Annotated in this window: 198 protein-coding genes, 3 tRNA genes and 2 riboswitches; of the genes, 96 read left to right on the top strand and 105 right to left on the bottom strand. The window is 65.4% G+C overall.

Translation table 11 applies throughout. The features are described from left to right. Window positions 1-285: 285 nt before the first annotated feature. The 4 genes from POM99_RS01810 to POM99_RS01795 all read right to left on the bottom strand — a co-directional run bounded on the left by POM99_RS01810 (window position 286) and on the right by POM99_RS01795 (window position 4,140). Entirely contained in the window at window positions 286-678 is a 393-nt protein-coding gene (locus POM99_RS01810) for an acyl-CoA thioesterase (protein ID WP_277275060.1), read from the bottom strand. Beyond that, complete coding sequence (locus POM99_RS01805) at window positions 678-1,178, bottom strand: MarR family winged helix-turn-helix transcriptional regulator (RefSeq protein WP_277275059.1); 501 nt, start codon at window positions 1,176-1,178, stop codon at window positions 678-680. Before POM99_RS01805 ends, POM99_RS01810 begins: the two co-directional genes overlap by 1 nt. Window positions 1,179-1,209: 31 nt before the next feature. Continuing rightward, window positions 1,210-3,507 carry a bifunctional salicylyl-CoA 5-hydroxylase/oxidoreductase gene (locus POM99_RS01800; protein WP_277275058.1) on the bottom strand — a complete coding sequence of 766 codons (2,298 nt, stop codon included), beginning with the start codon at window positions 3,505-3,507 and terminating at the stop codon, window positions 1,210-1,212. Window positions 3,508-3,675: 168 nt separating this feature from the next. Continuing rightward, the gene (locus tag POM99_RS01795; protein WP_277275057.1) at window positions 3,676-4,140 is read right to left on the bottom strand and encodes a MarR family winged helix-turn-helix transcriptional regulator; all 465 of its coding nucleotides are present in this window, start codon (window positions 4,138-4,140) and stop codon (window positions 3,676-3,678) included. Between the two features lie 136 nt (window positions 4,141-4,276). On the opposite strand from POM99_RS01795, the gene POM99_RS01790 reads away from it, so the two are divergent. The 9 genes from POM99_RS01790 (at window position 4,277) to POM99_RS01750 (ending at window position 17,985) form a co-directional block, all read left to right on the top strand. Further along, on the top strand, window positions 4,277-5,056 hold the full coding sequence (locus POM99_RS01790) for a cyclase family protein (RefSeq protein ID WP_277275056.1): 780 nt from the start codon (window positions 4,277-4,279) through the stop codon (window positions 5,054-5,056). 3 nt (window positions 5,057-5,059) lie between these two features. Beyond that, window positions 5,060-7,192, top strand: a complete 2,133-nt coding sequence (locus POM99_RS01785) for a ferredoxin family protein (RefSeq protein ID WP_277275055.1) — start codon at window positions 5,060-5,062, stop codon at window positions 7,190-7,192. Continuing rightward, entirely contained in the window at window positions 7,192-8,700 is a 1,509-nt protein-coding gene (locus POM99_RS01780; protein ID WP_277275054.1) for an indolepyruvate oxidoreductase subunit beta family protein, read from the top strand. Before POM99_RS01785 ends, POM99_RS01780 begins: the two co-directional genes overlap by 1 nt. 100 nt (window positions 8,701-8,800) lie before the next feature. After that, a complete protein-coding gene (locus POM99_RS01775; RefSeq protein ID WP_277275053.1) occupies window positions 8,801-10,318 on the top strand; it encodes a flavin-containing monooxygenase in 1,518 nt (505 codons plus the stop codon). A gap of 14 nt (window positions 10,319-10,332) precedes the next feature. Beyond that, a complete protein-coding gene (locus POM99_RS01770; RefSeq protein ID WP_277275052.1) occupies window positions 10,333-11,124 on the top strand; it encodes an SDR family oxidoreductase in 792 nt (263 codons plus the stop codon). A gap of 7 nt (window positions 11,125-11,131) precedes the next feature. Next, on the top strand, window positions 11,132-12,730 hold the full coding sequence (locus POM99_RS01765) for a phytoene desaturase family protein (protein ID WP_277275051.1): 1,599 nt from the start codon (window positions 11,132-11,134) through the stop codon (window positions 12,728-12,730). 123 nt (window positions 12,731-12,853) lie between these two features. Further along, the gene (locus tag POM99_RS01760; protein WP_277275050.1) at window positions 12,854-15,280 is read left to right on the top strand and encodes a TonB-dependent receptor; all 2,427 of its coding nucleotides are present in this window, start codon (window positions 12,854-12,856) and stop codon (window positions 15,278-15,280) included. Between the two features lie 106 nt (window positions 15,281-15,386). Beyond that, window positions 15,387-16,370, top strand: coding sequence for an AraC family transcriptional regulator (locus POM99_RS01755; protein ID WP_277275049.1), 984 nt, complete (start codon window positions 15,387-15,389; stop codon window positions 16,368-16,370). 295 nt (window positions 16,371-16,665) lie between these two features. Then, window positions 16,666-17,985: an amidohydrolase gene (locus tag POM99_RS01750; protein ID WP_277275048.1), complete on the top strand. Its 1,320-nt coding sequence runs from the start codon at window positions 16,666-16,668 to the stop codon at window positions 17,983-17,985. A gap of 92 nt (window positions 17,986-18,077) precedes the next feature. Here POM99_RS01750 and POM99_RS01745 read toward each other — a convergent pair whose 3' ends face one another. Further along, on the bottom strand, window positions 18,078-18,599 hold the full coding sequence (locus POM99_RS01745; RefSeq protein ID WP_277275046.1) for a hypothetical protein: 522 nt from the start codon (window positions 18,597-18,599) through the stop codon (window positions 18,078-18,080). A 111-nt stretch (window positions 18,600-18,710) separates the two neighbouring features. Here POM99_RS01745 and radA point away from each other — a divergent pair, with 111 nt between their 5' ends. The 9 genes from radA to POM99_RS01700 all read left to right on the top strand — a co-directional run bounded on the left by radA (window position 18,711) and on the right by POM99_RS01700 (window position 29,820). Then, complete coding sequence (radA, locus tag POM99_RS01740) at window positions 18,711-20,078, top strand: DNA repair protein RadA (protein ID WP_277275044.1); 1,368 nt, start codon at window positions 18,711-18,713, stop codon at window positions 20,076-20,078. Window positions 20,079-20,090: 12 nt separating this feature from the next. Continuing rightward, window positions 20,091-20,690, top strand: a complete 600-nt coding sequence (locus POM99_RS01735; protein WP_277275043.1) for a CvpA family protein — start codon at window positions 20,091-20,093, stop codon at window positions 20,688-20,690. Then, window positions 20,687-21,106: an iron-sulfur cluster assembly scaffold protein gene (locus tag POM99_RS01730; RefSeq protein WP_277275041.1), complete on the top strand. Its 420-nt coding sequence runs from the start codon at window positions 20,687-20,689 to the stop codon at window positions 21,104-21,106. Before POM99_RS01735 ends, POM99_RS01730 begins: the two co-directional genes overlap by 4 nt. A 52-nt stretch (window positions 21,107-21,158) precedes the next feature. Next, window positions 21,159-22,784 (top strand): MFS transporter, encoded by a 1,626-nt coding sequence (locus POM99_RS01725; protein ID WP_277275039.1) that lies wholly within the window; start codon window positions 21,159-21,161, stop codon window positions 22,782-22,784. After that, on the top strand, window positions 22,777-23,826 hold the full coding sequence (gene alr, locus POM99_RS01720; protein ID WP_277275081.1) for an alanine racemase: 1,050 nt from the start codon (window positions 22,777-22,779) through the stop codon (window positions 23,824-23,826). The genes POM99_RS01725 and alr (POM99_RS01720) overlap by 8 nt, the downstream gene beginning before the upstream one ends. Before the next feature lie 87 nt (window positions 23,827-23,913). After that, window positions 23,914-24,468, top strand: coding sequence for a polyhydroxyalkanoate synthesis repressor PhaR (gene phaR / locus POM99_RS01715; RefSeq protein ID WP_277275038.1), 555 nt, complete (start codon window positions 23,914-23,916; stop codon window positions 24,466-24,468). A 69-nt stretch (window positions 24,469-24,537) separates the two neighbouring features. Beyond that, window positions 24,538-26,100: a proline--tRNA ligase gene (proS, locus tag POM99_RS01710; protein WP_277275036.1), complete on the top strand. Its 1,563-nt coding sequence runs from the start codon at window positions 24,538-24,540 to the stop codon at window positions 26,098-26,100. 75 nt (window positions 26,101-26,175) lie between these two features. Next, entirely contained in the window at window positions 26,176-27,501 is a 1,326-nt protein-coding gene (locus tag POM99_RS01705) for a M28 family peptidase (RefSeq protein ID WP_277275034.1), read from the top strand. A gap of 36 nt (window positions 27,502-27,537) precedes the next feature. After that, window positions 27,538-29,820 (top strand): ribonuclease R family protein, encoded by a 2,283-nt coding sequence (locus tag POM99_RS01700; protein ID WP_277275032.1) that lies wholly within the window; start codon window positions 27,538-27,540, stop codon window positions 29,818-29,820. Window positions 29,821-29,823: 3 nt separating this feature from the next. On the opposite strand, the gene POM99_RS01695 is transcribed toward POM99_RS01700, so the two are convergent. Beyond that, entirely contained in the window at window positions 29,824-30,282 is a 459-nt protein-coding gene (locus POM99_RS01695) for a universal stress protein (RefSeq protein WP_277275030.1), read from the bottom strand. A gap of 196 nt (window positions 30,283-30,478) precedes the next feature. Between POM99_RS01695 and POM99_RS01690 the strand changes: the two genes are divergently transcribed. The 6 genes from POM99_RS01690 (at window position 30,479) to POM99_RS01665 (ending at window position 36,733) form a co-directional block, all read left to right on the top strand. Further along, window positions 30,479-31,837, top strand: a complete 1,359-nt coding sequence (locus tag POM99_RS01690; RefSeq protein WP_277275028.1) for a pyruvate dehydrogenase complex dihydrolipoamide acetyltransferase — start codon at window positions 30,479-30,481, stop codon at window positions 31,835-31,837. Window positions 31,838-31,920: 83 nt separating this feature from the next. Continuing rightward, the gene (lpdA, locus tag POM99_RS01685; RefSeq protein WP_277275026.1) at window positions 31,921-33,336 is read left to right on the top strand and encodes a dihydrolipoyl dehydrogenase; all 1,416 of its coding nucleotides are present in this window, start codon (window positions 31,921-31,923) and stop codon (window positions 33,334-33,336) included. A gap of 68 nt (window positions 33,337-33,404) precedes the next feature. Next, complete coding sequence (locus POM99_RS01680) at window positions 33,405-33,569, top strand: hypothetical protein (protein ID WP_277275025.1); 165 nt, start codon at window positions 33,405-33,407, stop codon at window positions 33,567-33,569. A gap of 40 nt (window positions 33,570-33,609) precedes the next feature. Beyond that, window positions 33,610-34,800: a BaiN/RdsA family NAD(P)/FAD-dependent oxidoreductase gene (locus POM99_RS01675; RefSeq protein ID WP_277275023.1), complete on the top strand. Its 1,191-nt coding sequence runs from the start codon at window positions 33,610-33,612 to the stop codon at window positions 34,798-34,800. Between the two features lie 82 nt (window positions 34,801-34,882). Then, window positions 34,883-36,499, top strand: a complete 1,617-nt coding sequence (locus POM99_RS01670) for a M10 family metallopeptidase (protein WP_277275022.1) — start codon at window positions 34,883-34,885, stop codon at window positions 36,497-36,499. A gap of 57 nt (window positions 36,500-36,556) precedes the next feature. Beyond that, the gene (locus tag POM99_RS01665; RefSeq protein WP_277275020.1) at window positions 36,557-36,733 is read left to right on the top strand and encodes a hypothetical protein; all 177 of its coding nucleotides are present in this window, start codon (window positions 36,557-36,559) and stop codon (window positions 36,731-36,733) included. A gap of 15 nt (window positions 36,734-36,748) precedes the next feature. Here POM99_RS01665 and POM99_RS01660 read toward each other — a convergent pair. Continuing rightward, window positions 36,749-36,838: transfer RNA gene (locus tag POM99_RS01660), tRNA-Ser, on the bottom strand. Window positions 36,839-36,917: 79 nt separating this feature from the next. On the opposite strand from POM99_RS01660, the gene POM99_RS01655 reads away from it, so the two are divergent. From POM99_RS01655 to mazG, 10 genes are all read left to right on the top strand, one after another. Further along, window positions 36,918-37,955: a lytic murein transglycosylase gene (locus tag POM99_RS01655; protein WP_277275019.1), complete on the top strand. Its 1,038-nt coding sequence runs from the start codon at window positions 36,918-36,920 to the stop codon at window positions 37,953-37,955. Next, a complete protein-coding gene (locus POM99_RS01650; RefSeq protein WP_277275017.1) occupies window positions 37,939-38,940 on the top strand; it encodes an SPOR domain-containing protein in 1,002 nt (333 codons plus the stop codon). Before POM99_RS01655 ends, POM99_RS01650 begins: the two co-directional genes overlap by 17 nt. Window positions 38,941-38,991: 51 nt before the next feature. Then, complete coding sequence (locus POM99_RS01645) at window positions 38,992-40,164, top strand: D-alanyl-D-alanine carboxypeptidase family protein (protein ID WP_277275015.1); 1,173 nt, start codon at window positions 38,992-38,994, stop codon at window positions 40,162-40,164. A gap of 8 nt (window positions 40,165-40,172) precedes the next feature. Then, complete coding sequence (gene tmk / locus POM99_RS01640) at window positions 40,173-40,793, top strand: dTMP kinase (RefSeq protein WP_277275013.1); 621 nt, start codon at window positions 40,173-40,175, stop codon at window positions 40,791-40,793. Beyond that, on the top strand, window positions 40,790-41,755 hold the full coding sequence (locus POM99_RS01635; protein WP_277275011.1) for a DNA polymerase III delta subunit-related protein: 966 nt from the start codon (window positions 40,790-40,792) through the stop codon (window positions 41,753-41,755). Before tmk ends, POM99_RS01635 begins: the two co-directional genes overlap by 4 nt. 27 nt (window positions 41,756-41,782) lie before the next feature. Next, a complete protein-coding gene (gene metG / locus POM99_RS01630) occupies window positions 41,783-43,345 on the top strand; it encodes a methionine--tRNA ligase (protein WP_277275010.1) in 1,563 nt (520 codons plus the stop codon). Beyond that, the gene (locus tag POM99_RS01625; RefSeq protein ID WP_277275008.1) at window positions 43,345-44,121 is read left to right on the top strand and encodes a TatD family hydrolase; all 777 of its coding nucleotides are present in this window, start codon (window positions 43,345-43,347) and stop codon (window positions 44,119-44,121) included. Before metG ends, POM99_RS01625 begins: the two co-directional genes overlap by 1 nt. Then, complete coding sequence (locus POM99_RS01620) at window positions 44,118-44,885, top strand: MBL fold metallo-hydrolase (protein WP_277275007.1); 768 nt, start codon at window positions 44,118-44,120, stop codon at window positions 44,883-44,885. The genes POM99_RS01625 and POM99_RS01620 overlap by 4 nt, the downstream gene beginning before the upstream one ends. After that, window positions 44,882-45,052, top strand: coding sequence for a hypothetical protein (locus POM99_RS01615; RefSeq protein ID WP_277275006.1), 171 nt, complete (start codon window positions 44,882-44,884; stop codon window positions 45,050-45,052). Before POM99_RS01620 ends, POM99_RS01615 begins: the two co-directional genes overlap by 4 nt. Before the next feature lie 71 nt (window positions 45,053-45,123). Further along, complete coding sequence (gene mazG, locus POM99_RS01610; RefSeq protein ID WP_277275004.1) at window positions 45,124-45,954, top strand: nucleoside triphosphate pyrophosphohydrolase; 831 nt, start codon at window positions 45,124-45,126, stop codon at window positions 45,952-45,954. 7 nt (window positions 45,955-45,961) lie between these two features. Here the strand turns inward: mazG and hflX are convergent, their stop codons facing one another. The 7 genes from hflX to dusB form a co-directional block, all read right to left on the bottom strand. Further along, entirely contained in the window at window positions 45,962-47,308 is a 1,347-nt protein-coding gene (gene hflX, locus POM99_RS01605) for a GTPase HflX (RefSeq protein WP_277275080.1), read from the bottom strand. Beyond that, window positions 47,305-47,874 carry an RNA chaperone Hfq gene (hfq, locus tag POM99_RS01600; RefSeq protein WP_277275003.1) on the bottom strand — a complete coding sequence of 190 codons (570 nt, stop codon included), beginning with the start codon at window positions 47,872-47,874 and terminating at the stop codon, window positions 47,305-47,307. The genes hflX and hfq overlap by 4 nt, the downstream gene beginning before the upstream one ends. A 232-nt stretch (window positions 47,875-48,106) precedes the next feature. Beyond that, on the bottom strand, window positions 48,107-49,492 hold the full coding sequence (gene ntrX, locus POM99_RS01595) for a nitrogen assimilation response regulator NtrX (RefSeq protein ID WP_277275001.1): 1,386 nt from the start codon (window positions 49,490-49,492) through the stop codon (window positions 48,107-48,109). Between the two features lie 21 nt (window positions 49,493-49,513). Beyond that, window positions 49,514-51,763 carry a sensor histidine kinase gene (locus POM99_RS01590; RefSeq protein WP_277274999.1) on the bottom strand — a complete coding sequence of 750 codons (2,250 nt, stop codon included), beginning with the start codon at window positions 51,761-51,763 and terminating at the stop codon, window positions 49,514-49,516. A 71-nt stretch (window positions 51,764-51,834) separates the two neighbouring features. Next, window positions 51,835-53,268: a sigma-54-dependent transcriptional regulator gene (locus POM99_RS01585; RefSeq protein WP_277274998.1), complete on the bottom strand. Its 1,434-nt coding sequence runs from the start codon at window positions 53,266-53,268 to the stop codon at window positions 51,835-51,837. Then, the gene (locus POM99_RS01580) at window positions 53,265-54,380 is read right to left on the bottom strand and encodes a two-component system sensor histidine kinase NtrB (RefSeq protein WP_277274996.1); all 1,116 of its coding nucleotides are present in this window, start codon (window positions 54,378-54,380) and stop codon (window positions 53,265-53,267) included. Before POM99_RS01580 ends, POM99_RS01585 begins: the two co-directional genes overlap by 4 nt. A gap of 25 nt (window positions 54,381-54,405) precedes the next feature. Then, window positions 54,406-55,437 (bottom strand): tRNA dihydrouridine synthase DusB, encoded by a 1,032-nt coding sequence (dusB, locus tag POM99_RS01575; RefSeq protein ID WP_277274995.1) that lies wholly within the window; start codon window positions 55,435-55,437, stop codon window positions 54,406-54,408. Window positions 55,438-55,512: 75 nt separating this feature from the next. Here dusB and POM99_RS01570 point away from each other — a divergent pair, with 75 nt between their 5' ends. From POM99_RS01570 to POM99_RS01560, 3 genes are read left to right on the top strand one after another with little or no spacing between them, the layout of a single operon-like run. Beyond that, window positions 55,513-56,667 (top strand): bifunctional 2-C-methyl-D-erythritol 4-phosphate cytidylyltransferase/2-C-methyl-D-erythritol 2,4-cyclodiphosphate synthase, encoded by a 1,155-nt coding sequence (locus POM99_RS01570; RefSeq protein ID WP_277274993.1) that lies wholly within the window; start codon window positions 55,513-55,515, stop codon window positions 56,665-56,667. Window positions 56,668-56,705: 38 nt separating this feature from the next. Further along, window positions 56,706-57,257 (top strand): hypothetical protein, encoded by a 552-nt coding sequence (locus POM99_RS01565; protein ID WP_277274992.1) that lies wholly within the window; start codon window positions 56,706-56,708, stop codon window positions 57,255-57,257. Between the two features lie 8 nt (window positions 57,258-57,265). Further along, window positions 57,266-57,769, top strand: a complete 504-nt coding sequence (locus tag POM99_RS01560; protein ID WP_277274990.1) for a CinA family protein — start codon at window positions 57,266-57,268, stop codon at window positions 57,767-57,769. On the opposite strand, the gene POM99_RS01555 is transcribed toward POM99_RS01560, so the two are convergent. Further along, window positions 57,730-58,191, bottom strand: coding sequence for a type II toxin-antitoxin system RatA family toxin (locus POM99_RS01555; protein WP_277274989.1), 462 nt, complete (start codon window positions 58,189-58,191; stop codon window positions 57,730-57,732). The genes POM99_RS01560 and POM99_RS01555 overlap by 40 nt on opposite strands. A 4-nt stretch (window positions 58,192-58,195) precedes the next feature. Next, window positions 58,196-59,140, bottom strand: a complete 945-nt coding sequence (gene lipA / locus POM99_RS01550) for a lipoyl synthase (protein WP_277274987.1) — start codon at window positions 59,138-59,140, stop codon at window positions 58,196-58,198. Between the two features lie 66 nt (window positions 59,141-59,206). Here lipA and POM99_RS01545 point away from each other — a divergent pair, with 66 nt between their 5' ends. Further along, window positions 59,207-59,860 (top strand): carbonic anhydrase, encoded by a 654-nt coding sequence (locus tag POM99_RS01545; protein WP_277274986.1) that lies wholly within the window; start codon window positions 59,207-59,209, stop codon window positions 59,858-59,860. A gap of 85 nt (window positions 59,861-59,945) precedes the next feature. Here POM99_RS01545 and POM99_RS01540 read toward each other — a convergent pair whose 3' ends face one another. Beyond that, window positions 59,946-61,241: a hypothetical protein gene (locus tag POM99_RS01540; protein WP_277274985.1), complete on the bottom strand. Its 1,296-nt coding sequence runs from the start codon at window positions 61,239-61,241 to the stop codon at window positions 59,946-59,948. A 291-nt stretch (window positions 61,242-61,532) separates the two neighbouring features. Here POM99_RS01540 and gyrA point away from each other — a divergent pair, with 291 nt between their 5' ends. Continuing rightward, window positions 61,533-64,262: a DNA gyrase subunit A gene (gyrA, locus tag POM99_RS01535; RefSeq protein ID WP_277274984.1), complete on the top strand. Its 2,730-nt coding sequence runs from the start codon at window positions 61,533-61,535 to the stop codon at window positions 64,260-64,262. Beyond that, window positions 64,259-64,603 (top strand): DUF952 domain-containing protein, encoded by a 345-nt coding sequence (locus POM99_RS01530; protein WP_277274982.1) that lies wholly within the window; start codon window positions 64,259-64,261, stop codon window positions 64,601-64,603. The genes gyrA and POM99_RS01530 overlap by 4 nt, the downstream gene beginning before the upstream one ends. Here POM99_RS01530 and POM99_RS01525 read toward each other — a convergent pair. After that, window positions 64,590-65,258, bottom strand: coding sequence for a lysoplasmalogenase family protein (locus tag POM99_RS01525; RefSeq protein ID WP_277274980.1), 669 nt, complete (start codon window positions 65,256-65,258; stop codon window positions 64,590-64,592). The genes POM99_RS01530 and POM99_RS01525 overlap by 14 nt on opposite strands. Before the next feature lie 70 nt (window positions 65,259-65,328). Between POM99_RS01525 and trmFO the strand changes: the two genes are divergently transcribed. Beyond that, window positions 65,329-66,699: a methylenetetrahydrofolate--tRNA-(uracil(54)-C(5))-methyltransferase (FADH(2)-oxidizing) TrmFO gene (gene trmFO, locus POM99_RS01520; protein ID WP_277274979.1), complete on the top strand. Its 1,371-nt coding sequence runs from the start codon at window positions 65,329-65,331 to the stop codon at window positions 66,697-66,699. Window positions 66,700-66,774: 75 nt separating this feature from the next. Here the strand turns inward: trmFO and POM99_RS01515 are convergent, their stop codons facing one another. Both POM99_RS01515 and POM99_RS01510 read right to left on the bottom strand, forming a co-directional pair. Next, on the bottom strand, window positions 66,775-67,239 hold the full coding sequence (locus POM99_RS01515; RefSeq protein WP_277274978.1) for an EF-hand domain-containing protein: 465 nt from the start codon (window positions 67,237-67,239) through the stop codon (window positions 66,775-66,777). A 75-nt stretch (window positions 67,240-67,314) separates the two neighbouring features. Next, a complete protein-coding gene (locus POM99_RS01510; RefSeq protein WP_277274976.1) occupies window positions 67,315-67,893 on the bottom strand; it encodes an isoprenoid biosynthesis enzyme family protein in 579 nt (192 codons plus the stop codon). Window positions 67,894-68,040: 147 nt separating this feature from the next. On the opposite strand from POM99_RS01510, the gene POM99_RS01505 reads away from it, so the two are divergent. From POM99_RS01505 to POM99_RS01480, 6 genes are all read left to right on the top strand, one after another. Continuing rightward, on the top strand, window positions 68,041-69,336 hold the full coding sequence (locus POM99_RS01505; RefSeq protein ID WP_277274975.1) for a pilus assembly protein TadG-related protein: 1,296 nt from the start codon (window positions 68,041-68,043) through the stop codon (window positions 69,334-69,336). Beyond that, window positions 69,336-69,797, top strand: coding sequence for a TadE/TadG family type IV pilus assembly protein (locus tag POM99_RS01500; protein ID WP_277275079.1), 462 nt, complete (start codon window positions 69,336-69,338; stop codon window positions 69,795-69,797). The genes POM99_RS01505 and POM99_RS01500 overlap by 1 nt, the downstream gene beginning before the upstream one ends. Next, a complete protein-coding gene (locus tag POM99_RS01495) occupies window positions 69,794-70,246 on the top strand; it encodes a TadE/TadG family type IV pilus assembly protein (RefSeq protein ID WP_277274973.1) in 453 nt (150 codons plus the stop codon). Before POM99_RS01500 ends, POM99_RS01495 begins: the two co-directional genes overlap by 4 nt. A 122-nt stretch (window positions 70,247-70,368) precedes the next feature. Then, a complete protein-coding gene (locus POM99_RS01490) occupies window positions 70,369-72,282 on the top strand; it encodes a pilus assembly protein (RefSeq protein WP_277274972.1) in 1,914 nt (637 codons plus the stop codon). Further along, window positions 72,279-72,860 (top strand): TadE/TadG family type IV pilus assembly protein, encoded by a 582-nt coding sequence (locus tag POM99_RS01485; protein ID WP_277274970.1) that lies wholly within the window; start codon window positions 72,279-72,281, stop codon window positions 72,858-72,860. Before POM99_RS01490 ends, POM99_RS01485 begins: the two co-directional genes overlap by 4 nt. Continuing rightward, on the top strand, window positions 72,857-73,513 hold the full coding sequence (locus POM99_RS01480) for a TadE/TadG family type IV pilus assembly protein (RefSeq protein ID WP_277274969.1): 657 nt from the start codon (window positions 72,857-72,859) through the stop codon (window positions 73,511-73,513). Before POM99_RS01485 ends, POM99_RS01480 begins: the two co-directional genes overlap by 4 nt. A gap of 58 nt (window positions 73,514-73,571) precedes the next feature. On the opposite strand, the gene POM99_RS01475 is transcribed toward POM99_RS01480, so the two are convergent. Both POM99_RS01475 and pdhA read right to left on the bottom strand, forming a co-directional pair. Continuing rightward, on the bottom strand, window positions 73,572-74,960 hold the full coding sequence (locus POM99_RS01475) for a pyruvate dehydrogenase complex E1 component subunit beta (RefSeq protein WP_277274967.1): 1,389 nt from the start codon (window positions 74,958-74,960) through the stop codon (window positions 73,572-73,574). A 1-nt stretch (window position 74,961) separates the two neighbouring features. After that, window positions 74,962-76,083 (bottom strand): pyruvate dehydrogenase (acetyl-transferring) E1 component subunit alpha, encoded by a 1,122-nt coding sequence (gene pdhA, locus POM99_RS01470; RefSeq protein ID WP_438822974.1) that lies wholly within the window; start codon window positions 76,081-76,083, stop codon window positions 74,962-74,964. 344 nt (window positions 76,084-76,427) lie between these two features. On the opposite strand from pdhA, the gene POM99_RS01465 reads away from it, so the two are divergent. Beyond that, on the top strand, window positions 76,428-77,453 hold the full coding sequence (locus POM99_RS01465; protein ID WP_279644319.1) for a 2OG-Fe(II) oxygenase: 1,026 nt from the start codon (window positions 76,428-76,430) through the stop codon (window positions 77,451-77,453). A 30-nt stretch (window positions 77,454-77,483) separates the two neighbouring features. On the opposite strand, the gene POM99_RS01460 is transcribed toward POM99_RS01465, so the two are convergent. The 3 genes from POM99_RS01460 to POM99_RS01450 all read right to left on the bottom strand — a co-directional run bounded on the left by POM99_RS01460 (window position 77,484) and on the right by POM99_RS01450 (window position 78,176). Then, window positions 77,484-77,560, bottom strand: a tRNA-Arg gene (locus tag POM99_RS01460). 68 nt (window positions 77,561-77,628) lie between these two features. After that, window positions 77,629-77,705 (bottom strand) — tRNA-Arg (locus tag POM99_RS01455). 42 nt (window positions 77,706-77,747) lie between these two features. After that, the gene (locus POM99_RS01450) at window positions 77,748-78,176 is read right to left on the bottom strand and encodes a (deoxy)nucleoside triphosphate pyrophosphohydrolase (protein WP_277274965.1); all 429 of its coding nucleotides are present in this window, start codon (window positions 78,174-78,176) and stop codon (window positions 77,748-77,750) included. Between the two features lie 95 nt (window positions 78,177-78,271). Here POM99_RS01450 and POM99_RS01445 point away from each other — a divergent pair, with 95 nt between their 5' ends. Both POM99_RS01445 and POM99_RS01440 read left to right on the top strand, forming a co-directional pair. Next, window positions 78,272-78,457, top strand: coding sequence for a Flp family type IVb pilin (locus tag POM99_RS01445; RefSeq protein WP_277274964.1), 186 nt, complete (start codon window positions 78,272-78,274; stop codon window positions 78,455-78,457). A 99-nt stretch (window positions 78,458-78,556) separates the two neighbouring features. Next, the gene (locus POM99_RS01440) at window positions 78,557-78,739 is read left to right on the top strand and encodes a Flp family type IVb pilin (protein ID WP_277274963.1); all 183 of its coding nucleotides are present in this window, start codon (window positions 78,557-78,559) and stop codon (window positions 78,737-78,739) included. An 88-nt stretch (window positions 78,740-78,827) separates the two neighbouring features. Here the strand turns inward: POM99_RS01440 and POM99_RS01435 are convergent, their stop codons facing one another. From POM99_RS01435 to POM99_RS01415, 5 genes are all read right to left on the bottom strand, one after another. After that, window positions 78,828-80,303: a M48 family metalloprotease gene (locus POM99_RS01435; RefSeq protein WP_277274962.1), complete on the bottom strand. Its 1,476-nt coding sequence runs from the start codon at window positions 80,301-80,303 to the stop codon at window positions 78,828-78,830. A gap of 105 nt (window positions 80,304-80,408) precedes the next feature. Next, window positions 80,409-81,353 carry an acetyl-CoA carboxylase carboxyltransferase subunit alpha gene (locus POM99_RS01430; RefSeq protein ID WP_277274961.1) on the bottom strand — a complete coding sequence of 315 codons (945 nt, stop codon included), beginning with the start codon at window positions 81,351-81,353 and terminating at the stop codon, window positions 80,409-80,411. Window positions 81,354-81,385: 32 nt separating this feature from the next. Then, window positions 81,386-82,267 carry a tyrosine recombinase gene (locus tag POM99_RS01425; RefSeq protein ID WP_277274960.1) on the bottom strand — a complete coding sequence of 294 codons (882 nt, stop codon included), beginning with the start codon at window positions 82,265-82,267 and terminating at the stop codon, window positions 81,386-81,388. Window positions 82,268-82,272: 5 nt separating this feature from the next. Beyond that, a complete protein-coding gene (locus tag POM99_RS01420) occupies window positions 82,273-84,159 on the bottom strand; it encodes a hypothetical protein (RefSeq protein WP_277274959.1) in 1,887 nt (628 codons plus the stop codon). Beyond that, window positions 84,156-84,314 carry a hypothetical protein gene (locus POM99_RS01415; protein ID WP_277274958.1) on the bottom strand — a complete coding sequence of 53 codons (159 nt, stop codon included), beginning with the start codon at window positions 84,312-84,314 and terminating at the stop codon, window positions 84,156-84,158. The genes POM99_RS01420 and POM99_RS01415 overlap by 4 nt, the downstream gene beginning before the upstream one ends. A 67-nt stretch (window positions 84,315-84,381) precedes the next feature. Between POM99_RS01415 and POM99_RS01410 the strand changes: the two genes are divergently transcribed. Together POM99_RS01410 and aroB are read left to right on the top strand one after the other, a co-directional pair. Continuing rightward, window positions 84,382-84,963, top strand: a complete 582-nt coding sequence (locus POM99_RS01410) for a shikimate kinase (protein WP_277274957.1) — start codon at window positions 84,382-84,384, stop codon at window positions 84,961-84,963. Next, entirely contained in the window at window positions 84,954-86,060 is a 1,107-nt protein-coding gene (gene aroB, locus POM99_RS01405; RefSeq protein ID WP_277274956.1) for a 3-dehydroquinate synthase, read from the top strand. Before POM99_RS01410 ends, aroB begins: the two co-directional genes overlap by 10 nt. Here the strand turns inward: aroB and POM99_RS01400 are convergent. From POM99_RS01400 to POM99_RS01345, 12 genes are all read right to left on the bottom strand, one after another. Next, a complete protein-coding gene (locus POM99_RS01400; RefSeq protein WP_277274955.1) occupies window positions 86,057-86,497 on the bottom strand; it encodes a DUF488 domain-containing protein in 441 nt (146 codons plus the stop codon). The genes aroB and POM99_RS01400 overlap by 4 nt on opposite strands. Before the next feature lie 38 nt (window positions 86,498-86,535). Further along, a complete protein-coding gene (locus tag POM99_RS01395) occupies window positions 86,536-86,907 on the bottom strand; it encodes a tRNA-binding protein (protein WP_277274954.1) in 372 nt (123 codons plus the stop codon). 39 nt (window positions 86,908-86,946) lie between these two features. Next, entirely contained in the window at window positions 86,947-87,729 is a 783-nt protein-coding gene (locus POM99_RS01390) for an enoyl-CoA hydratase-related protein (protein WP_277274952.1), read from the bottom strand. A 71-nt stretch (window positions 87,730-87,800) separates the two neighbouring features. After that, window positions 87,801-88,766 carry a glucokinase gene (locus tag POM99_RS01385; protein WP_277274951.1) on the bottom strand — a complete coding sequence of 322 codons (966 nt, stop codon included), beginning with the start codon at window positions 88,764-88,766 and terminating at the stop codon, window positions 87,801-87,803. 25 nt (window positions 88,767-88,791) lie between these two features. Beyond that, the gene (gene edd / locus POM99_RS01380; protein WP_277274950.1) at window positions 88,792-90,615 is read right to left on the bottom strand and encodes a phosphogluconate dehydratase; all 1,824 of its coding nucleotides are present in this window, start codon (window positions 90,613-90,615) and stop codon (window positions 88,792-88,794) included. Beyond that, entirely contained in the window at window positions 90,612-91,232 is a 621-nt protein-coding gene (locus POM99_RS01375) for a 6-phosphogluconolactonase (RefSeq protein WP_277274948.1), read from the bottom strand. Before POM99_RS01375 ends, edd begins: the two co-directional genes overlap by 4 nt. Then, window positions 91,225-92,673 (bottom strand): glucose-6-phosphate dehydrogenase, encoded by a 1,449-nt coding sequence (zwf, locus tag POM99_RS01370; protein ID WP_277274947.1) that lies wholly within the window; start codon window positions 92,671-92,673, stop codon window positions 91,225-91,227. Before zwf ends, POM99_RS01375 begins: the two co-directional genes overlap by 8 nt. Before the next feature lie 172 nt (window positions 92,674-92,845). Then, entirely contained in the window at window positions 92,846-94,906 is a 2,061-nt protein-coding gene (locus POM99_RS01365) for a glycoside hydrolase family 97 protein (protein WP_277274946.1), read from the bottom strand. A gap of 4 nt (window positions 94,907-94,910) precedes the next feature. Next, window positions 94,911-96,527 (bottom strand): alpha-amylase family glycosyl hydrolase, encoded by a 1,617-nt coding sequence (locus tag POM99_RS01360; protein WP_277274945.1) that lies wholly within the window; start codon window positions 96,525-96,527, stop codon window positions 94,911-94,913. A gap of 14 nt (window positions 96,528-96,541) precedes the next feature. After that, window positions 96,542-98,368 (bottom strand): alpha-amylase family glycosyl hydrolase, encoded by a 1,827-nt coding sequence (locus POM99_RS01355; RefSeq protein ID WP_438822973.1) that lies wholly within the window; start codon window positions 98,366-98,368, stop codon window positions 96,542-96,544. Continuing rightward, on the bottom strand, window positions 98,365-99,882 hold the full coding sequence (locus POM99_RS01350; RefSeq protein ID WP_277274944.1) for a tryptophan halogenase family protein: 1,518 nt from the start codon (window positions 99,880-99,882) through the stop codon (window positions 98,365-98,367). The genes POM99_RS01355 and POM99_RS01350 overlap by 4 nt, the downstream gene beginning before the upstream one ends. Before the next feature lie 77 nt (window positions 99,883-99,959). Continuing rightward, the gene (locus POM99_RS01345; protein ID WP_277274943.1) at window positions 99,960-102,767 is read right to left on the bottom strand and encodes a TonB-dependent receptor; all 2,808 of its coding nucleotides are present in this window, start codon (window positions 102,765-102,767) and stop codon (window positions 99,960-99,962) included. 356 nt (window positions 102,768-103,123) lie between these two features. On the opposite strand from POM99_RS01345, the gene POM99_RS01340 reads away from it, so the two are divergent. Beyond that, window positions 103,124-104,158: a LacI family DNA-binding transcriptional regulator gene (locus tag POM99_RS01340; protein WP_277274942.1), complete on the top strand. Its 1,035-nt coding sequence runs from the start codon at window positions 103,124-103,126 to the stop codon at window positions 104,156-104,158. A 106-nt stretch (window positions 104,159-104,264) separates the two neighbouring features. Continuing rightward, window positions 104,265-105,740 (top strand): MFS transporter, encoded by a 1,476-nt coding sequence (locus POM99_RS01335; protein WP_277274940.1) that lies wholly within the window; start codon window positions 104,265-104,267, stop codon window positions 105,738-105,740. A 9-nt stretch (window positions 105,741-105,749) separates the two neighbouring features. On the opposite strand, the gene POM99_RS01330 is transcribed toward POM99_RS01335, so the two are convergent. The 14 genes from POM99_RS01330 to POM99_RS01265 all read right to left on the bottom strand — a co-directional run bounded on the left by POM99_RS01330 (window position 105,750) and on the right by POM99_RS01265 (window position 119,677). Then, window positions 105,750-106,757 (bottom strand): alcohol dehydrogenase catalytic domain-containing protein, encoded by a 1,008-nt coding sequence (locus POM99_RS01330; protein ID WP_277274939.1) that lies wholly within the window; start codon window positions 106,755-106,757, stop codon window positions 105,750-105,752. Between the two features lie 96 nt (window positions 106,758-106,853). After that, window positions 106,854-107,612 (bottom strand): SDR family NAD(P)-dependent oxidoreductase, encoded by a 759-nt coding sequence (locus tag POM99_RS01325; protein WP_277274938.1) that lies wholly within the window; start codon window positions 107,610-107,612, stop codon window positions 106,854-106,856. Beyond that, window positions 107,600-108,496: an MBL fold metallo-hydrolase gene (locus POM99_RS01320; protein ID WP_277274936.1), complete on the bottom strand. Its 897-nt coding sequence runs from the start codon at window positions 108,494-108,496 to the stop codon at window positions 107,600-107,602. Before POM99_RS01320 ends, POM99_RS01325 begins: the two co-directional genes overlap by 13 nt. After that, entirely contained in the window at window positions 108,493-109,332 is an 840-nt protein-coding gene (locus POM99_RS01315) for an SDR family NAD(P)-dependent oxidoreductase (RefSeq protein ID WP_277274935.1), read from the bottom strand. Before POM99_RS01315 ends, POM99_RS01320 begins: the two co-directional genes overlap by 4 nt. 47 nt (window positions 109,333-109,379) lie before the next feature. Next, window positions 109,380-110,444 carry a Rieske 2Fe-2S domain-containing protein gene (locus POM99_RS01310; protein ID WP_277274934.1) on the bottom strand — a complete coding sequence of 355 codons (1,065 nt, stop codon included), beginning with the start codon at window positions 110,442-110,444 and terminating at the stop codon, window positions 109,380-109,382. Between the two features lie 10 nt (window positions 110,445-110,454). Next, window positions 110,455-110,988, bottom strand: a complete 534-nt coding sequence (locus tag POM99_RS01305) for a 2,4'-dihydroxyacetophenone dioxygenase family protein (protein ID WP_277274933.1) — start codon at window positions 110,986-110,988, stop codon at window positions 110,455-110,457. A 7-nt stretch (window positions 110,989-110,995) separates the two neighbouring features. Next, a complete protein-coding gene (locus tag POM99_RS01300) occupies window positions 110,996-111,532 on the bottom strand; it encodes a 2,4'-dihydroxyacetophenone dioxygenase family protein (protein WP_277274932.1) in 537 nt (178 codons plus the stop codon). A 13-nt stretch (window positions 111,533-111,545) separates the two neighbouring features. After that, complete coding sequence (locus POM99_RS01295) at window positions 111,546-112,079, bottom strand: 2,4'-dihydroxyacetophenone dioxygenase family protein (RefSeq protein ID WP_277274931.1); 534 nt, start codon at window positions 112,077-112,079, stop codon at window positions 111,546-111,548. 58 nt (window positions 112,080-112,137) lie between these two features. Then, the gene (locus POM99_RS01290) at window positions 112,138-114,696 is read right to left on the bottom strand and encodes a TonB-dependent receptor (RefSeq protein WP_277274930.1); all 2,559 of its coding nucleotides are present in this window, start codon (window positions 114,694-114,696) and stop codon (window positions 112,138-112,140) included. A gap of 135 nt (window positions 114,697-114,831) precedes the next feature. Continuing rightward, complete coding sequence (locus POM99_RS01285) at window positions 114,832-115,758, bottom strand: helix-turn-helix domain-containing protein (protein ID WP_277274929.1); 927 nt, start codon at window positions 115,756-115,758, stop codon at window positions 114,832-114,834. Between the two features lie 22 nt (window positions 115,759-115,780). Then, window positions 115,781-117,034: an MFS transporter gene (locus POM99_RS01280; protein ID WP_277274928.1), complete on the bottom strand. Its 1,254-nt coding sequence runs from the start codon at window positions 117,032-117,034 to the stop codon at window positions 115,781-115,783. Further along, on the bottom strand, window positions 117,031-117,576 hold the full coding sequence (locus POM99_RS01275) for a VOC family protein (RefSeq protein WP_277274927.1): 546 nt from the start codon (window positions 117,574-117,576) through the stop codon (window positions 117,031-117,033). Before POM99_RS01275 ends, POM99_RS01280 begins: the two co-directional genes overlap by 4 nt. Before the next feature lie 177 nt (window positions 117,577-117,753). Beyond that, window positions 117,754-118,767, bottom strand: coding sequence for a zinc-dependent alcohol dehydrogenase family protein (locus POM99_RS01270; RefSeq protein WP_277274926.1), 1,014 nt, complete (start codon window positions 118,765-118,767; stop codon window positions 117,754-117,756). A gap of 73 nt (window positions 118,768-118,840) precedes the next feature. Continuing rightward, on the bottom strand, window positions 118,841-119,677 hold the full coding sequence (locus tag POM99_RS01265) for an IclR family transcriptional regulator domain-containing protein (RefSeq protein WP_277274925.1): 837 nt from the start codon (window positions 119,675-119,677) through the stop codon (window positions 118,841-118,843). Between the two features lie 94 nt (window positions 119,678-119,771). Between POM99_RS01265 and POM99_RS01260 the strand changes: the two genes are divergently transcribed. The 5 genes from POM99_RS01260 to POM99_RS01240 are packed head-to-tail and all read left to right on the top strand — an operon-like array spanning window position 119,772 to window position 125,077. Continuing rightward, complete coding sequence (locus tag POM99_RS01260; RefSeq protein WP_277274924.1) at window positions 119,772-120,989, top strand: Tm-1-like ATP-binding domain-containing protein; 1,218 nt, start codon at window positions 119,772-119,774, stop codon at window positions 120,987-120,989. Further along, the gene (locus POM99_RS01255; protein WP_277274923.1) at window positions 120,986-121,435 is read left to right on the top strand and encodes an acetyl-CoA carboxylase biotin carboxyl carrier protein; all 450 of its coding nucleotides are present in this window, start codon (window positions 120,986-120,988) and stop codon (window positions 121,433-121,435) included. The genes POM99_RS01260 and POM99_RS01255 overlap by 4 nt, the downstream gene beginning before the upstream one ends. After that, complete coding sequence (locus POM99_RS01250; RefSeq protein WP_277274921.1) at window positions 121,432-122,769, top strand: acetyl-CoA carboxylase biotin carboxylase subunit; 1,338 nt, start codon at window positions 121,432-121,434, stop codon at window positions 122,767-122,769. Before POM99_RS01255 ends, POM99_RS01250 begins: the two co-directional genes overlap by 4 nt. After that, window positions 122,766-124,238: a biotin carboxyl carrier protein gene (locus POM99_RS01245; protein ID WP_277274920.1), complete on the top strand. Its 1,473-nt coding sequence runs from the start codon at window positions 122,766-122,768 to the stop codon at window positions 124,236-124,238. Before POM99_RS01250 ends, POM99_RS01245 begins: the two co-directional genes overlap by 4 nt. Then, window positions 124,235-125,077 carry an HAD-IIA family hydrolase gene (locus POM99_RS01240; RefSeq protein WP_277274919.1) on the top strand — a complete coding sequence of 281 codons (843 nt, stop codon included), beginning with the start codon at window positions 124,235-124,237 and terminating at the stop codon, window positions 125,075-125,077. The genes POM99_RS01245 and POM99_RS01240 overlap by 4 nt, the downstream gene beginning before the upstream one ends. On the opposite strand, the gene POM99_RS01235 is transcribed toward POM99_RS01240, so the two are convergent. From POM99_RS01235 to POM99_RS01225, 3 genes are read right to left on the bottom strand one after another with little or no spacing between them, the layout of a single operon-like run. After that, the gene (locus POM99_RS01235) at window positions 125,074-125,352 is read right to left on the bottom strand and encodes an HNH endonuclease (RefSeq protein ID WP_277274918.1); all 279 of its coding nucleotides are present in this window, start codon (window positions 125,350-125,352) and stop codon (window positions 125,074-125,076) included. The two genes, POM99_RS01240 and POM99_RS01235, sit on opposite strands and share 4 nt — an antisense overlap. A 1-nt stretch (window position 125,353) precedes the next feature. After that, a complete protein-coding gene (locus POM99_RS01230; protein ID WP_277274917.1) occupies window positions 125,354-126,256 on the bottom strand; it encodes a DMT family transporter in 903 nt (300 codons plus the stop codon). Window position 126,257: 1 nt separating this feature from the next. Further along, window positions 126,258-126,566 (bottom strand): hypothetical protein, encoded by a 309-nt coding sequence (locus POM99_RS01225; protein ID WP_277274916.1) that lies wholly within the window; start codon window positions 126,564-126,566, stop codon window positions 126,258-126,260. Between POM99_RS01225 and POM99_RS01220 the strand changes: the two genes are divergently transcribed. From POM99_RS01220 to POM99_RS01205, 4 genes are all read left to right on the top strand, one after another. After that, complete coding sequence (locus tag POM99_RS01220; RefSeq protein ID WP_277274915.1) at window positions 126,567-127,997, top strand: ArnT family glycosyltransferase; 1,431 nt, start codon at window positions 126,567-126,569, stop codon at window positions 127,995-127,997. A 97-nt stretch (window positions 127,998-128,094) separates the two neighbouring features. Beyond that, the gene (locus POM99_RS01215) at window positions 128,095-129,618 is read left to right on the top strand and encodes a TadA family conjugal transfer-associated ATPase (protein ID WP_277274914.1); all 1,524 of its coding nucleotides are present in this window, start codon (window positions 128,095-128,097) and stop codon (window positions 129,616-129,618) included. A gap of 87 nt (window positions 129,619-129,705) precedes the next feature. Next, the gene (locus POM99_RS01210; protein ID WP_277274913.1) at window positions 129,706-130,647 is read left to right on the top strand and encodes a DMT family transporter; all 942 of its coding nucleotides are present in this window, start codon (window positions 129,706-129,708) and stop codon (window positions 130,645-130,647) included. 67 nt (window positions 130,648-130,714) lie between these two features. Further along, a complete protein-coding gene (locus tag POM99_RS01205) occupies window positions 130,715-130,828 on the top strand; it encodes an entericidin A/B family lipoprotein (RefSeq protein WP_438822977.1) in 114 nt (37 codons plus the stop codon). Between the two features lie 75 nt (window positions 130,829-130,903). On the opposite strand, the gene gcvPB is transcribed toward POM99_RS01205, so the two are convergent. From gcvPB to POM99_RS01135, 14 genes are all read right to left on the bottom strand, one after another. Then, on the bottom strand, window positions 130,904-132,457 hold the full coding sequence (gene gcvPB, locus POM99_RS01200) for an aminomethyl-transferring glycine dehydrogenase subunit GcvPB (RefSeq protein WP_277274910.1): 1,554 nt from the start codon (window positions 132,455-132,457) through the stop codon (window positions 130,904-130,906). Further along, entirely contained in the window at window positions 132,454-133,812 is a 1,359-nt protein-coding gene (gene gcvPA / locus POM99_RS01195; protein WP_277274909.1) for an aminomethyl-transferring glycine dehydrogenase subunit GcvPA, read from the bottom strand. Before gcvPA ends, gcvPB begins: the two co-directional genes overlap by 4 nt. Then, window positions 133,812-134,183 (bottom strand): glycine cleavage system protein GcvH, encoded by a 372-nt coding sequence (gcvH, locus tag POM99_RS01190; protein WP_277274908.1) that lies wholly within the window; start codon window positions 134,181-134,183, stop codon window positions 133,812-133,814. Before gcvH ends, gcvPA begins: the two co-directional genes overlap by 1 nt. Continuing rightward, complete coding sequence (gcvT, locus tag POM99_RS01185) at window positions 134,183-135,319, bottom strand: glycine cleavage system aminomethyltransferase GcvT (protein ID WP_277274907.1); 1,137 nt, start codon at window positions 135,317-135,319, stop codon at window positions 134,183-134,185. The genes gcvH and gcvT overlap by 1 nt, the downstream gene beginning before the upstream one ends. Window positions 135,320-135,351: 32 nt before the next feature. Continuing rightward, window positions 135,352-135,493, bottom strand: a riboswitch (glycine riboswitch). After that, a riboswitch (glycine riboswitch) is annotated at window positions 135,494-135,597 on the bottom strand. Between the two features lie 76 nt (window positions 135,598-135,673). Further along, window positions 135,674-136,348, bottom strand: coding sequence for an NAD(P)H-binding protein (locus POM99_RS01180; protein ID WP_277274906.1), 675 nt, complete (start codon window positions 136,346-136,348; stop codon window positions 135,674-135,676). Then, window positions 136,341-137,507 carry a deoxyguanosinetriphosphate triphosphohydrolase gene (locus POM99_RS01175; RefSeq protein ID WP_277274905.1) on the bottom strand — a complete coding sequence of 389 codons (1,167 nt, stop codon included), beginning with the start codon at window positions 137,505-137,507 and terminating at the stop codon, window positions 136,341-136,343. Before POM99_RS01175 ends, POM99_RS01180 begins: the two co-directional genes overlap by 8 nt. Continuing rightward, window positions 137,507-137,914 (bottom strand): endonuclease domain-containing protein, encoded by a 408-nt coding sequence (locus POM99_RS01170; protein ID WP_277275076.1) that lies wholly within the window; start codon window positions 137,912-137,914, stop codon window positions 137,507-137,509. Before POM99_RS01170 ends, POM99_RS01175 begins: the two co-directional genes overlap by 1 nt. Window positions 137,915-137,969: 55 nt before the next feature. After that, window positions 137,970-138,662 carry an aspartate/glutamate racemase family protein gene (locus tag POM99_RS01165; protein WP_277274903.1) on the bottom strand — a complete coding sequence of 231 codons (693 nt, stop codon included), beginning with the start codon at window positions 138,660-138,662 and terminating at the stop codon, window positions 137,970-137,972. Window positions 138,663-138,807: 145 nt separating this feature from the next. Next, a complete protein-coding gene (locus tag POM99_RS01160) occupies window positions 138,808-139,200 on the bottom strand; it encodes a hypothetical protein (RefSeq protein WP_277274902.1) in 393 nt (130 codons plus the stop codon). A 79-nt stretch (window positions 139,201-139,279) separates the two neighbouring features. After that, entirely contained in the window at window positions 139,280-140,695 is a 1,416-nt protein-coding gene (locus POM99_RS01155; RefSeq protein WP_277274901.1) for an NAD(P)(+) transhydrogenase (Re/Si-specific) subunit beta, read from the bottom strand. Next, a complete protein-coding gene (locus tag POM99_RS01150; RefSeq protein WP_225007534.1) occupies window positions 140,695-140,979 on the bottom strand; it encodes an NAD(P) transhydrogenase subunit alpha part 2 in 285 nt (94 codons plus the stop codon). Before POM99_RS01150 ends, POM99_RS01155 begins: the two co-directional genes overlap by 1 nt. A gap of 1 nt (window position 140,980) precedes the next feature. Continuing rightward, window positions 140,981-141,382 carry a hypothetical protein gene (locus POM99_RS01145; RefSeq protein WP_277274900.1) on the bottom strand — a complete coding sequence of 134 codons (402 nt, stop codon included), beginning with the start codon at window positions 141,380-141,382 and terminating at the stop codon, window positions 140,981-140,983. After that, complete coding sequence (locus POM99_RS01140) at window positions 141,379-142,509, bottom strand: NAD(P) transhydrogenase subunit alpha (RefSeq protein WP_277274899.1); 1,131 nt, start codon at window positions 142,507-142,509, stop codon at window positions 141,379-141,381. Before POM99_RS01140 ends, POM99_RS01145 begins: the two co-directional genes overlap by 4 nt. 6 nt (window positions 142,510-142,515) lie before the next feature. Further along, on the bottom strand, window positions 142,516-142,638 hold the full coding sequence (locus POM99_RS01135; protein WP_277275075.1) for an aa3-type cytochrome c oxidase subunit IV: 123 nt from the start codon (window positions 142,636-142,638) through the stop codon (window positions 142,516-142,518). A 201-nt stretch (window positions 142,639-142,839) separates the two neighbouring features. On the opposite strand from POM99_RS01135, the gene POM99_RS01130 reads away from it, so the two are divergent. Continuing rightward, complete coding sequence (locus POM99_RS01130) at window positions 142,840-144,270, top strand: sigma-54-dependent transcriptional regulator (RefSeq protein ID WP_277274898.1); 1,431 nt, start codon at window positions 142,840-142,842, stop codon at window positions 144,268-144,270. 5 nt (window positions 144,271-144,275) lie between these two features. Here the strand turns inward: POM99_RS01130 and POM99_RS01125 are convergent, their stop codons facing one another. From POM99_RS01125 to POM99_RS01110, 4 genes are read right to left on the bottom strand one after another with little or no spacing between them, the layout of a single operon-like run. Next, window positions 144,276-145,838 (bottom strand): acyl-CoA dehydrogenase family protein, encoded by a 1,563-nt coding sequence (locus tag POM99_RS01125; RefSeq protein WP_438822976.1) that lies wholly within the window; start codon window positions 145,836-145,838, stop codon window positions 144,276-144,278. A gap of 11 nt (window positions 145,839-145,849) precedes the next feature. Then, window positions 145,850-147,079, bottom strand: a complete 1,230-nt coding sequence (locus tag POM99_RS01120; protein ID WP_277274897.1) for an acetyl-CoA C-acetyltransferase — start codon at window positions 147,077-147,079, stop codon at window positions 145,850-145,852. Beyond that, window positions 147,076-148,275, bottom strand: a complete 1,200-nt coding sequence (locus POM99_RS01115; RefSeq protein WP_277274895.1) for a CoA transferase — start codon at window positions 148,273-148,275, stop codon at window positions 147,076-147,078. Before POM99_RS01115 ends, POM99_RS01120 begins: the two co-directional genes overlap by 4 nt. A 5-nt stretch (window positions 148,276-148,280) precedes the next feature. Further along, window positions 148,281-149,435, bottom strand: a complete 1,155-nt coding sequence (locus POM99_RS01110; RefSeq protein WP_277274894.1) for an acyl-CoA dehydrogenase family protein — start codon at window positions 149,433-149,435, stop codon at window positions 148,281-148,283. A 105-nt stretch (window positions 149,436-149,540) separates the two neighbouring features. Between POM99_RS01110 and POM99_RS01105 the strand changes: the two genes are divergently transcribed. Genes POM99_RS01105 through POM99_RS01095 form a run of 3 tightly spaced genes read left to right on the top strand, consistent with a single transcriptional unit; the run spans window position 149,541 to window position 152,289 of the window. Continuing rightward, window positions 149,541-150,278, top strand: coding sequence for an IclR family transcriptional regulator (locus tag POM99_RS01105; protein ID WP_277274893.1), 738 nt, complete (start codon window positions 149,541-149,543; stop codon window positions 150,276-150,278). Next, a complete protein-coding gene (locus POM99_RS01100; RefSeq protein WP_277274892.1) occupies window positions 150,275-151,114 on the top strand; it encodes an HTD2 family dehydratase in 840 nt (279 codons plus the stop codon). Before POM99_RS01105 ends, POM99_RS01100 begins: the two co-directional genes overlap by 4 nt. Before the next feature lie 5 nt (window positions 151,115-151,119). Further along, window positions 151,120-152,289 (top strand): acyl-CoA dehydrogenase family protein, encoded by a 1,170-nt coding sequence (locus tag POM99_RS01095; RefSeq protein WP_277274891.1) that lies wholly within the window; start codon window positions 151,120-151,122, stop codon window positions 152,287-152,289. On the opposite strand, the gene POM99_RS01090 is transcribed toward POM99_RS01095, so the two are convergent. From POM99_RS01090 to POM99_RS01050, 9 genes are all read right to left on the bottom strand, one after another. Then, a complete protein-coding gene (locus POM99_RS01090; RefSeq protein WP_277274890.1) occupies window positions 152,283-153,911 on the bottom strand; it encodes an AMP-binding protein in 1,629 nt (542 codons plus the stop codon). The two genes, POM99_RS01095 and POM99_RS01090, sit on opposite strands and share 7 nt — an antisense overlap. Beyond that, entirely contained in the window at window positions 153,908-155,311 is a 1,404-nt protein-coding gene (locus POM99_RS01085) for an aldehyde dehydrogenase family protein (protein ID WP_277274889.1), read from the bottom strand. The genes POM99_RS01090 and POM99_RS01085 overlap by 4 nt, the downstream gene beginning before the upstream one ends. A gap of 71 nt (window positions 155,312-155,382) precedes the next feature. Further along, window positions 155,383-157,587 (bottom strand): TonB-dependent receptor, encoded by a 2,205-nt coding sequence (locus POM99_RS01080; RefSeq protein ID WP_277274888.1) that lies wholly within the window; start codon window positions 157,585-157,587, stop codon window positions 155,383-155,385. A gap of 33 nt (window positions 157,588-157,620) precedes the next feature. Beyond that, window positions 157,621-158,073, bottom strand: coding sequence for a cytochrome c family protein (locus tag POM99_RS01075; protein ID WP_277274887.1), 453 nt, complete (start codon window positions 158,071-158,073; stop codon window positions 157,621-157,623). Then, a complete protein-coding gene (locus POM99_RS01070) occupies window positions 158,070-158,534 on the bottom strand; it encodes a c-type cytochrome (RefSeq protein WP_277274886.1) in 465 nt (154 codons plus the stop codon). Before POM99_RS01070 ends, POM99_RS01075 begins: the two co-directional genes overlap by 4 nt. Further along, the gene (locus POM99_RS01065; protein ID WP_277274885.1) at window positions 158,531-159,103 is read right to left on the bottom strand and encodes a methylamine dehydrogenase light chain; all 573 of its coding nucleotides are present in this window, start codon (window positions 159,101-159,103) and stop codon (window positions 158,531-158,533) included. Before POM99_RS01065 ends, POM99_RS01070 begins: the two co-directional genes overlap by 4 nt. Before the next feature lie 3 nt (window positions 159,104-159,106). Then, a complete protein-coding gene (locus POM99_RS01060; protein WP_277274884.1) occupies window positions 159,107-159,697 on the bottom strand; it encodes a redoxin family protein in 591 nt (196 codons plus the stop codon). Continuing rightward, window positions 159,697-160,185: a MauE/DoxX family redox-associated membrane protein gene (locus tag POM99_RS01055; protein ID WP_277274883.1), complete on the bottom strand. Its 489-nt coding sequence runs from the start codon at window positions 160,183-160,185 to the stop codon at window positions 159,697-159,699. Before POM99_RS01055 ends, POM99_RS01060 begins: the two co-directional genes overlap by 1 nt. Next, window positions 160,185-161,318 (bottom strand): amine dehydrogenase large subunit, encoded by a 1,134-nt coding sequence (locus POM99_RS01050; RefSeq protein ID WP_277274882.1) that lies wholly within the window; start codon window positions 161,316-161,318, stop codon window positions 160,185-160,187. The genes POM99_RS01055 and POM99_RS01050 overlap by 1 nt, the downstream gene beginning before the upstream one ends. Before the next feature lie 186 nt (window positions 161,319-161,504). Between POM99_RS01050 and POM99_RS01045 the strand changes: the two genes are divergently transcribed. Next, window positions 161,505-162,164 (top strand): TetR/AcrR family transcriptional regulator, encoded by a 660-nt coding sequence (locus POM99_RS01045; protein ID WP_277274881.1) that lies wholly within the window; start codon window positions 161,505-161,507, stop codon window positions 162,162-162,164. Between the two features lie 72 nt (window positions 162,165-162,236). Here POM99_RS01045 and POM99_RS01040 read toward each other — a convergent pair whose 3' ends face one another. Continuing rightward, a complete protein-coding gene (locus POM99_RS01040) occupies window positions 162,237-162,629 on the bottom strand; it encodes a DUF3592 domain-containing protein (protein ID WP_277274880.1) in 393 nt (130 codons plus the stop codon). Window positions 162,630-162,718: 89 nt separating this feature from the next. After that, a complete protein-coding gene (locus POM99_RS01035; protein ID WP_277274879.1) occupies window positions 162,719-163,300 on the bottom strand; it encodes a carboxymuconolactone decarboxylase family protein in 582 nt (193 codons plus the stop codon). An 815-nt stretch (window positions 163,301-164,115) separates the two neighbouring features. Between POM99_RS01035 and POM99_RS01030 the strand changes: the two genes are divergently transcribed. Further along, a complete protein-coding gene (locus POM99_RS01030; RefSeq protein WP_277274878.1) occupies window positions 164,116-164,484 on the top strand; it encodes a hypothetical protein in 369 nt (122 codons plus the stop codon). Window positions 164,485-164,895: 411 nt separating this feature from the next. Here POM99_RS01030 and POM99_RS01025 read toward each other — a convergent pair whose 3' ends face one another. Then, complete coding sequence (locus tag POM99_RS01025; RefSeq protein ID WP_277274877.1) at window positions 164,896-165,540, bottom strand: TetR/AcrR family transcriptional regulator; 645 nt, start codon at window positions 165,538-165,540, stop codon at window positions 164,896-164,898. Between the two features lie 111 nt (window positions 165,541-165,651). Between POM99_RS01025 and POM99_RS01020 the strand changes: the two genes are divergently transcribed. The 3 genes from POM99_RS01020 to alr (POM99_RS01010) all read left to right on the top strand — a co-directional run bounded on the left by POM99_RS01020 (window position 165,652) and on the right by alr (POM99_RS01010) (window position 169,148). Then, window positions 165,652-166,239: a nitroreductase family protein gene (locus POM99_RS01020; protein WP_277274876.1), complete on the top strand. Its 588-nt coding sequence runs from the start codon at window positions 165,652-165,654 to the stop codon at window positions 166,237-166,239. A gap of 105 nt (window positions 166,240-166,344) precedes the next feature. After that, window positions 166,345-167,865, top strand: a complete 1,521-nt coding sequence (locus tag POM99_RS01015) for an N-acyl-D-amino-acid deacylase family protein (RefSeq protein ID WP_277274875.1) — start codon at window positions 166,345-166,347, stop codon at window positions 167,863-167,865. Continuing rightward, the gene (gene alr / locus POM99_RS01010) at window positions 167,862-169,148 is read left to right on the top strand and encodes an alanine racemase (protein ID WP_277274874.1); all 1,287 of its coding nucleotides are present in this window, start codon (window positions 167,862-167,864) and stop codon (window positions 169,146-169,148) included. The genes POM99_RS01015 and alr (POM99_RS01010) overlap by 4 nt, the downstream gene beginning before the upstream one ends. Here alr (POM99_RS01010) and POM99_RS01005 read toward each other — a convergent pair. The 5 genes from POM99_RS01005 to modB all read right to left on the bottom strand — a co-directional run bounded on the left by POM99_RS01005 (window position 169,141) and on the right by modB (window position 173,287). Further along, on the bottom strand, window positions 169,141-170,724 hold the full coding sequence (locus tag POM99_RS01005) for a TadE/TadG family type IV pilus assembly protein (protein WP_277274873.1): 1,584 nt from the start codon (window positions 170,722-170,724) through the stop codon (window positions 169,141-169,143). The genes alr (POM99_RS01010) and POM99_RS01005 overlap by 8 nt on opposite strands. Beyond that, complete coding sequence (locus POM99_RS01000) at window positions 170,721-171,302, bottom strand: TadE/TadG family type IV pilus assembly protein (protein ID WP_277274872.1); 582 nt, start codon at window positions 171,300-171,302, stop codon at window positions 170,721-170,723. Before POM99_RS01000 ends, POM99_RS01005 begins: the two co-directional genes overlap by 4 nt. Next, window positions 171,302-171,883, bottom strand: coding sequence for a TadE/TadG family type IV pilus assembly protein (locus POM99_RS00995; protein WP_277274871.1), 582 nt, complete (start codon window positions 171,881-171,883; stop codon window positions 171,302-171,304). The genes POM99_RS01000 and POM99_RS00995 overlap by 1 nt, the downstream gene beginning before the upstream one ends. A gap of 83 nt (window positions 171,884-171,966) precedes the next feature. Next, window positions 171,967-172,602 (bottom strand): ATP-binding cassette domain-containing protein, encoded by a 636-nt coding sequence (locus POM99_RS00990; protein ID WP_277274870.1) that lies wholly within the window; start codon window positions 172,600-172,602, stop codon window positions 171,967-171,969. Further along, complete coding sequence (modB, locus tag POM99_RS00985; RefSeq protein ID WP_277274869.1) at window positions 172,592-173,287, bottom strand: molybdate ABC transporter permease subunit; 696 nt, start codon at window positions 173,285-173,287, stop codon at window positions 172,592-172,594. The genes POM99_RS00990 and modB overlap by 11 nt, the downstream gene beginning before the upstream one ends. 183 nt (window positions 173,288-173,470) lie before the next feature. On the opposite strand from modB, the gene POM99_RS00980 reads away from it, so the two are divergent. Next, on the top strand, window positions 173,471-174,478 hold the full coding sequence (locus POM99_RS00980; protein WP_277274868.1) for a hypothetical protein: 1,008 nt from the start codon (window positions 173,471-173,473) through the stop codon (window positions 174,476-174,478). Between the two features lie 3 nt (window positions 174,479-174,481). On the opposite strand, the gene POM99_RS00975 is transcribed toward POM99_RS00980, so the two are convergent. Both POM99_RS00975 and POM99_RS00970 read right to left on the bottom strand, forming a co-directional pair. Continuing rightward, on the bottom strand, window positions 174,482-175,189 hold the full coding sequence (locus POM99_RS00975; RefSeq protein ID WP_277274867.1) for an anti-sigma factor family protein: 708 nt from the start codon (window positions 175,187-175,189) through the stop codon (window positions 174,482-174,484). Then, window positions 175,186-175,674 carry an RNA polymerase sigma factor gene (locus tag POM99_RS00970; protein ID WP_277274866.1) on the bottom strand — a complete coding sequence of 163 codons (489 nt, stop codon included), beginning with the start codon at window positions 175,672-175,674 and terminating at the stop codon, window positions 175,186-175,188. The genes POM99_RS00975 and POM99_RS00970 overlap by 4 nt, the downstream gene beginning before the upstream one ends. A gap of 172 nt (window positions 175,675-175,846) precedes the next feature. On the opposite strand from POM99_RS00970, the gene POM99_RS00965 reads away from it, so the two are divergent. The 7 genes from POM99_RS00965 (at window position 175,847) to POM99_RS00935 (ending at window position 183,653) form a co-directional block, all read left to right on the top strand. Continuing rightward, window positions 175,847-177,115, top strand: coding sequence for a S8 family serine peptidase (locus POM99_RS00965; protein WP_277274864.1), 1,269 nt, complete (start codon window positions 175,847-175,849; stop codon window positions 177,113-177,115). A gap of 157 nt (window positions 177,116-177,272) precedes the next feature. Then, window positions 177,273-178,601, top strand: coding sequence for a calcium-binding protein (locus POM99_RS00960; protein ID WP_277274863.1), 1,329 nt, complete (start codon window positions 177,273-177,275; stop codon window positions 178,599-178,601). A gap of 44 nt (window positions 178,602-178,645) precedes the next feature. Continuing rightward, window positions 178,646-179,131, top strand: a complete 486-nt coding sequence (locus tag POM99_RS00955; RefSeq protein WP_277274862.1) for a TlpA family protein disulfide reductase — start codon at window positions 178,646-178,648, stop codon at window positions 179,129-179,131. Then, window positions 179,128-179,358, top strand: a complete 231-nt coding sequence (locus POM99_RS22370) for a DUF4266 domain-containing protein (protein ID WP_277274861.1) — start codon at window positions 179,128-179,130, stop codon at window positions 179,356-179,358. The genes POM99_RS00955 and POM99_RS22370 overlap by 4 nt, the downstream gene beginning before the upstream one ends. After that, complete coding sequence (locus POM99_RS00945) at window positions 179,349-180,731, top strand: DUF3570 domain-containing protein (RefSeq protein WP_277274860.1); 1,383 nt, start codon at window positions 179,349-179,351, stop codon at window positions 180,729-180,731. Before POM99_RS22370 ends, POM99_RS00945 begins: the two co-directional genes overlap by 10 nt. 7 nt (window positions 180,732-180,738) lie before the next feature. After that, window positions 180,739-181,614 carry an FAD:protein FMN transferase gene (locus tag POM99_RS00940; RefSeq protein ID WP_277274859.1) on the top strand — a complete coding sequence of 292 codons (876 nt, stop codon included), beginning with the start codon at window positions 180,739-180,741 and terminating at the stop codon, window positions 181,612-181,614. Continuing rightward, window positions 181,599-183,653 carry a protein-disulfide reductase DsbD family protein gene (locus POM99_RS00935; RefSeq protein WP_277274858.1) on the top strand — a complete coding sequence of 685 codons (2,055 nt, stop codon included), beginning with the start codon at window positions 181,599-181,601 and terminating at the stop codon, window positions 183,651-183,653. Before POM99_RS00940 ends, POM99_RS00935 begins: the two co-directional genes overlap by 16 nt. 15 nt (window positions 183,654-183,668) lie before the next feature. Here POM99_RS00935 and POM99_RS00930 read toward each other — a convergent pair whose 3' ends face one another. Genes POM99_RS00930 through POM99_RS00915 form a run of 4 tightly spaced genes read right to left on the bottom strand, consistent with a single transcriptional unit; the run spans window position 183,669 to window position 186,832 of the window. Next, the gene (locus POM99_RS00930) at window positions 183,669-184,418 is read right to left on the bottom strand and encodes a TorF family putative porin (protein ID WP_277274856.1); all 750 of its coding nucleotides are present in this window, start codon (window positions 184,416-184,418) and stop codon (window positions 183,669-183,671) included. Further along, window positions 184,354-185,592, bottom strand: a complete 1,239-nt coding sequence (locus POM99_RS00925) for a S8 family peptidase (protein ID WP_277274855.1) — start codon at window positions 185,590-185,592, stop codon at window positions 184,354-184,356. Before POM99_RS00925 ends, POM99_RS00930 begins: the two co-directional genes overlap by 65 nt. Continuing rightward, window positions 185,589-186,296 carry a hypothetical protein gene (locus POM99_RS00920; RefSeq protein WP_277274854.1) on the bottom strand — a complete coding sequence of 236 codons (708 nt, stop codon included), beginning with the start codon at window positions 186,294-186,296 and terminating at the stop codon, window positions 185,589-185,591. Before POM99_RS00920 ends, POM99_RS00925 begins: the two co-directional genes overlap by 4 nt. Beyond that, entirely contained in the window at window positions 186,293-186,832 is a 540-nt protein-coding gene (locus POM99_RS00915; protein WP_277274853.1) for an RNA polymerase sigma factor, read from the bottom strand. The genes POM99_RS00920 and POM99_RS00915 overlap by 4 nt, the downstream gene beginning before the upstream one ends. A 239-nt stretch (window positions 186,833-187,071) precedes the next feature. Between POM99_RS00915 and POM99_RS00910 the strand changes: the two genes are divergently transcribed. Beyond that, window positions 187,072-188,148 carry a calcium-binding protein gene (locus POM99_RS00910; RefSeq protein WP_277274852.1) on the top strand — a complete coding sequence of 359 codons (1,077 nt, stop codon included), beginning with the start codon at window positions 187,072-187,074 and terminating at the stop codon, window positions 188,146-188,148. 65 nt (window positions 188,149-188,213) lie between these two features. On the opposite strand, the gene POM99_RS00905 is transcribed toward POM99_RS00910, so the two are convergent. The 3 genes from POM99_RS00905 to POM99_RS00895 all read right to left on the bottom strand — a co-directional run bounded on the left by POM99_RS00905 (window position 188,214) and on the right by POM99_RS00895 (window position 193,175). After that, a complete protein-coding gene (locus POM99_RS00905; RefSeq protein WP_277275073.1) occupies window positions 188,214-189,668 on the bottom strand; it encodes a tetratricopeptide repeat-containing sulfotransferase family protein in 1,455 nt (484 codons plus the stop codon). A gap of 29 nt (window positions 189,669-189,697) precedes the next feature. Next, complete coding sequence (locus tag POM99_RS00900) at window positions 189,698-190,633, bottom strand: sterol desaturase family protein (RefSeq protein ID WP_277274851.1); 936 nt, start codon at window positions 190,631-190,633, stop codon at window positions 189,698-189,700. A 115-nt stretch (window positions 190,634-190,748) separates the two neighbouring features. Then, window positions 190,749-193,175: a TonB-dependent receptor gene (locus tag POM99_RS00895; RefSeq protein WP_277275072.1), complete on the bottom strand. Its 2,427-nt coding sequence runs from the start codon at window positions 193,173-193,175 to the stop codon at window positions 190,749-190,751. 761 nt (window positions 193,176-193,936) lie between these two features. Between POM99_RS00895 and POM99_RS00890 the strand changes: the two genes are divergently transcribed. The 9 genes from POM99_RS00890 to POM99_RS00850 are packed head-to-tail and all read left to right on the top strand — an operon-like array spanning window position 193,937 to window position 204,891. Further along, entirely contained in the window at window positions 193,937-195,007 is a 1,071-nt protein-coding gene (locus POM99_RS00890; protein ID WP_277274850.1) for a putative urea ABC transporter substrate-binding protein, read from the top strand. A 43-nt stretch (window positions 195,008-195,050) separates the two neighbouring features. After that, window positions 195,051-195,866: an ABC transporter permease gene (locus POM99_RS00885; RefSeq protein ID WP_277274849.1), complete on the top strand. Its 816-nt coding sequence runs from the start codon at window positions 195,051-195,053 to the stop codon at window positions 195,864-195,866. Then, on the top strand, window positions 195,863-196,624 hold the full coding sequence (locus POM99_RS00880; protein ID WP_277274848.1) for an ATP-binding cassette domain-containing protein: 762 nt from the start codon (window positions 195,863-195,865) through the stop codon (window positions 196,622-196,624). The genes POM99_RS00885 and POM99_RS00880 overlap by 4 nt, the downstream gene beginning before the upstream one ends. Next, window positions 196,621-197,100 carry a CopG family ribbon-helix-helix protein gene (locus tag POM99_RS00875; protein WP_277274847.1) on the top strand — a complete coding sequence of 160 codons (480 nt, stop codon included), beginning with the start codon at window positions 196,621-196,623 and terminating at the stop codon, window positions 197,098-197,100. Before POM99_RS00880 ends, POM99_RS00875 begins: the two co-directional genes overlap by 4 nt. Then, window positions 197,097-197,933, top strand: a complete 837-nt coding sequence (locus tag POM99_RS00870) for an urea amidolyase associated protein UAAP1 (protein WP_277274845.1) — start codon at window positions 197,097-197,099, stop codon at window positions 197,931-197,933. Before POM99_RS00875 ends, POM99_RS00870 begins: the two co-directional genes overlap by 4 nt. A gap of 34 nt (window positions 197,934-197,967) precedes the next feature. Next, complete coding sequence (locus POM99_RS00865) at window positions 197,968-198,603, top strand: urea amidolyase associated protein UAAP2 (protein WP_277274844.1); 636 nt, start codon at window positions 197,968-197,970, stop codon at window positions 198,601-198,603. Then, window positions 198,600-202,208, top strand: a complete 3,609-nt coding sequence (uca, locus tag POM99_RS00860) for an urea carboxylase (RefSeq protein WP_277274843.1) — start codon at window positions 198,600-198,602, stop codon at window positions 202,206-202,208. The genes POM99_RS00865 and uca overlap by 4 nt, the downstream gene beginning before the upstream one ends. After that, the gene (atzF, locus tag POM99_RS00855) at window positions 202,205-203,962 is read left to right on the top strand and encodes an allophanate hydrolase (RefSeq protein WP_277274842.1); all 1,758 of its coding nucleotides are present in this window, start codon (window positions 202,205-202,207) and stop codon (window positions 203,960-203,962) included. Before uca ends, atzF begins: the two co-directional genes overlap by 4 nt. Window positions 203,963-203,973: 11 nt before the next feature. Further along, window positions 203,974-204,891 (top strand): Vgb family protein, encoded by a 918-nt coding sequence (locus tag POM99_RS00850; RefSeq protein ID WP_277274841.1) that lies wholly within the window; start codon window positions 203,974-203,976, stop codon window positions 204,889-204,891. 74 nt (window positions 204,892-204,965) lie between these two features. Here the strand turns inward: POM99_RS00850 and POM99_RS00845 are convergent, their stop codons facing one another. Next, window positions 204,966-205,832 carry a LysR substrate-binding domain-containing protein gene (locus tag POM99_RS00845; RefSeq protein WP_277274840.1) on the bottom strand — a complete coding sequence of 289 codons (867 nt, stop codon included), beginning with the start codon at window positions 205,830-205,832 and terminating at the stop codon, window positions 204,966-204,968. A 108-nt stretch (window positions 205,833-205,940) separates the two neighbouring features. Between POM99_RS00845 and POM99_RS00840 the strand changes: the two genes are divergently transcribed. The 6 genes from POM99_RS00840 (at window position 205,941) to POM99_RS00815 (ending at window position 213,296) form a co-directional block, all read left to right on the top strand. After that, the gene (locus POM99_RS00840; protein ID WP_277274839.1) at window positions 205,941-207,323 is read left to right on the top strand and encodes a proton-conducting transporter transmembrane domain-containing protein; all 1,383 of its coding nucleotides are present in this window, start codon (window positions 205,941-205,943) and stop codon (window positions 207,321-207,323) included. A gap of 25 nt (window positions 207,324-207,348) precedes the next feature. Then, complete coding sequence (locus POM99_RS00835; protein WP_277274838.1) at window positions 207,349-209,829, top strand: putative inorganic carbon transporter subunit DabA; 2,481 nt, start codon at window positions 207,349-207,351, stop codon at window positions 209,827-209,829. Between the two features lie 30 nt (window positions 209,830-209,859). Further along, window positions 209,860-210,207, top strand: a complete 348-nt coding sequence (locus POM99_RS00830; protein ID WP_277274837.1) for a P-II family nitrogen regulator — start codon at window positions 209,860-209,862, stop codon at window positions 210,205-210,207. A gap of 186 nt (window positions 210,208-210,393) precedes the next feature. Continuing rightward, window positions 210,394-210,723: a DUF6481 family protein gene (locus POM99_RS00825; RefSeq protein ID WP_277274836.1), complete on the top strand. Its 330-nt coding sequence runs from the start codon at window positions 210,394-210,396 to the stop codon at window positions 210,721-210,723. A 62-nt stretch (window positions 210,724-210,785) separates the two neighbouring features. Continuing rightward, a complete protein-coding gene (locus POM99_RS00820) occupies window positions 210,786-211,496 on the top strand; it encodes a spermidine synthase (protein WP_277275071.1) in 711 nt (236 codons plus the stop codon). A 129-nt stretch (window positions 211,497-211,625) separates the two neighbouring features. After that, window positions 211,626-213,296 (top strand): putative bifunctional diguanylate cyclase/phosphodiesterase, encoded by a 1,671-nt coding sequence (locus POM99_RS00815; protein WP_277274835.1) that lies wholly within the window; start codon window positions 211,626-211,628, stop codon window positions 213,294-213,296. Between the two features lie 5 nt (window positions 213,297-213,301). Here POM99_RS00815 and POM99_RS00810 read toward each other — a convergent pair whose 3' ends face one another. Beyond that, window positions 213,302-213,763 carry an Lrp/AsnC family transcriptional regulator gene (locus POM99_RS00810; protein WP_277274834.1) on the bottom strand — a complete coding sequence of 154 codons (462 nt, stop codon included), beginning with the start codon at window positions 213,761-213,763 and terminating at the stop codon, window positions 213,302-213,304. Window position 213,764 lies beyond the last annotated feature (1 nt).

The following is a 213,764-nucleotide window of genomic DNA, read 5'->3' as shown; positions in this document are numbered from 1 at the left end:
GCATCGGCAAGCTGCGCCACCCCGTCGTCGCGGGCTGACGCTGACAGCACCAGCGCTCCACAACGAACGTCCCGGAAAACCCACATGACAGGCCTCTCCTGAAACCGGGCAGGAGAGGCCTTGCCTTGCAAGAGAAGCAGCCTCGGGCAGCGCCGTTGCCCCCTGACGAATGGCCGAAGCAGGATCCCAGCCACCGCCTTGCGCGTGCGCGTCTGTGCTGTTGTGTTGCCGGGGAAGAAGCCCGCAGCGCTGGCTGCTAGGCCGCTGCTACCGAACTATCGCCCGCTATAGGCCGGGCTTCATGTCATCGGGCCAAGCTACCGAACGGCCTGCCTCCAGGTCCATGCAGACCAGCGTCGCCGTGGCCTCCAGCCGCCTCTCGTCGCCGCAGAACACGTCGGCGAGCAGGTCCACCGAGCTGCGTCCCACGCGCAGCACCGAAAGTCTGAAGTCGAGCAGGTCGCCAAGCTTGCTCGGGCTGAGAAAGGTGGTCTGGATCGACACAGTCGGCAGGCCCAAGCCACGCCGGAGATGCATCTCGGCAAAATCCACGCCGATCTCCTGTGAAAAATAATCCTCGACCGTGGCGTTGAGCATCTCGAAGTAGCGCGGATAAAAAACGATACCGGCTGCATCGACATGGGCGAAGCGCACCAAATGGGTAGAAGTGAAGGTCATCAGTCCGTCTCTTCCTCTGCTGCCAGCGATACCTTCAGGTTCGCCAGCAGCGAATGGAGTGATTGCATGTCGGCAGCGCTCATCTGGCGGAACATGCTGCCGATCCATTTATGGTGCGCCTCGGCGAGCAGCTTGAAATGCTCCCGGCCCTTTCTGGTCATCATCACGATCGTGCGACGCTTGTCCTCGGGCGGGGCCTCGGCGCTAAGATAACCGTCGGATTCCAGCTGGCGAACCAGCACGGTCACGTTGCCGTTCGAAACCAGCAGCAAGCGGGAAAGCTCGCTCATGGTCACCCCGTCAGGATTGCGTTCCAGCGCGGCCAGCACATCGAAGCGCGGCAGCGTCGTGTCGAACTGCTCGATGAAGCGGCGACGCAGGCGCTTCTCGATCGTCATCGAACAGCTCAATAGGCGCAGCAGGACGCGGATGTCCATCCGGCCGGTCAGTTCACCGTCGTGCTTTTCGGGAATCGATATGTTCTGGTCGCCGCTGGACAAGGCCAGATCCTCCTGCTGACTGCCGTACCGCTCACCGAGCCTGAGGCTGCAGAGTGCGTGTCATTTGCGCGAGCCCTAGAGCATAGGCGGGGGGCACGGCAATCTTCTGCCCCGATCGTGCCGCCGCGCGCATGGTCCAGGACGGGTCCGCCAGATGCGGACGGCCCAACGCGACAAGATCCGCCCGGCCTGCAGCCAGGATCGAGTTGACATGATCGGCCTCGTAAATGTTGCCCACGGCGATGGTGGCGCAACCCGCCTCATTGCGGATCTGGTCCGAAAACGGCGTCTGGAACATGCGACCGTAGACCGGGCGGGCCGAAGCGGCTGTTTCGCCCGCAGAGACGTCGACGATGTCGGCTCCTGCGTCCTGGAACGCGGCGGCGATCCGGACGGCCTCGTCGGGGGTAACGCCGGCGCTGCCGACCCAGTCGTTCGCAGAAATCCGGACGGCAAGGGGGAGGGCTTCACCCCATGCATCACGCATCGCACAAAAGACCTCGAGCGGATAGCGCAGCCGGTTTTCCAGCGACCCGCCGAATTCATCGTCGCGGTGGTTCAGCACGGGCGAGATGAAGCTCGACAGCAGGAAGCCGTGGCCGGCCTGGAGTTCGATCATGTCGAAGCCGGCGGCCTTGGCTCGAGCCGTGGCTGCGACGAAGTCTGCAATGACCGCGTTCATGTCCGACCGGCTCATCGCGCGCGGCACCTGGCTGCCGGGCTTGTAGGGAAGGGATGATGCCGCAATCAGCGGCCAAGCGGCTTCCTGCAGCGGCCGGTCAGGCTGGACGTGGCCTGCTTCGGTTGCGCCACGTGCGCCGGCATGGCCGAGCTGGACGCAGATCTTCGCCTCAGAGTTGGCGTGGGCAAACGCCACGATCTTCTTCCATGCCTCGGCCTGCTGGTCATTCCACAGACCGGGGCAATGCGGCGTGATCCGGCCGGTCTCGCTGACCGCAGTCATCTCGGTCACCACCAGTCCGGCACCGCCCATGGCCCTTGCCCCGTAATGGACCATATGGAAATCGCCTGGCACGCCATCTTCGTCCGCCGAGTAAGTGAGGATTGGCGAGACCACTACGCGGTTGGCAATTGTCAGGTTGCGCAGCAGCAGCGGCGCAAACATGGGTTCGGCGGGGCGGTTGCCCGGCTCGACCCCGGACTGGCGCTGGAACCACTGCTCCACTTCGGCCAGCCATGCCGGATCACGCAGCCGCAGGTTTTCATGGCTTACACGCTGGGAACGGGTCAGCAGCGAATAGGCGAACTGCTTGGGTGCGAAATCGATATAGCGGTCCAGCGTCTCGAACCATTCGGTGGAGTTACGCGCAGAATTCTGGATCTTCAGCACCTCGGTATGACGCTCGGCGCGATATTCCTCCAGCGCGGCCGCCATGCTCTCGCGATCGTGGGCAACGTGCGGACGGCTCATCACTTCGGCCAGCTTGATCGCATCTTCCAAGGCCAGCTTGGTGCCCGATCCGATCGAGAAGTGCGCTGTGTGCGCAGCGTCCCCGAGCAGGACGACGTTGTCGAACGACCAGCGCTCGCACAGGATGCGGCGGAAATTTATCCATGCCGCAGAGCCACGCAGGTGGCCCGCGTTGGTCAGCAATGGTTCGCCATCAAGGTGACGGGCAAAAATCCGCTCGCAGGCCGCAATTGCATCGGCCTGCTCCATCGTGTCGAAGCCAAGCCCGCGCCATGTAGCTTCCGAGCATTCGACGATGAAGGTCGAGCGCGTCTCGTCGAAGCGATAGGCATGAGCCCAGATCCAGCCCGCCTCGGTCTTCTCAAAAATGAAGGCAAAGGCATCGAACAGCTTTGCCGTACCGAGCCAGATGAACTTGTTGGCGCGGGTCTGGATGTTCACGTCGAAGCGGTCTTCGTAATGGCTGCGGATGCGGCTGTTGATCCCATCCGAAGCCACGATCAGATCATAGTCCGACCATTGGGAGAGGTCGGCATCGAACTCGGTTTCGAACTCCAGCCGCACGCCCAATTCGCGCGCGCGATCCTGCAGGATGTTCAGCAGGCGCTTGCGCCCGATGCCGATGAACCCATGCCCGCCCGAGCGTTCAACATGGTCACCCACGACCACTTCGATATCATCCCAATGCGCAAATTCGGCCTGGATCGTTGCGGCACTGACGGGATCATTGCTGCGCAGGTTCTCAAGGGTCTGGTCGGAGAAGACCACGCCCCAGCCGAACGTGTCGCCGGCCTTGTTGCGCTCCACGACCACGACATCATGGCCGGGATCACGCAGCTTCAATGAGATGGCGAAATAAAGGCCGGCTGGGCCACCGCCGAGACATGCGACTCTCATCTACCATACTCCCATATTTCAAACTTAAAATAAATGGCCAGTTGCACGCCTTTCCGGCGTCAATTCCCACAATTCCAAGTCCCCGTTGCAGCCATCGTCGGGACTCATTCGTTTTAAACTTGAACTAATCGTATCCGGCTGTCCAGTGCCACGTTGCCAAGCCTGTGCTCAATTCTCGCCCAGATTATCGTAGAGCAGGTTGAGGAGGTCGATCAGCTGCGCAAAATCCCTGGCAGACAGGTTGCGTATCACCTTGTGATAGGTGGGCGAAGTCACTTGCCGCGCCTGCGCAAGCTTCGCTTCACCGTCTTTGGTCAGGAGCACCTCAGTCACCCGCGCATCGCGCTTGCTTGGGGCGAGGCGGACAAGGTTCGCCGCGGCCATGCGCTGCACGATCCGCGTCATGGTCGAAAGAGGGATCACTGCGGAGTCGGCAATGTCGCGCACGCCACGTGGGTTTTCCTCGCCCAGGATCATCAGCACCCGCCAGCAAGGAATATCCAGTCCGATATCCCGCAGCGCGGCCTCAATCACCGCGTTGTAGCGGCTGGCAAGCCGGTTCACGAGGTAGAACGGGTAGGAGGCGACCTGAAAGGCAGGGGTTCCAGGGTCGCCAAGAAGCCGCTTGTCCAAAACGAAATTTCCTCCGGTTTCGCGTCCCTTACATTCTCTTGTGGATGAACACAACGTGCATATGCAACTTTTTTGGTTGCACGTGCACGTAAATCTGGCACAGTCGGCATGTCCTTGCCTCTTCGGGGAGAGAATCATGTCGGGAACCACGCTCACCCAGTTCGCCGCCGCCGTCAGCAGCGGTGCCATCAAGACTATCGACCTGACGCAGACCCTGTCGGAAGACACCCCGGTTCTCGTCCTGCCCGAGCCGTTCGGCCAGACTGCCGCCTTCAGCCGCCAGGAAATCTCCTGCTATGATGAGCGCGGCGTTGCATGGCATTGGAACAACTTCACCACGGGCGAACACACCGGCACCCATTTCGATGCGCCGGTCCACTGGGTTACCGGCAAGGACCTTCCCGAGAACACGGTCGATACCATTCCGCCCGTGCGCTTTACGGGGCAAGCCGTGGTGATCGACGCGTCGGCAGAAGCCGCCGCCGACGCTGATTTTGTCCTCACCGCAGAATTCATCCGGGCCTGGGAGGCAGCACATGGCGCCATTCCCGCAGGCTGCTGGGTACTGCTTCGCACCGACTGGTCCAAGCGTTCTGGCGATGCATACACCAACCGACGCGAGGATGGTGCCCACACGCCGGGGCCTGATCCCGAAGCCATCCGATACCTGATCGAGACGCGCCGCATCCTCGGCTTTGGCGTGGAGACAATTGGCACCGATGCTGGCCAAGCGCACTTGATGGACCCGCCTTACCCTGCGCACACACTGCTCCACGGCGCGGGTCTCTATGGCTTGCAGTGTCTGGAGAACCTCGATCTCCTGCCGCCGACCGGTGCTTTCATCGTCGCTGCGCCGCTCAAGATCGCGGGCGGCTCCGGCAGTCCCTTGCGCGTTCTCGCGTTCGTCGAGGGCTGATCCATGGCTGAGAGGTCGTTCAAGAAGGAAGTCGAGAAGCTGCGCCTCGGCGCTGGCGAACATTTTGAGGGTGAGGGCATCCTAGCCGTCACCAAGGCGCTGCTGCAGGCTGGTGTCGCCTATGTCGGCGGCTACCAGGGCTCACCCATCAGCCACCTTATGGACGTATTTGCCGATGCAGATCCTTTGCTGCGGGAACTGGGCGTCCACTTCGAATCCAGCGCCAACGAGGCTGCTGCCGGGGCCATGTTGGCTGCATCGGTCAACTATCCTCTTCGTGGCGCGGTCGCGTGGAAGTCTGTTGTCGGGACCAATGTCGCATCCGATGCGCTATCCAACCTGGCCTCGGGCGGCGTCACTGGCGGTGCCCTCATCATCATCGGCGAGGACTATGGCGAGGGCTCTTCGATCATGCAGGAGCGCACCCACGCTTTTGCCATGAAATCGCAGATGTGGCTGCTTGATCCTCGGCCGAACCTGCCAACGATGGTGGACATGGTGGAAAAGGGCTTTGAGCTCTCCGAGGCTTCGAACACGCCGGTGATGATCGAAATGCGCGTGCGCAGCTGCCACATGACCGGAAGTTTCGTTGCAAAGGACAACAAACGTCCGCCGATGACGGTGGGTGACGCCGCGCAAGCTCCCACACGCGATCTTGACCGGATTGTGTTGCCGCCGGCCATCTTCCTGCACGAAGTCGAGAAGGTCGAGAAGCGCTGGCCCGCCGCGCAGGCCTTTGTCCGTAACAACTGCCTCAACGAATGGTTCGGCCCGGAACGGGATGATATCGGGATCATCGTTCAGGGCGGACTGTTCAACACGCTCAACCGCGCCCTCGAGCTTGCCGGCCTGTCCGATGCCTGGGGTGGTGCAAAGCTGCCGATCTATTGCCTCAACGTAGTCTATCCGCTGGTTGCCGACGAGGTCGTGGAGTTCTGCACAGGCAAGAAGGCGGTCCTCATCCTGGAGGAAGGCCAGCCCGAATTCATCGAGCATGAACTGAACACGATCCTGCGCCGGGCGGATCTGGACACGCGCCTTGTCGGAAAAGATGTTCTGCCGCGCGCTGGAGAGTATTCGGGGCAAGTGATCGGAGACGGGCTTGCCCGGTTCCTCGACCAATGGTCACCCGAGCGCGCGCCAGCCCGTCAGATGGCTGTGCCGGTGGAGCCCGAACTCGCCGTGAATGTGCCGGCGCGTCCGGCCGGGTTTTGCACCGGCTGTCCGGAAAGGCCGATCTTCTCAGCGATGAAGCTGGTCCAGCGCGAGCTCGGCCAACTCCACGTTTCGGCCGACATTGGGTGTCATCTCTTCTCAATCCTGCCGCCGTTCCATATCGGCAATACCACGATGGGATATGGCCTTGGCACGGCAGGCGCTTCCGCGTTCAGGCCCAATGCCGGAGGCAAGCGCGCGGTGGCGATGATGGGCGATGGCGGCTTCTGGCACAACGGCCTCACATCGGGCATCGGCAATGCGGTTTTCAACCAGGATGATACCGTGACCATCGTTGTGGATAACGGCTATTCGGCGGCCACCGGGGGGCAGGACATCCTTTCCTCGCGCGCGAACAACGATATCCGCACTACCAATCATCCCATCGAAAAGGCTGTGCGCGGGATGGGCGTGCGATGGGCGCGCACATTGACCCGCACTTACGACGTTGCCCGCTTGCGCGATACGTTGCGTGAAGCCCTGACCTCGCCGGAGAAGGGCCCCAAGGTCATCGTCGCGCAGTCCGAATGCATGCTCAACAAGCAGCGCCGGATCAAGCCGCAGCTGGCCAAGGCGGCCAGTGAAGGCAAGCGCGTGGTGCGCGAACGCTTTGGCGTCGATGCCGATACCTGCACCGGGGATCACGCCTGCATCCGCCTATCCGGCTGCCCTTCGCTGAGCATCCGGCCCAATCCGGATCCGCTGCGTCAGCATCCAGTCACCCACATCGACAACAGCTGCGTGGGATGCGGCAATTGCGGCGAAGTCGCCCATGCTGCGGTGCTGTGTCCCTCATTCTGGAAGGCCAGAATCATTACCAATCCGCGCCGGTGGGAACGCGTTGCAGCAAAGGCGCGCAATTGGATCATCGGGGCTCTGCAGCGCAGCCACGCGCGTACCTTGGCAGCAAGGGCATTCTGATGGAAATCTTCAATCAACACCGCGATCGCATTACCATCGCCATTCTCGCCCTGGGGGGCGAAGGCGGCGGCGTGCTCGCTGACTGGATACAAGTCGTCGCCCGGCAGAACGGTTATGTCGCGCAGGGCACGTCCGTTCCCGGCGTTGCCCAGCGCACCGGCTCGACCGTCTATTACATCGAACTCGCCCGTATAGGCGCCGCAGGTGGAAACCGGCCCGATCCTGTGCTGGCGATGATGCCAGTGCCGGGCGATGTCGACATCGTGATCGCATCGGAGCTGATGGAAGCGGGCAGGGCGATCCTGCGCGGCTTTGTCAGTAAGGACCGGACCACGTTGATCGGTTCGACGCACCGCGTCTATGCCATCTCGGAAAAGTCCGCGCTGGGTGACGGGACCGGCGCCAATGCGCGCATTCTCGATGCGGCAGAGCGCCGCGCGGCCCGGTTCATCGGCTTCGACATGGCGGAAGCGGCCCAGTCTGCGGGCAGCGTAATCAGCTCGGTCATGTTCGGGGCACTGGCCGGCAGCGGCTCTCTGCCGTTCTCCCGTGAAGCCTTCGAAGACGCCGTGCGGCACGGGGGCAAGGCGGTGGCCGCCAACCTGAAGGGCTTCGCCTGCGGATTCGATGCTGCCGGTCGTAGCAACCCGGCACCAGCCGAGGCCACAGGTCCGCGTGCACCAACCACTCCGGCTGGGCGTGCGCTGCACGATCGCCTGGGCCGCTCCCTGCCCGAAGACGCCCATCCACTAGCCACGGAAGGCGTCGCCAGGCTGATGGAATGGCAGGATGCGCGCTATGCCGAACTCTATCTTGATCGGGTTGAGGACCTGGCCCGCATTTCCCCGGCGCTGGCAGCTCCGGCTGCGCGTCATCTTGCACTGTGGATGGCTTACGACGATCCAATCCGCGTGGCTGATCTCAAGATCCGCGCAACCCGCAGCGCACATATTGCGCGGGAAGTGCGAGTAGGCAGCGGGCAACTGCTCCGCGTGACCGAATACATGCATCCTCGCCTCCAGGAAGTGTGTGAAACGCTGCCGCGTCGCATCGGTTCACGCATTCTTGCCAGCGACGGATGGCGCCGCCGGCTTGCGCCCTTCTTCGCGCGCGGTCGCCATGTTGAAACCACCGGTCTGCGCTGGTTCATCGTGCTGCGCCTGCTAGCAGCGTTGCGGCCGCTTCGCCGCGGCAGTCTGCGCTACGCCATGGAGCAGGAGCGCATTGGCCGCTGGCTGAACCTTGTCCGCGATGTTGCGCGCAGCGATGCCGATGCTGCGGTCGAGATCCTCGGCTGCCAGGCATTGGTGAAGGGCTATTCTGATACTTTCGAGCGCGGCATCGCCAATCTCGAAACAATCTTGTCCTTGGTTGAAAGCCATATCATCGGCGCACCGGATGCTGCGGCGAAGATCGCCTTGCTCCGCGATGCTGCGCTCAAGGATGAAGAAGGAAAAGCTCTGGGCTGCGCAGTTTCTCAAGTGGTGCCGACGCGCGCGGCTTCGTGAAAAGCACCGCACTGGGCGAACAATCGCAGCACTGGCCGCATATCCCTGCACAACCACTCGCACCTATCCTCATCCCACAACGATCTTTTGGGGATGAAGAATGGTTCGCAGAATCGGAATCATCGGCGGCGGTATTGCAGGGCTCGTCACCGCCAAGACGCTCAGGCAGTTCGGCCACGACGTCATGGTCTTCGAAAAGGAAAGCGAGGTCGGTGGCGTATGGGCTTCGTCGCGGCGCTATCCAGGGCTTACCACGCAGAACCCGCGTGAAACCTACGCCTTTGCCGATTTCCCGATGCCATCATCCTATCCGGAATGGCCGTCGGGCACGCAGATGCAGGCCTATCTTGAATCCTACGTGGATCACTTCGGCTTCCGCAGCGCTATCCGGCTCGGCTCGCAGGTGCTCAATGTGGCGCCGGCAGGGCCTCGCTGGCGCATTGCGGTGCGCGATGTGGAAACCGGTGGGGAGAGTGACCAGATCGTCGATGTCGTGATCGTCTGCAACGGCATTTTCTCCATCCCGTCGATTCCGCAGTTCCCCGGAAGCGATGCTTTCAGGAACGCAGGCGGGCAGATCCTGCATACGAGCGAATTCACCGACATCGATCTCGTCAATCGCCGCCACGCCCTTGTGATCGGTTATGGCAAGTCCTCGTGCGATGCGGCCGTCGCAATTGCGCGGACCGCCGCCTCCACCCGCGTTGTCGCCCGTCATCTTATCTGGAAGATTCCGAAGAAAATCGGGAACGTCGTCAATTTCAAGCACCTCTTCCTCAATCGGATGGGCGAAGGGCTCTTCCGCTACATCAACGTGCGCGGCTTCGAGCGCTTCCTGCACGGCCCAGGTCTGCCCTTGCGCAACAGCATGCTCGGCACCGTGCAGGGCATCATCAGCCGGCAGCTCGGCCTCAGGCGCATCGGCCTTGAACCGGCGGGCAAGCTTGAAACAATCGCCCGTTCGACGGTCAGCCTCGTCACCGATGGCTTCTACGAAGGTGTTGCTGATGGCTCGATCGGTTTCTCCAATGGCGAAATCGTCGAGCTGACAGCCGGTGAAGCAAGGCTCAGCGATGGCAGCACGGTACCTGCCGACGTGATCGTGTGCGGCACTGGCTGGCACCAGCGCTGCGACTTCCTGGCGCCCGAGGTCCTTGCCAAGGTAACCGATAAGAGGGGGAACTTCCGCCTATATCGCTCGGTCGTGCCGGTCGGCGTGCCGGGGCTGCTCTTCAACGGGTATAATTCGTCGTTCTTCAGCCAGCTCAACGCCGAAGTCGGAGCCCTCTGGATCGCCGACTTCCTCGGTGGCGGGATCAGGCTGCCAAGCGAGGCGGAGCAGAATGCCTATGTGGACAGCCGTCTCGCCTGGATGGAGGCCCGGACCGATGGCAAGCACAGCAAGGGCACCAACATCATCCCGTTCTCGATCCACCACATCGACGAGCTGCTTCATGAGATGAAGCTGCAGCTGCCGCTGCTCATGAGGCTCAAGCACTGGTTCGTGGCGATCGATGCTGCGGACTACGGCGGCTTGCTGCCGCGGCTTATGAAACGCCATGGAGTTCCGGCAAAGCGCCCGGCAGCTTCCGCCGCCCGCAATACCGCCCACGCCTGACAGGAGGATAACCGATGGGACAGCTTACCGGGAAAGTAGCAATCGTCACCGGCGGTGCCGCCTCGATCGGCGCAGCGATCAGCCGGAAGCTTCACGGCGAGGGCGCGCACGTGGTCATTGCGGCCCGCTCTGAAGCAAAGGGACGGGCGATCGAGGCAGAACTGGGCAAAGGAGCCCTGTTCATGCAGACCGACATCACCGATGACAGCGCGTTGGAGGCCCTCGTCGCCAGGGCGGTATCGGAGTTCGGCCGGCTCGACGTGGTGGTCAACAACGCCTGCTCCTATGGCGACGAAGGCCCTGCCACACCGCGTGCCGTCTGGCTTGACACGCTCAACGTAAACGCCGTTTCCGCCGCCATCCTCGGCGAACTGGCCCGGCCTCACCTCGCGGCTGTCGGCGGCAATATCGTCAACATCGGCTCGATCTCGGGCCGCTTCGCTCACGTCGGCCGCTGGGCCTATCCGGTTTCAAAGGCCACGCTGGCGCACCTCACGCGGGCGCAGGCGCTCGAGTATGCTGCTGAACGCATCCGGGTGAACATGGTCACGCTCGGCCATATCTGGTCAGATCCGTTCGATGGCCTGACTACCGGCGATCGCGCCCATGCCGACAAGGTTTCGGCGGACCTCAATCTGCTGGGGCGGGTTGCCGATGCCGAGGAGGTGGCCAGTGTGGTCGCGTTTGTCGCTTCTGATGCCGCCAGCTACATGACCGGCAGCGAAACCGCGGTTGATGGTGGCTATAGCGTTCTGGGGCCTGAGCGGCGCATTCCGTTGATGCCCTTGCTCGCCGGCCAGGGTTGAGCGGGCGATGGGCGCGGATAGGGCGGCGGATGCCGATTTCGTCATAGTCGGCAGCGGCATCAACGCCCTTGTCTGCGGTGCGGCGCTGGTGCTGCGCGGGCACAGCGTGTTGATGCTGGAGCGCGAGGACCAGCCCGGCGGCTGCATCCGCACCGAGGAGCTGACGCTTCCCGGGTTCCGCCACGATACGCTTTCCACGCTTTACCCATTGTTCCTGACCGCGCCGCACTATGCGGAGCTGGGGCCCGAGCTGGCGCGCCATGGCCTCGTCTTTCGCAACAGCCCGACGCCGACTGCCGTGGTCCGTCCCGATGGTGCGAGCCTGATCTTCCGGACTGATCGCGCCGCCAACACTGCCGCCCTTGAGGCCTGCGCGCCAGGCGATGGAGACGCTTATGCCCGCGCAATGGCCGAAGTCGAGCGGATAGCGCCGCTGGTGTTCGGTCTGCTAGGTGGCCGGTTGTGGTCATGGCAGACGATAAGGCTGCTGCTCGGCGAGGCGCGGCGGCAAGGCATTCGCGGCCTTGCGCGCACCTTCGGCCTGATGCTGCGCTCATCGCGTGCATGGCTGGAGCAGGATTTTCGCGCTGGCCTCTCGCGCGGTCTGTTCGCGCCGTGGGTGCTGCATGTGGGCCTCTCTCCCGAAAGCACGGCATCGGCCCTGATGAACCGGCTGGTGCTCTTCTCGCTCGAGGCAGTCGGCAGCCCGATGGTGGAAGGCGGCAGCGCGCGCATTGTTGAAGCCTTTGCCGGTCTGATTGCTGAAAAGGGTGGTCGGATTCGGACCGGGACCGACGTGGAACGCGTGCTGGTGGAAGGCGGCCGTGCGCGCGGCGTGCGACTGCGCGGCGGCGAGGTGCTTCGTGCGCGCAAGGCGGTGATCGCCTCGGTAACGCCAACGCAGCTCTACGAACGATTGCTGGTCGAGGCGCCGGTGGACGATGCGGCACGCGAGGAGGCCGGTGCGTTCCGTTATGGCCGGGGCGAAATGCAGATTCACCTTGCGCTGTCCGAGCCGCCTGCCTGGCCGGACCCTGCCCTGCAGAACGTGGCGATGCTGCACCTGACGCCGGGTCTCGACGCCGTTTCTCGCGCGGTCAACGAAGCCGAGCGTGGTCTCCTGCCGGCGGATGCGACGATCGTGGTGGCGCAGCCAGTCGCCGTCGATCCCACGCGCGCGCCTGAGGGCAAATGGATCTTCTGGATCCAGCTTCAGGAGCTGCCGCGTGATGGCTGCCTGACAGGCGATGCGCTGGGCGAGATTGCCATCCCGGAAGACGGTCATTGGACCGAGGCTGTGCGTGAGGCCTATGCCGACCGTATCGTCGACCGGCTTTGCATGCTGATCCCTAACCTTCGCGAAAGCATTCTGGCGCGGCATGCGATCAGCCCGGCGGACTTGCAGCGACTGAACATCAACCTTGTCGGCGGTGATCCCTATGGCGGTGATTGTGCGCTCGACCAGTTCATGGTGTGGCGACCGGGCGCAACGCCGGCCAATCATGCCACGGCAGTTCCCGGCCTTTACCAGATCGGCGCCTCGACCCACCCGGGGCCCGGGCTGGGAGGCATGTCGGGGTATATGGTCGCCAAGCTGCTGGGGTGATCAGAAAGACGCATTGCCCGCATATGCCGCGCAGCCACTGCATAGTCCGCCCGCCGCCGATTGCTTCTACTTGCACGTAATTTCCGCCCACAGAGGACGGGATGCAATCGGGGAAAATCGGTGATGCAAGATCTCAAGCACGTATCGATGCTGGCAGTAACGCTGGCGCTTTGTGCGGTTTCCGGCACAGGCTATGCCCAGGAAGCGGAGGCTGGCAGCGGAGCAGTTCCCGCCACAGCCACCCAGCAGCAGAATGCTGCGGGCGACAGCCGTGTCGATGCACTTTCCGGCGAAATCACCGTGACAGCGCGCAAGTTCGAGGAAAAGGCACAGGCGGTTCCGTTGGCGATCTCGGCCTTTTCCGGCAAGGCGCTTGAAGCGCGTGGGCTGGACAACATCAACGGCGTGGCAACATTCACGCCGAACATGACCTTCCAGAGCAATCCGAGCTTCGGCGGCGCCAGTTCTTCCGCCGCGATCTACATTCGCGGCATCGGGCAAAAGGAATTCCTGCCGACTACAGAGCCGGGCGTGGGCGTCTATGTCGATGGCGTCTATGTGGCGCGTTCGGTGGGTGCCATGCTCGATCTGGTCGATGTCGACCGGGTCGAGGTTCTGCGCGGCCCGCAGGGCACCCTGTTCGGCCGCAACACGATCGGCGGCGCGTTGAGCCTGACGACGAAGAAGCCAAGTGACCGCCGTGAGATGTCTGGCCAGGTCACCACGGGGCGATTTGACCGCATCGACGCCAAGGTCATGGCCAACCTGCCGCTGACCAATACGCTGGCGTTGCGCGTTTCAGGCGCGAGCATGATGCGAGACGGCTATGTGCAGCGGGTGGTCGACAACAAGGACCTGGGCAATGTGAATACCAAGACCGGGCGCTTGCAGCTTCGCTGGAACGCGGCGCCAAACCTTGAGATCAACCTGTCGGTCGATGGTACGGAGGAGCGCAACAATGGACCGGCTCTCACGCTCAAGGGCGTGGACTTGCGCTCGGCGATCTTCAATCCCTCCAATCTGCCGATGCTTCCCCCCGGCAGCCCGCCAACCGCAGGCAGTTATGTCATCAATCCGCCCTTCGATGCGCCGGTCGACAATTTTGCGCTGCTGAACAACTATGTTGCGACGTTCCTTGGCGGTCAGAACTGCCTGGGTTTCGCGCCCTACAGCCCCACCGGGTCGGCAGCGGCATGTTATGACGACCGCTATGCCAGCGTGACCCAGGACTTCGGCACGGCACCGCAGTATTCGCGCAATCGCATCTGGGGGGCGAGCGGCAACATCGACCTCGATCTGGGTCCGGTGCAGTTGAAGTCGATCACGGCCTATCGCCGCCTTGACGGAACGTTCTCACGCGATGGCGACCATTCGCCGATCCTCGTAAGCCAGTTCTATGACCAGCTGACCGACAAGCAGTTCAGCCAGGAGCTGCAGCTGCTGGGCCGCGGCATGGGCGGCAGTCTCAAGTACGTGGCCGGGCTGTACTACTTCAGCGAAACCGGCAACAACATCAACATACTGGACTTCACCCCGGTTTATTTCCAGTCGGGTGGAAAGTTTTCGACCAAGAGCTACGCAGCCTTCGGCCAGGCGACCTACTCGTTCGGGGGGGTGTTCGATATCACTGCCGGCCTGCGCTATACCAAAGACGACAAGGCGTTCCTGCCCGACCAGACGATCTTCACTGACCGCACCCCGGGGCAACAGTTGATCAACGGCAGCCCGAACACCCCGCAGACGCGCATTCTGCCCTATGTGCGGGTGAAACGCAGCGAGAGCGACGTGACGCCCATGGTCAACCTTGCCTGGCACATCACGCCGGACTCAATGGTCTACGCCTCGTTCTCGCAAGGGTTCAAGTCAGGCGGCTTTGTGCAGCGCGTGTTCCCGCCGCTGGCCGCAACGCCCGAATTCGCCGCGGAGAAGGCGACAGCTTATGAAGCTGGCTTCAAGACCCAGTTGCTGGATCGCAAGCTGACAATCAATGGTGCGGTGTTCCTGACCAAGTATGACAATCTGCAGGTCCAGGTGTTCACCGGTGTCGCTCCGGTCACCAAGAACGCAGCGGCGGCCGAGATCAAGGGTGCCGAACTGGAAGTGCGGCTTTCGCCGGGTAATGGCTGGTTCGTGGAGGGCAGCGCCGGTTTCCTTGACCCGCGCTACACCAGCATCGATCCCGCCGCGACCGAGATCACCAAGGCTTCGCGCTTCGAGCGCATATCCAAATGGACGGTAAGTGCATCGCTGCTCAAGAGCATTCCTATCGGCGAGAGCGAATTAACCCCGCGTATCGATTGGTCTTATCGCTCGGGGCAGTTCATGGACGCTCTCAACACACGGGAAATCCTTCAGCCGGGTTATTCGCTGGTGAATGCCAGCATTGCCTATGACTTCCCGGGCAAGCGGCTCAGCCTTACCGGCGGCGTGACCAACCTTACGGACGAACGTTATCTCGACAGCGGCATCTACGGAACCTCGTTCCGCAGCTATGAGACGCTCTATGCGCGTCCGCGCGAATGGTATGTCTCGCTGAAGTGGAAAATCTGAGGCCGCATCACCGGCGGCTTTCCCAAGAAGGATTTGCATTCTGAAGCAGTAATGACACAATCGTGGGTGCGGCGTGCTTCGTACGCCGCACCTGTCAGGAGAAGGTATGACAGTGGTTCCCAGCCCGCTACAGGCCTTCAGTCGGCTCTCATCGAACGACGTGGATTTCGTTCGAGACAGCGTGGCAAAGGTCTTCTGCTCGCACCAGCTTGAGCCGCAAACTGGTGTACGGGAACTCAAGGCCTGGCAGAATAGTGTGCCGCTTGCGAAAAGTACGGTCAGCGTAATGAGTTACGGGGCACCTGTAACCATCGATCCGGGTTACCTTGAGACATTCTACCTGATGATGCTGCCATTTTCCGGCCGTGCCGAGATCATGGCAGGTGATCGCACTTTCGTGTCTGACCAGCATACCGGCAGCCTGCTCAACCCCGATCAGTCCGTGCGGATGAACTGGGAAGGAGACTGTGCCAAGCGCATGGTGCGAATCGAGCGTACCGCGATGGAGCAGCAACTCTCTCGCCTGCTGGACCGACCACTGCGCCAGCCGCTGCGGTTCGACCCGGTGATGCGCATGGATTCGCGCGCGATGGTCTGGTGGCGCTATGTCGGTCTTCTAATCGACGAATTGGACTCGCTCGGCCCGCAATCTTCAAAGACAGCAACCGTCAGCCAGCTGGAATCTCTGCTGATGACCAGTGTGCTCGAAGTCCAGCCACACAACTACAGCGAGGCGCTCTCCCAGCCGCGCGGAGCGATCGCACCCCGCCACGTTCGGTTGGTGGAACGCTATATCGAAGCGCATGCACATGAGCCGATCGACCTGACGCGCCTGATCGAGGTGAGCGGGGTCAGCGCGCGGTCTCTGTTCGACGGTTTCCATCGCTTTCGCGGTACATCACCGATGGCGTACCTGCGCAGCGTGCGGCTGAAGGGGGTGCGCGATACATTGCTCAGCGGCCCTGTCGGCAAAACGGTTTCGGAGATCGCCACCGAATGGCAGTTCTTCGAACTGGGCCGCTTTGCCGGGCTATACCGCCAGTGCTATGGCGAGACACCGTCGCAAACCTTGCGCAGTGCCACCCGTTGATCGGCAGGATATCGACATGGTGACGTTCTGCGGTTGCAGCAAGGCTTGCTGCAAGCGGCCAGCTCGATCCTGATCAGAAGCAATGGAACCTTCGCACTGAAGGTGTGGGGAATGAAGGTTGCCGCTCGGTCATCGACGAGATCTGATCAGGCAGATCACCGGCCTTGCGGAACGACACCATCTGAAGAATGCGCAGAATTGCGGTCGGTGGTGCTGGAACGCGACTGATCATTGGCTCTGAGGGGGCACCACCAATGACATTGCGGTTCGCCGATCAGCCGCTAGCGTAGCGGCCATGAAGAACCTGCTCCTTGCCGCGTCCGCCACGCTTTCGCTGATCGCCACCACTGCCCGGGCAGATGACATCGCCGCGCAGATCCGGGCCGACATGCCGGGCCTGATGGCCACCTATCGCGATCTGCACCAGAACCCTGAGCTGAGTTTTCAGGAAGTACGCAGCGCCGCCATCCTGGCCACGGCGGCGCGCAAGGCGGGTTTTGAAGTGACGGAGAAGGTGGGCAAGACCGGCGTCGTGGCGGTGCTGCGCAACGGGCCGGGGCCAACCGTGCTGATCCGTGCAGACATGGATGGCCTGCCTGTGGTGGAGCAGACCGGGCTGCCCTTTGCCAGCAAGGCGCGGGGCGTTTCCACCGCCGGGGTGGAAAGCGGGATCATGCACGCCTGCGGACACGATACGCACATGACCGCATGGATCGAGACCGCGCGGCTGCTGGCGAGCCACCGCAAGGACTGGCAGGGTACGCTGGTGATGATCGGCCAGCCGGCCGAGGAGATCAACAGCGGGGCCGACGCGATGCTGGCCGACGGACTGCTGACGCGCTTTCCCAAGCCGGACTACACCATCGCCTTTCACGACAGCGCCAGTCTGCCTTCAGGAACGGTGGGTGTGCGGGCGGGCTTTGCGCTGGCCAATGTGGACATGATCGACCTGACGGTGAAGGGGTTGGGCGGGCACGGCGCCTATCCGCAGCTGACCAAGGACCCGATCGTGCTGGCCAGCGCCATCGTGATGCGTCTGCAAACGCTGGTCAGCCGCGAGAACAGCCCGTTCGACCCGGCGGTGGTGACCGTGGGCGCATTTCACGCCGGGGCCAAGCACAACATCATTTCCGACGAGGCGCACCTTCAGCTGACCGTGCGTAGCTATAGCGACGCATCGCGCAAGCTGCTGGTGGATGGCATTGCCCGGATCGCGAAGGGCGAGGCGATTGCGGCGGGCGTGCCCGAAGACCGCATGCCGGTGATGGTGGTGAACGAGCCGCACGGCCACGCGTTGTGGAACACGCCGGCGCTGGCCGAGAAGATGCGCCCGGTGCTGGAGGCGAGCCTTGGCAACGACCGGGTGCGCGAGGTGGGACCGGAAATGGCGGGCGAAGACTTCGGCGAGATTGCCCGGACCGACCCTGAGAACATCCAGAGCCTGATGCTCTGGGTGGGCGGGCGTTCTGCCGAGCAGATCGACTCGGCGGCGAAGGAGGGCAAGGTCCTGCCCGGCCTGCACAGCCCGTTCTGGGCGCCCGAGGCGGACAAGGTGATCGCAACCGGCGCGCAGGCCCTGGTGGCGCAGGCAATGGCTCTGATGCCGAAGGGCTGATGCCTCGGGAGGCTCGACATCAGCGGGGTTTGTTCTGCGATCCTTGACAGGATTGCCCGTGGTTTGCCTGTCAAACCACCGCAGCATCCGGTTCAGTCGGCGTTGTCCGAGCCCGAACGGATCGCGGAAGCATTGGTGAGTGCGGAGATTTCCGCCGAAGAGGGGCGATAAGGCCCCTGCCGCTCCAGCTTGCGGCGCTGGTCATCGAGCTGCCTGAGGTAGGCGGCGCGCTGGGCGGGGCTCATCCGCGCCATCAAGGCCTGATCAGGTGCGATCATCGCCTGCATGGGCAGGGGCTGTGGCACGATGATCCCGCTGCCGCTGTCGCCGACGTTGTCCATCGGACTGCCATAGCCGCCGATGGTGTAGTAGCCGGCTTCGCCTCGCGGGCTGGCCTGGCGCTTGTCCACCAGCTTGGGCTTGGGCTTGGCGGCGTCTGCGGCGCGCTGCCTGTCGGCCTGGACCTTGATGTCTTCAGCCTTGGCAACGACGCCTTCGGGATTATCGGAATCGGCAATGATCGCCACGCCGAGCGAGATCACCAGGGTGGCCGCGGCGAAATGGCGGTAGAGCTTCGGATCGATGCCGAGGAAATGATGCGAGGCGACGGCCATGCCCGCCAAATGCCATGTGGAAGTTAAGGATACGTGATTTCCCTTATTTGGCGAGCATTGGCTGTGGGAAATGCAGTTGCGTTCCGCAAATGTTCCGTTTAGGCGAAGGCCATGGCCAAACCGAAACGCCGCTATGTCTGCCAGGCCTGTGGCAGCGTGCAACCCCGCTGGCAGGGGCAATGCCCCGACTGCGCCGAATGGAACACGCTGGCCGAGGAAGCGCCCGAGACGATCTTTTCCGCCAAGCACGATCTTTCCAGCGGCGGGCGGCAGGTGCAGTTCGTGGCGCTGGACCGGCCGGTGAAGCTGCCCGACCGGCGCAAGACCGGGATGGCCGAGTTCGATCGTGCGCTGGGCGGCGGGTTGGTGGCGGGATCGGCGATCCTGATGGGGGGCGATCCGGGCATCGGCAAATCCACCCTGCTGCTGCAGGCGGCGGCGAGCATTGCCAATGCAGGCGGGCACACCGTGTATATCAGCGGCGAAGAGGCATCGGACCAGGTCCGCCTGCGCGCCGAGCGGCTGGGGCTGGGCAAGGCGCCGATCCGGCTGGCTTCAGCCACCAGCGTGCGCGACATCCTGACCACCCTGGGCGGGATGGAAACGCCAGCGCTGCTGGTGATCGATTCGATCCAGACCATGCATTCCGACCAGATCGAAGGCGCGCCGGGCACGGTGAGCCAGGTGCGCGGCTGCGCTTTCGAACTGATCCGCTATGCCAAGGAAACCGGCGCGGCGGTGGTGCTGGTTGGGCACGTGACCAAGGACGGCAGCATCGCAGGGCCCCGTGTGCTGGAGCACATGGTCGACGTCGTCATGGCGTTTGAGGGTGAACGCAGCCACCAGTACCGTATCCTGCGCGCACTGAAAAACCGCTTTGGTGCGGTGGACGAGATCGGCGTGTTCGCAATGGCGGGCGCGGGGCTGGAAGAAGTGAGCAACCCTTCGCTGCTGTTCCTTTCCGGCCGGGGCGAGCCGGTTCCCGGCAGTGCGGTGTTTCCGGCGCTGGAGGGCACGCGGCCGGTGCTGGTGGAAATCCAGGCGCTGACGGTTCGGCTGGCCAGCGGGGCCACGCCAAGGCGCGCGGTGGTCGGCTGGGATAGTGGACGGCTGGCCATGCTGCTGGCAGTGCTTGAGGCGCGATGCGGGCTGAATTTTTCCACGGCAGAAGTCTATCTGAACGTGGCCGGCGGCTATCGCCTGACCGATCCGGCGGCGGACCTTGCGGTGGCGGCGGCGCTGGTTTCCGCGCTGGCGGACCGGCCCCTGCTCGAAGGTTCGGCATGGTTCGGGGAAATCTCGCTGGCGGGGGAAGTGCGGCCGGTGGCGCATGCCGGAATCCGTCTTAAGGAAGCAGCGAAGCTGGGCTTCACCCGCGCCTGCGGGCCAGAGGCGGGTGCCGAGAAGGTGCCGGGTCTGCGCTATGATGCGTTGAAGCTGCTACCGAACCTCGTTGACCGGATAGTGGGCGCCTCTTAGGGTCCCGCACTTATGACCGGCTTCGATTATGTCGTTTTCCTTGTGGTGGCGGTCTGCGCCGTGGGCGGCTTTTTCCGCGGATTCGTGGAGGAAGTGCTGTCACTAGCCGCGTGGTGCCTTGCCATGCTGGCAGTCCACTATGCGCACGAACCGCTGACCCTGTGGCTGGAAACGCACCTCAAGACCGAGACCGGGGCAGGCATCCTTGCCTTCGTATTGCTGATGCTGGTGCCGTATCTTGTTACCCGCTTCGTGGCGCGGCAATTCGGTGAGGCGAGCCGGGGATCGCTGCTCGGGCCGATCGACCGCGTGCTCGGCTTCGGCTTTGGCGCGGTGAAAGGCTTCGTGCTGATGGTGCTGGCCTTCTCGATTGTCGTTTTCGCCTATGACGTGGTGTGGGGGGTGAAGGGGCGGCCGACCTGGATCACGCTCGGACGGACCTACCCCTTCCTCAATGCATCGAGTTCGGAACTGATGACGATGATCGAGGATCGGCGTGAGGAGGCCGTGAAGGCTGCGGATGCCGATGCTTCCACGCCCGCCGACGATGCGACGCCGGCGGTCAAGACCAAGCACAAGGCCCCGCGGCACCGAAAGGCAGCGGCCGAGTGAGCAGCGGCGCGCGGGCGCTCTACACGCCCGAGATCCTGGCTGCGGCCGCCGGGCTGGCGGCTTTCCCGTGGGACGAGGCACTGCCGCTGCAAGGGGATGCGCGGTCGCGTTCCTGTGGCAGCACCATTGCCATGGCGCTGTCCTTGGACGGCGAGGGACGGATCATGCGGATCGGGTTGCGACCCCATGCCTGCGCAGTGGGCCAGGCGGCGGCCCATGCCTTTGCCACGGGTGCGGTCGGCCGCAATCGCGAGCACATCGCCGCAGCGCGTGCGCAGATCGGCGCGTGGCTGGCCGGCGATGGCCCCTTGCCCGACTGGCCCGGGCTGCACCTGATTGAAGCGGCGCGCGATTATCCGGGACGGCACGGTGCGATCGTGCTGGCGTGGGATGCCGCGCTCGCGGCGCTTTCCTGATCGCCAAGCCTTCGCTAGAGCGAACCCGACCGACGGGGAGAGACCAGCCAATATGACGACGGCAGCAACAAGCCATCAAGGACCGGCACCAAGCGCGGGCGAAATCCGCCTGGTCATCGCCGCGTCCTCGATGGGCACCGTGTTCGAATGGTATGATTTCTTCATCTACGGCACGCTGGGATCAATCCTGTCGAAAGCGTTCTTTCCCACGGGCAACGCCACGCTGGAAATGCTGCTGTTCTGGCTGGTCTTTGCGGTAGGCTTCGGTTTCCGCCCGCTGGGCGCCGTGCTGTTCGGCTTTCTTGGTGACAGGCTGGGCCGCAAGTATACCTTCCTCGTCACAGTACTGCTGATGGGCGTGGCGACGGCAGGCGTGGGGCTGGTCCCCTCGGCGGCGACCATCGGCTATGCCGCGCCTGCCATCGTGATCGTGCTGCGCATCCTGCAAGGGCTGGCGCTGGGCGGGGAATATGGTGGCGCGGCCGTCTATGTCGCGGAACATTCCACGCCAGGCCGGCGCGGCTTCTACACCAGCTTCATCCAGGCATCGGTGATGGGCGGCTTCGTGCTGAGCCTGCTGGTGGTGCTTTCGTGCAAGGCGGGGATGACCGAGGAAACCTGGAAGGAATGGGGCTGGCGCGTGCCATTCATCGTCAGCCTCGCGCTGTTGGCGGTGTCGCTGTGGATGCGGCTGAAGCTTTCGGAAAGCCCGGTGTTCAAGGCGATGAAGGAACAGGGGGAGATCGCCGGCAATCCTTTTGTCGAGAGCATGACTTATCCCGGCAATCCGCGCCGCCTGTTCGTGGCGCTGTTCGGCGTGGCTGCGGGGCTTACGGTGATATGGTACACCGCGATGTTCAGCGGCCTTTCGTTCCTGAAGGCGATGCGGGTGGAGGACACCACGGCGGAAATCCTCGTCGGGCTCGCCTGCGTTCTGGGCATGCCTTTCAACCTGCTGTTTGGCAGCCTTTCGGACAAAGTGGGGCGCAAGAAGCCGATCGTGCTGGGCTATCTCGCCACGCTGGCGCTGCTGTTCCCGGCGTTCTGGCTGATTGGCGGCGCTGCGAACCCGCACCTGGCCGAGATGGCGCGCAAGGCGCCGGTGGTGGTGAGCGGCCCCGATTGCGCCTACAGCACTTTCGCCATTGATCAGAAGACCGACTGCGCGCGGCTGCTGTCGGACCTGACAGCCTCGGGCGTGGCCTATGACCTTCGCAATGCCCCGGCGTTGACGCTGACGGCGGGCGCCCAGGCGATCCCGCTCGATGGCTATCCCTGGACCGACAAGAAGGCGCGCGTTGCTGCGCTGCAGGAAAAGCTGGCGACCGCAGGCTATGACCTGGGCAAGGTTCAGCCGACCCTGGGACAGGCCGTACTTGTGGTGGCGGGACTGGTGCTGCTGATGGCGATGTCGGGCGCGACTTATGGCCCGGTGGCGGCGCTGCTGGCCGAGATGTTCCCGCCACGCATCCGCTACTCCTCGATGTCGATCCCCTATCACATCGGCACCGGTTACTTCGGCGGGTTCCTGCCGTTCATCTCCACGCTGATCGTGGCGCGGACGGGCGATCCCTATGCCGGGCTGTGGTACACGTGGGTCGTGGTGCTGGTGGCCTTCGTGGTTGCGGCCTGGGGCCTGAAGGGCGGATTGCCGCGAGAATTCGGTGACGATGCCTGACCTTCCTCCTGCAGCGCTGCGGCTGCGACTCGATGCGGGCGCGCTGGCCGCAAACTGGAAGACGCTGGATGTCATGAGCGGCGCGGCACGGGCCGGAGCGGCGGTGAAGGCCGACGCCTATGGCCTGGGCGCGGCACAGGTGGTGCCGGTGCTGGCCGAGGCAGGGTGCGCAGACTGGTTCGTGGCGCATTGGCAGGAAGTGCCCGAAGTGCTGCGCCACGTGCCCGGGGCAGGGATCTCCGTGCTGCACGGGCCGATGAACCATGCCGACGTTGGCTATGCCAGGGCCACCGGCGTGCGGACGGTGCTCAATTCGCTGGAGCAGGTGCGGCGCTGGCGCGAGGCTGGCGGCGGGGCCTGTGACGTGATGGTGGATACGGGCATGAACCGCCTTGGCCTGCCGATGGCTGCGCTTGGCGATCCGCTGCTGCAGGGACTGCAGATCGACACGTGCCTGAGCCATCTGGCCAGCGCGGACGAGGACGTTGCGCAAAATGCCGCGCAGTTGGCCCGCTTTGCCGAGGTGCGGGCGCAAGTGCGGGCGCGGCGATACAGCCTGGCCAACAGCGCCGGGATCGGCCTTGGCAGCGCCTATCATGCGGACGTCACCCGTCCCGGCATCGCATTGTATGGCGGGATCCCGCGTGGCGAGTTTGTGGGTCGGATTGCACAGGTCGCGCATCCCGAGGCGGCCGTCATTCAGGTGCGGACGCTGCAGGTCGGAGACCAGGTGGGTTACAATGCCACCTTCACCGCAGACCGACCGATCCGCGCGGGCGTTATCGCCGTAGGCTATGCCGACGGGTACTTGCGCACCTGGTCGGGAGGGAAGGGGCATTTCCTGTGGCAGGGGTGCCGGCTGCCCGTGCTGGGCCGGGTGTCGATGGACATGACCATCGTTGACCTGACCGGGGCGGACGACTGTGGCGAAGGTGACTGGTTGCAGGCGTATTACAACCTGCCCGATGCCGCGCGTGCGAGCGGCCTTTCGCAATATGAACTGCTGACACTGATGGGCCGCAGATTTGCGCGTTTCACATGAATTTCATCCTGTCAGGTAACGTTTATTGCGCTGCACATGCTGCATCTGCTAAGCCTGCGGGAAACACCCAGTGAGGGCGCGTAAAACATGGCGAATCAGGCTAAAGACGGCGAAGCGGTCATCATCAAGAAGTACGCGAACCGTCGCCTCTACAACACGCGCACGTCGAGCTACATCACGCTCGACCACCTCGCCCAGATGGTGAAGGACAACGTCGATTTCAAAGTGATCGATGCCAAGACGGGCGATGATCTGACCCATTCGATCCTGACCCAGATCATCATGGAAGAGGAAGCGACCGGCGAGCAAATGCTGCCGACCAACTTCCTGCGCCAGCTGATCTCGATGTACGGCAATTCGATGCAGGCGCTGCTGCCCGGCTATCTCGAAGCGTCGATGGATCACTTCCGCGAAAACCAGGTGAAGCTGCGCAAGGCGATCGAGGACAGCATCGGGTCCAACCCGCTGGCCCAGATCGCGCAGCGCAACATGGAAATGTTCAAGGCTGCCGCCGCCGCGTTTGTGCCGGGCGCCACAGCGCGCGAGGACGACAAGCCGGCTGCCGAAGGTGGCGACGAGCTGGCCGCGCTGCGCCAGCAGATGGCCGAGATGCAGAAGAAGCTGGACCAGCTTTCCAAGTAAGCGCCCTTCGGGCCTGCCCGGTTCAAATCCGGGTTGCCCGAATCCCGCGGGAACCCTAACCGGCAGGGCATGAACCAGCCGAAGAACCAGCAGTCCGCCATCCGCCACGCGCTGAACGTCAAGCGCGAGGATGACTTCGCCCAGTGGTACCAGGCGGTGATCGCCGAGGCCGAGCTTGCCGAGGAATCGGGCGTGCGCGGCTGCATGGTGATCAAGCCCTGGGGCTATGGCATCTGGGAACGCATCCAGAAGCTGATGGACGAGCGCATCAAGGAAGCGGGCGTCGAAAACTGCTATTTCCCGCTGTTCATCCCGCTTTCCTACTTCGCCAAGGAAGCCGAACACGTTGAAGGCTTTGCCAAGGAAATGGCGGTGGTCACGCACCATCGCCTGATCCAGGACGGCAAGGGTGGGCTCGTGCCCGATCCCGAAGCGAAGCTGGAAGAGCCGCTGGTGGTGCGCCCCACCTCAGAAACGGTGATTGGCGCGGCAATGGCGCGCTGGGTGCAGAGCTGGCGCGACCTGCCGCTGCTGACCAACCAGTGGGCCAACGTTGTCCGCTGGGAAATGCGCACCCGCATGTTCCTGCGCACCAGCGAGTTCCTGTGGCAGGAAGGCCATACCGCCCACGCCGACGAGGCCGACGCGATGACCGAAACACTGCGCGCGCTGGAAATGTACCGCAGCTTTGCCGAAGACGTGCTCGCCATGCCGGTGATCGCCGGGCCGAAGCCTGAGAACGAACGCTTCCCCGGCGCGGTCGAAACGTTCTCGATCGAGGCGATGATGCAGGATGGCAAGGCGCTGCAGGCCGGCACCTCGCATTACCTCGGCACCACTTTCGCGGAAGCGGCCGGCATCCGTTATCAGGACAAGGAGGGGCAGCAGACGCTGGCCCACACGACCAGCTGGGGCGTTTCCACCCGCCTGATCGGCGGCGTGATCATGACGCATGGCGACGATGACGGGTTGCGCACCCCGCCGCAGGTGGCGCCGCAGCAGATCGTGATCCTGCCGATGTTGCGTGACAATGATGGCGATGAGGCATTGCTGGCCTACTGCGAGGAACTGCGTGCATCGCTGGCGAAGCAGAACGCGTTCGGCGAGCGCGTGCGCGTGCTGCTGGACAAGCGGCCGGGCAAGGCCACGCAGAAGCGCTGGGCCTGGGTGAAGAAGGGCGTGCCTTTGATCCTGGAGATCGGCGGGCGGGATGCCGAGGGCGGGCAGGTTTCCGCGCTGCGCCGCGATCGCCTGTGGCGCCAGGACGGCAAGGTCAATTTCGCCGCGATGGCGCGTGATGCGTTCGTTGAAAGCGCGGTGGGCGAACTGGAAGCGATCCAGAATGCGCTGTTTGCCGAGGCGCGCGATCGCCGTGATGCGCAGATCGAACGCGGGGTGACCGATCCGGCCGGCCTTGCCACCTATTTTGCCGAGGACCGCAAGTTCCCGGGGTGGGTCGAGATGGTCTGGAGCAAGCCGACCGGGGCGGCGCTGGACAAGGTTGTCGAGCAGCTCAAGGCGTTGAAACTGACGATCCGCAACACACCGATGGGCGGCGAACCGGTCTCGGGCTCGTGCCCGTTCACGGGTGAGCCTGCGGTTGAGCGCATCCTGATTGCACGGGCCTATTGAACATAGGCGAAGTCACATAGGGGCATACGCCGTCCCACCCCTTGCCCTACCGGTATCGCAGGGTAAGGTTCGGGGATGAAACGGCTTCTCCTTGTGGCTACGGCGTTTTGCGCCTCGCCCGCCATTGCTGCCCCAGAAGACGCGATCTCGGAAGCGAGACTGCGCGCGGATGTGGAGCGACTCGTCGCGTTCGGCACCCGGCACACGCTGTCCAGCCAGACGGACAGGAAGCGCGGCATCGGTGCGGCACGCAAATGGGCTGAGGCGGAGTTTCGCAAGACCGGGAAGGCTTGTGGCGACTGTCTGGAAATCGTGCTGCCTGAAACGACGGTGTCCGGCGATCGGGTACCCAATCCGACACGGTTGGTGGATGTTGTCGCGATTCAGCGCGGCACCGAGCGGCCCAACGAAGTGGTGATCGTGCAGGGCCACATCGACAGCCGCAATTCCGATGCAATGGATGCGCTGAAGGATGCGCCGGGGGCCAACGACGACGGATCGGGCACCGCGCTGGTACTCGAGGCAGCGCGGGTGCTGTCCACGCAGAAGTTCCCCACCACCATCGTCTATGCCGTGCTCTCGGGCGAGGAGCAGGGCCTTTATGGCGGAAAACTGCTGGCCGACTATGCCAAGGCGCAGGGCTGGACGGTGAAGGCAGTGTTCAACAACGACATCGTCGGCAACTCGCGCGGCTCTGATGGCCTGGTGGACGATGCCCATGTGCGCGTCTTCTCCGAAGGGCCGCGGGCCGATGCGGACGATCCCCTGCGCAGGGCGCAGCGCCGCGACGGCGGGGAGAACGACAGCCCTTCACGCAACCTCTCACGCTGGCTGGCCGGGCTTGGTTCTGCGGACGGAGCGGGCTTGGCAGTGCGGCAAGTGTGGCGTGCTGATCGCATGGGGCGGGGCGGGGACCATCTGCCGTTCGAGGATGCGGGCATCCCCGCAGTGCGATTCACTGTGGCGATCGAGAACTATGACCACCAGCACCAGGACGTGCGGGTGGAGAACGGCAAGCCTTTTGGTGACACCATCGACCAGATGGATTTTCCGTATCTTGCCAAGGTGGTGCGGCTGAACGTGCGCGGCCTGGCCGCGCTGGTCACAGCGCCGATGCCGCCGGTGGCGACATCGAAGGCGGCGGTTCAGACCTGGACCGATTTGACATGGAAGCCGGTCCCGGGCGCGGTGGCCTATTCGGTGTGGCGGCGACGGACCGATGCACCGGGCTGGGAAGAGCGCGTGATCGACCGAACCACCGAGACATCCGCCAAGCTGGAAGGCGTGCGGGGCGACGACTGGTTCTTCGGCGTCAGCGCCATCGGGACCAACGGGGCCGAAAGCCCGATTGCTTCGGCCCTGCCGGGCGGGGCGTTTGAACCATGGGCTTCCAAACCTTAGGTTGCCTTTCCGGGGCCAAGCGACCACATGCGCCCCATGGCCAAGACGCAATATCCGCAGGGACTCCCCACACGCCAGCAGGTGCTGGACTTCATCGCTAACAGCGAGGAGCCCGCGGGCAAGCGCGAGATCGCCAAGGCCTTTGGCATCAAGGGCACGGAGAAGATCGCGCTGAAGGCGTTGTTGAAAGACATGGCCGAGGAAGGCCTGATCGATGGCAACCGCAGCGCCTTCCATCGCCTGGGTGGCGTGCCACGCGTGACGGTGCTGCGCGTGGTGGATATCGACGAGGGTGATGTCTATGCCATTCCCGATAGCTGGCAGCCCGACGACGCCACCCCGCCGCCGCGCATACGGCTGATCGAGCCCAAGGGCCGGGCACGCACGCGCGAGGCGGCGCTGAAGCGCGGAGACCGTGTGCTGGCGCGGACCGAGGAAGCGGGCAAGGGCTGGGTGGCCCATCCGATGAAGAAGCTGGCGGTGCGCGAGGAGCAGTTGCTCGGCGTGATCGAACTTGACGGCACGGGCAAGGGCTGGCTTGCGCCGGTTGACAAGCGGGTGCGCAATTCGATGCCGGTGTCCGATCTTGGCGGCGCGGAACCGGGACAGCTTGTGCTGGCGGAGCCTGCGGGCAAATCTCCACGCGCTGGCATGAAGGTCACCGACGTACTGGGTGATCCGCTCGCCCCGCGTGCGTTCAGCCTGATCGCCATCCACAAGCACGGCATTCCGTTCGCTTTCCCGCAGGAAGCGCTGGACGAGGCGGAAAAAGCCGCCGCGTTGCCGCTGAGCGAGGAGCACCGCGAGGACTTGCGCCACGTGCCGATCGTGGCGATCGATCCCAGCGATGCGCGCGACCACGACGACGCGATCTGGGCCGAGCCGGACGGGCAGGGCGGATTCCGGGCAATCGTGGCCATTGCCGATGTCAGCTTTTACGTCCGCCCCGGCGGCAAGCTGGACCGCGAGGCGCGCAAGCGGGGCAACTCGGTCTATTTCCCTGACCGCGTGGTGCCGATGCTGCCCGAAGTGCTGAGCGCTGACGTCTGCTCGTTGAAATCGGGTGCCGATCGGGCGGCGATGGCCTGCCACCTGACCATCGATGCCGAAGGCTGCGTCACGGGCTGGCGCTTCACCCGGGCACTGGTGCGGATTGCCGAAGTGATCGCCTATGAAGAGGCGCAGCGCCGCATCAATTCGGGCGAGGCTGAGGCGCACCTGCAGAACCTGTGGGCTGCGTGGCGCCTGCTCGAAAAGGCGCGGCATGCGCGCGATCCGCTGGAACTGGAGCTTCCCGAACGGCGTGTGGTGCTGGATGCGCAGGGCAAGATCGCCGAAGTGGCGATCCGCGAACGGCTGGATGCGCACCGCGTGGTGGAAGACTTCATGATCGCGGCCAACGTGGCGGCGGCCAAGGCACTGGAGGCCAAGGTCGCCCCGGTGGTCTACCGCATCCACGAGCCGCCGACGCGCGAAAAGCTGGTCGCGCTGAAGGACTATCTTGCCACCTTCGGGCGCAAGCTGGCGCTGGGGCAGGTCATCACGCCATCGCTGTTTAACCGCATGTTGAAGGACGTGACCGACGAGGCGGAAAAAGCCCTGGTGATGGAAGCAGTCCTGCGCAGCCAGACCCAGGCCTATTACGGGCCGCGCAACGCGGGGCACTTCGGCCTGTCGCTGGGCAGCTATGCCCACTTCACGTCACCCATCCGCCGCTATTCTGACCTGCTTGTCCACCGCGCGCTGGTCGATGCCTATGACCTTGAGCAGCCACGGGTGACGGGCGGCGCCGTGCCGCCCACATCGGGGCTATCCGACCGTGACCGCGACGATCTGGCGCGGGTGAGCGAGGCGATCAGCATGGCCGAGCGCCGCGCGATGGAGGCCGAGCGCGAGACCATCGACCGCTATGTCGCGGCATGGCTTTCAGGCCGGGTGGGCGAAGTGTTCGACACGCGCATCACCGGTGTGCAGAAGTTCGGCCTGTTCGCCACGATCATCGGGCTGGGCGGGGATGGTCTGGTGCCGATCTCCACGCTGGGGGCCGAACGTTTTGGCTATGACGAAAAGGCCCAACGCCTGATTGGTGAACAAAGTGGCGAGGAATTCGCCATGGGGATGATTCTGAAGCTGCGGCTGGCCGAGGCGAACCCGCTGACCGGTGCGCTGAAGTTCGAACCCGTGGACATTGCCGAAGGCGTGCGCCGGATCGAGCAGCGTGGTGGGCGCTTCGAAGGCAAGCCCAAGCCGAAGGGCAAGTTCCTGCAGGGCAAGCGCGGCCGGCCCGGCAACATCCGCCACCAGGGCAAGAAGCGCTGAGAATCAGCTGACTTCGTCGATGCGGTCCTCGGCAATCGCGCCGGGGACGATCATCAGCACGCAGGGCAGGTTGCCCGCGTGCGCGGTGAAGTGCGTGGTGAGGGGGCCCGGCGCGTTGTCAGCCGCCGCGCCGAGCACCAGTGCGGAAACCTCCGGGTGTTCGGCCAGATATTCGCGCACCACCTGCGGGCCATCGCCACTGCGCACGGAAATCAGCGGGGTCAGACCGGATTCGGTGGCGATGCTGCCCGCCGCCGTGGTGGCCAGCACTTCGGCGCGGTCATGCGCTTCCTGCTCGATGGTGGCCTGCACCCCGCCGAACGCCACGAACTCCTGCCGCGGCACCAGCGACAGGATATGCACGGTGCCGCCGGTCCGCACCGCGCGTCTTGCGGCGAAGCGCAGCGCCAGCCCGGCCTCGTACGATTCATCCATGATGACCAGGTATACCCGCTGCCCCATGTGCCGGTTCCGCCTCTCCAAGCGGGCAAGATTGCCCCCCATCTCAACTGTGATGGCATAATTCGTATGCAGGGCAAGCGCCATTGTGCTTGACCCCTGCGGCCAGCATGGCGAAATGGCGCCGCAGCCAAACGTCGCGAGAATGACCGATATGGTTATTTTTCGTCAAGTAAAACACCAGAACGGAAATCCTGTCATGCCGATTGCGATCAAGATGCCTGCCCTGTCGCCCACCATGGAGGAGGGCACTCTGGCCAAGTGGCTGGTGAAAGCCGGTGACAAGGTGAAGTCCGGAGACATTCTCGCGGAGATCGAGACCGACAAGGCGACCATGGAGTTCGAAGCTGTAGACGAAGGCACGATCCTCTCGATCGACGTGTCCGAAGGCCGTGAAGGCGTGAAAGTGGGCACCGTGATCGCAACGCTGGCCGGCGAAGACGAAGACGCCAGCTCAACCGCCCCTTCGGCCAAGGCTGAGCCCGCCCCTGTGGCGAAGGTCGCTGCACCTGCCGCTGCGTCTCCGGCTCCGGCTGCGGCTGCGCCCCAGGCTGCGTCTCCGGCTCCGGCTCCGGCTGCTGCCCCCGCACCAGCCGCTGCGAAGCCTGCGTTGCAGGATGGCCGTGTCGTCGCCAGCCCGCTGGCAAAGCGCATCGCGTCGGAAAAGGGTATCGACCTCGCCGGCGTCAAGGGCTCGGGCCCCAACGGGCGGATCGTCAAGGCCGATCTGTCTGAATCTGTCCCATCGGCTGCATCGGCTGCGCCGGCTGCCAGCACTCCGGCCCCGGCATCGCCTGCGGCGAGTGCCGCGCCTGCTGCAAAGCCTGCGTCGGCTCCGGCGGCTGCGGCCGCAGTGCCGGACTTCGGCATTCCCTACGAAGCCGCCAAGCTCAACAACGTGCGCAAGACCATCGCGCGCCGCCTGACCGAGGCAAAGCAGACCATTCCGCACATCTACCTCACCGTGGATATCCAGCTCGATGCCCTGCTCAAGCTGCGCAGCCAGCTGAACAAGGCGCTGGAAGCGCAGGGCGTGAAGCTCTCGGTCAACGACCTCATAATCAAGGCGCTGGCCAAGGCGCTGGTGCAGGTGCCCAAGTGCAACGTCAGCTTTGCCGGCGACGAGCTGCGCAGCTTCAAGCGCGCAGACATCTCCGTCGCGGTGGCCGCGCCATCGGGGCTGATCACGCCGATCATCGTTGATGCCGGTGCCAAGTCGATTTCGGCGATCGCAACCGAGATGAAGGTGCTGGCGGGCAAGGCGCGTGAAGGCAAGCTGCAGCCGCACGAATACCAGGGCGGCACGGCTTCGCTCTCCAACCTCGGCATGTTCGGGATCAAGAGCTTTGATGCTGTGATCAACCCCCCGCAGGCCATGATCATGGCCGTGGGTGCAGGCGAGCAGCGCCCCTATGTCGTCGACGGTGCCTTGGGCATTGCGACCGTGATGTCTGCCACCGGCAGCTTCGATCATCGCGCCATCGATGGTGCCGATGGTGCGGAACTGATGCAGGTGTTCAAGAACCTGATCGAGAACCCGCTGGGCCTGGTTGCCTGAGACTGTCCTTTTGACGAGCGCGCGGTCTGGCGTGCCCGTCGCTAGATCATGGGCCGCAAGAGAGGGCCTGAAGGAGCATTTGCGTGGCTGAACAATACGACGTCATCGTTCTCGGTTCGGGCCCTGGTGGCTATGTCTCGGCAATCCGCTGCGCGCAGCTGGGCCTGAAGACGGCCATCGTCGAGCGTGAGAACCTGGGCGGCATCTGCCTTAACTGGGGATGCATCCCCACCAAGGCGCTGCTTCGGTCCGCCGAAGTATACCACCAGATGAAGCATGCACCGGCCTATGGCTTGGCTGCCGACAATATCCGGGCCGATCTGGATGCCGTGGTGAAACGGTCGCGCGGGGTGGCCAAGCAGCTGAATCAGGGGGTGACGCACCTGATGAAGAAGAACAAGATCGCCGTGCATATGGGGCTGGGCAAGCTGAAGGGCCCCGGTCAGCTTGAAGTGGCCGGTGAAAAGGGCACGGAGACCCTTTCCGCCAAGCACATCATCATTGCCACGGGCGCGCGCGCGCGCGATCTTCCCTTCGCCAAGGCGGATGGCGAGCGCATCTGGACCTATCGCCACGCGATGACTCCCAGGGAGATGCCAAGCAATCTGCTGGTCATCGGCTCGGGCGCCATCGGCATCGAGTTCGCCAGCTTCTACAACGACATGGGCGCCAACGTCACGGTGGTCGAGATGATGGACCGGATTGTTCCGGTTGAAGACGCAGACGTTTCCGCTTTCCTTGAAAAAGCGCTTGCGAAGCAGGGCATGACCATCCTTACCAAGGCCGGCGTCAAGTCGCTGACCGTGGGGCCGAACGGCGTGAAGGCCGCCATCACCAAGAAGGATGGCAGCGTGATGGAGGCCGATTTCAGCCACGTCATCGTCGCTGTCGGCATTGTCCCGAATGTCGAGAACATCGGTCTCGAAGAGTGCCGTATCGAGCCCGACAAGCGCTATCACATCAAGACCGATGGCTATGGCCGGACGAACGTGCCGGGAATCTGGGCGATCGGTGACGTGACCGACGGCCCATGGCTGGCGCACAAGGCGAGCCACGAAGGCGTGATCGCGGCCGAAGCCATTGCTGCCGAACTGGGTAACAAGGACGTGCATCCGCACCCGATGGACCGCGCCAACATTCCCGGCTGCACCTACTGCCACCCACAGATTGCCAGCGTGGGCATGACCGAGGCCAAGGCCAAGGAAGCGGGCTACAGCGTGAAGGTCGGGACATTCCCCTTCATCGGCAATGGCAAGGCGATTGCGCTCGGCGAGTCCGAAGGCTTCGTGAAGACGGTGTTCGATGAAAAGACCGGCGAACTGCTGGGCGCGCACATGATCGGTGCCGAAGTGACCGAGATGATCCAGGGCTTTGTCGTTGGCAAGACGCTGGAAACCACCGAGGCCGAGCTGATGCACACGGTGTTCCCGCACCCGACGATTAGCGAATCGATGCATGAATCGGTGCTTGCCGCTTATGGTCGTGCACTTCACATCTAACTGAAATAAAAGGGGAACATTGCACCTCCATGCCCGTTTCTGCGGGATTGAGAGAGGCAATGTTCCCCATGGAATTCGAGATCGTCGAAAGCATCAATCCGCGTTCCTGGCAGGATGAGCGGCAAGAGGCGCAAAGCCAGCGCCCGCCGCAGCAGCGCAAGCGCGTGCCCGACACCCGCCAATCCGCGTTCCTGATCCCTGAATCCGAGGAATGCCTCTGCGCGCAGCACTAGGGCGCTTCCTTTCCGGCATCACCGCCCCTAGAGCGCTGGGATGCAGCCTACCCATGATGCGATTGTTCTCGGCGCCGGTGCGGCGGGGCTGTTCTGTGCGGCAACTGCAGGGCAGGGCGGGGCGCGCGCACTCGTGCTCGATCACGCCGATACGCCCGGCAAGAAGATCCTGATTTCCGGCGGCGGTCGCTGCAACTTCACCAACATCCACACCGCGCCAGAACGCTATCTGTCAGATAACCCGCACTTCGCCCGATCGGCGCTCAGCCGCTATACCGCGCAGGATTTCCTGGCGCTGGTTGAACGGTACGGTATCGGCTGGCATGAAAAGACGCTGGGCCAGCTTTTCTGCAACAGTTCGGCGCGCGACATCCTAGGCATGCTGTTGGCGGAATGCAGGGCAGGCGGCGTGGACCTGCGATGCGGCCACGCAATCACTGCAGTTAACTATTCAGACGGGCTTTTCCGGGTCGAAACGGCGCAAGTTGCCTTTGCCGCACCTCGCCTCGTCATCGCCACGGGCGGGCCCTCGATCCCCAAGATGGGGGCAACGGGCTTTGCCTATGATCTGGCCCGCCGTTTCGGCCTGAAGGTCGTGCAGCCACGGCCCGCGCTGGTTCCGCTGACCCTTGCCGGAGAAGACGCGCTGTTTCGTGAGCTGTCCGGCGTATCGGCCCCGGTCGTCGCCAGCGCCGGCAAGGCGCGCTTTCGTGAAGCGGCGCTGTTCACGCACAAGGGCCTGTCCGGACCCGCGATTCTGCAGGTCTCTTCCTATTGGCGGCATGGTGAGAGCATCGGCATCGATTTCCTGCCCGACAAAGCCCCCGGTTGGCTCCTGTCCGCCAAGCGTGACCGCCCGCGCACCCAATTGCGTCGCGTGCTGAATGAAACGCTGCCAGAACGGCTCGCCCTTCGCCTTGATGAACTGCTCGGTGTGGCGGGAGAACTCGGCAGTGCGTCCGACAAGTCTCTCCGCTCTGCCGAACAGCGCCTGTCGGACTGGCGCTTTACCCCCAATGGCAGCGAAGGCTTCGCCAAGGCCGAGGTGACCGCAGGCGGCATCAGCACCGCCGAACTCTCATCAAAGACCATGGAAGCGCGCAAGGTGCCTGGCCTCCATGCTATCGGTGAGGCGGTGGATGTCACCGGGTGGCTGGGTGGCTACAATTTCCAGTGGGCCTGGGCCAGCGGCTGGGCGGCGGCACAGGCGATCACTGCGGCAAACCTGTGACCTTTCATACACCTGCTGGAAAGGACACCGGATATAACGCTGAAACGCCGGTCGCCCACGCCGCCCGGCTGGAGGCAGCTTCGTGGCATTCTACACCGATCCATCCGTCACCCGGGATTTCGCGCTGAGCGGCAACACGCTGGTCGACCTGCTTTACGACACCACGGACTACTTCCGCGTCGCGTGGAGCACCGTCAGCAACGGCAAGACCGTCGTCACTTACAGCTTACCGTTCGCCAACGGTGTCGCCAGCAGGTTCGAGGCAAATTACGGAAACGGCGAGAACGCCGCGACCACGACCGGCGCGATCTCCTCTGCACAGGCGCCCGCCGTTGCCGCCGCATTCCAGGCATGGGCCGACGTCGCCAATCTCACCTTCAGCCAGGTGACGGAAACCGCCGGCGGGCAAGTGGGCGATATCCGCATCGCCTACAGTTCCGCGATCACTGGCGGCTATTGGGGTTACACCCTCATCACCAGCGACGGGGCAGACAACAGCCACGGCGACATCTGGATTGGCACAGACCAGATTGGACAGGATTTCGGCGTCGGCACGTTCAACTATGTGGCCATGATGCACGAGATCGGCCACGCGCTCGGCCTCGCGCACCCGTTCGACGATGGCAAGACCAACTTTGCGGCGATCGACAACGAGCGCTACACCATCATGTCCTATACCAGCCCCGCCAACGTCTGGTTCTATGACAAGGCGATCGGCGACTATCGCTATCTGGTGGAAACACCGATGGTTTATGACATTGCCGCCATCCAGAAGATCTATGGTGCCAACACCGCCTTCCATTCGGGCGACGATACCTACACTTACACCCGCAACGATCCCTTCTTCGCCACGATCTGGGACGGCGGCGGACAGGACACGATCGACCTGAGCGACTTCACCAAGGGCTGCACGGTAGACCTGACGCCCGGCTCCTATTCCACGCTGGGCTTTTCCAACACAACGCTCGACCAGAACCTGGGCATCGCGTTCGACTGCATCGTCGAGAATGTCACCGGGGGCGCCGGCAACGATATCATCACCGGCAACAGCGCGAACAACTTCCTGCGCGGCGGCGCGGGCAACGATGCCTACTTTGTCCAGAATACCGGCGACATCGTGAAGGAACGTTCGGGCGAGGGCAGCGACACCGTCAACAGCTCCGTCAGCTGGACCATGTCCCGCTATATCGAGACGCTGAACCTCACCGGCTCCGCCGCGATCAGGGGCACCGGCAGCCGTGATGCTAACACCATCAACGGCAATTCCGCTGCCAATGTGCTTTCGGGCGGCGCAGGCGATGACACGCTGAACGGCATGGATGGTGCGGACAAGTTGATCGGCGGCATTGGCCGCGATGTCATGACTGGCGGGGCAGGGGCTGACAAGTTCATCTTCCGCCCCGGCGATTTCGGTGGCTCTACGGCCGCAACCGCCGACGTGATCACCGACTTCAGCCATGCCGCGCATGACCGCATCAACCTCTCGGCCATTGACGCCAACACGCTGAACGGCACTGGCAACGATGCCTTCGCCTTCATCGGCAGCGCTGCTTTCGGCCACCATGCGGGCGAACTGCGCTACGAGATCGTGTCGGGCACGGGTTATGTGCAGGGTGACACCAATGGTGATGGGGTGGCGGACTTCTGGATCCGTTTCGATCTGGGCCCGGCGCTCGTGGCGGGTGACTTCGTGCTCTGACGGAACCGGGGGTGCACGGGCGGCGTTGCCAGCGCAAAACCCCCGGAGAGGTCCTGCATGAAAGCCATCGCCCTGCTTCCCGCCATTGCCATGGGCCGTCTGGCCGTGGGCTCGCTCCGCACCGGTGCGGAATGGATGCGGTTTCGCCAATGGGATGCGGTTGCCACGCACCTCGCCATTGGGGGCGTGCTCGGCAGCGCGGCCATGGGCCTGTTCCGCCGCTCGATTCACTGATCATTTTCAGGAAATTGGCGGACAGGGTGGGATTCGAACCCACGGTGAGCTTGCACCCACGGCGGTTTTCAAGACCGCTGCCTTAAACCACTCGGCCACCTGTCCGTCGTTGCGCCGATAGCCGGGTTGCAGCCCGACGCAAAGGGGATTCCCATCGGCGATGCCACATGCGACAAGCGAGGGGATGAATACAACGAAGCGATTTGCCGCCGCCGCGCTGGCGTCCCTGTTGGCCATTGCGGGCCTGCCGGCCTGTGCACAGGGTTCCGAAGAGGCCGGTTTCCAGGGATACCTGCAACTCCTCGCCGCGCGCGCGCGGGCTGATGGTGTCAGCGAATCGACCATCAATTCAGTCACTTCCGGCTTGACTTTCAGCCCCAAGGTGATCTCGCTTGATCGCAGCCAGCCCGGCGGCGGGCCTTCGTCCGGCATCCCCGCGTTCGAACCCTATCGCCGCACCCATGTCGATGCGGTGCGGATCGGGCGGGGCAGGCGGCAATATGCCGATGCGGCCGGCCTGCTTGGCCAGATCGAGCGGCGCTATGGCGTGCCGGGCAATGTCGTGCTGGCTATCTGGGGGCACGAAAGCAATTATGGCGCCTACACCGGCGATTTCGACCTTGCCCGCTCGCTCGCCACGCTCGCCTACGAAGGCCGGCGGCGCGAACTGTTCGCCGATGAATTCGTCGCCCTGCTCAAGATGATCGATCGGGGCGTGCCCCGGTGGAAGCTGGTGGGCAGCTGGGCCGGCGCCTTTGGCAACCCGCAGTTCCTGCCCAGCGTCTACCTGCGCGTGGCGCAGGATGCCGATGGCGATGGCCTGGCCGATATCTGGCAGAGCCGCCCTGATACGCTCGCCTCCATCGCAAACTATTTCCGCGATGCCGGCTGGCGGCCGGGCCAGCCCTGGGGCGTGGCGGTCAGCGTTCCTGCCGGGATGGACCGCGGGCAGATGACCAACCGGCTCACCAGCCCACGCTGCCCGCAGGTATTCGCCCGGCACAGCGGCTGGAAGACGATTCGCGAATGGCGCGCGATGGGCGTTGCGCCCAACAGTGGCGTCTGGCCGGCAGACGATGTGCTCGCCACGCTGATCGAACCCGATGGCCGCGGCAAGACAGGCTACCTGCTAACCGGAAATTATAGGGTTATCCTCGATTACAACTGCTCGAACTTCTACGCCCTCTCGGTCGGACTTCTTGCAGATGAAATCAGCCGCTAGCCTCCTTGCCTCAACCGCGATGGTCGTCGCGGCGCTGGCCCTGCCTGCCGGACAGGCCGTGGCCGGGCCGCAGGGCATGCCCGCGGGTTCGGCGCAGCCTGGCCCGCAGGGCGATTACCCGGTCACCATCGGCGATCCCTTCACGGTCGAAGGCGTCACCTATACCCCTGCCGACACGATGAACTATGACGCGGTCGGCTATGCCAGCGCCACCGATGGTTCGGGCATAACCGGTTCGCACCGCACCCTGCCGCTGCCCTGCTATGTCGAGGTCACCTCGCTCGAGAACGGCCACACCATCCTTGTCCGGCTGGACCGGCGCGGTCCGATGGCCGGAGGCAAGGACCAGTTGGTGGAGCTTTCCGCAGGGGCTTGGGCCCAGCTTGGCCTGCCCGGTGGATCCCGCTCCCCCGTCCGCGTCCGCCGCGTCAACCCGCCGGAAACCGAGCGCGCTCTTCTTCGCGCCGGCCAGACCGTACCTGCTCGCATGGACACGCCGCCGGGCCTGCTTGCCGCGCTGAAGCGCAAGCTCGGCCTGCCCGTGCCGCCGCCCCCGCCGCTGCCTGACGAGATCGCCAAGGCGGTCACGACGCCCGTGCCTACCACGCGCCCTGCCGGCATCCCGGCCAGGCCGGTCGGCAAGCCCCCCGTCGCCGCGCCACAGCCGGAACCGAAGGCTGAACCCAAGCCTGAGGCGAAGCTGGCGCCGAAGCCAGCGCCGAAGCCGGAGCCCAAACCGGCCCCCGCTCCCAAACCGCCCGCCCCCAGGCCCGCCACCACCTCCGCCGTTTCGGTCCAGGTCGGCGCCTTCTCCACCCGCGAGCGCGCCGAGAAGGCCGCAGCGCAGGTTGGCGGCAGCGTCAGCCCGGCGGGCAAGTATTTCCGCGTGCGCATCGGCGCTTCATCCCCGGCGGAAGCGCAGGCCGCTCTGGCGAAGGCGCGCGGCTCGGGCTATGCCGACGCGCGGATCGTGCGCGGGCAGTAACCGGCCCTTCGGCGCGATCCACCTGTAACGGATCGCGCCCGAGGATACCGCTTGAACCGCAAGTTCCCTGCCGCCCTGCTGTCGTTTGCGCTGGCCGCCACCCCGGCGCTGGCGCAGGCCCCCGGCATCGCGCCCGCAGACCCCGCCGTCCTGCCCGAGATCACCGCGCCCATCGCCCTGATGGTCGATGTCAATTCCGGCCGCGTGCTGTTCGAACGGCAGTCGCACCGCCGCTTCGTGCCCGCTTCGCTCACCAAGATCATGACCAGCTATGTCGCGTTCGAACTGATCGCGCAGGGCAGGCTGCGGCTCGACCAGACCTTTCCGATGCGGGCCGAAACCTTCAGGAAGTGGCACGGCGTCGGCAGCACCATGTTCCTTGCCAACAACAGCCAGACCAGCGTGGCCGATCTGCTGGAGGGCATCGTCACCGTTTCCGCCAATGATGCCTGCGTCGTCCTGGCCGAAGGGATCGCCGGCTCCGTCCCCGGCTTCACCGCGATGATGAATGCCGAGGCGCGCAAGCTGGGCATGAAGGACACGCACTACAACACGCCCAACGGCTGGATGGACGAAGGCCAGACCTATGTCTCGGGTGCAGACCTTGCCACGCTGTCGATCGCGCTGATCACCCGCCACCCTGAACTCTACCGCCGCTTCTACGGGCATGACCGGATGACATGGAACGGCATCGCCCAGGCCAACCACAACCCGCTCTATGGCCACACGGCGGGCGCAGACGGGGTGAAGACCGGCTTCACCAACGAAGCCGGCTATGGCCTCGTCGGCTCGGCAGAACGCAACGGGCGGCGGCTGATGATGGTCGTCGGTGGCTATGACAGGCCCAACGACCGCGCCCAGCAATCGCGCGCCTTCATCGAATGGGGATTTGCCGCGTGGGATTCGCATCCGCTCTATCCCGCAGGCGCGCAGGTCGGCACGGTCGAGGTGCAGGGCGGGGTTGATCGCAGCGTGGCCCTCGTCACCCCGCACCCCGCAGCACTCCTTGCGCCAAGGGGCGCAGGCGTGAAGCCTCAGGTCTCCATCCGCTACAAGGGCCCGCTCAAGGCCCCCATCGCCAAGGGTGAGGCGGTGGCCACGCTGCTGGTCCGCACCCCCGGACAACCCGATGAACAGGTGCCCTTGCTTGCCGCGGTCGACGTGCCCAAGGGCGGTCTCTATTCGCGCCTGCGCAATGGCCTGCTGCGGATGCTTGGCCGATGAGCCGGCCGATGACGGGCCGGTTCATCGCCTTCGAAGGCGGGGAAGGGGCGGGCAAGTCCACGCAGGGCCGCCTCCTTGCCGAAGCGCTGCGCGCCCGTGGCCTTGAAGTCGTCGCCACGCGCGAACCCGGCGGCACCCCCGGTGCCGAGGCGATCCGCAACCTCCTGCTGTCCAACGAAGGCCCCGGCTGGGGTCCGCGCGCCGAAGCGCTGCTCTTCGCCGCCGCCCGCGCCGACCATGTCGACCGCCTGATCCGCCCTGCCTTGGCGCGTGGCGCGTGGGTGCTGTGCGATCGCTTCGTCGATTCCTCGCGCGCCTATCAGGGCGGGGGCAGCGGCCTTTCGGATGATGATGTCATGGCGCTGCACGCCATTGGCAGCGAAGGTCTCCTGCCCGATCTCACGATCCTGCTCTCGGTCGATCCGGCTGAGGCGCAGGCCCGGTTGGCCCTGCGCGATCCCGATGGGGCAGACCGCATCGGCGGGCGCAGTGCGGATTACCACGCCCGCGTCGCCGCCGCTTTCCATCGCTTTGCCGATGCCGATCCCGCCCGCTTCGCGCTGGTCGACGCGTCCGGTTCTCCGCAGGACGTCCACGCCCGCATCCTCGCCGCGGTTGACCGCGCATGATCACGCTCGTCGGCCATGATCAGCAATGGGCCGAATGGCGCGCCGCGCTCGCGGGCCATCGCATGCATCACGGCTGGATCCTTGCCGGTCGCGAAGGGCTGGGCAAGGCGACCTTCGCCCTTGCCGCCGCAGCCGAATTGGTGGCCGAACCCGGCGTGCCGCAGCCGCCACCGGGCCATCACCCCGATATCCACCTCCTCGAACCGCTGCCCAACAGCGATGACGAGGCGAAGAAGAAGGAGGATGGCCGGCCCTATCTGCGCAAGCGGAACATCAACGTCGATCAGGTGCGCGAGATGCAGCGCCGACTTGTCACCCGGCCCACGCTGGGCCTCCGCCGCGCCGTGATCATCGATGCGGCCGACCAGCTCGAGAAAGGCTCGGTCAACGCCCTGCTGAAAAGCCTCGAGGAACCGCCGCAGGGCACGTTCTTCCTGCTCGTTGTCCACCAGCTCGGCCGCCTGCTGCCCACCATCCGTTCACGCTGCACGATCATGCGCTTCCATCCGCTGGCTGAGGGCGATCTGGCCCGCGCCCTCGATGCCGCCGCGCCGGGCCTTGATCCGGCAACGCGCGAAGCGGCACTGGCGGTCTCCAACGGCTCCCCCGGCGCCGCACTCACTTTCGCCGAACAGGATCTTGGCAAGGCATGGTCGGCCATGAAGCGCCTGGTCACGGAAGGCGATCCCGATTTCGCCCTGCGTGGCGAGCTGGCCACCGCCATAGGACAGCGCCCGGACCGTGATCGCATCCAGGCGATGCTGGAGTCCGCGCGCATGATCCTCGTCCGGTCGCTGCCCCGCGTTGACGAGCCCACGCGCGCCCGCGTGGTGGAGGCGCACGCCCGCCTTGTCACCATCGCCGCGCAGGCGCCGATCTACAACTTTGATGCAGCCCTGCTGCTCATGGAAATCGGCGGGTTGCTGGCATCGGTCGCGCGGACTAGGGAGAGCGCCAGCTAGCGTTTTTCCGAAGGAAGTACCGCCGCGATGGGCGAACCTTATTACATTACCACCGCCATCTCCTACCCCAATGGCAAGCCGCATATAGGCCATGCCTACGAGGCGATTGCGGCAGACGTCATCGCCCGCTTCATGAAGTCGCTCGGCCGCGATGTGCGGTTGCAGACCGGCACCGACGAACATGGTCTCAAGATGGCGCAGAAGGCGCGCGATCTGGGCGTCACGCCAAAGCAGCTTGCCGATGAAATGACGCAGCATTTCATTGATATGTGCGATGCTCTTAATGTCGATTACGACAAGTTCCAGCGGACGACCGAAGCAGCCCACCACGCGGCCTCGCAGGAACTGTGGCGGCGCATGGAGGCAAATGGCGACCTCTATCTCAGCCGCTATGAAGGCTGGTACTCGGTCCGCGACGAAGCCTATTACGACGAAAGCGAGCTGGTGGCCGGGGAAGGGGGCGCCAAGCTTTCCCCCCAGGGAACGCCGGTGGAATGGACCGTCGAGGAGTCCTGGTTCTTCCGCCTCTCCGCCTATGGCGACAAACTGCTGGCGCTCTACGAATCCAATCCCGATTTCATCCGCCCGGAAAGCCGGCGCAACGAGATGGCCGCCTTCGTCAGCCAGGGCCTGCGTGATCTTTCCGTCTCGCGCACCAGCTTCGATTGGGGGGTCAAGGTTCCGGGCAGCGACAATCACGTGATGTATGTGTGGGTCGATGCGCTCACCAACTACATTACCGGGCTTGGCTGGCCGGATGAAAACGAAATGTTTTCAAAATTCTGGCCCGCAAACCTGCACCTGATTGGCAAGGATATCGTCCGCTTCCACACCATTTACTGGCCGGCCTTCCTGATGAGCGCGGGCCTGCCCGTGCCGCAGGCGGTCTTCGGCCATGGCTTCTTGCTCAACCGCGGCCAGAAGGAATCGAAGTCGCTCGGCAATGTTACTGACCCGGTCGAGCTTGCCACCCGGTTCGGGGTGGACACCGTGCGCTATTTCTTCATGCGCGAAGTCGCCTTCGGTCAGGATGGTTCGTGGTCGCCCGATGCCATCGTCACGCGCTGCAACGCCGAACTGGCAAATAGCTACGGCAATCTTGTCCAGCGTACTTTGTCGATGATCTTCAAGAATATGGATGGACAACTTGCGGCCTTTGCGACGACCGAGGCGGACGATGCACTGCTGGCAACCGTCCATGAAGCCTGCGCTGTGGACCTGCGTCGCGAATTCGAGGCGCTGAACTTCTCCGCCGGGATCGAGGCGTGGATGCGCGCGGTCTTCGCCTGCAACGCCTATATCGATGAACAGGCGCCCTGGGCCCTGCGCAAGACCGACCCGGAACGGATGCGCGCCGTGCTGCTTTGCCTGTTCATGGCCATTCGCGACCTGACCATCGCCATCCTGCCGGTTGTGCCGACGGCCGCCAACCGCGTGCTCGATCAGATCGGCATCCCGGCCGACGAACGGCGCATCGCGGATCTCGGCAAGGCGGACTGGTACATGGCCCGCGTCGCTACCGGAGAGCGGCTCGCTGCCCCGCAGCCGGCCTTCCCGCGGCTCGAACTGCCCGAGGACGACGCCGCCTGATGCTGATCGATTCGCACTGCCACCTGAACTACAAGGGGCTGGTCGAAGGCCAGGCCGATGTGCTGGCGCGCGCCCGGGAAACCGGTGTGCGCGGCTTCCTCAACATTTCCACGCGCCAGAGCGAATGGGCTGCGGTGGTCGCCACGGCGCACCGTGAAAGCGACGTCTGGGCCACCGTGGGCATCCATCCGCACGAGGCCGACCAGCACGCCGATCTCGGTGCCGCCGCGCTGCTTGAGGCGACGCAGGACAGCCGGGTCATCGGCATCGGTGAGACCGGCCTTGATTACTACTACGATCACTCCGACCGGCAGGTGCAGCAGGACCTGTTCCGCGTGCACATCGCCGTCGCGCGCGAAACCGGGCTGCCGCTGGTGATCCACACCCGTGATGCTGAGGAAGATACCGCGCGGATCATCGCCGAGGAGATGGGGAAGGGGGCCTTCCCCGCGCTGATCCACTGCTTCACCGCCTCGCCAGAATTCGGACGGGCCATGCTCGACCTTGGCCTCACGATCTCGCTGTCCGGCATCGTTACGTTCAAGAATGCCAAGGACTTGCAGGCCTTTGCTGCCGAGGTTCCGCAGGATCGCCTTCTGGTCGAAACCGATGCTCCGTTCCTGGCCCCGGTGCCGCATCGCGGCAAAGTGTGCGAACCGGCCTTCGTGGCTGATACCGCGCGCTTCGTTGCCGGCCTGCGCGGCATGGAAGTTGAGACTTTGCATGAAGTGACCGGCGCAAACTTCTTCAGACTGTTTGCGAAGGCTGCGGCGTGAAGCTGGTCGTCCTCGGCTCCGGCACGTCCACTGGCGTTCCGCGCATCGGCAACGATTGGGGCCAGTGCGATCCGGAAGAGCCGCGCAACCGGCGCACCCGCGTCGCCATCGTGGTCGAAGGCGAAGACGGCTCGCGCATCCTTGTCGATACGCCCACTGATCTGCGGCAACAATTCCTCAGCACCGGCATAGACCGTATCGACGGCGTCGTCTGGACGCATGACCATGCCGATCACACGCATGGCATCGATGACCTGCGACCGCTGCGCATGGGCCGTGGCGCACCGATCCCGGGATATGCCGCTGATGAAACCGTGCGGCGCCTGCGCCAGCGTTTCGGCTATGTCTTTGCCGGGCAGCATGGCTATCACACCATCTGCAACCTCGATAACCTGGACCGGGTGCGGATGGTGGCAGGCATCGGCGTAAGCCATTGCCAGATGCCACACGGGCCAGCGCAGTCGACCGCATTCCGCTTTGAACAGGGCGGAAAATCAATAGGTTACGCCACAGATTTCAGTGTGATTACCTGTGACATGGTGGCGCTGTTCGATCGCGTTGACGTCCTTGTTGTCGACGCCCTGCGTCGGCAACCGCATCCCACGCACGCGCATCTTGGCATGGCGCTGGAACTGGTCGAGGCATGTCGCGCCGGACATGCCGTGCTGACGCATCTCGACAAGTCGATGGATTACCGGACACTTTGCGACGAAACGCCGCCGCATGTCGAACCGGGATACGACGGGATGGAAGTGACACTGTGAGCGCGGACCAGATCGTCGCTGCGGTCGGCATCGCGATCGCACTCGTGCTCGTGCTGCGGAACGGCGAGCTGCGCAGACTGACGGCGGGCCGTGGTTGGATGATGCTGCTGGTGTGGGCGGTAATCATTGTGGCAGCAGCCTTGCTATTCCGCGGGTTTCGGCAGTGAGGGTCTGTCTGCACACGCAACCTCATTTATCATAATCTATATTATCCATCCAAGGTCGAAGGCGCTCCGTCATGACTTCCGCCACCTCCCTAACGCAGCTTCCCCAGATGCAGCGGCTGCTGGCCATCATGGCGCGGCTGCGCGATCCCGAGCGTGGCTGTGACTGGGATCGCGCGCAGGATTTCGCCACGATCGCCCCCTATACCATTGAAGAAGCGTATGAAGTTGCGGACGCGATCGAGCGTGGCGACATGGCCGCGCTGCGCGAGGAACTGGGCGACCTGCTCCTGCAGGTGGTTTTTCATGCACAAATGGCTGAAGAAGCAGGACATTTCCGGTTCGAAGACGTGGCCGAGGCGATCTGCGCCAAGATGGAAGCGCGCCATCCGCACATCTTCGGCGATTCCGAGGAAACAGGCCTAAGTCGCGAAGATCGCTGGGAAAAGGCCAAGGCGGACGAGCGCGCGGCCAAGGGAGCCAAGAGCGCCCTGGACGGCGTCGCCAATGCCCTGCCGGCGCTGATGCGCGCGGAAAAGCTGCAGAAACGGGCCGCCCGTGTCGGCTTCAACTGGCCCGACACCGCCGGTCCTGCGGCCAAGCTGGCGGAGGAACTGGCCGAGCTGGAGGAAGCGGCTTCTCCGGATGAAAAAGTCAATGAAGCCGGGGACTTGCTGTTCTCGGCGGTGAATGTGGTGCGCGCGCACGGGGTTGCGCCCGAAGAGGCGCTGCGCATCGCCAACGCAAAATTCGAGCGTAGATTCAAAGGGATGGAGGCCCTCGCCGCCGGCCAGTTCGCCTCGCTCACCCTGGATCAGCAGGAGGCGCTCTGGCAGGAAGTGAAGGCGGTTGAGAGGGGGTTGAAAACGACTGAGACGGGGTTGAAGTCGACTGAGGGCGACTGAGGCCGGGTCAAAGCCGGGTGAAACGCCCCAGCTCACGCGGTGTCAGCCGCACCTTCATCCGCGTGGCGGGCACTCCACCCTCGGTCTGCAATTCGTGCTCGGCCAGCACCTCGCCATGGGCATGCAGCCAGGCCAGCTTCTGCCCGTCGGTCATCGGCACGGTCAGTTCCAGAACCTGCGCTCCACCGGTGAGGAGATCGCCCAGCAGGTCAAGCAGGTCGGCCGTCCCTTCCCCGGTCATCGCCGAGATCGGCACCACGGCACGATCGGGCACGTCGTGCGCGATCAGATCGCGACGCAGGGCGCGCTCATCGGGGCTGAGCAGGTCCCACTTGTTCCAGGCCTCGATGATCGGGACCGAGGCCCCCTCCTCTCCCAGCACGCCGAGATCGGCGAGGATGTCTTCCACCTGCCGCTTCTGCTGCGCGGTGGCGGGATTTGAGATGTCGCGCACGTGGACGATGACGTCGGCTGCCGTCACCTCTTCCAGCGTGGCGCGGAAGGCGGCGACGAGCTGGGTGGGCAGGTCGGAAATGAAGCCGACGGTGTCAGACAGGATTGCCTTGTCCACGCCCGGCAGGCGAATGGCGCGCATGGTGGGATCGAGCGTGGCGAAGAGCAGGTCTTCCGCCATGACGTCAGCCCCGGTCAGGCGATTGAAAAGGGTGGATTTTCCCGCGTTGGTATAACCAACGAGGGCCACGATCGGCCACGGCGCGCGTTGGCGCCGTTCGCGGTGGAGGCCGCGCGTGCGGCGCACTTTTTCCAGTTCGCGCCGAATGCCCGCCATCCGGTTGCGGATCAGACGGCGGTCCGCCTCGATCTGGGTTTCACCCGGCCCGCCGAGGAAGCCGAAACCACCGCGCTGGCGTTCCAAGTGTGTCCAGGAACGCACCAGGCGACCGGCCTGGTAATCGAGATGCGCGAGTTCGACCTGCAGGCGCCCTTCGGCCGTGGCGGCGCGCTCCCCGAAGATTTCGAGGATCAGGCCGGTACGGTCGATGACCTTGCGTTTCAGCCTGTCTTCCAGGTTGCGCTGCTGGATCGCGGAGAGCGCGCCATCGACGATGACCAGTTCCGCATCGGCAAGCAGGCAGGCGTTCTCGATCCGGTCCACCTGCCCTTCCCCAAACAGCGTGCCGGGGCGAACCTGGCGGATGGGCAGGATGAAGGCGTCGACAACTTCGATCCCGATGGCGCGGGCAAGCCCCTGCCCTTCTTCAAGACGCGCCTCGGCATCCTCTCCCAACCCGCCACGCTGGCGAATATCGGGGAGGACGACGACGGCACGCGCACCGCGGCTGACCTCACCCTTGAGGTCTTCCGCGTTGCGCCCAAATTCGAACGTGCTCAGGTTGTTTCGCCTTCCCAATCGCCGCTGAGGTCGACATGGCCAGCGGGCTGGATGGTCGACACGGCATGCTTGTAGGCAAGCTGCACATAGCCTTCGCGTTCCAGCAGCATGCAGAAAAGATCGTAAGCCGCGACCTTGCCCTGCAGCATCACGCCGTTGACGAGGAACATGGTGACCTGGACACCGGCATCGCGCACGCTGGACAGGAACACTTCCTGCAGCAGGCGCTTCTTGCCGTTTTCATCATTCCCGCCCTGGAAATGGGCGACGGAAAGCTGCTGCCCCGGCATGATCGTGCTGATCGCGTGCTTGTAAACCAGTTGCGACTGGCCATCGCGGCGCAGCAGGATCGAGAAATTGTCGAACCAGGTGACGATGCCCTGGAGCTTCACGCCCTTCACCAGGAACATGGTGACAGGGATCTTGTTCTTGCGCAGGTGGTTCAGGAACACGTCCTGGAGGTTCTGCCCCTTGGCGCCGCCAACAGCGGGCGCGGGTGCAGCTTCGGTCTTCTCCGCCTCCGGCTTGGTGGCACGAGGGCGTGCGGAGAGTGTCCGTCCGGTCATTTCTAGACTCCTTTGTATTGGCGCGGACTTTGGTCCGTCGCGATCTGGCCTCAGGATTCGCCTGCCGATTCCGGTAGGTGACCCTTTCAGCCGGGTTCGATGCCATGTGTATTGCCCGATCCCCGCCGCGTAAACCGGGTTTGTGGGGGCTCGTTCCTGTCCTTTTTGGCAATCGATGCCGTTATGGCGAGAAATCCGTTACGTTACAGTGACCTGATTGCCGGTCTTGCCGTTACTCTACGTCCTCGTCCTCGCGCCGGTCGACCATGCCGAGCAGCTTTAATTTGCGGTGCAGGGCCGAGCGCTCCATGCCGATGAAGCTGGCGGTCTTGGAGATATTGCCGGAAAACCGGCGAATCTGGACCTTCAGATATTCGCGTTCGAAGTTCTCCCGCGCTTCGCGCAACGGCACCCCCATCAACGCCGATCCGCCGGTTTCGCCACCCAGCTGGGTGCTGACGATTTCGGACGGCAGCATGTCGGGATCGATGCGGGTCAACCGATCGCGCGGGGCCAGGATGACCGTGCGCTCCACAACGTTACGCAACTGGCGAACGTTGCCCGGCCAGTCATAACTCTGCAGCGCAGCCATCGCCTCGGCCGAAATGCCGGGCGGGGCAATGCCCTGTTCGCTGGCGTAACGTGCGAAGAAGTGATCGACGAGTGCCGGGATGTCCTCGCGCCGGTCCGTCAACGAGGGGATGTTCACTGGCACCACATTGAGCCGGTAATAAAGATCCTCGCGGAAGCGGCGCTCCTCGATCTCGCGCTCCAGGGGGCGCGAGGTGGAGGAGACGACTCGCACATCGACCCTGAGCTGGCGGTGCCCGCCAACGCGGACGAAGGCCTGTTCGGTCAGCACACGCAGGATGCGGGCCTGGCTGGAGGGCGGCATATCGGCCACCTCGTCAAGGAACAGCGTGCCGCCATCGGCCATTTCGAGCAGGCCAGCGCGCACCAGCTTGCCGTCCGCCTCTTCGCCGAACAGTTCCTGTTCAAACCGCTCGGGCGTGATCCGTGCGGAATTGACCGTGACGAAGGCGTTCTGCGCGCGCGGGCTCCACGAATGGAGCAGGCGCGCGGCCACTTCCTTGCCCGCGCCCGCCGGGCCGGTGATGAGCAGGCGGCTGCCGGTGTTGGCAACGCGCTTCAACGTGGCGCGCACGGTGTTGATCGCGCTGGAATTGCCGGTGAATTCGTCCGCCATGGAAAAGCCCTGGCGCAGGCGTGCGTTCTCGCGGCGCAGGCGTTCGGTCTCGGTGGCGCGTTCCACCAGCAGCAGCAGGCGCTCGGCCTCGAACGGCTTTTCAATGAAGTCCATCGCGCCGCGACTGATCGCGGAAACGGCCGTATCGATAGACCCGTGGCCCGAGAAGATGATCACCGGCAGTTCGGGCTCGCGCTTCTTGATCTCGTCGAGAACCTCCAGCCCGTCCATCGGCGAGCCATGAAGCCAGACATCGAGCAGGACCAGGCTGGGGCGGCGTTCATCGATCGCGGCGAGCGCGGAGGTGCTGTCTGCGGCAAGCCGGCAGCCATAGCCTTCGTCGCTGAGGACGCCCGCCACGAGTTCGCGGATATCGCGTTCATCGTCGACGATCAGGATGTCGAGTGCCATCGCTTCACTTCTTTCGGGTCATCAAAGGTCAGGGGCCGCCGGGCTGGATAGATCGGCGGATTCGATTTCGGGGTCTGCAAGGGGATCCCTCGCGAAGCGCATCGTTACGCGGGTGCCGCCGGAAGGTTCGGAGGCGAAGGCCATTTCGCCGCCGTGCTCTTCGACGATCTTGTTGACGATCGCGAGGCCGAGGCCGGTGCCTTTCTCGCGCGTGGTCATATAGGGTTCGAGAATGCGGTCGCGTTCGGCGGGCAGGCCGATGCCGTTGTCCACCACCGTCACGGTGACGCTGCTGCGGTCGCTTTCAAGCGCAACGGCGATGCGGCCCTTGAAATCGATATCCTCGCCCTTGGCGCGCTGCTCCACCGCCTCCACCGCGTTTTTCAGCACGTTGGTCATCGCCTGGCCGAACTGGTGGCGATCGGCCTGGATCGGCACGACGGTTTCGCCGGTGAAGCTGAAGCCGATCTGGGCGTGGGCGACCTCCTGAAGGAACAGGGCCTGGCGCACGAGATCGCTGGCGTCTTCGGCGCGGAACACCGGCTTGGGCAGGCGGGCGAAGGAGGAAAACTCGTCAACCATCTTCCTGAGGTCCCCCACCTGGCGGATGATGGTGGCGGTCAGCTCCTCGAACAGTTCGGGGTCGGTCTCGATCTGGCGGCGGTAGCGTCGCTTGAGCCGCTCGGTGGCGAGCTGGATGGGGGTGAGCGGGTTCTTGATCTCGTGCGCGATGCGGCGGGCGACGTCGGACCAGGCGGCGCGGCGCTGATCGAGCAGCTGGCGGGTGATGTCCTCGAAAGTGATCACGTGGCCATTCGCGTCTGCCGCGATCTTCACCGCCAGCGTGCGCAGGTCTCCGGCGCGGGCATAGTGGACGAGGCCGGAGGCGTCGCCTTCCGCAACCAGTTGCGCGAACTGCGGCGCCACTCCGGCCAGCGGCTGATCGATCACGCTGCCCTCGCCCTTTTCGCGCAGCAGCTTCTGCGCCGAGCTGTTGGCGAGTCGGATGCAGCCGTGCCGATCGACCGAAAGGATGCCGGCGGTGATCGATTCCAGCACCGCCTCGATAAAGGCGCGGCGTTCCTCGATCTGGGCATTGGCGCTGACCAGCGCGCGGGTCTGCCCTTCGAGCTGCGAAGTCATGCGGTTGAAGGCGCGGGCTAGCAGGCCCACTTCATCCGTGCCGGAGCCCTGCGCCACGCGCATGGCGAAGTTTCCGCTGCCGACATTGCGCGCGGCGGAGACGAGCTCGACCAGAGGGGCCACCTGCCGATCGGCAAAGCGCAGCGCCACCCACACTGCCAGTGCCACCAGGGCGAGGCTGATGCCGAACAGCGCCAGGTTGAAGCGCAGCTGCAGGGCGCGGGCGCGGCGGGTGAGCACGTCATAGGCACCGAGCACGGTCTGCGCGCGCTTCCACTGGTTGAGCGCCAGCGCATCGGAATTGCGGGCGACATACAGGAAGATTCCCCGGCTGCGATCGACCGAAGTGACCGCCTCGATCCGTTCGGCCGATGCGCTGACCACCACCGGCTCACCCGCATCGAGGCGCTTGAGCTCGTCCGGGGTTACGCGCTGGCGTTCGTTGTTCGAATTGGGATCGACGATGGCGGCGGTGCGCAGGGTGCCATCCGCGCCCCGTTCGATGATCGCGGATTCGTTGAGCTTGCGGTTGATCACCTGCCAGGAATAGCCCTCGGCGAAATCCTGGCTGGTGATAGGGGCCTGCCCCAGATAGTCGCGCAGGTCCCCCGCCATGGCGACACTTTCATTGCCGACATCGCGCAACTTGTCCGCATAGTAGCCGCGCGCCAGGTTGTTGGCGTTCTCCAGCATGCCGCGCGAATTGTCGGAGAACCAGAACTCCACGCCCGACTGGAACAACAGGGAGGCGAAGATCACCACCAGCAGCGTGGGGATGGCCGCGATCAGCGAGAACAGCCAGACGAGGCGGACATGGAGCCGACCGCTGGAACCGAGCACGCCTTTCGAAGCGCGGCGGAGCGCGGCGCGGCGGCCGCCGAGCACGATCAGGCCAAGGGCGGGCACCAGCGTGCCGATCAGCAGGGTGGAGCTGAGTTGTGCGGGCAGCAGCTTGTTCGACGCGCTGTTGGCCGATACGGCCACCCAGCTGACCCAGAGCATCAGTGCGAGGCTGAGAGCGGAGGCGATCTCCAGCAACAGGAACACGTTGGCCCGGCGCAGGCCGACAAGCAACCGCCGCCACCAGCGTGGAACGCGCCTTTGCCTGCCTTTGCCGCGATCAGCCATAGTTGCTGAACTACAACACCTCTGTTGCAGCAATGCAAGGGGAATCCGGCTACCCTGCCCTCTGAGGCGGATCAGGCGCGCACGGTGGCGTCTTCGGGATGAATGTCCAACTCCACCAAGCGCTTGCGCAGGGTGTTGCGGTTGATGCCAAGCAGTTGCGCCGCGCGCAGCTGGTTGCCGCCGGTGCGCGACAGGGCATGAAGGAACAGGGGGCGTTCGAATGCGGCGAGCGCACTGTCGTACAATTGCCCCGCAGGTGGCGCGGCATCGGCCAGCCAGGCATCGAGCGCGGCGGCGAAAGTGGCGGGCATCGCTACTGCCGCGTCGGCCGCACGGGCCTGTGCCGCATCGCCCGAAAGCAGGGGCTCGATGGTGGCGGCGTCGATAACTTCCTCGCGCGCCAGCAGGGCAAGGCGGTAGATGAAGTTGCGCAGTTCGCGCACGTTGCCGCGCCACGGCTGGCGGGCGAGCAATTCGGCACCGGCCTGCGAAAGCTGGCGGCGAGGCAGGCCCTCTGCGGCGGCGCGGGACAGGAAGTGACGGCTCAGCGCCTCGATGTCGTCGGCGCGTTCGCGCAGGGGCGGCAGCTCGATCGGCACCACGGCAATGCGGTAGTAAAGGTCTTCGCGGAACTGGCCGGAGGCGATCATCGGCAGCAGGTCGCGATTGGTGGCGGCAACGATGCGGCAGTCGAGCGTGATCTCCTCGGTGCCACCCACGCGGCGGATCTTGCCCGATTGCAGCGCGCGCAGCAGCCGGGTCTGCGCCTGCATCGGCATGTCGCCGATTTCATCGAGGAAAAGCGTGCCGCCCGCAGCCTGTTCGAACTTGCCGATGTGGCGGGCATGGGCGCCGGTGAACGCGCCCTTCTCGTGCCCGAACAGCTCGCTCTCGATCAGCTCGGCGGGGATGGCGGCAGTGTTGACGGCGATGAAGGGGCCACTGGCGCGCTTGCCCAGTTGGTGGATCGCTTCGGCCACCAGCTCCTTGCCGGTGCCGCTTTCGCCCAGGATCAGCACGGTCAGGTCATTGCGCAGCACGCGGGTGATCATGCGATAGACCGCCTGCATTGCCGCGCTGCGGCCCACCAGCGGCAGACCCTGCGCCACCTCGTCGGGCTCATCGGCCTGCTCGGCATTCCCGGCCGAACCGATCGCCTGGCGCACGGTGCGCACCAGCTCTTCCAGGTCGAAAGGCTTGGGGAAATACTCGAACGCGCCGGTGTCGCTGGCGCGGACGGCGGTATCGAGCGTATTCTGCGCCGAAAGGATGATCACCGCCATGCGCGGGAACTGGTCGCGCACGCGGCCCAGCGTCTCGATGCCGTCGCCATCGGTCAGCATCACGTCGGTCAGCATCAGGCCATACGTGCCGCCCGCCAGCAACCGGTCTCGCCCGGCAATGGATTCGCAACGGTCCACCTTGAAGCCCTCGGCCTCGAGCGCGGCGGTGATGACGATGGCGATGGACGCATCGTCTTCGACAAGGAGGATGGACTGCTTCATGGCTTCACCGATCCGGCAACGGGCAGATGGAGGCGGAAATGGGTCCAGCCCTTGGCTTGGTCGCGATCATGGGTCACGCGCCCGTTCATCTCGCGCACCAGCTTCTGCACCAGCGCGAGGCCAAGGCCCTGCCCGCTCTTCTTGGCGGTGACGAAGGGTTCGAAGATATGATCGCGCAGCGCAGGGTCGATGCCCGGCCCGTTGTCCGACACGCGCACCTCGATCGGCAGGCGCAGCGGCTTGCCGCCCGGCCCGGCATGCAGCTGGATGCCGCTGGCGAAGCGCGTCCGCACGGCAATGCGCGGCGCAGGCTGGCCGGCGCAGGCCTCACGCGCGTTGGTCATCAGGTTGAGCAGCACCTGCACCAGCGCATCGGGATTGGCGAGCACCGGGGGCAGCGAGGGATCGAACTCTTCCTCGATGGCAAAGGTGCCGGGATGCCCCGCTGCGACGATCGCCTGCGCGTGGCGCACCGCTTCGTGCAGGTTGCATTCCAGCGCCGGCTCGGTGCTGCGGCGGGAAAGCGACTGCATCTGGTCGATCAGTTTGGCGATGCGATCCACCTCGGTGGTGATCAGGCCGGTCAGCGCGCGGTCCGCCTCGCCCAGCTTGCGATCGAGCAGCTGGGCTGCCCCGCGGATGCCGGCAAGCGGGTTCTTGATCTCGTGCGCCAGCACTTCGGGTGCACGCAGGGCCACGCCCTCGCCCGCACCGGCGCCGCTGCCATCGCCCGAAAGCGCTTCCACCCCCACGGGTTCGTGCAGCACCAGCATGCGCCAGCCCGGACAATGCGTGACCGGCGCAGTCATCACGTCAAGCCGCCGCGCCGGCGCCCCGAGGATGCGCACCGGCGTATCCCGCGCGAAAAGCTGTGCGTCGGGTTCCTGCAGCCGATTGAAGATCAGCGGTTCGTCGAAGATGAAGATCTCCTCCACCCCCTTGCCTTGAAGCCGCCGCGCACCCTGCCCCACCACCTGTTCGGCCGCGGGATTGACCGAGGCGATGGTGAGATCGGGGGCCAGCAGGAACACGGCAAGCGGCAGGCTGGCGATCATGCGCTTGGGATCGGGCCGGCCCGCATCGCCCTTGCGCCAGTCGCCGGGTCCGCTCACCGGCCCGTCTCCAGGCAATCAGGCCTCACGCAGCCTCACGCCGTTCAACGACCTCGTCGCCGAAGCGACCGTAGAATTCCTCCAGGCTGGCGAGCACCGCCTTGGCGTCGTCGATGAAGTTCACGCGGTTCCTGAACTCGGCCGATCCGGGCAGGCCCTTGGTGTACCAGCCCAGATGCTTGCGCGCCATGTTGACCCCGGTAACCGCGCCATAATGCTCGAGCATCTGGTGATAATGCTCCACGATCAGGGCATACTGTTCGCGGATCGTGGGTTCGGGCAGGCGCTCGCCCGTGGCCAGCCAGTGCATCACCTGTCCCAGCAGCCACGGCTTGCCATAGGCGCCGCGGCCGATCATCACGCCGTCGGCCCCGCTCTGCTCCACGGCGGCGGCCACGTCCTCGATCGTGCAGATGTCGCCATTGACGATCACCGGCACGTCCACCGCTTCCTTCACCTTGCGCACGAAGGCCCAGTCGGCGCTGCCCTTGTACATCTGGTTGCGGGTGCGGCCGTGGACGGTGATCATGCGGGCGCCGATATCCTGCGCAATCCGCGCCAGTTCGGGCGCGTTCAGGCTGTCATGGCACCAGCCCATGCGCATCTTGACCGTGACGGGCACCTTCACCGCCTTCACCGTCGCCTCGATCAGCGCGGTGGCGAGCGGGATCTGGCGCATCAGCGCGGAGCCGGCATCGCCGTTCACCACCTTGCGCACCGGGCAGCCCATGTTGATGTCGATGATCGCGGCGCCCTGCTGTTCCACCAGCTTCGCGGCTTCCGCCATCTGCGCCGGTTCGCAGCCTACCAGCTGCATGGAAACGGGCTCTTCCATCGGATGCCACGCCGCCTTCTGGATCGACTGGCGCGTTTCACGGATCGCAGCCGGGCTGGCGATCATCTCGGTCACGTTCAGGCCCGAGCCGAAGCGGCGGACCATGGTGCGGAACGGCAGGTCGGAAACGCCGGTCATCGGCGCGAGCACGACCGGGCAATCCACCTGGACCGGGCCGACGTGGATGGGCTTCAGCTGCGGGGGAACGGGCGTCTCGGTCATCATCGCTGCCTAAAAAACAGGCACGCGCTTAGTCGATTGCACGGCATGGGGCAAGTTCTGTAAGGGGCGGCTCAGATGAACGCCCCCCTTCCCGCTTCCGGCGCCTCGGTCGCTGCTGTCGTCGTTGCCGCGGGCAAGGGCCTGCGCGCGGGCGGATCGGTGCCCAAGCAGTTCGCGCCGTGGCGGGGAAAGCCGCTGTTGCGCCATTGTGTGGAAGCGCTGGCAGCCGCGGGCGTCGCCCCTATCGTGATCGCGATTCCCGCAGGCTGGGAGGCTGAGGCCGAAGCCGCAACGTCCGGCATTGCTGCGGTCAGGTTCACCCATGGCGGGGCAACGCGGCAGGATTCGGTGCGCCTTGCACTTGAGGCGATGGCAGGCGACGCGCCCGATCACGTGCTGATCCACGATGCCGCGCGGCCTGATCTGCCCTGCGCAGTGATCGAAGCGCTGCTGGCTGCGCTGGAGACGCAGCCCGGCGCGATCCCGGTCCTGCCGGTGGTGGACAGCGTGGTGCGCGGGGCGCAGGGCCTGCGCGGCGCGTTCGTCGATCGCGATGGACTTTATCGCGTGCAGACCCCGCAGGCCTTCCGCTATCCGGCGATCCTGGCCGCCCACCGCGCGTGGCCGGGCGCGACCGACGCCGGGGACGACGCCGCCGTGGCCGAAGCGGCCGGGCTGGCGGTGGCGCTGGTCCAGGGTGACGAGCGGTTGCGCAAGGTGACGTTCGCCAGCGATTTCCAGGAGAGAGCAATGACCGTGCGCACCGGCATGGGATTCGACGTGCACCGTCTGGTTGAGGGTGAGGAACTCTGGCTTTGCGGGGTTCAGATCCCCCATGCCAAGGGGCTTTCCGGCCACAGCGACGCCGATGTGGCCATCCATGCGCTGGTCGATGCGCTGCTCGGCGCGATTGCGGCGGGTGACATCGGCGATCATTTTCCGCCAAGCGACCCGCAATGGTTGGGTGCCTCGTCCGACAGGTTCCTCGCCCATGCGGCGCATCTGGTCGGCCAATCCGGCCATGCCATCGCCAACGTGGACGTGACCATCATCTGCGAAGCGCCGAAGATCGGGCCGCACAAGTTGGAAATGAGGGCACGCCTTGCCGAGATTCTCGGAATTGACATCGCCCTCGTCTCGGTGAAGGCGACAACCACGGAACGGTTGGGAACAACGGGCCGCGGCGAAGGTATCGCGGCGCAGGCAGTCGCCACGGTCACCGCCGCGTGATACGGGCTTCCAAGGCCGAGAAACGAAGGATCGACAGGATGCGCCTACACTCGCTGATTGCCGGAACACTGGCTGCCGCATCCTTGCTGGCAGGCAACGTGGCGCATGCGCAGCAGTCCGCCTGCCTCACCGAGGAAGAGCTGAACAGTGTGATCACCTTTACGCTGCCGGTGGCGATGGAATCGGTGATGAAGGCCTGCCAGCCTTCGCTTTCGCCCAGCGGCTGGTTCGCGACCAAGGGACCGAGCCTGGTCCAGAGCTATGCCGCGCGCAAGCAGTCCGCATGGCCGAGCGCCCGTGGAGCGCTGATGAAGCTGGGCAAGGGCGACGAAAAGATGGGCCAGATGGTCAGCCGCCTGCCTGACAGCGCGCTGCAGCCCTTTGCCGAAGGGATCGTGGGCCAGATCGTGGCGGATGGGGTGAAACCCGATCAGTGTGTAGCGATCGAACGGGCGGTCCGCCTGCTTTCCCCCCTGCCGCCGGAAAACACGGCAGAGCTGATCTCGTTCGTGATCGTGATGGCGGAAAAGCCCAAGCCCGGCGCCGCACCGGCCAAATCCAAGCTGCCGATCTGCGCGGCAAAGAGCTGAAAAACCAGATGGATACCCTCCTTCCTTCAGAGATTGTCGAACTCGCGCGCAAGGTTATTGCCGAGAACGCGCAGGCCGGACGCACCGTTGCCGTTGCGGAAAGCTGCACGGGTGGGCTGGTCGCCGCGGCGTTGACCGAGGTGGCGGGAAGCTCGGCCGTGCTCGATCGCGGCTTCGTCACCTATTCCAATGCCGCCAAGCATGAACTGCTGGGTGTGTCTGAAGACGTGATCGACACGTTCGGCGCGGTATCCGTGGCCGTTGCATGGTCGATGGCGCAGGGTGCCTTGCGCCATTCCAACGCCGACGTGGCCGTGGCGATCACCGGCGTGGCCGGCCCTGACGGCGGATCGGACAACAAGCCGGTCGGCACCGTGGTCTTCGCCCGGGCGGAGCGCGGCGAGGATCCGCAGGCGGTCAATGCCGAAATGAAGTTCTTCGAAACCGCCAAGACCCGCGGCGAAGTGCGCCGTCAGGCGACGATCTGCGCGCTGGAACTGCTGCTGCCGTAAAGCCGCTCGGCTCGGGTTTCGAACGCGGTCACCATCTTGCGGAAGGCGCGGTCGAGATACTGGCCCGCCAGCTTTTCGAAGATGGCGTTGCGGAAGGTGAAATCCACGCAGAAATCGATCGTGCAGCCGCCCTCGCCATCGGGGGCGAATGTCCACGAGTTCGACAGGCTCTTCATCGGTCCGTCGAGGTATTCCACCACGATCTCGCGCGGGCGGTCCTTCTTCACACGCGATGTGAACTTCTCGCGCAGCGCGTTGAAGCCCACCATCATGTCGGCAACCATCTCGTGCTCGCTCTCGGACTTGATGCGCGTGGCCACCACCCAGGGCAGGAACTCGGCATAGCGCTTCACGTCGGCCACAAGATCGAACATCTGTTCGGGCGACCACTTCAGCCGCCGGGTTTCGGCGATATGTGGCACCGGCTCAGCCTCTCTGCGCCGCCTTGGCGAGCTTCGCCTCGCGCGCGGCGCGCATCTGGGCAAAGTCTTCGCCCGCGTGATAGCTCGACCGGGTCAGCGGGCTTGCCGCCACCTGCAGAAAGCCTTTGGCCCGGGCGATCGCGCCATAGGCGTCGAAGGCCTTGGGCGTCACGAATTCGATCACCTTGGCATGTTTGGGCGTGGGCTGCAGGTATTGGCCCATGGTCAGGAAATCGATCTGCGCGCTGCGCATGTCGTCCATCACCTGGTGCACCTCAAGCCGCTCCTCGCCCAGTCCCAGCATGATCCCGCTCTTGGTGAAGACCAGCGGATTGTGGGCCTTCACCTCTTCCAGCAGGCGCAGCGAGGCATAATAGCGCGCGCCAGGGCGGATGGTGGGATAGAGCCGGGGCACGGTTTCAAGGTTGTGATTGTACACATCCGGCCCCGCTTCCACGATGGCCGCCACCGCCGCCTGCATCTTGCCGCGGAAATCGGGGGTCAGGATCTCGATGGTGGTGTTCGGCGTCTGCTCGCGCAGCGCGCGGATCACCTTCACGAACTGCCCCGCGCCGCCATCGGGCAGGTCGTCGCGGTCCACCGAGGTGATCACGATGTGCTCCAGCCCCATCTTCGCGGCCGCCTCGGCCACGTGGCCGGGTTCGCTGGCGTCCACGGCGCGGGGCATCCCGGTCTTCACGTTGCAGAACGCGCAGGCGCGGGTGCACACATCGCCCAGGATCATCACCGTGGCGTGCTTCTTGGTCCAGCATTCGCCGATGTTCGGACAGGCCGCTTCCTCGCACACCGTGTTCAGCTTCAGGTCGCGCATCAGCTGGCGCGTTTCCCCATAACCCTTGCTGGTCGGCGCTTTCACGCGGATCCAGTCGGGCTTGCGCTGGCGTTCGGGACCCGGTTGCGGGGACGGAGCGTTGGCGAGATCGGTCATGGCGGTGCAGATAGGCTTATCGCCGCGCACTTGAAAGACCCAAAGTTCCACTTCACTAGGCGACTCATGACAGACACCCCTTCTCCCGAGCTCGATCACCTGATCACCGGCTACCGCCGCTTCCGCCACCACGGCTGGACGCCCCGTCTCGAGCGCTGGAAGGAACTGCGCGAGGGGCAGGAGCCGCAGGTGATGATCATCGCCTGTTCCGACAGCCGCGTGGACCCGGCCGAGATTTTCGACACTGACCCGGGGGAGATGTTCGTGGTGCGCAACGTGGCGGCGATGGTCCCCCCGTTCGAGACCAATCCCGGCCACCACGGCGTTTCGGCCGCACTGGAATTTGCGGTGCAGGTGCTGAAGGTGAAGGAAATCGTCGTCATGGGCCACGGCATGTGCGGCGGCTGCAAGGCGGCACTGACGCAGGACCTGAAGGATGCAGAGCCCGGCGAAGGCGGCTTCATATCCAACTGGATGTCGCTGCTGGACGAGGCGCGCAAGCCGGTCGCCGCGCAATATGGCACGCATGGGCGCGAGGCGGAGCGGGCGATGGAGCTGGAAGGCGTGAAGGTCAGCCTTGCCAACCTGCGCACCTTCCCCTGCATCCGCCGCAAGGAGCGCGATGGCGAGCTGCGCCTGCGCGGTGCGTTCTTCGCCATCTCAGACGGGCAGCTGCACCTTCTGGACGAGGCGACCGGAGAGTTTGCCCCTGTTTCCTGACCTTCGGACCCACTGCCAGAATCGAAAAGGGCGGCCCCGCAATGGGCCGCCCTTTCCTTTGGTCCCGTCCCTGGGAAGCAGGCTCTTACTGCACCTTGCTGCTGGCGTAGACGCTCCACAGCTTGGCCAGCGGTGCGCGCACGCCGGTCACCTTGGCGAAAGTCGCCTTGGCGTCGGCATACTTGCCAAGGTCCACCTGCGCGATGCCCAGACGGGTCAGCGCGCGGTCGGCGTCGATGCCGCCCTTCTGCAGCGCGATCTGGTACATTTCCTCAGCCTTGGCAGCTTCGCCATAGGAGAGGTAGGCGTCGGCCGTGGCCACCGCGCTCTTGCCCGTGGGCGAGGCGCGGCCGTCCTTTTCCAGCGCCGCCAGCGAAGCCTTGTCCGCCGCGATACGGCCGCGGGCCTGGCTCAGCGCGTCGGTCACGAACGGGTCGGACGACTTCAGCGCACCCTTGGCGAGGCCCAGTTCGCCAACCTTGACGGTTTCACCGGGCAGACGACGCGGGTCGGCGGCCTGGATGTATTCGATGAATTCGCGCTCGGTGTACTTCGGATCGTTGTCCAGCGCGCCGGTGCGCAGGAACAGGCGGCCGAGATCGAGCGATTCTTCCTTGCTGAAGTTGCCGAATTCGCGGACCAGCTGCCCGGCACCCAGCCAGTTGAGCGCGTTCGGCTGCGATTCCACCTGCATGGTCGCCATCTCGATCGCCTGCGGGCCCAGCTTGTTCTGGTAGGCAATCAGGTTGCCACGCTTGAACCAGCTGTCGGGCACGGCGGCGCCTGCTGCCTTGCGGGCGGCAATGGCACCCTTCAGCGCTTCGATCGCCTGCGGAGCCTGATTCTGGCTCGCATAGGCGTCGGCGAGAATCTCTGCAGCCGAATCGTCACTGTAGTTCGCGGCGACGAGCGGCCCCAGCGCCTTCACGGCCGTGGGATAATCCTTGTTCTGGTACGCGGTCACGCCGAGGAAGTAAGTTACCAGGCCCTGCTTGTCCGCCGGCAGCTGGCCGCTGTCGGCCATGTTCTGCAGGCCCTTCTGCTGCAGGACCTTGTCTTCAGCCGCAGCGCCGATCTGCTGCTGCCATTGACCGAAGATGATCCGGTCGGCCGCGGTCTTGACCGAAGCTTCAGCTGCTGCGAGCTGCGGCACGAGCGCTGCCGCCGCAGCCTTGTCCTTGCTTGCGGCAACATCGGCTACCGGCTTCTGCAGCGTCTGTGCAATCTTGATGAACTCGGGCGAATTGGTCACCTTCGCGGGCTTGGCGTCCTTCGCCACGGCCACGCCGGCGCCGATCATGGTTCCGCCAGCGACAAGGCCGGTGGCCAGCGCAAGCGCCGCAACGGTCGACTTGCCAAAAAATCCGAAAGAACCCCGCATCTTCATCTTCTCCTGTTCGGCCGGACGCCCGGGGGCATGAATCGCCGCCCGCATCCACTCCGTCACTTCAGACCCGCCGCGCTGCTTGGCGCGGAAATCGTCCCTTTGCAACGGGGTGTGGACTATCCTTTAACCGCTGAACCGCGTTTGAATGGCAATTCGTCCTGCCGTTCAGGCAAATGGTCGCAAATGTGGAAAAACCGCCCTGTGGCCCCCCTCTTGCTGGCTATCCTGAAGCAAAGGGGCTAGGGCCGTTTCATCCCTGATAACTGAAGCGAAAAAGCAGCGCCCGTGAGCGACGACACCGCCATTATCGATCCCCCCGCCCCCGGCGGCGAACCCGAATTCCAGCGGATCGACATCGTCGACGAGATGAAGACCAGCTATCTCGATTACGCGATGAGCGTGATCGTCAGCCGCGCGCTGCCCGATGTGCGCGACGGTCTGAAGCCGGTCCATCGCCGCATTCTTTTCGCCAGCCAGGAAGGCGGCTTCGTTGCCGGGCGCCCCTATCGCAAGAGCGCCAAGATCGTTGGCGACACGATGGGCAACTATCACCCGCACGGCGACAGTTCGATCTATGACGCCCTTGCGCGCATGACGCAGGACTGGTCGATGCGCGTGCCGCTGGTCGATGGCCAGGGCAACTTCGGCTCGATGGACCCCGATCCGCCGGCCTCGATGCGCTATACCGAGGCGCGGCTGGCGCGCGTCGCCAACTTCCTGCTCGATGATCTCGACAAGGATACCGTCGATTTCACCGACAACTACGATGGTTCGCGTCAGGAGCCATCCGTCCTGCCCGCGCGCTTTCCCAACCTGCTGGTCAATGGCGCGGGCGGCATCGCGGTGGGCATGGCCACCAACATCCCGCCGCACAACCTGGGCGAAGTGATCGACGGCTGCCTTGCCTATATGGAAAACCCGCTCATCACCATCGATGAGCTGGTACAGATCATCCCGGGCCCCGATTTCCCCACTGCACCGATGATCCTCGGCAGCGCCGGCGCGCGCAAGGCCTATCACGAAGGCCGTGGCTCGATCATCATGCGCGCCCAGCACAAGATCGAGGAAGGCCGGGGTGACCGCCGCTCGATCGTGCTCACCTCCATCCCCTACCAGGTGGGCAAGAACAGCCTGGTCGAAAAGATCGCCGAGGCCGCCAAGGACAAGCGGATCGAGGGCATTTCCGACATTCGCGACGAATCCAACCGCGAAGGCGTGCGCGTGGTCATCGACCTTAAGCGCGATGCCACGCCGGAAGTCGTGCTCAACCAGCTGTGGCGCAACACCCCGGCGCAGTCGAATTTCCCTGCCAACATGCTTGCCATCCGTGGCGGCCGGCCGGAAATCCTCAGTCTCAAGGACATTATCGAGGCCTTCGTCCGCTTCCGCGAGGAGGTCATCACCCGCCGCACCAAGTTCGAGCTGAACAAGGCGCGTGACCGGGCCCATATCCTGCTCGGCCTCGTCGTAGCGGTGACCAACCTCGACGAGGTGGTGAAGATCATCCGTGGCTCGGCCAATCCCTCCATCGCGCGCGAAACCCTGCTCGCCCGCGAATGGCCGGTCAGCGAGATCGCGCCCTACCTGCGCCTGGTCGAAGCGATCGAGAACGACGCCGACGACGGCTCGGGCAAGCCCTACCGCCTCTCGGAAATCCAGGTCCGCGCCATTCTCGACCTGCGCCTGCACCGCCTGACGGCGCTGGGCCGTGACGAGATCGGCGGCGAGCTGGAGATCCTTGCCAAGGCTATCGAGGAATACCTCTCGATCCTCGCCGACCGCGTGAAGCTCTATGGCGTGATGCGGCAGGAACTGATCGAGGTGCGCGATCAGTTCGCCACCCCGCGCCTCTCGGTCATCGCCCCGGCGGCAGATGGCATCGACGACGAGGACCTGATCGAGCGCGAGGACATGGTCGTGACGATCACCCTCGATGGCTATATCAAGCGCACCCCGCTCTCCACCTTCCGCGCGCAGAACCGGGGCGGCAAGGGCCGCAGCGGCATGGCGACCAAGGACGAGGATGCCGTGGCGAACATGTTCGTCACCAGCACCCACACGCCGGTGCTGTTCTTCTCCACCGCAGGCAAGGTCTATCGCCTGAAGGTTTGGCGCCTGCCCGAAGGCGGCCCGGCCACCCGCGGCCGCCCGATGGTGAACCTGCTGCCCGCGCTGGACAAGGACGAGACCATCGCCACCGTGCTCCCCCTGCCCGAGGATGAGGGCGAATGGAGCAAGCTGCACGTGATGTTCGCCACGGCGAAGGGCAACGTGCGCCGCAATGCGATGGACCTCTTCGCCAACATCCCCAGCAACGGCAAGTTCGCCATGCGCTTCGAAGAGGACAGCGACGACCGCTTGATCGGCGTCGCGCTGCTCTCCGAAGGCGATGACGTGCTGCTGGCGAGCCGCCAGGGCAAGGCGATCCGCTTCCCGGCGGACGACGTGCGCGAATTCCAGAGCCGCACCTCCACCGGCGTGCGCGGCATGACGCTGAAGGAAGGGGACGAGGTCATCTCGCTTTCCATCCTCCACCGCGTGGGCGTGAAGGACCAGGACGAGCGCGAGGATTACCTCCGCTTCGCCCCGTGGAAGGCGGAGAAGGAAGGCGAACCGGCGATGAGCGCCGAACGCTATGCCGAACTGGCCGAAAAGGAACAGTTCATCCTCACCGTCTGCGCCAACGGCTATGGCAAGATGTCCTCGGCCTATGAATACCGCCGCACCGGGCGCGGTGGGCAGGGCATCACTAACATCGACAACATCGGCCGCAACGGGCCGGTGGTGGCCAGCTTCCCTGCGGTGCAGGCCGACCAGCTGATGCTGGTGACCGACCAGGCCAAGCTGATCCGCCTGCCGCTGAACACCCTGCGCGTGATCGGCCGTGGCAGCGCCGGCGTGCGCCTGTTCACCGTGGCCGACAGCGAACACGTGGTCAGCGCAGTGCGCCTTGCCGAAGAGGAAGGTGAGCCTGAGGCCGATGGTCAGGAGGCGCCGGAAAGTCCCTCGGAATGAAGGACTTTCCCACTGTGGCCTACAAGGTCCTGACCGGGGATCAGATGAACGCCCTGCTGCGTGACGGACTGTTCCAGGGCGCCCCGGTCGACCTTGCTGACGGTTTCATTCATCTCTCCGCCGCCGATCAGGTGACCGGCACCGTGGACAAGCACTTCGCCGGGCAGACCGGGCTGCACGTGGTGGCGGTGGACCTTGAGGCGCTGGGCGATGCCGTAAAGTGGGAAGTCTCCCGCGGCGGCGCGCTCTTTCCCCATGTTTACGGGGACTTGCCGCTATCTGCGTGCAAGGCGCATCAACCGCTGACGCGGTCGGCAGACGGGACCGTCATTCTTCCCTGAACTGCCCCTGCCGCCGCAGGAATGAAATGGCGCCGGTGCAGATCAGGAACTGCCCGAAGTAATACAGCGGCCAGATCAGCGCCTTCGCCAGCACGTCGCCCGCCAGCGGCCCCATCCGCGCGAAGATCAGCAGGTCCGACGCCACGAACAGCACCGCTCCCAGCCCGACGCGATAGCGCGGGAAAGCGCTGGTCCACGCTGCCGCCGCCATGGCTCCAAGCGCGGCGCTGTAGAGCGCCACGGTCGGCTGGCCGGTCAGGGCAAAGGCGATGAACGGCGTGGCGACGAGCACGGCCAAACCTGCAAGCCTTTGACTTGGCGACATGATTTCCCGCCGGTAGCGCAGGTAGAGCGACACCGCGATCAGGTGGCCGAGCAGAAACGCGACCGCGCCGGCGATGAAGTTCACCTCCAGCACCATGTCCCCGATCGCTCCCAGCCCCATGACCAGCGCCACCTTGTGCGCATCGCGCGAAGGATGGTGCGCCCAGGCATAGGCGGCCAGCAGGGCGACGCCCGCACCTTTCCAGGCAATGACTAACAGGCCGGGAAGCTTCGGCAGGACAAGGCCTTGCGCCACGAACCAGTAACTGATTCCGAACAGCAGGCTGGCGACCAGCCACGGCCGCCTGTCGATCAATCCACGCTCAGCCATCGGCCCCCTTCCCCTTCGTGCGCGCACCTTGGGGTTGTCGGCGCGGGGATGCAATGCCAATGCGATTGGCATGGATCATCAAGTGCATATCATCGGCGGCGGCATGGCGGGCAGCGAGGCGGCTTGGCAGCTTGCGCGCCGGGGGATTCGCGTCAAACTCTCGGAAATGCGTGGTTCGGGCGAACGAACCCCGGCGCATCAAGGGGATGGACTGGCCGAACTGGTCTGCTCCAACTCGTTCCGCTCCGATGATGACGAAAAGAACGCGGTGGGCCTGCTCCACCATGAGATGCGCCAATGCGGCAGCCTGTTGATGGCGGCGGCGGAAAAGGCGCGCGTGCCGGCAGGATCGGCGCTGGCGGTGGACCGCGATGTGTTCTCGGCCGAGGTCGAGGCGGCGCTGGCGGCGCAACCAACACTCACCATCGTGCGCGAACGCATTGATATCCTGCCAGAAACCGGCCTGACCATCATCGCCACCGGCCCACTGACCGCCCCCGCCCTCGCCGGCAGCATCGGCGCAATGACGGGTGCGGACTCCCTCGCCTTCTTCGATGCTATCGCCCCCATCGTCTATCGCGAAAGCATCGACATGGACGTGGCCTGGATGGCGAGCCGGTGGGACAAGGGGGCGGAAGCCTCGCTGGCCATGGGCGGCGATGGGCGGGACTACATAAACTGTCCCATGAACCGCGCCCAATACCTTGCTTTCAGGGAAGAATTGCTGGCGGGCGACAAGACCGAGTTCAAGGAATGGGAAGCCAGCACTCCCTATTTCGACGGCTGCATGCCGATCGAGGTCATGGCGGCGCGGGGCGAGGAAACGCTGCGCTTTGGTCCGATGAAGCCGGTGGGCCTCGACAATCCGCACTGGGCCACGGCGGAACATCCCAACGGGCGCTGGCCCTATGCCGTGGTGCAGCTGCGGCAGGACAACAAGCTGGGCACCTTGTGGAACATGGTCGGCTTCCAGACCAAGCTGAAACATGCCGAGCAAGTGCGTGTTTTCCGGACGATTCCGGGGCTTGAACAGGCCGAGTTCGCGCGGCTTGGCGGGCTCCATCGCAACACCTTCCTCAACTCCCCCACTCTGCTCGATCGCCAGCTGCGGCTGAAATCCGCGCCGCATATCCGCTTTGCCGGGCAGATCACCGGCTGCGAAGGCTATGTCGAGAGCGGGGCGGTGGGGCTTCTTGCCGGGCTGATGGCGGCGGCGGAGCTGACGGGGCAGGATTGGCCCGCGCCGCCGCGCACGACCGCGCTGGGGGCGCTGCTGGCGCATATCACCGGCGATGCGGAGGCCGAGAGCTATCAGCCGATGAACGTGAATTTCGGGCTTTTTCCGCCGGTTGACGCCTCGATCAAGAAGAAGGTGCGCAAGGAAGCCTACACCGGACGGGCCAAGCAGGATCTGGCCCAATGGGTGCCCGCGCTGCCGTGAATTGAGACGGACTGAGAGGGGGCTGAAATCGACTGAGAGAGGGTTGAGGTCGATTGAAGCCGGTTGAGCGGGCGCTTACCGGCACTTGCAGGCGGGCTTCTTCGGCACCTGCTTCGTGGTCGCGTATTCGGCCTGGGAAAGCCAGCCATCGCCATTGGCATCGGCGCCCTTGAACTTGTTTCCGGTCGCCACCGCCCACTCTTCAAAGGTCAGCAGGTTGTTGCCGTCCAGGTCCAGCTTGCGGAAATCCTTGACCCTTGGCGCCAGCATTTCGACGCGCGTGATCCGCCGGTCGCGATCCTTGTCTAGCCGGTCAAAACGGCGCTGTTCACGGCTTTGTTCGCTGGCCTGCGGCAGATCGGGGCCGATCATGTCGCTGGCGTCAGCCTCGGGCAATTCGTCAATCGAATCCGTCGGTTGAGCGAGCGCGAGATGCGATGGCGCGGGTGCGCTGGCCACGGTGGCACGGCCCTGCCACCAGAATATCCCGGCCGAAGCCAGCAGCAGCGCGCCCAGTGCGCCGATCAGGATGCGGTTCATCGAAAGGCCCCCTTTACGTAGATATACTAGGGGGATGACTTCGGGGCAGCGAGGAAAAGCCCCGCCATTTTGGCATCAGCGACCGAGCAGCCCGAGCCGCAGTGCGGCCAGCATATTGCGAAGCGGCGTCGTTTCCTGCCTCAGCGCCATTCCGCGGAGGATCGCCAGAGGGCGCATCGCTTTGGGAATGCGGGGATTTTTGCCAGCAGGGGCATGGCCGAGCCATTCCGCAACGGCGCGACGGAGATCGTCGTCAGGTTCAATGCCCGAGCGGCGGGCGAGCGTGGCGAAGGCTTCGATGCGGGCGCTGGCGAGTTCGGCACCACCATCCTGCCCGACATTTCGCGCCTCCCACCCATCGACCAGCGCGGCCAGGGCTGCGCGATCATCGTCCCACATCGTGAGCAGGGCGAGGAGCGGTTCGCCCTTTGGCCATTCCGTGGCGGGCTGTGCAAAACGATCGCGCCACCAGGCAAGGCGTAGCTGGACCATGATGGGATCGCGCCCTTCCTGCGCGGCATCGGCCAGGCGGCGATCGAGCGCGAGCAGGCCAATCCAGTCCGCCCGCCGCGCCCTGGGGGCATAGGCGACGGCGAGCCGTTCAAGCGGGTCGAGCCAATCAAGGCCGGCGTTCGAGAGAGTGGTCGGTTCCATGAACATTAAAATTGTATACGGGAAATCACTTATAATTAACTTTGGTCTGGGAAAAGCAAACGCGTGGCCGGAATCGATCGGCAAGGTGGTTCCGAACGCAAGGGCGGCATCGCGAGTTAGGCAAGCATTGGCAAGGCACGATTGCGCATGAGGGGCAAGACGGGTTCGCTGATCGGCAAAATCGCCAGGACCAGCAAGGGTAACGTGACGGTGCTGATGGCGGTGGCCGCCCCGGTGCTGATCTCTGCCGCCGGTTTCGGCGTGGACACCGCACAGTGGTATATGTGGAAGCGCGAGCTGCAGTATGCCGTGGACCAGGCTGCGATCGGCGCAGCGTGGTCCATCGCCAAAGGCATCAGCAAGACCGCCTATACCGAGCACGCCAAGCAGGAATTCACGGCCAACCTTGCAGCGACGCGCACGTTCGCCACGACGCCGACGGTGACGCAGGTGAACTATAACGGGGGCACGCTGAACGCGGTTTCAGTGAAGGCGAGCGCAAGCAAATCATTGCCGTTCTTCGGCTTTGTGACGGGCAAGTCCACCACCGTGTCTGCCGCCGCGCAGGCGAGCTATACCAAGGGTGCGACCTATACGAGCTGCATCATCGCCACCAACGACACGGCAGATGGCGCGATCACCATCGGCGGCAGTGCGATCCTGAAGTCAGGGTGCGGCCTGGCAGCCCTATCGAATTCGACCAATGCGGTCCGCGTATCGGGCAGCCCGACCATCGACGTGAACTATGTGATGGCGGCGGGCGGCATCGACGACTGGTTCAACACCAACACCGACGACGTGATCCGCGAGTACATGACGACGCTGTCAGACCCGTTCAAGGCGTTGGTGGCACCCAATAACACCGCGAGGGGCAGCACCTATTCCTGCGTGAAATCGGGCAATACGACCCAGGCGACGATCAATCCCGGCACCTACACATCGATCTCCACCAGCTGCAACACGGTGATGAACCCGGGGATCTATGTGATCGACACCGGCATCTTCACCATCCGTGCGCAGGACATCGTGACCGCCAATGGTGTGCTGATCGTGCTGCGCAACGGTGGCAGCTTCAAGATCAACGGTGGCGCGGCGCTGAACCTGACCGCCATGACGGCAACCCAGCTGCAGTCCGCAGGCCTCAGCGCCACGCAGGCCGCGCTGCTGGAAGGCATGCTGATCATGGAAGACCGCAACACCAGCGGCAGCAACACCAGCACGCTGAACGGCAATTCCAACTCCGTCATCAACGGCACGATCTACCTGCCCAAGAGCACGATCGCCTTTGGCGGCACCGCGCGCGTGACGAGCCGCTGCCTGCAGATCACCGCCAACATGATCTCGATCCAGGGCAACGTGAACATGACCAACTTCTGCCCCGCGGGCATGACCACCGACACCAAGGTGGGCACCGACGCGCCCAAGGTGATCCTGGTATCGTGATGCGGTGGTTGACCCGACTTGTCGGAACGCTGCGCGCGGCCCGCGAGGGCGCGGTGGTGATCGAGTTCGCGCTGTTGGCACCGATGGTGGTGCTGATGGGTCTGGGTGCGGTGGACGTGAGCCGGATCGTGGCGCGGCAAGCACAGTTGCAGGCAGCGGTGGCCGAAGCAGGGCAGATCGTGCTGGCATCGACACCGGACAACGACACCAAGATCAACGCGATCAAGACGGTGATCGCCAACACCACCGGCATTCCCACCGGCAGCATCACGATCATCACGGTCTATCGCTGCGGAGTGGATACGACGTTCGTGTCTTTGCCGGGATATTGCCCGGTGACCGGCGAGATCGGCAAGTATCTGCAGGTGAGCGTGACCGACACCTATGCGCCCTATTGGACGGCATTGGGCGTGGGCAAGCCATTCACCATGAAGATCAAGCGGCAGATCCAGCTGTCATGACGTCAGTTTCCGCCCTGCCCCATGCGATGCGGCGCCTGATCGGCTGCCGAGCAGGATCGACGGCGATCGAATTCGCCGCCTTGGGGCCGATCTTCGTGCTGCTGATGCTGTTCGTGTTCCAGTTCGCGACCGCGCTGCAGGCCTATAGCAGCATGGTGGGCGCGGCGGCGGACCTGCAGCGCACGGTCACGACCTCCGATCAATCGGGCAACACGCCCACCACCACCACGATCCAGAACCAGGCGATCGCGGCCGCGACAAGCAAGCCGTACTACCTGAAAGCCGCAAACCTGGCGGTGACGGTCTCCACGCCTTCTACCCAGCGGATCAGCGGGGCGAAGGAATATGCCGTGACCATGACCTATTCCGTGCCGGTGATGGCCATGCCTTCGATGAAAAGCTTCAAGTTCAGCTTCAAGCGGTCTGTCTTCGTCAAGTCAGGCGGCTGATGCCTTAACCAACAATGCGCCACCTTCGGGCGGGAAATCGCGCCCCGGCGAGCCATGTTTTCCCGGCGTTAACCACGATCCTTCCCCCAAATCTTTACAGGCACCCCCGTAGGACCACGTAGATGCTGCGTCTGTTCTCCCCTTTTGCGAAAGTTCGCGCCCGGCCGTGTCGGGGCCTGCTGTCGCGGCTGGCGCACGACAGGGCGGGCAACACGCTGATCATCGTGGCCGGCGCGATCGTGCCGCTGCTGGCGCTGGTGGGCGGCGGGGTGGACGTGGGGCGCATCTATCTGGTGCAGAGCCGGTTGCAGCAGGCCTGCGACGCGGGCGTGCTGGGCGCGCGCAAGGAATTGGGCACGATCGGCAACTTCAACGCCGATACCGATACCGCGCGGGTGGCGGACAAGGGTGATCGGCTGTTCAACGTGAACTTCGCCGACGGGATCTACAGTTCGGTGGGGCGCGACTTCACCATGGCGATCGAAGAGGATCAATCGGTGAGCGGCCACGCCACGGTGACCGTGCCGATGGCGATCATGCAGTTCTTTGGCCAAACCGACGTGGCGCTGAGCGTGGACTGCCAGGCGCAGCTGAACGCACCCAACACCGACATCGTGATGGCGCTGGACGTGACCGGATCGATGAACGAGACCAATCCGGGCGACAGCAGCCCGAAAATCGCCATTCTCAAAGACGTGGTGAAGCAGTTTCACGCCACCATGGCGTCAGTCCAGCAGGCTGGCAGCCGCATCCGTTATGGCTTTGTGCCCTATTCCACCAACGTGAACGTGGGCGGGCTGTTGAAGGACGGATGGGTGGCGACAAGCTGGACCTATCCATCGCGAACGCTGGTGGGCACGGGCGGCAGCACCGGCACGTTTACCTACAACACCGGATCAACGCTGGTTTCGGGCGGATATTCGACGACGAAGACCACGAGCGCGGCAACCTACAACGCCTTCACCGGCGGCTATACCTGCGCCACGCCGGCGAGCACGCTGACCGCCCAGACGACCACCGTATCGACGACGAGCACACCGGTGACGGGGCCGCCAGCAGGCACGCGGACGGTCACGACATATAACCGCGCCTATAACGGGTCGGTCTATTCACAGGCGCTTTCGGGCTCCACCTGCACGCTGACGACCACGACCTACACCGGCTATACCCTGCAATGGCAGACGATCAGCGAGCCGAGCCTGGCGGCGGGCAGCGAGTGGAACTATGCCGACGTGACCCGCGACACCAGCGACTGGCGCACCGCATCCAACGGATGCATCGAGGAGCGCGAGACCTATGAGGTGGACGACTGGGACAACGTGGACCTGACCCGCGCCAGGGACCTGGACATCGACACGGTGCCAAGCGCGGGTGACCCTGCGACGCAGTGGAAGCCACAGTATCCGGGGATCGTCTATGACCGGGCGATAGCCTGGAACGGCAGCGGCAGCTTTTCTGTCGCAGCGGTACAGACGACGGCGGAGTATGTGAACCCGTGGAACGGGGGCTTTGCCGCCTGCCCTGCCCCCGCGCGCAAGCTGGCGACGATGGATGCGACCGGCATCGCCGCATACATTGACGCGCTGCAGGCTGGCGGCAGCACCTATCACGACATCGGCATGATCTGGGCCGGGCGGCTGCTTTCGCCCAGCGGCCTGTACGCCAGCGAGAACGCCGACGTATCGCCCACGCGCCCGACAAGCCGGCACCTGATCTTCCTGACCGACGGGCAGACCGCGCCGCTGGACCTGTCCTATGGCGCCTATGGCGTGGAGCCAATTGCGCGGCGGCGGTGGAGCCCGTCCTCACCGCTCACCCTGGCGCAGACGGTAGAGAAGCGGTTCAGCTTCGCGTGCGAGGAAGTGAAGAAGAAGAACGTGACCGTGTGGTTCATCGCCTTTGGCACGGAATTGAACCCGGTGATGACCCAATGCGCCGGCGAAGGGCACTTCTTCGAGGCGAAGGATGCACCGGAACTGAGCGCCGCGTTCGAGAAGATTGCGCGTTCGATCGGTGACCTGAGGCTGGCGAAGTGAGCCGCATACTGCGTCATGACGCCGAGGGCGCCACGGTGGTGGAGTTCGCGCTCGTCGCGCCAGTGCTGGTGATGACGCTGCTGGCGATGTTCGACATGGGATATGGCATGTGGGCGCAGACCATGCTGCAAGGGGCGCTGCAGGACGCGGCGCGGGCGAGCACCATGGAAAGCGCCAACACCCAGCTGGCCGGGATCGACGCGATCATTACCCATCGGGTGAAGCAGCTGGTGCCTGATGCGACCATGGCGTTCAAGCGCCGGTCCTATACCAGCTTTGGCGACGTGGGCCGGGCGGAGGATTATACCGACAGCAACGGCAATGGCGCCTGCGATGCGGGCGAGCCCTATGAAGACGCCAACGGCAACGGGGCGTGGGATGCGGACCGTGGCCAGCTGGGCAACGGTGGCGCGCGCGATGCGGTGGTCTATTCGGTGTCGGCGACCTATTCCCGGCCCTTTCCGTTCATGGCGATGGTTGGCCTTTCAAAGACCGTGACGGTGAGCGCGCAGACGGTGCTGCGCAACCAGCCCTTCAAGCTGCAGGCGGTTTCCAACAAGGTGGGGCACTGCGCATGAAGGGCCTGCTGACATGCCGGTCAGGCGTGGCGATGACGGAGTTTGCGCTGGCGCTGCCAGTCCTGCTGACGGCGGGGATGTGGGGTACCGAGGTGGTGAACTTCACCGTCACCAACATGCGCATCAGCCAGTTGGCGATGCAGATTGCCGACAACGGATCACGCATCGGTGACCAGTCGGTGCTGGTGGATCGCAAGGTCTATGAATCCGACATCGACGACGTGCTGCAGGGCGCAGCGATCCAGGCGGGGCATCTCGACCTGTACACGCACGGGCGGGTGATCGTCTCCAGCCTGGAAGCGGTGCCGGGCACGGCTGGGCAGCAGTACATCCACTGGCAGCGGTGCCGCGGGGCCAAGCACTTCTCCTCCAGCTATGGCGGCGAGGGCAAGGGGCTGGATGGATCGCTCGCGGGCATGGGGCCGCTGGGCGAAGAGGTGAAGGCGAGCGCGGGCGACGCGGTGATCTTCGTGGAGATCAGCTATGACTATCAGCCGCTGATCGCCAACGTCTTCACCGGCAGCAATGCAGCCCGGACGATCCACACCACGGCGGCGTTCAACGTGCGCGATGACCGCGATCTGGCGCAGATCTTCCAGCGCAATGCGGCAAGCCCCGATCCGGTGGCGAAGTGCGATGTCTTCAACGCCTGAGGCCCAATGGAAAAGGGGGCCCGCGAAGGCCCCCTTCCCTTTTGCATCAGCGCCGTGATCAGTTGTAGCAGACCTTGCGCACGGCCTCGGCGATCTTGCCCGCGTTGATCAGCGCCGCCTTTTCGAGATTGGCGGCATAGGGCAGAGGCACGTCTTCGTTGCACACGCGCAGGACGGGGGCGTCGAGGTGGTCGAAGCCTTCCTCCATGGCGATGGCGATGATTTCCGACGCGATGGAGCAGACCGGGAAGCCTTCCTCGGCCACGACCATGCGGTTGGTCTTGGCGAGGCTTGCCAACACCGTTTCCTTGTCCAGCGGGCGCAGAGTGCGCAGGTCCACCACTTCGGCATCGATGCCTTCGGCGGCAAGCGTCTCGGCCGCTTCCAGCGCGAAGCCGACGCCGATCGAATAGGACACGATCGTCACGTCCTTGCCCGGGCGGACAATGCGCGCCTTGCCGATGGGCAGGACGAAATCATCGATCTGCGGCACGTCGAAGCTGCGGCCATAGACCAGTTCGTTTTCAAGGAAGACGACCGGGTCCTCGCTGCGGATCGCGGCCTTGAGCAGGCCCTTGGCATCGGCGCTGTCATAGGGCGCGATCACGATCAGGCCTGGCACATTGGCATACCACGGGCCATAGTTCTGGCTGTGCTGTGCGCCGACGCGGCTGGCCGCGCCGTTGGGACCGCGGAACACGATGGGGCAGCGCATCTGGCCGCCCGACATGTAGTTGGTCTTGGCCGCCGAGTTGATGATGTGGTCAATCGCCTGCATGGCGAAGTTGAACGTCATGAACTCGATCACCGGGCGCAGGCCGCCCATGGCCGCGCCGGTGCCGATGCCGGCAAAGCCGTATTCGGTGATCGGCGTGTCGATCACGCGCTTGGGGCCGAACTCTTCGAGCAGGCCTTGCGTCACCTTGTAGGCGCCCTGGTATTCGGCCACTTCCTCGCCCATCACGAAAATGCGGTCGTCGGCGCGCATTTCCTCGGCCATGGCGTCGCGCAGGGCTTCGCGCACGGTGGTGGAAACCATCGCGGTGCCCGCGGGCAGTTCCGGATCCGCTGCGGGCTTGACCGCGGCGGCTGGCGCGATGGCGGCTGCGGCCTGTGCCTTGGCATCGGTTCCGGCTGGGGCTTCACTCTCGGTGGCCTTCGGCGCAACGACCGGCGCTGCGGCGGGCGCGGGAGCTGCGGCCTCGTCATCGCCGGCAATCCGGGCGATCACGGTGCCGACCTTCACGCCTTCGGTGCCTTCGGCAACCACGATCTCGGCAATCGTGCCTTCGTCGACGGCCTCGAACTCCATCGTGGCCTTGTCGGTCTCGATCTCGGCAAGGATATCGCCGGATTTCACTTCGTCGCCGGGCTTGACCAGCCACTTGGCGAGGGTGCCTTCCTCCATGGTGGGAGAAAGCGCGGGCATCTTAAGGTCGATCGCCATCTCAGTAGGTCCCTACCAGCACGTCGGTGTAGAGTTCGCCGGCCTGCGGCTCGGGCGAGCTTTCTGCGAAGTCGGCGGCTTCGGCCACCTGCTGGCGGATCTTCTTGTCGATCTCCTTGATCCGGTCCTCGGTCACGCCGCGCTTGAGCAGTTCCTGCTTGGCGCCCTCGATGGGATCGTGCTTCTCGCGCATTTCCTGCACTTCCTCGCGGCTGCGATACTTGGCAGGGTCAGACATCGAGTGGCCGCGATAGCGATAGGTGTTGAGCTCCATCAGCACAGGACCATTGCCGGCGCGGACATATTCGAGCGCGACTTCGGCAGCCTGGCGCACTTCGAGAACGTCCATGCCGTTCACGTCCATGCCGGGAATGCGGAAGGCGGTGCCGCGGCGATAGAAGTGCGTCTCGGCCGAGCCGCGCTTCACCGCGGTGCCCATGGCATAGCCGTTGTTTTCCACCACGAACACGATCGGCAGCTTCCACAGCGCGGCCATGTTGAAGGTTTCATAAACCTGGCCCTGGTTCGACGCGCCATCGCCGAAGTAGGCCATGCACACGCCGCCATCGTCACGATACTTGTGACCGAACGCGAGACCGGCGCCGAGTGGCACCTGCGCGCCGACGATGCCATGGCCGCCGTAGAACTTGTGCTCGGTGCTGAACATGTGCATCGAGCCGCCCTTGCCGCGCGAGATGCCCGCGGCGCGACCGGTCAGTTCGGCCATGATCACCTTGGGATCGATGCCATAGGCCAGCATGTGGCCATGATCGCGGTAGCCGGTGATGACGCTATCGTGCCCTTCCTTGAGCGCCGACTGCAGGCCGACCGCAACCGCTTCCTGCCCTATGTAGAGGTGGCAGAAGCCACCGATCAGGCCGAGGCCGTAAAGCTGGCCCGCCTTTTCCTCGAAGCGGCGGATGAGGACCATCTGTTCGTAGAACTTGAGCAGTTCCTCGTCGCTCGCATCGAAGCGCTTGTTGTTTGCATGCGCCTGCTGAAGGCTGCGCAGGGCGAAGGTGGCTTCGTCCTCTGCGGCAATGGTTTCGGGAGCCGTGACCTGGGGAGGGGTTGCGGCGGGCTTGCGTGCACGCGGTTTGCGCGGCGCGGCGGGTTTGGCCAAGACTGATTTCCTCTTTTGGTTCGGGCAGCCTCATCCCGCGAAGATGACGCAGGATCATTGGCCTTTTGGACGAGCAATGCCTTTTTCGCAACGGCCCATGCGTCCACGTTGGCCGATCCGGATACCTATTCGACGAACTAACCAAAATAGCCAAATCTCATAACCATATAGGACATTTACCCAACTCGGATGCTTTCCTCCTTCGGCGACCGGAGGCATCGCGTTGCGCTGTTTCTTGTTTCGCCTATCGTGGACACCGCCATCGAGCGAGACGGGGGACCATGAGCTTCAGAATTCCAAAACCCGCATACGGCCTGCTTGCGCCGGGTTTCCGGGCAGCTGTGTTGGATGGGCATCCCAACTATGCCTTCCACACCGTGGCGGGACGGCCGGTGCTGTTGTTCTTCATGATGTCGGCCGGCCATGAGATGGTTCGCGCTGTGGACGACGCGCTGGGCAGCGACCCGATCTTCGATGACATGAACGCATGCTACTTCGGCGTCAGCGTTGATCCGAGCGACCAGAGCGAGAAGCGCCTGAACACGCGCATTCCGGGCAGGCGGTACATCCTCGATGCCAACGCCGCAGTCAGCACCATGTTCGGCGCCGCGGCGGCCGAACAGAAGATCTACGAACCCTATCTCATCACGCTGGACCATAGGCTGCGCGTGACGGCAAAGTTCATCCCGGGGGACTGGAAGGCAGCCTTGGCGGAGATTCGCCGTTTGAGTGGCGAAATGGCCGGCGACGTTCCTGCCCCGGTCCTTGTGGCACCACGCATCCTCGAACCCGCGCTCTGCCAGGAACTGACCGACTATTATGCAAGGACCGGCGGCGAACCATCAGGGTTCACCGTGGAAGTGGACGGCCAGACGATGGTGAAGGAAGACCCGATGCACAAGCTGCGCAGCGATTGTTCCATCGAGGACGAAGCACTGCGCAATGCGATCAGCGGCAGCATCAACATGCGCCTGCGCCCGTTGATCCAGCAGGCCTTCAACTTCGATGCGAGCCGGATCGAGCGTTTCATCGTCTCCTGCTATGATTCGACCACGGGCGGTTATTTCCGCCCGCATCGCGACAATACCACCAAGGGCACCGCGCACCGGCGGTTTGCCGTGTCGATCAACCTCAACGACGATTTCGACGGGGGCGACCTGCGCTTTCCCGAGTTCGGGCACAAGACCTATCGCCCGCCGGTGGGGGGCGCCGTGGTGTTCGGCTGCGGGCTGCTGCACGAGGCGACGCCGGTTACGCGAGGACGGCGCTTCGCCACGCTGCCGTTTCTCTATGACGATGCCGCAGCGAAAATCCGCGAGGCGAACAACGCCTATCTCGCGCCGGAGATCGGTGAGTACAAGCCTGCCTGACGAGAGCCGGGTTGCCGGCTGAAGGGGGAATGGCGCACCCGGAACGATTCGAACGTCCGACCCTCAGATTCGTAGTCTGATGCTCTATCCAGCTGAGCTACGGGTGCGTGCCCTTCCCGAAGCGCCCGGCGGACCGGACAGCCTCTGGACCCAATACCTTCCCGCGAAAGGAAGGTGGCGCACCCGGAACGATTCGAACGTCCGACCCTCAGATTCGTAGTCTGATGCTCTATCCAGCTGAGCTACGGGTGCTTGGGAGACGCGCCTTTAGGAGTCCCAAAAAGGGTTGGCAAGTCATTTCATGACGGAATCGAGAATGGGCGCAAGCGCCCGCGCGAGAGGTACGTCAAGCGGCGGCATGGGCAGCGCGAGCATCGCAGCGCGATCGACCCAGGCAATCCGGGCGCCAGGTTCAAGGCATTGCGGCTCCCCCTCCCAGTTCCGGCAACCATAGAGCAGCAGGACGATCGCCCGTTGATCCGGGCCGGACTCCTGGCTGGCGAAGGTGATCTCGAACATCTGGGACGGATCAACCACGACCCCGAGCTCTTCGGCGATTTCACGAACCAGCGCAGTGCGGGGCCCCTCGCCCGATTCGGGTTTGCCGCCGGGAAACTCCCACAGCCCGCCATGCTCCTTTGCCTGGGGACGCTGCTGCATGAGCACACGCCCCACCGAATCGATCATCGCAAGCGCGACGACGGGCAGCAGCACTGATTTCATTGTCGGATTTTTTGCCAAGGACGGCCCACTTCCTAACTTTTTGTTAGCCCTGAGTTCCTAGAACCGAGGCTGTCGCAATGCATGGGGATTATTGGATGCTGCGTAAGCTCCACGAGCTGATGAAGGACAATTCGGCTGCCACGGCGGTCGAGTACGGCCTTCTCGTGGGGGTGTTCGCCATTGGCATGACCTTTGGCGCGCGTTCGCTCACCAATCAGCTCTACAACTTGTGGCATGCGGTGGAAAATAACAGCAACAAGGCCCTGAAGAGCCACAATTAACGGCTCCTTAGGTTTTCCATCGTAGATCTACGAATGCTCGCTCCGGGGACAAATGGAGTGGGACGGGAAGAAGAAGACTTTTCTTACAGGAGACTGACCATGAAGCTTTTCCGTGATCTGTTCAAGAACGAAGACGGCGCCACCGCGATCGAATACGGCCTGATTGCCGCTCTCATCGCCGTTGCCGCGATCACCGCCATGGGTTCGCTCGGCAACTCGCTGTCGAACACCTTCAACCTGGTGTCGAACGACATGAACAACGCCCAGGACGGCAAGTTCTAATCCTGGCAGCGTTCTTGCTGTTTACGAACGGGCGGGGGTTTTCCCCGCCCGTTTTCGTTTGCGCGCACGAAGCGATAAAGAACAAGCTTCAGTAGACGACGATCTTCACGCGCTGACCCGGCACGAGCCGACTGGTGGCCGACAGGCCATTGAGCACCAGAAAACGATCCAGTGCGCGATCGGTATAGGCCATGCGTGCGGCCATGCCCTGCAACGTGTCGCCGGATTTTACAGTCACCACCTGCAGCTTCCGCGCCTTTACGGCACCGGCTTCGTCGCCACTGATTCGGCGCATCGATCGGAACATCGCATCGAATGGCTGCGCCTGCCCTGCCGGGGTGATGACGCTGAAATGGAACGCCTGCTCGGGCCCCCAGGCATAGGCGAAGACCACGACATCGACCTGCCCGCCGTTGCTGTTGGTGCGAACCACGCCCCAGGCGGCGGGAATGCCGTTCACCGTGGTCGTGGTGATTCGGTCGGGCGCGAGATTGCCCTGATCGCTCAGCTTGGCGAAGACCTGCCGCACATAGCCATCCAAGTCACCCTTGTAGGGCGCGCTCGATAGCTCGCCCTTCCCCGCCTGGCCCGAAATGGCGACGGAGCGGGTGCCGTTGACGAGATAGAACCCTTCGGGCGCAGCAAACGCCATGCGGAAACCGGGGTGGATGAACTTGCGCCCATCGACCACGCCCTGCTGCGGATCATCGCCATAGACAAGCCCGCCGACCTTGGTGAGGAACATGTCCCGGTTCAGCATGCCCTTTGCATTTGCACCAGCCTGGTACAGAGCGGCGCGCACGCGCGAGGCAGGATCGGGGTGGGTGCTGGCCCATTCCGGCATCTTGTCGGTCGAGCCGGAAAGCTGCTGATCCAGCGCATTCTGCGCGGCCAGGCTTTGCAGAACGGTGGACATGGCGCGCGGATCATAGCCAGCGCGACGCAGATAAGTGACTCCCAGATTATCCGCTTCGGTTTCCTGTCCCCGTGAATACTTGAGCGTCAGCAGCTGGCTGCCGGTGGAAAAGATCTGCGCACCGATCTGGCCGATCGCGGAATTGGCCCCGAACACCGCGCCGGCCAGCACCTGGCCCAGCACGCCGATGATCGAATTGCGCGTGGCGGCGCTCTGGCGCTTGGCGGCGTGGCGGGCGGCGACATGGCCCACTTCGTGGCCGAGCACGCCGGCAAGCTCGGCCTCGTTGTTCATCAGCGCCACCAGCTGGCGGGTGACGTAGACATAACCGCCGGGAATCGCGAAGGCGTTGTTCACAGGGGAATTCAGCAACGTGACGGTGAAATCGCCCCGTGCATTCGAAAGGCCTGACTGGACGGCAATGGTCTTGCCCACGGTCTCGACATAGGTGGCCTGGGTGCCGGTGACGGCACCACCAAACTCCTGCAGCAGCTGCGGATGCGCCTTGGCGCCCTCGGCCTTGTCAGCTGCGCTGATCGACTGGACCGCGCCCTGCTGCGCACCGGCGGGGGAACTGGACTGTGCCGCGAACAGCACAAGCGCGGAACTGGCGGACAGGATAACGGCGCGCGTGCGCGTGCGGAACATGATGGTCTCCCCATGGCGCGCGGCCAACCCCGCGCGCCCAACGAACGCCATCCTGCCAATTCCGGTTCCGCAACGCCAGCCATGACGTCACGTTATGGGTAAAAGTTATGCGCCGATGCGGAGAAAACGGTCTGCCCGCAGGGCACGCAAAGCCTGCGGGTCCTTACCCGCAAGCTTGTCCAGCTCCTCGCCGATGGCCTTGCCCAGCGCCATGGCCATCGCGGATGGATCGCGATGGGCGCCGCCCACCGGCTCCGGCACGATCCTGTCAATCACGCCCAGCGACAGCAGGTCCTGCGCGGTCACCTTCATCGCCTCGGCGGCGTCTGGTGCCTTTTCAGCGGTGCGCCACAGGATCGAGGCGCAGCCTTCGGGCGAGATGACCGAATAGACCGCGTGTTCCAGCATCAGCACGCGTTCAGCACTGGCAAGCGCCACCGCACCGCCCGAGCCGCCCTCACCCACGATGGTCGCCACCATCGGCACGCCCAGTGCGAGGCAGGCCTCGGTGGACCGGGCGATCGCTTCGGCCTGCCCGCGTTCCTCGGCCTCAACCCCGGGAAAGGCGCCCGACGTATCGACCAGCGTGACCACCGGCAGGCCAAAGCGGCTCGCCGTTTCCATCAGGCGAACGGCCTTGCGGTAGCCCTCAGGCTTGCCCATGCCGAAGTTGTGGCGGATGCGGCTTTGCGTGTCGTTGCCCTTTTCATGGCCGATCAGCATCACCTTGCGCCCACCGAGCGTGGCAAAGCCGCCAACGATGGCCTGGTCCTCGCCAAACAGGCGGTCCCCGCCCAGCGGCACGAAGTCGGTGAAGGCCTTATCCACGTAGTCGCGGAAATGCGGGCGTGAGGGATGGCGGGCGACCTGCGTCTTCTGCCAGGGCGTGAGCGCGCGATAGGTGCTGGCGAGCAGTTCGGCGCTCTTGGCTTCGAGGCGGCGGATCTCACTGGCGATGTCCAGCTCGCCGCTCTCCGCCGTGGCGCGCAGCTCTGCAATGCGGGCTTCGAGCGCGGCGACCGGCTTTTCAAATTCGAGATAGGAAATCATGCGCGCTGCGCTACGGGCAGTGCGCGTTCCGGTCAACTCCGCGCTGCATGGCGCAGGGGATGGCGTTCATTGACCAGAGCCACAAGCCGCGCAGAATCGACATGGGTGTAGATCTGCGTGGTGGCGATGTCGGCATGGCCAAGCAGGGTCTGCAGCACGCGCAGGTCCGCACCGCCTTCAAGCAGGTGCGTGGCGAAGGCGTGGCGCAGCACGTGCGGGCTGACCTTTTCGGGATCGAGCCCGGCGCGCGCCGCCAGATCGCGCAGCAGCTGAAACAGGCGAACGCGGCTGAGGTGCCCGCCGCGGGGCGAGGGAAAGACGAAGCGACCGCCCGAGGGCCGCACCCGCAGCCAGTTGCGCAGGGCTGCGCCGGCGCGGGCGCTGACCGGCACCATGCGCTGCTGCCCGCCCTTGCCGGTGATAGGCAGGAATGGCGCATCGCGCGGGACGGCCGTCAACGGCAGCGAGACCAGCTCCGTCGCGCGCAGGCCCGAGCCATAGAGCAATTCAACCAGCGCGAGCAGGCGCAGACCTTCCGGCGTTCCGGCGGCGGCATCCTCTTCGGCCAGAACGAACAGGGCCGCGATCTCTGCATGGTCCAGCAGGCGGGGCAACGGGCGGCGCGCCTTCGGGCGGGGCAACGCCGGCGAAGGATCGTCGGCACGCAGGCCTTCATCCTGCAGGAATCCGTAGAACTGGCGCAGGGCGGAGGACTTGCGGGCCAGGCTGGAGGGCGCCAGATCGGACCACGCCTGGGCAAGGCGTTCGAGCGATGCAGCATCCGCTTGCGCCAGATCGCCGATCACGGACCGCGCGCCGGTCAGGTCGCGACGGTAGGCGGCCAGCGTGTTGGCGGCAGCCCCGCGCTCGGCCGCCAGCATGGTGAGGAAGGCTTCGACAGCGGGCTCGGCCATTCCTGTCAGGCCCGCGCCACGGCCTCCACCGCGATCATGCGGGCTTCGGCATCCATGCCCACCCGTCGCAGCGCGGACACGATGTGATAGAGGTGGACCGCCGTCATCTTGTCCCAGCCCGAGGCCTGCATGCCGAAGGCGGCAAGCATCGAGACGAGCGCCGGGTTGCCGGAATCGGCGGCAGAATCGATGGCCTTGGTCCAGCGGGTCTGCCGCCCGAGATCGACCTTGATCTTGCCGGCAAACTCCTGCCCGGTTGCGGGATCGACGCGGCCAAGTCCCAGAAGACCGGCAAGCAGGAACTGGCTGCGCAGGCTGCCACTGCTGTCGTCATCGCTGCTGAAGGCCGAAAGGTTGTCGGCACTGATCGCGCTTGGCTTGGCGGGAGCGGACAGGGCGAGCAGACCCCAGGCCTTGCTGCCTGCAGGCACCACGGATGCCCAGCGGATGGCGTTGCGATCCAGCCCGGCGGAAAGCATTGAGGCGATCAGGCTGGCGGCGTCATCGGCCAGTTCCTGGTTCGGCACCATCCGTGCAGCGGCATAGGCGGTCAGCACCTGGCGCGAATAGGCATGATCGGCATCGCCGCCATCACCCCACAGGGCCTTGATCGCCGCAAGCCGCTCGCTTTCGCTCTCGGCCACATAGGCATTGCGCAGTTGCGCTGCGAGCGGACCCCAGGTGGAGTCGGGCTCATCCAGCGCGGCAATCTCGGCATAGAGATCGACCATCGCCGCGCTCGAGAGCACCCCACGCCCGGCGGCGACATCGGCGGCTCCCGCGCGACTGGCCAGTGGCAGCATCGGCGCACGCGTGGCCAACAGCGAATAGGCCGCGCCCGAAGCCTTGCGCAGGGTCTCGGGCGGTTCGATCCCGGTGGCGAAGGACATGCCGGTGCGCCACGGCGTCAGGCGGTCCACATCCTTCCATTCGATTGTCACCGCCCGGCGCGCATTGGCGGCGGCGCCAGCAAACTTCTGCGCCAGCAGGATGTCGATCTTGGCACCCGTGCCGCGCCGCATTGCGCGATCAAGCTGCGCCAGCGCGGGGGCGCCCTCGCCGCCGGTGAAGGCCTGACAGATGGAGCGCGACAGATCCCACTCCCAGCCCGGGTGGCCTGCGGCGGTCAGCGCAGCCACGGGGCAGATGCCCACGGGATCGGCCGTTGCAAGAAAGGATCCGAGCGCCGCGTCTTCCAGGCTGCGCGTGTAGAAGCCGCTGTCCACCGATTGTATCAGTTCGCGCGCAGCATCGGCTTCACCCATGCGGAGCAGCAGGCTGGCGCGCAGCGCGGCCCAATCCGCACCGTTCATGCCCACCGGCGTATCAAGCCGGCTGGCCAACGTACGACGCAGAAGGATGTGGCCCCAGCGCGAAACGAGCCGGCCTTCGATCTTGCCGAGCACGCCGGAGACGTATTCGCCATTGAGGTAATGCGTCGAAGTGGCCGGCAGGCCACCATCCTGTTCGGCAAGGAAGCCGACACGCTCAAGGCTGCGCTGCGCCTGGGGCGGAATGTCGTACTTGGGCGTGGCACTCTGGATCAGCTGGTCGATCAGCGCGGGGTCGATGTCGTCGAGGTTGTCCACCCGCGCGGCCACGGGGCCGGAAACGCGCGTGTCCTCGGGCAGAGGTTGGATGACTGCGGTAGATGTTGTCGCAGGTGCGGGAGCAGGCGCTGGTGCGGCGGCAGCAGCTGCCTGCGGCTTGGCAGGGGCGGATGGCCGGGCGCTTGCACTGGGCGTTGGCCTTGGACTGCGGCTCGGCGTCGGTGCAGGCTTGTCATCATCGAAGCCGGGCGGCAGCAACGACTGCTGCGCGATAACCGCGCCAGAAAGCCCGACGCTGGCCACGCATCCCAGGATCGCGAGACGGAATTGGCCGCGCGTCACTGCTGGCCTCCCGCCACGGCGGATGGCGGCACGGAAACCGGCGTTTCGATCCAGCGCATCGGTTGGGTTCCCCCCATCATCCAAGCCACCATCAATATCGCCACCAGCAGGCCCAGGAGAACGCCGGCGCCCGCCACCACAAATCGTCTGTCCACGCGACCTCGCCACGTGCGCCGCAACGGCGCTTGCACTGGCCCTAGCGCATGTATAGGCGGCGCGGCAATGGAGCACGACAGCCCTCTCCTTTCTTCTGCCGAAGTCGCGCGCATTGCAGCGCGCATCGACCGTCCGGTCGTGCTGGTGGGGATGATGGGCGTGGGCAAGACCACGGTGGGCCGCAAGCTGGCCATGCTGCTGGGACTGCCATTCGTCGATGCGGACGAAGAGATCGAACGGGCGGCGCAGATGTCCATCCCCGAAATCTTCGCACAGTATGGCGAACCCTATTTCCGCAGCGGCGAGCGCCGGGTGATCGCGCGGCTGGTGGGAGAAGGCGCGCGCGAGGACCGCAAGGTGCTGGCGACCGGGGGTGGCGCCTTTGTCGATCCTGAAACGCGCGGACTGATCCTTGCCCGCGGCATTTCGGTCTGGCTCGACAGCGATGTTGAAACGCTGATGGATCGGGTGGGCCGCAAGGACAACCGCCCCCTCTTGAAGCAGGGGGATCCGCGCGAGATCCTTACGCGCCTGAGAAACGAGCGGCAGCCTCACTATGCGCAGGCCGCCATCCACATAACCAGCGGCAACCAGCCTCATCAGGTTACCGCACACGCGATCCTGAGGGCTATTGACGCATGGCTGTAATCCCCGTCGCCATTGCCGGCGCACCTTACGAAGTGCGGATCGAAGCGGGGCTGCTGCGCCGCCTCGGCTCCGAAGTGCGTCCGTTCATCCGCAAGGGCAGCGTTCCGGTCGTCACCGACGCCAATGTCGCCGCGCAATGGCGCGAGGTAGTGGAAGCCTCGCTGACCGCGGCCGGTCTGGCCAGCGCCTGGCTGGTGCTGCCCGCCGGGGAAGCCACCAAATCGTGGGAGCATCTGGCCCGGGTGGTCGACTTCCTGTTGGAGCAGGAAATCGAACGGAAGGACAATGTGATCGCGCTGGGCGGTGGCGTGATCGGCGATCTCACCGGCTTTGCCGCTTCGATGGTGAAGCGTGGCTGCGGTTTCATCCAGATTCCCACGACCTTGCTGGCGCAGGTCGATTCCAGCGTTGGCGGCAAGACCGCGATCAACACCGCGCTGGGCAAGAACCTGGTCGGCGCATTCCATCAGCCCTCGCTCGTGCTTGCCGATCCGGATGCGCTCGACACCCTGTCGCTGCGCGACACGCGCGCGGGATACGCCGAAGTGGTAAAGTACGGCCTGATCGACGATGCCGGGTTCTTCGAGTGGTGCGAGCAATACGGGCCCGCGCTGCTCAAGGGCGATCCGCAGGCCCGCGAGACTGCCATCGCCAAGAGCGTGGCTGCCAAGGCGCGCATCGTGGCGGCGGATGAAAAGGAAACGGCAGGCGTGCGCGCTTTGCTCAACCTGGGCCACACCTTTGGCCATGCGCTTGAGGCGGAGACAGGATTTTCCGACCGGCTGCTGCATGGCGAAGGCGTGGCGCTGGGCATGGTTCTGGCGGCACGCTTCTCTGCGCGGCTGGGTCTGATGACCGGGCAGGATGCGCAGCGCGTGGCGGCGCACATCGGCGCGATCGGCCTTCCCGCCTCGCTTGCGGCGCTCGGCCTCGATTGTGACGGGCGTCGGCTGGCCGATCACATGCTGCATGACAAGAAGATGGATGCCGGCACCCTGCCTTTCCTGCTGATGCGCGGGATCGGGCAGACTTTCCTGGCCAAGGACGTGGACCTCAGTGAAGTGGCCGCGTTCCTCGACGAGGAACTGGCCGCCTAAGGCAGCAGGTCAACAGGTTCGAAATCCGGCAGCACCGCCTCGCGCAGGAGCGTGCGGTGGCACCCGCAGGCCTGCCGCTCATAACACAGCAGAGCCACCTTGCGATCGCGCGCCAGTTCAGCCAGCTGCGCTCCGGCAACCATGGCTTCGGGCAGTTCGAGCTGGCCCGCGTAAACCCGTTCCAAGGTCTTGTGATCGTTGCGGCGTGCGGCAGCCCTGCCCTCGGGTGGCGTCCCCAATGCGCGGAAGTGGGCGTAACCAATCCCCGCTTCCTGCAGATTTGCGGCGAGCGAAGACTTGGAGAACCCCGGCCTTCGTGAAAGCGGCAGGGCGCGCACATCGGCCACCACTTCCACCCCGGCTTCCTGCAACGCGGCCACGAAGGCAGGCATTGTCGTCTGCTCGTATCCGATGGTCCAGATCTTGGGCTTGGGCATGCAGCGCAGGTGGTCACCGCTGGCCCGGCCTGCAAGGGTCAGAACAGGCGGGATCCGTTGGGAACGGGATTATCGGGCGAAAACAGCACGACCCGCCCCTCTGCGTCGGCAAAACCCAGCGTCAGCACTTCGGACATGATCTTGCCCACCTGGCGGGGTGGGAAATTGACCACCGCCGCCACCTGCCGCCCCGGCAGCTCTGCGGGAACATAGAGAGACGCGACCTGCGCGCTCGATTTCCGCACGCCAATGGCCGGGCCAAAGTCGATCTGCAGGATCAGGCTGGGCTTGCGCGCCTGTGGATAGGGTTCGGCGGACACGATCGTGCCGATGCGAATGTCCACCTTGAGGAAGTCATCAAAGCCAATCGGTTCGGCAGGCGGCGCGGCGGGATCGTGATCGAGGTGCATGGCACCTGATACGATGCCGCACGCGGCCGGACAAACGCCTTACTTCCCGGCGAAGGACGCTTTGCGCTTCTCAAGGAAGGCAGCGATTCCTTCAGCGGCATCGGCACTGTCGCCTGCACGTTGCTGCGCTTCGGCTTCCATCAGCAACGTTGACGACAGGTCCGATTCAAGCCCCTTCGCCATCACCTGGCGCATCGCACCCAGGGCAACGGTAGGTCCGGCGGCAAGCCGCTCCGCCAGCGCCATGGCCTCGTCCGCCAGTGCAGCATCGTCCACGCACTTGTAGATCAGGCCCCAGTCCTCGGCCTTCTCAGCCGAAATCTTTTCGCCCAGCATCATCATTTGCAGCGCGCGCGCCTTCCCGATCAGGCGGGGCAGGATCCAGCTCGATCCGCCATCAGGCACCAGCCCGATGTTGACGAACGCCTGCAGGAAATAGGCGCTGCGTCCGGCGAGCGTGAAATCACCGGCCAAGGCCAGGGGGCAGCCGACACCGGCCGCGGGCCCGTTCACCGCCATCACCACCGGGATCGGCAGGCGGGAAAACTTGAGGATCATGGGATTATAGGCTTCGGTCAACGACTTGTAGCTGCCTGCCCCGGGGCTGATCGGCGCCCCTCCAGCCCCGGCCAGATCTGCACCCGAACAGAACGCGCGCCCCTCGCCCGTCACCAGCAAGGCGCGCGCATCGCCAAGAAGGCTGAGCGCATCTGAAATCTCGATCGCCATGTGCGGCGGACAGGCGTTGAGCCGTTCGGGCCGATTCAGCACGATCCGTGCAACATCACCGACGCGCTCCAGGCGAATACACTCGAAATCCATGATGGCATCCCCACTCTTAATCGCTTGATTAAGAGTGGCTAGGCGAGCGCTTCCAGCTTGGCAAGGTGGCTTTAGCGATAGGCCTGCGCAAACGCCGCCGCCGCGCCGAACAGGCCGGGCTGGGGATGCGTGATCAGCTTCACCGGCATGGCCGCCATCAGCCCTTCGAAGCGCCCTTTCGCCTGGAACCGGTCGGCAAAGCCAGATCGCAGCAGGGTATCCTTGATCCTGAGGCCAAGGCCACCAGCCATCACCAGCGCAGAAGCGCCGTGCGCCAACGCAAGGTCCCCTGCGACGCTGCCCAGCGAAAGGCAAAAGCGATCAACGGCCGCTGCGGCAAGGCTGTCTTCCCCCCCGGTGCCTGCCGCCCACAACGCCTTGTCCTCCTGCGCGACGATGGCGCGGCCTTCGATACCGGCCAGCGTCTCGTAGATGTCGACTATGCCAGGCCCCGCGACAACACGCTCCACCGAAACCCGCCGATGCCGCTTGCGCAGGCGGGCAAGGATTGCATCCTCGATCGCATCAAGCGGCGCGAAATCGATATGGCCACCTTCGGTGGGCTGAACATGATAGCCCGCCGCGTTGCGCCACAACTGCGCGACACCCAGCCCCGTGCCCGGGCCGACCACGCTGATCGTCCCTTCGGCGGGCAGCGGCATGTCGGGACCGGTCAGGTGGACGAAATGTTCGTCATCCGCCTGCGCCACCGCGTGCGCCACGGCGGCAAAGTCGTTCACCACCACAAACGTGTCGGCCCCAAGCCTTTCGGGGATCAGCGCGGGACGAATGATCCACGGGTTGTTCGTGAACTTGATGATCTCGCCCCCCACAGGACCGGCCACTGCAATGGCAGCAGCCGCAGGCAGAGGCGCACCGTTCAACCGTTCATATTCCTGCCATGCCAACTGGAAGCTCGCATGGTCCGCTGTCTTCAGCGTGACGGCATCGCCCAGCGAAACCACGCGCCCCTCGGCCACTTCGGCCATGGCAAAGCGCGCGTGCGTGCCGCCAATATCCACCGAAACCAGCTTCATCGTTCCCATCCCTGCAAACTGGCCATCAAAGCCCGGCAGACGCCAGCATCGCCGAACCGCCGCGCTCGGCGGGGTCGGCATAATGGCGCATCATGGCGAACAGCTCACGCCCCACGCCCATCCCGGCAACAGGTGCCTCGGCCGGCGTGCGTGCATCCCATTCCGCCTGCGGAACAAGAGCCGCCAGTTCGCCCGTCTCGGCGCAGACCCTCACGACGTCGCCATCGCGCAGGCGTGCGAGGGGGCCATCCAGCTTGGCCTCGGGCGAGATGTGGATGGCTGCGGGCACCTTGCCCGATGCCCCGGACATGCGCCCGTCGGTCACCAGCGCCACCTTGAAGCCACGGTCCTGCAGCACACCCAACGGCGGGGTCAGCTTGTGCAGTTCCGGCATGCCGTTGGCCGCCGGCCCCTGGAAGCGGACCACCACGACCACGTCGCGTTCCAGATCGCCCGCCTTGAAGGCCTTGAGCACATCGTTCTGGTCATGGAACACGCGGCAGGGGGCCTCGATCGTCCAGCGCGAACGGTCGACTGCGCTGACCTTGATCGTCCCGCGCCCGAGGTTGCCCTTGAGCAGCCGAAAGCCGCCTTCCGCCTGGAAAGGTGCGGCAACCGGACGCAGCATCTTGTCGTCACCGCTGGCTTCCGGTGCGGGTGTCCAGCACAGCGTGTCACCATCCATCACGGGGTTCTGCGCGCCCTCTTCAAGCGATTTGCCATAGACCGTGCGAATGTCGGCATGGGCAAGGCCGGACCCGACCAGTTCCTTGATCACATAGGGCATGCCGCCCGCCGCGTGGAAGTAATTCACTTCGCCGGCCCCGTTGGGATAGATGCTGGCGATCAGAGGCACGACCGAGGACAGCTCGTCCATATCATCCCAGTCGATCTGCACGCCCGCAGCCCGCGCAATTGCCGGCAGGTGGATGACGTGGTTTGTCGATCCACCCGTGGCGAGCAGACCGACGATGGCGTTCACGATGGCCTTTTCATCCACGCAGTGGCCAAGCGGACGGTAATCATCGCCATCCCAACCGATCTGGGCGATGCGGTGCACGGCGGCGCGGGTCAGTTCCTGCCGCAGCTTGGTGCCCGGCAGCACGAACGACGAGCCCGGCATGTGCAGGCCCATCATTTCCATCATCATCTGGTTGGAATTGGCCGTGCCATAGAAGGTGCAGGTGCCGGCGGAGTGGTAGCTCGCGCTTTCGCTTTCCAGCAGTTCTTCTCGCCCCACCTTGCCCTCGGCATAAAGCTGGCGGACGCGGACCTTTTCCTTGTTGGCAAGGCCGCTGGGCATCGGGCCGGCCGGGATCAGGATGGTCGGCAGGTGGCCGAAACGCAGCGATCCAATCAACAGACCGGGCACGATCTTGTCGCATATGCCCAGAAGCAGCGTGGATTCGAACATCGCATGGCTCAGCGCCACCGCCGTGGACATGGCGATCACGTCGCGGCTGAACAGCGACAGTTCCATCGAATCCTGCCCCTGAGTCACCCCATCGCACATCGCCGGGGTGCCGCCTGCGACCTGCGCCGTCGCGCCCACTTCACGGGCGAACACCTTGATCTGCTCGGGGTAGCGACCATAGGGCTGATGCGCGGACAGCATGTCGTTATAGGCGGTGACGATGCCGATGTTCATGGCATTGCCGCTGCGGATCACCGGCTTGTCCTCGCCCGATGCGGCAAAGCCGTGGGCCAGGTTGCCGCATGAGAGGCGGGGCCGGTTCAGGCCATCGCCGCGCTGCCGCTCGATCAGGTCAAGGTAGGCGGAACGGCTCTTGCGCGAGCGTTCCACGATCCGCTCGGTCACCTTGGCGACTGTGGGGTTCAGCGGCATCATTCGCTCCAGTAAATGGTCACAGGCGGGCCATAGCCACGCAGGAAATCGGAAACGGGATAGGCGTCGGAGCCGGCAAGCACCTTCTGGATCAGCGCTTTCTTGCTCTTGCCGGTAACAACAAGGATGATCTCCTTCGTTGCCTTCAGCGCCCGCTTGTTCAGGCTCAACCGGTCGAACGGCGCCTCGGGTGGCAACGGCACCGGGGTGGTGGCGATCACCGTCGGTCCCGGGCGCAGCAGGGCGTGCATATGGGGGAAGATCGACGCGACATGCCCGTCCTCGCCCATGCCAAGCCATACCAGGTCGAAAGGTTCTACCTCCGCGCCTTCCACCAGTCGCTCGAACCTCGCGCCACTTCCCCCCAACGCGGCGTGGATCTTGCCGAAGTTGGAGGCAGGATGATCGTCGGGCACCACACGATCGTCGGTCAGTGCAATCGTCACGCTGGACCAGTCGAGCGGCTGGTCCTTCAGCAGCGACAGCACCTTGATCGGGGTGCTTCCCCCGGTGAAGGCGATGCGCTTTGGCCCCGGCTTGGCCAACTCAGCCGCGATGCGGTCCGCCACGGCGGCGGCATCGCCCGGATCGGCCCAGCGGACCTTGACCGGATCAGTCATTCCAGCTGCGCCCGTCACGCTCGGTCAGGGCGATGGCGGCATTCGGCCCCCATCCGCCGGAGGCATAGGGCTTCACTTCATGGTCGCCGCTTTCCCAGACCTTGCGGATCGCGTCGACCCACTTCCACTGTGCTTCCACCTCGTCCCGTCGCACGAACAGGGTCTGCTCGCCCTCGATCAGGTCCAACAGCAGGCGCTCATAGGCGATGCGGCGGCGCGCTTTTGCAAAGGCGGTGGTCAGCGACAGATCAAGGTTCACCTCACGCAGCACGATGCCACCGCGATCGAGCCCCGGTTCCTTGGCCATCACCTGAAGCCGCACATATTCCTCGGGCTGCAGGCGGATCACCAGACGGTTGGCGCGCAGCCGGCCGCCACGTTCGGCAAAGATGTTGTGCGGCACCTGCTTGAACTGCAGCACGATCTCGCTGCGCCGTTCGGCCAGTCGCTTGCCCGTGCGCAGGTAGAATGGCACGCCCTGCCAGCGCCAGTTGTCGACATGCGCCTTGATCGCCACGAACGTCTCGGTGTCAGACTGCTGGCCAAGGTCTTCAAGGTAACCGTTGACGCTTTCGCCCTTCACCGCCCCGGCGCGATACTGGCCGCGCACCATCTCTTCCGGCTTTACCGGGCGCAGCGCGCGCAGCAGCTTCACCTTCTCGTCGCGGATCGAGGTCGCGTCATAATCGCGCGGCGGCTCCATCGCGGTAAGCGCCAGCAGTTGCAGCATGTGGTTCTGCACCATGTCACGCAGCGCGCCGGTATCGTCATAGAACCCCTTGCGCCCTTCAAGGCCCACGGTCTCGCTGACGGTGATCTGCACGTGGTCGATCCCCGCGGAATTCCACAGCGGTTCGAACATCATGTTGGCAAAGCGCAGAGCCATCAGGTTCTGCACCGTTTCCTTGCCCAGGTAATGATCGATGCGGAAGATCTGGTTTTCCGAGAACCCGGCTGCCACCGCATCGTTGATCCGGCGGCTGGATGCGAGATCGTTGCCCAGCGGCTTTTCCAGGCCGATCCGCACATTGTCATGCGCAAGGCCTGCGTTGCGCAGACCCTGTATGGTCGGCTCGAACAGGGCGGGTGCCGTCGACAGGAAGATCGAGAGGCCGCAGCTGGTGTCACCCAGCTTCTTCGCCAGATCGCCGAACCCATCGACGTTCGAGGCGTCGAGCGTCTGGTATTGCAGCCGGTCGAGGAAGCTGGCGAGCTTGGTCTCGTCCTTGCGGTCTGGCGGCAGGAACTCCGACAGTGCCTGCGCCGCAAATTCGCGAAACTCGGCATCGTCGTGTTCCGAGCGTGCGGTACCTACAATCCGCAATGTGGGATCGATCAGCCCGTCCTCATGCAGCGCATAGAGCGAGGGCAGCAGCATGCGGCGGGATAGGTCCCCGGTCGCGCCGAACAGAAGCAGGGCGGAGCAGCTTGTCTCGGCCATCGACGCGAATTCTCCCTTGCATGTGCGGGCAAAGCCCGGCGCGGCGCCCGGACTATACCGGAACGCCGGTCCCTTCAGCACGCATAAGTATGCAGGTGATAGCTATGCGTGCCAAAATCCGAGGCCCGGTTTTGCACTGCACCATGCACGAGGGCAACCCGCAGGCGGCTTGTTATTTCCCCGGATGCAGTCGCACCGCCGCACCCCCGCCGGGCGCCAGCCACAACGGGATGACATCGCCCTTCCTCACCTTGCGCGTTTCATAGGCGATGCGGTGGCGTGCCTGCGTGGCGTAAGTGGCGCCTTCGCCATCCTTCCAGATCGTGGCGGTATAGGTCATGCCGGGATCAAGGAAATCGAGCTTCAGCGCAAGGTCGCGCGCAGTAGCGTCGTTCACCCCGCCCATATACCAGTCGGCGCTGTTGCGGTCCTTGCGGGCAAAGATCGCATATTCGCCCACTTCGCCGGCGATCAGGTGGCTTTCCGCCCAGTCGGCCGGCACCTGCTCGATGAAGGCAAGTTCCCTCGGATGCGCCTCAAGGTTCTCGATGAAATCCGCCGCCATCTGGATCGGTGAATAGAGCGCGAGATAAAGCCCCAGCTGCTTGGCCAGCGTGGAGGCCAGCGGCACCTGGTTCGCGCCCTCCAGGCTCAGCACGCCCGGAGTGAAGTCCATCGGGCCTGACAGCATGCGGGTATAGACCAGCGTCGGTTCGTGGCTGGGCCCGTTGGCGAACTGCCCCCACGCGTTGTATTCCATGCCCCGCGCGCCTTCCCGGTCGATCCAGTTGGGATAGGTGCGGCGCAGGCCGGTATCCTTCACCGGCTCGTGCGCATTGATGGCGATGCGGTATTTCGCCGCCGTTTCCACCACCTTCAGGTGATGCTCCACCTGCCGCTGCCCGTCGTGATACTCCATGCGATAGGTGCCCGGGCCATCCCCCGGTGTCAGGATGCCCCCTGCATCGGCGACATACCCGGTCTTCACCGCATGCACGCCCAGCGAAGCATAGAGCTTCATCGCATCGTCCAGCTGCGCCTCATAGTTGGCGATGTTGCCGCCAGTCTCATGGTGGCCGATCAGCTGAACGCCCTTCTTCGCGCCATAGGCGGTCACCGCCTTCAGATCGAAATCCGGCGTGGCCTGGGTATAGCTGAAGTCCTTGCCATTGCCGAACCAGTTGCCGTTCCAGCCCTTGTCCCAGCCTTCCACCAGCACGCCCCCGAAGTGGTGCCTGGCGGCAAAGTCCATGTATTGCTTGGTCCGTTCGGTGGTGGCGCCATGCTTGGGCCCTTCGGCCCAGGTCCAGTCGCCCCTGATCATGCCCCACCAGATGCCGATGTACTTCATCGGCTTGAACCAGCTGACATCGCCCAGCTTGTTCGGCTCGTTCAGGTTCAGCTCCAGATCGTTCTCCACCAGACCGGCCGCGTTGTCGGCAATCCGCATCGTGCGCCACGGCGTGTTGAACGGCAGGTCGCGCACCACCTTCGGCCCGTTGGGCGAAGGCGAAAGTGTTGAGCGGAACGTGGTCCCGGTGATCCGCTTCAGCCACATGCCGGAGTAATCCACCAGTGCGGCTTCGTGGATGGCGATGTGCGTGCCATCGTCCAGCTTCATGGTGATCGGCGTGTGCGCGGTGGAAACGCCATCGATCGGCGTCTTCTGGTACACCTGCTCATACCGGTTCCATTCGCCGCCGGGGATCCACCACGCGCTGCCGTTCTGCGTCAGCGCGAACTCGCTCAGCTCGTCGGCGATCTTCATGGTCTTCATCGCCGCCTGCTCGGGCAGTTCATAGCGGAAGCCGAAGCCGTTGTTGAACAGGCGGAAGCGCACGTTCATGCGCCGCCCGCCCCATTCGGGCACCTGCTCGAACTTCACCACCAGATCGTTGTGCTCGTCGGTCACGAAGCGCCGCTCACCCCACGGCTGCTCCCACGTCTCCTTGCCGCTGCCGATGTCTGAACCGACGATGCGGTTGCCGCGCACCATGGTCGGCCCGTCTGCCAGAATGAAGCCGAGCGACGATGCGCCCACCAGCAGCTTGCCCTTGCGGCTCAGGCTGTAGGTGGGGCGCCCGTCGGCGTCGGTCGTGACCGTCAGCACCATCGATCCATCGGGCGAAGCGGCGGTCACCTTCGCCGCCTCCTGCGCCAGCGATGCTTGCGGAAGCAGGGCGCAGGAAAGCGCCAGCGCCAGCGGCGCTGTGAAACCGGCAGAAATGCGCATGGGTCTATCCATCCTGAACGATCATCGCCGCAAACGGCGGCAGGTGGCCGAATTCGGCCCCGTTGACGCTTGCCAGCACCTTGCCCTTCATCGGCATGGCAGCGGGCCATTCGGCGGCGACACCGCCCATGTTGAGCAGGGCGAGCACACTCTCACCCTCGGCCTGCCGCCGTACGACCAGGCGCGCCTCATCCACCAGCAACACGTCGAACGAGCCCCGGCGCAATGCCGGATGGTCACGCCGCAGCGTGATGAGCTGCGTGGTCAGGTTCAGGACCGATGCGGGATCGGCTTCCTGCCGGTCCACCGCGCGGGCCAGGTTCTCTTCGCCCAGCGGCAGCCACGGCGCGCCGTCGGTAAAGCCACCCTCTCCCGCCTGCGCCGCCCACGGCAACGGCGTCCGCGCTCCGTCGCGAGACAGGGTCAGCGGCCAGTTGGCGATCGCCTCCGGGTCCTGCAGCTGCTCGAACGGGATGTCCACCTGCGTCAGGCCCAGTTCCTCGCCTTGGTAGACGATGATGTTGCCACGCAGCGAAGCGAACAGCACCGCCTTCATCCGCGCAAAGGCATCCACCTGTTCCGGAGCGCACCAGCGCGACAGGGCACGCGGCGCATCGTGGTTTTCGAAGGCCCAGCTTGGCCAGCCGAGGCCGTCCTCGTCGGGCCACTTGGCCAGCACGCTTTCCACCAGCGCGGGCGTGATCGCAGGCGCATAGAGGAAATCGAAGCCATAGGCGCTGTTCAGCCGGCCCTCCCCGGCCGTGAACTCCTTCATCTCGGTCTCGGCCAGGTCGCCGCCCACTTCGGCCACGGTGAACACCGCGCCATACCGGTCACAAAGGCCACGGATCCGCTCGATGAACTTCACGATATCGGGGTGCGACTGGTTGTAGATCTTCAGCTGGTAGTCGAAGGGCCGCGTCCGTCGCCGCCCGTCATAGGGCGCGGGCGGATTGTCGCGCAGCGTCGGGTCATGCATCAGGAAGTTCAGCGCATCGATGCGGAACCCGTCAACGCCCCGGTCCAGCCAGAACTGCATCACCCCCAGCAGCGCTTCCTGCACATCGGGATTGTGCGCGTTCATCTGCGGCTGGCTGGAAAGAAAGTTGTGCAGGTAATACTGGCAGCGCCGCGCATCCCACTTCCACGCCGGCCCGCCGAACACTGATTGCCAGTTGGAAGGAGGTGAGCCGTCCGGCTTCGGATCGGCCCAGACATACCAGTCCGCCTTGGCGTTGTCCTTCGACTGACGGCTTTCCACAAACCACGGATGCTGTTCCGATGTGTGGGCATAGACCTGATCGATGGTGACCTTCAGCCCCAGTTCGTGGGCCCGCTTCACCAGCGCGTCGAAGTCCTCAAGCGTGCCGAAGATCGGATCGACGTCGCAATAGTCTGACACGTCATATCCGAAATCGTCCATCGGGCTCTTGAAGAACGGCGAGATCCAGATCGCGTCCGCGCCCAGCCGCGCCACATGCTCAAGCCGCGAAGTGATGCCCGGCAGGTCGCCGATCCCATCGCCATTGGAATCGCAGAAACTGCGGGGATAGATCTGGTAGATCGTTGCGCCTCGCCACCACGGCGTTTCAGCCGGCTCGGCCTTGGGGGCAATTTTCATCGGGGAGGATCGGGTCATTGGCCTGCGTGCTTGTCTGGGGAGGAGACAGCCCGGCAGACGGCGCTGCCGAACGGAGGAAGATCGAGTATAACGGAACCCGGTGCCGAAACCTGCGCCGGGCAGTTACCGAACAACGATTGCAATGCAGTGACCCGGCCACCGATGACGCTGGCCGCATGCAGTGGCTGGTCACTCGTATTGAAGGCGATCAGGTATTCCATGCCCGTAGCCGGATCGAACCGCGATACACTGAACAGCCCCGGCTTGTCCGAATAGCCGCGTGTCACCTGGCGGCCGCTGATCAGTGCCGGATGCGCCTTGCGCAACGTGGCAAGCGAGGAGATCAGGCGATAAAGCGGATGATCGGTGGCAAAGCTGGCGGTGGCGGTCGTCTTGGTCGTACCGATCAGGCGGTTGTCGTTATAGCTTGCCACCTGGCTGGCAAACATGTCCTCGCGCGCGTCCTGGTCGTTGCCATCGCCCACGAAGCCCTGCTCGTCGCCATAATAGATCACCGGTGAACCGCGCAGCGTCATCAGCATCACGTGGCCGAGCGCGACCCGCTCAAGCAACTCCTTATCTGAAATGCCCGGTCGATCATGGCGCACCAGTGTGGAAAAGCGGCCGATATCATGGTTTCCGATGAAGGTCGGCATGGCCATCGCCGCCTTCTCTCCGCCCTTGTAGAGCACGTCGCCGTCAAACAGTTGCGCCAGCACCTCGGTGCCCTGCCCGGCTCCCAGAACCGCGCGGACCGATGCATGGAAGGCAAAGTCCAGCACTGCCGGATAGCCGTCGCGGCGCGTGAACTGTGCGATGAAACCGTTGTCAGGGTTCTCCCGCGCCACCTCGCCAAAGATGTGGAAGTTGGGAATGCCGCGCTTTCTGGCTTCAGCCTGCATCGCCGGCACGAACGCCTGCCAGAACCCGGAATCGACATGGCGCGCCGTATCGATGCGGAACCCGTCCACGCCAAAGTCGTCGATCCACTTGGCGTAGATTGCGATCATGCCCTGCCGCACGCGGGGGCTCTCGGTGAACAGGTCATCCAGCCCCACGAAGTCACCGAACTGGCTGTTCTCTCCGGAAAACGTCGTATTGCCCCGGTTGTGGTAAACCAAGGGATCGTTCAGCCAGTCCGGAACCTTGGCGTGTTCCTCGCCCTTGGGGACATAGGGCGTATAGGCCCAGGTCGGATCGGTCAGCCTGGCAAAGTTCGCATCGGTTGAAATCTGGTCGCCCGCAAATCCCGGATTGATCGCCTTGCCGCCAAGTCCGCCCTTCCGCGAATAGGGATAGTCGGCCCTGCTGCGATAGGCAAAGCCGCTGGCCGCCCCTTCGCGATACTGGATCACATCGGCCGTGTGGTTGGCCACGATGTCCATGTAGACCTTCATGCCCCGCGCATGTGCCGCATCGACCAGCTTCCTGAAGTCGGCATTGGTGCCGAAGTGCGGATCGACCTGCGTGAAATCGGTGATCCAGTATCCGTGGTATCCGCCGCTTTCCTGCCCCGGCGCGCCCTGCACCGGCTTGTTCTTGAAGATCGGCCCCACCCAGATCGCCGTCGCCCCAAGCCCCTGAATATAGTCGAGCCGCGACATCAGCCCTTTGATGTCGCCGCCGTTGTAGAAAGCCTTGGATGTGGGGTCGAACCCGGTCTGCAGCCTGTCCCCTTTCAGCCCGCCGGTGTCGTTGGCCTTGTCCCCGTTCTCGAAGCGGTCGGGCAGCACGAAGTACACCGTCTCACCCGCAGCGGGTCGCTCCCGGTACGGTTCAGCGACTGCCGGGAGGGATTGGCAGGCGAACAGCACCGGGAGCAGGAGGGAGCGCATCTTCATGCCGGCACCGCATCAAGCGGACGGGCGGCGCAATGGCGGGCGATGTAGTCGGCGTGGCTGGGATACCGGCCCGCCTCCCGGCTATAGAGTTGGTTCAGGGCTGCCATGTAGTCCTTCAGGTCAGTCTCGGGGATCGCCTCGGCCAGCGCATGGCTGCCGGCAGGCACGATGCCCTGCCCCGCCATCACCTGGAACCACGCAACCTCACTGAACAGTTCGTCCGCGTCGCGGAAGATGTGGCCGTTGGCGCGGAACAGCTCGATGCGGTGGGTCAGGCTGTCGGGCAGCGCCATTTCGCGGCAGGCCCGCCAGAACGGTTCGTCGCGCGCGTTCAGGTGGTAGTGCAGCACGATGAAGTCGCGGATGCGCTCCATCTCGAAGGTGAACTGGCGGTTGTACTCGTCTCGGTCCGCCTGCGCCTGCACCCTGCCGGGCATGAACTTCAGGATGCGCGAAATGGCCGACTGGATCAGGTGGATAGAAGTCGATTCAAGCGGCTCCAGAAACCCGCTCGAAAGCCCGACTGCGATAACGTTGTGGCTCCATGCTTCGCGGCGTCGGCCGGTGGTGAAACGGATCGGGCGTGGATCGTCCAGCGCTGGCGCGTCGAGATGCGCCAACAGGCTGGCCGCCGCGTCGTCGTCGGAAACGAAGCTGCTGCAATAGACGCGGCCATTGCCGGTGCGATGCTGCAGCGGGATGCGCCACTGCCACCCGGCATCGTGGGCGGTGGACCGGGTATAGGGCGTGAAGTCCTCCACCCGCCCACTCGGCACCGCCAGCGCACGGTCGCACGGCAGCCAGTGCGTCCAGTCCTCGTACCCCACGCCGAGCGCCGACATCAGCAGCGCCCGCATGCCCGAACAGTCGATGAACAGGTCCCCGGTCACGACCTCGCCCGATTGCAGGCGTACGCCGGTCACGTTCCCCTGCTCGCCATCGCGCAGGACCTCGTCGATCCGTCCCTCGGTCCGCACCACCCCGCGCGCTTCGGCAAAGCGGCGCAGGAACGCGGCATAAAACCCCGCGTCGAAATGGAAGGCATGCGGCATCTCCGGCACGTTGCGCGCCGTCAGCGGTGCCCCACGGTGCATCCGGTTCTGCTTGCCGGCAATGTCGTTAAGGCAGTAATCGTGGGTCGGACCGCCAAAGCCGAGCCGCCTGGCGCGCGACCAGTAATGCTGGAACCCGCACAGTCCGATCGGCCGTCCCACATCGCCAAAGGCGTGCATGTAATGGCTGCCGGGCCGCAGCCAGCCCACGAATTCGATGCCCAGCTTGAACGTCGCCTGCGTCTCGCGGATGAACTGGTTCTCGTCGATCCCCAGCGCATCGTTGAACATGCGGATCTGCGGGATCGTCGCTTCGCCCACCCCGATCGTGCCGATCTGTTCGGATTCGATCAGGCGCACGGTAAAGCCGGGGCCCAGGAAGTGGCCGAATGCAGCCGCCGTCATCCAGCCGGCGGTCCCACCTCCCACGATGACGATCGATAATGGCGATGCTTCTGTCACGGCCAGCTCTCCCACATTCACCGGATCAGGCGGCCGGGCGGCGGTGCGTAACCGCTACCCGGCCGTGCGACCCGACCTCAGAACTTGTAGTTGAGGCTGATGTAGTAGTCGCGTCCATAACGCTGGTAGTCGATCACCTGACGCGGATCGTCGTTCTGGTAGGTGATGAACGGACGGTCGGTCAGGTTCTTCGCCTGGAACATCACGGAAAGGCCGGCCAGCGCGGAGTCCGGCTGGAATTCATAGCCGATCTGCGCGTCGAGGATGCCTTCCGCCTTTGCCGTGCGATAGGTCGGGTTGGCGGAAAGGCCTGCCACCTCGGCCAGGAACTTCGAACGATAGCGGTACGAGGCGCGCACCTGGAACCCACGCTTTTCGTAGTAGAGCGAGGCATTGCCCACCCAGGCCGAAAGACCCGGCAATGTGATCGAATTGCCCGGATTGCTGGCCAGCTCGATCTTGCTCTTGGTGTAGGAAGCGCTGCCGAAGAAGCCGAACCCGTCAAGCGACTGCGAGAACTCCGCAAACGGCATCGACAGCGTGATTTCCGCACCCTTCACCGTGCCCTTGCCGCCGTTGTCCGGCGCCTTCACCAGGCCCAGCGAGGTGCCCAGCCGCGCCTGATCGGCAGGCGAAAGCAGCGAAGCGGCATCCTTGAAGTCGAAGATGAAGCTCGCGCTCGGATCGACATAGTCGGTCAGCCGCTTGAAGTAGCCGGCCACCGAGACATAGCCGCCCTTGCTGAAGTAGTGCTCCACCGACCCGTCGATGTTGAACGAGCGGTAGGGCCGCAGGCGCGGGTTGCCGCCGTTCGAGGTGAACGCGCTGAACGCCGGATCGGTCGATTCAATCCGCGTCGGATCGATGCCGAACTCCTGGTTCACGCGCTCCTGATCGAGGCGCGGCCGCACCATCGTCAGCGAGGTCGCCAGCTTCAGGTAGCTGGAATTGGCCACCTCGATCGAAACGTTCGCGCTGGGCAGAACGCGCCAGTACTTGTCGCCGCCGGTGGTCGGGATGATCGAGACCACGCCGTTCGAGAAGTTCGAGATCGAACCGACCGAGCTCTGGTCGGTATGCACCGCTTGCACGCCGAAGCCACCGGTGATCTTCCGCCCGCCAAGATCGCCGTCCAGCTTGATCATGGCATAGCCGGTCCAGACCTTCTCGGTCACCGAGTTGTCGCGCACCAGCGAAACCGGGCGGTTGTCGTAAACGCTGCTCAGCGCGTTGTTGTAGAGGTACACCGGGTTCAGCGCGAGCATCGAGGGCACGCCGAGGTAACCCAGCGGCACCGAACCGACGATCGCTTCCTGCGGGATCGGCGCGAACTGGGTCGTCCCGCTCGCCACCGTGCAGTTGGTGCCGGCGCCATCCGGGCACAGGAAGTACGACTTGAAGGCCGAGGTCTTCTTGCGGTGGCTGTAGTTCACGCCCACTTCCCAGCCCGCAATCGGACCGGCATTGCTGATCTCGCCGTCGAGGCTTGCCCGCAGCGAGGCAAGGTCGTCCTTGAAGCTCGGCCGGTTGAGGAAGCCCGCCTGCACCACGGCGCTCGTGCCGTTATAGCCCCATCCGCGCGGGTCGGTGATGCCGAACAGCGTGTCGTCGGCATAGTCCAGCGTCGGCACGATATCGAACGTGCCGTTGGGATTGGCGCTGATGTGGATCGTGTCAGCCGGACCGGTCGCGCCGTAGCCCGTGCCGGTATAGGTCTCCAGCAGGAAGTCGGTGCGCTTGGCGTGGCTGTAGCTGGCGTCGATGGTCAGGTGGGTCTTCTCCCCGATCCCGATCACGTTGTTCCAGCCCACCGAGAAGTTGTCGGCGTCACGCTTGTTGTAGTCGTTGCGCTGCACCGCGTGGATGTTGGTCAGCGTGGCATTGGTCACCAGCCCGTTCTCGACGGTGTAGCCCGGCTGCACCGTTGCGCCCGAACCCCAGTCCGGCGCGATCGGGAATTCGATGCCGCGCAGGCGCTGCGTTTCCTTGAACTTGGAATAGAGCACGTCGAGCGTCGAATGGAAATTGTCGCTCGGCTGGTATTCCAGCGTCGCCACCGCGCCATAGCGCTGCAGCTTGTTCGACTGGACATAGGGCTTGGCACCACCCAGCAGCAGCGCGCCACCGGTCGCGGTCGAATTGGGGAAGCCCCAGGCGTTGTAGCGCTCGTTCTGCGAAGGCGCGTCCGTGGCCGAAACGCCGATGGCGATGCCGAAGGTGTCGTCGGCGAACTTGTCGACATACGTCGCCGAAGCGCGATAGCCATAGCGGCTGCCGTCGGGGTTCAGCTTCTTCATGCCGTTCATCTGGCCGCGCACCTGCACCGCCACGATGCGGTCGCGCTGGGCCAGTGGCCGCAGCATGCGCAGGTCCACCGTGCCGGCGATGCCCGCCGCCACCAGCGATGGGTTCGCCGCCTTGTAGACCACCACGTTCTTGAAGAACTCGGCCGGATACTGGTCGTATTCCACGCCGCGGTTGTCACCCACGGTCACCTGCTCGCGCCCGTTCAGCAGCGTCGTGGAAAAATCGGGGCCAAGGCCACGGATCGACAGGCGCTGGTCGCGCCCTTCCAGACGCTGCGAGGTCACGCCCGGCAGGCGTGCAAGCGAATCCGCGATCGAAACGTCGGGCAGCTTGCCGATGTCCTCGGCCGAAACCGCTTCCACGATGGAGGGTGAAATGCGCTTGATCGAGGCCGATGCGTTCAGCGATGCACGGATGCCGGTCACCACGATCCCACCTTCGTCGGCCGGAGCAGCAGCCGCTGCATCCTGTGCCTGCTGCGCCGCTTCCTGCGCAACGGCAGGCGCCGCGGCCAGTGCCACGGTCAATGCTACAAGCGAACCGCCAAGGCGGTGCGCGACAATACCCCGATTGGTCATGGTGTTTTCCACTCTCCCTCGCCAGCCCCGAACCGATTGCTGGTCCTTGCCGGCCTGAACCCTTTTCCCGGCGCGGCGCGCCGGATCGATGCAACACAGCCTTTGGCCCCCTGGGGCTGTCTTGCTGCGGGTTCAGAATTAGAACGCGGGGCGGCTGCCGCGAATATGGCATACGTATACTATACGTATCCCCTCCCCGCCGGACCCACGCAATTCCGCCATTTACGCTGCGGAAACGGCGCGTTGTCCGGTTAACGGGCGCAACTGCCCGCACGGCTCGTTGCATAGGAACGCATACATGGTAACTTCGTTATGCCATGCTTTGGGGCCAAACCTGCAGGCGCGGGAGACCGATCATGGGGCGCACCCCATCCAACAAGCCGACCAGCTTCGACATCGCCTATCTCGCCGGGGTCTCGCAGCCCACAGTCAGCCGCGCCCTGCGCGGGCACAAGTCGGTCAGCCTGCAAACGCGCCAGAAGATCGAGGCGATCGCCCGCCAGCTGAACTATACCGTAGACAAGAACGCCTCGTCCCTGCGCTCGCAGCGCGCAAACACGCTTGCCCTGCTGTTCTTCGAAGACCCGACGCCCGACGAATCCAACATCAACCCCTTCTTCCTGTCGATGCTCGGCTCGATCACCCGCCACTGCGCCGCGCGCGGGCTTGACCTGTTGATTTCATTCCAGAAACTCGATGACGATTGGCACAAGCGCTATCAGGAAAGCCACCGCGCCGATGGCCTGATCCTGCTCGGCTATGGCGATTACACGCTCTACGAAACCCGCCTGCGCCAGCTGGTGCGCAGCGGCACCCACTTCGTGCGCTGGGGCTCGGTGGACGAAGGCACCATCGGTGCCACGGTCGGCTCGGACAATTTCGGCGCGGGCCGCCTTGCCGGCGAACACCTGCTCGCCCGCGGCCGCCGCACCATCGCCTTCCTCGGCCAGGCCGACGTCCACTACCCTGAATTCCAGAAACGCTACGCCGGCCTCACCCGCGCCATAGAGACTGCCGGCCTGACGCCGGACCCCGAACTGGTGGTGGACGCGATATCCTCCGAGGAATCCGGCCATGCCGCCGCGCAGCAGCTCCTCGCCCGCGGCAAGAAGTTTGACGCCATCTTTGCGGCAAGCGACCTCATCGCCATCGGCGCGATGCGCGCACTCGCAGAAGTCGGCCTCACTGTGCCCAATGACGTCGCCGTGGTCGGCTTCGACGACATCCCCGCCGCCAGCTTCACCGCCCCGCCGCTGACCACCGTGATGCAGGACATGCGCCTTGCGGGAGAAGCGCTGGTGGAGGCCGTGCTGGCCCAGGTGGAAGACCGCGCTGCGCCTTCGCCAGTGCTGCCGACCAGGTTGGTGGTGCGGGCGAGTACGGGGGGATAGGGCCAAGCGCACACCCCATGCATGCATGCATGACATTCGTATGCATCTCGCGCAGAGTACCCGTTCCCGCCATGCGAATGGCAGGGAACACAGAGGATATACCACCATGCGCGCCAGCACCAAGCCGGCCCAGAGCTTCGCCGGGCTGTGGAACACCAGCTTCGGCTTCTTCGGCATCCAGCTCGCCTTCGCGCTGCAGAACGCCAATGTCAGCCGCATCTTCCAGTCGCTGGGCAGCAGCGTGGACAACCTCGCCTTCCTGTGGATCGCCGGGCCGGTCACCGGCCTGATCGTGCAGCCGTTGATCGGCCACTGGTCTGACCGCACGTGGGGCCGCTTCGGCCGCCGCCGGCCCTATTTCGTGGCTGGCGCGCTGCTCGCCGGGCTGGCGCTGCTCGGCCTGCCCAATGCCGGGATGCTCTTCGCCGCCGCCGTGTTCCTCTGGCTGCTCGATGCCTCGCTCAACGTGGCGATGGAGCCGTTCCGCGCCTTCGTCGGAGACATGACCCCGCCCGACCAGCGCGCCCAAGGGTTCGCGCTGCAGACCTGGTTCATCGGCGCGGGCGCGGTGCTCGGCTCGCTCGCCCCGGTCATCTTCAACGCCCTGGGCATTCCCAATACCGCGCCCGAAGGCGTGGTGCCGCCCTCGGTGCGCTACAGCTTCTATCTCGGCGCCTTCGCCATCATCGCCGCCGTGGCCTGGACCGCCTTCTCCGTGCGTGAATATAGCCCGCAGGAACTGGCCGCATTTGGCGACGAACCGGCCGGAGCCGAGGCGAACCAGCCACTGGTCTATCCTGCGCGCGGCGTGCTGTGGATCGCTGGCGGCGCGGCCCTGCTTGCGCTCGTCTTCGCGCTGGCGCTGGACAAGCAGCTCTATGTCTTGGGCGGCGGGCTCGTCGCCTTCGGGCTGGTGCAGGCGACGGTGCGCGCGTTCCGCAGCACCGGCGCGCTGGCCCATATCGTCAGCGATCTGGCGCAGATGCCCCAGCAGATGAAGCAGCTCGCGCTCGTCCAGTTCTTTACCTGGATCGCGCTGTTCATCCTGTGGATCTACACCACGCCCGTCGTCACCCGCACCGTGTTCCACGCCACCGACACCACCGGCGCGGCCTATAACGCGGGGGCGGACTGGGTCGGCGTCATGTTCGCGTTCTACAACGGAGTCGCCGCGCTCGCCGCCTTTGCCCTGCCCATGCTGGCGCGGCGGATCGGCAATGCCCTCACCCACATGGTCTGCCTGATGGCCGGGGCCGCCGCGTTCCTGCTGCTCTTCGTGATCCGTGACCAGACGCTGCTGCTGGTGCCGATGGCGCTGGTCGGTCTCGCCTGGGCCTCCATCCTTGGCATGCCCTACGTGATCCTCACCCGCGTGCTGCCACCGCACAAGTTCGGCATCTACATCGGCGTGTTCAACTTCTTCATCGTGATCCCGCAGCTGATGGTGGCCACGGTCATGGGCGGCGTGATGCGCAGCTTCTTTCCGCAAGCGCCCGAATTCACCATGCTGATCGGCGCGGGCGTGATGGCCTTCGCCGCACTGGCCATGCTGCGCCTGCACGAAGGCCCGGCAAAGGCCTGAGCCAGCGGGCTACATATCCGGCTGAATCAGCACCTTGCACTGGTTCGTCCGCCTGCGCAGGCTCTCGAACACGTCGGGTGTTGCATCCAGCGAGACGGTGTCCGTCACCAGCAGGCGCGGTTCCGCCGCTCCGCGATCCAGCGCATCCAGCGCGGCCTCGTATTCCTGCCGCGTGAAGAAGGCGGAGGTCACCAGCTTCACCTGCTTTGACAGCATGGCGAAGCTGTTGAACGTATCGGGCCGGGTGCACAGGCCCAGCAGCACGATGGTGCCATCGGCCCGCACCTGCTCCACCCCCTGCGCAATCAGGCCGGGGACGCCTACGCATTCGAATACCACGTCCGCCTTGCCCCCCAGCGCCCGCTCGGCAGAGCCGACGGGATCGGCGGGATCGACCACGAAATCGTGCGCCCCCATCGCCAGCGCGCGGTCCTGCTGGAAGGTGGCGAGGTCCTGCACCACCACCCGCCCCGCCCCATGGCGCCGCGCCCAGAAGGCGACGGCGAGGCCGATCGGGCCGGCACCGAGGACCAGAACTTTATCGCCTATTTTCATGCCGCTGAGCGCCACGCCATGCAGCGCAACGGCCAGCGGCTCCACGATCGCGCCATCGGCCAGGCTGGCGCTTCTGGGCAGGCGCACGCACTGGTTGGGGCGGGTCAGCGCATATTCGGCATAGCCGCCGCCCTGCAGGCCGAAGGCATCGCACCACTGCACCGCGCCGGTTCGGCAGGCATGGCATTTTCCGCAGCTTTGCAAGGGGATGACCGAGACGAGATCGCCCTTGGCCAGCCCCTCCACCCCGCGGCCGATCTCCACCACCTCGCCCGCGAATTCGTGCCCCAGCACCGATCCGGCGCCCTGGCCATAGGCGGGGTCCTCGGTCATGTGCAAGTCCGATCCGCAGATGCCGCAGCGGCCCACCTTGACCACGACATCGCCCTCTTCGGGCACCGGGTCAGGGACTGTCTCCACGGCCAGGGGCTTGTGCAGGCCCTGCATCACGGCTGCTCGCATCGTGCTTGTTTCCTATCCGGTTCAAGGGGGTTCAGACCGGTCTCAGTCGCTCTCAATCGATCTCAACCCCCTCTCAGTCGTTCTCAATGTACGGCCTCAATGGGCGGTCTGCCCCCCGTCGATCGGGATCGTGGCGCCATTGATGAAGCTGGCCGCATCCGAACACAGGTGCAGCACGGTGCCCGCGATCTCGTCTGGCACCGCCGCCCGGCCCGATACGTTGCCGGCAAAGAACGCCGCGCGGAACTCGGCGCTGTCAGCCCAGTGCTGCGTCATCGGGGTGACGACGAAACCGGGCGCGATGGCATTCACCCGGATGCCCTGCTGCGCATATTCCACCGCCGCCGCCTTGGTCAGGCCGGAGACGGCGTGCTTCATCGCGCAATAGACGCTCATGTTCGGGTCTGCGATCAGCGCCCCGACCGAGGCGGTGTTGACGATCGCCCCGCCGCCAACCTTCAGGAAATGGCGGATTTCCTGCTGCATGCAGTAGAACACGCCCTTGAAGTCGACATCGATGGCAAGGTTCATTTCCTCGATCGTCACTTCATGGATCGGCCGCTGCGGCGGCAGCACGCCGGCGTTGTTGAACGCCGCATGCAGCCCGCCGAAGCCGCTGACGCAGGCCGCGACGAGCGCTTCCACCGCAGCGGGGTCGGTCACGTCGGTCGGCTTGAACTCGGCAATACCGCCGGCCTGGCGGATGATCGCCACCGTCTCCTCGGCGCGATCATCCTTGTCACCGATCATGACCTTTGCCCCCTGCCCGGCGAACGCGACCGAAGCCGCGCGGCCGATGCCGGTGGCGCCGCCGGTGACGAGCACCGCTTTGCCTTCATAGGTCATTCCTGCCATGCCGCCTGTTCCCCCTTGGCCACGCGCGACGAGTTTCCGAGCAGGAAATCGCCCAGCACATCAACGGCTTCCGGATAGGCTTTCTGCACCCGTGCGCGCAGGTCGGCGCTGTCCTTGCTCGCCGCGACGAGCTTGGGCCATTCGGCGATATAGCGCTTGGAGAAGTCCAGCCCAGTGGTGTCATTGGGCAGGCCCGGCTTGCTGTGGCCGGCCACGACAAGTTCGGGCTTGAGCGCGATCAGCTGGTCGACCGCCTTGCCCCAGGCGGCGATGGCGGCGGGATCATGCTCCCCGAACCACAGGAACATCTGGTTATAGACGAGGTCACCGGGGAACAGAGCCTTGATCGACGGCGCCCACAGCGCGGTGGCGTGGACATGGTCGCCATTCATCGGCGGGATGACCTTCAGCTCCCTGCCTTCCAGCATGATGGTATCGCCTTCAAGCGGCGCCGGCGCGGTGGGATGGCGCGGGGCGTTGACGCCAAGCACCGGGTTCCAGCGCTTGACCTTGAACGGCAGCGACTTCCAGATGTCGGCCGCAACCGTAGGATGCGCCACGATCTTCACATCGGGGAAGGCATCCTTGATCACTTCCATCGCGAAGAAGTGATCGGGGTGATCGTGCGTGATGAACAGCGTGGTGAGATGCTTGCCGCTGTCCAGCACCATGGCCACCACGCGGTGCGCATCGGCAATGGTGAAGGGCGCATCGACCAGCACCGCGTCCCTCTCGCCCTCGATCAGGGCGATGTTGGCGAAGAGCGAGCCGCCGCTGGTGCGAAGCACCTCGACCGTCAGGGGTTTCTGCTGTGCCTGCGCCGCAGCGGGTGCGAGCGGCAGGGCGATGGCGGCCAGCGCCGCGAGCAAAGTCTTGCCAATCATTGATATTTCCCCAGCATCATGCCGCCGTCGATCACGACGTGGCTTCCCGTCATGTAATCCGATGCATCCGACGCCAGCAGCAGGGCCAGTGGCTTGAGCTGGTCGGTTTCAGCCAGCTTTCCCAGCGGGACAATGGCGTCCCACGCATTGCGCGCGACCGGGTCCTTCTTGAGCCAGCCACCGCCTATGTTGGTGACGAACGGCCCCGGCGCGATGGCGTTGATGCGGATGCGGAATTCGGCCAGTTCAAGCCCCAGCGCCCGCACCATGTGCAGCACCCCCGCCTTTGCCGGCATATAGGGCAGGCCAACGATGGGTTCGGTCACCAAGCCGGCGTTTGAGGCGGTGCAGATCACCGATCCGCCGGTGCGACCGTTGGCGCGGCCTTCCTTCTTCATGATCCGCACGGCGTTGCTGATGGTGTAGAACACGCCCGACAGGTTGACCGAGATCGACTTGTCCCACCGCTTGGGATCGTAGGTATCGACCTGGCCATCAGGGTTGCGGTGACCCGCAGGGTTCCAGAACCCCGCACCTGCATCGATGCCGGCGTTGGCGAAGCAGATGTCCAGCCCGCCATAGGCCTTGTCATGCGCATCGAAGGCAGCCGCCACGGCGTCGAAGTCAGAAACGTCGCAGCGCTCGGCGCGGGCATCATGCCCTTCGGCGCGCAGGCGGGCGGCTTCGCGTTCGGCTCCTTCGATATCGATATCGGCAAGCGTTACGGCGGCGCCGGCTTCGGCCATCGCCTCTGCATAGGCGAGCCCGATGCCCGAGGCCGCGCCCGTGACCAGCGCGCTCCTTCCCTTTATGTCGAAGCGATCCAATGTGCCCATAAGCTGTTTCCCTCTCCTGCCGTGCCGTTCAGGCTTCGGCCCAAATGCTATGACGCGCTTTCGCGATCGATCATCCGCTGCAGCATCCGCCGGGCCCGCACCCCGCCCCCGTCTCCATTGAGGATCAGGGGGCGAAGGTCCCAGAAATCCTGCCCGCGCATCAGACGATGACTGTCCCGGATGATCGGCATGTCTTCCTGTTGGAAAGCATATTCCAGCGCCGCGCGCATGCCGCTTGCGAACTCAGCGTTTCCCAGAGCGAAATCCCGTGCCGTGGCCCAGATGTAGTGCGTGGTGTCCGGCGTTTCGGGCGTGAAGGCGTGGAGCGAAGGCAGCAGCGTGCATTCCTGCCGCGCAGTGCCGGGTTCGCCCGCGCGGAAATCGAAATAGAGCACGGCGGGCGCGTGCCACACCACCTCGCCATAGAAATCCTGCTTCTGGCCCAGCCGGCCGAGCATCCCGCCAATGCCTTCGGACAGGGTATCGTCCAGGCGCACGTATTCAGCATGGACAGTTTCCCCGTCCTGCCAGAAGCGGCGCTCACCCTCGACAAAGGCACTGGCGACAAGCGCCGGGTGGACGAAGTTGGCGTGGCTGAGATCGAGGATGTTGTCGCTGTAGAGCTCGTAATGCCCCTCAGCCAGCGTGGCCCCTCGCACCGCTTCCCAGCGAGGATCGGTGAGCCACGAGAAGTCCGGGATCAGCGCAGGATCGGCCTTCGCAGGATCGCCCATCCATATCCACAGCAGGGCGTGCCGCTCCTCCAGAGGATAGACCTGCTGGCGCCCGTCGGGCAAATGCCCGCCAGGGTGCGGATTGTGGATGCAGGCGCCCGATCCATCAAAACGCAACCCGTGGTAGGGGCACATCAGCGCGCCATCCACCACCGTGCCATGGCCGAGCGGAGCGAAGCGGTGCGGGCAGCGCCCGGCGATGGCATGAGCAATCCCATCACCATCGCGGAACAGGGCAACCGGCTCTTCGAGAAAGACGCGCGACAGCGGCTTTTCACCCAGTGCATCGGCCCAGCAGGCCACGTACCAGCAATTGCGCAGGTACGTGCCGGCTGGTTTCGCGCCGAGCTTGGGCACCGGGCTCGTTGGCTCGCCCATAGACCTGTCCCTACAGGTAAAGCTGTTTGTTGATCGGGATATCGTTCTCGCGGCAGTAGGTTTCGTAGTGGTTCATGAACCACCACACGTCGAGCGTTTCGACATGGTTGCCGTTCTCATCGAAGAATTCGTTGGCGCCCTGCATGTGGAACAGCGCCTTCATGCCGTTGGGATCGTCGGTGACGAGCGTGTGCGCCGTGCCGGGCGTTTCGGTGATGAATTCGCCGGGGCGGCACACCCAGTCGTATTCCAGATAGCGGAACGAGCCTTCGAGCCCGACCGCCCAGACCCGGCCGCGATGCTTGTGCGTGCCGATCACGCCGGGGCCCTTGATCCACAGGATGTTGACGTAGACGTTGTCACGCACGTCGAAGGCCAGGTGGCGGATCGCGGCGTTGTCGCCAAAGGGAACCCAGGGGCTTTCGGCCTCGGACGCGCCGACATAGGTGCCTTCCACGCCCTTGCCCCGGATCAGGTCGCCATAGAGTTCCGGTACGTTGACGATCTTGTATGCCCCGGAAGGGGGCGCCTTCATCGTGCCCATTGCAGCCTCAGAGATAGAGCTTGGGATTGATGGCGATGCCGTTATCGCGGCAGTAGGTCTCGTAGTGGTTGATGTACCACCACACGTCCGCCGTATCGACCAGCACGCCATGTTCGTCGAAGAAATCGATCGGGCCCTGCATCCATCCGAACAGCTTGGTGCCCTGCGGATGTTCGGTGACGAGGGTGTGGCTCTCGCCCGGTACTTCAAGGATCAGGCCGCCCGGAGACGCGACCCAATCGTATTCGAGATAGCGCACGCTGCCTTCGAGGCAGACCATGGTGATGGTGCCGCGATGCAGGTGCGTGCCGATCACGCCCGGCCCCTTTACCCACAGGATGTTGGAGAACAGGTTCTGCCGCACATCGAAGGCGAGATGCTTGATCGCGGCGTTGTCACCGAAAGGCACCCACGGGCTGTCCACGTCGCTTTGCGCATCGATGTAGCGCCCGCCGGGGCTGAGCCTTGCGACCAGTTCCTTGTGTGCGAAAGGCACATCGACGATGGCGGCCTTGCTGGATGGTGGGGCAGTCATCACGGCCATTTGCAGGCTCCTCTCAACGGATCAGGGTGTCGACGTAATCCGCACCGATGCCGACCTTGTCGTAATGTTCGCGCGCGGCCTTCATGTAATCAAACACGTCGTAGTGGCCGATGGTGTTGCCTTCCTCGTCCAGCCACATCAGCGGGCCGGAAACGACGAAGAACACCTTCATCGGATCTTCGTGTTCATAGCAGACCAGCGTATGGCTTTCGCCCGGGGTCTCATAGATGAAATCGCCCGCGGTGGCGGTCCAGCTGTGTTCGAGATAGGCCCACTTGCCGCTGATGGTGTAGGCCCAGATCGGATGCGGATGATAGTGGCGGTTCACCAGGCCCGCCTGCTTGCTCATCAGCACGTCGGCCCACATGTTCTTCGACGGGCTGATCCACACCGGCTTCGAGCTGACCGTCTCGGAAATCGGCACCCAATAGCGTTCGTCGCCCTCGGCGATCTTGGGCATATAGACTTCGGGCAGCCCACCTTCGCGGAAGACCTTCTCGACCGGCTTGATGTCTTTCCAGAATTCGGAATGGGCGGTTTCGGGCACGTTTCTCTCTCCCAATGACGGAAACGGGGCGGGCGCCGGTGCGTCCGCCCCGCCTTCTTCAGAACTTCACGCCAAGCCGCACGTACCATTCGGCCGGACGGCTGTAGGTGCCGTAGATCTGGCCGCCGGCGAGCTGGGCCTGACCGGTGGTCAGATAGCGCTCGTCGGTAAGGTTGGTGCCGCCACCGGTGATCTCCCAGTGGTCACTCGGGTCCCTGTAGGTCACGCTGGCGTTGATCACCGTGGTTCCCGGACGCTGCAGCAGGAAGGTGCGCTCGGTATCGTTCCACATGCTGCTGGTGAGCGTGATGTCACCCAGGAACACCAGCGTGCCATGGCTGCCGAGCTTCGCTTCATAACGCGGGCTGAAGTTCCACTTGAACTTCGGCGTCTTGGGCAGCGGGGCCCCCTTGAACACACCGGCCTGGATGGGCGTTGGCGCGACATAGGAGTTGTTGCCTTCGCAGAACGCCGGGAACTCGTTGTTCTCGCCACAGATCACCGTGTACTTGGCATCGGTGTAACCCACCGAGCCGGTGAAGGTGAGGCCCGGAACAGGCGCGGCCACAACCTCGACCTCGAAGCCGCGGATGCGGGCGTTGCCAGTGTTCTGCACAGTGGGCGAAATGCCCTTCTGCGAGTTCAGCTGAATGCCGGTGTAGTTGGTGGTAAAGGCGGCCGCGTTGACCTGCAGGTGCCGGTCGAGCAGCTCGGACTTCACACCGATTTCCCAGGTGGTGGCCTTTTCAGGACCGAAGCCTGGGGCATAATCCAACGGGGCCGACAGACGGGTGGTCCAGCCGCCGGTCTTGTAGCCCTTCGACCAGCTGCCATAGAGCATGACGTCGTCGGTGGGGTGGAACTGCAGGCCGACCTTGGGTGCGAAGTTGTTGAACACCTTCTTCTGCCTGCCCGCGATGTAGTATCGCAGCGGCTCGCCCGGGTTGGGGAAGCCGGCAGCGGCCTGACACGCGGCGGAGATCGTGGAAATGTCCTCGCAACCCGGTACGCCGAGGAAGTTCAGGATCTTGTAGTTCAGGCCGTTGCGATCGGACTGGAAGCCTTCGAACTCCTTATCTTCGTGCGTGTAACGACCGCCCAGCGTGATCGCGAACTGATCGGTGAACTTGTAGTCCACCTGGCCGTAGAAGGCATAGTTCTTGGTCTTGAGATCGTTGGGCCCGTCAACCTGCAGCAGGCCTTCGGCGAAGGTCACGTAATCGTGCAGGTCGCCCGATTCCGTGAAGTAGTAGGCGCCAAGAACATAGTTGAGCTTCTTGTCCATCGCGCTGCCGGCCAGCTGCAGTTCCTGGCTGAACTGCTTCTGGTTCATGGTGAAGCTGGTGTGCAGGAAGTTCAGCGGCGAGTTGTCGAGATCCATGCCGGTGTTCCAGTGGAGCTCGCGATAGGCGGTTATCGACTTCAGCGTGGCATCACCGATATCGTATTCCAGCGTCAGCGCGCCTCCGCCAGACTTCAGCTTGGAATAGTTGTTGCCGTTGGCATAGCTGGTGTCGATGTTGTTGGTGACGAACCGGCTGTCATAGGGCAGGCGGTTGTTGTTGGGGTTGGCATCGGCGTTGACGCCGAAGATCGACGGCAGATCGTTGATCGAGTTCAGGCCGCCACGGTTGCCGAACAGCGCGAACGAGGGAGGACCGCCACCGCAGGTGGTGGTGTCACCCGGTGCGGCGATAACGCCAGCGATCGCGCAGTTGTAGGTAGAGGCGAAGACCGGCGCGAAGACCGAGATGACCTTGTTGGCGATCTGCGAGGTATCGACGTTGGAGTAGTCGCCCGACAGCACTGCGCGGAAGGCGCCGCCATCGTAGCGGATCTTGCCGCGCAGGTTCCAGTTGTTGTCACCACCTTCGGTGCCGAGGCCGACGTTGTTGTAACCCGCCGCCTTGAACGAGGTGATCGGATCGCTGGCAAAGTTTTCAGCGCCGGGGAACGGCAGGCGGCGCAGATAGCCGTTGCGCGTCTTGATCGAGAAGGCGACCGAAGAGGAGAGGCTTTCGGCGAGCGGGATATCGACCGTGCCGCGTGCGGAGAACAGCTTGTAGCTGCCAGTGGTCACATCACCGCGGAAGCGGAATTCGTTGCCCGGATCGTGGGTGACGATCGAGATCGCGCCGCCGATCGTGTTGCGGCCGAACAGCGTGCCTTGCGGCCCCTTCAGCACTTCGACGCGTTCCACGTCGGGAAGTTCCTGGTTCGCGCCGACCGAGCGGGCGAGATAGACGCCATCGAGGTAGATGCCCACGCCCGGATCGATGTTGAAGGCGAAGTCGTTGGCGCCGATGCCGCGAATATAGGCGGACAGCACCGACGACGAGCCCGAGAATGGCGTTCCCGCATCGAGCGTGACGTTGGGCGCAATGTTGGATAGCGAGGCAACGCTGGTGACGGCGCGTTCCTGCAGCGCCCCGGCCGTGAAGGCCGAGATCGAGATCGGCACGTCCTGGACATTTTCCGCACGCTTCTGCGCGGTGACGACGATTTCCTGGATGCCCCCGGAACTGCCGCTGTCATCGGTCTGGGCCTGTTCCTGCGCCACCGCCGGCGTTGCCAGCGCGGCCGCAAGCACGGCGAGTGAAACCGGTGCGAACTTCATTGTTGCCACTCCCTTTTGTCGTTTTCAGGCGGCCGCCCCCTGCGGTACGCCAGTTTCATCAAGCGAAAGTATATTTGCGCCGCCCAATCCGCTTGCACTGGAGCGCAAGCGACCGGGACAGGCGCGCAGACGAGGCTAGCGTCCGCTGCGCCAGTCGCGTGGCGCGGCACCAAAACGCTGGCGAAAGCACCTGGTGAAATATCCACTGTCGTTGAACCCGAGTTCGAAGGCGACATCGGTGATGCTGGAATCGGGTGCAGCGACCAGCCGATCCGCCGCACGAGACAGGCGTTGTTCGAGAATATAGGCGCTGGGTGTGGTGCCCATCGCGGCGAACACATTCTGCACCGTCCGGATCGACGTGTTGCAGGCCTGCGCAAGGGTAAGCGTCTTGAGGTCAGGATCCGCGAGATGGGCATCCACAAGCGCCAGCACGCGATTGCGCAGGCCGGTGTCACCAATCGCCTCATGCGGCTTTTGCGCGCCCCGCATGGCCAGGGCGACCATGTCATAGAACACGGCATTCACACCCTCGCACCATTCGCTGTCAGTCGCCTGCTCGGCGTTCTGCCAGAGCGACAGCAGGAAATCGCGGAACACGCGCCCGCCGGCGCTGGCGCCGCTCATCCGGCGGCTGAGCAGGTCGTTGACGCCGGGCAACCGCTCTTCCAGGGGCGCGCGCGGAAACTCCACGACAAGCAGCTGATGTGCGGTGAGATCCAGGCTGTAGCTTTCATGCGAGGAGCCGATCACGAAGTCTCCCGCTTCAAGCCGGCTTTCGAACCGCCCCTGACGATGCAGGCTTTCGCCCCGACACTGCAGGTGAAGGATCAGCCGCTCGTCACTGCCCAGTGCAGCCTGCCGTCCGACAAAGGATGCGGTCGAACGCGGCCGGATCATGTCGAGATCCCCCAGGCTCCACGCCAGCATCGCGCCCTGGAACTGGTTGTCCTGCGCCCGGACGAACGTGCCGCCATAAATGCGGTCGACCAGCTCGTTCCAGTAACGCAGGCGCTCTGGCGGGGCGATGCCTTCGGTATCGAACTTGCGGACGGCAGTCATCACGACGGTTCCTTCTGCAAAATCAGACGATGGCTGGTGCGCTGCGGCGGGCCACCACGCGCGGGGCGGATTCGACGAGTCCAAGGGCGCACAGTCCGGCAAGGATGGTGAGCACCAGCATGAGCCACAGCGGCGCGGCGATGCCAAAGCGATCTGCCAATGTGCCGGCGAGGAACGGCGCCAGCACGCCGCCGAGCACTTCGCCCGTGCCCATGACCACGCCGGTCAGCGTTGCGGTTAGCCGGGGATCGACGGATTCGGCCGGGATGGTGGCCATGAACATCGGGAACAGGCCGTTCAGCCCCCACCCGAAGAAGAAGATGGCCGCGAGAACCAGCGTCGAGCCGCTGTAGAACAACCCGCCGAGTGGCAGGATCACACCAAGGAAGGCGAAGAAGATCATCACCGGCCGACGACCGACGGCATCGGAAATGGCAGGGACGACAAAGCTGCCGAGGCCCGCCGATATGCCCAGCGTCGCCATCAGCCAGCTCATCGTATCGGGATCAAACCCGCGCCCCTTGGTGAGGAACAGTGGCATGAAGGCCCAGCAGACGACGAGATAGGACACGAGCAGGATGGCGATCAGGGCGCAGAGCAGCACGTTGCGGTGGGCAAAGGCCTCACGCAGCGTAACCTTCGGCCCGCCATCGTCATGCGCGGTGACGGGCGGTTCGCGCAGGGTGAACCAGATCAGCGCGGCGGTGATCAGGCCCGGCGCAGCCGCGAGGTAGAACCCTTCGCGCCAGCCATAGGCTGCGGCCACCGGCACCAGCAGGATCGGCGCAAGGCCCGAACCCAGAAGGTTGGACCCCAGGTTCTGCGCCACGCCCATCGCCATGCCACGCCGCTCCGGCGCGACCTCGCTGACGATCAGCGAGTGGCTGACGGGCATGACCCCGCCTTCCGCCGCCCCCATGAGAAGCCGGGCGCCGAGCAGCATGAAGAACGAGGTGGCGAGGCCGGAAACGACCGAGCAGAGGCAGAAGGCGATGGTCGCCACCACGATCACCGGCTTTCGCGATCCGAGCCGGTCCGATATCCGCCCGACCGCGAGGCCCGAAAGCGCCCAGGTGAGCGACAGTGCCGAGCTGAACATGCCCACCTGCGTATTCGAGAGCTGCAGATCCGGCTGCACGAACGGCATCAGGAAATTGAGCGCGTTGCGATCGAAGAACAGGATGCCGAAGTTGAGGCTGAGCAGCCCCACCACCCATGCCTGGTACTTGCCACTGGCCTGCATGTTCTGGGCCCCCGCCTGCACCGCGCTGCTCACAGGAAGGGCCTGATCGGATCGCGGCCGTTCCAGCCCTGCGATGCCTGCCACATGCCGGTGAAATGCTGGTCCATCATGTCGGTCACCGGGATCAGTTCGACAAAGCCGGGCTGCGCGGCATGACCGCCCTCAAGGTAGGCGACCGAGCCTCCGGTCGGCACCGGGGCCTTGAATGCAAGCGAAAAGCCCCGCGCTTCGTAGTTGGCAAGATCGGCCTCCACATCGATTGAGGCGATGCCGAAGTGGTGGAAGCCATAGCCCGTCTTCTCGATCGTCTCCCGATAGACGGAAGGATTGGCATCAAGCGGCTGTATCAGTTCAATCTGCATGTGCCCGGCAAAGCCCATGGCGATGGTGACATCAGCCTTGGACACCGCGCCGCGATAGACCTGCCCCTCGGCCAGAAAGTGGTCGAGCAGGAAGAACGGCCCCGCCCCGCAATCGCGGATGAAGTGGTCGATTGAGGCATGCACATCCTCCACCACGAAGGCGGTCTGGCATATCCCGCCCACAGGTTGCCCATACCCCAGCGCCTGGGTCATATCTCTCTCCCATTGCCGCGACTTCCGAACCGATGGTCCGATCGCCTGAACGTGGCCCTTGTCCGAGCCTTGCGCCCATTCCTTACCGTGCCGGCACCTGCTCCGCTTGAACCACAGCGCATCCCGACAGGGACCACGGTGCAAACATGCGGGCCAGGTGAAGGCCCGAATCTGATGTCAAAGCGTGATCACCACCTTGCCGAACAGGCTGCCTGATTGCTGGTAGGCATAGGCATCCAGCGCCTGCTCCATCGGGAAAGTGCGATCGACCACGGGTTTGATCCCGTGCCGATCGATGAAGGCATTGAGACGCTGCGCCATACCCTTTGACCCCACGAAAATGCCCCGGATGCTTCCCCCCTTGAACATCAGCGCGTGCGGATTGGTGTCCCCTTCGCGCGTCAGCACGCCGATCAGCGCGATTTCCCCGTTGAAACCGACCGCGGTGATCGACTGTTTCAGCGTTCCGGCCCCGCCGACCTCCACGACATGGTCAACACCCCCGCCCGCCAGCGCTGCCGCTTCGGCGCCCCATTCGGGAACATTGCGGTAATTGATCGTCTGCTGCGCGCCGAGCGCCCTGGCCCGCTCCAGCTTTTCATCCGACGACGACGTGGCGATCACCCGTGCGCCCGCGGCCCTGGCAATCTGAAGGGCAAGCAGCGACACGCCGCCGGTGCCGAGCACCAGAACGCTTTCCCCTTCGCGCAGGGGGTGCGGGCCTTCCATCAAGGCGTTCCACGCCGTCACCCCTGCGCAAGGCAGGCAGGCGGCCTCTTCGAACGAAAGACTGGCCGCGATGGGCACCACCCCGCGTTCAGGCAGCACGACAAGATCCTGCAACATGCCGGGTGCCGGTGGCGCGCCCAGCGCCACACCCGCAGCCGGATTGGGTGGACCATCCATCCAGTCCTGGAAGAAGATGCCGGCAACACGATCGCCGACACCAACCGAGGTCACCCCATCACCCACGGCTATGACTTCACCGGCACCATCCGAAAGTGGCACGGTATCGCGATCCACGGTTCCGCCCATGTAAAACCCGAGCGGAATGATCTGGTCCCGAAAATTCAGCGAGCAGGCGCGCACACGGACGAGCACCTCGCCCGGCCCAGCCACCGGATCGGGAACTTCGCGAAGTTCCAGATCCTGGAGCGAGGTTGCCCCCTGCCTGATAACCCACTGACGCATCTTATGCTTCCTCTTCCCTGAAGCCGATCATGGCACAGTGGGTGGCGGATTTAATGAGCAACACAAACAGATTTCATATGGTGAAATTAACAGTGGTGCCCGATGCCATTGCCGCCTGCGCTTCCACCGCGCGACCGATAGCCGCAGCGGTCTGCTGCAGGGCATCGAGATGGCGCAGGACAACGGCTTCGTCCGTCCCGCGCTTGGCCGGCCAGGTAAGGTTGATGGTAGCCACGGGGCTGCCGCCGGCCATGATCGGCACGGCCATCGACCGCCGTCCATCGCGCAGCACCAGCTGCTTTGATCGATCCGGCCATGGGTGCAGCGGTTCACGCGCGGCATAACCACGAGAGCGTGTTTCGGCGAGGATGGCGCGCAGGTCTTCCTCGGCGGCTTCGGTCGAATCGCGCGGGCGCAGACGGGCGATGATTGCCTCGCGCTCGCTCTCGTCGCAAGCGGACAGATAGGCCCGGCCGGTCGCCGTGTGGATGTAGGACAGCTTTACGCCCACTGGGCCCAGAATGGCGGAATCGAGCCGGAAGAGAGGGCTGTTGGTTTCAAGGATCTCCATGTGGTCAAGCCGGGGGACGGCCAGCACGGATGGCCAGGCGACCTTGGTGGACAGCGCCTTCATATGCGGTGAGGCCACCTCGGCAACATGCTCGATGGCGGCCGACGGACTGCGGGCCAGGGCGTCGACATGCGGCAGGTAGGCGCCATCCGCCAGCCGCTGCCACACAAGCCCCTTGCGCCCCAGCGTCAACAGCATGCGCAACAAGGTCGCCTTGGGCAGTCCCAGTGCGACATGGAGTTCATGGAGACTGGCGGCGCGGCGGGCCTGCACCTCCAGCAGCACGTCGAGCCCGCGTTCAAGCGCGCGGACCGTCTTGACCTTGCGTTCCAGCATCATCCTCGTTTCACCTTATGGAACGTATGCTTTGCATAGCATTTTGCAAAGTCAAGCCATCTGTCGCACTGTCGGGGCAACGGGAGAGAGAACGACCATGACCCAACAGCCGAGCGTGATGCTGATCATCACGCAAGACACCAAGGAAGAAGAAGCCCGCTTCACCCGCGCCGCACTGGAAGCGGCGGGCGTGCGGGTGATCCATCTGGACCCGAGCGTGCGGCGCACGGTGGGAGGCGCGGAAATCTCGCCGGAAGACGTTGCCGCAGCTGCGGGAATGACCATCGAACAGGTCCGCGCACTGGGCCACGAAGGCAAGTGCCAGGACGCGATGATCCGCGGATCGATCGCCGCCGCCCATGCCTGGGACGCCCGGGACCCGATCTCCGGCGTGCTGGCGGTGGGCGGCTCGATGGGGTCGGCGCTGGCGGGCGCGCTGATGCAGAGCTTTCCCTATGGCCTGCCCAAGATGATCGTCTCGACGATGGCCTCCGGCTTCACCAAGCCCTACATGGGGGTGAAGGACATCGCGATGATGAACGCGGTGACCGACATTTCCGGCATCAACACGATCAGCCGCGATGTCTTCCGCAACGCCGCCTTCGCCGTGGCCGGCATGGCCAGGGGCTATGACCGTGCGGCGCCGGCCGAAAAGCCGCTGGTCCTGATCACCACGCTGGGCACAACGGAAGCGAGTGTGAAGCGCATCCGCCAGGCGCTGGAAACGGATGGCTGCGAGGTCATGGTCTTCCACTCCTCGGGCGCGGGCGGCCCGACGCTCGACGGCCTCGCCGAAAGCAAGGATGTGGCGCTGGTCCTCGATCTTTCACAGACCGAAATCCTCGACCATATCTTCGGAGGCCTTGCTGACACCGGGCCGGATCGCGGCAAGGCGGCGCTGCGCAAGGGCATTCCCACCATTCTCGCTCCCGGCAATGCGGACTTCATCATCGGCGGGCCGATCGACGTTTCCCGCGTCCAGTTCCCCGGTCGTCGCTATCACGAACACAACCCGCAGCTGACGGCGGTGCGCACCACGCTGGACGACCTGAAGAAGCTGGCCGATCACCTCGCCGCCAACGTGGCCGAAGCGCAAGGGCCGGTGCAGGTGTTCACGCCGCTGCATGGATTTTCCAGCCATGACAGCCCGGCGGGGCACCTGATGGACCCGTCCGTGCCGCCGCCCTTTGCCGAATACCTGCGTCAGGTGATGCCCGGACATGTGCCGGTTACCGCGGTCGACGCGCACTTCAACGATGAAGCCTTTTCCGACGCGGTCATCGCCGCCGCGCGCCAGATGTTGAAAGACCTATGAGCGACGACCTTCCCCTCACCCACGAGGATATCGCGGAAATCACCGCGATCCTCGAAAACTCGGGCTACCGCGAACTGGACCTGTCCACCCGCCGCTTTCACCTGCGCCTTGCGCGGGGGGATGGCGATGATGCGGGATTTACGCAGGAATGGCAGTGGGCCGGCGCGAGCGGCGCAGCCGAAGCTTCGACAGAAAGCGCGGAGGCCGATCCCGACGCGATTGCGGCGCCCCTGCCCGGCACGTTCTATCACGCGCCTCAGCCTGGCGCCCCGCCATTTGTTCAGCCTGGTGACGAAGTGGGGCCGGAAACGGTTGTCGGCATCATCGAGACGATGAAGCTGATGAACCCCGTTCACGCCGGGCGCAGCGGCACCATTTCCGAAGTGATCGCGCCCAATGGTGCGATGGTGGCCAAGGGCCAGGCCCTGATCCGGCTGAACCGATGACGATCCGCAAGCTGTTCATCGCGAACCGTGGCGAGATTGCGCTGCGGGTGATCCGCACCGCCCGCCGCATGGGCATCGCCACCGTGCTGGGGGCCTCGGAGGCCGACGCCGCCTCGCTCCCGGCACTGGAGGCTGACGAAGTCGCCATCGTGGGACCGGGGCCTTCATCGCAGGGCTATCTCGCGATTGACCGGGTCGTGGCCGCGGCAAAGGCTGCGGGCGCCGATGCCGTCCATCCCGGCTATGGCTTCCTGTCGGAAAATGCCGACTTCGCCCGCGCCATGGCCGAGGCCGGCATCACTTTCGTCGGCCCAAGCATCGCCACGCTGGAAGGCATGGGTGACAAGCTGGCCGCGCGCAGGCTGGCAACCGAGGCCGGCCTGCCCGTGCTGCCCGGCGGCGAGGCGCAGACGCCGGAAGCGGTGCGCCAGCGGGCGGCCGAAACAGGCTACCCCCTGCTGCTCAAGGCCGTGGCCGGGGGCGGCGGCAAGGGCATGCGCCGGGTGGACCGGCCCGAGGACCTCGACGCCGCACTCGCCATGGCGCAGGCAGAGGCCCAGGCCTCGTTCGGCAACCCGGCCGTCTATGTCGAACGCTTCGTGGCGCGCGGACGCCACGTGGAGGTGCAGGTTCTGGGCGATGGCGTGCGTGCCATCCACCTTGGCACGCGTGACTGTTCGATCCAGCGCCGCTTCCAGAAGCTGGTGGAAGAAGCCCCTGCCCCCGCCATGCCCGACGACGCGCGCGCCGCCATCGAGGCCGCCGCCGTGCGCCTTGCCCGCCACATCGGCTATCGCGGGGCGGGCACAGCGGAGTTCCTTGTCGACGCCGACGACTTCTCGTTCTTTTTCCTTGAACTCAACGCCCGCATCCAGGTTGAACACCCGGTGACCGAGGCGATCACGGGGGTGGACCTGATCGAGCAGCAATTGCTGGTGGCGATGGGCAAGCCGCTGTCGCTGACGCAGTCGATGGTCCGCCCGACAGGCGCCGCCATCGAAGTGCGGATCAACGCAGAGGATCCGGATGCCGATTTCCGCCCTTCGCCCGGCACGGCGATCCGCGCCGCATGGCCTGCCGGCCCGGGTGTCAGGGTGGACAGCCACATCGCCAATGGTTGCGAGGTTCCTCCGTTCTACGATTCGCTGATGGGCAAGGTCATCGTCCACGCCGCCACGCGCGAGGAGGCGGTGCGCCGCCTGCAGGCCGCGCTGTCCAGCCTGGAGATTGACGTAATGCCCACCACGGCCCCCCTCCACCGCCGCATCGCCGCCGATCCGCGCTTTGCCGCAGGCGGAGTGGACACCGGCTTCCTTTCGGGACTTCAGGCATGACCGCAATCCGCCTTGTCGACGTCACCATGCGTGACGGCAACCAGAGCCTGTGGGGTGCCACGGGCCTGAACACGGCCCACATGCTGCAGGCCGCGGCACTGACCGAAGCCTGCGGCTTCCGCGCCATCGATTTCACATCGTCCAGCCACATGGCCGTGGCGGTGCGCTATTTCCAGAACAACCCGTGGGAGCGCCTGCGCCGAATGGCTGCCGCGATGCCGACCACGCCGCTGCAGTTCATCACCACGGGCCTGCGCTTCATCGCGTGGCAGCAGGCAGACCCCGAGTTCATGCGGCTGGTCTATCGCGCGCTTCAGGCGAACGGGGTTGGCCGCTTCGTCCTGCTCGATCCGATGCACGAAGTGCCTGCGGTGGTCGAAGCCGCGCGGCTGGTGAAGCAGGAGGGGGACGCCGAGGTCATGGCCGCGCTCACCTTCACGCTCTCGGAATTCCACACCGACCAGTTCTATGCCGACTTTGCACGCGCCGTCGGGCAGAGCCCCGATATCGACCTGTTCTACATCAAGGATCCGGGCGGCCTGCTTTCAATGGACCGCGCGCGTACGCTGGTGCCCGCGGTAAAGGCCGCGATCGGCAACCGCCCGCTGGAAATCCATGCCCACACCACCATCGGCCAGGGGATGCTATCCAGCCTGGAGGCGGCCAAGCTCGGCATATCGGCCATCCATGTCGGCGTCGGTCCCGGCGGCGATGGTTCCTCCCTGCCCGAAGCCAACCGGATGGTGTCCAACTTGGAGGACGCAGGCCATACCGTCGAGATCGACAAGGACGCTCTGGCCCGGCTCACCACCTACTGGAAGCGCGTGGCGCTGGCCGAAGGGCTGCCGCCGGGCACGCCGCAGAACTTCGACGCCAGCTTCCTGCGTCATCAGATCGCCGGCGGGGTGATGACCACCACTGCGCGCCAGCTCGATGAGCTGGGCCTGTCCGATCGGCTTCCCGCCGTGATTGCCGAAACGGAGCAGGTCCGCGCAGAGCTCGGCTATCCGATCATGGTCACGCCGTTTCCGCAGATGGTGATGAGCCAGGCGCTGACCAACGTGATCGGCGATCGACGCTATGGCCAGGTTTCCGATCAGGTCATCCGCTATTGCATGGGCAAGTTCGGCAAGCCGACCTCGCCCGTCGATCCGCGCGTTCTCGCCACAATCCTTGATCGGCCCCGCGCGCGTGAACTGGAGGACGAACCGACATTTCCCGCGCTGGCAGACCTTCGCCGCCAGTTCGGACATCATCTGCCGGACGAGGAATTCCTGCTGCGCGCGGTGATGCCGGGTGAACAGGTGGACGCCATGCTTGCCGCCGGCCCTTCGCGCGCGACCTACAGCCCGCAGGCCGCGCCGATCCTGTCACTGCTGCGCTCGCTTGCGGCAAAGCCAGATGCGCGCGATCTGGTGATCGAGCGCCCGGGCTTCCGCCTTGCCCTCCATGCCGGAGCTTCGCTTTGATCCCCGCCGACATATCATCCCGCCTGCGCGATGCCGCTGGGTTCGTCTTCGACATGGATGGCACGATCGCCTTGGGCGATTCAAAAAGCGGGGGCCACCGCGCCCTGCCCCATGCGATTGCTCTGCTGGAGGCGTTGAAGGCGCGGGGGATGCCCTTCGTGGTCTTCACCAACGGCACGGCCAAACCACCCGCCGCCTATGCCGCATCGCTGCGCAACGCCGGGTTTCCGGTGGATGACGCGCAGATGCTGACTCCGTCATCATCCACCGCGGCATGGCTGGCGCAGCAGGGCACTGGCAGGGTCCGCGTGCTCGGCAATGCCGGTTGCGCTGCTCCGCTGGTTGATGCAGGCCTTGAGGTTGTTGGCCCCACTGAAGCGGCAGATGGTGTCGAGGCCGTCTATACCGGATGGTTCCGCGAATTCGATTTCAACGCGCTTGAGGCGGCCTGCCATTCCCTCTGGAACGGCGCACGCCTGCTCACCGCCAGCAACGTGCCCTTCTTCGCCACCGAGAACGGTCGCGCGATCGGCGCCAGCTACCCGATCAACGCCATGCTTACGGCCATGACCGGCAAGCGCCCGCGCATTCTGGGCAAGCCGTCGCGGGTCGCCTTCGAGGTGGCGCGCAAGGTGATGGACCTGCCACGCTCGGCCGCCCAAAGGATCGTGGTCGTGGGCGACGATCCGGCGCTGGAAATGCGCATGGCCAATGCCGTTGGTGCCCTGTCGGTCGGCATGGCCACCGGCATCATGGCGGGTGATGCCGTGCTGCCGGAAAAGGACCGGCCAGGTCTCCTGCTGCAGGACCTTGCCCCGCTGGTAGACCTGCTGGGCTAACGGCGCCTGGTTCGCGTCGGCGCGTGGAACTCCGGCGGCTTGTCGGCAATCCACGCCAGGAACCGCGAGAGTTCCGGCTTGTCGCGCAGCTTCGCATGGTCGGCACCGATGCGCTGCAGCTCTGCATTGGTGAAATGCGCATGCAGCGTACGGTGGCAGATCGGATGGAGCGGCACCGTCTCTCGCCCACCGCGGCTTTTGGGCACGGGATGATGCCATTCCACCTTGTGGCCCAGTGGCCTTGCGCAGAGCCAGCAGGGGGTCGGGGTCGACACGTCAGTCCGTGCCTTGCGGCTCGGCCACAACCTTGCCGGATCGCCACAGGTAAAGCCCCGCTGCAACGATGATCCCCGCGCCGGCCAGCGCGGTCAGATCCGGTTGTTCCCCGAACATGAACCAGCCGAACATGCCAGCCACCAGCAACTGGATATAGGTCATCGGTGCAATCGTGCCGGCGCCCGCGCGCGTTGTGGCCAGATAGATCATCGTGTGGGCAAAGCTTGCGGAAAAGGCGATGGAGCCGGCGCGCGCCAGCACGCTCCATGGCGGCACGCTGATATGCAGCATCGGAATGCCGCTGAGGTGCCCAGCGAGCGCGAAGGCGCCCATGAACAGCATCCCGATGAAGGCGACGCTGAACTGCATGGATAGCGCGGAGGCCCTGCCCGCCACGGCACGGTTGCCTATCATCAGCACGCCCATGCCGAAGGCCGAAAGGACTGGCAGCAGCGCCACGACCCCCAGCACCGCAAAGTTGGGCCGCAGCACGATCAGCACGCCAATGAACGCCACAACGCTGGCGATCCAGGTCGATCGCCGTGCCGGTTCGCGCAGGATCGCCGCCGCCAGCAGGGCCGTGATCATCGGGCTGGTGAACTGGATCGCCGTGGCCTCGGCCAGTGGCATCAGCTGCACTGCCGAGAAGAACGCCATCGCCGAAATCGCCACGCCAAACCCGCGCAGGGCCTGCCACTTCAGCCCCGGCAGGGCAAAGCCGGCTGGTCCTTCACGGAAGGCCAGGATCGTGCCCAGCCCGAATGCGCCGACGATATAGCGGAAAGTGGCGATCGCCGGCCCCGGCCACATCCCCGCCATCGACTTGACGATGATGTCCCCCACCGAAAGCGCAGCAAACCCGGCAAGGGCGAACAGCAATCCGGACCGCTCGTTCTGTTTCAAGTCATTCTCCAGAATCGCTGAAGCCCTTGTCGCCGCACGCGAGGGCAAGGGCAATGTCCGAAGCGATGCGTTGCAAGGGGCGAACCGGCAGGAGTTTGCCTTGCGTTAACCACTTACTGGCTAAGGTTTGCCTGCTTCGGAGGCAGTCGGCCTCCAACGGGGGATCGGCATGGCGGGGGCAATGGCCATCGGCGGGCAAGGCGGGCGTGGCCTTAACATCATGGCTGTCCGGGCCCTTGGCGTTCCAGCACTCCTGCTCGCCTTCACCCTCTTTGTCCGGTTCAACGCGCTGGGCGATCCCGATTACCATGTGGACGAGACGTTCTACCTTCTGGTGGGCGATGCCATGCACCACGGCGCCGCCCCCTATGTCGACATTTGGGATCGCAAGCCGCCTGGCCTGTTCGCGTTCTTCTGGCTGCTGGCCGGTATTTCCACCTCCGTCCTGACGTTCCAGATCGCGGCGGTCATCTTCACTGCCGCAACCGCTTATCTGATCCATCTGATTGCCCTGCGCTGGGCAGACCGCACCGGTGCCGCCCTGGCAGGCTTGACCTACATCGCATGGCTGCAGCCATTGCTCGGCGGCGGCGGGCAGTCACCGGTTTACTACAACCTCTTCGTGGTTGGCGCGGTGGCGTTGCTGGTCCGCGGCCTCGATGACTTGCCGGTCGGCATCCGCCACCGGCATGCGATAGGTGCCGCGCTGCTGTGCGGAATTGCGGTGTCATTCAAGCCGACCGCCCTGTTCGAAGGCGCTTTCGTTGTCCTCGCCTTCGCCTGGCGGGAGTGGTCGCGCACGCGCTCCGCATCCAGCACGCTGCACCTGTTCGTGCCCATGGCTGTCGCGGCTTCGCTGCCGACCGTGCTCGCTATGGCATGGTATATCGCCCATGGTCAGTTCGAAGCCTACTGGCAGGCCACCGTCATCTCGAACTTCCACAAGGGGCGCTCGGTCGCGGCGGTCTGGGCGCACACCGTGCGTTTTCTGCTGCTGTTGAGTCTGCCGCTGACGGCGTGTGCCTTGCTGGGGCAAGTCCGGGCGCGGCAGGAGCAGGGCTGCTCGCCTTTCGCACTGCTGATACGCGGATGGCTGATGGCAGCACTGGCCGGGTTTCTGGCGGTACCAAACTTCTATTCGCACTATGCGTTGCCGCTCGTGCCGGTGCTCGCCGTCGCGGCAGCACCGTGGTTCGCGCACGGCCTCGTCGGCAGGGTCGTCGCGGTCGTCTCGATGATCTGGGCGCTGCACTATGGCCAGTCGTTCGATTTCGACAAGGCCACGCAGTCCGCCGCGCGTTTCGAGCGGGTTACGCAGGTTCTTCGGGCCAACATGCCGCACGGCACGCTCTATATCCACGATGGCACGCCATGGCTGTACCACACCACGCAGGCCCGCCTGCCCGGCCGTTTCGTGTTTCCCGAACACCTCGCCATGTCCAACGAGGCCCCTGCCATCGGCGTCGATCCGGTGGCGGAACTCGCTCGTGTCCTGGCGCAGGCGCCGGACGCGATCGTCGTGACCGACACGCTGCGCCCGGAATACAACCGCACCACCTTCGCCATGCTGCAGCGGGAAGTCACGGCTCGCTACACCCTGGTCTGCGCCCTGCCCGGCGCAGACTTCGAGCACAGCTTCACGTTCTACATCTACGCGCTGAACCAGGCTCCGGATCGACGTCAATGTCCTTCGGCCGCTGCCCGCAGCGGCAAGGTGCTGCCGAAGCCCTGGCCTGCTTAGCATTTCATGAAGGTTTCCGATGTATTCACCGTTCTGAGGAAGCTTTCGCTGACCATTGCCCGCCGATGATGGCGGACCAGATTACGGGATTGTTTGCATGAGCGCTTTTGGCCGCAAGACTGGGATCGGGGGTGGCAGTTCCGCAGGACGGCCATCGTTCGGCGTTGCGCGTCCGATGAAGGCGGGAGAAACGGGCGCGCCGGTGCCGGTGCCCATGGGTGGGGACCAGTTCCCTCCCCTGCCGCCCATGGACATGGTCGATCAGCCGATCACCGCCGCCGCGGCCAAGGCCGACGCGCTGACCCGGCTGGCCGATCGCGCCAATGGCGTGGTGGACAACCAGTACCAGGCCGAAGGCTTCGAAGCCTCGGTCCACAAGATCAAGGAACAGGTGCTGCCGCGCCTGCTTGAACGCGTCGATCCCGAAGCCGCCGCCACGCTCACCAAGGAAGAGCTGTCGGAGGAATTCCGCCCGATCATCATGGAAGTGCTGGCCGAGCTGAAAGTCACGCTCAACCGGCGCGAACAGTTCGCCCTGGAAAAGGTGCTGATCGACGAGCTGCTCGGTTTCGGCCCGCTGGAAGAGCTGCTGAACGACCCCGACGTGTCCGATATCATGGTCAACGGGCCGGAGCAGACCTACATCGAAAAGAAGGGCAAGCTCCAGCTCGCCCCGATCCGGTTCCGCGACGAAAGCCACCTGTTCCAGATCGCCCAGCGCATCGTCAATCAGGTCGGCCGTCGTGTCGACCAGACCACGCCGCTGGCCGACGCCCGCCTCAAGGACGGCAGCCGCGTCAACGTGATCGTCCCGCCGCTGTCGCTTCGCGGCACCGCCATCTCGATCCGTAAATTTTCCGAAAAACCGATCACCATCGACATGCTGCGCGATTTCGGCTCGATGTCCGACAAGATGGCCACCGCGCTGAAGATTGCCGGCGCCTGCCGCATGAACATCGTGATCTCGGGCGGTACCGGCTCCGGTAAAACCACCATGCTCAACGCCCTGTCGAAGATGATCGACCCGGGCGAACGCGTGCTGACCATCGAAGACGCGGCCGAACTCCGCCTGCAGCAGCCGCACTGGCTGCCGCTGGAAACCCGCCCGCCGAACCTTGAAGGCCAGGGCGCCATCACCATCGGCGATCTTGTGAAGAACGCCCTCCGTATGCGTCCTGACCGCATCATCCTGGGCGAAATCCGTGGCGCGGAGTGCTTCGACCTCCTCGCCGCGATGAACACCGGCCACGATGGATCGATGTGCACGCTGCACGCCAACAGCCCGCGCGAATGCCTGGGCCGTATGGAAAACATGATCCTGATGGGCGACATCAAGATCCCCAAGGAAGCCATCAGCCGCCAGATCGCCGAATCCGTGGACCTGATCGTGCAGGTCAAGCGCCTGCGCGATGGTTCTCGCCGCACCACCAACATCACCGAGGTGATCGGCATGGAAGGCGATGTGATCGTGACGCAGGAACTGTTCAAGTTCGAGTATCTCGATGAGAGCGAGGATGGCAAGATCATCGGCGAATTCCGCGCATCGGGCCTGCGCCCCTACACGCTGGAAAAGGCCCGCCAGTTCGGCTTTGACCAGGCCTATCTCGAAGCCTGCCTCTGAATGATCGGGCGGTCGCGATCCCTTTAAGGGCGTGACCGCCGTCAATTGGGCGCTTGATCGCGTCGGTTCATGGCCTATGGGCCTTGCATGCAGACAATCGACCGCCCGATGCTCGCGCTTGCGCTCCGCCTGGCGGCGACCGTCCTGTTTTCGGTCATGCTGGTGCTGGTCAAGCTCACCGGCGATCACGGCATCTCGCTTCCTGAAACGCTGTTCTGGCGACAGGTCTTTCCGGCCTTGGCCATCCTGGCATGGCTGGCTTCACGTGGCGACGTAAACCGCCTGAAGACCAGGCGCCCGTGGATCCATGTCCGTCGTGCGTTGATCGGCGGCACGGGCATGTTCCTCACCCTCGGCGTGGTGCGCATCCTGCCCTTGGCCGAAGCCACCGTGCTTGGCTTCACGTCTCCGATGTTTGCGGTGATCCTCTCGGCGCTCATGCTGAATGAACGCGTCGGCATCTGGCGCTGGGGCGCCGTGATGATGGGCCTTGTGGGTGTCGTGGTCATCGCCGCGCCGGGTGCGACGGTCATTCCGCCCTTCGGCCTTGCTGTCGGCATCGGCGCAGCATTCATGACCGCTCTTGTCACCGTCCAGGTGCGCGATCTGGGCCGGACCGAGGAACCACTGACCGTCGTTTTCTACTTCTCGGCCATCAGCGCGCCGGTTCTGGGCATCGGCGCTTTGTTGACCGGCTCCCGGCACGATCTGGCTGGCTGGCTGATGATCGTCGGGATTGGCCTGACCGGGCTGTTTGCCCAGATCGCGATGACCTCTTCGCTGCGCTATGGCAAAGTCGCCAGCGTCATCGTCGTCGATTACGTCCAGCTTGCCTGGGCAACCTTGCTGGGATGGCTGATCTTCGATCATCTGCCTCCGGCATCAACATGGGTTGGCGCCCCCATCATCATCGGCGCAAGCCTCCTCATCGTCTGGCGGGAACACACCCTTGCCCGCAGACGCGGCTCACGCGCTCCGCACGAAGACGAGAGCATCGTGGAACACGTGGCCCGGCCAGACGTTGCCTAGCCGTTCGGACCGGATCTCATCCGGACCACTGCTACAAAGGATCACAGCCATGATGCGCAAGATGATGATGGCCGCCGTGATGGGCGCGCTGATGATGGGTGCCGCCGCCTGCAACACCGTGAAGGGCGCGGGCAAGGATATCCAGTCGGTCGGCCAGGCTGGCTCCGACGCCATCCACTGATCTTTCACAGGTCACGCGAAAGCCCCGCCGTGGATGACCACGGCGGGGCTTTTTTGTGTCTCAAGGACCTGCGGATCAGGCTTCGCGCCAGACCAGCTTGGGCTTGCGCGCGGCCAGCGTCTCGTCCAGCCGTCGCCGTGGTGCCATGTGCGGGGCGCTCTTCAAGGCCGGATCGCCCGCCTTCGCCCTTTGCGCCAGTGACCGCATGGCGCCGATGAACTGGTCCAGCGCCGCCTTGCTCTCGGTCTCGGTCGGCTCCACCAGCATGGCACCGTGCACCACCAGCGGGAAATAGACCGTCATCGGGTGGAACCCCTCGTCGATCAGACCCTTGGCAAGATCCAGCGTGGAAAAGCCTTCGGCAAAGCCATCGTCGCTGAACAGCGCCTCGTGCATGCAGGGCCCGGCCGCCCCGAACGGAGCATCCAGCACATCGTCCAGGCTGCGCAGCACATAGTTGGCGTTGAGCACCGCATCGCCCGAAACCTGGCGCAGGCCATCGGCCCCGTGGCTGAGGATATAGGCGAGCGCACGGGTGTACATGCCCATCTGTCCGTGGAAAGCGCACATCCGGCCAAAGGCCTGCGAATGCCCTTCCTCGGCCGCGTTCTCTTCCTCCACCAGACGCACCGAACCGTCTGCCTGCCGCGCCGAGAACGGCAGCGGCCCGAACGGCGCCAGCGCTTCGGACAGAACCACCGGCCCGGACCCCGGCCCACCACCGCCATGCGGGGTGGAAAAGGTCTTGTGCAGGTTGATGTGCATGGCGTCTACGCCCAGGTCACCCGGCCGCACCCGCCCGACAATCGCGTTGAAGTTTGCACCGTCGCAATAGACGTATCCGCCTGCGACATGCACCGCGTCGGAAATGGCCTTCATGTCGCACTCAAACAGGCCGCAGGTGTTGGGGTTGGTGATCATCACCCCGGCAACGTCCGGCCCCAGCCGCGCCGTCAGCGCCGCAAGATCGACCCGGCCCTCCGCCGTCGCCGGGATGTTCTCCACCCGGAACCCGGCGAATGCCGCCGTCGCCGGATTGGTGCCGTGCGCGCTTTCGGGCACAAGGATCACTTCGCGCAGGTCGCCCCGCGCTTCCAGCGCCGCCCGGATGCACAGCAGCCCGCACAGCTCGCCGTGCGCGCCAGCCTTCGGTGTCATCGCCACGCCGTGCATGCCGGTCAGCGTGATCAGCCAGTGCGCCAGCTCGTTCATGGCTTTCAGCGCGCCCTGAACGGTCTGCTGCGGCTGCAGCGGGTGCACATCGGCAAAACCGGGCAGCCGCGCCACCTTCTCGTTCAGCCGGGGGTTGTGCTTCATCGTGCAGCTGCCCAGCGGGAACAGGCCCAGGTCGATGGCATAGTTCTGCCGCGAAAGGCGCGTGTAGTGCCGCACCGCTTCCGGTTCGGAAAGGCCCGGCAGGTCCACAGGCGCGGCGCGCAGCGGCAGCCCGGGCAGAACTTCGTCATCGGCATCGGGCAGATCCACGCCGCATTGGTCCACCGATCCGATCTCGAAGATCAGTGGTTCTTCCAGCTGCAGCGCGCGATTGCCGGTGAAGGTCGGCGGCACGTCTACAGTGCCGATCTCACCCGTCGATGGGCGCCAGCCCGATGGGTTCAGCTCGTTCATGCCAGCACCTCCTTCAGTGCGGAAACCAGCGCCGCGATATCCTCGTCGCTGGTGCATTCGGTGGCGGTGACGAGCAGGCCGTTGGCCAGCCCATCCACCCCCGGATAGAGCCGCCCAAGCGACACCCCGCCCAGCACCTGCCGGTCGGCCAGCTCGCGCACCACGGCGCGCGCATCGCGCGGCAGGACCACCGCGAATTCGTTGAAGTACGCCCCGTTCACAACCGAAACGCCCGGCACCTGCGCCAGCGCGCGTGCGGTCTTCACCGCCTGCGCGTGGCTCGCGCGCGCCATGCGATCCAGCCCGGTGCCGCCCAGCAGCGTCAGGTGGATCGAGAAAGCCAGCGCGCAGAGGCCGGAATTGGTGCAGATGTTGCTCGTCGCCTTTTCGCGCCGGATGTGCTGTTCGCGCGTGGACAGCGTCAGCACGAAGCCGCGCTTGCCATCGGCGTCCACCGTCTCGCCGCAAAGGCGCCCCGGCATCTGCCGAACGAACTTTTCGCGGCAGCCGAACAGGCCAAGGTACGGCCCGCCGAACTGCAGGCCCACGCCGATCGCCTGGCCTTCGCCCACCACAATGTCGGCCCCCAGCGCACCCGGGCTTTCCAGAAGTCCCAGCGCCACCGGCTCCGTCACCACCGCCACCAGCAGCGCGCCGTTGGCCTGCGCCGCTGCTGCAATCCGCTTCAGGTCGGGCACGCGGCCCAAAACGTCGGGATACTGCACCACCACGCATGATGTCGCACCGTCGATGGCTGCGATAACCGCGTCATCGTCGGTCGCGGCGCTCAGCTCCGGCAGGCGCGTGTCGAGCACGTCACCGGTGAACTTCGCCATCGTGCGCGCCGTTTCCACATAATGGGGATGCAGCCCGCCGGAAATAACGGCCCGGCTGCGGCGGGTGATCCGCCCGGCCATGGCAATCGCCTCCCAGCACGCGGTCGATCCGTCATAAAGCGAGGCGTTGGCCACTTCCGTGCCCAGCAGCCGCGCCACCTGCGTCTGGAATTCGAACAGCACCTGCAGCGTGCCCTGCGCAATCTCGGGCTGGTAGGGCGTGTACGCGGTCAGGAACTCGCCGCGCTGGATCAGATGATCGACCGAGGCCGGCACATGATGGCGATAGGCGCCCGCGCCCAGGAAGAACGGCACGGAACCCGCCGGCACGCTTTCCGCGGCAAGCCGGCTCATGTGCCGCTCCACCGCCATTTCACCGGCATGATCGGGCAGCCCCGGGATCGGGCCGGGCAGGCGTGCCGCCTCGGACACGTCGGCGAACAGGTCATCGATGGACCCTGCGCCGATCGTCGCCAGCATGCCGGCGCGATCGTTATCGCTCAGCGGGAGATAGCGCATTACAGCCCCGCCACGTAGGTCTGGTACGCCGCCTCGTCCATCAGCGCGTCCAGCTCGCCCGCATCGGCCAGCGTCATCTTCCACAGCCAGCCGTCACTCTCGGCGGCGCTGTTCACCAGCTCAGGCTGCTCCGCCAGCGCCTCGTTCAGGTCGGTCACCGCGCCCGAAACCGGGCTGTACACGTCGCTGGCGGCCTTCACCGAATCCACCACGCACACGCTGTCGCCCTTGCCCAGGTCCGCACCAGCGGCAGGCAGTTCAACAAACGTGATATCGCCCAGCTGGCCCTGCGCGTAATCGGTGATGCCCACCGTGGCGGCGGTGCCGTCAACGTCGATCCATTCGTGGTCCTGGGTGAAATAACGGGGCATCAGGCAGCTCCTTTGCGAACATAGCGATGGGGAACGAACGGCAGGGGTACGATGGTCGCGGCAATGCTGCGCCCCCGCACGTCGAGATGAAGATTGGTGTCAGGCGCGGCATGCTCGGCTGAGACGAACGCCATGGCGATCGGCTGGCCCATGCTGGGCGAGAACCCGCCCGAAGTGACGGTGCCGATGCGCTCTGCGCCCATCAGCACGGCCGCGCCCTCGCGCGCGGCCATCCGTCCTTCCAGCACAAGGCCCACCCGGCGGCGTGCCGGCCCTTCCAGCAGCGCCTCCTGCACGCGTTCCGCGCCCGGAAAGCCGCCCTCGGCGCGGCGACGCTTGCCGATGGCAAAGGTGAGGCCGGCCTCAACCGGCTCGATCTCGCGCGAAAGGTCGTGGCCATAAAGCGGCAGCCCCGCCTCCAGCCGCAGCGAATCCCGCGCCCCCAAACCGATCGGCTTGACCTGCGGCTGTGCGCAGATCAGCTCCGCCACCGCTTCGGCCTCGGCCGCCGGCACCGCGATCTCGAAGCCGTCCTCGCCGGTATAGCCGGACCGGCTGATCCGCGCGTCCACGCCGCCCAGCTTGAACGCTCCGCCTTGCATGAAGCCCAGTGCCGCCACGCCAGCGGCCAACGGCTCCAGCGCCTCGACCGCCTTCGGCCCTTGCAGCGCGAACAAGGCATTGTCTGTCAGGTGCGTCAACTTCACGCTTTCCGGCAGCCGCTCCTCGATCCACGCGATGTCGCCATGCTTGGTCGCGCCGTTCACCACCAGGTAGAACCCGCTTTCCCAGCGCGTTACCATCAGGTCGTCGATCACCCCGCCGAAGTCGTCGAGCAGCAGCGAATAGCGCACCCCGCCCACGCGCAGCGTCCGCAGGTCGATCGGCAGCAGCGCCTCGAGCGCGGCCTCGGCGCCCTCGCCCGCCACATAGAGCTGCCCCATGTGCGAAACGTCGAAGAACCCGGCGCTTTCGCGCGTCCACAGGTGCTCCGCGATGATGCCTTCATACTGCACCGGCATGGAATAACCGGCAAAGGGCACCATCCGCCCACCACGCGCACGGTGCCAGGCATCGAGCGGCAAGGTCAGCGGACCTGGCGTTGCGTCAGATGAAATTTCGTATGTGTCGCTCACAAATCCGGTCTCCGCACAGGGTCGCACCATTCGGTGCCCCCTCTGTCACGGAAACCTGAGAGCTTTCCCCCACGCCCCCTCTCGCAAGGGCGCTACGCCCTCTCGCGGGCGCTTGGGGTTACCCCTTCGGCGGCCCTCCCCTTATGGGAAGCGGCACTTTCCAGAGCGTCACTGTCGATCCACGCGGTCCTTTGGCCTGAGAGATTCCGGGGCGGTTGCTCCTTCGGCGCCCTGCAACCCGGTTACCCGAATCGCAGGAACTCTCCCGCGCGATCAGCGACAGGGACGCCCATCGCCCGTCAGCGCCTGCAAAGTCAACAGGTTGAGACCGCCTATGCTGTGGAATGCCCGCTCTCAGCGGCGCAAAAGGCGTTCGAATTCATCGTGTTGATGCACGAAACGCCCTTTCACCCTGGCCCCCGCCAGCGCCAGGATCACCTCGGCCAGGCGCTCCGCCTTCACCGATCGATAGGGCCGCAGCGATCCCTGCATCAGCAGGTCGGCCAAAGGGCTGACCACCATGCCGATCCGCTCACCCCAGCGCACCGGCCCCTCGCGCCGCCCGCGCAGCAGGCCGGGACGCAGGATATCGAGCCGATCGAAGCGGAGCTTGGCCAGCTGGTCCTCCACCTCCCCCTTCACCTGCAGGTAGAAGTTCTTGGACGCCATCCGCGCCCCGACCGAGGACACCACGATCAGCTGCCGCGCCCCCGCCGCCTTGGCCGCCCGCGCGCACTGCAGCACCAGGTCGTGGTCCACCGCGCGGAACGCGGCCTTGTCGCCACCCACTGTCCTGATCGTGGTGCCCAGCGCGATCACCACCACATGCGGTCGTCCCGCTGCTATGGCGTCGTCCCAGTGGCTGGTGTCCGAAAGCAGCATCTGCATCCGCGCGCCCGGCGGCAGCGGCATCTCGCGCCGCGCCACCGCCGTCAGTTCCAGCCCCGGCTGCCCGACAGCGCGCTCGATCACCGATCGCCCGATCAGCCCGGTCGCCCCCACCAGAACCATCCTGATGGTGTCAGACATTGCGCAGCCCCTCCGCCTCACGCCCGAACACGCGGGCATAGCTGTCCATGGCATAGCGATCGGTCATGCCCGCGATATAGTCCGCAATCCTGCGGCTGCGCCCCGGCTCCTCGGCCGGCAGATCCGCCTGCCACGCCTCGGGCAACAGGCCCGGATCGTCCCGATAGGCGGCAAACAGCGCCGCGATCACCGCCTTGGCCCGCTCCGCCGTCTGCACCTGTTCCGGGTGGAGATAGAGCCGCGCATACATGAACTTCTTCAGCGCGCGCTCTTCCTTGCGCATCCCGTCGGAAAACCCGCACAGCGCCCGGCCCGCCGCGCGCACGTCCTCCACGCTCTGCGCCCCGCTTTCCGCGATCCGCCGCTGCGTTTCGGCCAGCACATCGTTGACCATGCGCCCGATCTGCCCACGCACCAGCTCGCGCTGCAGGCGCTCGCGCGGGCCACCCGGAAACCGCTCCTCGATCCGCGCCCACTGCGCCGCGATGGATGGCAGTTCCAGCAGGTCGTCCAACGTCAGGAACCCGGCGCGCAGCCCGTCGTCAATGTCGTGGTTGTCATAGGCGATGTCGTCCGAAATCGCCGCCACCTGCGCCTCCAGCGAAGCGTGGCTGGAAAGCTCCAGCGGAAACGCCGCATCCAGTTCCGCCAGCGCCCACGGCGCGCGCTTCACCGGACCATTGTGCTTGGCCAGGCCCTCCAGCATCTCCCATGTTAGGTTCACGCCCTCGTGCCCGCAATATGGGCTTTCCATCCGCATCAGCACGCGCAGGGTGTTGGCGTTGTGGTCAAACCCGCCATGCCCCGCCAGCGCCTCTTCCAGCGCGTCCTCGCCCGCATGGCCAAAGGGCGGGTGGCCGATATCGTGCGCCAGGCACAGCGCTTCGGTCAGGTCCTCGTCCAGCCCCAGCGACCGCGCGATCACCCGGCCAATCTGCGCCACTTCCAGGCTGTGGGTCAGCCGCACGCGGTAATGGTCGCCATCCGGCGCCACGAACACCTGCGTCTTGTGGCGCAGCCGCCGGAAAGCGATCGAATGGATGATCCGGTCCCGGTCTCGCTGGAACGCGGTACGCGGCCCCCGCGCCGTCTCCGGTTCCAGCCCGAACTCGCGCCCGCGCGACCGCGCCGGATCCGAAGCATAAACCGCCCGCTCCATCAGAGATCCTCCCCCATCGGGGGAGGTGGCAGGTGCGCAGCACCTGACGGAGGGGGCGAGGCCAGACACAATCTGACGAGTGAATCGGCAACTTCGTCTGCATTGCGCAACACATCCGCCGCCGGAATCCGTACAACCCTGAAACCGGCATCCATCAATGCTCTATCCCTTCGGTGGTCACTCAAGGGGCGTTGACCCATATCGTGGGCGATCCCGTCGATCTCGACAATCAACCTTGCCGCCGAGCAAAAGAAGTCCACCACGTAATCCCCCAAAGGGTGCTGGCGCCGAAATTTGACGTCCATCGGCCTGTCCCGCAGCGACCGCCACAGCAGCACCTCGGGCAGCGACATCTCACGGCGCAGTCGGCGCGCACTTCTCAGTGCGCTCTCGCTGTGGTTGCGCATCGCCACCCCCACCACCGCCTTCGGCGGTCCCCCTCCCCCGATGGGGGAGGATAATTCAGTCTCCGAGGATCCAGTCCACCGCCGCTTCGGCATGGATGCGGGTGCCATCGTAGATCGGCAGCACGTTGGCATCCACGTCGATCACCATGTCCAGCTCGGTGCAGCCCAGCACCACCGCTTCGGCCCCGGCCTGGTCCATGTTGGTGATCATCGTCTTGAAGGTGCGCTCGGCGCTGCGCGTGGCGCGGCCCTGCATCAGCTCTTCGTAGATGATGCGGTCGGTCTCATCCACGTTGTCCATCACCGGCGGCAGCAGCGTCACCCCATGCGCCACAAGCCGCTTGCGGTAGAAGCTTTCCACCATCACGTTGCGCGATCCGATCAGCGCGGCGGTCTTCACCCCGTTCGCCTTCATGCGTTCGCCCACCACATCGGCGATGTGGATCACCGGCACGCCCACCGCGCTGGCGATGCGGTCGTAAACCTTGTGCATGGAATTGGCGCCAATCAGGATCGCGGTCGCCCCCGCCTGCTCCAGCCGCTGCGCGCTCTCGCCCAGCACCTGCGCCGCACGGTCCCATTCCTCGGCGCTGGTCAGCTTCGACAGGCCCGCGAAATCCAGGCTCTCGATCAGCATCGGCGCGCTGGAAAGCTTGCTGGTGCGCGCCTGCACCAGCCGGTTGATGTGTTCATAGTAGGTGCGGGTCGAAACCCAGCTCATCCCGCCGATCAGGCCGATCTTGCGCAAGTCCCATTCTCCCCAGGGAAGTCAGGCCCCGGCCTTACGCAACCCCGCCGATCAGGTCCAGCCGATGCGCGGCGCTATTCACCCGAAACCAGCGACCATCCACCGCCTCTCCGTTCGTGTCGAGCGAAGTCGAGACACGAGGCGATCAACGCCGCTTCTTCTCCGGGGCAAAGCCCGTCGCGCACAGCAGCGCCGAACTGCCCGTCACCTCGATCAGCTGCCGGTCCCCCACCCTGCGCACAGCCGCAGTCCAGTCTGCCAATGACCGCTTCGGCCCCTGCAGCGCCTGCAGCTTGCGCAGCTGGCCAATGCTCAGCCGGTCGGTCATCCGCTCCGCCATGCACGCTGCATTGGCGTCAGACAGCCCCGACGCAACGAGGGCCGAGCGAACCCGGCCCTCCGCAAGCTTGGAAACGCACCCGGTCAGGCCGAAGGCCATGCCGACCGCGAGAATCAAGGCTATCGCGCTTATCCGATCGCGGCGCTGCGGTGGTTCGACAAGCTCACCACCAGCGGTTGAGGTCTGGGCCTTAATCACGGAGTAGTCCCCAAGCACAGCCCAATCCCCCAACCCCGCTCATCCTGAGCCTGTCGAAGGATACCCACGCAAACTTGCATCAGTGCGCCAGCGCCTTGACGATGTCCTCCACCATCTTCTTGGCGTCGGCCAGCAGCATCATGGTCTGGTCCATGTAGAACACATCGTTGTCCACGCCGGCATAGCCCACGCCGCCCATGCTGCGCTTGACGAAGAAGATCGTCTTGGCCTTGTCCACGTCGAACACCGGCATACCGTAGATGGGCGATGACTTGTCGGTCTTCGCCGCCGGGTTGACCACGTCGTTGGCGCCGATGATGAAGGCCACGTCCGCCTGCGCGAACTCGCTCTGGATGTCCTCCAGCTCGAACACTTCGTCATAGGGTACGTTGGCTTCGGCCAGCAGCACGTTCATGTGCCCGGGCATGCGGCCCGCCACCGGGTGGATGGCGTACTTCACGTTGACGCCTTCCTTCTTCAGCACGTCGCCCATTTCACGCAGCGCGTGCTGGGCCTGCGAAACCGCCATGCCATAGCCGGGGATGATGATGACGTTCTCGGCTTCCTTCATCATGTAGGCCGCGTCTTCTGCGCTGCCGCGCTTCCACGGGCGCTGCTCCTTGGCCGCTCCGCCAGTGGCCGCCGCCTCCGCGCCAAAGCCGCCCGCGATCACGCTCAGGAACCCGCGGTTCATTGCCTTGCACATGATGTAGGAAAGGATCGCACCCGAAGAGCCCACCAGTGCGCCGGTGATGATCATCGCGGTGTTGTGCAGGGTAAAGCCCATCGCCGCCGCGGCCCAGCCCGAATACGAGTTGAGCATCGAGACGACCACCGGCATGTCCGCGCCGCCGATCGGGATGATCAGCAGGAAGCCGATGATGAACGACAGCACCGTGATCGTCGCGATCACCCACTGGCTCTGGTCCTGCGTAAAGTACGCCACCAGGCCGAGGATCGCGATCAGCGTGCCAAGGTTCAGCACATGGCGGCCCGGCAGCAGGATCGGCGAACCGCTCATCTTGCCGGCCAGCTTCAGGAACGCGATGATCGAGCCCGAGAACGTGATCGCACCGATGGCGATGCCCAGGCCCATCTCGATCCGGCTCTGCGGCTCGATCGTGCCGTCCGCACCCAGGATGCCGAACGCGCCGGGGTTCAGGTAGGCGGCAAGGCCCACCAGCACCGCCGCAAGGCCAACCAGCGAGTGGAACGCAGCCACCAGCTGCGGCATGTCGGTCATCTTGATCTTGCGCGCGGTGACAAACCCCACGCCCCCGCCGATGGCGAGCGCGCCCGCGATCTCCGGCAGGCTGGCGATGCCGTGCGTCAGCAGGGTGGTGACCATCGCGATGGTCATGCCGATCATGCCATAGCGGTTGCCCGCACGGCTCGTCGCCGGGCTGGAAAGCCCGCGCAGCGCCAGAATGAACAGCACGCCGGCGATCAGGTAGGCGAGCATCGCCCACGAAGGAGTGGCGGTGACGTGTGCCATCACTTCTTCTCCTTCTTCTTGTACATCGCAAGCATGCGCTCGGTCACGGCGAAGCCGCCGAAGATGTTGACCGAAGCCAGCACCACCGCGCCAAGGCCGAGCCACTTGGAAACAGCCGAACCTTCGGCCGCTGCAGCGACGAGTGCGCCAACCACGATCACCGAGGAGATCGCATTGGTCACCGCCATCAGCGGGGTATGCAGGGCCGGCGTAACCGACCACACCACGTAATAGCCCACGAAGCAGGCCATCACGAAGATGCTCAGGATTGAAATGAAGTCCATGTTACCCCCTCGTGGCGGTCCAGGGCAGGACGAAGCCGCGCCCTTCCGACCAGGTCATGCCGACCATCTTGCCTTCGACCAGGCAGGCTGACGTGTGATAGAAGCCGTTGCCGTCCGTGGTCCGAAACGCCACGCACGAACGGCCCTGTGCGGTGCCCACCCGGCCCGCCAGAATGTCGCTTTCATAGAACGAGCCGGTCAGCGACCGGTCGGCCGCAATGTGCAGCACCATCGGCTTGCTGTACGGTGCATCGTCCAACGACGGCCGCAGGTCCACGCTCCACGTGCCTTCCATCGCGGCATAGGCGGCCTGCGCCGCGGCCTTGGCCGGATCGACGGCGGAATTGGCGGGCTGGCTGGGCTGCGCGCTGGCCGCGGCTGCGGCAAGGAGCAGCCCGATCACCCGAGCAGCCTCTCGTTCACCACCTTGCCGCCCTGCGTCAGGCGGATGGCGTTGCCGATTTCCTCGTCGAGCACGGGCTTGCCCTGCTCCTTGTCCCAGAAGGCGGAGAGGAAGTTGTAGAGGTTGCGGCTGAACAGCGCCGATGCGTCGGCCGGCAGGTGCGCGGGCGTGTTGGAATAGCCGACGATCTTCACGCCATGCTTTTCCACCACCTGGTCCGGCACCGATCCTTCCACGTTGCCGCCCTGCGCCACGGCCAGGTCGAAGATGACCGAGCCCGGCTTCATGCTGGCGATCTGCGCGTCGCTGATCAGGCGCGGCGCGGGCCGGCCGGGGATCAGCGCCGTGGTGATCACGATGTCCTGCTTGGCGATGTGGCTTGAAACCAGCTCGGCCTGCGCCTTCTGGTATTCCTCGCTCATTTCGGTGGCATAGCCGCCCGCGCCTTCGCCCTCGATGCCCTTTACGCTCTCCACGAAGATCGGCTTGGCGCCGAGCGACTGGATCTGCTCCTTGGTGGCGGAGCGCACGTCGGTGGCGGAAACCTGCGCCCCCAGGCGGCGGGCAGTGGCGATGGCCTGCAGACCCGCCACGCCCACGCCCATGACAAAGGCCTTGGCGGCGGATACCGTGCCCGCCGCAGTCATCATCATCGGGAACGCGCGGCCATACAGATTGGCGGCAACCAGCACGGCCTTGTACCCGGCAAGGTTGGATTGCGATGACAGGATGTCCATGCTCTGCGCACGGGTGATGCGCGGCATGAACTCCATCGCCAGCGCCTCCACGCCCGCGGCGGCATAGGCATCCACGCGCGCCCGCTTGGCAAAGGGATCAAGGCCCGCAACCACCCACGCGCCCGGCTTCGCGCCGGTCAGCAGCTCTGGCGCGGGGCCCTGCACGCCGAACACGATGTCCGCGCCATGCGCCGCGCCATCGGCCACGATCTCCGCCCCGGCAGCACGGTATTCGTCGTCAGACACCGACGCAGACAGGCCCGCCCCGCTCTCGACCACCACCGATGCGCCCAGCGCGATGAACTTCTTCACCGTTTCGGGCGTTGCCGAAACGCGCGTTTCGCCAGCTGCGCGTTCACGCAGCACGGCGATCCTGGTTGCCCCCGCCACGCCGGCTTACTGGATGATGTAGACGACGAACGCCGCGATCAGGGCGATCACGGGCGTCGAGTACTTGATGAGATTGACGAAGCCTTCGTAGGTCGCAGTCGCGGCCTTCATGTCGTTTCCGGAAGCCATACCCATTCCCTGATCTGCCGGGGACCCATGTCCCGGTCTGGCGGTGTCTCTACTGTGCGCAGCGCTGCGGCTCAAGCGGCAACCACACTGTCCTGCTTAAGGGCGTCTTTACCACCCATGCGTTATCTGGGCCTCCTGTTCAAAATGCCCGCCTATCCAAAAGCGGGGGTCGATAACCACGTCGATAGACATAGGGACCACATGGCGGAGCCGGAAGATCGCCTGCTGATGCTGATCGATGATGAGCCGGCCCAGTGCCGTCTCATCACCTCGCTCGCCGCCCGCGAAGGCTGGCGGACGATCGTCGCGCGCGATTCGGAAACCGCCATCGCGCAGCTTGGCACGCGCCAGGGAATGCAGCTCGGCGCGATCATCCTTGATCAGTGGGTGCCGGGCGACGAAGCCTGCGCCCTGATCGCGGAACTGAAGGCCCGGCGCCCCGCCCTGCCGATCCTGATGCTCACCACCAGCTCCAGCCCGCTGCTGGCGGTGGAGGCGATGCGCGCCGGCGCAACCGACTACCTGATCAAGCCCGTGGCGCCCGATCGGCTGCTGCAGGCCCTGCGTACGGCCACCACGCGTGAGGTTCCGGCCGACGAGCTCCAGCCCCTGACCGAAAAGCTCGGCGCCCCGCTCGATTTCGATTCGATGATCGGCGCCGCCCCCGCCTTTCGCGCCGCGCTGGCCGTGGCGGCAAAGGCCGCGCGCACCCAGGGCACCGTGCTGATCGAGGGTGAAAGCGGCACGGGCAAGGAAATGCTGGTACGCGCCATGCACGCCGCCAGCCCGCGCTCGCGCAGCCCCCTGCGCATCGTCAATGCCGGCGGCATTCCCGGCAACCAGATCGAATCCGTGCTGTTCGGGCATGAAAAGGGCGCCTTCCCCGGTGCCTTCGATCGCCATGTCGGCGCGCTCCAGCATGCCGATGGCGGCACCCTTGTGATCGACGAGGCCGACCGCCTGCCGCAGTCGGTGCAATCGCGCCTCGCCCACTTCCTGCGCCGCGGCGATGCCCAGCCCATCGGCGCGCGCCATTCCTTCCGGCTTGATGTGCGCACGATCATCTGCAGCAACACCCCGCTGCGCGATCTGGTCGGCGCAGGCCTGTTCGAACAGGACATGCTCGACGCGATCGGTTCCACGCTGGTCCATCTGCCCGCCCTGCGTGAACGCAGCGGCGATATCCCCGCGCTGGCCCGCCACTTCCTTGCCCGCATCGGCGAACAGCCGGGCCTGCGTCCGCTGGGCATCACCGATGGCGCGCTCTCGCTGCTCGCCGCCTATGACTGGCCCGGCAACGTCCGCCAGCTGCAGGCCACCCTGTTCCGCGCCGCCGTGTTCTGCGATGGCGAAGTGCTGACCGCGCAGGATTTCCCCAGCCTGTCCAGCCTGATGGGTGAAGGCCCGCGCAGCGCCCCGCACATCGGCGATGGTGCCGGCGTCATGCTTTTCGCACCCGATGGCAACCTGCGACCGCTGGAAGAGATCGAGGCCGACGTGATCCGCCTCGCCATCGGCCATTATCGCGGCCGCATGACCGAAGTCGCCCGCCGCCTCGGCATCGGCCGGTCGACGCTCTATCGCAAGCTGTCCGAGCTCGGCATCGATTCCGCGCCTGATCGCGCTGCCTGACAGCGTCAGTTGCGGCCTGCCAGCAGGCCTTTGGCGATCACCTGCGCCTGTATTTCCGCCGCACCTTCAAAGATGTTGAGGATGCGCGCGTCGCACAGCACGCGGCTGATCTCGTATTCCAGCGCATAGCCGTTGCCGCCGTGTACCTGCAGGCTGGCGTCGGCATTGCTCCATGCCGTGCGCGCGGCCAGCAGCTTGGCCATGCCCGCTTCGATGTCGCAGCGCCGCCCCGAATCCTTGGCCCGCGCCGCCGCATAGGTCAGCTCACGCGCCATCACGAAGTCCACCAGCCCCGCCACCAGCTTGTCCGCCACGCGGGCAAAACCGATGATGGGCTGACCAAACTGCCGGCGGGTCAGGGCGTAATCCAGCCCCAGTTCCAGCGCCCGCCGCGCCACGCCCACCGCCCGTGCCGCCGTCTGGATGCGCGCTCCCTCGAACGTGCGCATCAGCTGCTTGAACCCCTGTCCTTCCTCTCCGCCCAGCAGCGCATCAGCCGGCGCCCGCATCCCGTCGAACTGCAACGCATATTCGCGCATCCCGCGATAGCCGAGCACCTCGATCTCGCTGCCCTCCATCCCCTCCGCCGGAAACGGATCGCCATCGCTCCCGCGCGGCTTTGGCACCAGCAGCATGGACAGCCCGGCATAGCCGATCGCATCCGGCAGCGTCCGCACCAGCAGCGTCATCAGGTCGCTGCGCGCCGCATGCGTGATCCAGGTCTTCGCTCCGTCGATCCGCCAGCCATCTCCGTCGCGCCGTGCCCGCGTCTGCAGCGATCCCAGGTCCGATCCCGTGTCCGGCTCGGTGAAAACGGCCGTTGGCAGCACTTCCCCGCTGGCCATGCGCGGCAACCACTGCGCCTTCTGCGCTGCAGTCCCGCCATGCAGGATCAGCTCCCCGGCAATCTCAGACCGCGTGCCCAGCGATCCCGCACCGATCCACCCGCGTGATAGCTCCTCGGTCACCAGGCACATCACCAGCTTGTTCAGTCCCAGCCCGCCGAACGCTTCAGGGATGCACACGCCAAAGGTGCCCAGTGCCGCCATCGCCGCCACGGTCGCGTCCGGGATCAACGCATTGGCCAGATGCCATGTGTGCGCTTGGGGCACTATTTCCGCGTCGGTGAAGCGGCGATACTGGTCGCGGATCGCATCCAGCATGCCGTCGTGCAGCGTCTCGCTCGGCCACTGGCCTTGCGCCAGCGCCCCGGCCACCTCCGCCCGCAGCCCCGCGTGATCGGCGTCGATCAGCCCGGCGCACACTTCGCCAAGCTGTCGTGCGGCCGCGCCGGCGCCCATGTCCACCGGGCGCACGATCTCGTTCTGCCCCATCGGCAGCCCACCGCACAGCTGCGCCAGCCCCTCGGCAAAGGCCAGCTGCGCCACCTTGGCGTCAATCGGGTTCGCGCCGCCACCCGCTTCGCACCACACCAGCACCGCCTCCAGTGCCGCCACCGTGGTCGCCACCCAGGCAAGGCCGTGGCTCGCCCGCTGCCCCGCATCCGTGGGCAAGCCTGCGCGCACGTTCGCCAGATAGGCTTGCGCCGCCGCCAGCCCGGTCCGCAGGTCCTCCACCCTCACACCGCCCGTTCGAACACGGCGGCGATTCCCTGCCCGCCGCCGATGCACATCGTCTCCAGCCCATAGCGCCCGCCGCGCCGCACCAGTTCACGCGTCAGGTTGCACAGGATGCGCCCGCCCGTCGCACCGATGGGGTGGCCCAGCGAAATGCCCGACCCGTTGACGTTGAGCATCTCCAACCGGCTGTCGTCGCTGCTCCAGCCCCACCCTTTCAAACAGGCGAGCACCTGTGGCGCGAACGCTTCGTTCAACTCCACCAGGTCGATGTCGCTCCATCCCAGTCCGGTCCGTGCAAACAGCCGCTCCACCGCCGGTACCGGGCCAAAGCCCATGCGCGAAGGATCGCAACCCGCCACCGCCGCACCATGGAACCATGCGATGGGGGTCAGGCCCAGTTCGTCCAGCTTGTCCTCTGCCACCACCAGGCAGGCCGCCGCCGCATCGTTCTGCTGGCTGGCGTTGCCGGCGGTCACGATGGCCCCAGGGATCGTCTTCGCCTCGATCGGCTTCAGCGCGCCCAGCGTCTCCATGCTGGCGTCCGCGCGATAGCCTTCGTCATGCGCGAACAGCACCGGCTCGCCCTTCCGCTGCGGCACCGGCACGGGCACCAGCTCGTCCTCGAACAACCCGGCCTGCCATGCCACCGCCGCTCGCTGATGGCTGCGAACGGCATAGGAATCGGCCTCATCGCGCGTGATGTTCCAATCTCGCGCCAGGTTCTCGGCCGTCTCGATCATGCCGGAAATCACCCCGAACCGCGCGATCGGCTGGCTCATCAATCGCCCCCGGCTCAGCCGGTCGTGCAGCATCATGCCCCCGGCCTTGGTGCCGCGCCGCCCGTCGGTTGTGTAGTATTCCACGTTCGACATGCTTTCCACGCCGCCCGCCACCACCACGTCGCTGTGCCCGGTCTGTATCATCATTGCGGCATTGATCACCGCCTGCAGGCCTGAACCGCAGCGCCGATCCAGCTGGTATCCCGGCACCTCGATCGGCAGCCCGGCCGCCAGCCACGCCCAGCGCCCCACCGCCGGCGCCTCCCCGTTGGCATATCCTTGCGCAAACACCACGTCGTCCACCCGCGCCGGATCGATGCCGCTCCGCTCGATCAGCGCCTTGAGCACCACTGCGCCCAGTTCCCCCGCCTCCATTCCGGCAAGCGCCCCGCCAAACTTGCCCACGGCAGTGCGGATCGGGCTGACGATTGCGACGCGGCGAAGGGTCATCGGGATACTCCTGCAATTCCGGTGTCGATCAGGCGAGCGATCTCGCCCGAACCAAGGCCCAACCGCTGGCTCAAAACGTCTTCCGTATGCTGCCCGTTGCGCGGCGCCGGGCGCGGGGCCTGCCGCTCCAGCTGTGGCACCGTGGCGAATGCACCCGCTGCGGGATAGGCAAGTCCGCTGGGATTGTCGCACGCAGAAAAGATCGGATTGTCACGCACCAGTGCGGGATCGGCCGCGGCCTCCGTCATGGTGCGATAGGCGGAATGCACCACTCCGCCCGCATCCAGCGCGGCCGCCAGGTCGGCATGGCGGCGCATCGCGATCGCGGCCTCGAACAGCGGAAACAGCGCGTCCCGATGGATGAAGCGAAGGCCATCATCCGTGGCGAAGCTCACGTCCCGCTCCGCCTCCAGCGCAGCGATCGCCTCTCCCAGACCCAGCGCGCCGACCAGGCTGCACCATTGGCGCGGCGTCACCACCACGATCATCGTGCGCACGCCATCGGCGGTCACGAAATCGCGCCCGAACAATCCATACACCGCATTGCCCGTGCGTGGCCGGTCCGCCCCGGCATGAAGCACCTCGGCCAGACTGCCCAGGTTCGCAACCGTGCCGATGGCCACGTCTGAAAGGGGAATGCGCACTTCTCCGCCCAGCCCGGTCGCCGACCTGCGGTTCAGCGCCGCCAACAGTGCAAACGCGGCATAGGCCCCGCTCAGCAGGTCCCACGCCGGCAGCACATGGTTCACCGGCTCGGGCCCCGCGCCGGTCAGCATCGGATATCCCACGGCATTGTTGATCGTGTAATCCAGCGCAGGGCCGCCATCGGCCCAGCCCATGATCCGCACCGTCACCAGATCCGACCGCTCCAGCGCCAGAACATCGTGCGCCATGAATCCCTTGGCCGGAAAGTTGGTGATCACCTGGCCCGTTGCCCGCACCAGCGCCTGCAACAGCTCGCGCCCCTCTGCCCGGCCAAGGTCCAACGCTACCGACTTCTTCGCGCGGTTCAGGTTCTCCCAGTAAAGCGAGTCATTCCCTGCCGTCACCGGCCATCGGTGGAAATCCGGCCCTCCGCCGATCTGGTCCACGCGGATCACCTCGGCACCCATCTGCGCGCAATAAAGGCCCGCCGTGGGCGATGCGACGAACGACGACGCCTCGATTACGCTCAATCCGCCCAGCAGGTCGTACACGCGCTTCAGGCCTGCCCGTGGAATTCGCGCAGCATGTGCTTGGCGATCTGCAGCTGCAGGATCTGCGTCGTCCCTTCATAGATGCGATAGATCCGCGCATCGCGATAGAACCGCTCCGCATCGTATTCCGCCAGGTATCCCGCCCCGCCATGCACCTGCACGCAGCGGTCGACCACGCGCCCGCACATCTCGCTGCCAAACACCTTGAACGCCGCCGCCTTGCGCAGGATGTTCTCGCCCGCATCGGCGCGCATGGAAACGTCCTGCATCATGCTTTCGGCGGCATAGATCTCGATCTCGCTGTCCGCCAGCATCTGCTGGATCAGCTGGAAGTTGGCGATCGGCTCGCCAAACGCCTTGCGCTCGGTGGCATAGCGCAGCGCGGTGTCCAGCGCGCGCCTGGCATAGCCGGTCGAGGCCGCGCCCACTGAAAGCCGCCCGTTGTCCAGGCTCTTCATCGCATAGATGAAGCCCTTGCCCTCTTCCCCGCCGAGCAAAGCCTCATCCGCCAGGAACACGTCGTCCATGATGATGTCGGCAATCAGGCTGCCTGCCTGCCCCATCTTCCTGTCCGGCCTGCCCACGGTCACCCCCGGCGTGTCCATCGGCACGATGAAGGCGGAAACGTGTGCGTTCCTGGGCAGGTTCTCTTTCGCCGTGCGCGCCATGATCAGGCCCACCTTCGCCTGCGGGGCATTGGTGATGTATCGCTTGGTGCCGTTCAGCCTCCACCCGCCGGCAACCCTGGTCGCCGTGGTCTGCATTCCCGCAGAATCCGAACCCGATCCCGGCTCGGTCAGCCCGAAACAGGCGATCTCGCCCGCCGCCAGCCGCGGCAGCCACTCCGCCTTCTGCGCCTCCGTCCCCCCGTTCTTGAACGCGGAACAGACCATTCCGACGTTGATCGACAGGATTCCCCGGAACGCCGGCATGGCATAGCTCATGGCATGCACCGTGCGCACATACTGGTTCACGTTCATGCCCACGCCGCCGTATTCCTCGGGCATGGTCAGCGAAAACAGCCCCATCTCGCGCATCTCGCGCAGGATGTCCTCGGGCACGGCATTGGCATCGATCACCGCCTGCTCGGCGGGAATCAGCCGGTCGCGCACATAACCGTTCAGCTGGTCGAGAAACTGGTTGAAGACATCCGCATCCATGGCGCCCGGGCCTCTTTCTGGTTGTTCCCTGCAACCTATCGCGGACCTGCATGCGTTTCAACATCCCGCATTGCTTTTCGATATTCTGAAAACTATGCCTGCATCATGTCCGGTCCCGTCCGCTCGCTGTCCCAGGGCTTCGCCATCCTGCGCATAATTGCCGCAGGCGGCAGGATGACCCTGTCCGATATCGCCCGCCAGGCCGATCTCAGCCCATCGAGCACCCTCGCCCTGCTCCGCACGCTTCAGGCCGAAGGCGCGCTGGAACGTGGCGAGGGCGACAAGCGCTACAGCCTCGCCCCCGGCTGGCACGAACTCGCCGTGCTCGGCGATGGCGAGGGCCAGCGCATCCGCGCCCGTGCGGCAGACCTGCTGCCCCGCTTCGCCGCCCAGCACGATGTCACCACCGGTCTGTGGCAGGTTCAGCCGGGCCAGCGCCTGCAACTGGTGATGATCGGTGAAAGCGGCTCCGCCACCCGTATCGCCATGACCGTCGGCCAGCGCCAGCCTGTGGGCATGGGTGCAACCGGTCGCGCCCTCTGCGCACTGGAAGGCCTCGATCGCACCGCACTCGAACGCCGCTTCAGGCCACTGCGCTGGCAACGGCCGCTCCCGTTCGAACACTGGCTCGCCCAGGTCGAACAGGCCCGCCACTCCGGCTTCGGCGTTGATGATGGCTTCGGCCATGCCGGCATCTGCTCGCTCGGCACCCCCATCCCCGCTGCCCCCCCGCGCTTCCACCTTTCCGCCAGCCTCTTCGCCGGAACACGCGGTGACGAGGCGATCACCGCGCTCGGCCACGCCCTGTGCCACCTCGCCCGCCAGATCGGAGGAGCGGCATGACCGCACCCGCGCTGCAAGACTGGATCGGCCGCCGCGAAACCCGCACCGAACGCGTGGACCTGCGCCCTGCCGCCATGCTCGCCGCCCTGCTGAACAAGCCGGAATCGCCCCGTAAGGGCGCGCCCCTCCCGCCTCTCTGGCACTGGGCCCTGTTCACCCCGGAAGCGCGTCAGTCTGACCTTGGGGAGGACGGCCACCCCCGCCTCGGCGGCTTCATGCCCCCCATTCCGCTGCCCCGCCGCATGTGGGCGGGCAGCCGCATCACCTGGCACGATACCCTGCGTCTTGGCGACGAGGCCCAGCGCACGACCGAGATAACCGCCATAGAGGAAAAGCCCGGCAGCCAGGGCGCACTCGTCTTCCTCACGCTGACACACAAGATCACGACCGCGCGCGGCCTCGCCCTGCGCGAAGAGCAGGACCTCGTCTATCGCGCGCCCGCATCCGCCGCACCGCCGCCCCCGGCCCCGGCTGAGCCGCCCCTCGCAGATTGGCGCGATCCCCTCACGCCCGATGCGCGCCTGCTGTTTCGCTACAGCGCCGCCACCTTCAACACCCACCGCATCCATTATGACCTGCCCTATGCCCGCGATGCTGAAGGCTACCCCGCGCTCGTCGTCCATGGCCCCCTCACCGCCACGCTGCTGGTTGACCGCCTGCTGGCACGCACCGCGAAGCCACTCCGCACGTTCACCTTCCGCGGCCGCGCCCCGCTCTATTGCGACCGCCCGCTGGCGCTGTGCGGAAGGCAGGACCATACCGGCCAATTCGCTCTCTGGGCCGAATCCGAAACGGGCCACCCGGCCATGACCGCCACTGCCGAGATCGAGGCTTGAGACCCATGGACCTGAGCCGCTTCGAAGCCGATCACTTCCCCGAAATCCGCGAAGGCGTCCGCCGCCTCTGCGCGCAGTTCCCCGGCGAATACTGGCGTCGGCTCGATGCAGCGCGCGAATACCCCACCGCCTTCGTCGATGCGCTGACCAGGGCGGGCTATCTCTCGGTCCTCATCCCCGAGGAATACGGCGGCTCCGGCCTCGGCCTTTCCGCAGCTGCGGCGATCCTCGAAACCGTGCAGGCCGAAGGCTGCAACGGCGGCTCCGCCCACGCGCAGATGTACACCATGGGCACCATCCTGCGCCACGGCTCGGAAGACCAGAAGCGTGCCTACCTGCCCGCCATCGCCCGCGGCGATCTGCGGCTTCAGGCCTTCGGCGTCACCGAACCGACCAGCGGTACCGACACCGGCGCGCTGCGCACCACCGCCGTCCGTGATGGCGATGCATATGTGGTCAATGGCCAGAAGATCTGGACCAGCCGCGCCGAACATTCCGATCTCATGCTCCTGCTCGCCCGCACCACCCCGCGCGATCAGGTGGCGAAAAAGACCGACGGCCTTTCCACCTTCATCGTCGACATGCGCGAAGTGCGCGGCAAGTCGCTCACCATCCGCCCCATCCGCACGATGATGAACCACGCCACCACCGAAGTGTTCTTTGACAACATGCGCATTCCCGCCAGCGCGCTGGTGGGCGAAGAAGGCAAGGGCTTCCGCTACATCCTGTCAGGCATGAACGCCGAACGCGTGCTGATCGCCGCCGAATGCGTGGGCGATGCCAAGTGGTTCACTCGCCGCTCGGTCGATTACGCCAAGGCGCGCGAGGTCTTCGGCCGTCCCATCGGCGCCAACCAGGGCGTCAGCTTCCCCATCGCCAGGGCCTACGCGATGATGCGCGCGGCCGAGCTGATGGTCCATGAAGCCGCCCGCCTCTATGAAGCCGGCCAGCCCTGCGGCGCAGAGGCCAACATGGCCAAGATGCTCGCCGCCGATGCCTCTGTCGAAGCCGGCAACACCTGCATCCAGACCCACGGCGGCTTCGGCTTTGCCGAGGAATACGACATCGAACGCAAGTTCCGCGAAACCCGCCTCTATCAGGTCGCCCCCATCAGCACGAACCTGATCCTCAGCTACCTTGCCGAACACGTCCTCGGCCTTCCCCGCTCCTATTGAACGGAAAGCTCGGCCTCCATCATCTTGCGCATTTCGAACTTCTGCGCCTTGCCGGTCACGGTCATGGCGAACTGCTGCACGATGCGCACGTGGCGCGGCACCTTGTAGTGCGCGATGCGGCCCCGGCAGTGGGCCAGCACATCCTCGACCGCCAGCTCCGCCCCCGCCTTCGCGATCACCCAGGCGCACACTTCCTCGCCGAACTTCTCGTCCGCCACGCCAAACACCTGCGCGTCCTGCACGTGCGGATGGGTCAGCAGGAACTCCTCGATCTCGCGGGGATAGATGTTCTCGCCCCCGCGGATGATCATGTCCTTGATCCGCCCGGTGATCCGCACATAGCCATTGGCATCCATCGTCGCCAGGTCGCCAGAATGCATCCAGCCCTCGCCGTCGATCGCTTCCGCCGTCTTTGCCGGATCGTCCCAGTATCCCAGCATCACCGCATATCCGCGCGAACAGTATTCGCCCTGCGCGCCGATCGGCAGCGTCTCGCCATCCAGCCCCACGATCTTCGCCTCGGCATGGGGATGCACGCGGCCCACCGTGCCCACCCGCTCCTCGATCGGATCGTCGGTGGCGGTCTGCGTGGTCAGCGGGCTCGTCTCGGTCATGCCATAACCGATCGTCACCTCGGTCATGTTCAGCCGTTCCATCACCTGCCGCATCGTGGTCACGGGGCACGGCGATCCCGCCATGATCCCGGTGCGCAGCGTTGAAACGTCATAGGCATCCAGGTCCGGCTGCGCCAGGATGGTGATGAACATCGTCGGCACGCCATAGAGCGCGGTGCACCCTTCCGCCTGCACAGCCTCCAGCGCCAGCTTCGGGTCATAGGCCTCGCCGGGATAGACCATCGCCGCCCCGCTGGTCAGCGCAGCGAGGTTGCCGAGCACCATGCCGAAGCAGTGATAAAGCGGCACGGGAATGCAGATCCGGTCCGCTTGGTTCAACCGGATCGTCTGCGCGGTGAAGTATCCGTTGTTCAGGATGTTGCGATGGGTCAGCGTCGCACCCTTGGGAAAACCCGTGGTCCCGCTGGTGAACTGGATGTTGATCGCATCATCGGGTGATAGCGCAGCATCCACCGCTGCCAGCGCCGCCGGTTCCGGCTCCGCACGCAGGTCCTCCCACTGCAGGAAACCCTCGTGCGCCTCGCCCCCAAGCGCGATCATGCTGCGCAGCATCGGCAGCTTGTCCCGCCCGATCTCGCGCAGCATCGCGATGTAGTCGCTGGTCTTGAACCGCGCCGCCGTCACCAGCACGGTGCAGCCCACCTTGTTCAGCGCATACTCCACCTCGCTGGTGCGATAGGCGGGGTTGATCGTCACCAGGATCGCGCCGATCCGCGCCGTGGCGAACTGGATCACCGTCCATTCCGCGCAGTTGGGCGCCCAGATGCCCACGCGGTCCCCCTTCGCCACGCCCAGCCGCAGCAGGCCGGTGGCCACGCGGTCCACCTCGGAATCCAGCTGCCCCCAGGTCCAGCGAACCTGTTGGTGGCGGCTGGAAAGCGCCAGCGCACCACCCCATTTCGCCGCCGCATCGCGCAGCGCCTGTCCGATCGTCACGTTCAGCAGGGGCACATCGGTTGCCCCCTTCGACAAGGAAAGCTGGGTCATCGTTTCACGTTGATCACTTGCATCTGGGTATACTCGGCAAGGCCCTCCTCGGCCTGTTCCACGCCCAGGCCCGATTGCTTGAAGCCCGCCATCGGAATGTGCGGGCCAATGGCAATGTGCTGGTTCACCCACACCTGCCCGCTTTCGATCCGCCCGGCAATATCCGCCGCCCTGGCCACGTCGCTGGACCACACCGATCCGCCCAGGCCATAATCGCTGGCATTGGCGCGGGCGATCACGTCCTCCACGTCGTCGAACTTCACCAGCGGCAGGATCGGGCCGAACTGTTCCTCGTCCACGATCTTCATGCCGTCGGTCACGTCGCGCACGATCGTCGGCGCAATGAAGTATCCGGCCCGCTCCATCGCCTTGCCCCCGGCGACGATCGTGCCGTCGGCCCGCGCGCTTTCCAGAAAGCCCTTCACCTTCTCGAATTGCATCGCGTTCTGGATCGGCCCGATCTGCGTGCCCTGCTCCAGCCCGTCGCCCACGATCGCTTCCTCGGCCAATCGCGCCAGTTCCGCCGCCATCGCGTCATAGATGTCGGCATGGACATAGGCCCGCTTGATCGCCAGGCACACCTGCCCGCAGTTCAGAAAGGCATTTCCGAAGATGGCCTTGGCCGTCTCGCGCACGTCAACGTCGTCCAGCACGATCGCAGGATCGTTGCCGCCCAGTTCCAGCGTCACCCGCTTCAGCCCGTCCGCCCCGCTTGCGGCAATGCGCTTGCCCGTGGCGGTAGATCCGGTGAAGCCGATCTTGGCCACGTCGGGATGCTGGGTCAGGTGCGGTCCCAGGTCGTTGGCGTCGGTGATGATGTTCACCACGCCCGCGGGAAACACCTCGGCGCACACCTCGCCCAGCAGCAGCGCCGTCGCGGGCGTCGTCGGCGCGGGCTTCAGCACAATGGAATTGCCGGCCAGCGTCGCCGGGCCGATCTTCCACAGCGCCACCAGCAGCGGAAAATTCCACGCGATGATCCCCACCACCACGCCCAGCGGCCGGTGCTTCACCGCAATATATCCGCTGGCATCGTCCTGGATCACCCTGTCCGGCAGTTCCAGCGAGGCATAGTGGCGCAGGAAGCCGTCGCTCCACGCCACCTCGCCCTGCGCCTCGGGCAGCGGCTTGCCCTGCTCCTGCGTCAGCAGGCGGGCGAACTCGTCGCTCCGCGCGGCAATCGCGTCGGCCAGCCGGATCAGCGTCTGCTGCCGCTCGGCATAGGGCATGCGGCCCCAGGCCAGCTGCGCCGCCTTTGCCGCCGCAATCGCCTCGTCGGCCTGGCGCACGCTGGCGCGCGGCACCGTGGCGAAGGCCTCGCCCGTGGCGGGGTTGACCACCTCCATCGTCATGTCGCCATCGACGAGCTTTCCGCCGATCAGCAGCTTCAAACCAGCCATCGCTCTCTCCCCATTATTCTCTGGGTTGCAAGGGGGCGGTCTTGCGCCGCCGCCCTGCCATTCTCGTCAGGTCAGAACTTCGCGCCCACCGTCACGCCATAGGTGCGCGGGTTGCCGATGTGGTTGTAATCGAAGCCGAAGCCCGCCAGCAGGTCCACGCGCGAGGTGAAGTACAGCTTGTTGCCCAGGTTCCTGCCCCAGACCGAGGCGTTGAACCGCCCATCCTCGCTTTCCCAGTCGATGTGCCCGCCCACCAGCGCATAGCTCGCCATGCGCAGGCGTGGCACGTTGATCACCTCGAAGAACTGGCTCGCTTGATAGGCAATCTCCGGATGCACCGAGATCTCGCCAAAGCTGCCCTTCACCACTGTCAGGTCGATCCCGGCGTTGAACGTCAGGCTCGGCGCGTTGGACAGCCGGTTGCCCGAAACGTCCACCCCGCTCACCGTGCCGGTCTTGATCTTGGTGGACAGCAGCCCCAGCCCGCCATGCAGGGTAAAGGCGTCGCTGGCCCGCACCGTCAGTTCCGCTTCCGCGCCATAGATGCGGCTCTTGGGAATGTTCAGCAGCGTCTGCGCCGCCGTGGTCGGGTCCACGTTGATGAACTGCTGGTTCTTGTAGTCGTAGTAGAACGCCGCCATGTTCAGCGTAACCCGGCGGTCCCAAAACTGGGTCTTCGCCCCCACTTCATAGGAAGTCACCTGCTCGGCCTTGGCCACGCTCAGCTCGCTCGGGTCGAAGAACGCCTGCGCGTTGAAGCTCGGCGCACGATACCCCCGGCTCACGCTGGCATAGAGCAGGTCCCCGCTCGCCAGCTTGTAGTCGAAGCCCAGCTTGCCCGAAACATTGTTGGTCTTGAACCGCAGCGCAGACAGCGGGATCAGGTTGGTCACCAGCACGTCGTCATAGCCGAAGGCGTTGCTGACAAAACCCGTCTGGTCGCCGGTATCGTGGGTATAGCGCAGGCCACCGCGCATCGTCAGCGCATCGGTCAGCTTGTATTTCAGGTCGGTATAGAGCGCAAAGCTCTTCTTCAGCTGGTCGAACCGGTTGGAAACCTTGCACGCCAAGGGGAAACCGGCGGCGCAGTCGGCCGCATCGATAACCCCGTCCTCGTTCACGTCCACGTCGGTCGCGATTTCGAACGATGTCGAGTTGAACACCTTCTCACGGTTGTAATAGGCGCCCAGGATGAACTCGAACGGCCCGCCGAAATTGCTGGTCAGGCGCAGGTCCTGCGCAAACTGGCTGGCCTTGTCGTAATACGGGATCTCCAGCAGGCGCGATGCCGTGCCGTCGGTGTCCTCGCGGAAGAACAGCGTGCCCTTGTCATAGCTGGTGATGCTGGTCACCGTCAGGGTGTCGGAAACGTCGATATTCGCGGTCAGCGCCACCGATGTCGTCCGCGCCCGCCGGCGATCGGGCACGTCGCTGGCGATCTCCCAGGTTGAAAGGCCCGGCCGGTTCACCGCTTCGGGCTGGGCATAGATGCCATAGTTGCGCGGGTTCTGGAACGAATGCGACGCGCGGAGCGTAAATTTCACCCCGTCCACCGGCTCCCACTTCAAGGTGCCGCGCACCGCCCATTCGCGCGTTTCGGCCAGGTCCGGCATCCCCGGCACCACGTTCTTGAACCAGCCGTCGGCGCGGGCAAACGTGCCCGCCACGCGCAGCGCCGCCTTCTCGCCCAGCGGCACGTTCACCGCGCCATTCACATCCACGCGGTTGTAATTGCCGTACCCTGCGTTGATGTATCCGCTGGTCTCGCCCAGCTTGGCATCGCGGCTGATGAGGTTCACCGCGCCGCCGGTGGTGTTCTTGCCATAAAGCGTGCCCTGCGGCCCGCGCAGCACTTCCACGCGCTCCAGGTCATACATCGCCACACCCAGGAACGCGAAGTTGCCCTTGTAGACTTCGTCGTAATACGTCGCCACCGGGCTGGACTGGTTGAGACTGTAGTCCGACATCGAAACGCCGCGCAGCGCAAAGATCGGGGTGTTGTCGCCCACGATGCTGGTCAGTTGCAGGTTGGCGACCTTGGTCACCAGGCTGTCCACGTTGGTGATGCGCGATTTGGCCAGCTGTTCGCCCCCCACGGCGGAAACCGAGATCGGCACGGACTGCAGGTTTTCCGATCGCTTGGCCGCCGTCACCACGATCTCGCCCGGCGCCATCTCCGCCTCGGCCTGCGCCGCCTGCGGCGCGTCCTGCGCAAGGGCCGGATGCGCCATCACCAACGCCGCCAGCGCCACTCCACCCAGAAACTGCTTCCCCATGGACTTCCCTCCGATCCGATGCGTTTGTTGTGTTCAGTCCTGCTTGTCTGAAAACCCTGCTACCAGGCGCGCTCTCGTTGCGGCGCGCTCCAGCCGCAGGGGGTGTTGCCGCAGCCTGCCCAGTTCCTCCGCCGTATAGGGGCGGAAATTGCGGGGCATGTGCTGCGGGTCGAACTTGTACAGCGTCCAGTTGACCAGGTTGGCCAGCCTCCGGTCATCGAGGTCCACCGTCGCCACCCCCGGCACCCGGCCGATGAACTCGCGCCCGCCGTCCACCGAAAGGAACCGCGCCACGATATGCTTCATCGGGGGGTTCGACCGGTCGTCGCCGCTGCCGTCGGGCCGGTGGCAGCCCTGGCATTTCAACTGGTAGTCGGTGCGCGCCTGATACGCGTCATAAACCCCCGGAATGGCCTGCTCGCCCGCCCTTGCGCCCACGGCGATCAGCGCCAGGCCCAGCGGAAGAAGCAGCAGGCCGGCGTTCATTTCCCGCCCGCCCCGGCATGAAGCTTGCCAACCTCGGCGGGGGAAAGGCTCGCGCCGCTCGCCCGCAGCCTGCCCACTTCGGCTTCGCTGAAGGCCTTGAACGCCGGCCCGGTCTTGCTCGCCTGCGTGCCCACGTGGTTCAGCACCGCCGCGATGCCTGCATCGTCGATCGTGCCGTGCGATGGCATCACCCCGGCATAGGGCTTGCCCTCCACCGTCAGCGGCCCCATCACCCCGCGCGTCACCGCCAGCACGATATAGCGCCGCCCGGCATCCTTGGTCGCCAGCGCGCGGAAATCGGCGTTCAGTGGCGGATAGACCCCCGGCACGCCCGCACCGGTCTTGGTGTGGCACGCCGCGCACCGCGCAAACAGCGTCGCTCCGTCCGGCGCCCCGCGCACCGGCAGCACCGCCACGCCCAGCGCCATCGCGGCCACCGGCAGGATGGCAAAAGCCCTCACTTCGGCTGCTCCAGCGCCACGCCGATCACCGCCGCCACCGAACAGTTGTAGACACTGCTTTGCGAACCCAGGCACCAGTTGTAGTCGTTGTTCGATTGCGGCCGCACCTGCGGGCGATCGCCCTCGTTGCGGTTGCACAGGCACTGCCCGCACGAACTCGTGCCGCAGCAGTCGTTGTAGCTGATCACGTATGCGCGCCCGTCTGCCGGGTTGGTGCAGGTGCCGATCCACGTGATCGGGCTCATTTCCGTGCCGGGCGGGCAGGTGTTCACCGATCCGCCGCAGCACGAACACAGGAACCCGTCGATCGCGCAATAGCGCCAGTAATCGCAGCTCGACTGGTCGCCCGGGTCCTGCTCAAGCCCGCTGGTCATCGGCGGGCGTGCCGCCCCGCCGGGGTGCGCCCCGTGGCCGCCTTCCCCACCGCCGCTGGCGGCGCGGGCCACCGGCAGCACCGGAAAGGCCGCCGCCCCGGTCATGCCCGCGCCCAGCAGCGCCAGCAAGGACCGGCGGCTGGTGCCCCGCGCCACGCCGCGGGCAAACTTTTCCGTCAGCTTGTCGAACCGCATGTCTCAGGCCTCCTTCTGGCGGCGGGCAAGGAATTCCTGGATCGAGGCCACGCCCCGCTCCTTCGCCTCGAACAGGCTTTCAAGATGTTCGCGGCTGTTCACGAGGCCCAGCGAAGCAACCCGCCCCTCCTCGTCCAGCAGCACGGCATAGGGCAGCTTGGCCACGCCGAACGCGCGCCCCAGCGCCTCGCTCAGCACCACCGGCAGGCTGTCGAGCCCGTGTTCCTTCACCATGGCGCGATAGCCCGGCTTGCCGCCGTCCCCGGCCACCACCACGTCCAGCCATGCGGCCTCGGCCTTCGCCGCGCTGCGCACCACGGGCAGCAGGCTCTTGCACATCGGGCAATCTGGAGAGGCAAAGAACAGCAACTGGCTGCGCCCGTCCCGCTTGCCTCCGATCGGCACCGGCGCGCCGTCCATGTCGGCCAGCGTCATCGGCGTCGCCTTTTCGCCCAGCGCCACGTTCTGGTGCAGCGTCAGCGCGCCCGCAGGGGCGATGCGCTCGTGCAGGATGCCCACCTGCCGGGCCAGCGCCGCGATCAGCAACGCCTGCACGATCACCGCCGCCCACAATAGGATCTGGCTGGTCAACATTACACGGTCCTCCAGGCAGGGCGGGGTATCGCCAGCAGCTCGCTGGCCCCCAGGTAAAGCGCCAAAAGGCCGGCAGCGGCGAACGGCGCATCAAGCGTCACCGGCGCTGCCGGCAGGGTGGAAACAAACGCCGCCAGTGCCGAAAGCACCGCCGGTCGCGCCGCCAGCACGGCCGTCACCGGCTTGGCCCGCGCGTTCAGGTCGCATCCGCAATCCAGCGTTTCGCCGCGGCGGCGCACCAGCATGAGCGTATAGCCCGCCCAGAGCACCGTCGCGGCGATCCCTCCTGCAACCCGAAGGGGTTCGATCAGCAGGCATACGGCGGCGATCAGCTCCACCGCGCCTGCCAGCACCAGCAGCACCGGCCCCAGCGCAGGGCTCGCACCGACCAGCCTGGACGCCGCTGCCGCCAGCCGCTCGCGCGCCATGGCCTTGTGCAGCGCCGATCCCGCCAGCAGCATCGCGCAAAAGATCGTCAGTGCGGCCATCAGGGGTTCTGCACCAGGATCGGGTTCGCCGCCGCCGTCGCGCCCAGCGTGCGCACAAAGGTGCCCGTCGTCGCGTCATAGACGTCGACCACCGCATCCGCCCGCGCCGCGATCAGCATCGGCTTGTCCTCGCGGGTCAGGCCGATCGCCACGGTCTGCCCCTGCAGCGCGATGCGCATGGTGCGGACCTTCTTCACCGGGTCCACCACCCACACTTCGCTGCCGCCATCCTTGTGGCTGCCTTCCTTGCCGTATGGGCTCATCAGCACATAAAGCTTGCCCGCCGCATCGGCGTTGATCACCTGCCAGCCGCCCGGCCGCCATTCCGGCTGCCCGCCCTCGGCCGTGCCCACGCTGAACATGCCCGGCAGCGGCTTCGCCACCGTGCCGGAAAGGTCGATGCCCTGGATCATCCCGTGGAAGCTGACGAACCAAGCCGTCTTGCCCACCATCGCCGGCGTGCCGAACAGCGCCTGCTTGTCGATGTCCTGCACCTTGGCAACCGACTTGCTCGAAGCCGCCGCGCCATTGGCGTCCAGCGTCACGCTGAACAGCGATCCATCGGCGCACAGGCTGGTAAAGCCGCGCTCGCCGGTGGGATAGATCTGCGCACAGCCCGGCAGGTCGATCTCGTTCAGCACCTTGCGGTTCACGAGGTCCACCACCGTCACCGACTGCGCCGGGGTGAAGTTGGCGATCAGCGCCCATTGCCCGCCGTTGGTGAACTGGAACAGGTGCGGATAGGTCACCGATTGCTGGCGCTTGCCACCGGGCAGCACGATCTCGCCCTTGGGCTCCAGCGTGGCCATGTCCCAGATGGTGATCGCATCGGTCCGCTCGCCCCGCGTCAGCCGGGGATAGAACGTCTCGGCGGTATAGATCTCGCCACGCTCGCGGCTGCTCAGCATGTTGGCAAACTGCGATGCGCGGATCAGGCCCTTCAGCGGCTTCACCGGGTCGGCCGTGTCCACCACCGCGATCCGCCCGTCCACGATCGACATGAAACGGAAGTCATGCAGCATAACCCAGCTCGCCGGCCACTGCGCCGGCAGCTTCGCCACGCTCGGCAGGGCCTCTTCGGCCAGCGGCTGCGGAAACGGCGTTCCCGCGGCCAGTGCGGTCGTGCTGCACAATGCTGCGCAGGCCATTCCTGCTGCAAGCGCGAAGGATCGCATCTGTCTATCCCCTTCCAGGCGGTCACCCCCCGCCTTGTTTCAGCAGAATGACGCAGCAGGGGTAAACCTGTCAATTGACCTAAATTTGTCGGATGACATAGATTGCAACCTGTTCTATTGTGCCACCACGACCGGAGCAAAACCTTGCCAAATCAAGACATTGCAATCCCCACGCTGGAAACTGACCTCGTCCTGCCGGAACGTGAAGGCGGCTATGCCAAGGGGCATGAAACGCGTGAGGCGATCCTGCGCACCGCGCTCTCCATCCTGATCGAGGAAGGCTACCCGGCTCTGTCGATGCGCCGAGTCGCCAAGGAATGCGGCATGAAGTTCGGCAACCTCACCTATCACTTCCGCAGCCGCGAAGACCTGATGCGTGAACTGTTCGATGCGGTGATCCGCTCCTACGAAGTCGAATTCCTCGCCATCGCCCAGATGCCCGGCGCCGCTCCCGAAGACCGCCTGCGCCGCGTCTGCCTGCTCATCCTTGACGATATCCGCACCAAGAAGACCACGCACTTCTTTCCCGAGATCTGGGCACTGTCCAACCACGATCCCTTCGTCTTCGAGCGCATGCAGGAACTCTATGTCCGCGCCCGCGCGCCCCTCCTCTCGATCGTGGAGGAAATGCGGCCGGACCTGCGGCATGAAGACTGCGAAACCGTCGCCCTGTTCATCTCGGCCAGCATGGAAGGCACCACCATGTTCGCCGGCCACGGCAAACCCTTCGAACCCCGCATGAAGCAGATTGAAGACATCGCCGTGGAAAGCTTCATCCACCTCGTGCGCACCTGGAAGCGGTAAGGCGCACCTGAATTCTCCCGTCCCGCCTGCGGGAGGGGTCGGGGGTGGGCCCTTCCAAATTGCCAACCGCAGCTACCTGTCAGCAATCCACCCCAGGCCCAGGCCGGTCAGCAACCCGGCCATCCCGATCAGCAGCGCATAGACCGCGCCCCACATCATCAATCGCGGCGGCCGCGCCAGATCGGGCCGCCCCTCTGGCCAGCGCACGTCCATCTGCGTGCCCTCGGCCGGCGTGCGGCGTGCGGAATACACGGCATCCACCACCTCGTGCTCCTGCCCCTCGAACACGAAACGCAGCACCGGCGCATAGGTTACGCGCCCATCCTCGCGTGACGAGCGATAGCCGACCACCTTTGCCGACGCCCGCCGTGATGGCCGTGTCAGCCGCAACCAGTCATGCCGCCCGATCGCCCACAGCGAAAACAGGCACAGCGCCACCCCGCTCCAGATGAAGTAGTCCCTCATGCTGCAGCCTATAGCGCGACGCGGTTACAAAAGTGCTGTTGCGGCCATTGCCACCCATGAAGCCCCGGTCCCCGAACCTGCCGGCTGGCCTATCCGGCGGCTTCAGCCAACGTGCGGTTGGCGGGCAGGAAGGGGCACGTATCCTCCTTCTCGGCCATGTCGAACACGAACAGCATCTTGGCCAGGCCGCCAAGATAGCTCATCACCGTGCCCAGCTCGAGGATCTGCGCATCGTCAAAGTGCTCGTGCAGCCTGGCATAAAGCTCTGGCTCCAGATGCCCCTGGATATTGGTCATCAGGAACTGGTCCGCCAGTTCCAGCACCGCGATCTCGGCCTCGCTGAAGATCGAACGGTCGCCCTCGATGGCGTTCAGCTGCTCTTCGCTGTAGCCCACTTCCTTGGCGCCGATGGTATTGCCCAGGTTGCAGCTGCGGCAGCCATGGCCAAGGCTCATGCGCAGCCGCGCGAGATGCTTCAGCTTTACATCGACGCGACCGCCGTAGAAAATCTTCTCGTAGAAATCGATCATCGTGAAGTCGAGCAGTTCAGGCGCGTGCGCACCTTTCTCGATGAAACCGGCCTGTCCCGTCAGCTTATGGACGAAGTCCCAATCCTGCTGGAGCTTGGGAGAAAGTTCCTCGCGGCGGAAACTCCTGATCGTATCAGCCATGCATCTTCTCCTGCCAACGCTGCCCGTTCGATCACGCAGTGTTTTTCTGCACGAATTCAGCAGTCTATTGGCAAGGAGGCTATCATGGCGGCGGACCGCCCCGGCCTGTCCAATATGCTAGGCGGCGTGGCCGTACGTATGCCGCGACTAACAGGCATGAGGAGCCGTTCATCCGAATTGCCCTAGCCGCGCACCACCCGGCCCCGCTCACCCTGAACCGGCCAAGAACGGGAAGGATGCCGGGCCTCCCCGGCAGTCCGTGAAGCGGTCGTTGGGCAAGGTCTCCGGGAGGGGGGCTACGTGTCTCGCTAAATGACCGGCTTTGGGTGGGAAGCTGTCATCATTTGGTAGGTGGGCTTTCAAAGTCCAGAGAGCCACACTGACCGCAGTGCTGGGGAGGAATGAACGGTCCAATAGTCCTGTTGAAGAAAAAACGCCCTCGACGGAGCCAAATAACGCCACCACAGTTGAGGCATCGTTCCATATACATCGAAGCCATCAAGCCGATGGCAACTGCAACGCACAGCGCCTGCAGGCCAGGAGTCTTCGCCTGCGTTGCGATGACTGCCGTGAGAAAAAGTAGGAATACACTCATCTTGTGTCGGGCTAACAACGCATCCCGGCGCGACGCAACTTTTGGTCCAGACATCAAGCGCCCCCCCCCTGAAAATCGTCGGGCACTCTGGCGACACCGCGCACTGTGTGCAAGTGACGTAAGCAGACATCTCGCGAGTTTGCACCCTGCTAAATCGCGACGGCCGAAAGTGGTGGGGAGCGGACATTGCAGCCAAGCGGTATGGCAGTATTATCGACTTATGCGCGCGACCCTTCCCAAAAGCGTTGGCCTTGGCGGCGACGGTGACGAGATAGTCGCCATAGACGACGTTGAACGCACCTTCGGGGTGACGCTCAACAAGGCGGACGCGGCGCGTTGGCTAACCGCTGGCGATGTGTTCGTATCGCTGTGCAAAGCGCTACCTGCTGACATGCGGAATGACGACCTATGGCCTCATTTTGCTGAGGTTTTGACAAGCCAAACCGGCGTTGACCCGAAGGTAATCGAGAAAGACAGCCCCCTGCTGTCGCAGTCGCGACTTTGGGTCCAAGTTGCAGACGGGTTGGCAACGGTCTGGATTGCCGCAGCGGTCGGGATGCTGGCGCTGATAGGTTGTTCGCTGCTCTAGCACGCCGATGTCCGCAAGTAGGCGGGAAAAGACGTACAAATTCCCCCTGCTTCATCATTCCGGCGAAGGAGGGAATCCAGCGCGTGCCCACACCCATTGGCATCACCGGTGCGGCCAGTGCCAAGGCCACGGTCTCGCATCGTCCAGACTGTCGACAGATACGTGCAGCCTACCGGTCAATAACAGACGCGTCTGTTATCTATGATTCCGTTTTCCTACACGCCTTCATCCATGCATAATGCAGGCAGATCGGCTCCTTGAAATCGGTAGACTCCTGCTCAAGCGATTGAAAAATCGCTCCAACCTCCTGCGCGCCCGATTCGTCCGCCGGGGCCCTGCGCACCCCGCCGGCGGTCGCACGCAATTCACCCCATTGGACAGTGTCAACCGTGTCAACCTCGCCTGCGTGGTCTACACCGCCAGCGCAGGCAGTTTCCGCCGCGCGATGGCCTCCGCCTCGCCCGCCGCAACGCCCAGTCCGCGCAGCACGGCGGCGGCGATCTGTTCGGGGTAGTCCTTGGCCGTGCCCTCGCGCAGCATCGTGGCGATCGCGGCGAGCGTGGTGCCCAGCACCACGTCGCGGCCCACCGCCGGCGCGGTCAGGTCCAGCACCCCGGCGTCGATCCCTTCCACCACGGTGATCTCGGCCTGCCGGTGCGTCTCCGCGCCGAAGATCACGCCGTTGGCGGACAGGTTCACCAGCGACCAGCCCCAGCCCGGCACCTCGCCCACCCGGCGCAGGTAGAACCGCACCGCCGCGCTCGCCCGCTCCCGCGGGTCGGCCAGCAGCGCCACGGTGCGCGTCACGGCAGAGAGGAAATCGTGCACCACCTCGTGCGTCACCGCCTCGCGCAGTTCGGCCATGCCGGAAAAGTGATCATAGAACGTGGCGCGCGTGATCCCCGCCCGCCGCGCCACATCCTCGATCCGGGTGAACAGGCCGGCTTCCTCGCCAAACAGCTCGAACGCCGCCGCCACGATCCGCGCCCGCGTCCGCGCCCGGCGCATCCGGCCCACTTCCGCGCGCCGTTCCCGATCGACAGTCAGAGCTTCCATCCCCGCCCTATGCCCGCTGCGCGCGGCTGCGGCAACGAGGCCGTTGCCATCGCGCCGCCCCGCCCTATCTACGGGCCGTCTTCCCCACCTCCTCCCAAAGGATCTCCCCGCATGACCCGCAGCACCCCCCGCCCCGTCCATCCCCAGTTCCTCGAACGCTGGTCACCCCGCGCCTTTGACGGATCGGTGCTGGACGAAGAGACGCTGCTGACCCTGTTCGACGCCGCGCATTGGGCGCCGTCTGCCTTCAACTACCAGCCCTGGCGGTTCGTGTGGGCGTTGCAGGGCGATGCCAACTGGGATGCGCTGCTCGGCCTGCTGGTGCCCGCCAATGCCGCCTGGGCCAGCAAGGCCGGGGCGCTGGTCTTCGTGCTGTCTGACAGGCTCTTCGTCTCGCCCATGAACGGGGAAACCAGCCCGGCCACCACGGCCAGCTTCGATGCCGGCGCGGCCTGGGCCAGCCTGGCGCTGCAGGCGCATGCCATGGGCCTGCACACCCACGCCATGGCCGGCTACGACCACGCCCGCGCGCCCGATGTGCTGGGCGCGGGTGAACGGTTCAAGGTGGAAGCCGCCGTCGCCATCGGCCGCATCGGCAACCGGGAAGACCTGCCCGAAGCCATGCAGAAGCGCGAGTTCCCCAGCCCGCGCAAGCCGGTGGAAGAGATCGCCTTTGCTGGCAAGCTGACCGAAGGCTGACCCCGCCCAACAAAAATTGTCCTGCAACAGCAACCACTTGCTCCCTCGCCGGATTGATTTGCCTTTGCGCGCTTGGTTCACCCCGGATTGGAAGGGGAACGAACCATGCGCGCATTCTCGATACCGCTGCTGGCCACCGCCACGGCGCTGCTGCTGGCGGGCACGGCCCACGCCTCCACGCTGATCCTCGGCGCGACGGTCTATGACGGATCGGGCGCGCCGGGCCGACAGGTGGCGGTGCGCTATGACGGGGACCGCATCGTCGCGGTCGGCCGCCTGAAGCCGCACAAGGGCGAAACGGTGGTGCGCGCCAGGGGCCTCGCGCTCGCCCCCGGCTTCATCGACAGCCACAGCCACCATGACCGGGGCAACTATGCCGACCGGTCCATGCCCCCGCTGCTGGCGCAAGGGGTGACCACCATCGTCGTCGGGCAGGACGGAGACAGCGACGCCCCGTTCGCCAGGGTGGCCGCAGACTTCGAGGCCCGGCCCGCGGCGATCAACGTGGCCAGCTACACCGGGCACGGCTACCTGCGCGATGCGGTGCTGGGCAAGGACTTCAAGCGCACCGCCACCCCGGCCGAGATCGCGGCGATGCAGGCGCTGATGGAGGCTGACATGAAGGCGGGCTCGCTCGGCCTGTCCACCGGGCTGGAGTACGATCCCGGCATCTATTCCGACCGCGCCGAGCTGATCGCCCTTGCCCGCACCACTGCGGCGGATGGCGGGCGCTACATCAGCCACATGCGCAACGAGGACCTGGGCTTCCAGGGCGCGCTGGACGAGCTGATCGACATCGGCGCGCAGACCGGCATCCCGGTGCAGGTATCCCACATCAAGATCGGCGCGGTCGACCGCTGGGGTACGGCCAAGGCCGTGCTGGCCAGCCTTGACGCCGCCCGCGCCCGAGGGGTGAAGGTGACGGCCGACGTCTACCCTTACGAATACTGGCAGTCGACGCTGACCGTGCTGTTTCCCAAGCGCGATTTCACCGACATCGAAGCCGCCCGCTTTGCCCTGACCAAGCTGACCACGCCCGAAGGGATGCTGCTGGACTTCTATGCGCCCGAGCCAGCGTTCGAGGGCAGGACCATCGCCCAGATCGCCGCCGACCGGAAGGAAGAGCCCGCCGCCACCTATCTCTGGCTGATCCAGCGGGCCGAGGCGTGGCGCGCGGCGCATCCCGGCCAGCGGACCGAGTCCGTTATCGGCACATCGATGGCGCCGCAGGACGTGGCCGACTTCGTGGCCTGGCCCGAAAGCAACCTGTGTTCCGATGGCGTGGTGGGATCGCGCCACCCGCGCGGCGCGGGCGCCTTTGCCAAGATGATCCGGCTCTATGTGCGCGAACAGCACCGCCTGACCATGGCGGAGGCGATCCGCAAGATGACATCGCTTTCCGCCGAACATGTCGGCCTTGCCGGGCGCGGTCGGGTGAAGCAGGGGTACAAGGCGGACCTGATCCTGTTCGATCCCGGCACCTTTGCCGATCGCGCCACCGTGCAGACGCCGGGGGCGCTGGCGGTGGGGATGAACCGCGTCATCGTGAACGGGCAGACCGTCTATGCCGATGGCAAGCCGACCGGCGCGTTTCCCGGCCGCTTCCTGAAGCGGGGACAACCGTGATCGACCGGCGCGGGGCGCTGCAGGGCGGCGCGGCGCTGATGGCGCTGGCGGGCACGGGACTGGCGGGCAAGCGGGCGCAGGCCGCGCCGGTGCTGCCAGCCAGCAACAACGGCATGACGCTGGCCAGGGCCCAGCGCCGCAATGGCTGGATCGAGGTGGATGCCGCCGCGTTCGAGGCCAACATCGACGCAGTGTGCAGCCTGATCGGGCCTTCTGGCCTGTGTGCGGTGATGAAGGCCGACGCCTATGGCAACGGCATCGCGCTGCTGATCCCATCGATCATCCGCAAGCGTGTGAACCTTGTCGCCATCACGTCGAACGACGAGGCGCGCGTCGCCCGCGCGCTGGGCTATCGCGGGCGGCTGATGCGCATCCGCACCGCCACGCCCGAGGAAATGGAGGACGGCTTTCCCCTTCGCATCGAGGAGATCGTGGGCAACCCGGCACTGGCCGCACGGCTGCAGGCGCTGTGGACGAAGCGCGCCAAGGCCCCGTTGCCGGTGCATATCGCGCTGAACGCAGGCGGCATGTCGCGCAACGGGGTGGAGCTTTCCACCGCCTATGGCCAAGCCGATGCGCGCGCGCTGCTGGCGCTGAAAGGGCTGCGCATCGTTGGCGCGATGACACACTATCCCAGCGAGGAATCCGACGATATCCTTGGCCAGCTGCGCGCCTTCAACGCCAATCTGGACTGGCTGCGCGGCGAGGGCCTTACCGGGCCATTGCTGCGCCACACCGCCAACACCTTCGCCACGCTGCAGCATCCCGAGACCCGCCTGGACATGGTGCGCGTGGGCGGCGCGATCTATGGCGATCCGGGATCGGTGAAGACCGACCGCTTCGTGCCCACGATGGCGATCAAGAGCCGGGTGGCCGCGGTGAACCACTATCCCGCCGGGCAAACGGTGAATTACGACCGCACCTTCAGGCTGGAACGCGAAAGCTTCCTCGCCAACGTGCCGATCGGCTATTCCGACGGATACCGTCGTAGCTTCAGCCACGCCAACCGGGCCGAATTTCCCAAGGAGAGCGGCAACCGCACCGAAGTGCTGATCCGGGGACGCCGTTTTCCCGTGGTGGGCCGCGTGACCATGAACACGATGATGGTGGACGTGACCGGGTTTCAGGACGGGGTGGCCATCGACGACGAAGTGGTGCTGTTCGGCGCGCAGGGGCAGGACCGCATCACGCAAGCCGAGTTCGAGGCGAACAGCAGCGCCTATGCACCAGAGATGCTCGCCGTGCTGGGCGCCGCCCTGCCCCGCGCGCTGAAAGTTACTTGATCAGGCGCGCGCTCTGCACGGTCAGCGCGAACAGCGCGGACAGCGCGGTGGAAATGCTCTGGTCCGCGGTCACGGTATAGACCAGTGGCGAACCGTCAGCCGCCGTGGATGCGCAGCTTTTCAGCGCGGGCAGCACGTTGGGCAGGTAGGGCGCCACGTTGGTCTGCGACCAGCTGTCTCCGGTCAGCGATTCCGGCAGATACTCGGTATAGAGGATGGCGATCTTGATGCCGCGGTTCTTGATCGCGGTGCAGTTCGTCAGGTTCGTGGCGCTGAGTTCACGGTTGCGGCGGCCCCCGTTGATCTGTTCATCCACCACGCCATCGGTCACGATCATCATGACCTCCTGCGGGCTTGTGGACGAAGCCCCATCGCCGGGGTTCGGCATGGCGCTGCTCATCGACAGCAGCATGTTGTTGAACTCGGTCGCCTTGTCGCCAATGTTCAGCGTCGATGTCGGGCTGTTGTTGGCATACCACCAGTCCTGTGTGCTATCGAGGTCGGGCACATTGGCCGACGTCAGGCTGTTGACGTCGGTCATCGTGGAATGCTGCACCACGGGCGAGGACTTGCCCGTATGCGTCCAATCGAAGCTGAAGAACTGCAGCTTGTAGGTCACGTTGTTGCGCGCGGCCTGGGTCTGTGAATAGGGGATCAGGTCCTTGGCCGCCTGCGTTTCTTCCTGCACGCGCAGCGTGATGGGCGAAGCGGTGGTGTAGATCGTGGTATAGTTGTGGGTCAGCCAGTAGCCATCGGCGTAATAGCCGGTGACCGACTTGTTCTTGTTGCTCAGGTCCTTGTAGCTGATGGTGGACAGCGACCCGGAGGCGGAGATCGACACGTTGGTGCCCATCTTTGTTCCGGTCTTGTCGTAGAGGACCTTGCCCCCCTGATCGATGCGATACCACACGCCATAGCCGCTGTTGCCACTGGTGTAGAAATTCGGATCGATGAACACGTCGCGGCCCGACAGATCGCGCACGTTGATGCCGTCGCTCTTGGGCAATTGCGCATGGCAGGCAAAGGCGCAGCCGGTGGCGGCGCGGATGTTGTTCAGCCCCGTGCTCGTCGCCGGCAGCAGCATGGAGGGCGATTTGTCCATCACCAGGAAGAAATTGATGTGCGGCGCCTGCGTGGCATAAGCGACGGACGAGCCCGAGACCTTGAGCGAAGTGACGCCGAGGATGCCCGAAAAAATATTGAGCGAAAGCGCGCGGAACTTCACCGTAACCGTGCGGCCCAGGTTCAGGCCGCCCTGGTCGACAACCGAGATCGAAACGTCGGTGTTGGGGTTGTAGGTCTTCGACTGGAACGAGGCGACCTGCGCGTTGAAAACCTGCTTGGCGGCCGCCTGCGCCGCGGAGCCGCTTTTCTGGATGTAGAAGGAATCGGTGGCCGCCAGTGCCGCCGCGTCGGCCGCGGCAGACATCTTGGTCTTCAGCATCATCGCGCGGGCATAATCGATCGACAGGCCCAGCGCGAAAATGGTGGGGAACATCGCCAGCGCCGTGATCATCATCACGTTGCCGCGCGTGTCACGCCGCAGGCGCGCCATCAGGGAGGCGAGCAGCTTCATCCCAGCGGCACCGAATCCGACAGGCGCGGCAGCATGTAGACCTTGGTGTAAAGCTTGGGCGCCTTCATGATCGTGGCGCCGAACAGCGGGGTGTAGGCATAGCTGACCTCACCCATCAGGAAATAGGCGCCGGCCTTTACCGGGCTGGTGGTGGGCAGCATTTCGGTGGGGGCAAGATTGGTTGGCAGTGCCACGGCGGTGCCGACGGTGAGGGCCGTGCCGTTCTTGGCCTGGCTCCAGATCACCTTGCCGGTGCTGGCCCCGGTCACCTGGATTTCCGAGATCCGCATAGACCCCTTGGCCGTGGCATAGGGTGCAAGTACCAGCGCGCTGTTGTTGAGGATGTTGGTCAGATCGGCGGTCGTGACTGCGGGATAGCGCGAGGTGACGTCGGTCAGGGTGCGGGCCACGCGGGTGACCTTGCGGTTGCAGGCGGCGACATCGCTGATCGTGTAGGCCCCGCAATAAAGCAGGATCAGCACGGGCGCGGCCAGCGCCAGTTCGGTGACAGCGGTGGCGGTGCGATCGGCGCGCAGGCGGCGCAGCATGGTGGCAAGGCAGCCCTGAAGCCGGCGCATCAATAGCCCTCCGTCTTCATCACGGAGGTGGCCAGCAGCATGCGGCGCGATTTGGGCTGGTTGGCGATGTTGAAGCCGAACATCGAGATGACCGGCCAATTGTACATCAGCCGCACCACCACGATCGCGCCCTGAGTGCCGGGCGTGTAGTTGAAGGTGTTGGTGACGTTGCCCTTTGCGTCATACGTGAAGGTGGGCAGCTTCAGCGCGGTGGACGAATAGGTCGTACTGCTGGTGACGTCGACATAGAGGTTCGGGCATTCCAGCATCGGCGGCAGTACGCTGCAGGCATAGGCCTTGAACTGCTGCTGCGGAGTGGTCACGACATTGCCCTTGGAATCCTTCACCCCGGTGAAGTTGGTCTGCGCCTGCCCGGTCATGATATAGCGCGCGCTGGATTCCGAAGCCGTCTCAAGCCCCTGCTGCGCGAAATAGACCAGCGCGATCTCAAGCGTGGGAATCAGCAGCGCGATCAGCACCGGGGCCGCGAGCGCGAACTCGATGACTGCGGCGGCCTGCCGGTCGGCAGCCAGGTTGCTGAAACAGCGGGCAAATCGAGCCCGCCACGTGGGGCGAAGCAATTGCCTTCTCCATGCATAGGCGCATGGATCGCCTTAGGTTCGCATCGTTAAATCCGACCGGGGGGCAGGATACGCAATTCCCCTCATGTCATGGAAAGGGGCATTTCCACCACGTGCCCGGCCAGGCGTTCCACCTCGGCACGCTGGTGGCTGACCAGCAGCATGGGCAGGCGCAATTCGTCGCGAATGCGCTCGATCACCGCCATCACTTCTTCACGCCGTGGGGCATCGAGCGCGGCGAGCGGTTCATCGAGCAGCAGCACGCCCGGCCCGCTCAGCAAGGCGCGGCCGATGGCGACGCGTTGCGCCTCCCCGCCGGAGAGCGTGCGCGGCATCCGGGCAAGCAGGTGTTCGATACCCAGGAAGGCGCAGGCCTCGTCCAGCGCCATGCGCAGGCCGGGACCGGGATCGGCGCGGTGCCCATAGAGCAGGTTCTGGCGGACGGTGCGGTGCGGAAACAGCCGCAGGTCCTGGAACACGAAGCCGCAGCCGCGCCGTTCGGGCGGGAGATTGATGCGGGCCGTGCTGTCGAACAGCGCCTCGCCCGCCACGGCGATGCGGCCGCGATCGGGGCGCAGCAGGCCCGAAACCGCCTCGAGCACGCTGGTCTTGCCTGCGCCCGAGGGGCCGAACAGCGCGGTGACGGGTGCATCGCTGCGGAACCGAACGGCAATCTGGCGCCCGCCACGCGTAAGGGAGAGATCCACGTCAAAGGACATGGCCGTGCCTTCCCATGCCGGTGCGGCGGCCCAGCGCCTCTGACGCCACCAGCGCGGCGAGCGACAGCACGACCGAGATCGCGGCAAGGCGCCAGACCATGGCATCGCCCCCCGGCGCCTGCAGCGCGGCATAGATCGCCAGAGGCAAGGTTCTGGTTTCACCGGGAATATTGGACGCAAAGGTGATTGTTGCGCCGAATTCACCCAGCGAGCGGGCAAGCCCCAGCACCACGCCGGCCAGCACGCCGGGCAGCGAGAGCGGCAGGGTGATGGTGGCGAAGGTGCGCCACGGCCCTGCGCCCAGCGTGCGCGCAGCCTGTTCCAGCCGCGTGTCCACCGCCTCTATCGACAGGCGGATGGCGCGGACCATCAACGGCAGGCTCATCACCGCGGCCGCCAGCGCGGCCCCGGTCCAGCGGAAAAGCAGCGTGATGCCAAACACCTGGGACAGGACACGCCCCACTGGCCCGGCCGGACCGAACGCGATCAGCAGCAGCCAGCCGGTGACCACCGGCGGCAGCACCAGCGGCAGGTGGACCAGCGCATCGAGCAGCACGATTCCCCGGAACCGCCCCCGCGCCAGCACCCAGGCCAGCACGAAAGCGACCGGCAGGGTCAGCGCAATGGCCACTGCCCCCACCTTGAGCGAGAGCGCGACGATCTGCCATTCCTCGGCCGAAAGCACCGCCGCCCTCCCCTGAACACCACAGCGGCATAGCCAGCCGCAGGGCCGGGTTCAACCGGGCTCAACCACGCCTCAGTCGCTTTCAGCCCCTGGTCAGTCGATTTCAATCTACGGCGAAAGACGAGCTTGCCTCACCCGCGCAGGCCCGGCAAACGCAGGACGGGATCGTTCAGGGGACACACAATGGCCAAGTACCGCATCGGCCTGCTTGCACCGCTCGCACTGGCAATGCCAGGCGCCGCACACGCGCAGGAGGCCGCCCCCGACAGCGCCAGCCTGAGGCTGAGCCTGGGTGGCACCTATGCCAGCGGTGATTACGGCGGCACCGCAACCACCCGCGTCTATTCCGCCCCGCTTTCGCTGCGGCTGAGCCAGAAGCGCTTCACGCTGCGGGTTACGGTGCCGTTCGTGCGGATCGAGGGGCCGGGCACGCTGGTGGATTCACCGCAGGGGCGCGATGGCGGCGCGGTGGACAGCGGCGTGAGCGGCAGCGACGACGGCATCGGCGGGACCGAGACCGAGACCGAGATCGAGGATGATTCCGGCAGTGGCGGCGGCGGCGGGGATGACTGCACGCCGGTGGAGGCTGCGGCAACTTCCGGCAGCGACGACAACAGTGGTGGGAGCGGCGGGAGCGGCAGCGACGATGGCGGCGGGCAGTGCCAGACCGAACGGCTGGCGGCAGCGGCGCTGATCGCCGGGCCTTCGGGCTCGCGCAGCGGGCTGGGCGATGTGTCGGTGGCGCTGGGCTATGGGCTGGACCTCGGCACGCTGGCGCAGCTTGACCTGGGCGCGCGGATCAAGGTGCCGACGGCATCGCGCGCCAAGGGCCTTGGCACGGGGAAGACCGATGTGACGCTGAGCGCCACGCTGTCCCGCCATGTGGGCCCGGTGACGCTGTGGGGTGGGGCGCGGCGGAGGTTGGTAGGCAAGGCGCTGGGCCTGCGGCTGCGCGACACCTGGGGCGCCAGCGGCGGGGTGAGCCTGCGCGCCAGCAGCGCGATTTCGCTGGGCGTGGATTACGACTGGCAGCAATCCGTGACCGGGCGGCGCCCGTTCAGCGAGTTGACCGGATGGGCCGGGGTTTCGCTGAACCAGCGGCTGCGGCTGAACGCCTATGCAGGAGCAGGCCTGAACCAGCGCAGCGCCAACTTCCTTGGCGGTCTGACGCTGACCTGGAAGCTGAACTGAGGCCTATTTCCAGCCACCACCGATAAGGCGGGCTTCCGCCCCGGCATCGACCGGATCGGACGCGCCCAGACGGCGATAGGCGCCATCGAGCGCCGCGCCTTCAGGGCCGGACGCCATGGCGATGCCATCGGACGACTGCGGCTGGCCAGCGGGAGCGGCGCCTTCACCCTCGGTGGTCCAGCGTCCTGCGCCATTGCGGCAGGCGAGCGCGATGCTGCCGGCGCTGCGGTATTCGCGGCACCAGCGGCCATCGGCGGCGCGCACGGTGAGCGTGGGTTCGATGCGCCGCCCGTCGGGCAGCGTGGCACTGGCCAGCGAGGGGGTGCGATCGAGCGCCTGCGACAGCGGATCGACCGGAGCAGGCCTGCCCAGCATGACCGCCAGCGCGATGCCCGCCGCCATGGCGGCACCGCCCCACGGCGCGAACCGGCGCCAGCGCGCGGGCTGGTTGTCATTGGCGGCAAGCGACGAAGCGACAGCCGGCTCCGGTTCAAGCCCCATCTTGCGCAACAGCGCCGGATCGATCGGTGCCTCGGCAACGGGCGCGAAAGCATCGGCGATCAGCCGGTCATTGGCGCGCCATTCCTGTTCCAGCGCACGCAGGGCGGGATTGGCGGCGAGTTCCATGGCGAAGGCCTGCGCCTCCCCTTCCGGCAGTGCGCCATCGAGCCAGGCGGCGAGGCGGTCTTCCTGTTCGGGCGTCACGGTCATGCCACGGCCCTCCGTCCCAATACGTCGCCGATGCGCGAGCGGGCGCGGGCGAGCCGGCTCATCACCGTGCCGATGGGAATGCCCAGCGTTTCGGCCACTTCACGATAGCCCTGCCCTTCGACCACGACGAGCACGAAGACGGCACGCTGGTCTTCGGGCAATTGCTGCAGCGCGTGCTGCGCCACGGCCAGCTCCGAGCGGTTTTCGACCAGAATGCGCCCATCTTCGCCCGCCACGTGCAGCAGTTCATCATCGGGCAGGTGCGCCCCGCGACGGCGGGTGCGGCGCACCGCATCGATGTGAAGGTTCTGGGCGATGCGGAACAGCCAGCTGTCCAGCCGCGTCTGCGGATCGAACTGATCGCTGCGCGCAAGGGCCCGCTCCACCGTGGCCTGCATCAAATCGTCTCCATCATCGGCGTTGCCAGTCATCGCCTGGCAGAAACGGCGCAGGCGCGGCAACGCGGCCACGATCCGGGCGCGCATCAGACCATCCCCTGCAAGGCTTCCATCAGACCCACGACCCTACAACGCCGACCAACGTCGACTATTCCCCATCGGCGTGAAGGCAGGCTAAACAAAATTGCGTTAACGCGGAATAGGGCGAACGGGCGTGCGTTATGATGGCATGTGGGGCACGAGGTACTTAACGGCGGCCATGCTCGCCATGACGCTGCACGGCGGCGCCATCACCTGTGCCCGCGCCGCGGAACCGCCAGAAGTGGAAGAGCGCGAAGTGGAGGTCGAGCGCCCCGAGAGGCCCGAAACTGAAAGGCCCGAAACCGAGCGACCCGAACGGGAGCGTGAAGAGCGCGCCGAGCGCAGCGAGAACGAAAAAGGGATGGACGATGCGACCGACCGCCTGATGGCGGGTGCGGACCTGATCGACATCCTGGCGCGGGACGAATGGCCCGACCGCGACGACGCCGGTTTTCCCGTGCGGCGCGGCGAAGTGAGTGCGATGGATCTTTCGTCAGACGCCATCGCCCGCCTGGGCGCGCAGGGCTTCAAGGTGATATCCGACCAGACACTTGCATCCTTGGGCCATCACATCGTGCGCCTTTCAGCTCCGGCGGGGCTGAGCCTGAAAAATGCACGCGCCGCGGTGGCGCAGGCCGATCCGGCGGCGACCGTGGACTTCGTCCATTATTACGGGCTGGGCGTGGCCGGCGGTGGCAAGCCGCGCAAGGCGAAAGGCGCCAGTGCGCAGCCGTCTGCCAGTGCCGATGCCTTTCGCGTGGGGATGATCGACACCGATGTGGCAGGGCACCCCGCGCTGGCTGGAGCTAGGGTGGTGACCTGGGCGGCAGGCCGCACGCCCGGCGCGGCGACGGCGCACGGCACGGCGGTCGCCTCAATCCTGGCGCAGGCGGGGCAGCCGACAATCTATTCCGCCAACATATTTCGCGGGCCCGCAGCGAAGCCTTTCACCTCGGCCGATGTGCTGGCCGACGCGCTGGAATGGGTGACGGCGCAGGGCCCGACGGTGATCAACATGAGCCTTGCCGGCCCGCGCAACGCGGTGATCGACCGGCTGATTGCCGACATGATTTCCAAGGGCCGCGCCATCGTGGCCGCAGCGGGCAACGGTGGGCCATCCGCCCCGCCCGCCTATCCCGCGGCGCTGCCCGGCGTGATTGCCGTGACGGCGGTGGACAAGGACATGCGCATCTATCGCTATGCCAACCGAGACGCATACGTGGACCTGGCCGCACATGGCGTGGATGTGCCGGCCGCAAATGCTGCCGGCGGAACCGGGCGCTTTTCGGGCACATCGTTCGCCACGCCGCGGGTAGCCGCGTGGATGGCGCGCTGCACCGCTGCTGGATCGGACGCTGCAACATGCCGTGCCCGGCTGGAAAAGAGCGCGCGCGACCTGGGCCCGCAGGGACGCGACGATACCTATGGCTGGGGTTTTGTCGGCTAAGCCGCAGCGGATACCGCAAAATCAGTCATCCCTAATATGCAGTAACCCTTAGTCCTGCGATTTCGTCAACCGGCCACGGAATAACTGCCGATCCTGGTCCGTTGTAGGGGCGAATGCTGCGCCAACAGCGTGGCCGGGATGACAGGAGATTGACGGGATGGGTACGTTCACCGGCACCACGGGCGCCGACAACCTGACGGGCACCGACCTTGCCGACGTGATGAGCGGCGGCAGCGGTGACGACATCCTTACCGGCCTGGGCGGCGACGACAAGATCGACGGTGGCAAGGGCGCCGACACGATGACCGGCGGGCTGGGCAACGACACCTACTTTGTCGACAACGTGGGCGACAAGGTGATCGAGGCCACCGGCCAAGGCACCGACACGGTGAAGGCGAGGATCAGCTGGACACTGGGTGCCAACATCGAGAACCTGTATCTGATCGGCAGTGCAGCGATCAACGGCACCGGCAACGATGCGGACAACAAGATGTACGGCAACGCCGCCACCAACACGCTGAGCGGGCTGGGCGGAAACGATTACATCAGCGGCGGCGCGGGTGCCGACACGATGATCGGTGGCCTGGGCAACGATACCTACATCGTCGACAACGTGGGCGACACCTGCACCGAAAATGCCGGTGAAGGCAGCGACCAGGTGAGAGCGAGCGTGAGCCATACCCTGGGCAACAATATCGAGAAGCTGCTGCTGACCGGCGTGGATGCAATCGACGGGACGGGGAACGGCCTGGCCAACACGATCACCGGCAATGCCGCCGCCAACACGCTGACCGGCCTTGGCGGAAACGACAGGATCGACGGTGGTGCGGGCGCGGACCACATGAATGGCGGCGCGGGCAACGACACGTTCTATGTCGACAACGCCGGAGACGTATGTGGCGAGAACGTGGGCGAAGGGACCGACACGGTGAACGCCAGCGTGAGCCACGTGCTGGGGGCCAATATCGAGGCCCTGATCCTGACCGGTACCGCCGCCATCAACGGCACGGGCAACACCGGCGCAAATACATTGACCGGCAATGATGCGGTGAACGTGCTGTCGGGACTTGCGGGCAACGACACTATCCTTGCCGGTGGCGGGAACGACACGATCACCGGCGGCACGGGCCTTGACGTGATGACCGGCGGCGCGGGCAACGATGCATTCGTGTTCACCGCGCTGGGCGATACCGGCAAGACGACCACCACGGCAGACGAGATCGTGGACTTCACCAGCGGCGACAAGGTGGACCTGCACCTGATCGACGCGGTGGTGCAGGCCAGCGGATATGGCGAGGCGGGCGACCAGGCCTTCGTCTTCATTGGCCAGAACAACTTCCACAACCATACCGGTGGCGAGCTGCGCTACATGGTCTCGGGCGGAAACACCTACATCATGGGTGAGGTGAACGGGGACACCACGGCGGACTTCGTGATCCGATTGGACGGCACGCACACGATTACCTCAGCCGACATCGTCTTGTGACACGCAATTGCCTGGACGCCGGGGGGCCAAAGGAAGGGATCATAATGAATACCAGCAATTTCACGCGCCGCGCCATGCTGGCGCTGGGCAGCGCGCTCGCCCTGGCAGGCGCCCTGCCCGCAGCCACCACCGCGCAGGCCGCAGAGGCTGCGGGGCTCGACCTCTCGCGCTACAAGGGCAAGGTCGTGCTCGTCGATTTCTGGGCATCGTGGTGCGGCCCTTGCAAGCAGTCGTTCCCGTTCATGCAGGGCCTGGCCGGCCGCTATGGCGCGAACGACCTTGTGGTGCTGACCGTCAACGTCGACCGCCAGCGCCCCGCCGCCGACGCCTTCCTGCGCCAGGTCCGCTCCACCCTGCCGGTGGTGTGGGACAGCAAGGGCGACATCGCGCGGGCGTGGAAAGTCAATGACATGCCGACCTCGCTGGTGTTCGACCGCGACGGCAAGATGCGCTTTCGCCACCAAGGCTTCTTCCCCAACAAGGCCGCCGAATACGAAGGCCACGTGGCCCAGCTGGTGCGCGAAAAGTGAGGCGGGCGGCGATCAGGCAGGCGGTGCTGATGCTGGGCGCGGCGCTTTCGCTGGGCGGCTGCGCGCACATGGGGGCCGAACCGTGGCAGCGCGACGTGCTGGCGCGCAAGTCCATGCAGCTGGCGCGTGAACCGGCGATCCTTTCATTCGACGAGCACACCTATTTCAGCAAGGAAGCCGCTTCGGGTGGCCGCAGCTTCGATGGCGGAGGCTGCGGATGCAACTGACCGAAGGAAAGGTCGCCGCCGCGCTTTCGCTGCTGGCGGCGGGCCTGCTCGCCCCGATGGCGGGCCATGCGCAGGAAGCGAGCGGCGGCACCGATGCCGGCGTCTCTGCCCCGCAGCGCGCGCCCAACGCCTATGACGAGACGGCGAGCGAGCCCGGCACCCTGGTGGCCGACAGCGCGGTGCTGTTCTACCAGGAGGATGACGACCGCGTCCGCGCGATCGAGGCCGAGGCGGGGCTGACGTGGAACCGCTCGAACGGCTCCACCTTCTCGATCAAGGGCACGTTCGACGCGCTGACCGGGGCGACGCCCAACGGGGCGATCCGATCAAACAGCGTGGAACGCTTCGAACCGCCGCAGCAGAGGGCCAAGGCCGCCGATGGCGAGCTGTGCCCGATCGACGGCTGCACCAGTTCATCGGGCACCTATACCATCGAGCCGGGAAAACTGCCGGTGGACAAGACCTTCCACGACCGGCGCTATGCCGTTGACGTGGGCGCGACCGTGCCGGTGGCCGAAGGGCTGAAGCTGAGCGTGGGTGGCGGCTACAGCCACGAGTTCGATTTCACCTCGCGATCGGTGCGCACCACCTTGGCCAAGGAGCTGTTCCGCAAGAACACCACCGTCTCGCTCGGCTTCAACTACGAATACGACACCATCCGCCCGTACTTCGGCATTCCCGACGCGCTGGGCGACATGGGCAGCTATTCGGTGGGCAAATCGCGGCTGAAGAAGGTCTACAACGTGGTTGCCGGGTTCACGCAGGTGCTGACGCCGGAATGGCTGGTGCAGCTGAACTACAGCTATGGCCACAGCACGGGTTACCACACGGACCCGTACAAGCTGATCTCGCTGGTGGACCGCAGCAGTGGCGATCCGTTCTTCTCGCTCTATGAACGCCGCCCCTTCGAACGGAACCGGCACTCGGTCTATTTCGGCAGCAAGCTGGCGCTGGGATCGTTCGTGACGGATGCTTCGGCGCGGTGGTATCGCGACAGCTGGGGGATCAAGTCGGTGACCTTCGCCCTTTCGGAGCACGTGCCGATCGGCCGCAGCTTCTATCTGGAGCCGGGGGTGCGCTGGTATCACCAGACGCAGGCGAATTTCTTTCGCTACTTTCTCTATCTGGACGAGCCGACGCCCAGGATGGCCAGTTCGGATTCGCGGCTCAGCCGGTTCGGGGCGTGGACGCTGGGGCTGAGGGGCGGCGCGAAGGTGGCTTCGAACATCGAGGTCTATGGCTCGGCCGAGCGATACTGGCAGTATGGCCTGCACTTCGACCGCACCCTGCCGGGCAACCTGGCGACGACCGACCTGTTCTCGGGCTCCAAGTCGATCAGCGTGGTCGGCGGCGTGCGCGTGACCTTCCGTTGAGGACACGATGACGGACACGGGCCTGCAGGTGCACAGCCATTCCTTTTCGGCGATGGCCAGCCCTTGCGAGATCAAGGTGGAGACCGACGATCCCGCCCTCGCCGTGCGTCTTGGCGCGATCGGTGAGGTTGAGGCCCGCCGCATCGAGGAAAAGTACACCCGCTACAAGCCCACCGGCATCGTCTCGCGCATCAACAGCGCGCAAGGGGAACCGGTGGAAGTGGATGCCGAAACCGCCGGGCTGATCGCCTATGCGGCGCAGGTGCATGAGCTGAGCGAAGGGCGCTTCGACATCACCTCGGGCGTGCTGCGGCGTGTGTGGAAGTTCGATGGATCGGCCAACGTGCCTTCGCGCGCGCTGGTGCAGAAGGTGCTGCCGCTTGTGGGGTGGAGCAAGGTGCGCTGGGACAATCCGGTGATCACCCTGCCCGCCGGCATGGAAATCGACCTGGGCGGCATCTGCAAGGAATATGCGGTGGACCGGGCGGCCATGGCCGTGCGGCAGGCCGCGCCCGACGTGCCGGCGATGGTCAACTTCGGCGGCGATCTCGCCACCACGGCACCCAAGCGCGAGGGGCGCTGGCGCATCGCCATTGAATCGCTCGATCCGACGAAGGACACGGGCGGGGTGCTGCACATTGCCGGAGGCGCGATCGCCACCAGCGGCGATGCGCGGCGCTTCCTGCTGAAGAAGGGGCGGCGCTACAGCCACATCCTTGATCCGCGCACCGGCTATCCGGTGGAACATCCCCCGCGATCCGTGACGGTCGCGGCCAAGACCTGCCTTCAGGCAGGCACGCTTTCAACGCTCGCCATGCTGCGTGGGCGCGAAGCGGAAACCTTCCTCAAATCCGAAGGGGTCCAATCATGGGTTCATTGGTAAGGCGCGCGCTGAAGCTGCTGCTGCCGGGGCTGCTGATGGCGCTGTTCGCCCCGTCGGTGGCCATGGCCGCCAGCCATGAAGTGCGCGAGCACTTCACCGCCGATCTCGTTACCGAAAGCGCCAGTCCTGCTGCGGGCCTGGCGCTGACGGTGGCGCTGCACATCACCCCCAGGCCCGGCTGGCACATCTATTGGTCCAACCCCGGCGAGTCCGGCTATGCGCCCACGGTGGCCTGGACCATGCCCGCTGGCTGGCAGGCCGGCCCCCTGCGCCATCCCGTGCCGAGCACGCTGGTTGCGGGTGGGCTGGTCAGCTATGTCCACGAAGGCGATACCGTGCTGCTGCAGGATATCACGATCCCCGCCGGGGCCACGGGCATGGTGCCGGTGAAGGCCGATGTGGACCTGCTGATCTGCAATGCCGGCACCTGCGTGCCCGATCCGGTCACGCTGGACGCCACCATCGCCATCGGCAGCGGCCAGCCCGATGCAGCGCAGGCCCGCCTGTTTGCGCAGGCCCGCACAGCGCTGCCGGCGCCGCTGCAGGGCAAGGCCAGCTACCGTGCCGACGCCAGGGGCGTTTCGGTGTTCCTGCCGGGGATGGACGCCGCGCAGAAGGCAACCCTGTTCATCGACACGCCCGATGCCGCCAAGCCGGTGGTGGATGCGCAGGCGCGCGCGGTAGAAGGCGGCATGGTGCTGACCGTACCGGCGGGCATCACCCCACCGGGTGGCGCGCTTTCGGGCGTGATCCGCGTTGGCGACAAGGGCTTTGCCTTCACGGCTGAGCGCACGACCGCCCTGCCCGCGCCCGCCTCGCCATCTTCCGGTCTGGCCCAGGGGTTCGACGCCGGGTTCCTCGTCGCCTTTGCCACGGCGGTGCTGGGCGGGCTGATCCTGAACCTGATGCCCTGCGTGTTTCCGATCCTCAGCCTGAAGGCGTTGGCGCTGGCCCGCTATGGCGAAGGCAACACCAAGGCGCGCAGCGAGGCGCTCGGCTATTCGCTGGGCACCATCGGCACGGTGGTGGCGCTGGGCGCGCTGCTGCTTTTGCTGCGCAGCGGCGGGGCGGCGGTGGGCTGGGCGTTCCAGCTGCAGAACCCGGCAATCGTCGGCGTGCTGCTGCTGCTCGTCACCGCCATCGCGGTGAACCTGGCGGGCGTGTTTGAACTGCCGGGCCTCAGCGTCGCCACATCAGGCAACAAATCGGGCTTTGTCAGCGCGATGGGCACAGGGGCGCTGGCCGCGTTCATTGCCACGCCCTGCACCGGTCCGTTCATGGCGGGGGCGCTGGGCGCGGCGCTGGTGATGCCGCCGATCCCTGCGCTGTCGGTGATGGCGGGCCTGGGCGTGGGCATGGCGCTGCCGTTCTTCCTGATCGGCTTCGTGCCCGCGCTGCGCCGGTTCATGCCGCGTCCGGGCAACTGGATGGTCACGCTGCGCCACCTGCTTGCCATCCCGATGTTCGCCACCGCGCTGGGCCTTGCCTGGATCATCGGGCGGCAGGGTGGCGTTTCGGCCATGACCATGGCGCTCGCCGCTGCGCTGCTGCTGGGCATGGGCCTGTGGTGGTATGGTGCGCGCCAAAAGGCGGGACGGCACGGCTGGCCCGCGTTCGGCGTCGCCACGGCGTCGGTCGCGCTGGCGCTGTTTGGCGTGGTGGCGGAACCGGCCAGTGCAGGCAGCCCCGCCCAGGCGGACGAGCTGCACAGCGTGGCCTTTGACACTGCAAGGCTGGATCAGCTCGTTGCTGCGCGCAAGCCGGTGTTCCTCTACCTGACGGCTGACTGGTGCCTTTCGTGCAAGGTGAACGAGGCGACCTCGCTGTCAGCACCGCAGGTGGCCGAAGCATTCAGCAAGGGCGGCGTCACCGTGATGCGCGGAGACTGGACTCGGCAGGACCCGAAGATCGCCGCGTTCCTGAAGGAGCATGGCCGCGCCGGCGTGCCGCTTTACATGTGGTATCCGCAAGGCGGCACGCCACAGGAACTGCCGCAGGTGCTGACGCCCGGTCTGCTGACCGCTCTCGTCAAGGCCTAGCCCGTAGGCGCAAAGTCAGAATGCGAAGCTGGCGGAGGCGAAGACGCGCGCCTTTCCGCTGGCGTCGTAGACCGGATAGTTGGTGGCAGCCACGCCCGCAGACAGGTACAGCCTGCCTGCCGGGCGGCTGACCTGCAGGCGCCAATCGCGGTATTTGTGCAGGCCGCCGGGACCGGATTTGTCATAGGGGATCAGCGACAGGCCAGCGTGGCCATCAAGGCTCCACTTGCTCAGCTGCAGCAGCCGGGCGTTGACTTCTGCATAGTAGGTCGCCTGCCCATCGCGCAGGTAATCGGGTGAGACGTAGACGCGCAGCTTCACGCCTTTTCGCGACGCACCAAGGTAGCCTTCGAAGAACCCGCGCCGGTAATCCCGGTCTACGATCCGGGCATAGCTGCGGTGGATCACCCCCGCCTCAACCGACACATCGCCTGCGCGGACGGCATAGCCGATGTATTGGGTGACGGCGGCCACGCGAAGGTCTCCGTCACCGCTGGTCACGGTGGCGCTGGCCCCTGCAAAGAACCCGCCGGGACCATCCAGGCTCAACCCTGCGGAGATCGCAGGTGCATCGCCTGTCACGGTCTCGCCCCGGAAAAGCTCATTGGTCGCAAGCGAGATGCTGCCGGCCACTTGCGCGCGCGCCTGATTGGCCGTCAGGCAGGCGAGCGCCGCTGCGCACGCCAGCAGGCGCGCCGTGTCAGTGACCGGTTTCGCAGGCGCGCAGGTCAAGCCGCGAGAGCCGCGCCACGGCCGCGCAGGCATCCACCGCGCCGGTCGGTCCCAGCAGCGCCGAAGCCGCCCCGCGCCGCGAAGGCCCGGCCAACTGGCGCAGCAATGCGGCAAGCCCGCTTACATGCGCGGCGGCAAACGAACTGCCGCTGACAATCGACCATTTCCCCTCCGGCTCCGTTGTCGGAACGTCGCGACCGGGGGCTATGTAAACAGCGGGCGCCGAGGCTGACAAGCGTTCGTCGGCCACAGGTATCACTCCGGATACGAACGCAGGGAAACTTGCTGCAGGATTTTCCGCATCTACCGCGGCCACCACGGTGACGCCGCGCTTCACCGCAATGCCCACCAGCGTCTGCAGCAGGCGGTCCTGCGGGCCGGTCAGGCTCATGTTGATCACGTCGGCCTTGTTCTCAAGCGCAAAGGTCAGCGCCTTGGCCAGGCTCAGCGTGTCACACACCGTGGCCCCGCCATAAGGGCGTTCCCAGCAGGCACGCAGACCCAGCACGCGCGCACCGGGGGCGATCCCGGCGATACCCATGGCGTTGTTGGGCCGGGCCGCGATGATCCCGGCCACGCCTGTGCCATGCTGTTCCGGTCCATGCCGCGATCCCGGTGCGAAATCGGGACTGGTGGCGATCTGCCCGGCAAGATCGGGGTGCGCGGTGTCGATCCGGCTGTCGATGATCGCGATGGTCACACCCCGCCCGGTGGCGACCTGGTGCAGGCGCGAAAGCCCCCAGCGCATGGCCGAGGGCTGTGCCCGGAACAGGCGATCGTTATAGCCGGTCACCGGTTTGGGCGGCCCGCTCGATTGCATGCGGAATTCGTTGTAGGGCTGCGACCATGCCACGTCGGGCAGGCCCGAAAGCTCATCGGCCACCGCCTGCGCCGGTCGGTCGTCGTTGACGGCCATGATCACGCAATCGACGCCGACCATCTGCATCGGCCAGGCTTCCAGCAGCGTCAGCTTGTGTTCGCGCGCGATGCGGCGCGCGAGGCGCAGCCGCGCCTTTTCACCCATCGCATCGCCATAGGCGCCGCCATAATCGCCCCCGGCGCGGTAATGCTCCGCGCCAAGCTTGAGCATGACCATCACCTTGCGCCCGGCGGCGATATCGCCATCCGCCTCTTCCGCCAGCGCCGGGCGCACCCCGGCCAGCAGCAGCGCCAGCAGGACCGCCAGAACGCGCAACACCGTGGTCATGGCCGGGTGCCTGCTGCGGGCTGGTCCACCGGTTCGGCCATGGTCACCTGCGGATCGGCGCGCAGCCCGGCCAGCACGGCATCGCGCCGCGCCGGATCTATCGCCAGCTTCCATGCCCCTGCATCGTTGGGAGCGCCCACCAGCCTTGCGCCCACCTTGCCGGAAAGGGCACGGGCGCGGGCTTCGTCGGTACCGGGGGCGAACACCACCAGCGCGTTGACATCGGCGGGCGCGGAGCGGCTGGCGTTGCTCAGTGCGCGATAATCGGCTTCGTCGGGCTTTGGCCCATGCGGCACCGCGAACGTCGCCAGCGTCAGCCCCACGCCGCCCACCAGCGCCACCTGCGCCGCAATGCGCCACAGGCGGTTGGCGGGTGCGGCCACCGGCTTTGCCACCCGCGCATCGCGGGCCGAGGCCAGCGAGACGACGTTCGAGCTTTCCTGCGCCGGTGCATCGGCCAGCCCCAGCCGCGCCAGCAGCCCGGCGGGAAGCTCGTCTTCCTGCGGCACGGCCTGGCGCACCAGCGCATCCATGTGGCGGAGCCGGTCCGCCCGTGCGGCCGCGACCGCATTGCCGGCGATCAGTTCGCGCATCGCCTCGTCTCCCTGCTCGTCGAGCATACCGTCGATCCATGCGGACAGGCGCGCATCGTCCACGCCTTCCAGCCCCTGTTCCGCATCCTTGCGGTCATCGTTCGCGTTCATGCCGCCACCATCCTTTCCGGCCCGCGCCGGACATATTCGTCAACAAACTGCCGCGCCCGGGAAAGCCGGCTCATCACCGTTCCGATCGGCACGGCCAGCAATTCGGCCGCCTCGCGATAGCTCTGTCCATCCAGCACCACCGCCGTCATCACCGCGCGCAGTTCCACCGGCATGGCCGCCAGTGCAGCCCGCACCGCTTCCAGCTCGGACCGGAATTCGAGCTGCTCAAGCTCGTCCTGTCCGGCCAGGTCATGCGCTTCCTCCACCTCCACGGTCACGCCCCGCGTCCGCTGGCTGCGGATCTGGTCAATATGCAGGTTGGTGGCGAGCCGGAACATCCAGTTCTCAAGGCTCGTCCCTTCCTGCCACTGTTCGATCCGGGCCAGCGCGCGCTCCACCGCAGACTGCAGCAGATCATCGCCCCGGTCGGCATCGCCACCCGCCAGACCCCTGCAGAACCGCCGGAAACGCGGCAGGAACGCGATAAGCCGCGCCCTCGTCGCTTCGTTCACCGGCATGGTTGATGCTGCGGTCATCATTGCTCCTTGGTGCCATCAACGGGCGAGCACGAAATTTATTCTGCGTGGACCGGAATAAGTGCTCCCTTCACGCCATCGCGCGCGGGCGCGGTCAATCAAATGCCGCGATCACGATGGCGCAGCATTGGCGATGCTGCAAGCGAAGTCCCGAAACGGAACAGCACAAAAAATCGCATTTCTTCGCGAATAAAGCGTGGTGGCCATCGTTGTAGGATGCAGACAAGGGAGACCACGATATGTCCGGCTCAAGCAACCTCTTCAAGTTCACCGTCAGCGGTTCCGACGTTACCATGTACAAGCTCAAGAAGGGCGTGTTCGTCGTTGACTCGCTCGATGCCAACCAGTCGCTGTCCTATGACGCCGACACCGGCAACGTGACGCTCAAGGAAACCTATGCCGACCATATCGAGCTGAAGCTGTTCCAGCAGACGCCGAGCACCACCGACGATCCCTCGATCTATGTAAAGGGCGCCGAGACCTACACCTCGCTCGACGGCACAGTGATCGTGCAGGACGATTACGACCGTGACGGCAACGATGATGACGTGATCAACGGCAGCATCGCCGATGACAAGCACCACGGCGGTCGTGGCAACGACAACATCAACGGCGGCCGCGGCGACGACGACCTGAATGGCGACGACGGCGATGACTCGCTGGTCGGCGCAACGGGTGACGACAGCCTGCATGGCGGCCATGGCGACGATCACCTTGTCGGCGGCAGCGGCAACGACCACGAATCCGGCGACGATGGCAGCGACAACATGCAGGGCAACGGCGGTGATGACTTGATTTCGGGCGGCGCCGGCGACGACAAGGGCTCTGGTGGCAATGGCGCCGACGACATCAACGGCGACGACGGCGATGACTCGCTGAAGGGCGGAGCCGATGACGACAGCCTGGATGGCGGCAATGATGACGACAAGCTGGATGGCGGCACGGGCGACGACGACCTGACCGGTGGTTCGGGGCGTGACACGCTGAAGGGCGGCGACGGCGCGGACACCTTCATCTTCGCCAATGGCGACACCGGCGGCACCCGCCTGACCGCCGACCGCATCGCCGATTTCAGCCATGCCCAGGGCGATCATGTCGATCTCTCGGCCGTCGATGCCGATACCCTGACCGATGGCGACCAGGCCTTCACCTTCATCGGCACCGCCGCCTTCGGCAGCCACGCCGGCGAACTGCGCTACAGCGTGTTTGACGGCAAGAGCTTCGTTTCGGGCGACACCGATGGCGATGGCGTGGCCAACTTCATGATCCGCATGGACCACGTGACCACGCTGGTGGCGGAAGACTTCGTCCTCTGAGCCGCAGGGCCTGAAGGGTCGCAATCGAAAGGCGGGGCGCAGGCAATGCGCTCCGCCTTTTCCTTTCAGGCCATTGCTTCTTCGGCGAGCGGAATGCCCGCATCCTCCAACAGGCGGATCACCGGTTCCAACGCCGCACGGTGGTGCTTCCAGCGGGCGACGGAATCGCTGTAAATCGGCCGCCGCACCTGCGCCGCGCTCGGCGTTGAGACCGGTGCGCTGTTGCGATGGAAGGACAGGCATTCGTCCGCCCAATCCAGCCCGCAATGCGCCAGCATCTGGCGGATCTGCGCTTCCGGCTGGGCCACCAGCGCCTCATACTGCACTTCCAGCACGCGTCCGGGCACGGCCTTTCGCCACAGCGCGATCATCCGGTCGAACCGCACGTAATAGCGCGCGATGTCCATCAGGTCGTAGCTGTAATCGTAATAGCGCGACGAGATCGCGAACAGGTTGCGGAAGTTGGCAAGGATGGTGTCGAGCGGATGCCGCCGCAGGCACACGATCCGCGCGTTGGGCAGCGCCCCCGCGATAAAGCCGGCAAACTGGAAATTGCCGGGAAACTTGTCGGTGAAGCGTGGCTTGCCGGTGCGCAGGTGCGATTGCGCGCGGGCCAGGTAATCGCGGCCGATCGCCGCCAGATCGGCTTGTGCCGCAAGCGCCACCGTCTCGACATCAAGGACCGTGCGCGTGCGCGTGCCCGAAGCCGCCTTCACCGCCAGCGGCATCGCCTGCAGCTCGCCCGCGCTCTCCACATCCGGGTGCGAGGACAGGATGCGGTCAACCAGCGTGGTGCCGGTGCGCGGCATGCCGATCACGAAGATCGGTGCCTCTTGCGCAGCCCCGACCACCGAAGCCGCCGCCACCTGTGCCCAGCATCGCTCGATCGCGTCGAAATTGGCGGCATCCCGGCCGAAATCATAGGGAAGGCTGCGCCGATGCTCGGCATTCGCTTCAGCGAGGCGCGCAAAGGCGGCCTGCCTCTCACCCAGGTCTTCCAGTTCCTTGGACAACGCATAACCAAGCAGCAACCGCGCCTGCGGATCGCGCGCCGCATCACGCGTGCGTTCAAGCCGCTGCACGTGGTTGCGCTCCGCCGTCTGCGTGCGCAGGCTGGCCAGCAGGTGGTGCGCCTTGGCATCGCCGGGCGAGAGCGCGACCAGCGCCTCCAGCGCCGCCTCGGCCTCGTCCACCTTTCCCAGGAAGTTCAGCGCCGTGGCATGGTTCAGCCGGAACGCCGGCACGCCTGGCGCCATCTGCACCGCTGCGGCAAAGTGCGGCAGCGATGCGGCATGATCGCCCAGCCGGGCATAGACGCAGCCCATGGTATCGCGGCCCAGTGCATCCTGCGGAAGGCGCGCCTCAGCCGCGCGCAGCACCTCGGCAGCTTCCCCATCGCGCCGCACCAGCACCAGCAGCCGGGCCAGCTGCGCGCGATATGCGCCCTGCGGATCAAGCGCCACCGCGTGGCGCACGCAATCTATGGCAGAGCCCACACGGCCCTGTTCCGCCTCGGCCATGCCAAGGCGGAACAGATCATGGGCGCGGTTCAATTGGCCGGTGATACCTGGTCGCCCTGCCCATGCGTCCCCTGCCCATGCGTACCCTGCCCCTGCGCCTTGCGCTGGCGGAACCAGTCGACGATGGGCATGAACGGAAACAGCCACTGTTCCTTGATCGACAGGCGCTTGCGATCATCCTGCCCCACCACGCTCGCCTCGCCTTCCTTGTAGGTGCCGAAGATCCGGTCGAGCAGGATCAGCGAGTTGCCATAGTTGCAGCGCGTGTCCTCATAGGGGACCGAGTGATGCAGGCTGTGGTTGCGGATGGTGGTGAAGATGAAGGAATAGAACAACGGCGGATTGGCGCGCACATTGGCGTGGGCAAAGGTGGAGACCACCCCGGTCACCCCGAAGCCCGCCAGCGCCGCCGCCTGGTTCACGTCAAACAGGGCCAGCACCGACAGGCTGATCAGCCACAGTTCGATCGGGTTGCCCACCGCGCCCTTCATCGCGTTCAGCTGGGTGATGTGGTGGTGCGGTGCGTGGGTCAGCCAGAACGGCGTCCAGTTGTGCATCAGCCGGTGCATCCAGTACTGGACGAACTCAAGCTGGAACACCACGAACGCGGTCTGCAGAATGAACGGCGCATGCTCAAGCCAAGGCGTCTTCAGCCCCAGCGAGTGCTTGAACGCAACCAGCGGCTCTTCCGCCAGCAGGTTGGTGCCCTTGGAAATCACCGTGGCGCTGAGCACCACATAGAACAGGTCGGTGAAGAACTCCTTCCAGTTCATCCGCCAGCCTTCGTGCCGTTCGAACAGGAATTCGAGGCCGAGCACGATGGCCGTGACGGCCGAGCTTGAGGCGATCACGACCCAGGTGTTCTTCACCCAGGCTTCAGGCGCGAGATACCAGAACAGCACCACCGCCACCACCATCACGGGCGGGATGAGATCGACTGCCTGCTGCTTTATGGACTTGGCCATCATCATGCGATCCTTCGCAGGAACTATCCCTGAAACTTGCCGAAAATCGCTACGTCATTCGGCGTATAGCCAAAGGGCGGAGCCAATCGGCCCCGCCCCCTCCGGATTCGGATTCTCAGTACTTCACCCGCAGTTCGAGCCCGAAGGTGCGCGGGTTGATCACGGTCTTCCTGTAGTACCGCAGCACCACGCCATCGTTGATTCCCACGCGTGACCGGTCGTTGGCGACCGAGGCCACGGCGTACTTGTCAAAGATGTTGTTGGCGAACAGCCCCACCGTGAAGCGATCGGTTTCATAGGCCAGCGAAGCGCGGTGCAGCACATAGCCCGGCAGCTTGTCGCCATAGGCGCGCTCCCAACCCAACCGCGTCACCACGTCGCCGCGATAGGTTGCGGTCCAGTCGGCAATCAGGCTGCCGTTGCCCAGCGGCGCGGTGTAGGTCGCGCCCAGGCTGCCGCTGTTCTTGGCCGATCCTGGCAGACGATCCCCCGCCAGCGCATCAAGCTTGATCGGTGCGCTGGGATAGGTCGCCGCAGGCGAGTTGACCGGGATGTTGTCCGGCACGTCCTGCGTCAGCCGCGCGTTGACGTAAGAGTACGATCCCTGGATCGAAAGTCCCTTGAGCGGGCGCAGCTGGAAGGTGGTTTCGAACCCTTCGGACTTCGCCTTGCCCCCGTTCACGGTGATGCCGACAATGCCGTTGAGCGTGGCCGAAGCCACCTGGATGCCGTCCCACTTGATCTGGAAGACGTTGAAGTTGAACGTCAGCTTGCGATCGAACAGCTGGGTGCGGATGCCGACTTCCACGTTCTTGGTGGTATCCGGACCGTACTGCACTTCGTTGGGCAGGCCGCAGGGCAGCTGCGTGTTGTTGATGTTGTCGCCATCCGGATCGTTGGGCAGCGGATTGGGGCACGGCGCCACGCTGTTGGGTCCGCCGATGCGATAGCCCTTGCTGTAGGTGGCGTAGAGCATCAGGTCGGGCGTGAAGTTGTAGGAGCTGTTGAACTTCCACACCCACCCGTTCTTGCTGGCGGTGCCGCCTGCGGGCGGCAGGTCATAGGGGCTGACCGGGAATAGCGGCACGCCGTTCTCGTCCGTGATCAGTGGTACGGTGAGGTTGCCGGCGATCTTCGATTTGTAGCCGAAGTAGCGCGCACCCGCGGTCAACTGCCACTGCGGCGTCACCTTGAAGGTACCTTCGCCGAATACCGCCTTTTCCGTCACGCGCGAGGAGACGTAGGACGCGTACTCAACCTCGTCCGGGTTCGGCTGTGCGCCAAACTGCACCCAGGGGTGGCCCGGCACATGCTCGATGTAATCGCGCTGCAGCTTCTGGTCATTGTGGAAGCCGCCCAGCACCCAGCTGAACGGGCCGCCGTGGGTCGAAACCAGTCGGACTTCCTGGTTGTACTGCTTGCGCTTGTCGTGCGTCTCGTTCCAGCTGGTGAAGGCCGGGAACAGCTCGTAGCCATAGTCGAGGTCGAGCAGCAGGTCGGTATTGTCGCCGCGGCGGTCGCTCTGCACCTGGGTATAGGCGCTGGTCAGCACGAGGTCGGCGATATCGGCAACGTTGGCGTTCACCTCGACGCTGGCAAGGTGAGCGAAGCGGTTAACCGGCTCGGCATAGCGGGCCGCGCTCTCATACTCGTTGGTGCCCAGCACGCCGTTGCTGTTGTACTGCCCGCCCTCGGTCTTGGTCCGCTGGAAGGCGTAGGTGAAGATCAGCTTGAAGTCGTCGTCGGTCTGGAACAGCAGCTGGTTGCGCGTGGTGAAGGTGCGCTCGAAGTTCAGATCCTTGCGTTCAAAAAGGTTCGCGGCATAGCCTTCGGGCGTCACCGTACCCGGCCCGCTCGGCTGCGGCAGCGAAACGCCCGGCGTCTTCACCAGCAGCGGATAGTCGATGAAGCCGGGGTCGAAGTAAAACCCGGTGGCGGAGCGGAACGCGATGTGGTCCTTCACCAGCGGGATGTTGACCATGCCATCAGCCTGATAGCCGACCTGGCCCGAATGGTCCTTGCCATAGACGCGGCCATGCGCCTCGACAGCAAAGCCGGAGGGATCAGGCCGGTTCGGAATGTTGCGGATGGCGCCGGCCAGCGTGCCGAGACCATAAAGCGTGCCCTGCGGCCCCAGCAGCGTTTCCACGCGCTGGATGTCGATCATCTTGAAGTCATAGTAGAGCGGCACTTCGCCCAGATAGATGCCCAGCGCGCTGTCAAAGTTCGCGCCCGCAGTGTCCGTGTCCGAAGCATTCAGGCCGCGCAGCACGATCGTGCCAGTGGAGCCGGGGCCGGTATCGGAAATGGTCATGCCGGGGGTGAAGTCGGCAATGTCGCGCACGTCGTCGATGCGCTGGCGGGCCAGCTCTTCCGATCCCACCGCGCTGATGTTGATCGGCACGTCCTGCAGCGTGGTGGAACGCCGCGTGGCGGTGACCACGATCGTGTTGTCCGAAAGGCCCGGCGCATCCTGGGGCGCGTCCTGCGGAAGCGGTGCTTCCTGCGCAAAGGCCGGCGTGGCCGCAACCCCCATCAGCATGGTGGCGCAGAACAGTGTGGTACGGAAAGAACGCTTGGTCACGTCGACCCCCTTGCATGGCCTGAAAGCTTGCCGGGTGGCACCCTTTTCCCCGTTTGGTGGTCGATCCCGCATTGCGGCCCGCCACCTTGTTTATTCCTCCGAAATCGCATCACGAATTCACTCCGCGGCGCAGTATCGGATCGGTAAAAATTCTAATTCATCGTCAGAAGGCGAAGGCTTGCAATTGCCCCTTGGTGATGGCCAAGTTGGCAAGGCTCACCCGTTCCGAAAGGACAGCCCTTCCGGATCACCAGGCATTGCTGCCCGCCGCGATTACCTGTTGATTGCCCCACCGTGGGGCTGATGACAGTCAGGCTACGAATATTACCTTTTGGGTCAAGCGTATTAATTGACGCGTGCGTGAGTATGAACGCCACTTCGTTGCAGTGCGGAAATTCCGCCATTTTCTCCGTTCCCACGGTTGGCCGGGGTGCGGTTTCAGTAACAAGCCGATTTCGAGGAATCGCCGCACAGCACGCAAAACCGAATCGCTTTCACGACCGATTCGCTTTCGCCAACGCAGGCCTTCCCGCGCCCAATACTGGCTGAAACCCGTCGATTCTGCGGCGGCCACCAGGCCGGTGCCACACGCGAATCATGCGCTCAGACCCGGTCAACCGTATTATTACCAAGGTGGAGAAAGGTAATAACAAGGGAGTCGACAGCCCCCGTTTTTGCTGCATGCTGCACTGCGAAAGGGGAAATGACTCGTGCGCACCATGATCGCAAGGGCTGGCAAGATCGCCCTGCTGTCCACCACCCTGATGCTGGCCGCCTGCGGGGGCGCCGGCGCGCCTGCTGAAAAGCGGACCGAGTTCAACATAGGCTGGTCGATCTACGCCGGCTGGATGCCGTGGCCCTATGCCCAACAGGCCGGCATCGTGAAGAAGTGGGCGGACAAGTACCACATCAAGATCAACGTGGTGCAGGTGAACGACTACGTCGAATCCGTGAACCAGTACACCGCGGGCAAGTTCGACGGCGTCACCGTGGCCAACATGGACGCGCTGACCATCCCCGCCGCCGGCGGCAAGGACACCAGCGCCATCATCCTGGGCGACTATTCCAACGGCAACGACGGCGTGCTGCTGAAAGGCGCGGACACCCTTTCCGCGATCAAGGGCCGGCAGGTCTACCTCGTCGAACTTTCCGTCTCGCACTACCTGCTGGCGCGCGGGCTGGAAAAGGCGGGGCTTTCCTTCTCCGACATCAAGACGGTCAACACCTCCGACGCAGACATCGTCGGCGCCTTCGCCAGCCCGCAGGCCACCGCCGCGGTCACCTGGAACCCGCAACTGTCAGTCATGGCCGCCCAGCCCGGCGCGAAGAAGGTCTTCACCTCGGCCGACATCCCGGGCGAGATTCTCGATCTGCTGGTGGTCGATACCGCCACGCTCAAGGCCAATCCCGATCTGGGCAAGGCGCTGGCCGGCATCTGGTATGAAACGGTGCAGCTGATGATGCGCCAGGACGATCAGGGCAAGGCCGCCCGCGCCGGCATGGCCAAGCTGGCGGGCACCGATCCCGCCACCTTCGATGCCCAGCTCAAGACCACCTTCCTCTATACCGATCCCAAGGCCGCCGTCGCCGCAACAGACAATCCCGCGCTCGTCTCCACGATGACCCGGGTGCGCGATTTCAGCTTCTCCAAGGGCCTGTTCAAGGGCGCCTCTTCCGCCGATGCGGTGGGCATGGCCTTCCCCGGCGGCAAGACGCTGGGCGATGCGCAACACGTTACCCTGCGCTTCGATGACAGCTTCATGAAGATGGCTGCGGACGGCAAGCTCTGATGCCGCTTCCCCTCCCTTCCCCCTCCTTCGCCACGGAGGCCGCATGCGCTGGGTGAACAGGCAGATCGGCCGCAGACAGGGCCTTGCCCTTGGGGCGATCCCCATTGCCGCGTTGGGCCTCGTCTATCTCGTCATGGCGGCGCAGCGCCACGCGCTGAACCCGTCTGACAAGATCCTGCCCCTGCCCGGCGGCATGGCCAGCGCGCTGTGGGACATGATGCGCACGCCCGATCCGCTATCGGGCAGCCTTGTGTTCTGGGCCGATACGCTGGCCAGCCTCGAACGGCTCGGCCTCGGGCTTGGCATCGCCACGCTGATGGCGCTGGTGGTCGGGCTCGTCCTTGGCGTGCTGCCTCCGGTGCGCGCCACGCTGGGGCCGCTCGTCACCGCAATCGCGGTGATCCCGCCCATTGCGCTGCTGCCCATCCTGTTCATCGCGCTGGGGCTGGGTGAAACCGCCAAGGTCGCGCTGATCGTGATCGGCATCGCGCCGGTGATGGTCCGCGATATCGCCGCCCATGTCGGCAGCCTGCCGCGCGAACAGATCGTCAAGGCGCAGACATTGGGCGCGGGCAGCTGGCAGATCATGATCCGCGTCGCCCTGCCCCAGGCCATGCCCCGGTTGATCCAGGCACTGCGCCTCGCGCTTGGCCCGGCATGGGTCTTCCTGATCTCGGCAGAGGCGATCGCGTCCGATGTCGGCCTTGGCTACCGCATCTTCCTCGTCCGCCGCTACCTGTCGATGGACGTGATCATCCCCTACGTCGCATGGATCGCGCTGCTCGCCATCGCGATGGATCTCGGCCTCACTGCGCTCAGCCGCAAGGCCTTCCCCTGGGCACATGGAGCAAGCCATTGAGCGCGCTCCTCTCCCTTCGCGACGTCTGGGTCGAATACGGTGACCGGATCATCCTCGAAAAGGTCGATCTGGATGTCGAGGCCGGCTCCTTCGTCTCGGTCGTCGGTCCCTCGGGCGCGGGCAAGAGCACCTTCCTGCGCGTGATCCTGGGGCAGGAGGCGCCCACCCGCGGCAAGATCACCCTTGATGGCGCGCCGCTCGCCCCTGAATGTGGGCCGGATCGCGGCGTGGTGTTCCAGCGCTACTCCGTGTTTCCGCACCTCAGTGCGGTGCAGAACGTGGCCTTCGGGCTGGAATGCGCACAGGCCCCCGTCCTTGCCCGGCTGTTCGGCGCGGCGCGCAAGCAGGCGCTGGCAGAGGCCGCGGCAATGCTCGAGGCGGTCGGCCTTGGCCACAGCCTCGATCTTTACCCGGCGCAGATGTCCGGCGGCATGCAGCAACGCCTCGCCATCGCGCAGGCGCTGATCAAGCGGCCGCGCATCCTGCTGCTCGATGAACCCTTCGGCGCGCTCGATCCCGGCATCCGGGCAGACATGCACGCGCTGATCACCCAGCTCTGGCGGCAGTATGACCTCACCATCGTGATGGTGACGCACGATATCCGCGAGGCCTTCACCCTCGGCACCCGCGTGCTCGCGCTCGACAAGCGCCGCCACGATCCGCACGCCCCGCACCGCTATGGCGCGACGGCGGTCTATGACCTGCCGCTGGTGAAGCCCGCACCCGTGGACGAACCGCTTGAGGAGGCCGCCGCATGAGCAGCGAACCATCCACTCTCGCCCGCCTGTCGATGAGCCTGCCCGCGGACCTGTTCCGCCAGCTCGACATGATGGTGGAGGAACGCCAGCTGCCTTCGCGCTCGCAGCTGATTTCCGAACTGATCCGCCACGCCCTCGCTGCGCATGAGGCCTATACCCGGCCCGACGAGATGCTCGCCGGCACGATCACCCTCGTCTACCGCGGCGATCGCGGGCGGGTGCGGCATCAGCTGGCGCAGACCCAGGCCGATTTCCTCAAGGAAGTGATCTCCGCCCAGCACGTGTTCCTTGAAAACGACCAGTCGCTGGAGGTCCTGCTGGTGCAGGGCCCCGCCGTCCGGCTCAAGGAGCTGTCAGACGCGCTGCGCCGCGTGCGCGGGGTCCAGCAGCTCGAACTCGTCACCACCACCGCGCTCCTCCCGCCGCTTTACGTGCAGGATGGAGACGCCCGTCATTCCAACGGAGCCGCCGCATGACCGATAGCCCTGCAGGGACCTTGGCAAACCCCCTGGCCGCCCGCGACCACGCCCGCAGCATGGGCGGCACGGTGGTCGAATCCATGCCGGTCCTCCCACCCGTAGCCAGTGATCTTCCCGCAGGTGTCGCGGCGGAAGACCTGGTGTGGGAGGAAACAATCGCCCCCGGCGGATACGCCAGCCACCGCCTGTCACGCGGCAGCCGCCTGCGCCTCATCGATACCGGTGGCGATGCCTGCGCCGGCCTGATGATCTTCAACGCCGAAATGCCCACTGAACGACTGAACTTTGCCGACACCGTGAAAGTGCAGTGGAACGCCTACCTCGGCGCGGGCAAGCTGCTGCTCTCCGACATGGGCCGCGTGCTGATGAGCATCGTGGAGGACACCGCCGGCACGCACGATTGTTTCTCCGGCACCTCCAACGCCGCCACCAACCTCGCCAAGTATGGCGAAGGCCGCAACAGCGGCGCCTATCCCAACGGGCGGGACCGCTTCCTGCTTGGCGCGGCCAAGCACGGCCTCGGCCGCCGCGATGTCCACCCCTGCGTCAACCTGTTCAAGGGCACCCGCATCGAGGAGGACGGCACCATCACCCCCCTCGTCGGCCCCTATGAACCGGGCCGCAGCGTGCTGCTGCGCGCGGAGATGGACGTGATCGTGGTCCTCGCCAACGTGCCGCACCGGCTTGATCCCCGGCCAGATTACACCGTCACCCCGCTGCGGGCCACCGCGTGGCGCGGGCCGGTCACGCCCGAGGACGACTCCGTGCGCACCGCCACCCCGGAAGGCCTGCGCGCCTTCCTCAACGTCGAAGACTACTTCCGCCGCTGACCTTCAGTCCGCTCACCCACAGGAAGGGCTTTTCATGACTGCCGACCCCCATCTCGCCGGTCTTGCCGGCACCGTCGTGCACGACGAGATCGTGCCTGCCCGCGCCCCTTGGCTGCACCACGTGGCCAAGGGCCAGACGCTGCGCGTCGTCGATCTCGAAGGCAACCAGGCGGTCGATTTCCTCGTCTATTCTGCGGATGACGACGCCGAGAGATACAGCGCGCAGGATACCGTTGCGGCACAGGGCAACCTGTTCCTGCGCCAGGGCAGCGTGCTTATGTCCAATGAAGGCCGCCCGATGATGACCATCGTCGCCACCGCGGTCGAATACCACGACACCATCGGCGGCGCGTGCTCGTGCGAAAGCAACACGCTGCGCTATGGCCACCACACCAAGGCGCAGCACGCCTGCGTCGAGAACTTCCTTGAGGCCAACCTCATCGAAGGGCGCGGCAAGCGCGACATCGTCTCCAACATCAACTTCTTCATGAACGTGCCGGTTGAGGCCGACGGCGCGCTCGGCATCGTCGATGGCATCTCCGCCCCCGGCCTCACGGTGGACCTGCGCGCCGAGATGGACGTGATCGTCGTCGTCTCGAACTGCCCGCAGATCAACAACCCCTGCAACGCCTTCAACCCCACTCCCGTCCGGATGATCGTGACCGCATGAGCGTTTCCCTTCCCTTCGACACGGTCCTGATCGCCAACCGTGGCGCCATCGCCATGCGCATCATCCGCACGCTGCGCCGCATGGGCCTTCGCGCGGTGGCGGTCTATTCCGAGGCCGACGCCGGCTCGCTCCACGTGGCCGAGGCGGACGAGGCGGTGTGCATCGGCGGGGCGCGGCCCAGCGAGAGCTACCTCAACATCCCTGCCATCATCGCCGCCGCCCAGGCCACCGGCGCCGGCGCGATCCACCCCGGCTATGGCTTCCTGGCCGAAAACGTTGAATTCGCCGAAGCCTGCGCCGCTGCCGGCATCGTCTTCGTCGGCCCCACCACCGACAACATCCGCACCTTCGGCCTCAAGCACAGCGCCCGCGAACTGGCCGCCGCACATGCCGTGCCGCTGGCCCCGGGCAGTGACCTGCTGACCGACGAGGAAGAAGCCGTCACTGCCGCCGCGCGCATCGGCTATCCGGTCATGCTCAAGGCCACCGCCGGCGGCGGCGGCATCGGCATGCGGGTGTGCGAGGACGAAGCCGCCGTGCGCGATGGCTTCGCCGCCGTCGCCCGCCTTGGCCGCAGCAATTTCGGCGACGCCGGCGTGTTCCTTGAACGCTATGTGCGCCGCGCGCGCCATGTCGAGGTGCAGGTCTTCGGCGATGGCGAAGGCCGCGTCGTCGCACTGGGCGAACGCGACTGCTCGCTGCAGCGCCGCAACCAGAAGGTGGTGGAAGAAGCCCCCGCGCCCAACCTGCCGCAGTCTGTGCGTGAAGCGCTTTATGAAGCCGCTGTGCGCCTTGGCGAAGCCGCGCGCTATCGCTCTGCCGGCACCGTAGAATTCCTCTATGACCCAGAGCGCGAGGACTTCTTCTTCCTCGAAATGAACACGCGCCTGCAGGTTGAGCACGGCGTGACTGAGGAAGTTCTGGGCATCGATCTCGTCGAATGGATGGTGCGCGGCGCGGGCGGCGATTTCGCGTTTCTCGATCGCCCCGCCGCCGCGCCCAGCGGCCATTCGGTGCAGGTCCGCCTCTATGCGGAAGATCCGGCGCTCGATTACCGGCCCACTTCCGGTACGCTCACCGCCGTCGCCTTTCCCACAAGCGTGCGTACCGAAACGTGGGTCATGGCCGGCAGCGAAGTGAGCGCCTGGTACGATCCCATGCTCGCCAAGCTGATCGTCCACGCCCCCACGCGCGATCAGGCCGTCGCCGCCATGCAGGCGGCGCTGGCCGATACCCGCATCGACGGGATCGAGACCAACCTGCGCTGGCTGCGCGAAGTTGTCGCCGCGCCCGCCTTCACCACGGGTGACGTGTCCACCCGCGCGCTGGAAAGCGTGACCTTCACCCCCAACTGCGTCCGCGTGATCGCGGGCGGCACTGCCACCACGGTGCAGGACTGGCCCGGCCGCCAGCACCTGTGGGCGGTTGGCGTGCCACCTTCGGGCCCGATGGACGACCAGTCATTCCGCCTTGGCAACCGCATCCTCGGCAATGCCGAAGGCACCGCGGGCCTTGAACTCACCGTCAGCGGCCCCACGCTCGCCTTCTCCGCGCCCGCACGCATCTGCCTCACCGGGGCGGACTTTGCCGCAACGCTTGATGGGCAGCCAGTGCCGCGCGGCGTCGCGCTCGATGTCGCCACCGGGCAGACGCTCGCGCTTGGCCGTGCCAGCGGCGGTGGCATGCGTGGGTACATCCTTTTCGCCGGCGGGCTGGACATTGCGCCCTACCTTGGCAGCCGCGCCACCTTCGAACTCGGCCAGTTCGGCGGCCACGCCGCGCGCCGCCTTGTCGCGGGCGATGTCCTCCATCTCGGCAGCGAGGCGACCGCCGCGCCGCTGGAAACCTCGCCCCTGCCGGAACTGCCGGGTGAGTGGACCGTGCGCGTGCTCTATGGCCCGCACGGCGCGCCCGATTTCTTCACCCCCGAAGATATCGACATGATCGTCTCGGCCTATTGGCAGGTGCATTACAATTCCAACCGCACCGGCGTCCGCCTGGTCGGGCCAAAGCCGCAATGGGCGCGCAAGGATGGGGGCGAGGCTGGCCTCCACCCCTCCAACATTCACGACAATCCCTATGCCATCGGCGCGGTGGACTTCACCGGCGACATGCCGATCATCCTCGGCCCCGATGGTCCCTCGCTCGGCGGTTTCGTCTGCCCTTTCACCGTGATCGCGGCAGACCGCTGGAAGATCGGCCAGCTTGTGCCCGGTGACAGGCTGCGCTTCGTGCCCGTCACCATCGAGGACGCCGCCGCCGCCGATGCCGCGCAGGCCTCGCTGCTCAGCAACGGCACCCTGCCCTGGCCCACCGCCGCGCGCGCCGTCGCCGCGCTTTCGCCGATCCTCGCGGACCTGCCCGAAGGCCCCGGCCGCCCGCGCACCGTCTATCGCCAGCAGGGCGATCGCAACATCCTGGTCGAATACGGCGCGATCGTGCTCGATATCGAACTGCGCATCCGCATCCACGCCTTGATGACCGAGCTGGAACGCCTTGCCGCCCCCGGCGTGGTCGATATCGTGCCCGGCATCCGCTCGCTGCAGCTCCATTTCGATGGTGTGCAGATGAAGCAGGCCGATGCGCTGGTCATGCTGATCGCCGCAGAGGAGCGGCTGGGTGACCTGCAGGATTTCACCATCCCATCGCGCATCGTCCACCTGCCGCTCAGCTGGCGCGATCCCGCCACGCTGGAAACCATCCAGAAGTACATGGGCGCGGTGCGCGACGATGCCCCGTGGTGCCCTGACAACATCGAGTTCATCCGCCGCATCAATGGCCTGCCCGATGCTGCGGCGGTTGAGAACCTGATCTTCGAAGCGAGCTACCTCGTCATGGGTCTGGGCGATGTCTACCTTGGCGCGCCCGTGGCCACGCCGGTCGATCCGCGCCACCGCCTCGTCACCACCAAGTACAACCCGGCCCGCACCTGGACCCCGCCCAACGTCGTCGGCATCGGCGGGGCCTACATGTGCATCTATGGCATGGAAGGGCCCGGCGGTTACCAGCTGTTCGGTCGCACCATCCAGGTGTGGAACACCCATCGCCAGACCGACGCTTTCATCGAAGGCAAGCCGTGGCTGCTGCGCTTCTTCGACCAGATCCGCTTCTATCCGGTGAGTGCAGAGGAACTGGCCGAATGGCGGCGCGATTTCCCCTCCGGTCGCCGCTCCATCCGCATCGAACCGTCGGAATTCCGCCTTGCGGACTACCGCAAGTACCTGGCCGACAATGCCGATGAGATCGCCGCCTTCGAAGCACGCCGTCAGGCCGCCTTCGACGCCGAACGCGCCGACTGGCACGCCCGTGGCGAATTCGACCGGGTGACCGACCTTGCCGATGCAGATGCCCCCGCCGACACCGCGGTAGACGTGCCCGATGGCGCTGATGTGATCGAGGCGCCCTTCGGCGGCAGCGTGTGGAAACTGCTCGTCTCCGCCGGAGACGAAGTGCAGGCGGGTGACACCATCGCCGTGATCGAGGCGATGAAGATGGAATGCCCGGTGGAAAGCCCCGGCTCCGGCACGGTCGCCGCACTCTACATGAAGGAAAAGCAGTCCCTGCAACCCGGCTCGCCAATGCTGGCTCTCAGGAGGCGCGCATGACCGTGACCGCTTCTGCCATCGCCGCCACCGTTTCATCCGGCCAGACCAGCGCCGTGGCGGTGATGCAGGAAACCCTCGCCCGCATCGCCGCCTATGACGCTGTACAGCCACAGGCTTGGATCAGCCGCGCCGCGCCCGAAACCCTGCTGGAACAGGCCGCTGCCATAGACGCGCGCATCGCGGCGGGTGAAGTGCTGCCATTGGCCGGCGTGCCTTTCGCCGCCAAGGACAATATCGACGTCGCCGGCTTCGAAACCACCGCCGCCTGCCCCGCCTTTGCCTACTCACCCACCCGGTCGGCCACGGTGATCGAACGGCTCACGGCGGCGGGTGCGATCTGCGTGGGCAAGACCAACCTCGATCAGTTCGCCACCGGCCTTGTCGGGGTGCGCAGCCCCTATGGCATCCCCCGCAACGTCCGCAATCTCGCCTATGTCAGCGGCGGCTCGTCCAGCGGTTCGGCCGTGGTCACCGCCGCAGGGCTGGTGCCCTTCGCGTTGGGCACCGACACCGCCGGATCGGGCCGCGTGCCTGCCGCCTTCAACCACCTGATCGGCTTCAAGCCCACCAAGGGGCGCTGGAGCACGGCGGGCCTGATCCCGGCCTGCCGAAGCATAGACTGCATCACCGTCTTCGCGCACGATACCGCCGATGCGCGGCTGGTCGATGGCGTGACCGCCGGGTTTGACCCCGCCGATCCATGGTCAAAGCCGCTGGCCGACCGCGCCAATTCAGGCAAGGTCATCGGCGTCCCCCACCGCAACCAGCGCGCCTGGTTCGGCGATGGCGAATCCGAATATCTCTATGACCGTGCGCTCGGAAAGCTGGCGACGCTCGGCACCGTGGTGGAGATCGACATCGCCCCGCTGCTTGAAGCCGCGCAGCTGCTCTATGGCGGGCCGTGGGTGGCGGAACGCACCGCCGCGATTGCAAAGCTGCTTACCGATAATCCCGATGCGGTCGATCCTACCGTTCGCACCGTGGTGGAAGCAGGCTGGAGCAAGAGCGCGGTCGAGCTGTGGAACGGCATCTACCGCATGGCCGAACTGAAGCGCCATGCGGATGAGCTGCTGGCCAAGATCGACATTCTTGCCTTCCCCACCACCGGCACCACCTATCGCGTGGCGGAACTGCAGGCGGCGCCGGTCGCGCTCAACAGCAACCTCGGCTTCTATACCAACTTCGTGAACCTGCTGGACATGGCCGCCCTTGCCGTGCCCGCCGGCACCCGCAGCAACGCCACCGGTTTTGGCATCACCCTGATCGGCCCGGCGGACAGCGACCGCGCGCTGCTCGATCTGGCGGATGCGTACCTCACCGCCGCCGAACTCCCCCCGCCACCCCCGCTCGATCTGGAGGGCAAGATGCAGACCGTGAAACTCGCCGTCGTCGGCGCCCATCTCGAAGGCATGCCGCTGCACTGGCAGCTCACTTCGCGCAACGCCACATTCGTCGGCGCGTTCGAGACCGCGCCCACCTATCGCCTCTATGCCATGGCAGACAGCGTGCCGCCCAAACCCGCGCTGGTCTTCGATGAAGGCGGCGGGCCGATCAAGCTTGAGGTCTATGAACTCGGTGTCGCCGAATTCGGCAGCTTCGTGGTCGATGTGCCCCCGCCGCTCGCCATCGGCACGGTCACGCTGGCCGATGGCAGCAGCGTGAAAGGCTTCGTCTCCGAACCGCGCGCGCTTGCCGGCGCGGAAGACATCACCGCGCTGGGCGGCTGGCGCGCCTATATCGCCAGCAAGGCCTGAAGGAGCAGACCATGCGCGTTCTCAACACCTTGCTCGCCGTAGCCGCCGCCACTTTCCCCGCTGTCTCGCAGGCGCAGGAAGTGCAGACCGTCCCCGGTTTCGCTGATTTCCTGGCCGTTGACGGCCAGACGGTGTGGACCACCAACCGCGGCAAGGTGGAACAATGGTCGCGCAAGGGCAAGCTGGCCGAAGTCGTCCTCGCCCACCCCTGCGGCGCGATGGCGGTTTTCGCCGGGTCGCTGTGGGTGGCGAACTGCGAAGACGGCACGCTGAACCGCATCGACACGCGCACCGCAAAGCTCGTCGCCACCATCCCCACCGGCATCGCCAACCAGAAGGAGGGCGAACTCAACGTCGTCGCCGGGGCGGGATCGGTGTGGCTGGCCAGCGATGCAGCGGGCAAGCTGGCGCGAGTCGATCCGGCCAGCAACAGCGTGGCCGCAACAATCTCCGTCGATCCCATGACGTCATACCTCGCCTTTGGATATGGCGCGGTCTGGGCCGTCAGCCTGCCCCAGCAATCGCTGCAAAAGGTTGATCCGGCCACCAATTCCGTCACCGGCAAGGTCGCGCTGGGCAAGGCCCCCGGCTTCCTTGCCGCAGGCGAAGGCGGGGTCTGGGTGCAGGAACAGGGCGACGGCACGCTGGCCCGCATCGATCCCGCCACGGTCGCGCTCACCGGCCGGATCAAGGTGGGCGAAAACCTGAAATGGGGCGATATCGACACAGGCGCGGGCAAGGTCTGGCTGCGCACAACCGACGACCAGGAGTTCGCGGTGATCGACCCGAAAACCATGACCGTCACCGCCCGCATGGGCAAGCCGGCGGGCAGTGGCGCGCTGCGTTTCACGAAGAAGGGGGTGTGGACCACGGCGCACGATGTGCACACGCTTACATGGTGGCCGAAGGCGATTCTCAAGGGCAGGTAAAACGGGTTCAATCGACTTCAACCCCACCTCAGTCGATCTCAACGCCCTCTCAGTCGTTCTCAACTTGCGCCCTTTTACGCCCCGCGCTCCAGCGCGGCGGCGATGTGCTGGGCCAAGCGATGCGCCGTTGCAGACAGGCCCGGCGCCTCGATCAGTGCCATTTCGGTATCGTAGAGCGGGGGCAGGTCAGGGTCGTCGACCATCGCGGTCAGGTAGGGCGGCACCATTTCACGCGGCAGCACGGTGATGCCTAGGCCCGCGTTCACCGCCGACTGGCTGCCTGCCAGACTGGTCGAGGTATAGGCCACGCGCCACTTGCGCCCCACCGCCTCCAGCGCGTCGATTGCGCGCTTGCGATAGACGCAGGGTTCGGGCGAGACGACCAGCGGCACCGTGTCCAGCCCGGTTGCCGCGAGCTGATCCCGCGCCACCCAGACCAGCGGTTCGCGCCACACCCGCATGCCTTCCAGCGGAGCGGAGGGTTCGCGCTTCACCAGCACCAGATCGAACCCGCCAGTGTGGAATTTATCCAGCAAATTCAGAGTCAGATCGCAGGTCACTTCAAGTTCGACAAGAGGATGCGCCTTGGCGAATGCGGCCAGCACGGCGGGCAGGTGTGCGGTGGCGAAATCCTCGGGCACGCCCAGCCGCACCCGGCCGGTCATGTCCGGTTCGAACAGCTCGGCAATTGCCGCATCGTTCAGCCGCAGGAGCTGTCGGGCCGGCCCCAGCAGCCGCTCACCTTCGGGCGTCAATGACAGTGAACGCGGGGTGCGCGCGAAGACGGCCCGGCCGAGCTGCTCCTCAAGCCGCTTCACCTGCAGGCTGATGGTCGATTGCGTGCGGCCCAGCCGATCTCCGGCACGGGTAAAACTGCCAGTTTCGGCGATCGTGACGAAGCAGCGCAGCAGGTCAAGGTCGAGCGTGCGGGTTCCGGGCATGAGCGGCATCTCACTTCAATCATGCATTTTGTCAATGGTTCCCATTTCAACAACTCGTTTCACCAATTCAACACCACACGGCATTGGCGGCCCCGAAAGGGGTTTTCGATGCACAGCTCACACTCGCCAAGGTCCTCACAACCCGGAACGCTGCCCGGCCAGCTCGTCGCCGTTTCGCTCTGGCTGGTCCTGGCCATCGAAGGGGCAGAGGTGCTGCTGCGCGGCGCGCCCGCCGGCCTGCCCCCGCTCTCGATCGCCATCGGTGCGCTGACGCTTTTCGTCGCGGCGGTTGTTGCCACCTTTTCGCTGCGCTACATGCGCGCCGATCCGCATCAGGGCCGCTACTACGCACGGCTCGGCCTGCTCGCCGCGAGCGTGCTCGCCTTCGTCACCAGCCAGAACCTGATCGTGCTGGGGATCGCCTGGCTGGCCAGCGGGGTGCTGCTTGCCGCGCTGATCGGCCACCGCAGCGGCTGGGCAGAAGCGCAGGCCAGCGCCCGCCGCACCCGCCGTGCCTTCCTGATCGGCGATGGCGCGCTGGTTGCGGGCCTTGCCCTGCTGGGCTGGCAAGCTGGATCGGCGGACATCGCCACCGTCCTCGCCGCCACGCCCGCCATGCCTGCCACCGTCGCCGTGCCTGCCGCCCTGCTCCTGCTGGTGGCCGCAGCCGCGCGTTGCGCCCTTCCCCCCTTCTCCGGCTGGCTGCTTTCATCAATGACTGCGCCCACGCCGGTCTCTGCGCTGATGCACGCCGGATTGGTCAATGCCGGCGGATTTCTGCTGATCCGCTTCGCCCCCCTGTTCGAGGCCGCGCCGGCTGCCCGCCTTGCCGCACTGATCGTCGGCCTTGTCGCTGCGATCCACGGCGTGGGCATCATGATGGTGCGCCCGGACGTGAAGCGCGCACTGGCCGGGTCAACCGTTTCGCAGATGGGCTTCATGATCATGAGCTGCGGCCTTGGCGCCTATGCCGCCGCGCTGTGGCACATCGTGGCGCACGGCCTGTTCAAGGCCTGGCTGTTCCTTGGATCGGGATCGGCCGTGGGCATGAAGCCCCGCCCGGAAGGCAGGGAAACGGCCGGTTTCGCCATCCCTGCCGCCGCGCTGGTCACGCTGGTGCTTGGCGGCCTGCTGGTGCTGCTTGGTAAAGGTGACGCCACGCTGGTGCCGCTGTTGCTGGGCATCGCCACCGCCGTGGCCACGCTGGCGGGTTCGATCGGCAGCGCCGCCCCGGCGCGTGCCCGCGTCGCGCTGGCCGGTGGCGTGATCGCACTGGTCGCCCTCCACGCCGCAGGCCTTGCGCTGATCCACCGGGCGGTTGGGCCGGATGCCCCGGCGCTGGTGCCCGGCTGGGCGCTGGTCGGCCTGCTCGCGGCCTTCCTTGGCGCATGGCTGTGGCAGCAGCAGCGCCTCAACGCGCGCCGCGCCCTGCCGCCGCAGCTCTATGTCCACCTGATCAACGCCGGCGCGTTTCGCCCCGCCGCCAACTGAACCGCACTTCGCCAGGAGAACGCCGATGAACATGCTGTCCCCCATGACTGCGGTCGACCCGATCCTTTCACGCACCGAAGTGGCCGGGCTGGTTGCCCTTGCTGCGCGCACCGTCCCGCCGCTCTGGCCGCTGGAAAGCGCCATCGCGGTCAACCCCCTCGCCGGTTTCGAAGAACTGCCATTCCACGAGGCGGTGGCCGCCGCCGCCAGCCGTTTCGGCGCGCGGCAGGCGCTGCCACTGGCGCAATGGCGCGCGCTGCTGAAGGCTGGCCGAGTGGATGAAGCCGCACTGCGCCGTGCCGCCATCACCCGGTTGGGTGGTCTGGAAACCGCATTTGCCAACGCCGGCCCCGACCTGACACGCGTGGACCTGCTGATGGCGCGGCTGATGCACCTGCCCGAGCCGCAGGTGGAAGCGCACACCACGCAGCCGAGCCCGGCTGCTGCGTTCCTTGCCAAGTGGTGCACCGCGTTCTTTGACCAGGGGCAGGCCGCATCGCCGATGCCTGACCGGGAGCTGGGCCTCTATCGCGCCGTGCTGGCGCTGGCCCCGCACGATCCCGATTTCCGCAACCTTGCCGGGAAAGCCGGGCGGCAGTTGATGCTGGCCGTGCCCCGCGATCCGCTGGAAGCGATTGCCGAAGGGCTGGTCGCGGCCGAAGTGGAGGCCGGTGCCGAGGAAGCCTACCTCGCCCGCTTTGTGGCGCAGCTGCCCGGCTGGGCCGGCCACATCCGCTGGCGCACCGAGAACGCCGATCCTGAATATGCCGCCGGTGCGCCTGCAACGATGGCCGACCTGCTGGCGCTGTGGATGCTGCTCGACCGCGCGGGGGCCGTGCCGCCGCCCGCGCAAGCTGCCGCTGCGCCCGACGCAGGGGCCGATCTGGCCGCGCACTTCGGCCTGGCCGATGTGCCATGGAGCAAGGCCTTCCGCGAAGTGTCCGCCATAGAGCCCGCGGTGCTTGGCCACATCTTCATGGAAGCGGCCGAGATCAACGTGCGCGACGCGATCAGCGCGCATCTGCAGAAGGCGACGCTGAGCCCGCCGCAAGCGGCGCGGCCCGATGCGCAGGTGGTTTTCTGCATCGATGTGCGGTCCGAACCGTTCCGCCGCGCGCTGGAGGCGCAGGGGAACTTCGCCACGCTGGGCTATGCCGGGTTCTTCGGCCTGCCCATCGCGCTGCATCGCCATGGTGCGGCACGGCGCAACCGGATGCTGCCGGTGCTTCTGGCCCCGCAGTATGACGTGACCGAAGCGCCCGCGCCGGGCCGCGAGGCGGAGGCACGGGCCTGGGCCGATGCGCAAGCGCGGGCGCGGCGGGCCGCAGGCCTGTTTGGCTCGGCCAAGCAGGGCGCGGCCACCGCCTTTGCGACGGCGGAAGCGACCGGACCGTTTGCCGGGCTTGCCATGGCGGCGCGCACCGTGGCGCCGCGGCTGGCCCGGCGCATTGCCGCCGCGTTTGCCCCGCCCCGGCCCGAGGCGCTGGCACCGCAACTGCACGGTGAAAAGCCGGTGTTCACGCTGGAGGAAAAGGCCGGCTATGCCGCAGCGATGATCCGCCTGACCGGGCTGCCCCTGCCCACCGCGCGGCTGGTGGTGCTGGCCGGCCACGGCGGTTGCGCGGTGAACAACCCCTATGCCGCGGCGCTGGATTGCGGAGCCTGTGGCGGCCATGCCGGGGGAACCAACGCGCGCATCCTCGCCGCCATCCTCAACGAAGGACAGGTGCGCGCCACGCTGCTGGAACAGGGCCTGGCCATTGCGGAGGACAGCGTGTTCATCGCTGCCGAGCACAATACCACCACCGACGAGATGACGCTGTTCGACCGCGCCAGCGTGCCTGCCAGCCATGCGCAGGACCTTGCCCGGCTGGAAGCCGCGCTTGCCAAGGCAGGCCAGGCCAACCGCGAACGGCGGGCGCAGCTGCTGGGGCGGACGGCGGACGACCTGCTGACCGGCGCGGCGCACTGGGGCGAGGTACGGCCCGAATGGGGCCTTTCCGGCAACGCCGCCTTCATTGTGGGCGAACGCTGGCTGACCGAGGATCTCGACCTCGACGGTCGCGCTTTCCTGCACAGCTATGACTGGCGGCAGGACGAGGATGGATCGGCGCTGACCACCATCCTCACCGCGCCGATGGTGGTCGCGCAGTGGATCAACTGCCAGTACCTGTTCTCCACGCTGGACAACGAACGCTACGGTTCGGGCGACAAGACCACGCAGAACGTCGTCGGCGGAATCGGCGTGGTCCAGGGCAATGGCGGGGATCTGAAGGTCGGCCTGCCGCGCCAGTCGCTGTTCCATGACGACGGCACCCCGTTCCACGTGCCGCAGCGCCTGATCACCTTCGTCCACGCGCCGATCGCGCGGGTGGAGGCGGTGGTGGCCGCCAACGACATCCTTGGCCGGCTGTTCGGCAAGGGGTGGGTCCATCTTGTGGTGATCGACCCGGAAACCGGCAAGGCGCGCCAGTGGCGGCGTGACGATGAACTGGCCGCGAACTGAACCAAACCCATTTCACAGGAGCCTGAAACGATGACTGTCGCCGCAAGCGGAGGCCTTGTCCTCCACCGCCTGAAGAAGATCGAGATCGTGATCCACGCCGAAGACCGTTCGCTGGTGGAAGACCTGCTCGCCGCGGCGAAGGTGGGCGGATGGACGATGATCCGCGATGTCGCCGGGCTGGGCCACGGCGGGTTTCACCAGGGCAAGACCATCTTCAACGACCGCAGCGGGCTGGTGATGTTCGTGGGCGTGGCCGAGGAACAGGCGATCGCCGAAGTGGCTCGCGGGCTGGCCCGGCTGTTTGAAACGCGCGCCGGAGTGACCTTCCTTTCCGACGTGGAAGTGATGCGCTCGGACTACTTCGCCAAGGTTGCCTGACACGGGGCCCTGGTGGGGCACGCGCATAATCCGTGACATGCGGGGCCGTTGCTGGTAGCGCGGCCCCGCTGATGTCGCCCTGCATGGATATCGGGGTGCCCTCTCTCTCCCCTTCCTGTTCGCGACCAGCCGCCCAGCCCCGCCTGGGCGAAGGTTTGAGAAACGTACAGGAATTCGCAAGACACCATGGCAGCTTACAAGGAACCCGGACTCAACGACCGGCGCAACGCCGCAATCGCCGCCCGCGAAAAGGCGCTGGCAAAGCTGAAGGCCAAGCCTCCCGTCGACCCGGCGGTTGAGGCCGAACGCATAGCCCGCGAAAAGGCACGTGAAGAGGCCGCCGCCGCCAAGCGCGAAGCCGCACGGATCGCGCGCGAGGAAGCACAGGCGCTCAAGGCTCAACAGGCCGAAGAGGCCGCCGCGGCCAAGGCTTCGGCCAAGCCCGCCCTTTCCGAAGCGGAGCGCAAGGCGCTGCGCGATGCACGCTATGCCGCGCGCAAGGCGCGGAAGAAGTAATCTTGGCGACAACCCAAAGCGCGCCCGTCGCTCCAGCGAAAGCGGCGCGCGAACCTTCGCGCCTGCTGCCCGGAGACGTGCTGCTCGGCACCGCCCGCGTGCCCGATGGCGCGCGGCTGCGGCTGGTCCGCAATGGCGAGAACTTCGTCATCCTGCTTGATCACAACGAGCTGATGAGCAGCGACATCTTCGCATCCGAAGAAGCGCTGGCGACGATGACCTGCGATCGGCTGGGCGACCGGGCCGACACGCAGCTGCTGGTCGGCGGCTATGGCATGGGGTTCACCCTGCGCGCGGCGCTGGCCACGCTGGCCGGAGATGCCGGGGTGACCGTGGCCGAGATCGTGCCCGAGATCATCGCCTGGGCGCGTGGGCCGATGAAGCGCCTCACCGACGGGTGCCTCGACGATGGGCGCGTGCAGCTGGTTCAGGATGACGTCGCCATGCTGATCGAGGCGGCGAACGGGGCCTATGACGCGATCCTGCTCGATGTCGACAACGGGCCCGAGGGGCTGACCCGCCGGGTCAACGACTGGCTCTATTCGATCGAGGGACTGCAGGCGGCCAAGACGGCGCTGCGGCCGGGCGGCATCCTGGCGGTGTGGTCCGCCACGCCGGACGAGGACTTTGCAGCGCTGCTGGCGAAGGCCGGTTTTGCGGTGAGCGTGGTGACGATGGATGCCCGCACGCTGCCCGTGGCGGGCGAAGCGGCGTTCGAGCACGTGATCCTGTTCGCGCACAAGCCGTGGTCAGCTGAACAGACCATTTCCTAGAAAATTCAAATTCTTCCGCACAAATAGCGCGCCATTTCGCGCGGACTGTTAACCCATTCTCCCTATCCCCGTCCGGACCGTCAACGATCCAGGCCACCACGGGGGGCAAGGTTGAGCGAGGAAAGCAGGGTGCAGGGCCGTTATGCCCAGATGCTGGGCAATTCAGCGACGGCCGCCATCTGCGCCGGGCCCGACAATACCATCCTTTCGTGGAACAGCGCGGCGGAAGACCTGTTCGGTCATTCGGCGTGCGAGGCCGTGGGCCGGCCCCTTTCGATCATCATGCCCGAACGGCACCGCGCCGCCCACACCGCAGGCCTTGCCCGTGCCGCCCGCACCGGCGAATCCCGGCTTGCAGGCAAGTCGGTTGAAATCCTTGCGCTCCATGCCGATGGCAGCGAGTTTCCGGTCGACCTTTCGCTGTCCATGTGGTTCGAGGACGGCCAGCCGATGTTTGGCGCACTGATCCGCGACATTACCGACCGGACCGCGGCGCGGCGAAGGCTGGAGCACCTGGCCCACTGTGATACGCTCACCTCGCTGCCCAACCGCAACGCGCTGAACGCCAGGCTGGCCGCACAGGTGGACCAGGGTCCGTGCGCGCTGGTGCTGCTGGACCTCGACGGGTTCAAGGACGTGAACGACAGCATGGGGCACAGCGCTGGCGACAAGTTGCTGGCCGCCGTGGGGGCACGCCTCTCTGCCACATCGCCCGACAGTTTCGTCGCACGGCTGGGTGGCGACGAGTTCGCGATCCTGCTTCCGGGATGCACCGATCCGGTGATGGCCGATGCAATCGTCAAGGATTACTTCCAGGCGTTGCGCGCGCCATTCGAGATCGCCGGGCAGACGGTGTTCGTGGGCACCAGCGTCGGCATCGCGATGTATCCCAGCGACGGGCAGGATGCCGAAGCACTGCTCGCCCGAGCCGACCTCGCGCTTTACAGCGCCAAGAGTGATGGTGGCGGGGCACGCCGCTTTTTCGCCCGCGCGATGCAGAACCGGTCGGAACAGCGCCATCGCACCGGGATGGAACTGCGCCGCGCCCTGGCCCAGGGCGAGTTCGAACTGTGGTACCAGCCGCAGGTATCGCTGACCGACGGCGCGCTTTCAGGCGTGGAGGCACTGCTGCGCTGGCGCCATCCCGAACATGGCCTGCTGCCCCCCGGCGCGTTCATCGAGGTGCTGCAGGACAGCGCGATCGCCGAGGAAACCGGGGACTGGATCATAGCCGAAGCCTGCCGCACGGCGGGTGCATGGGAAAAGGCCGGGCTGGGTGCTGTGCGGGTCAGCGTCAACCTTTTCCCGGCTCAACTGCGGTCGGGCCGGCTGCTCGGCGTGGTTGCCGCGGCCCTGGCGGCCAATGCCCTGCCGGCCGAGCGGCTGGAAATCGAGATCACCGAGAACACGGTGCTGCCGCACAGCCAGGAATCCACCGTCGCGCTGCGCAAGCTGAACGTGCTTGGCGTGAACATCGCCTTCGACGATTTCGGCACCGGTTTCGCCTCGCTCAGCCTGCTGCAGAAGTATCCGCTGAACCGCCTGAAGATCGACCGCAGCTTCGTGGCGCAGATCGATCACAACACCAAGGATGCGGCGATCGTGCAGGCGGTGATCGGCATGGCGCGTTCGCTGGGCCTGACCGTGATTGCCGAAGGTGTGGAAACGGCCGCGCAGGAAACCGCGCTGCTGGACCTGGGCTGCGACGAGGCGCAGGGTTACCGCTATGGCAAGCCCATGCCCGCCGACGACATAGCGCGCGCCTTTGGCCCCGAAAGAAACGCGCGCAGGATTGCCTGATCGGGTCAGCGTGCCGGAAGCGGCAGCTGCGTTGTCTGCTTCACCCGGTCGAGCACCACGCTCGATCGAACGCTGGCCACATCGCCGTGCCCGAGGATCTGTTCGTTCATCAGCGCCGAATAGGCGCGCAGGTCCCGCGCCACCACGCGCAGCAGGTAATCCGAATCCCCGGTGGTGGCGCAGCAGTCCAGCACTTCGGGCAACGCCGATATGCGTTCGTGGAAACGGCGCACCGCCTCGGGCGCATAGCTCGCCATCGCCACCGCCACGAAAGCTTCCACCTGCAGGCCGAGCGCCTGTTCGTCGAGCAAGGCCACCTGCCGCCGGATCACCCCATCCGCCTGCAGCCGCGCGATGCGGCGCGAGACCTGCGAGGCCGAAAGGTTCACCGCTTCCGCCAGCTCCGCGTGGCTGCGGGACGAATCGGATTGCAGCTGCGCCAGAATCTGCCGATCAAGTTGGTCCATG

It is taken from the genome of Novosphingobium cyanobacteriorum (assembly GCF_029436685.1).
GTDB lineage: Bacteria > Pseudomonadota > Alphaproteobacteria > Sphingomonadales > Sphingomonadaceae > Novosphingobium > Novosphingobium cyanobacteriorum.
Note: the sequence above shows the minus strand (reverse complement) of the source record. Positions and strands in the feature narration are given on the sequence as shown.

Bases quoted from the DNA above. Each gene is read 5' to 3' on its own strand.
- POM99_RS01810 (WP_277275060.1), bottom strand. From the start codon at position 678: ATGACCTTCACTTCTACCCATTTGGTGCGCTTCGCCCATGTCGATGCA.
- POM99_RS01800 (WP_277275058.1), bottom strand. From the start codon at position 3,507: ATGAGAGTCGCATGTCTCGGCGGTGGCCCAGCCGGCCTTTATTTCGCC.
- POM99_RS01790 (WP_277275056.1), top strand. From the start codon at position 4,277: ATGTCGGGAACCACGCTCACCCAGTTCGCCGCCGCCGTCAGCAGCGGT.
- POM99_RS01785 (WP_277275055.1), top strand. From the start codon at position 5,060: ATGGCTGAGAGGTCGTTCAAGAAGGAAGTCGAGAAGCTGCGCCTCGGC.
- POM99_RS01780 (WP_277275054.1), top strand. From the start codon at position 7,192: ATGGAAATCTTCAATCAACACCGCGATCGCATTACCATCGCCATTCTC.
- POM99_RS01775 (WP_277275053.1), top strand. From the start codon at position 8,801: ATGGTTCGCAGAATCGGAATCATCGGCGGCGGTATTGCAGGGCTCGTC.
- POM99_RS01770 (WP_277275052.1), top strand. From the start codon at position 10,333: ATGGGACAGCTTACCGGGAAAGTAGCAATCGTCACCGGCGGTGCCGCC.
- POM99_RS01765 (WP_277275051.1), top strand. From the start codon at position 11,132: ATGGGCGCGGATAGGGCGGCGGATGCCGATTTCGTCATAGTCGGCAGC.
- POM99_RS01760 (WP_277275050.1), top strand. From the start codon at position 12,854: ATGCAAGATCTCAAGCACGTATCGATGCTGGCAGTAACGCTGGCGCTT.
- POM99_RS01755 (WP_277275049.1), top strand. From the start codon at position 15,387: ATGACAGTGGTTCCCAGCCCGCTACAGGCCTTCAGTCGGCTCTCATCG.
- POM99_RS01750 (WP_277275048.1), top strand. From the start codon at position 16,666: ATGAAGAACCTGCTCCTTGCCGCGTCCGCCACGCTTTCGCTGATCGCC.
- POM99_RS01745 (WP_277275046.1), bottom strand. From the start codon at position 18,599: ATGGCCGTCGCCTCGCATCATTTCCTCGGCATCGATCCGAAGCTCTAC.
- radA (WP_277275044.1), top strand. From the start codon at position 18,711: ATGGCCAAACCGAAACGCCGCTATGTCTGCCAGGCCTGTGGCAGCGTG.
- POM99_RS01735 (WP_277275043.1), top strand. From the start codon at position 20,091: ATGACCGGCTTCGATTATGTCGTTTTCCTTGTGGTGGCGGTCTGCGCC.
- POM99_RS01725 (WP_277275039.1), top strand. From the start codon at position 21,159: ATGACGACGGCAGCAACAAGCCATCAAGGACCGGCACCAAGCGCGGGC.
- alr (WP_277275081.1), top strand. From the start codon at position 22,777: ATGCCTGACCTTCCTCCTGCAGCGCTGCGGCTGCGACTCGATGCGGGC.
- phaR (WP_277275038.1), top strand. From the start codon at position 23,914: ATGGCGAATCAGGCTAAAGACGGCGAAGCGGTCATCATCAAGAAGTAC.
- proS (WP_277275036.1), top strand. From the start codon at position 24,538: ATGAACCAGCCGAAGAACCAGCAGTCCGCCATCCGCCACGCGCTGAAC.
- POM99_RS01705 (WP_277275034.1), top strand. From the start codon at position 26,176: ATGAAACGGCTTCTCCTTGTGGCTACGGCGTTTTGCGCCTCGCCCGCC.
- POM99_RS01700 (WP_277275032.1), top strand. From the start codon at position 27,538: ATGGCCAAGACGCAATATCCGCAGGGACTCCCCACACGCCAGCAGGTG.
- POM99_RS01695 (WP_277275030.1), bottom strand. From the start codon at position 30,282: ATGGGGCAGCGGGTATACCTGGTCATCATGGATGAATCGTACGAGGCC.
- POM99_RS01690 (WP_277275028.1), top strand. From the start codon at position 30,479: ATGCCGATTGCGATCAAGATGCCTGCCCTGTCGCCCACCATGGAGGAG.
- POM99_RS01680 (WP_277275025.1), top strand. From the start codon at position 33,405: ATGGAATTCGAGATCGTCGAAAGCATCAATCCGCGTTCCTGGCAGGAT.
- POM99_RS01675 (WP_277275023.1), top strand. From the start codon at position 33,610: ATGCAGCCTACCCATGATGCGATTGTTCTCGGCGCCGGTGCGGCGGGG.
- POM99_RS01665 (WP_277275020.1), top strand. From the start codon at position 36,557: ATGAAAGCCATCGCCCTGCTTCCCGCCATTGCCATGGGCCGTCTGGCC.
- POM99_RS01655 (WP_277275019.1), top strand. From the start codon at position 36,918: ATGAATACAACGAAGCGATTTGCCGCCGCCGCGCTGGCGTCCCTGTTG.
- POM99_RS01650 (WP_277275017.1), top strand. From the start codon at position 37,939: ATGAAATCAGCCGCTAGCCTCCTTGCCTCAACCGCGATGGTCGTCGCG.
- tmk (WP_277275013.1), top strand. From the start codon at position 40,173: ATGACGGGCCGGTTCATCGCCTTCGAAGGCGGGGAAGGGGCGGGCAAG.
- POM99_RS01635 (WP_277275011.1), top strand. From the start codon at position 40,790: ATGATCACGCTCGTCGGCCATGATCAGCAATGGGCCGAATGGCGCGCC.
- metG (WP_277275010.1), top strand. From the start codon at position 41,783: ATGGGCGAACCTTATTACATTACCACCGCCATCTCCTACCCCAATGGC.
- POM99_RS01625 (WP_277275008.1), top strand. From the start codon at position 43,345: ATGCTGATCGATTCGCACTGCCACCTGAACTACAAGGGGCTGGTCGAA.
- mazG (WP_277275004.1), top strand. From the start codon at position 45,124: ATGACTTCCGCCACCTCCCTAACGCAGCTTCCCCAGATGCAGCGGCTG.
- hfq (WP_277275003.1), bottom strand. From the start codon at position 47,874: ATGACCGGACGGACACTCTCCGCACGCCCTCGTGCCACCAAGCCGGAG.
- ntrX (WP_277275001.1), bottom strand. From the start codon at position 49,492: ATGGCACTCGACATCCTGATCGTCGACGATGAACGCGATATCCGCGAA.
- POM99_RS01590 (WP_277274999.1), bottom strand. From the start codon at position 51,763: ATGGCTGATCGCGGCAAAGGCAGGCAAAGGCGCGTTCCACGCTGGTGG.
- POM99_RS01585 (WP_277274998.1), bottom strand. From the start codon at position 53,268: ATGAAGCAGTCCATCCTCCTTGTCGAAGACGATGCGTCCATCGCCATC.
- dusB (WP_277274995.1), bottom strand. From the start codon at position 55,437: ATGACCGAGACGCCCGTTCCCCCGCAGCTGAAGCCCATCCACGTCGGC.
- POM99_RS01570 (WP_277274993.1), top strand. From the start codon at position 55,513: ATGAACGCCCCCCTTCCCGCTTCCGGCGCCTCGGTCGCTGCTGTCGTC.
- POM99_RS01565 (WP_277274992.1), top strand. From the start codon at position 56,706: ATGCGCCTACACTCGCTGATTGCCGGAACACTGGCTGCCGCATCCTTG.
- POM99_RS01560 (WP_277274990.1), top strand. From the start codon at position 57,266: ATGGATACCCTCCTTCCTTCAGAGATTGTCGAACTCGCGCGCAAGGTT.
- lipA (WP_277274987.1), bottom strand. From the start codon at position 59,140: ATGACCGATCTCGCCAACGCTCCGTCCCCGCAACCGGGTCCCGAACGC.
- POM99_RS01545 (WP_277274986.1), top strand. From the start codon at position 59,207: ATGACAGACACCCCTTCTCCCGAGCTCGATCACCTGATCACCGGCTAC.
- POM99_RS01540 (WP_277274985.1), bottom strand. From the start codon at position 61,241: ATGCGGGGTTCTTTCGGATTTTTTGGCAAGTCGACCGTTGCGGCGCTT.
- POM99_RS01530 (WP_277274982.1), top strand. From the start codon at position 64,259: ATGAAGGACTTTCCCACTGTGGCCTACAAGGTCCTGACCGGGGATCAG.
- POM99_RS01525 (WP_277274980.1), bottom strand. From the start codon at position 65,258: ATGGCTGAGCGTGGATTGATCGACAGGCGGCCGTGGCTGGTCGCCAGC.
- trmFO (WP_277274979.1), top strand. From the start codon at position 65,329: ATGGATCATCAAGTGCATATCATCGGCGGCGGCATGGCGGGCAGCGAG.
- POM99_RS01515 (WP_277274978.1), bottom strand. From the start codon at position 67,239: ATGAACCGCATCCTGATCGGCGCACTGGGCGCGCTGCTGCTGGCTTCG.
- POM99_RS01510 (WP_277274976.1), bottom strand. From the start codon at position 67,893: ATGGAACCGACCACTCTCTCGAACGCCGGCCTTGATTGGCTCGACCCG.
- POM99_RS01505 (WP_277274975.1), top strand. From the start codon at position 68,041: ATGAGGGGCAAGACGGGTTCGCTGATCGGCAAAATCGCCAGGACCAGC.
- POM99_RS01500 (WP_277275079.1), top strand. From the start codon at position 69,336: ATGCGGTGGTTGACCCGACTTGTCGGAACGCTGCGCGCGGCCCGCGAG.
- POM99_RS01495 (WP_277274973.1), top strand. From the start codon at position 69,794: ATGACGTCAGTTTCCGCCCTGCCCCATGCGATGCGGCGCCTGATCGGC.
- POM99_RS01490 (WP_277274972.1), top strand. From the start codon at position 70,369: ATGCTGCGTCTGTTCTCCCCTTTTGCGAAAGTTCGCGCCCGGCCGTGT.
- POM99_RS01480 (WP_277274969.1), top strand. From the start codon at position 72,857: ATGAAGGGCCTGCTGACATGCCGGTCAGGCGTGGCGATGACGGAGTTT.
- POM99_RS01475 (WP_277274967.1), bottom strand. From the start codon at position 74,960: ATGGCGATCGACCTTAAGATGCCCGCGCTTTCTCCCACCATGGAGGAA.
- POM99_RS01450 (WP_277274965.1), bottom strand. From the start codon at position 78,176: ATGAAATCAGTGCTGCTGCCCGTCGTCGCGCTTGCGATGATCGATTCG.
- POM99_RS01445 (WP_277274964.1), top strand. From the start codon at position 78,272: ATGCTGCGTAAGCTCCACGAGCTGATGAAGGACAATTCGGCTGCCACG.
- POM99_RS01440 (WP_277274963.1), top strand. From the start codon at position 78,557: ATGAAGCTTTTCCGTGATCTGTTCAAGAACGAAGACGGCGCCACCGCG.
- POM99_RS01435 (WP_277274962.1), bottom strand. From the start codon at position 80,303: ATGTTCCGCACGCGCACGCGCGCCGTTATCCTGTCCGCCAGTTCCGCG.
- POM99_RS01430 (WP_277274961.1), bottom strand. From the start codon at position 81,353: ATGATTTCCTATCTCGAATTTGAAAAGCCGGTCGCCGCGCTCGAAGCC.
- POM99_RS01425 (WP_277274960.1), bottom strand. From the start codon at position 82,267: ATGGCCGAGCCCGCTGTCGAAGCCTTCCTCACCATGCTGGCGGCCGAG.
- POM99_RS01410 (WP_277274957.1), top strand. From the start codon at position 84,382: ATGGAGCACGACAGCCCTCTCCTTTCTTCTGCCGAAGTCGCGCGCATT.
- aroB (WP_277274956.1), top strand. From the start codon at position 84,954: ATGGCTGTAATCCCCGTCGCCATTGCCGGCGCACCTTACGAAGTGCGG.
- POM99_RS01400 (WP_277274955.1), bottom strand. From the start codon at position 86,497: ATGCCCAAGCCCAAGATCTGGACCATCGGATACGAGCAGACGACAATG.
- POM99_RS01395 (WP_277274954.1), bottom strand. From the start codon at position 86,907: ATGCACCTCGATCACGATCCCGCCGCGCCGCCTGCCGAACCGATTGGC.
- POM99_RS01390 (WP_277274952.1), bottom strand. From the start codon at position 87,729: ATGGATTTCGAGTGTATTCGCCTGGAGCGCGTCGGTGATGTTGCACGG.
- POM99_RS01385 (WP_277274951.1), bottom strand. From the start codon at position 88,766: ATGAAGCTGGTTTCGGTGGATATTGGCGGCACGCACGCGCGCTTTGCC.
- edd (WP_277274950.1), bottom strand. From the start codon at position 90,615: ATGATGCCGCTGAACCCCACAGTCGCCAAGGTGACCGAGCGGATCGTG.
- POM99_RS01375 (WP_277274948.1), bottom strand. From the start codon at position 91,232: ATGACTGATCCGGTCAAGGTCCGCTGGGCCGATCCGGGCGATGCCGCC.
- zwf (WP_277274947.1), bottom strand. From the start codon at position 92,673: ATGGCCGAGACAAGCTGCTCCGCCCTGCTTCTGTTCGGCGCGACCGGG.
- POM99_RS01365 (WP_277274946.1), bottom strand. From the start codon at position 94,906: ATGCGCATTTCTGCCGGTTTCACAGCGCCGCTGGCGCTGGCGCTTTCC.
- POM99_RS01360 (WP_277274945.1), bottom strand. From the start codon at position 96,527: ATGAAAATTGCCCCCAAGGCCGAGCCGGCTGAAACGCCGTGGTGGCGA.
- POM99_RS01355 (WP_438822973.1), bottom strand. From the start codon at position 98,368: ATGAAGATGCGCTCCCTCCTGCTCCCGGTGCTGTTCGCCTGCCAATCC.
- POM99_RS01345 (WP_277274943.1), bottom strand. From the start codon at position 102,767: ATGACCAATCGGGGTATTGTCGCGCACCGCCTTGGCGGTTCGCTTGTA.
- POM99_RS01340 (WP_277274942.1), top strand. From the start codon at position 103,124: ATGGGGCGCACCCCATCCAACAAGCCGACCAGCTTCGACATCGCCTAT.
- POM99_RS01335 (WP_277274940.1), top strand. From the start codon at position 104,265: ATGCGCGCCAGCACCAAGCCGGCCCAGAGCTTCGCCGGGCTGTGGAAC.
- POM99_RS01330 (WP_277274939.1), bottom strand. From the start codon at position 106,757: ATGCGAGCAGCCGTGATGCAGGGCCTGCACAAGCCCCTGGCCGTGGAG.
- POM99_RS01325 (WP_277274938.1), bottom strand. From the start codon at position 107,612: ATGGCAGGAATGACCTATGAAGGCAAAGCGGTGCTCGTCACCGGCGGC.
- POM99_RS01320 (WP_277274936.1), bottom strand. From the start codon at position 108,496: ATGATTGGCAAGACTTTGCTCGCGGCGCTGGCCGCCATCGCCCTGCCG.
- POM99_RS01315 (WP_277274935.1), bottom strand. From the start codon at position 109,332: ATGGGCACATTGGATCGCTTCGACATAAAGGGAAGGAGCGCGCTGGTC.
- POM99_RS01310 (WP_277274934.1), bottom strand. From the start codon at position 110,444: ATGGGCGAGCCAACGAGCCCGGTGCCCAAGCTCGGCGCGAAACCAGCC.
- POM99_RS01305 (WP_277274933.1), bottom strand. From the start codon at position 110,988: ATGGGCACGATGAAGGCGCCCCCTTCCGGGGCATACAAGATCGTCAAC.
- POM99_RS01300 (WP_277274932.1), bottom strand. From the start codon at position 111,532: ATGGCCGTGATGACTGCCCCACCATCCAGCAAGGCCGCCATCGTCGAT.
- POM99_RS01290 (WP_277274930.1), bottom strand. From the start codon at position 114,696: ATGAAGTTCGCACCGGTTTCACTCGCCGTGCTTGCGGCCGCGCTGGCA.
- POM99_RS01285 (WP_277274929.1), bottom strand. From the start codon at position 115,758: ATGACTGCCGTCCGCAAGTTCGATACCGAAGGCATCGCCCCGCCAGAG.
- POM99_RS01275 (WP_277274927.1), bottom strand. From the start codon at position 117,576: ATGACCCAGGCGCTGGGGTATGGGCAACCTGTGGGCGGGATATGCCAG.
- POM99_RS01270 (WP_277274926.1), bottom strand. From the start codon at position 118,767: ATGCGTCAGTGGGTTATCAGGCAGGGGGCAACCTCGCTCCAGGATCTG.
- POM99_RS01265 (WP_277274925.1), bottom strand. From the start codon at position 119,677: ATGATGCTGGAACGCAAGGTCAAGACGGTCCGCGCGCTTGAACGCGGG.
- POM99_RS01260 (WP_277274924.1), top strand. From the start codon at position 119,772: ATGACCCAACAGCCGAGCGTGATGCTGATCATCACGCAAGACACCAAG.
- POM99_RS01255 (WP_277274923.1), top strand. From the start codon at position 120,986: ATGAGCGACGACCTTCCCCTCACCCACGAGGATATCGCGGAAATCACC.
- POM99_RS01250 (WP_277274921.1), top strand. From the start codon at position 121,432: ATGACGATCCGCAAGCTGTTCATCGCGAACCGTGGCGAGATTGCGCTG.
- POM99_RS01245 (WP_277274920.1), top strand. From the start codon at position 122,766: ATGACCGCAATCCGCCTTGTCGACGTCACCATGCGTGACGGCAACCAG.
- POM99_RS01225 (WP_277274916.1), bottom strand. From the start codon at position 126,566: ATGGTAATCGGGATCGCCCAGCGCGTTGAACCGGACAAAGAGGGTGAA.
- POM99_RS01215 (WP_277274914.1), top strand. From the start codon at position 128,095: ATGAGCGCTTTTGGCCGCAAGACTGGGATCGGGGGTGGCAGTTCCGCA.
- POM99_RS01210 (WP_277274913.1), top strand. From the start codon at position 129,706: ATGCAGACAATCGACCGCCCGATGCTCGCGCTTGCGCTCCGCCTGGCG.
- POM99_RS01205 (WP_438822977.1), top strand. From the start codon at position 130,715: ATGGCCGCCGTGATGGGCGCGCTGATGATGGGTGCCGCCGCCTGCAAC.
- gcvPB (WP_277274910.1), bottom strand. From the start codon at position 132,457: ATGAACGAGCTGAACCCATCGGGCTGGCGCCCATCGACGGGTGAGATC.
- gcvPA (WP_277274909.1), bottom strand. From the start codon at position 133,812: ATGCGCTATCTCCCGCTGAGCGATAACGATCGCGCCGGCATGCTGGCG.
- gcvH (WP_277274908.1), bottom strand. From the start codon at position 134,183: ATGCCCCGTTATTTCACCCAGGACCACGAATGGATCGACGTTGACGGC.
- POM99_RS01180 (WP_277274906.1), bottom strand. From the start codon at position 136,348: ATGTCTGACACCATCAGGATGGTTCTGGTGGGGGCGACCGGGCTGATC.
- POM99_RS01175 (WP_277274905.1), bottom strand. From the start codon at position 137,507: ATGGAGCGGGCGGTTTATGCTTCGGATCCGGCGCGGTCGCGCGGGCGC.
- POM99_RS01170 (WP_277275076.1), bottom strand. From the start codon at position 137,914: ATGCGCAACCACAGCGAGAGCGCACTGAGAAGTGCGCGCCGACTGCGC.
- POM99_RS01155 (WP_277274901.1), bottom strand. From the start codon at position 140,695: ATGGCACACGTCACCGCCACTCCTTCGTGGGCGATGCTCGCCTACCTG.
- POM99_RS01150 (WP_225007534.1), bottom strand. From the start codon at position 140,979: ATGGACTTCATTTCAATCCTGAGCATCTTCGTGATGGCCTGCTTCGTG.
- POM99_RS01135 (WP_277275075.1), bottom strand. From the start codon at position 142,638: ATGGCTTCCGGAAACGACATGAAGGCCGCGACTGCGACCTACGAAGGC.
- POM99_RS01130 (WP_277274898.1), top strand. From the start codon at position 142,840: ATGGCGGAGCCGGAAGATCGCCTGCTGATGCTGATCGATGATGAGCCG.
- POM99_RS01120 (WP_277274897.1), bottom strand. From the start codon at position 147,079: ATGACCCTTCGCCGCGTCGCAATCGTCAGCCCGATCCGCACTGCCGTG.
- POM99_RS01110 (WP_277274894.1), bottom strand. From the start codon at position 149,435: ATGGATGCGGATGTCTTCAACCAGTTTCTCGACCAGCTGAACGGTTAT.
- POM99_RS01105 (WP_277274893.1), top strand. From the start codon at position 149,541: ATGTCCGGTCCCGTCCGCTCGCTGTCCCAGGGCTTCGCCATCCTGCGC.
- POM99_RS01100 (WP_277274892.1), top strand. From the start codon at position 150,275: ATGACCGCACCCGCGCTGCAAGACTGGATCGGCCGCCGCGAAACCCGC.
- POM99_RS01095 (WP_277274891.1), top strand. From the start codon at position 151,120: ATGGACCTGAGCCGCTTCGAAGCCGATCACTTCCCCGAAATCCGCGAA.
- POM99_RS01090 (WP_277274890.1), bottom strand. From the start codon at position 153,911: ATGACCCAGCTTTCCTTGTCGAAGGGGGCAACCGATGTGCCCCTGCTG.
- POM99_RS01085 (WP_277274889.1), bottom strand. From the start codon at position 155,311: ATGGCTGGTTTGAAGCTGCTGATCGGCGGAAAGCTCGTCGATGGCGAC.
- POM99_RS01080 (WP_277274888.1), bottom strand. From the start codon at position 157,587: ATGGGGAAGCAGTTTCTGGGTGGAGTGGCGCTGGCGGCGTTGGTGATG.
- POM99_RS01075 (WP_277274887.1), bottom strand. From the start codon at position 158,073: ATGAACGCCGGCCTGCTGCTTCTTCCGCTGGGCCTGGCGCTGATCGCC.
- POM99_RS01065 (WP_277274885.1), bottom strand. From the start codon at position 159,103: ATGCGGTTCGACAAGCTGACGGAAAAGTTTGCCCGCGGCGTGGCGCGG.
- POM99_RS01060 (WP_277274884.1), bottom strand. From the start codon at position 159,697: ATGTTGACCAGCCAGATCCTATTGTGGGCGGCGGTGATCGTGCAGGCG.
- POM99_RS01055 (WP_277274883.1), bottom strand. From the start codon at position 160,185: ATGGCCGCACTGACGATCTTTTGCGCGATGCTGCTGGCGGGATCGGCG.
- POM99_RS01040 (WP_277274880.1), bottom strand. From the start codon at position 162,629: ATGAGGGACTACTTCATCTGGAGCGGGGTGGCGCTGTGCCTGTTTTCG.
- POM99_RS01035 (WP_277274879.1), bottom strand. From the start codon at position 163,300: ATGGCTGATACGATCAGGAGTTTCCGCCGCGAGGAACTTTCTCCCAAG.
- POM99_RS01030 (WP_277274878.1), top strand. From the start codon at position 164,116: ATGCGCGCGACCCTTCCCAAAAGCGTTGGCCTTGGCGGCGACGGTGAC.
- POM99_RS01025 (WP_277274877.1), bottom strand. From the start codon at position 165,540: ATGGAAGCTCTGACTGTCGATCGGGAACGGCGCGCGGAAGTGGGCCGG.
- POM99_RS01020 (WP_277274876.1), top strand. From the start codon at position 165,652: ATGACCCGCAGCACCCCCCGCCCCGTCCATCCCCAGTTCCTCGAACGC.
- POM99_RS01015 (WP_277274875.1), top strand. From the start codon at position 166,345: ATGCGCGCATTCTCGATACCGCTGCTGGCCACCGCCACGGCGCTGCTG.
- POM99_RS01005 (WP_277274873.1), bottom strand. From the start codon at position 170,724: ATGAAGCTGCTCGCCTCCCTGATGGCGCGCCTGCGGCGTGACACGCGC.
- POM99_RS01000 (WP_277274872.1), bottom strand. From the start codon at position 171,302: ATGCGCCGGCTTCAGGGCTGCCTTGCCACCATGCTGCGCCGCCTGCGC.
- POM99_RS00990 (WP_277274870.1), bottom strand. From the start codon at position 172,602: ATGTCCTTTGACGTGGATCTCTCCCTTACGCGTGGCGGGCGCCAGATT.
- POM99_RS00980 (WP_277274868.1), top strand. From the start codon at position 173,471: ATGGCCAAGTACCGCATCGGCCTGCTTGCACCGCTCGCACTGGCAATG.
- POM99_RS00975 (WP_277274867.1), bottom strand. From the start codon at position 175,189: ATGACCGTGACGCCCGAACAGGAAGACCGCCTCGCCGCCTGGCTCGAT.
- POM99_RS00970 (WP_277274866.1), bottom strand. From the start codon at position 175,674: ATGCGCGCCCGGATCGTGGCCGCGTTGCCGCGCCTGCGCCGTTTCTGC.
- POM99_RS00965 (WP_277274864.1), top strand. From the start codon at position 175,847: ATGCTCGCCATGACGCTGCACGGCGGCGCCATCACCTGTGCCCGCGCC.
- POM99_RS00960 (WP_277274863.1), top strand. From the start codon at position 177,273: ATGGGTACGTTCACCGGCACCACGGGCGCCGACAACCTGACGGGCACC.
- POM99_RS00955 (WP_277274862.1), top strand. From the start codon at position 178,646: ATGAATACCAGCAATTTCACGCGCCGCGCCATGCTGGCGCTGGGCAGC.
- POM99_RS00945 (WP_277274860.1), top strand. From the start codon at position 179,349: ATGCAACTGACCGAAGGAAAGGTCGCCGCCGCGCTTTCGCTGCTGGCG.
- POM99_RS00940 (WP_277274859.1), top strand. From the start codon at position 180,739: ATGACGGACACGGGCCTGCAGGTGCACAGCCATTCCTTTTCGGCGATG.
- POM99_RS00935 (WP_277274858.1), top strand. From the start codon at position 181,599: ATGGGTTCATTGGTAAGGCGCGCGCTGAAGCTGCTGCTGCCGGGGCTG.
- POM99_RS00930 (WP_277274856.1), bottom strand. From the start codon at position 184,418: ATGCCTGCGCGGCCGTGGCGCGGCTCTCGCGGCTTGACCTGCGCGCCT.
- POM99_RS00925 (WP_277274855.1), bottom strand. From the start codon at position 185,592: ATGACCACGGTGTTGCGCGTTCTGGCGGTCCTGCTGGCGCTGCTGCTG.
- POM99_RS00920 (WP_277274854.1), bottom strand. From the start codon at position 186,296: ATGAACGCGAACGATGACCGCAAGGATGCGGAACAGGGGCTGGAAGGC.
- POM99_RS00915 (WP_277274853.1), bottom strand. From the start codon at position 186,832: ATGACCGCAGCATCAACCATGCCGGTGAACGAAGCGACGAGGGCGCGG.
- POM99_RS00910 (WP_277274852.1), top strand. From the start codon at position 187,072: ATGTCCGGCTCAAGCAACCTCTTCAAGTTCACCGTCAGCGGTTCCGAC.
- POM99_RS00905 (WP_277275073.1), bottom strand. From the start codon at position 189,668: ATGGCCGAGGCGGAACAGGGCCGTGTGGGCTCTGCCATAGATTGCGTG.
- POM99_RS00900 (WP_277274851.1), bottom strand. From the start codon at position 190,633: ATGGCCAAGTCCATAAAGCAGCAGGCAGTCGATCTCATCCCGCCCGTG.
- POM99_RS00895 (WP_277275072.1), bottom strand. From the start codon at position 193,175: ATGCTGATGGGGGTTGCGGCCACGCCGGCCTTTGCGCAGGAAGCACCG.
- POM99_RS00890 (WP_277274850.1), top strand. From the start codon at position 193,937: ATGATCGCAAGGGCTGGCAAGATCGCCCTGCTGTCCACCACCCTGATG.
- POM99_RS00885 (WP_277274849.1), top strand. From the start codon at position 195,051: ATGCGCTGGGTGAACAGGCAGATCGGCCGCAGACAGGGCCTTGCCCTT.
- POM99_RS00875 (WP_277274847.1), top strand. From the start codon at position 196,621: ATGAGCAGCGAACCATCCACTCTCGCCCGCCTGTCGATGAGCCTGCCC.
- POM99_RS00870 (WP_277274845.1), top strand. From the start codon at position 197,097: ATGACCGATAGCCCTGCAGGGACCTTGGCAAACCCCCTGGCCGCCCGC.
- POM99_RS00865 (WP_277274844.1), top strand. From the start codon at position 197,968: ATGACTGCCGACCCCCATCTCGCCGGTCTTGCCGGCACCGTCGTGCAC.
- uca (WP_277274843.1), top strand. From the start codon at position 198,600: ATGAGCGTTTCCCTTCCCTTCGACACGGTCCTGATCGCCAACCGTGGC.
- atzF (WP_277274842.1), top strand. From the start codon at position 202,205: ATGACCGTGACCGCTTCTGCCATCGCCGCCACCGTTTCATCCGGCCAG.
- POM99_RS00850 (WP_277274841.1), top strand. From the start codon at position 203,974: ATGCGCGTTCTCAACACCTTGCTCGCCGTAGCCGCCGCCACTTTCCCC.
- POM99_RS00845 (WP_277274840.1), bottom strand. From the start codon at position 205,832: ATGCCCGGAACCCGCACGCTCGACCTTGACCTGCTGCGCTGCTTCGTC.
- POM99_RS00840 (WP_277274839.1), top strand. From the start codon at position 205,941: ATGCACAGCTCACACTCGCCAAGGTCCTCACAACCCGGAACGCTGCCC.
- POM99_RS00835 (WP_277274838.1), top strand. From the start codon at position 207,349: ATGAACATGCTGTCCCCCATGACTGCGGTCGACCCGATCCTTTCACGC.
- POM99_RS00830 (WP_277274837.1), top strand. From the start codon at position 209,860: ATGACTGTCGCCGCAAGCGGAGGCCTTGTCCTCCACCGCCTGAAGAAG.
- POM99_RS00825 (WP_277274836.1), top strand. From the start codon at position 210,394: ATGGCAGCTTACAAGGAACCCGGACTCAACGACCGGCGCAACGCCGCA.
- POM99_RS00810 (WP_277274834.1), bottom strand. From the start codon at position 213,763: ATGGACCAACTTGATCGGCAGATTCTGGCGCAGCTGCAATCCGATTCG.